This is a genomic window from Mesorhizobium sp. B2-4-18 (genome assembly GCF_006441385.1).
In the GTDB taxonomy this organism is placed as follows: domain Bacteria; phylum Pseudomonadota; class Alphaproteobacteria; order Rhizobiales; family Rhizobiaceae; genus Mesorhizobium; species Mesorhizobium australicum.
This window is the reverse complement of the sequence record NZ_VFUW01000007.1, coordinates 1-223211: the sequence shown is the minus strand read 5'-3', so window position 1 is coordinate 223211 and position 223211 is coordinate 1. Positions and strand designations below refer to the sequence as shown.

Here is a 223211-nt window from a genome sequence, read left to right as displayed (position 1 = left end):
GCGTCTCGCGCCGCGAACAGGGCCTGGATCGGCCCGACGCTTTCCTGGCCCGTTTCATCGGGCCCGACACCCAGCGGCAGCGCCAGCAGCACCAGTGAAAACCAGAAAGCCATTCTTATCAGGAAGAACATGCCTTGCCTCTCGTCGTGACGGATCATGCATCATATGGCATGACCTCTTTTATGGGCAGGATGTTGGCACACAGGCACGAAGGACGGCTTGCACGATCGCCGAGAATTTTCCTCAAATTTTAGGCAAATTCGAAACGAAGCGTTTTGCTGTCGATTTGTTTCATTTCGAGACGATTCTTCTCACCATTCGATAACCATCTATCCCGTTGAATGAATTGTGTCTTCGAGGAAATAAAGCGGCTTCGACGACTTGGCCGGCGGTCCGACGACAGGACCCGGGGGATAACCCTCCGTTTACTATGGCTGCATTTGACCGGGTTTTCGGCCGCCGTCATCCCGATATTTGCCGCAGGGCGGGCCTTGGTCGGCCCTGCCTTATCCATTCCTTAAACGCTGGGTGCGAGTTTCAAAGCCAACCAACACAATCTGCAAAAGCAGAGCTGTTCACGACGAGTGCGAGTGCGTTGAATTGATGCCGATCGAGGCCAGATACGCTGAATTGCCTGGTGCAATAGCGGCCGGTTGTGAGCGCATGGTTCATCCCAGCGTTCTCGAACGGAGCGACCGCGAGCGCCAGCGCCGTTTCATCGGCGTGATGCTGGCCGCGCCGTTTTTTGCAGCGGGTGCCGCGGTCACGCTGGTTACATCGGGGATGGGCGCCGCGGTGACCATGGCCGCCATTTTCGCGGCCTTCGGCCTGTGCTGGTTCGTCGCCCTGCTGGTAGCCGCTACCGGCAAGATGGCTGCCGCGGGGCCGATCGCCCTGGCGATGGCGGCGCTTGCCCTTGCCGGTCTCATCGGTGCCGCCGGCGGATTGAGTTCACCTGTCGCCATGCTTGCCCTGGCGTTGCCATTCGAAGCTTGGTGGATCGGCGCATCACGGCGTGCGGCATTGTGGGGGGGCGCGACAGCCGTCATCGCCATCGCCCTTCAGTCCTTGTCGGCCGCCTTCCTTCCATTCACGGATGCGCACATCGCCGCCTGGCATTGGCTGGTGCCATTGGCCTGGGCGCTGGCCCTCATCCCGCGCATATCGGCTTTTTGCGGCACCGCCGGCGCGGCCGATACGCTCGATGCGGGTGATCGACTGGAAGACATCATCGACGCGGTGGTCTTGCGGGTCGCCCGCCACGGCGAGGTCGTGGATGCATCCGCCAAGTCGCGTACGCTTCTGAAATTGCCGCCTGAGCTGTTGTCCGGAACGGGCCTCTTCGATCGGGTCCACCTGTCGGATCGTGTCTCCTATCTCAGCGCCCTGGCCGACATGCGTGACGGCGCACGGTCGCGCCGTCTCGAATTGCGCATCAGGCTGCCCCAGAGTGACAACGGCGCCCACAACGGAAATGGCTTTGCGGCCGACAATTACCAGCCATTCGCGCTCGAACTGGTGCGTGGCGAGAAACAAGGCGACGTCTTCACGCTTGTCCTGCGCCAGAATGACGAGACCGCGCGGCTGCGCGAAGAACTGGCGCAAGCCAATGAGACGGCGGCCGCCGCCGAAGTGGCCAAGGGCCGGTTCCTGGCAGTCGTGAGCCATGAACTGCGCACGCCGTTGAACGCCATCATCGGCTTCTCCGACATGCTGCTGCACGAGATGTTCGGCGCCTTCAAGGATCCGCGCCAGAAGGAATATGTCGGTCTGGTGCGGGATTCGGGCCAGCATCTGCTGGCAGTCGTGACATCCATACTCGACGTGTCGAGGATCGAATCGGGCGTCTACGCCACCGAGCCGGAGCCGTTCCGGTTCGTAGAAGCCGTAGACATGTGCCAGTCGATGATGCGGCTGCAGGCGCAGGCCAAGAATATCGACCTGCAGACGCAGATCGCCCCTGACGCCGGCGATATCAATGCCGATCGCCGCGCCGTACAGCAGATGCTCATCAACCTCGTTTCCAACGCGATCAAGTTCACCCCCGACGGCGGCGATGTCGTCGTCGGCGCCAAGCGGATCGGCTCACGTCTGCATTTCTGGGTGAGGGACACCGGTATCGGCATCGCCGAGGAGGATTTCGCCAATCTCGGCAAACCCTTCACGCAGATCCAGAACGACTATACCCGCCGTTTTGAGGGCACGGGTCTTGGCCTTTCCCTGGTGAAGGGGCTGGTGGCCTTGCATGAAGGTACCATGTCGATCGAAAGCATGCCGGGCGAGGGCACCACGGTCACCATCAGCCTGCCGGTCGGCGGGCCGAAGGGGCGCCCCGCCAACCCGACCGGAGTGCTGACAATGCCGGTGACGAGGGCGAAAGGGGACGGAAATGGCTCGCTCCGCAAAACAGGCTAAGGCGGTCAAACGCCGCGGCAATGCCTTTCAGGACGGCGCCATCGCCGTCGGCGGCATGATTTCGCGCAATCCCGTCCTGGTGGGAGGATCGACCGCATTCCTGGTGACGCTGTTCTATGTCTCGGCGAATGCGCTATGGTATCAGCCTTTCCCGCACGCCGGGGCGTTTTTCGCCACACGCAATTTCCAGGGCTTTCCGCACGCCGCCGCCGACGAGCCCGAGACGACAATCAACATCGTGCGGTCCAATGCCGCGCCCGCCCCGATCAAGGGTGACCCGGTGGTCGAGCAGGTGCAAGGCATATTGAAGGACCTTGATTTCTATTCCGGCACCGTCGACGGCATTTCCGGCCCCAACACGCGCAAGGCCATACAGGCCTATCAACAGAAGGTCGGGCTGAACGCCTCGGGCGAGATCGACGCGCTGCTCCTGGATCAACTGGGTGCAACGCCGAAGACGGCTGCCGTGCCGAAACCGCAACCTCGTCCTGACATGCCGCCGGCCGCCGTTCCCGTGTCCTTGCAGACCAACGAGGCACAGGCGAATGCCGCTTTGCAGGGGCCTGACCCCCGCATCGTCAAGATCCAGGCCGGGCTGAAGGCCTTCGGCAATGACGACATGCAACTGGATGGCGTCGTCGGCGCACGCACCAAGGCGGCGATCAAGGAGTTCCAGTCGCTGTTCGGCTTGCCGCAGACCGGCGAGCCCGACGAGATCGTCTACGTCAAGATGCGCGAGATCGGCCTCACCAACTGACGGCCGAAAACGACGGCTCGCCCTCCACGGGAAATTTCGGTAGAGAGCCCGCATGTCGTCGGGAGTCTTCCATGCGCGTAACCGCTGATCTGTGGGTCTCGGCCCTGTTGCGCCGGGTTTTCGGCGCAGGCGGATTTGCCGCCGTGGTCAATCGCGGCGCGACGGAGGCCGGGGCCGTGTTCATCCTGGCGCGGGGCAGGCTGGGTGAAACGGCTCTCTACGGGCCGGCACCGCAGACAAGCTATGATTCGGCCAAGCCCGAAGACCGTTTTTTCAGCCTTCTCGCCGCCAGCGATGATGCCGCCGTGCTGGATGCGAGACTGGAGCGCGAGAAGAAATTCGATCCCGACATCTGGGTAGTCGAGATCGAAGCCGGGAGCGTTCCCGTCGAGGAGCTTATTTCCGTGAAGACGCCCTGAGGCCGGGAGCGTCGGCTTCGTCGCTGTTGGAGGGCCTGCGGCTGTCGCCGTTTGCCGGTGGCTTGCTGTGAACCGTCTTGGACAGCGTTTCGGCCTTCCACTCCCGCACTTTATCCAGGGCCGCGTCGCGAGGCAGCAGGCGGTAGCGGTCGAGATAGGCGCGGATGGCCTGGGGATGCGGGAACAGGCCGGGATAGACGGCGACCGTGATCAGGAATGCCCGGTCCTCGCTGAAGTCGAGCGAACGCAGCGCCGCAAGCAGCGGCGCATAGTTCTGGTGGGCGGTCAGCGATTGCGCAATCGAAAAATCAATGTCGAGAGCGTCCGCCAGCGCGGTGTGGAAGAACGCGGCGTTTCCGGTCAGTGCCGTCTCGCGCAGTTTGACAAAGGTGTCCGCACCGGGAAACGCATCGACCTTCGCCGCCAAGGCTTGGTCGCCGGTGCGCATCATGGAGCGCAGCTTGCGCCGCGCGCTCTCGGCGGCAACGCCGGGCGTCTGCTGAGTTTCCGCGCTGTCCGCCGTCGCTTGCGCCTTCACGACAAGGCTCTGCGCCGGGGCAGCTTCCGGATCCCGCGTCCGCACCAGGGTTGGCCTTTCGAGCGCCCTGATCAGATCGGCGATCGTCGGGTTCAGGTCCTTGCGCCGCGCTATGGCGCGCGCATGCGGCAGCCCATGCCGGCCAATCAGCGCGATCAGGTCGATGTCGCTGACGGCCCGCGAGCGGATGAGCAGTGGAGCGGCAATGTCGACCGGTTCCTCGCAGAGGCGCCGCACCAGGGCCGCGGGTGCGTATTCGCATTCGGAAAGGGCGGCTGCCACGTAGCGCCGCGATTCGACGGATACATCGTCGAACAGAGGCAGCGTCAGGTCTTCGAGCTGGCCGATCTCCCGGCGCGACGGTCGCGTCAGCGAGCAGAACGCGGAAACGGCGGCGCGGAACAGCCTTTCGGCTTTTCCCGATTGCGCCCTTATCGCGATTTGCCTGAAATCCGAAGATGACACGAAGGATACGCCTGACACCAGATACACACTCGACCTCGCGGCACCGGGACTATTTCGGTTTCGCGATTGCCTCGGTCAGAACTCCCTGACCCGGGAACAAAGATCAATTTAGCGGCGATCCGTTAGCGTTCCGTTAACCCTCTGCCGGCCTTAATGATATTTGGAGGCGTTGCGTTGTGCTCCGGGGAAACCGAGAGGAATGCGCGAATCATGGGCATGGTACTGTCTTTCGTGCCGCGTGCGGCACCGGCTAATCGAGCCAAGCAAACCACCGAAATACCGGCGGCTGTGATCATATTTCCCGGCATCCGCTATGAGCGGTCCAGCATCGGCGAAGCCCGGCCTGCAGGGCCAGACAAGCCGGGATCGCCACGGACGCCAGTCCCCCATCACTGAGCAGTCCCCCACCACCGAGCTTTGCTGAAGCCATGGTGTGGTCCGTCAGGTCCTCTGCTCCGGATCCGCGAACGCGGATCGAGGCTTAGAAATCCTGCAACTCGCAGGAACTCTGATCGAGAAAGCGGGACACGATCGGCTTCCAGCTCTCGTCGGGTACGAAGCTGCGGATGACGAAGATGCCTTCATCGATGGGCGCCTCGACGAAGATCGCTCCCTGAAGATCCTCGGGCAGGTCCTTGCGCACGTCGATCATCTGCGCCGGCGTCAGCACGACGGCATCCAGCTTGCCGCCCGCCGCCGTGTGGTCGTTGAAGGAATAGATGTTGTGACCGCTGCGGTCATAGACCGACACCGACCAGAACGGGACGTTCCCCGGCGCCTTGATCCGGACCATTCCTTCCTCGAGGTCGAAGCGGCAGGCCGTTGCGTAGAACAGCGGGTCGACCGATTTCACCACCGGTGCGCCGCCCGCTTCGGCATCGAGCCGGTTCATCTTGTAGAGATCCGAAGCCATGGAGAGACGCGACCAGGCGTCGCGTTCCGAAAATTCCGGCACCAGAAGCAGGACGACAATGTGGACGATGCCGGCACCGACGAGGCCGAGCAGGATGGCATGGAAAAGCCTGCGCAATGCGGCACGCAAACTACGCATCGCAGCCCGCCTTGACGATCCTGGGCAGCGAAACGTCTGACAGGCCGGTGCTGCTGGCGATCGGCGTGTCGTAGAGGGTCAGGACGAAATACATCCGTCCAGAACCGTCGGTCAGCAGCCAGTTACCCGGCATGGGTTGATGGCCTACGGAAATAATCACGGAATTGTCCGGTTGGCGCAGCACCTCGTAGGACTGAAGAGCCGCAAGCCGCGATTTGCCGGTCTCGACGACGCCGAGCGATTGATCGGCGGCATAAAGCGTCCAGAACCGCGCTGTCGGAAATCCGCCCTCGATCCTGTAGGTGCATTCCCGCTTGAGCTGGTCGCCGGCGGCATCCTTTTCCGCCACGAAGGACAGGCCCTCGGCGCGACCAAGCGCCAGCACGCCCTCGCGCGCCACGCGGGCCTTGGAATAGGGGTCCGCGGCCGGTGTGCCGATGTCGGGAAAGGCAGTCCACTGGCCGATCCTGATTGCGCCGACACCGTCCTGGCTCTTAAGCGCATACCAGACGCTGGCGCCGCCCCCGCCAATGGCTATGGCAAGCGAAATCAGCATCAGGAAGGCGTTCTTGAGCATGAAGGGCCAGGTGCGCGCAGAATTGCCGTTCGGGGATATCGCGGCGCGGGGCCTTGTGGCAAGCAGGCGTGATGGATTTGCCAGTCGGTCTTGTCTCAGCGGGCGGATATCACAGTGCCGACAACGTTTCGGGTGAAGCGGGGGCGTCGAGTTTGGGGGCCGCCTGGAACATCTGGCTCATGTCCCGCAACGTCTGTGTGGTTCGACTGGACAGCACCGGCGGCCGCTCGGCGGCGGCATCGGCCGCGGCCTGCTCCTCGCTCTTCTTCTGTGCCTCGGCGGCCTTTGCCGCGACCTCCTCGTCGACGAAGGGCTTGTCTATCCCCGGGATCGGCTTCAAGTCGATGTTCTGGTGCGCGTAGACCATCAACCGCTGCCACACCATCGCCGGCAGCGAGCCGCCGGTCATGTTCTTGGTCGGGGTGAAATCGTCATTGCCCAGCCACACGGCCGCCGTGTAGTTGCCGGTAAAGCCGACGAACCAGGCATCGCGGTAGGATTGCGTGGTGCCGGTCTTGCCGGCGACGACGATGTTGGGAATTTGCGCCCGCCGCGCCGTGCCCATCACCGGCACGGCCGCCAGCATGGTGTTCATGGATTTCAGGGCCTGCTCGGACAGGACGCGATGCGGCGGCGGCGCGTCCTTGGTCCAGTCATACACCACGTCGCCGGTGCGGGTTACGAGCTGGGTGATGCCGTGCCGGGAACCGACGAAGCCATTCTGGGCGAACACGCTGTAGCCCGTCGCCTGGTCCATCACGGTCATGCCCGAGGTGCCGAGCACCATCGTCTTGTGCCCTTCGAGCGGCGATTCCACCCCAAACGATTCCGCCAATGCCTTGATCGGCGCGATGCCGAGATGGTCCTTGGCGAGCCGCACCGGCACGGTGTTGATCGACTTGGCCATCGCCATGATCAGCGTGATGTTGCCCGCCGACTCGCCGCTGTAATTGTGCGGCGACCAGTTGCCCCAGCTGATCGGCCCGCCAGAAATGATCGAGTTCGGCGTGAAGCCGTGTTCCATCGCCGTGGCGTAGACATAGGGCTTGAACGATGAGCCGGTCTGGCGCAGTGCCTTGGTGGCGCGGTTGAACTGGCTGGCGCCGTAATCGCGGCCGCCGACGATCGCCCGCACCGCGCCATTGGTCTCGATGACCACCACGGCCCCTTCGGTGACGTTGTACTCCTTGCCGAACTGGCGCAGGTGGAACTCGACGGACTCCTCCGCCGCCTTCTGGATGTTGGCGTCGAAGGTGGTGTGGGCAACCAGCGAGTGCTGGCCTGGCTTGGCGATCTTCTTGACCTCGTCGAAGGCCCAGTCAAGGTAGTAGTCGGGGCTCTTCTGTTCGCCGCGGTCGACGACGTCGGCCGGGTGCAGTCTGGCCTGCAGCACCTGGCCTTCGGTCATGAAGCCGGAATCGACGAGGTTGGACAGCACCACGTTGGCGCGCGCGCGCGCCGCCGGCAGGTTGATATGCGGCGCGTATTTGGTCGGGGCCTTGAACAGACCGGCCAGCATCGCCGCCTCGGCAAGGTTCAGGTCCTTGACGCTCTTGCCGAAATAGAAGTCCGCCGCCGCCTCGATGCCGAACGTGCCACCGCCCATATAGGCGCGGTCGAGATAGAGCTGCAGGATTTCCTTCTTCGACAGATTGGCCTCCAGCCACAGCGACAGGAACGCCTCCTTGATCTTGCGCTCGAACGTGCGCTCATTGGTCAGGAACAGGTTCTTGGCCAGCTGCTGGGTGATGCTCGAGCCACCCTGGACGACCGAATTCGCCCGCACGTTCTCGAAGATCGCGCGCGACAGGCCGAGCACGTCGATACCGTAATGATCGAAAAACCGGCGGTCCTCGGTGGCGAGCACCGCCTTGATGACATGGTCCGGCATCTCGTCGACCGGCACGGAATCGCGCTGGATGATGCCACGCTGGCCGATCTCGTTGCCATAGCGGTCCAGGAAGGTGACGGCGAAGTCGCCCTGGGCACGCCAGTCGCCGGTAGTGTCCTGAAAAGCGGGTATCGCCAGCGCCAGCATCACCACCATGCCGCCGGCGCCGAGTGTAAAACCTTCGCTCAAAAGTTCGATGAAGCCGCGGCGCCAACCCTTGAGACGGAAGCGCCGCGAGAAGATCGTCGCGGCCTCCCAGAACTGGCGTGCCTTGAACCCGATCTCATAGAGCGAGGAATCGAGCCACGCGTCCAGCGCCAGCAACCAGGCGGCGATCGGACCTCTTCTCTTGCGTGGTTCAGGGCTGACCATTCAAAAAACCCGGCTCGGTTCTGGCGCGACCTGAAAACCGCAAGCGGGCAATTTCAGGGCGGCGCCCTGTCCGACTATTCATCCATTTACGGACACTCACAAGGGCGGCGAGGACACAGGGGCACGGTTTGTTGATGGAAGAGCCAGGTAGCCGGCGGCCGGTTCCTCGCCCGCCAGGTGCTCGATCCGGCGAGCGGGAGCTGTTTTGCCGTTTTCCCGACTATCAGGCCGCCTCGCGTTTCAGCGCCTGTGCCATGCAATGGATACCGCCGCCGGTCTTGGAGATTTCGCTCATGTCGACGGCCGCGACCTCGAAGCCGCGCGCCTTGAGTTTTTCGATCAGCGTCTTGCTGGACGTCGGCGCGATCACCCGGTCCTTGCCCAGCGACATGAAGTTGCAGCCGAGCGCCATCGTGTCCTGGAAGGGAACGTCGATGATCTCGTGCCCCTTGCCCTTCAGCCAGTCGACGATGCCAGGCTCGGTGCAGGCGAGGCAGACGGCAGTGAGCTTTTCGGCGATCGGCACCACCATCAGGTCGATATGGACGTAATATTCGTCGATGAAGGCAATGCGTGTCTCCCAGCCTTCCTTCTCGAACCAGGCCTGCACCTGCCGGGCGCCTTCCTCCTGCGTGCGGGCGCCGCCGCAGCCGATCAGCACCACGCCGTCCTCGATGACATTGAAGTCGCCGCCCTCGAAAGTGCCGGCTGTCACCATGTCGTAGATCGGGATGCCGAGCTTTTCATAGGTGCGGATGGCGGCGTAGTTCTCGCCGCGCCGCCACCAGTTGGCCATGGCGGTGATAATGGCGCCATAAGGCGTCATGACGCTGGAATCGCGGGAATAGACCTGCATCGGCAGTTCCGGCGTCGGCTCGTGCCAGTGAATGTTGACGCCGAAATGCTCGTAGGCCGCGACAAGATCCTTGTGCTGTGCCTGCGCGATCTGAACGTTGCAAGGGGCTTCACGCAGGTGCTTGCGCGACAGCGAACTGGTCGACAGGTGGCGCAGGAAATTCGGCGATCCGAGCAGCACGTCGGTCAACACGTCGGTTTCGTTGGCGAAGCCCCAGACGGTCAGCGGCTGGGTGCCGCCGGCCGGGTTGCGGCGTTGCAGCGAAAACGGCTCGGTGATGATGCGGTCATGGACGGTCATGCGGGTTCTCCTCGTGGGCTCTTTCTAAAGGGTTGGTCAGGTCATGCGTTGCTTGGGATCCACCAGTCGCGGCCGCGCGCGGTGGTGACATATTCCGGCCAGCGAAAGTTGATCGGCGGGTCGTAGTCGCAGAGCGGCGCGATCCAGTTGGAGCCGCCGACGCCACCGCCGGTACGGGTTATGAACTCGTCCATTGCCGCATCGCGGGCGGTCTCGTCCTCGAGCAGGCGCAGCGCCGTCAGCGCGATCGTCTTGGCGGCGCAGATGACCATCGGGTCGATCGTCGCCGGAATGCCACCCAGCGCATTCATCACCCAGGAGGGATAGGCACCGCCATTCGCCGAGCGGAGCGCTGGGCGGGCGACATAGAAGCGGGCGGTCGGCGCGTGCCAGCTCATGTCGGTGTAGTCGTCGGAGGTCGAGTTCACCTGGGACGGCGGCAGGTCGCGGCGCAGGATCGCCTCGGCCTCTTGTGGCGAAATCAGCCGCTCAAGCTCCTCGATAAAAGGGTTTTCGGTAGCAGTGCCGCCGGTATTGACCTGGATTTCCCGCGCGATTGTTCTGGCGACTTGGTCCCAGCGTGGCGGCCCGACCGTCGACAGGGCTTCATAGGCAATCCCGGCCATGGCATGGTTCGCGAGCCCAGGCCGTGACTTCGACACCCAGTGCCGCTCGTAGCGGCAGCCGCTGATCGCAGCCGCGGCCGCGGCATTGCGGTCGAGCACCGCCGTTACCTGCTCGGCCATGCCGATGGTGGGCACGCGGATCATGTACTGGATCTCGGCCAGTCCCGCCGGCAGATTGTCGGCCGTGGCCTGGCCGGCCGTCAGGATAGCCTCGCTGATCGACCAGCCGCCCTGGTGTGGCAGCATGGAATCGCGCAACGCCTTGGAAGCCATGTACATGGTCATCAGTGCATCGTTGGCGCCCGGTGCCCTGACCGCCGAATGCGCCTGCGGGATCGGTGCGCCGTCGCTTGCGCGAACCCAATTTTCGGGTTCGTCGCAGACGAAGCGATAGATCATCGCGTAGGCCGCGCCGCAATGCGTGTCCCAGCGCGCGGTATTGCAGAGCGGCAGCATGTAGAAGGGATGGAAGGAGATCATGCCGGCAAGGCCGTCATAGTAGCCTTTTGCCGCATGGATTGGCTTCGAACCGCGCACTTTCTCAGCCGGCTCGCCGGTAAAGCGCAGCGTGCCTTGAATGTCGTGGCGCTGCATGGCGGCTTTGGTGGCGAGCAGGCCGCCGAGACTTGCTATGCCGAGCCCCGAATGCGGGTCGGTATGGCCGCCGGCCTCGGCGCCAAGGCCAGGTCGCGGCTGCCTCACCGTCACGGCGTCCTGGCAATTGCCTGGCACGGCATCATATTCGGCATACATGCCCACTGTCGGTCCGGCACCGTTCGTCCAATGGGCGCAAAAGGCGGTCGGCATGCCGCCCGAGCCTTCCTCGACCGAAAATCCCTCGCGCTTGAGTCGATCGACATACCAGGCGGCCGACTGGTACTCGCGCCAGGCGGTCTCGCCGAAATCGAAAATGGTGCGTGTCCATGCCGACAGCAGGGGCTGGATGCCGTCCAGGCAGGCAAGCGCGGTCTCTTGCGCCGATGTCGTCACCGGTTTCTCCATGCTCTAGAAGAAAGCAGTGAAGCGGCTCGCCAAAAAGTGATATGTTTTCCTGGTTCATGCAAATTCGGTTCACCTCTTGAGAATCCCATCGACACAGGCGCTACGCGCGCTCGACAGTTTTGCCAGACATGGCAGCGTCTGGCGCGCCGCCGACGAACTGCACCTGACCCGCAGCGCGGTGAGCCACCAATTGCGGCTGCTCGAGCGAGATCTCGGCTTCGATCTGCTGGAGCGGATCGGCAAGGGGGTGGCGCTCACCCCGCGTGGGCAGCGCTATGCCAGCGACGTGCGCAAGGCGCTGACCGTGCTGGGTGACGCGGTGACGCGCGATGCCGGCACTGGCGTCGGCGGCTCGTTCGCCATCTCCTGTACACCGGGCTTCGCCTCGCTGTTCCTGTGCACCCATATCGGCGAGTTCCGGCAGATGTACCCCGATGTCGCGCTGCGCATCCTGACGCCCCGACGGCTCGACGATGTCAGCAATGCCGACGCAGACGCCTTCATCGCGTTCGGCGTGGGTAACTGGCCGAACCGCATGGCCGAGCTGTTATGCGAAATCTCGTTCACGCCGCTCTGCAGCCCGACGCTGCTCAACAAGGTCGGCGGCTTTTCCCGGCCGGCGGACGTGCTGCGCGCCAATCTGCTCCATCTCGACGACACCGAGGATTGGGCGCGCTGGCTGGCGCTGTCCAAGGTCGAAAACCCGGACACCGAAAGCGGCATCTTCTTTTCCGACATGAACCTCGTCTTCTCGGCCGCGATTGCCGGGCAGGGGATCGCCATGGGTGACGAACTGACCAGCCGCCGTGCGCTGAGCGAAGGCCGTCTGGTCAGGCCTTTCGACATCGCGATCAAATCGCCGCGCTCTTATTTTCTGGTCTCCGAACACGCCAAGGCCTCGCACCCGGTCCTGGAAGCGTTCGCGGGATGGCTGAGGTCTACTCTCTCCGAGAACCGCATTCAGCCCTATTGAGAGGCAGCGTGGCGCCAGCCCGCCATAGATGAATGAAATTTGCCGATCAGGCGAAAACTATTCGGTTGCGGTGAGCTTCCGCCCTGCCTACGATTTGGCTCAATGGTAAGGATAGAGGCAGGATGCAGCAACCCGGCCGGGCCGCAGAGATCAAGGCAATCGGGATCGGCAAGAGCTTCGGCTCGTTCCGTGCGCTGGACAATCTGACGCTCGACATAGGCCGCGGCGAGTTCCTGACGCTGCTTGGGCCTTCCGGCTCCGGCAAGACCACCTTCCTGATGATCCTGGCCGGCTTCGTGCAGCCGAGCGAGGGCAGGCTTTTCAGCGACGGCGCCGATATCACCGACCGCCCGGCCGAGCAGCGTGCCGCCGGCATGGTGTTCCAGGGCTATGCGCTCTTTCCGCATATGAGCGTCGAGGCCAACATCGCCTTCCCGCTCAAGGTCCGCAAGAGATCGGCCGCCGAGATCAAGAAGCGTGTCGGCGAGATGATCGAGCGCGTCGGTCTGGTCGGCCACGAGAGGAAATTGCCCTCGCAGCTTTCCGGTGGCCAGCAGCAGCGCGTCGCGCTTGCCCGCGCGCTGGTGTTCGAGCCGGGCGTGCTCCTGCTCGACGAGCCGTTTTCGGCGCTGGACAAGAGCCTGCGCGGCCAGATGCAGGCAGAGATGAAGCGCCTGCACCAGGAGACCGGCACCACCTTCGTCTTCGTTACCCACGACCAGAGCGAGGCGCTGGCGCTGTCTTCGCGCGTCGCCATCTTCAATCATGGCAAACTGCTGCAGGTCGGCGCGCCGGACGAGGTCTACGACCGGCCGGACAATCGCTTCGTCGCCGAGTTCCTCGGTGAGATCAACATGCTGCCGCTGAAGGGGGTTAAGCCTGTCGACAACGGCTCGACCGGCCTCTGTGAGGACCGCGCGGTAAGTATCCACTGCAAGGCTGAGAAGGTGCGTGGCGACGCCATCCTGGCGATCCGGCCCGAACACATGTCGATAGCACGCGAGGCCGCCGCCGGAGAGAACGGCATTGCCGCGACGGCAATCGCCTCGACCTATCTGGGGGCGGCGACCAAACTCGACCTCACCACGCGCCAAGGTGCCAAAGTCACCGTCTCGGTGCCCAATGAGGTCGCGGCGGCGGCGCTCAGCAAGGGCAATTCCGTGTGGCTGACATGGCCGGCGGAAAAGGGTTTCCTCCTTCCGGACGGAGGACAATGAGCGCCGGCGCGGCCTGATCAGCCGCACCGGCTTCCGGAATTAAAATCAACGAAAACAAAGGGGAACTGACATGAACGACACCAAGAAACAGGCCATCGAAACGCTGTCCGAAAGGACGAGACGCGGCGAGATCTCGCGTCGGCAGTTCGCGCAACTCGCTGCCCTCGTGCTCGCCGGCACGCCGATGCTGCTGCGCTCGACCGGTGCCTTTGCCGCAGCGAAGGAACTTGTGCTGGTCAACTGGGGCGGCGATGCCATCACGGCCTACGACGCGGCCTATGGCCAGGCCTTCACCAAGGATACCGGCATTACGGTCAAGATGGACGGGTCGGGCCCGACCGAAGGCGCGATCGCCGCGCAATCCAAGAGCGGCGCCCCGACCTGGGACCTGGTCGACGTCGACCCGTTCTCGGCCATTACGCTCGGCGCCCAAGGCATGCTCGAGCCGATCGACTACAACATCGTCGACAAGAAGAAGATGCGGCCGGGCTTCGGCTGGGACTATGCCGCCTCGACTTATTTCTTCTCCTATGTCATCGCCTACGATTCCGAGAAATACGGCAAGGATGCACCGACTGGCATGGCCGATTTCTTCGATGTGAAGAAATTCCCGGGCAAGCGTTCGCTCTACAAATGGGGTGTGTCGAGCTGGGAAGCGGCCCTTTTGGCCGACGGCATCGCGCCGGCTTCGCTCTACCCGCTCGACCTAAAACGTGCGCATGACAAGATATCGGCCTTCAAGGAAAACGTCGTCGCGTATTGGGGCGGCGGCGCCGAGAGCCAGAGCGTGCTGCTCAATGGCGAAGCCTCCATGGCGATCGTCTGGTCGACGCGTGCCTCGCTGATCGAGCAGGATTCCGGCGGCAAGATCAAGTTCATCTGGGACCAGGGCCTGATCTCGCCCGGCGCGCTGGCCGTGCTCAAGAACAACCCAGGCGGCAAGGATGCGGCGATGAAGTTCATCGCCAGCGCCCAGGATCCGGAAAAGCAGCTCGTCATGTTCGACAAGCTTGGCCAAGGTCCGGCCAATCCGGCGGCCGACGCGCTGATCCCCGCCGACAAGAAGCGCATCAACCCCGTCGATCCCGAGAACATGAAGAAGCAGATCCCGCTCGACATGGACTGGTACGCCAAGAACTATGGGCCGGCGCTCGACGAATACACCAAGATCATCTCCGCCTGACCGGCGGCGATGCTGATCTGACATGAGAGGCGTTCTCTCCGACAGGATGGGCGCGGCGCTGTTGATGGCGCCGCTGCTCCTTTTTCTCGGCCTTGCCTATGCCTGGCCATTTCTCGGCGTGGTGAAATGGAGTTTCACCTTGCCGACGCCCGGGCTTGGCCAGTACGAGGCGTTGCTCACCGACGATCTGGTCCAGTCGGTGTTCATCCGCACGCTGCGCATCGCCGCCATCGTCACTATAGTGTCGGTCGCCGCCGCCTATGCTATTACGGTCGTCTGGGTTCGCGGCAGCCCGGCGCAGCGCCTCATCGCCGAATTCTGCATCCTGGTGCCGTTCTGGATCTCGGTGCTGACACGCGCCTTCGGCTGGGTGGCACTGCTGTCCAATCGCGGCCTGATCAACACCTGGCTGCAGTCGATCGGTTTTATCTCCGAACCGCTGACTTTGGTACGCAACGAATTCGGCGTCATTGTCGGCATGACGCATTTCCTCATTCCTTTCGCCGTCTTTCCGCTGGCTTCGGCCATGCGCAGCCTTGACGAGCGTGTTCTGCTCGCCGCGCGCGGCCTCGGCTCCAGCCGCATGCGCACCTTCTGGACGGTGTTCGTGCCGATGACGCGCTCCGGCATTATCGGCTCCGCGATGATCGTGTTCGTCTTCTCGCTCGGTTTCTTCGTCACGCCGGCGATTCTCGGTGGCGGGCGCAGCGTCATGATCGCCGAACTGATCTATCTCAGGATATTCCAGAGCCCGGACTGGGGGCTGGGGGCTGCGATCAGCGTCGTGCTGGTACTGTTCGTCGGCGCGCTGATGGCGCTCTTGTTCCGTTATGTCAGACCAAAGCAGCTGATCTGATGCCGACTTATCGCCCCGGTCCTGTCTCCCTGGTTATTGCCGCCCTGGTGGCGTTGTTCCTGCTGTTGCCGCTGTTGGCCGTCATCCCCGTGTCGCTGACGCCGAGCCGCATGCTGGCGATGCCGACGGGCGAATTGTCGTTGCGCCACTACCGATCGTTGATCGAGGATCCGCGCTGGCTCCAGTCGATCCTGCTTTCGATCCGCATCGGCATCGTCAGCAGCGCCATTTCAACTGTGCTGGCGCTCTGCTTCAGCCTCGGCGTCTGGATGTTCCAGCCGCGCTTCACCGCGACCCTCGTCGGCTTCGTGCTGTTGCCGATGGTGGTGCCGCCGGTGGTTTCGGCGGTCACGCTCTACTTCCTGCTCACCTCGATCTCGGGCGTCAGCTCCTTCTTCGGCTACGATACCTGGCTCGGCGTTGCCATGGCGCATTCGGTGATGACGGTGCCGTTCGCGACGGTGCTGATCCTGGTCTCGCTCAGCCAGCTAGACCGACGCATCGACCTTGCCGCGCGGGGGCTTGGCGCAAGTGTCTGGGAGCGCGCCACGCGCGTCATCATGCCCAACATCAAATTCGGCATCGTCACCGCGGCGCTGCTGTCCTTCGTGCTGTCCTGGGAAGAGATCGGCGTCACTTTGTTCATCACCTCGGTCAACGCCATCACGCTGCCGCGCCTGATGTGGATGGGACTACGCGACAACATCGACCCGGCGATCGCCGCACTGTCGGTGATTTTGATCGTGATCACCGTGCTGGTTCTGGCGGTGAGGAGCGTCGTGGTCAGGCTGAACCGGGGGAGCAAGCCGGTCTAGACGAACCGCACCGACACTTTGCCGAACCTGCCCAAATCGCCAATGACTTCGTCACCGGCGGCGACGCTGATCGGTGTCACGCAAGTTCCGGTGATCACCACCTGTCCCGGTTGGAGCGCTATGCCAAGTCCCGATAGCTCATTGACGATCCACGTGAGCGCGATACGTGGGTCGCCGAGGACAGCCGCGCCCGTTCCGTCGTGCCGAGACTTACCCGAAACGAGACCGGTCACCGGGTACTCCGCCAGGTTCATGTCGCGCCAATCGTCTTCGGCAGGCTGGCCGATGACAAACAGATTGGCGCAGGCATTGTCCGCGATCAGCTGCGGCGCGCCGACAGCGCAGAAATCATCATATCGTGAGTCCGGTATTTCGATCGCCGGATGCAGGGTCGCCACGGCGTCCATCACGTCAGCGATTTCATAAGGTGCGGCGCGAGGTGGGATCTGGCGGCCGAAACGGAACGCGAATTCGACCTCGGCGACCCGCATCTTGCTCGTCGCCAGCGAGACGATCCCGCCGACCTCGACCGCTTTTTCGGCGAGCAGACGCCCGGCCATCGGGCCGTCGACGTTGATATGCCTTTGACCGGCCAGGCTGGTTGCCGCGATCTTCCAGCCGAAAAGCGGGGCCGCCGAATGCTCCATGACATGCGACTGGATGGCGTAACCTTCGGTGCGCGTTTTCGGCCGCAGTTCCTCGGGTATGACGTCGAGATGGGTGCCATTGTCCCAATGGCCTACCAGCAGACGTGACGCGGCCCTGGCCTTTTTTGGATCGAGCATGTCAGCTCCGGAAATCGGGAACATGCCCCTCTGTCCGGCCAAGCCGGCAAGGAACATTCCGTCGTATGGACCAGCCTATATGGGGCAAGATCGCGTGACCAGACAATCAGAGGCAAGCTCATGGTCAATTTGCCAGGCCCTATCGCGCCGACTGACGAGATTGTCGGCAAGTCGTATTTTCGAGATCATCGGCGTTCATGATTCCGATGACGAATCGCCATCCTCTTGGCGTGGCGAACCGCTATATCTGAGAAGGGATGCGACATGGGCAGGCTTTGGAAAAGCATTGTCGGTGGCGCAACGGCTTGAGGAAATGGACGATGACCGCGCCCGGCGATTTGCAGCAGGCCCTGTTTCTAAGACTGAAAAGCGATGCGTCGCTGTCGGCGCTGCTGGGTGGCGCCGGACTGCTCGAGCGGGCAACCGACAACGTCGCCTTTCCCTATGTGACTTCAGGCCAGACTTCTGCCTTTGACTGGGACACCGGCGCCGAGAACAACGACGACCAGCTGATCACGCTGCATGTCTGGTCGAAGGCGCATGGCGAGGCCGAGACCCGGGCGATCATGGATGCCATCAAGGCGCGGCTTGCCGGAGCGGCGTTGGTTATAGGCCCGCGTGGCCAGACGCGGCTGTCGCTGGAATTCAGCGAGGCGCGTTACGATGAGGAACTCCTTGTCCACCATGGCCTGCTGCGATTCCGTGCGCTGACGCAGGAAAACGCCTGACGCACTTTCAATATCACCGAAACGGAGTCTAGACTGAGCTTTCGCGGGTTTCACTGGGGGGCGGTGAAATCCAAGATGTCTGTCTCGCGTTGCAGGGGTGTGGCGAGCATGGTTTCAGGGCCGTTCACTGTTCATTTCACGTTCAGCACCGATGCGTTACAACGCGGGTCATGAAAACGCTTCGCTCCCATTTCCGAACCGCGACCCTGGCGCTTAGTGCCGCCGGGCTGTTTGCGTCGCAGGCAATGGCGATACCGGTCATCGAGCCCGACCAGGCCAGCCCGATCGTCCTGGCTGCATCCGACTGCTATGCGATCGGTCAGCAGGTGGCTCAGCAGAATGGCGGAACGCTCGCCAAGGCTTCGGCATCGACGCGTGGCGGCCAGCCGGTCTGCGTCATCGTCGTGCTCGTGCCCGGCAAGGACGGACAACGTCCGCGCCGCTCCGAAATCGTCGTTCCGCAGAACTGACCGCTCTTCCCTCCGTTTCCCAGGCCGGCGGAATCGGCCTATATCTGAAATCTTCAATCAACAGGCATTGGTCCCCGTATGCGCGTACTCGTCGTCGAGGATGACAAGGATCTCAACCGGCAGATCTCGGATGCGCTGGTCGATGCCGGCTATGTCGTCGATCGTGCCTTCGACGGCGAGGAGGGCCATTTCCTCGGCGACACAGAGCCTTACGATGCCGTTGTGCTCGACATCGGCCTGCCGCAGATGGACGGCATCAGCGTGGTCGAGCGCTGGCGTCGCGGCGGCCGCAAGATGCCGGTGCTGATCCTGACCGCGCGTGACCGCTGGAGCGACAAGGTCTCCGGCATCGACGCCGGCGCCGACGACTACGTCACCAAGCCGTTCCACATAGAGGAGGTGCTGGCGCGCGTCAGGGCCCTGATCCGCCGTGCGGCCGGCCACGCCTCGTCGGAACTGACCTGCGGGCCGCTGCGTCTCGACACCAAGGCTTCGAAGGCCGATTTCAACGGCGTGCCGCTGAAATTGACCTCGCACGAATTCCGGCTGCTTGCCTATCTGATGCACCACATGGGCGAGGTCGTTTCGCGCACCGAACTGGTTGAGCATCTCTACGACCAGGACTTCGACCGCGATTCCAACACCATCGAGGTCTTTGTCGGACGATTGCGCAAGAAGATGGGCATCGACATGATCGAAACCGTACGCGGCATGGGCTACCGCATGCGCGAGCCGGAGGCGTAAGGCGGAACCGCTCCCCACCAACCCGGCCGTGGGCAGACGGCTCTCGCTGCGCGCGTGGCCGCGCTCGCTGACGTTCCGCGTCATCGCCTTCTCCACCGTGTGGGCGATCCTGACCCTGGTCGTCATCTTCACCCTGATCACAACGCTCTACCGACAGGCCAGCGAGCGGGGCTTCGACAGCCTGTTGTCGGCGCATCTGTTCAACCTGATCGGCTCCATCGGCATCTCCGACAGCGGCGCGTTGACCGGCTCCCCCGATCTTGGCGATCTCCGTTTCTCGGAACCGAATTCGGGCTGGTACTGGTCCGTCGAGCCCGCCTCGGAAGGCGTGCATGGCGATCTTCACTCGTCGTCCATGACCCGGACCATCCCGTCGCCGGACGTGGCGGATGTTCCCTTCAACGCCAATTTCCAGCGCAGCTATGCCGCGCAAGGCATCAATGGCGAGGAGCTGGTCGTGTTCGAGAGCGAATTCGTTCTCGACGCGAAGAACCGCGCCGCGCGCTTCCGCGTCATGGGCAACAAGACCGAGTTGGAGCAGGAAATAGGAACGTTCCAGCGCCGCCTGCTGACCTATCTCAGCCTGTTCGGCATCGGCATGATCGCCATCAACGCCATCGCCATCCTGCTCGGGCTGCAGCCGTTGCGCAGGGTCCGGAACGCACTCGCCATGGTGCGCGAGGGCACCGCACAGAGGCTCGACGGCCGTTTCCCGGCCGAGATCGAACCGTTAGCCAACGAAACCAACGCCTTGATAGAAAATAACAAACGCATCGTCGAGCGCTCGCGCACCCAGGTCGGCAACCTCGCCCATTCCCTGAAGACACCGCTTGCCGTTCTGCTCAACGAGGGCCGGGCGCTTGGCGGCGCCAAGGGACAGTTGATCGCCGAGCAGGCCGCCTCCATGCAAAAGCAGATCGACCATTACCTGCAGCGTGCCCGCGTCGCGGCGCAGCGCGACAGCGTCGTCTATCGCACGCCGGTGGCACCGCTGGTGCAGCGCATGGTGCGCGTTTTGCAGAAGCTGAACCCGCGGACCAGCCTGTCGCTGTCGCTGCCGGCCACCGAGATCGTCTTTGCCGGCGAACGCGAGGACCTCGAGGAACTGCTTGGCAATCTTCTCGAAAATGCGGTGAAATGGGCAAGGAGTGCTGTCGCGATCTCGGTCGTGCCCTTGGCCGGCAAGGATGAGAGCCTGTTTGAGATCAGCATCGAGGACGACGGACCGGGGATTCCCGAGGATAGGGCCCGTGAAGCGCTGAAGCGAGGGCGGCGCCTCGATGAGACCAAGCCTGGGACGGGCCTGGGCCTTGCCATTGTCGCCGATCTCGTCAACGAGTATGGAGGCGTCCTGGCACTCGAGCGGTCCGGCATGGGCGGACTGAAGGCGACGGTGCGATTGCGGAGCCTGCAGTAATGCTACCCAGGCCAATCGGCAGCAATGGAAGGCGCATCTTGTGGCGGCATATCGATTGACCCCAGAGCAGCCGCCAGTGGCCAAATTTCCGACAAATATCAACACTATGGCCACGCCTACTTCTCCGATGACGCGGCCCCCGGCGCATCCATGGCAGGCTCCAACTCAAGAAAACCGGTTGTTGGCATGAAGATTCGCGTCGCGCTTGTTTCCGCATTGCTGGCCGTGTCGGGCTGCACCACCTTGAGCGGCAAGGGTCCGACCGTGGCGGCGACACCGGCCTCGACGCCTCCGGCCGGCGGCAAGGTCGTTACCAAGTCGATCATCTCCGCCATGGGCGGCGGCCTCATTGGCGGGTCGATCGGCAACGGTCTGAGCGACACGGAGAAGCGCAGCGCGCTCGAGGCCGAATACAAGGCGCTCGAATACAACACCAGCGGCCAGAAGGTGACCTGGAAGGGCGATCAGGCCTCACGCTATGGCGAGGTCGTCCCTGCCCAGCCTTACCGCGTCGGTTCGCAGGATTGCCGCCAATACACGCAGACGGTGTTCACGGGCGGCGCCAGCGTCACGGCGCACGGAACAGCCTGCCGCAATGCCGACGGCAGTTGGACGCCATTGACCTAGCCAGCCGGGTCTCGTTGCGATCCGGCCGGTGGATTTCGATCGCGACATTCGGCGCGTGCCGTCAAAGCGTCGCAGGATGCCTGTGTTGGCAGGGCAGGGCTCTGCCGTTATTGGAAGAACCATGCTGTTCTGGGTCATAGCCGCAATTCTCACGCTGGGCGCCAGCCTGGCGGTGCTTTTGCCGTTGGCTGGTGCCTCCAAGGGCGCATCATCGAGTGGCGATCACGATCTGGAAGTCTATCGCGATCAACTGTCCGAACTCGACCGCGATGCCGGGCGCGGTTTGATCGGGCCCGCTGAAGCGGCCGAGGCGCGCGCCGAGATCGCCCGCCGCATCCTTCGCCTGGGCAACGCGGATATGGCGGCCAAGGCGTCCGGCAGGTCATCGGGCACCGTACGGCTTGTCGCGACCGTTGCGGTGCTGGCGGTTCCGTTGGTCAGTTGGGGGCTCTACAGTCAGATCGGCTCGCCTGACCTGCCGTCGCAGCCGCTCAGTGAGCGGTTGGCCAAGAACCCCGCCGACAGTTCGGTCGATGAGCTGGTGGCGCGCGCCGAGGCCCATCTTGCCGCCAATCCTTCCGACGGCAGGGGCTGGGACGTGCTGGCGCCGGTCTATCTGCGTATGCAGCGCTTTGCCGACGCCGCGGCGGCCTACCGCAACGCCATTCGCCTGGACGGCGACAGCGCTGTCCGTCAGGCCGGTCTCGGCGAGGCGATCGCCGGTGCGGCGGGCGGCATTGTTTCGGCCGATGCCCAGGATGCCTTCGAGGCGGCCTTGAAGCTTGATCCGGCCAATGCGAAAGCCGGTTTCTATCTGGCCATGGCACTGGCGCAGGAGGGCCGTGGCAAGGAAGCGGCCGCGGCCTGGCAGGCTATGCTTGGTACGCTGCCGCCGGATTCGCCGTGGCGCGGCGCTGTCGAACAGGCGCTGGCCAAATCCGGCGGCCCGGAAGTCGCCTCCGGCACGACCGCGAAAGGCCCCGATGCCGCCGATGTCGACGCGGCGTCCTCCATGTCGCAGCAGGACAGGGAAGCCATGATCAATACCATGGTCGCCGGCCTCGACGACAAACTTCGTCAAAATCCGCGCGACCCGGAAGGATGGATGCGGCTGGTTCGTTCCTATGTCGTGCTGGGCAAGGCCGATCAGGCGCGCGATGCGCTGGGCCGCGCCATCGCGGTCTTTGGGGCCGATAGTGACGAAGCCAAGAAATTCACCGCCTTTGCCGCCTCGCTCGGCTTGACGGCGACGGAGTAGAATTGGGTATGACGCGCAAGCAGAAACGATTGTCGGTGATCGCGGGCGGATTGGTTTTTCTGGGCGCCGCCACCGGGCTGACCTTCTATGCGCTTGGCCAGAAGGCGTCCTATTTCTACATGCCGGCCGATCTGACCACCGCCAGCGTTCAGCCGGGCCAGCGCATCAGGCTCGGCGGTTTGGTCGAAAAAGGCACCATCCAGCGCGGCCAGGGCGCAACGGTTGCCTTTTCGGTCACCGACACCCACAAATCGGTCAAGGTGACTTATACCGGCATCTTGCCCGACCTTTTCCGCGAAGAGCAGGGTGTCATCACCGAGGGTACCTTCGGCCCTGACGGCGTCTTTGTCGCCGACAGCGTTCTGGCCAAGCACGACGAGCGCTACATGCCCAAGGAAGTAGCCGACGGCCTGAAGGCCAAGGGCGTCTGGCAGGAGAGCAAGAGTGAGTAACTCTGGCGGAAGAGCAAGCGTGAGTCGCGCGAATGGTTGAAACCGGACATTTCGCCCTGGTTCTGGCGTTCGCGCTTTCACTGGTGCAGACGATCGTGCCGCTGTTTGGCGCGCGGCTGAACAACCAGCGCCTGATGGCGGTCGGCGGTCCGGTCGCGGTGACCGGTTTCGCGTTGACGGCGCTGTCCTTCGCGGCCCTTGCGAGCGCCTATGCAAGCTCTGATTTTTCCCTGGCGAACGTCTGGGAGAACTCGCATTCGCTGCAGCCGCTGATCTACAAGATCACTGGAACCTGGGGCAATCACGAAGGTTCGATGCTGCTCTGGGTGCTGATCCTGACCTTCTTCGGCGCGCTTGTCGCCGCTTTCGGCTCCAACTTGCCGGCGACGCTGCGCGCCAATGTGCTCGCCGTGCAGGGCGCTATTGGCGCTGCCTTCTTCCTGTTCATCCTGGTGACCTCCAATCCTTTCATCCGGCTCAATCCGGCGCCCATCGAAGGCCGCGATCTCAACCCGATCCTGCAGGATCTTGGCCTCGCCATTCACCCGCCGATGCTCTATCTCGGTTATGTCGGCTTCTCGATCTGCTTTTCCTTCTCGGTCGCCGCCCTCATCGAGGGTCGCATCGATGCCTCCTGGGCGCGCTGGGTGCGGCCATGGACGCTGGTCGCCTGGATGTTCCTGACCGGCGGCATCGCCATGGGATCGTACTGGGCCTATTACGAACTCGGCTGGGGCGGTTTCTGGTTTTGGGATCCGGTCGAGAACGCTTCCTTCATGCCGTGGCTGGCGGGCACCGCGCTGCTGCATTCGGCCATCGTCATGGAAAAGCGCTCGGCGTTGAAGATCTGGACCCTGCTGCTCGCCATCCTCACCTTCTCGCTGTCGCTGCTCGGCACCTTCCTGGTGCGTTCGGGCGTCCTGACTTCCGTCCATGCCTTTGCCACCGATCCGACGCGCGGCGTCTTTATCCTATGCATCCTGACGCTGTTTATCGGCGGCTCGCTGGCGCTGTTTGCGCTGCGCGCCTCGAAGCTGACGGCAGGCGGCCTCTTCCATCCGGTTTCGCGTGAAGGCGCGCTCGTCCTCAACAATCTATTCCTGACCACGGCGACCGCCACGGTGCTCGTCGGCACGCTCTATCCGCTGGCGGTCGAGGCTTTTTCGGCCGACAAGATTTCGGTCGGAGCGCCGTTCTTCAACCTTACCTTCGCGCCGCTGATGGTGCCGCTGCTGGTGATGGTTCCCTTTGGGCCGCTGCTGGCCTGGAAGCGCGGCGATGTCTTCGGCGTTGCGCAGCGGTTGATGGCCGCGTTCGCGGCCGCACTTCTAGCGACGCTGGTTACGGTCCTGTTCATCGACGGCGCTTCGGTGCTTGCCGCGCTTGGCGTCGGCCTCGGCGTCTGGCTGATCCTTGGCGCGCTGACCGACCTCGCCACCAAGGCGGGGGTCGGCAATGTCGCCGCGCCGACAATGGTCAGGCGTCTGGTTGGTTTGCCACGCTCGGTCTTCGGGACTGCTTTCGCGCATCTTGGCCTCGGCCTGACCGTGCTCGGCATTGTTGGCACGCTCTGCTTCGGGACGGAGAAGATCCTGTCCATGCATGCTGGTGAAACCGTCGAAATCTCCGGCCGCACAGTGCGGTTCGTCGGGCTCTATCCTGCACAGGGACCGAACTACAGCGAGGATCGCGGGCGTTTCGAGCTGATCGGCGTCAGCGGCAGCCCTGTCGGCGAAGTCAGCTCCGCCAAGCGTTTCTATCCGGTACGGCAGATGACGACGACGGAGTCCGGCATCAAGACTATTGGCCTTTCCCAGCTCTACATTTCGCTCGGCGACGAGGGCAAGGACGGCTCGGTCGTGGTGCGTCTGTGGTGGAAGCCGCTGGTAACGCTGATCTGGGGCGGCGGCCTGGTGATGATGGCGGGTGCGGCGATGTCGCTGATGGACAGGCGCCTGCGGGTCGGCGCGCCTTCGCGCCGTCGCAAGCAGGCGGTGGCGCCGGCGGGTCTGCCATGAGGGCAAGGCTTTCGTTGACGTCGATAGTCTTGTTGCTGGCGTTGTTCTTCGCCGGAACGGCAATGGCGGTGAAGCCTGACGAGATGCTGGCCAACCCGGCACTCGAGGCGCGGGCGCGGGCGCTGTCGGAAGGCCTGCGCTGCATGGTCTGCCAGAACCAGTCGATCGACGAATCCGATGCGGACCTTGCCAGGGACCTGCGTATCCTGGTGCGACAACGCCTTGTCGCGGGCGATACCGACCGGCAGGTGATGGATTATGTGGTTTCGCGTTACGGCGAGTTCGTGCTGCTGAAGCCACGCTTCGATCTGCGCAACGCGCTGCTGTGGGGCACGCCGGTTCTCCTGCTTCTGGCCGGCGGCGTGTTTATAGTGCTCAGTGCGCGGTCGCGCCGGCTTCCGGCAACGGCAGCGCTTTCAGTCGAAGAGCAGGCCGCATTGGACGCGATCCTCCGCCGCGACTGACGGCTGCCGTCGCCCGCCAACATTACCAAAGTTTCATGTGCCGGAAATGGCGTCGTAATGTGCGCTTCCCTAATTCTCGTTCCTTGAGGATGCCGATCAAGGCGCGTCCGCTTGAAAGAGGATAAGAGATCCATGAATATTGCCCCCGATTCATATTTCCGCACCCGCAAGCGTCTTCTGGCTGCTGCCGCGTCTATCGCGGTCGCCGGTGCGATCGGCGTTGGCGCGCTGACCAGCGGAACCAGCCCCGTTCTCGCTGACGCCGTGCGCGTCGAGGCCCCGCAGGTTCCGAGCTTCGCCGATGTCGTGGAGCGTGTGTCGCCAGCCGTGGTCAGCGTCAAGGTCAAGGCCAAGATCCAGCCGACCGCCGATGATGGCTCCGACGATCAGGACGGCCTCGACAATCTTCCCAACAATCCGCAGCTGCGTCGTTTCTTTAAGGAATTCCGCGGCTTTGGTGACCAGGGCGGCCAGAACGACGAAGGTCATCGTCGCTTCGGTCATCGCGACCGCAACAATGGCGAGCCGCGCCCGGTAGCGCAGGGCTCCGGCTTCTTCATCTCCGAAGACGGTTACCTCGTCACCAACAACCACGTCGTCGAAGAGGGCACCGCCTTCACCGTTGTGACCAATGACGGCAAGGAACTCGATGCCAAGCTGGTCGGCACCGATCCGCGGACCGATCTCGCCGTGCTCAAGGTCGATGGTGGCGGCAAGTTCACCTATGTCGACTTCGCCGACGATTCCAAGGTTCGTGTCGGTGACTGGGTCGTGGCTGTCGGCAATCCGTTCGGCCTCGGCGGCACCGTCACCGCCGGCATCGTCTCGGCGCGCGGCCGCGATATCGGCGCCGGCCCCTATGACGATTTCCTCCAGATCGACGCCTCGGTCAACCGCGGCAATTCAGGCGGCCCGACCTTCAACCTCAACGGCCAGGTGGTCGGCATCAACACCGCCATCTTCTCGCCTTCCGGCGGCAGCGTCGGCATCGCCTTCGACATTCCGGCCTCGACCGCCAAGCAGGTCGTCGGGGACCTGATGAAGAGCGGTGCGGTGCAGCGTGGCTGGCTCGGCGTCGAAATCCAGCCGGTCACCTCCGACATCGCCGAATCGCTCGGCCTGAAGTCCAACAACGGCGCGCTGGTTTCGAGCGCCCAGGACGACGGCCCCGGCAAGAAGGCCGGCATATCAGCCGGCGACGTGATCACCCAGGTCGACGGCAAGGACGTTGCGTCGCCGAAGGAGCTCGCCCGCCTGATCGGCGCCTATTCGCCCGGCAAGTCTGTTGATGTCACGGTCTGGCGCGACGGCAAGAGCCAGACGGTCAAGGTCGATCTCGGCAAACTGCCGGCGAGGGACAAGCAGGCCTCGAACGACCAGCAACAGCAGCCTGCCGCTCCGGCAAAGCCTGACACGCTGGCCGATCTCGGTCTCACCGTCACCAAGTCTGAAAACGGCAAGGGTCTGGTGGTGACAGACGTCGACCCCGACAGCGCCGCCGCCGATCGCGGCATCCAGCCGGGCGACGTCATCACCGCGGTCAACTCGGCGGAGGTCAATGGCACCGAAGACGTCACCAAGGCCATGGCCGATGCGGTCAAATCCGGACGCAAGGCGGTGCTGATGCAGATCACCCGTGACGACAACAACCGCTTCGTCGCGGTGCCGGTGGCCAAGGGCTGAGACGACTTTTCCAATGCGGCGGTTTCAACACCCCCGAGTCGCCGCATGGGGAAAGTAAGAAGGAGAGCCCGTTAGTCAGTCATCGCGCTCTCCTTCAGCGGCAGCGGGCTTCCCATCGCCCGCTGCCGCGCCCGTATGTGGCTGCCCACTCAGGCCCTCGTGCCCGATGCCGGTTGGTCCCGGGTTGCAGGTAACGACATGACCGGGAACTGGCATGTTCGGCCTAACGACGCCACGGAACGAAGATTTTATCGCGTACGCTCTCGATCGTCTTGATCGCGATGCGCTTTGGCAAAGGCTAAAATGCAGATGCCGGCTACTCAACCTTCAAGCGAAATCGCGTATAACGGCCCTATGAAGATTCTCGTCATAGAAGACGATCGCGAGGCTGCGGATTATCTGCAGAAAGCCTTCACCGAAGCCGGTCATACCGCGCATGTTGCGGGTGACGGCGAGACCGGCTTCGCGCTTGCCGATGCGGGTGACTACGACGTGATGGTCATCGATCGGATGATGCCGCGCCGCGACGGCCTGTCGGTTATTGCCGCCCTCCGCTCCAGGGGCAACACGACGCCGGTGCTCATCCTTTCGGCGCTGGGCGAAGTCGATGACCGGGTCACCGGCCTGCGCGCCGGCGGTGACGATTACCTGACCAAGCCCTATGCCTTTTCCGAACTTCTGGCTCGTGTCGAGGTGCTCAACCGACGCGCCAGCGCCAAGGAGGCCGAGACCGTCTACCGGGTTGGCGATCTTGAACTCGACAGGCTATCGCATTCTGTCCGCCGGGCGGGCCGTGAGATCACGCTCCAGCCACGCGAATTCCGCCTGCTCGAATATCTCATGCGCCATGCCGGCCAGGTTGTGACGCGCACGATGCTGCTCGAAAATGTCTGGGACTATCATTTCGATCCGCAGACCAATGTCATCGACGTCCACGTCTCCCGGCTGCGCGGCAAGATCGAAAAGGGCTTCGACAAGCCGATCCTGCATACCGTTCGCGGCGCCGGCTACATGCTGAAGGGCGGCTAGGCGGCGGCATGGCGCTTTCCGTGCCCGCCATCATGAAGACGACGGCCGCGCGGCTTTCGGCGCTCTATCTCTTGCTCTTCGCGCTCTGCGCGGTGCTGCTCGTCCTCTATATGACTTCGCTCTCGGCGCGCATGCTGACCGGGCAGACGCAGGAGACCATCAACGACGAGGTGCTCGGCCTTGCCCGCGCCTATCAGCGCGGTGGCCTTCCCGTATTGGTCCGCGTGGTCGAGGCCCGCTCGCGGCAGCCCGGCGCCAATCTCTATCTGATCGCCGATGCCAACGGCCAGATCCTGACCGGTAACGTGCAGAGCCTCGAGCCGGGCGTTCTCGAAAACGAAGGCTGGACCACCAGCCCTTTTTCCTATCAGCGCTTTGGCGAGGGAGAACTCGACCGTCTACGCAACTTGCCTGCCGACAAGGGGACCGCACAGCCCGACCAGAGCGACACGCAAGCGCAGGGCGAGAAGGGCCACAACGCCATTGCCCTGGTGCTGCGGCTGCCGAACCAGATGATCATGCTGGTCGGCCGCGATCTCGGGGAACCAGAGCGGTTCCGTGCCGTCATCCGCCGTTCGCTGATGCTGGCGCTCGGCATGATGGCCCTGGGTGGCATCCTGATCTGGTTCTTTGTCGGCCGCGCGGCGCTGAAGCGTATCGATGGCGTATCGGAGGCAAGCCGGCGCATCATGGGCGGGGATCTCTCCGGCCGGCTGCCGGTAACCGGCGCCGGCGACGAGTTCGATCGGCTTTCGGAAAACCTCAACGCCATGCTGGCCAGGATCGCCACGCTCAACGAAGGCCTCAAGCAGGTTTCCGACAACATCGCGCATGACCTCAAGACGCCGCTGACCCGGCTGCGCAACCGGGCCGAAGCGACGCTTTCCGGCAAGCAGAAGACATCGGACTATCGACAGGCGCTGGAAGGCACCATCGCCGAGTCCGACCAGTTGATAAAGACCTTCAACGCCATCCTGATGATCTCCCGCCTGGAGGCGGGCTATTCTTCCGAGCACACCAGCCGCGTCGATCTGGCGGTGGCCGTCCGTGATGTCGTCGAACTCTATGAGCCGGTGGCCGAGGAGGCTGGCGTTTCGCTGGACGCCGAGGTGAATGGTGCTTTTGTCGTCGACGGCAACCGCGAGCTGATCGGCCAGGCGCTCTCCAACATCGTCGACAATGCGATCAAGTACTCGACCGATTCGACGTCCAAGCCGGCGGTCCGTGTAAAGCTCGAACGCACGCATGGCGAGATCAGGCTTTCCGTCACGGACAATGGCCAGGGCATTCCCGACAACGCCGATCGCGCCCGGGCGACGGAGCGCTTCGTGCGGCTGGAGAAGAGCCGTTCGCAGCCTGGTTCCGGCCTTGGCCTCAGTCTCGCCAAGGCGGTCATGACATTCCATTACGGCCGGCTTGACCTGCTGCCTGGCAATCCAGGACTATCCGTGGTCATGAGTTTCCCGGCACGCGAGGATCACTGATGGCGGCCGTTGCCAAGCGGAGCAAGACAGACTGGCTGCTCAGCCTGGAAACCCCGCTTGCCCCGCTCGACGCAGCCCGGGCACGACAGGAGCTGGCCGAAATCGCGGACGCAGCGCGCGAAGAGGGGCTGACACGGGTGGCCAAATTCCTGGCCGGCAAAGGCAAGGCGCAGGATCTCCTCGCCGCTGTCTTCGACCTTTCGCCATTCCTGCGCGACACGGCGCGCCGCCGGCCGCAAATCCTGGACGGGCTGTTCGACCTGCCGATAGAGGCCCGTCTGAAGGCGATCACCGCCGCGATCGACCAGGCGCCGCTGGCCGAAACGGTCTCGGAATCCGGCCTGATGATGGCGCTGCGCCGGCATAAGGCAGAGGCGCATTTCCTGATCGCGCTCGCCGATCTTTCGGGCGAAGCCGAAACCTCGCTGACCGTAAGGCGGTTGAGCGATCTCGCCGACGCCTGCACCCGCGCGGCAGTCGATTTCCTGCTGCGTGACGCGCATGGTCAGGGCAAGCTCAAGCTGCCCGACCTCGACAACCCCTCGCATCGATCGGGCTGGATCCTGCTCGGCATGGGCAAGCTCGGCGCGCATGAGCTGAATTTCTCCTCCGACATCGACCTCGTCGTGTTCTTCGATCCGGAGGCACCCGCCGTGGTCGATCCTCTCGACGCCACCGACCTGTTCTCACGCCTGACGCGCCGGCTGGTTCGCATCCTGCAGGACCGCACCGAGCACGGCTATGTCTTCCGCACCGATCTGAGGTTGCGTCCCGATCCCGGCTCCACCCCGCTGGCTATCCCGGTTGAAGCCGCGCTTCGCTACTACGAAGCGCGTGGCCAGAACTGGGAGCGTGCCGCGATGATCAAGGCCCGCCCGGTGGCCGGCGATCTCGCCGCGGGCGATGCCTTCCTCAAGGAGCTCCAGCCCTATATCTGGCGCAAATACATGGATTACGCGGCGATTGCCGACGTCCATTCGATCAAGCGCCAGATTCATGCTCATAAGGGCCATGGCGAGATCGCGGTGAAGGGGCACAACGTCAAGCTCGGGCGCGGCGGCATCCGCGAGATCGAGTTCTTCGTCCAGACCCAGCAGCTCATCGCCGGCGGCCGCTTTCCGGAGCTGCGCGGCCGCGAAACCGTGCCGATGCTCGGTCAGCTCGCGGCCCGAGGCTGGATCACATCAGACGCAAGAGACGCACTCGCCCTCCAGTACTGGTTCCTGCGCCGGGTCGAACACGCCATCCAGATGGTGGCCGACGAGCAGATGCACACGCTGCCGGAAGACGATGAAGGGCTGGAGCGCATCGCCCGCATGCTGGGCTTCGCCGACGCCGCCGCGTTCGCCGGGGCCTTCCGTGCCTCGCTGCAGCAGGTCGAGCGCCACTATGCGGCGCTGTTCGAAACCGCGCCCGAGCTTTCGGCCGGCATCGGCAACCTGGTCTTCACCGGTGACGTCGACGACCCGGACACGCTGCAGACCCTGAACGGCCTCGGCTTTCAGCGGCCGAGCGATATCTGCCGTGTCATCCGCGGCTGGCATTTCGGCCGCTATCGCGTCACCCAGTCGGCGGAGGCGCGCGAGCGGCTGACGGAACTGACGCCGGCACTGCTCAAGGCCTTTGGCCAGACGCGCCGGGCCGACGAGGCGCTGGTCCGTTTCGACGAGTTCCTCGCCGGCCTGCCGGCCGGCATCCAGCTGTTTTCGCTGCTGCAGTCGAATCCCGCACTGCTCAAGCTGATGGCGACGATCATGGGCGCGGCACCAAGGCTGGCGGCCATCATCACTCGCCGGCCGCATGTGTTCGACGGCTTGCTCGACCCGGCATTGCTGACCGAGCTGCCAGACCGCGCCTATCTCTCGGGGCGGCTTTCCGCCTTCCTCGAGGGCGACAGGGCCTATGAGGACGTGCTCGACCGCTTACGCATATTTGCTTCCGAACAGAAATTCCTCATCGGTGTGCGGCTGCTCGCGGGCTCGATCGACCCGGCCCGCGCCGGCCGCGCTTTCTCCGATCTGGCGGACCTGACCATTGCGGCGGCGTTGCAAGCGGTGATCGCCGAATTCGCGGTGCGCCACGGCACGATCGCCGGTGGCGTGGTTTCGCTGCTCGGCATGGGCAAGCTCGGCAGCCGCGAATTGACGGCCGGATCGGATGTCGATCTCATCCTGCTTTACGATCACGATGCGGACGCCGAGGACTCCGATGGTGAAAAGCCGCTGGCGCCGTCGCACTACTACACCCGCATGACGCAGCGGCTGATATCCGCGGTATCGGCGCCAACGGCGGAAGGGGTGCTTTACGAGCTCGACCTGCGTTTGCGGCCGTCCGGCAACAAGGGACCGGTCGCCACCCATATCGATGCCTTCAAGAAATACCAGCGCCAGGAAGCCTGGACCTGGGAACACATGGCGCTGTCGCGGGCGCGGCCGATTGCTGGCGACGCCGGTCTCTGCGCCGAGGTTGAAACGGAAGTCGCCGCGCTACTCGGCCAGCCACGCGACGGGGCGAAGGTGAAAACCGAAGCCTCCGACATGCGTGCCATGATCGAGCAGGAAAAGCCGCCCCGCGACCTGTGGGACATCAAGCTGATCCCGGGCGGTCTGATCGATCTCGAATTCATCGCCCAGGTGGCTGTCATCACTGGGCAGGTCGAGCCCGGGCCGCGCGCCACCGGCACGGCTGAGATCCTGTCTCGTCTGACGCCCCATTTCGCCAATGCCGTGATCAGGCAGGACCTTGGCGAGGCTTACGCCCTTTATCTGGCGCTGACCCAGATGACGCGGCTGTGCCTTACCGGACCGTTCGAACGTGACGACGTTCCGCCGGGGCTTTCGGATCTGCTTCTGGCGGTCACCGACCTGCCGGATTTCGGTGTGCTGGAAGCACATCTCAAGGAGACGTCGCAAAAGGTCAGGAAGGATTTCGACCTTCTGCTTCGTGCCGGAGGGTCGTGACCAACGACCGTTCGGCCGCGTCGGGGGTGACGATGCAACAGGAGAAAACCATGAGAAAGACAACCAAGCTCGCACTTGCCTACATCGCCCTGGCCGGAGCCGTCGGCGGCGCGGCCTATGCCGAGAACCTCGACAGCGCCAACGTGCGTGAGCGCACCATGATGCGGCTCGACAAGGCGATGAAGGACAATGACGGCAAAATCACTTTCGACCAGTTCTCCGATGTCATGGACGCGCGGCTCAAGAAGCTTGTCGCTGATAAGGGCGGCAAGCTGACTGTCGCTCAACTCGCCGACGCGCTGGAGAAGGCGCGCTTCGAACGCATGGCCAGGCGCATCATCGCCCGTTACGACAGCAAGGGCGACGGCACGCTGACATCGGATGACATCATCGGCCGCGAAAAGAAGCTTTTCGCGATGCTCGACAAGAACAATGACGGCAAGATCGAGAAGGGCGAACTGCCGAAGGACGGGCGCGATGACCGTCAATGGGATGGCGAAGGCAACGAAGGCGGCGTGCAGTAAGATTTGGTTGATACGGGCTCCGACATCGCCAACCGGAGCCTGTCGCTCAGGCCGCGGCCTTGACCGCCGTTGGCGCCTTCTTCACGGGAATGCGCACCGATACGATCGTGCCGACGCTTTCGGTCGAGCGGATCTTCAGTGCACCGCCTTGCAACTCGGCCAGCGAGCGCGAAATGGCAAGGCCAAGGCCGGAGCCGGCATGGTTCTTGGAAAACTGGTTCTGCACCTGCTCGAAGGGGCGCCCCAGCTTGCCGAGGGCTTCCTTCGGGATACCGCAGCCATTGTCCTCGATCGTCAGCACCAGCGCGCCTGACGTGTTGCGGGCCCTGACCGATATGTGGCCGCCCTGGCCGGTGAATTTCACCGCGTTGGACAGGAGATTGATGACGATCTGCTTGATCGCCCGGCGATCGGCAAACAAAGTCAAGGCGTCGGCAATGCGCGTTTCCACGGTGATCGCCTTCTGCGCCGCCTGCAGAGAGACGACACGCACCGTCTCGCTGATCAGCGGACCGAGGTCGATCTGTTCCTGGTCCAGCGAGAACTGGCCGGCTTCGATCTTGGACATGTCGAGAATGTCGTTGATGACGCCGAGCAGATATTTGCCGCTGCTGTTGATGTCGGTGGCGTACTCCTCGTAGCGCTCCGAGCCCAACGGACCGAACAGCCTCTGTTCCATCAGTTCGGAGAAGCCGATGATGGCGTTGAGCGGTGTGCGCAGTTCATGCGACATGTTGGCCAGGAATTCGGATTTGGCCCGGTTCGCCGCTTCGGCGCGCTCGGTTTCCTTCATGTATTTGCGGTTGAGGTCGACCAGTTCGCGCGCCCGTTCCTCTTCGGCCCGGCGGGCGAGGCTGAGATCATGGATCGTCGCCATCAGCCGGCGTTCGCTGTCGACGAGTTTCTCCTGGTGCAATTTGATCTGGGTGATATCGGACCCGACCGAGACGATGCCACCGTCCCTGGTCCTGAGCTCGTTGACCTGCAGCCAGCGGCCGTCGGACAGCTGCCGCTCGAACGTGGCGCCGCCCTGCGGACCGTTGGTATTGGCGAGCCGGCGCTCCGAAGCGAAGGCCAGCATCCGCTCTTCCAGGGAAGCGCGCGTCACACCTGGCATCACGTCGCGATCCGAGAGCCCGTTGTCCTGCTGATATTTGGAATTGCACATGATCAAGTTCTGAGCCGAATCCCACAGCACGAAGGATTCATTGATGTTCTCGATCGCGGTCCTCAGGCGAAGATCGGCCGCTTCGGAGCGCAGCGCCAGATGGCGCTGCTCGGTGACGTCGACGGCGATGCCGATGAGCTGGATCTCCGGCGCTTCCGGGTCCATGACCTGGGCGCGGGCGCGCATCCACACCCACTGGCCATCGGCATGCCGCATCCGGAACACCTGGTCGATGTGGTCGATCTCGCGCGCGACGATCCTGTTGGCGAGTTCGAACAGGTCGCCATCCTCGGGATGGATGATCTCGTCGACCTCGCCGAAGGACAGCATCGTCTCGCAGGGCTCATAGCCGAGCATGTCGTACATCGAGCGTGACCAGTACATCTTGCCGCGCACCATGTCCCAGTCCCACAGGCCGCAGCGGCCGCGGACCAGCGCCATGTCGATACGCTGATGCGCTTCGACATAGATGCGGTCGGCTGCCTGCGCGCGCGCCGCCTGTCCGAAATAGGCATAGAGGATGATGATCAGCACGCCGGCCGTCAGCACAAACAGGGTGACGTTGAGCGAGACGGTCTTGCGCCACGTGTCGAAGACCGCCTCTTGGGGGACGAGCGCCGCCGCGGCTCCCTTCCTGTCCTTGCTCAGGCTGACCGCCGCGTACCAGTCCTGCCCGCCGATGTTGACCTCCATGACGCCGGCCCGGTCGCCGAACATGAACAGAGGTTGGCCGCCCTGGACGAGGCCGTCGAGCGAATGGCCTTGCCAGGGCACCGAACGCGGCGTCACCGCGGTGGTCCTGAAGGCGCTGTCGGTAACGACTAGCACATGGCTGCGGCCCATGGCGCCCTGGCGGCTGGTGGTCTCCAGCAGGTCCTGCGTGGCGCCCGGCAGCGTGTCCGCTGTGGTGGCGAGCGAACTGGCGAGCTGCGCGGCGGCCAGCGTCAGGATAGCCTTGGCATCGCGCTCCACGTCGTCGCGCTCGTTCATCAGCGAGATTACACGCAGCGCCGCGATGACGAGCAGGAAGATGACGATGAGGGCCGGTATCGACCGGCGCAGCAGCGGTTCGGCCGCCAGAAGCCGCTTGTAGGCCGGTTCGGCAATGAGCCGCGTATTCCCGGCAAGGCCGTCGCCGCGCGTCTCGCGACGCGCAAAAACCATCCCACCGGGCGCGCCCCACGCGTCCGCCTTTGCCATAAATGGCACTCCCCGATTTCAGTATGTCGCATTTCTATGTGCTGGTGATCCGGCAACACCGCACTTCCGAATCGCCATTAAAGAATCAAAGGTGATTCGCCTTGTCCAGTGGTCGGGCGAAAAAAGATTAAAAATCGACTAAAATGATGGGCTTTTAGAACCCGGCCTTCTTCCGCAGGGAAGAAGGCGGGAGCGCCTAAGCCAACGTGCGCTCGACGATGTCGCGCAGATCCGCCGATAGGTTTTCGGCATTGGCGATCGAAACCAGCACTTCCCGAGCCTGGGCTTGCCTGCCCGGTTCGAGCGAGCGCCATGACCTGAGCGCCGTCGCCAGCCTTGCCGCCACTTGCGGATTGCGCTTTTCAACCTCGAGCACCGTTCGTGCGAAGAAGCGGTAGCCTTCGCCGTCGGCGCGGTGAAAGCCGGTCTGGTTGGCGCTGGAGAATGTGCCGATCAACGAGCGCACCCGGTTCGGATTGCCCATCGAGAAGCCGGCATGAGCGGTCAGGGCGCGAACCGTCTCCACCGCCTGCGGCCCAGGCACGCTGGCCTGGATCTGGAACCATTTGTCCATCACCAGCGGGTCGGACGCATATGTCTGTTCGAAAGCCGCCAGCGCCTTGCTTGCCTCCGGCGATCCTTGATGGCGATGCGCAAGCACGGCCAATGCGGCCGCCCGGTCGGTCATGTTGCTCGCGGACTGGAAATGCCCGGCCGCCAACGCCGCTCCACCTGGCAGCAGCGAGAGATAATCCAGCAGAATGTTGCGCAAGGCACGCCGTCCGGCACTCGCCGCGTCGGGGCTGAAAGCGCTCTTGTCGGCAAGGCTGTCGTAGAGGCCGGAAAATGCCTCGCCATTGGCCATGCCGATCGCCAGCGCAAGCGCCTGTCGGGCCGCATGGATGGCGTCGGGATCGATGTTCTTGCCGATGTCGCGGGCGATATCGGCGTCTCCAGGCAGCGCCAGGGCCAGGGCCCGATAGGCTGGCTCCAGCGTCTCGTCGCTGGCGATGCTGCCGGCAAGCTCGGTCAGCCGTGGGGCGAAGTCCGGCTGTTTGCCGCCAAGGATCTGGCGGAAGGCAGCGATCAGAGCATCGGTCAACAGCGTGTTGAAGGCCTGCCAGCGCGAGAAGGCGTCGCTGTCATGGCGGGCGAGGAAGTACTGGTCGGCCGCCTTCTGCTCGGCCGAGAGCGTCACCGGCGCCGAAAAGCCACGGTTGAGCGACACCGCCGGGCGCTCGGCCACGCCCGAGAAACGCACCACATGGCGACGCTTGCGGACATGGATGACGCCGTCTTCGACGCTGGCGCCCTCGACGCCGCTATACGCGACAGGTTTGCCGCCGGCGCCGATCAGGCCGAAGGCGAGCGGGATGTGCATCAGCCGCTTGCGGCTTTCGGAGGGGGTCGGCGGCACCGACTGCTCGATCTCGAGCGTGAATTCCTGTGCGGCCGGATTGTGCGTCGAACTCACCGTCAGGTTGGGTGTGCCCGCCTGGTGATACCATAGCGCGAATTGCGACAGGTCGCGGCCGGACGCGTCCTCGAACACCTTTATGAAATCCTCGATGGTCGCGGCCTCGCCGTCGTGGCGTTCGAAATAGAGGTCCATGCCGGCGCGAAAGACCTCGGCCCCGAGAATGGTGCGGATCATGCGCACCACTTCGGAGCCTTTCTCGTAGACCGTCGCCGTATAGAAATTGTTGATCTCGCGGTAGCGGCGCGGCCGCACGGGATGCGCCAGCGGGCCCTGGTCCTCGGGAAACTGGTGGGCCCGCAGCGTGCGCACCTCGGCTATGCGCTTGACCGCGCGCGAGCGCTGGTCGGCGGAGAATTCATGATCGCGGAAGACCGTCAGCCCTTCCTTCAGGCAAAGCTGGAACCAGTCGCGGCAAGTGATTCTGTTGCCTGTCCAATTGTGGAAATATTCATGCGCGATGATCGCCTCGATATTGGCGAAATCGGCGTCCGTCGCCGTCTCCTGGTCGGCCAGCACGTATTTGTCGTTGAAGATGTTGAGGCCCTTATTCTCCATTGCGCCCATGTTGAAGTCCGACACGGCGACGATGTTGAAGACGTCGAGGTCGTACTCGCGGCCAAACGCCTCCTCGTCCCATTGCATCGACCGCTTCAGCGCGTCCATCGCGTAGCCGGCGAGCGCCTCCTTGCCGGGCTCGACATAGATGCCGAGCTCGACCTTACGGCCGGACTTGGTGACGAAATTGTCGGCCACCTGGCCGAGATTGCCGGCCACCAGCGCGAACAAATAGGATGGTTTGGGGAAGGGGTCGTGCCATGTGGCGTAGTGCCAGCCTTCGGCGAGATCGCCGCTCTCGACCGGATTGCCGTTCGACAGGAGCAGCGGCGCCTCGTCGCGTCGCGCCTCGATGCGCACCGTGTAGACGGACAGGATATCGGGGCGGTCGAGGAAATAGGTGATGCGGCGAAAACCCTCCGCCTCGCATTGCGTGCAGTACACGTTGTTCGAGCGGTAAAGGCCCATCAAGGCCTCGTTGCCGGCTGGGGCCAGTTCGGTTTCGATCAGCAGTTGGAAACGAGGTGCCGCCGGCGGTTTGAGCAGGGTCAGTTGGTCGGGGCTCGTCAGCAGATCCGCCGGTCTCACCACCTTGCCGTCGACCTCGACGCGTTTGAGCGTCAACCCATCGCCGTCGAGCACCAGCGGAGCCGACGTGGATATGTCCTCGCGGCGTTCGACGGTCAGTATCGCGGCGACGACCGTTGCCTGCGGCGAAAGACGGAATTCAAGGCTGGTTTCCGGAATGAGGTAGTCGCTGGGGCGATAGTCCTCGAGTTTGAAGACCTGGCCTGTATCGGTGCGCATTCCCTGGCTTTTCCTGTCTTTTCCGGGGACCGGACATGATCTGACCGGTCCAAAAATTCGAAGTCCGCGCTCTTTACACGAAACACTCCCTCGACAAAACTGCGGCAGGGCCTAATTCAGGTCATCCTTTCCTTGTCGCGAGGCAGTCATGACGGCCGTCACACCGAAATTCGGGATGGGCGCTTTCGTTCGGCGCGCCGACAATTTCCCGTTCTGCCATTTCGAGAACCGTAGCGTGCCCTCGACCGCGGGCAGAGACGCATTGCCAAAGTGACATCAGGAGCGGGGGCGCAACCAGAGACGACGGGCGGCCACGGCACCCTGAGAGGCATCGTGCTGAAGATCGTCTCCGTGGCGGTTTTTGTCGGCATGCAAACCTGTATCAAGGCGGCAGGCGATGTGCCTGCCGGGCAGATCGTCTTCTTTCGTTCCTTCTTCGCCATCTTCCCGATCATTGTATTCCTGACGTTGAAGGGACATCTGGCCACGGCATTTGTGACGAAACGCCCCTTCAACCACGTCGCGCGTGGCGTCGTCGGCGTCGGTGCCATGGGGCTCGGCTTTTTCGCGCTCACCAGGCTGCCTCTTCCCGAGGCGATCACCCTGAACTATGCACAGCCGCTGCTGGTCGTGGTGTTCTCCTCGGTCTTCCTTGGCGAGACGATCCGCGTCTATCGCTGGAGCGCTGTCGCGATCGGCCTCATTGGCGTGCTCGTCATTTCCTGGCCGGAGCTGACGCTGCTCAATTCGGATGAAGGTCTCGACGACCAGGAGGTCCTGGGCGTCATGGCCGCGCTGGCGGCCGCGGCAATCTCCGCTGTCGCCATGCTGTTGGTGCGCAATCTCGTGCAGACGGAGAAGACGGCGACCATCGTGCTATGGTTCTCGTCGACGGCGAGCGTGCTCTCGCTGTTGACGCTGCCCTTCGGCTGGCAGTCGCTGACGCCAATACAAGCCACGTTGCTCATCCTCGCCGGCTTTTGTGGCGGGCTCGGCCAGATTTTGATGACCGCGGCCTATCGTCATGCCGAAGCCTCGGTCGTGGCGCCTTTCGAATACACCTCGATGATCCTCGGCGTCGTCGTCGGCTATTTCGTTTTCGGCGACGTGACCTCGCCCGGCACGCTGGTCGGTGGCGTGATCGTGGTCGCCGCCGGCATCTTCATCATCTGGCGCGAACGGCAGCTGGGTCTGGAGCGGACGCGCACCCGCAAAGCTGCGCTGCCGCAAGGGTGATCAGGACCGTTCCTTCGCCAAGCGTACCAGCATCGCCCGTGTCTGCTCATCGGCCGGGAAAAAGGATTCGATCGCCAGTTCCGAAAGGGTGACATCCAGTGGCGTGCCAAACACGGTGATGGTGCTGATGAAGGAAAGCACCGTATCGCCATGGGCAAGCCGCAGCGGATGCACGATCGCATTCGGCTCGACCGGCGCCGGCCGGCTGCTCTGCAGGCCAGAGGGATAACCGCGAAGCTCTTGCTCCAATGCCACCAGCACCGGGTCACCGGCAGCATCGTTCTGATGTTTCAGCCGTTCGAGCAGGTGGGTGCGCCATTCCTGGAGGTTCACGATCCGCGGCGCGACACCACCTGGGTGCAGGCTGAGCCGCAGCACATTGACGGGTGGCTGGAGCAGAGAGGGCTCGGAAACATCGGCCAGGAATGGCCCGATCGCCGTGTTCGCCGCAACCAGGTTCCAGTGCCGGTCCACCGCCAATGCCGGAAACGGCTCATGCCCCTTGAGCACCATCTCGACCGCCGCCATTGCCGGTGCCAGCGTCGTGTCGGTGAGCGGCCGTTCGCTGAAGCTCGGCGCGAAGCCCGCGGCCAGCAGCAATTGATTGCGCTGCCGCAGCGGGATCGCAAGCTGCTCGGCCAGATGCAGCACCATGTCGCGCGAGGGCGCGGCACGACCGCTTTCGACGAAGGAGAGATGCCGTTGCGAGATCTCGGCCTCCATGGCGAGGTCGAGCTGGCTCATGCGACGTCGCGTGCGCCATTCGCGGATCAGGCTACCGGCGGAGGTTTGGGGCGTTGTCATGCAGGACGACTAGGCTGACGCTGAATGCATTTCAATTACTTGCAAGGTCACCGCTAGCTTTCCCGCAGCTTCGCCTTCACTTCGAGGAAATCCCGCCATGCGAGCTTCTTGTGCGCGGGCGTGCGCAAGAGATAGGCCGGGTGCAGCGTCGGCATGGCCGGAATGGCAATGCCGGAACCCGTTGTGTGCACGCGCCAGTTGCCGCGCAGCCGCAGGATTCCTTCCGAGGTGTTGAGCAAGGTCTTGGCCGACGGGCCGCCGAGATTGATCAGCACCTTGGGATTGACCAGCTCGATCTGACGCTCGATGAACGGCCGGCAGATCTCGGTTTCGTGCGGCGTCGGCGTGCGGTTGCCGGGTGGGCGCCAGGGAATGACATTGGCGATGTAGACCAAGCTACGATCGAGGCCGATCGCCGCCAGCATTCGGTCGAGCAGGCGGCCCGAGCGGCCGACGAAGGGCAGTCCTTCAATGTCCTCATCACGGCCGGGGGCTTCACCGACCAGCATGACAGCGGCTTGCGGGTTGCCGTCGGCGAAAACGAGGTTCTTGGCAGTGGCCTTGAGATTGCAGCCCTCGAAAGCCGCCATGTGCTGGCGCAGCTCGTCCAGGGTCGTCGCCGTCATTGCCAGTTGGCGTGCCAGCGCCGCCTGCGCTTCGTCGGGCACGGCCGAGGTGGGCGGGCGCGGGGCCGGAGCATCCGGCACGGAGCGCCCATCGAGGCGCGGTGGACCCGCGGCCGGCTCCGGTACCTTGCTTTCGCGTGGCGCCGCCGCCGGCGTGCGCTCCGCCGGCTTCGGCACGGCCTCCGCGAACCGATTGACCGGCGCATCCTCCAACGCCTCGTCAACACCCGCGCTGGCATAGAAGGCGAGCAGATCGGCCAAATCGAGCGGATTGTTGGGAGAGGCGGCAGTCATGGCCGCACCATCGTCCGGGCGGGATCAATTTGCAACCTCGGCGAAGTCGGTCGCGGCAGCCAATCCCGCTTGCCAAGGTGAGGTCGCGGTCTAGCCAGTGGGTATGCGTGGATCCTGAACCAAATAGAAGGTCCATCGCGGCGTGTAGTCGGTCATCAGGAATTCGAAGCTGGCGGTCTTCAGCGGGTCCACCTTGCCGTTTTTGAACAGCAGCCGGTCATAGGGCTCGAAATCGCGGTCGAAATCGGCGAAATTGCTCGACCAGATATTGTCGGGCGTCTTGTTGCGCTGGTCGAACGAAAGCCCGTCTCCGAACACGCTTGGCTGGTCCAGTATTTCCTGAAGCTCGAACTGGAACTCGATCCAGGCCTGGCCGCTGTTGTTGAGCACGTCAATGCGCATATACATGATGCCATTGGCGAACTCGCCTGCTCTGCCGAATGCCTGGATTGGCTTTGTGGTGCGGATGGTCAGCGTCACGGGTGTCGCCGAATTCAGCTCTTCGGTGATGACCAGCGGATCGTCCTTGGTTCCGATGCCGGAGGCTCCGGTGATGCGGAAACCGCCAAGCTCGTCGGAAAACGAGTATGCGCCTGTCGCCCAGACCTTCACTTCATCCGCGACGGCATGACACGGGCTCGACGCCAGAAGGGCCAAAATAAGCGCCCGGCAGGCCCGGCCGGGCGTTGATGGAAAGCGCGTCGAAGAGAAGCCGCCTGGCCCGGGAATGCGCATGGCGGGAAGTATGGCCGATAAGCAAGCCGTCGAACAATAGAAAACGCAAGCCTGGCGGGTCGCGCCGCGCGGAAATGGCCTCTCTGCCGCGCAAAGCGCGACTCTTTGGCCAAATCGGCATTGTCACGTATGCGCCGGTTTCCTGTCGCCAATTGATGCGCTATGCAGCGCAGGAGCCAGCAAGATACGCCAACGGCGGCAAGCCAGTGCGGAGGGGTTGATGAGCGATATCGAACGCGAAAGCATGGAATTCGACGTGGTCATCGTCGGTGCCGGACCGGCCGGCCTTGCCGCGGCCATCCGCCTCAAGCAGGTCAATCCCGAGCTCTCCGTCGTCGTGCTGGAAAAGGGCGGCGAAGTCGGCGCCCACATCCTGTCGGGGGCCGTCGTCGATCCGATCGGCATCGACCGGTTGCTGCCTGGCTGGCGCGAGGAGGATGGTCATCCCTTCAAGACGCCGGTCACTGCGGACCATTTCCTGGTGCTCGGCCCCGCCGGTTCGTTCCGCCTGCCCAACATCTTCATGCCGCCGCTGATGAACAACCACGGCAACTATATCGTCTCGCTCGGCAACGTCTGCCGCTGGCTGGCTGGCAAGGCCGAGGCGCTCGGCGTCGAGATCTACCCAGGCTTTGCCGCGGCCGGCCTGCTCTACAATGAAGAAGGTGCCGTCACCGGCGTCGTCACCGGAGACATGGGCGTCGAGAAGGACGGCACGCATGGTCCAGGCTTCGCGCCGGGCATGGCGTTGATGGGCAAATATGTGCTGATCGGCGAAGGCGCGCGCGGTTCGCTGGCCAAGCAGTTGATCGCTAGATATAAACTCTCCGATGGCCGCGAGCCCGGCAAATACGGCATCGGCCTCAAGGAACTCTGGCAGGTCAAGCCGGAGAACCATCGGCCGGGTCTGGTGCAGCATTCCTTCGGCTGGCCGCTGGACATGAAGACTGGCGGCGGTTCGTTCCTCTATCATCTGGAGGATAATCAGGTGGCGGTCGGCTTCGTCCTCCACCTCAATTACAAGAATCCCTATCTGTCGCCTTTCGAGGAATTCCAGCGCTTCAAGACCCATCCGGCGATCGCGGGCACGTTCGAGGGCGCCAAGCGCCTGGGCTACGGCGCGCGCGCCATAACCGAGGGCGGCTGGCAGTCGGTGCCGAAATTGTCGTTCCCGGGCGGTGCGCTGATGGGGTGCGCGGCGGGCTTCGTCAACGTGCCGCGCATCAAGGGCTCCCACAATGCGGTGCTGTCGGGGATGCTGGCGGCCGAGCATGTCGCCGAGGCGATCGGCGCCGGCCGTGCCAATGACGAGCTTTCCGCCTATGAGGATGCCTGGCGGGCGACCGACATCGGCAAGGACCTGAAGAAGGTGCGCAACGTCAAGCCGCTGTGGTCGCGCTTCGGCACCATCATCGGCGTCAGCCTCGGCGGCCTCGACATGTGGCTGAACACGCTGTTCGGCGTCTCGCCGTTCGGCACGCTGAAGCACGGCAAGGCCGACTATGCCACGCTCGAGCCTGCCGCCCAGCACAAGAAGATCGTCTATCCGAAGCCGGATGGCGTGCTGACCTTCGACCGTCTGTCCTCGGTGTTCCTATCCAACACCAATCACGAGGAAAACGAGCCGGTCCATCTGCTGGTCGGCGACATGGACCTGCAGAAACGCTCGGAACATGATGTCTTTGCCGGACCTTCCACTCGCTATTGCCCGGCCGGCGTCTACGAATGGGTCGACAAGGACGGCAACGCCGCCGCCGATCCGCAGGCTAAGGATGTGCGCTTCGTCATCAACGCGCAGAACTGCGTCCACTGCAAGACCTGCGACATCAAGGACCCGAACCAGAACATCAACTGGGTGCCCCCGCAAGGCGGTGAAGGACCGGTCTACCAGGGCATGTGACCCCTGCGCCGCCGGGCCGTCCAGGGCGCGGCAGCAAAATTGCAGCGGAGTTCTGGCTGCGAGAGCATGCAGCGCAGCAGAACCGTTGAAACTATCACCGGCTTATGGTTCCCTTCTCCGGGGACAAGGAGAAGGCCGATGCGCCGGACAGTTCTGACATGCCTCGCCGTCATCGGGACACTGTGCGCGCCTGAGGCCTTGGCCGGCACCAGGGCAATCGTCCAGACGCGGACCTACGACATCACGGGAAACTCGGGTACGGCCTTCATCGACGCGATGGACAGCAAGGGGCCCAAGCACGGCTTCATGACGCATGCCATAGCCACAACCGCCTATACGGTCGACTGGGATCTCGGCGGAGGCCAGGACAACGGCGTCTGCCGGCTGCGGCGGGTCAACGGCACGCTCAATCTGTTCTACACCTTCCCTCGCGTCGGCTCGCCCATGGCGCCGACGTTGAAGAGGCGTTGGAACAGGTTTTTCGCCGGTGTTCGCGCCCATGAGGAAACACATGGGCGCATCGCCAGGGAGATGATGCGCGTGACAGAAAGGTCGATAACTGGCCTGCGGGTCGCCAACGACCCGTCATGCGACAAGGCGCGCGGCGAGGCTCGGCTTCGCATCAAGGCCGTTTATGCAGAATATGAGGCGAGGCAAAACGCCTTCGATCGGCGTGAGCATCGCGATGGCGGCCATGTCGAACATCTGATCGCTGCCTTGATCGGGAAACCTTGAACGAGCAATCCGTTCGCCATCTCAAACGCTTCGCCGCGGCGCGGGTGCTCCATTCGTTGATGCGTCAGCCCTGCGGCTCAGCAGGCAAATCGTGCGCCGCGAGCGCCGTGGCGTGCCCATCCTCAGGCTGTTTCTCATCGGACCGGACCGAGAATTCGACCAGCACCGGCAGGTGGTCGGAGCCGGCATCTTCCAGCCGCGTCGAAGACAGGATCGTCACGCCGCCTTTGCTGAACACCTGATCGATCGGCAGGCCTGCATAGCGGCGCAGGAAGTCGGGCAGCGTCCGGTGGATCCACGTCGGGCCGGCGGAAGGCATGAGTGTCAGCCCGCCGAGAGCCGCGACCTGCCGCACTGCGGCACTCCACGGCACGGCGTTGCAATCGCCTGCCATGATCGCGGTCTCGCCGAGCGCGGCCAGTGGCTGCGCCAGTTCGCCGATCTGCCAGTATTGCTCCTTCGGCCAGGGCCAGCTCAAATGAATCGCGGCGACATCGACATCGGTGCCGCCGAAGTCGACCGTGGCGATGGCCATCGCGCCGCGCGGCTCGCAGCGCGGCGCGGCGTCGGCGGCAAAGGGCCGGCGCGACAGCAGCGCCACGCCGAACATGCCGTTTGGGTAGGGGCAGAGGATTCGGTAGGGGTAGGCGCTGGCGATGTAGCCAAGCTCGGTCGTCCACATCTGCGACACCTCGTCGAGCGTGATCACGTCCGGATTGGTGCGGCCGATCAGTGAGAGCACTTTCTTAGGTGTTGGGTTGTTGAAGCGCAGATTCATCTGCAGCAGGCTGTAGACGATCTGGCCGGTCGGCTTGGCGGCCGCCTGTTGTGGCCACCATTTGGGCAGCGCACCCGTCGTTGTGGCCAGGCAGGAAATGGCGAAAAGCAGCCCAGCCGCGGCTTGCAGCCGAAACGAGCTGGCGAGCAGCGGCAGCGCCAGCAGTGCCATCAGCACGCTGAGATGAATGCGGAAATGCGAGAAGGAATCGAACGCCGGGTGCAGCGTGCCGAAAAATCCGGCCAACAAAGCGGCCGACAATGCCGTCATCGCCAGGAATGCCAGCCCAGCCGTCATGTTCAAGCGCGCGCCTGTTGCCATTGAGGTCGTGTCTGCGAGGTTGTATCCGCTGAATGCCGCCTGTCGGTCCGTTCGATTTGCTTATCGGCCAAATTGCGGCCTGAGCAAGACGACGAATTGCCTCGCCGAGGCTTCGCGGTCGCCTACTGGAATGCCGTTTCCGAAAAGCTCCGGAGCTTGCGCGAATGCAGCCGCTCCATCGGCATCTCCGCCAGCTTCTCCATCGCCCTGATACCGATAGTCAGGTGCTGCGCCACCTGCCGCTTGTAGAACTCGGTCGCCATCCCAGGCAGCTTCAACTCGCCATGCAGCGGCTTGTCGGAAACGCACAGCAGCGTCCCGTAGGGGACGCGGAAGCGGAAGCCATTGGCGGCGATGGTCGCCGATTCCATGTCGAGCGCAATGGCGCGCGACTGCGACAGCCGCTGCACCGGTCCGCGCTGGTCGCGCAGTTCCCAGTTGCGGTTGTCGATGGTGGCGACGGTGCCGGTACGCATGATGCGCTTCAAATCATAGCCCGACAGGCCGGTGACCTCGGCGACGGCTTCCTGCAGCGCGACCTGGATCTCGGCCAACGGCGGGATCGGCACCCAGACCGGAAGATCGTCGTCCAGCACGTGGTCCTCGCGCACATAGGCATGCGCGAGCACATAGTCGCCGAGCGCCTGGGTGTTGCGCAGCCCGGCGCAGTGACCAAGCATCACCCAGGCATGTGGCCGAAGCACAGCGATATGATCGGTGATGGTCTTGGCGTTGGAAGGACCCACGCCGATATTGACCATGGTGATGCCGCCATGGTTCGGCTTCTTCAGATGGTAGGCAGGCATCTGCGGCAGGCGCTGTGGCGCTACGCCTTCGCTGGGCGCGCTCTGCCCGGCCCGGGTGATAACGTTGCCAGGTTCGACAAATTCCGTGTAGCCGTCACCGCCCTTTTCCATCAGGTCGCGGGCGCGGGCGACGAACTCGTCGATATAGAACTGATAGTTGGTGAACAGCACGAAGTTCTGGAAATGCTGCGGGCTGGTTGCGGTGTAGTGCGTCATGCGGTGCAGCGAATAGTCGATGCGCTGCGCCGTGAACGGCGCCAGCGGCCGGGGCTCGCCGAAGGCCACTTCGAACGTGCCATTGGCGATCTGATCGTCGGTGCCGTCGAGATCCGGCACGTCGAATAGGTCGCGGATCGGCCGCTTGATGCGTTCGGCAGCGGCGCCGTCGACATAGGTGCCTTCCAGAAAAGCGAAATGCAGCGGAATCGGCGTGGTCGATTCCGAGACGGCTACCGACACGCCGTGATTGCGCATGATCAGCCGAAGCTGCTCGATGAGGTAGGTCTCGAACAGGTCCGGCTGGGTAACCGTGGTGGCGAAATGACCTGGTGTTGGCATGTGGCCATAGGCCTGGCGCGAATCAACCTGGGTGAACGAACTCGTGGTGACGCCGATCTCGGGGTAGAAGGCCCGGTAGCGCTTGCTGCTGTCGCCGCCGGCGGCTAGGGCCGCGAAGGAATCGCGCAGAAACTTGGTATTGCGGTCGTAGAGCACCTGCAGCGCGGCAACGGCCTTTTCGGCGTTATCGAAGCTTTGCCGGCCAAAGGGCTCGGGCATGACGACAGATTCGATGGCTTGGGGATAGATTCGCTTTTCCATGGCTCAATATAGAGACTTGGACGGGCGGTTGGGAGGGGGCTCGCCGCCGAAGGCGCTCAAAGCGCCCTTTTTTCTTCAACCCCGCTGCAGGCTGACCAGCAGTACGAACCCGACGCCTGACTTTCTGAGCGCCGGCGCCTCGATCGTCGAGCCGCTATCGGCGCGCATCATCGGCACCGCCAGGACCGGAGCGGCCAGAAGTATCAGGATGAGCGCCGCCCGCGGCAGGAGCCGGAGGGTCTTGGAGAGGTTGGCGGCGATGCGATTCATGATCTCTGTGCTTTTCTTTTCGAGGTCCGGGTTCTCTGCTTCAGTGACGAAAATCGGTCGGGCAGGCGAGATGGCACATTCTGGTGGCGCCGTCCCAGGAGCGCGGGGAACGGCCCGCTTCGGCGACAAGGATGGCGAAGAACATTCCAAACAGGCTCATCAGCAGGCAGACGATGGTGAAGCGGCGAGCAAGCATTGGGTCCGTGTCTCCTTCAACACGCATGAGAATGCCCTGACGCCTCTGAACCGGCTCTGATGCCGGCGTTCATCTGCCGTTCAAATTGATTGAAGGGATGTTGACTGGGTTGCGGCAACCAGAATGCCGACCGAGCGCTGCCTGCTCATCGCCAAAGCGGAAACGGGGCCCGCCAGGCCCTGTTTAGAGATCACACGGAAATGGTCGCTTAGAGTTTATGCCAGGTCTGGCTCTTGCAGATCAGTCCGCCGAGCACGCAACCGCTCATCTTGAGCGAGGCGCCCGACAAGGTTGCCTTGCCCGAATAGGTCTTGTCATTTGCCGGATCGGTGATGTTGCCGGTGTATTTGTTGTCGCCGGCCGCCTTGAGCGAGCCGATGGTCTTGCCGGCATATTTGCCTGATTTGAGCGTGATGGAGAACGAGCTGCTGCCTGAAATGGCAGCGGTGTCGCCGGCTTGCGTTTTCCAGTTGCCCTCGATCGGATCGGCCCACGCCGCGCCGCTCAGGATCAAAGTGGCCGCCAGGGCCAGGCTCACTTTTCGAGACATGTCTTCCTCCCTTTGGATAGCCGGCCGGATGCTCCGCCTCGCCGGTCTGCCGCTTACGCAAACGTAAGCTAATCCAGCTTCCGTCAAAACGAAAGCGGTGCCGCAACGGAAGGCTTTGGCATTTCGAAAGCGCCTGAATCCGCCCTGTCGGCCCGGAAATGAAAACGACCGGCGCCTCGTGTTTGTTTTCTAGGGTTAGCAGAGTGTTGACCGCGCGCTCGAAAATTTTCGTCAAATTTGGCGAAAACCGGCTGAATTGCTGACTTCGTATCCTTAACGAATTTTCGCGTTTACCTCTTGTTTTAGCTTTGTTTTCCTCAAATTAAGCACGCCATTTAACGACGGATTCAAGCCTGCGCGGCATTCTCGAAAGCATCGAAAGAGCGGCCCGGACAAGACGAACGGAGGCAGCTCTCGGGAGCCAGACAGGGGACTAAAAATGGCACGTTTTGAAATGCTTGAAGCAGGCTTCGGCGCCATGGGGGCAACTGCCCAGGCCGACATTCTTTTCGAATTGGGCATGATGTATGCGACCGGCCGCGATTGCGAAACCGACGTCGTTGCCGCCCACAAATGGTTCAACATCGCCGCCATCAAGGGATCGGCCCGCGCCGCCGAGTTGCGCTCGGAACTCTCGGCGGCCATGTCGAAGGTCGAGATCGCCAAGGCGCTGCGCGAAGCCCGCGAATGGATGACCATGCACTGAGTTCCGCCAGACGGGGACGCTCCGGCCAAGACCGCAGAAAGACGGTCGGGCCAACAGGGAAAAGGCTGCGCAGACAGCCAGGCCACGGCCATCGACAACGAGAATGCGGCACGCCGACAGGTCCAAGCCGCGCAACGGACCATGATCCCGAAGACTCCGGTTTTCGGAAGGATCATGGCCAACATGAAGACAGGGAAGGTGGGTTGGGTTCAGCGCGGGGGCGCCGGGGAAACAGCCTGACCGGCAAAAAAAGCCACGACCGGCCGGAACAAGGCTGGCGTGGCTTTTTGCGTGGATGAGGCCGCGCAGGCCTAATCGAGTGGCGCCAATGCGCCTAGACAGGTCCGATGAAGGATGAAATTGTCCCGCCTCTCTGGAAGAAGCGCGGCCGGGCGGCCGCGCGTGAATGGAGGAGTTCTATTGTCATGAAAAAAATGAGTGTTTTGAGCGCGGCCATTTTCGGCCTGATGATGAGCGCGCCGGTCGCGTTCGCCGAGGACATCACCATTTCGGTGGTCGGCCCGATGACCGGACAGCTCGCCACCATCGGCGATCAGTTCAAGCAGGGCGCACAGGCCGCCGCCGACGCCATCAACGCGGCTGGCGGCGTCAACGGCTCCCAGATCAAGCTCGACATCGAAGACGACCAGTGCGATCCCAAGCAGGCGGTGTCGGTCGCCAATCGCATCGTCGCCAACAGCGTCAAGTTCATCGACGGGCATGCCTGCTCGGGTTCCAGCATTCCGGCCTCGGCGGTCTATGCCGAAGCCGGCGCCCTGATGATGAGCCCGGCTTCCTCGAACCCGGTGCTGACCGATGCGGCCGCCAAGGCCGGCTGGTCGACAATCATGCGTCTCTACACGCGTGACGACGCACAGGGCGCCTTCATCGGCCCGTGGATCGCCAAGAAATACGCCGGCAAGAACGTCGTCATCCTGCACGACAAGAGCGCTTACGGCCAGGGCGTGGCTGATGCCGTCAAGGCGACCATGAATGCCGGTGGCCTCAAGGAGGTCTATTATGACGCCATCAACCCCGGCGAGAAGGACTATTCGGCGCTTGTCACCAAGCTGAAGGATCTCAAGGCCGATGTCGTCTATTTCGGCGGTTATCATCCTGAAGCTGGCCTGATCCTGCGTCAGTCGGCGGAACAGAATTTCAAGTTCCAGCTGATCATGCCGGACTCGATCGCTTCGCCGGAATTCTGGCAGGTTGCCGGCCCGGCCGGCGAGGGCACGATGTTCGTGTTCCCATCGGATCCGCAGGCAAAGCCGGAAGCCAAGGCAGCCGTCGAGAAGATCAAGGCCGGCGGCTTCGTGCCGGAAGGCTTCACGCTGTTCTCCTATGCCGTGGTCCAGGCATTCGCCGAAGGCATCAAGCGTGCCGGCAGCGACGATCCGGCCAAGGTTGCCGAGGCGCTGAAGAATGGCACGGCGATCAGCACCGTTGTCGGCGACGTCACCTTCGACGAGAAGGGCGACCTCAAGAATGCCAGCTACGACATCAACCAGTGGCATGACGGCAAGTACGCGCCGATCGCGCAGTAATCGCCCTGGCACTCGGGTAATCCAAGGGAATGGCCGGGTTCGTCCCGGCCATTTCAGTTTGCGGTCGCTCCTTCTATCCGCCGGCGGCCGCGGTGCATGCGTTCTGGTCCTCGGCGAACCGCACCAGCACTGTCCCGTCGGTGACCTGTGCGCCTTCCCCGGCGACCTCGGCGATCACCCCGTCATGCGGGGCGGCGATGGTGTGCTCCATCTTCATCGCCTCGAGGATCAGCAGAGCTTGTCCTTTGATCACACCGTCGCCTTTCGCCACGCGCACAAGCTTGACCAGGCCCGGCATCGGTGCGCGCAGGCTGCCGGTGGCGGCGGCCGCTTCATCGCTCCTGGCCAAGGGGTCCGGCACCGCGAAAGTATAGCCGACGGCGCCTTCGAACACCGTGATGTGGCCAGGCCAGCGGGCGAGGCGGGGAACGGCGCGAAGATCATGCAAATTGGTGCTGTCATAAGGCGCATCGAGCGCCACCTGGAAGCGCCCGTCCGATCGCACTGAAATCCTTGCCTGAATGGCTTCGTCGCCGAACGTCAGCCGCATGCGCTGCGCCCCGCCGTGGAAATGCGCATAGCCGGCGAGTGATGACCATGGGTCGTTCGACGACGGCAATGCTCCGGCACCCGAGGCCGCCATGGCGGCAGCCGAGATGATCTCGCCGGTCGGCGGCGCGACCGCCGTCAACGCCTCCTGGTGTCTGCCGATCAGGCCGGTATCGATGTCTTCAGCCGCAAAATCCGGATCGGCGGCAAGGGCGGCAAGAAAAGCGGTGTTGACGGTGGAGCCGGCAATCTCGGTTTGCGCGAGCGCGGTGCGGAGCGCTTCCAGCGCCTGCCGTCTGTCTCCGGCATGAACGACCAGCTTCGCGATCATCGGGTCGTAATAGGGCGAGATGGCATCGCCAGCCCGCACGCCGGTCTCGATGCGCATCGTGGCGCCTTCGGGGGCAACGTCTGGAAATCTAAGGTGGTGCAGCGTGCCTGTGGCCGGCAGAAACCCCTTGGCCGCATCCTCGGCATAGATGCGCGCCTCGAAAGCATGGCCGCAAAGCGTGATCTCGCTCTGCGTCTTCGGCAGTTTTTCGCCGCCGGCGACCCGTAACTGCCACTCGACGAGATCGGTGCCGGTGACCATCTCGGTGACCGGATGCTCGACCTGCAGCCGGGTGTTCATTTCCATGAACCAGAAGCGATCGGCCTTGAGGCCTTGCGAGGCGTCGACGATGAATTCGATGGTGCCGGCGCCGGAATAGTTGATTGCTCTGGCGGCTTTTACCGCCGCCTCGCTCATTGCCTTGCGCAAAGCCGGCGTCATGCCGGGGGCGGGGGCCTCCTCGATTACCTTCTGGTGGCGGCGTTGCGCCGAACAGTCGCGCTCGTAGAGATGCACCGCATTGCCGAAATTATCGCCGAACACCTGCACTTCGATATGGCGCGGCTTGTCGACATATTTCTCGACCAGCACGCGGTCGTCGCCGAAAGCGGCCTTTGCTTCGCGCCGGGCGCTGGAGAGTGCCTCGGAAAAGTCATCGGGATGCTCGACGCGGCGCATGCCCTTGCCGCCGCCGCCAGCGCGCGCCTTGATCAGCACGGGATAGCCGATCTCGCGGGCCTTTGACGCAAGCAGCACGATTTCCTGCGCCTCGCCATGATAGCCCGGAACGACCGGAACGCCGGCTTTTTCCATCAGCCGCTTGGCGGCGTCCTTCAACCCCATGGCGCGGATCGAGGTCGCCGACGGGCCGATGAAAATGAGGCCGGCCGCCACCACCTGGTCGACGAAATCGGGGTTTTCCGACAGGAAGCCGTAACCGGGATGGATAGCCTGCGCACCCGTGGCCAGGGCCGCGGCGACAATCCTGTCACCGCGCAGATAGCTCTCGCCGACCGGCGAAGGACCGATATGGACCGCCTCGTCGGCCATCTCGACATGCAGGGACCTCGCGTCGGCATCCGAATAGACGGCGACAGTGTGCACGCCGAGCTTGCGAGCCGTGCGGATGACGCGGCAAGCGACCTCGCCCCGATTGGCGATCAGGATTTTCGTGAACATGGAGCCTCCCGGGTCAGTATCGGGCGGCGCCATTTTGGTAGGCACCGGCCTATTTCGAAGCGGCGATCTCGCAGGCGCCGCCGGTGGTTACCTTGTAGTGCGCGCGCGTGGCCAGACAGGATTTCATAGCCAGTTCTTCCGCTGCCTTTTGTGACGGCGCGTTCAGATGCCCGCCGCAGATTATGTATGATGACATGATCCGGGCATAAGGCGTGGTGGCGTAGGCCGAATGGCCGCCGGCCGCCACATAGGCCTTGTAGGTCTTGGTACATGGATCTTTCAAATTTCGTGGCAAATAGGGCGGGAAACGCTTGTCTCCCTCGCTTCCCGCCAGCGATCCGGCCACGCCCGCGCCATGCGCGGCGGTTAGCAGCAATGCCGAAAGTATTAAAGTAGACGCATTCCGTGAATATTTCCGTTCCATTCTCACCCCATCCCCATTGCAAAGTGCAGGACGAGCGATAGCGAATATTCTCCGGCGCCGCCAGAGCTGCAGGATGAGCTCGCGATTTCGTGAGCGAACGAAAGGCCTGGCCTATAAAATTCAATCTCCACCCAATGTTGCAAGATGTTGACGGTATAGTTCTGCCATCGCTTCGTCGAAGCAGCAGAAAACAACGATTTCGGGAAGCGCGTTGTGCTTGATGAAGTCATTGACCTCATAGACGGCGATTTCGGTCGCCTCGTCTTTCGGGTAGCGGTAAACACCGGTCGAGATCGCGGGAAACGCCACCGAACGGCAATCATTGGCGGTCGCGAGTTCCAGCGACCTGAGATAGCAAGAGGCCAGCAGTTCGGCTTCGCCCTTGCCGCCGCCCTGCCAGACCGGCCCGACCGTGTGGATGATATGTCGAGCTGGCAGCTTGTAACCCTTGGTGATCTTGGCGTCGCCGACCCTGCATCCGTTCAACATCCGGCATTCTACCTCGAGCTCACGACCCGCCGCGCGGTGGATGGCGCCATCGACTCCACCGCCACCAAGAAGCGAAGTGTTGGCGGCATTGACGATGGCGTCGACATCCAGCTTCGTGATGTCGCCGGTGTGGATGCGGATCCTGTCTTGGGCCTTGCTCATCTCACATCCTGAACACGCCGAAGCGTGTCTCCTCGATCTCGGCGTTGAGCGACGCGGAAAGGCTGAGCGCCAGCACCTCGCGTGTCCTGGCCGGATCGATGATGCCGTCGTCCCAGAGGCGGGCGGACGAGTAGAGCGGATGGCCCTCATGCTCGTATTTCATCAGGATCGGCTTCTTGAATTTCGCTTCCTCCTCGGCGCTCCACTCGCCGCCCTTTCGCTCGATGCCTTCGCGCTTGACCATGGCGAGCACGGTTGCCGCCTGTTCGCCGCCCATCACCGAGATGCGCGCGTTCGGCCACATCCACAGGAAGCGCGGTGAGTAGGCGCGGCCGCACATGCCGTAGTTGCCGGCGCCGAACGAACCGCCGATGATGACGGTCACCTTCGGCACCCTGGCGGTCGCCACCGCCATCACCAGCTTGGCGCCGTCCTTGGCGATGCCGCCCGCCTCGTATTTGCGGCCGACCATAAAGCCGGTGATATTCTGAAGGAAAACCAGCGGAATCTTGCGCTGACAGCACAACTCGATGAAGTGCGCGCCCTTCAGCGCGCTTTCGGAAAACAGCACGCCATTGTTGGCGATGACGCCGACCGGCATGCCATGGAGGTGGGCGAAACCGGTGATCAGCGTGGTGCCGTAGTTCTGCTTGAACTCATCGAATTCGGAGCCGTCGACGATGCGCGCGATCACCTCGCGCACGTCATAGGGCTGGCGCAGGTCGGTCGGGACGATGCCATAGAGCTCATCCGCGGGATGAAGCGGCTGATGAGCTTTCTGTAAGCTCAGGCTTACAGCCTTGTTCCGATTCAGGTTCTTGATGATGCGCCGGCAAATGGCGAGCGCGTGTTCGTCGTCCAGCGCATAGTGATCGGCGACGCCGGAAAGCCTGGTGTGTACATCCGCGCCGCCCAATTCCTCGGCGCTGACGTCTTCGCCGGTGGCCGCCTTCACCAGCGGCGGTCCGCCGAGGAAGATGGTCGCCTGGTTGCGCACCATGATCGTCTCGTCCGACATCGCCGGCACATAGGCGCCGCCAGCGGTGCAGGAGCCCATGACGCAGGCGATCTGCGGAACGCCGGCAGCCGACATGTTGGCCTGGTTGTAGAAGATGCGGCCGAAATGCTCGCGGTCGGGAAAGACCTCGTCCTGGTTGGGCAGGTTGGCGCCGCCGCTGTCGACCAGATAGACGCATGGCAAATTGTTCTGCAGCGCGATCTCCTGCGCGCGCAGATGCTTCTTCACCGTCAGCGGATAGTAGGTGCCGCCCTTCACCGTGGCGTCGTTGACAACGACCATCACCTCGGTGCTCTCGACGCGGCCGATGCCGGCGATCAGGCCGGCCGACGCAATCTCCTCGCCATACATGGACCATGCCGCGAACTGGCCGATCTCGAGGAAGGGCGAACCGGTGTCCAGCAATTGCGCCAGGCGTTCGCGCGGCAGCAGCTTGCCACGACCGACATGGCGATCGCGGGCCTCATCCGAGCCGCCGCGCTCGACTGTCGTCGCCTTTTCAGCGATATCGGCAACCAGCGCGCGCATGCGCTCGGCATTGGCACGGAAGGTTTCGGAGGAGGGCGAGATCTGGGTTTGGAGGATAGCCATGCTACACCCCCTCCGCCATGATCTCGCGGCCGATCAGCCAGCGACGGATCTCGCTGGTGCCGGCGCCGATCTCGTAGAGCTTCGCGTCGCGCAAAAGCCGGCCGGTCGGATAGTCGTTGATATAGCCGTTGCCGCCAAGCAGCTGGATCGCGTCGAGTGCCATCTGCGTCGCTTTCTCGGCGGCGAACAGCACGCATCCGGCTGCATCCTTGCGGCTGGTCTGGCCGCGGTCGCAGGCGGCGGCGACGGCGTACACGTAGGCACGCGCGGCGTTCATCGCCGTATACATGTCGGCAAGCTTGCCTTGCACCAGCTGGAATTCCCCGATCGGCTGGCCGAACTGCTTGCGCTCGTGAACATAGGGGATCGCTACGTCGAGGCAGGCCGCCATCAGGCCGATCGGGCCGCCGGCAAGCACGGTGCGCTCATAGTCGAGGCCGGACATCAGCACCTCGACGCCGCGTCCTTCCTCGTGCAGCACATTGTCGAACGGCACCTCGACGTCCGAAAAGACCAGTTCGCCGGTGTTGGACCCCCGCATGCCGAGCTTGTCGAATTTCTGCGCCACCGAAAACCCCGGCATCGCCTTTTCGACGATGAAGGCGGTGATGCCGCGCGATTTCCGGTCCGGGTCGGTTTTGGCGTAGACGACCAGCGTTTCGGCATCCGGGCCGTTGGTGATCCACATCTTGGTGCCGTTGAGCACATAGCGGTCATTGCGCTTTTCGGCGCGCAACTTGAGCGACACCACGTCGGAGCCGGCGCCGGGCTCCGACATGGCCAGCGCGCCGACGTGCTCGCCCGAACATAGCGGCGGCAGGTATTTTTCCTTCTGTGCCGGCGTTGCCCAGCGGTTGATCTGGTTGACGCAGAGATTGGAGTGGGCGCCGTAGGAAAGGCCGACCGATGCCGAGGCGCGCGAAATCTCCTCGACCGCGATCACGTGGGCGAGATAGCCCATGCCGCTGCCGCCGAAATCGGGATCGGCGGTTATGCCGAGCAGGCCAAGAGTGCCGAGTTCTCCCCATAGATGCGCCGGGAATTCGTTCTCGCGATCGATGTCAGCGGCTATCGGCGCGATTCTGTCCTGGGCGAAGCGGCGCACCAGGTCGCGCAACGCCTCGACGTCCTCGTCATGCCCGAAGCTGAGCGTGTTCGTGTACATGCCGTTCCTCCCCGGTACCAATGCCGATGTTCGCGCCGACCAGGCGCATTGTCATCGAAAGGTATGTCTGCGTGACCTCGGCGATCGACAATCGCTCGCCCGGCCGGAACCAGACGATGACGCCGGTCATCATCTGGATCAGAGCCATGGCCGTCAGGCCGGTGTCCTCGATGCGGAAAATACCCGCCTCGGCGCCATCGCGCAGGATCGAACGCAGGTCCTTTTCGTAGGCCGTGCGCATGCGCAGGATCTGTGTCAGCCTGTCAGGCGACAGGCTGCGCAATTCCATGTTCGACACATGCGTGGCGTGGCGGCGCCCGATATGAAAGGCGATGTGGTTGCGCACAAAGGCGGCAAGCTGCCGTACCGGATCCGCGTCGGCCGGCCTGGAACGCTCCCAGGCCTCGCGAAGCGCTTGCATATGGTCGCGCATCAGCGTGAACAGCAGGTCTTCCTTGGTCGGAAAATAGTGATAGAGCGCGGCCGCCTGCACGCCGACCTCGGCGGCCAGCTGGCGCATCGACATTGCTTCATAACCGTAACGCGCAATCAGGGTGGCCGCCGCTTCACGGACTGCCGCTTCGGTTCGCTCGCCGTGTGATCCTGTGGTGCGCGCCATCGTCGCCTCGTTGACGGCAGAATAATAAAACAAACGTTCAATTAATTCAAGGCAGGCGGAAATCCGTCTATCCGATAATCCTGAAATCTCCAGGCGTGGCCCAGGTCTCCAGCTCTTCCACATCGATCCGCGAGACGGATGCGCCCGACGGGCCTTGCCGAAGCCGTTCAATCATGGCCGCAATCGCCGCGTCGGCGCCGGTAAGCCATGCCGTCACCGAGCGGTCTCTTTCGTTGCGCACCCAGCCCAACAGCCCGAGCCTTGTCGCTTCATCGCGCGTCCACGCCCTGTAGCCGACCCCTTGGACCGTGCCGTATATGTGCGCCTGCACTGCCCTTTTCCGATCATTCATGGGCTCGCTCCCGTTCCATAGAGTCTGGCGCAGCATCGAACGAAGGCAACGGTTGGAAACGGTGACCGCGATGAAAATCGAGGGCCTCCGTTCCAAATTTTCTGCCGCCGGCCTGACCGAGATGTGTACCGATCCCGCGCCACTCCGGCCGCGCGTTCTTTCGCTCTCCGCGCGCGGCCAGGCCGCGCTTGCGGCACTTCATGCGGCCACGGATCGTGATCTGGCCCGCCTGACCGCGGGCTTGAATGACAGGGAAGCCGCGGAATTATCGGATGTGCTGGCGCGTGCCGGACATCTGCTCGGCGCCGCGATGGCTCCCGAGCGCCGCGAAGTGCCCTAGTTTCCGCGCGCCGCTGCCAAGGCGCCAGGCAATTCCTCGGCGAAGATGTCCAGTTCGTGGGCGAGACCGACGCTGACGCGGATGCAGTGGTCGAGCCGTGGCGCCATCGGCTTACGGATGAAGACGTCGCGCGACAACAGCCCCTGCAGCACTTTCACGGCGAAAGCACCGTCATGGCCGCAGTCGATGGTGACGAAATTGGTCGCCGAGGCGAGCGGCTTCAACCCGTTCTGTTCGGCGATATCAGCAATGCGCCGACGTCCGGCGGCGACCCGGGCCACCACCGTCTCGAGATAGGCCTGGTCGGCGAGCGCCTCGACGCCGGCGATCTGCGCCATGCGGCTGACGCCATAGTGGTTGCGGATCTTCTCGAAGTCGCTGATCACTTGCGTCTCGGCGACGGCATAGCCGCAGCGTATTCCGGCAAGTCCATAGGCCTTCGAAAAGGTTCGCATGCGGATGACGTTCGGCCGCGAGATGTCGATCGGCGGCAGGGCCGAGGCTGGTCCCAATTCGCCATAGGCTTCGTCGAGCACGAGCATGGTGGTTTCCGGCAAGGCTTCGATGAAGCGGATGACCTCGTCGGCTTCCCACCAACTGCCCATCGGATTGTCCGGGTTGGACAGATAGACCAGCGGCGCCTTCTCCCTGACGACTGCCGCGAGCAGACCGTCCAGGCTTTCCCTGTCATTCTCGTAAGGGACGGTCACCAGCCGGCCGCCGACACCGGCAATGTGGAAGTTGAAGGTCGGATAGGCGCCGAGCGAGGTGACCACGGCATCGCCAGGCGCCACGTACATGCGCGCCACCAGGCTGAGCAGACCGTCAATGCCTTCGCCGACAACGATATTTTCGACCGCCACATGGTGATGCGCCGCAGCCGCGACCTTCAGATCGTAATTGTCGGGGTCACAATACATCCACTGGTCGCGCGCGACACTCTCCATGCGGGCGATGACGCGCGGCGAAGGACCAAAACTGCTCTCATTGGCGCCGATGCGGGCACGGAAAGCGCGCCCGCGCTCACGCTGCTGCGCTTCGGGACCGACAAACGGCACGGTCGACGGAAGCGCTGCGATGAGTGGTGAGAGGGCAGGGCGCTGAGGCATGTCGGAAGCTCGCTTGGAAGGGACCTTCTTGCTAACGCGCGCCACCGGCCGGTGCAAGCTGCGCGATAGAGCATCGGTGCAAATACAAAAAACCCGGCGGTTGCCCGCCGGGTTTCGGTTTCAATAGCCGAAATGTCTTAGAACGAGCGCTGGAAGCGGAGAATGCCGCCGATATTGCTCTTCTTCTCGGCGCCGTCCCAGGCCCGCGTCAGATCATCGCTACCGACGTTCTGATAGTCGACTTCGGCTGTGACCGTAAAGCCGGGAACAACGTCATAGGCGATATTCGCCGCGATGCCGAGGTTCTTCCAGTCGTCATACGAAACCTGAGCGTTGAACGAGGTCTTCTCGTTGAACTTGTAGGTGCCGCCGCCCCAAACTGCCCAGTTGCCGCCCCACTGCTTGTAGAAGCCGCGACCGCCAGCCGGAATTGCGTATGTCGGATCGTTGAGATTGTCGTCCGAACCGTAGCCGCCCATGACCCAGAGCGACAGTTCGTTGGAAACGTTGACATCCAAGCGAACCTTGCCGGCCACTTCTTCGTAGTTGCTGTCATAGGCAACGACGCCGGTGATGGCGCCCCAGCCCTGCGTCCACTTCAAACCGCCGACGACATGCGGAACATAGCTGTCGATCGTGCCAACCGTGCCTGCGCCTTCTTCCAGCGAGAGGACGGCAGAGAAGCCGTTGCCGGCGTCGAAGTAGTATTGCACGACGTTGGTGTCGAAATCGCCGTAGGGAACGATCGTATCTTGGATAACGTTGCCGGCGTAGCCGATGAACGTATCGAAGGCCGATTCGTCCTTACCGACGCGGAGACCACCGAGCTGAATCCAGGCGAAGTTCAGCGAGACGTCCTTGTTATGGGCGGGATTGTCGACGAAGAGGCCAGTCGCCGGATCGTAGCTGGTGTCACCTCCCTCGCCATTGCCGAAGTTGAAGCGGGTCTCGGTGTAGGTCTTCAAGGTACCGAGCTCGGTTTCCTGGCCGGTCTAGGTCTTCAGCGTGAAGCGGGTATTTTTGTGCCAGGTGTCATTTATGCTGCCATCCTGATGGTCGACGTTCTTAGCACCATCGAACGTACCGAGGTCGCCACCGGAGATGTCGTAGCGGACATAGCCGCCGACGCGCAGGCAGGTTTCGGTGCCGGGGATGTAGAAGTAGCCAGCGCCGTAGACGTCGCAAATCTTGACGTATTCAGCGGGCTCCGGCTCGGCGATGACGACGGCGTCGGCGGCGCGCGCACCGGAAACTGCGATCAGGGCCGCAGCGGAGCCGAGAAGAAGGCTCTTGATGTTCATTTTCTGACCTCCAGTCAAAAGTTAAAAAACGGGTCTGGGTATTCTTTGCTGAAGGACAGCGTTCCCTGCCCCATCCCCACTACCGAAAAAGATGCGCACCGCGCCGCTCCTTCGAACTCGACATTACCATGAGCCGGCGGCGTTCAACAACGATCGTACCGGCGAAAGGGCTGTTCGGCTGCTATCCCCCGGCGCTGTTGCACAAATGACACGATTTGGCCTCACTCAGAAAGCTCTCGTTAACCATCAGGCCCGCCGCAGCCGGCTATTTCCGGCCGAATCCGGCATTCGGCCGACGGAATCGTGGCGAGGCCGCGAGTCACCGGCCAGGGATTTGCCGCATAACCGCCCCATCGCGGAAATCCGCGGCGACAGCGCGCCGTTATTTTCCATATTAATGACGCGGGCTTGTTGATTGTGCCGGCGCTTTTCTTTATCCAGCGGCTCAACGGAGAGGTGGCCGAGTGGTCGAAGGCGCTCCCCTGCTAAGGGAGTAGAGGTCAAAAGCTTCTCGTGGGTTCGAATCCCATCCTCTCCGCCATCCTGCTTCGCCCTCCGGGCTTCGCAGGACAAGCCCAGACCTTCCAGCGAAGCAGGACGCTCTCCGAAGCCTCGGCGAAGGAGGGCCTGTGGATAGCGAGCGATATGTCGGCATCACATCCGACCTGAAGCGCCGGATCGCCGAGCACAATGCCGGAAAATCCACCCACACGTCTAAGTTTCTGCCCTGGCGGATCGTCACCTATGTAGCTTTCTCCGACCAAGCCAAGGCGGCTTCATTCAAGCGCTATCTGAAATCCGACTCCGGGCACGCCTTCGCCAACAAACGTCTTTGGTGACTATTCGCACGACAGCGCGAAATCCACCTGGTCTCCGAAAAAACTTAGTTATCTCAGGCAGTTGATGCCTGAACTGGCGTTGATAGGGCCGTCATTCGGTTCGATTCTGACTGGAGGTCAGAAAATGAACATCAAGAGCCTTCTTCTCGGCTCCGCTGCGGCCCTGATCGCAGTTTCCGGTGCGCGCGCCGCCGACGCCGTCGTCGTCGCCGCGCCGGAGCCCGCTGAATACGTCAAGATTTGCGACGTCTACGGCGCTGGCTACTTCTACATCCCCGGCACCGAGACCTGCCTGCGCATCGGCGGCTATGTCCGTTATGATGCTTCCGCTGGAGATCAGGGTGCTTTCACTGGTCGTCGCGCCACCGATCATGAGGATGGCAGCGAGAACGACACCTGGCACAAGCAGGCCCGCTTCACCCTGAAGACCTGGACTGGCCAGGAAACCGAACTCGGCACGTTGAAGACCTATACCGAGACCCGTTTCAACTACTCCGACGGGAGCCAGAGCTCTTCGCTGAACTTCGCCTGGATTCAACTCGGCGGTCTGCGCGTCGGTGCTGACGAATCGGCCTTCGATACGTTCACCGGCTACGCCGGCAACGTCATCAACGATACGCTGGTTCCCTACGGCGGCTTCGAGACCAACGTTATCCAGTACTACTTCGACGCGGGTAACGGCTTCTCGGCTGTGGTTTCGCTCGAAGAAGGTTCTGACCCGGCTCCGGGCTCCTATCTGAGCGTTCCGGACGGCACGATCGACAGCTACGTTCCGAACGTGGTTGGTGGCGTGAAATGGACGCAGGGGTGGGGCGCGATCACGGGCGTCGTTGCTTACGACAGCAACTACGAAGAGTGGGCCGGCAAGGTTCGCTTGGATGTCAACGCCACCAACGAACTGTCGCTGTTCTTGATGGCCGGCTACGGCTCGGACGACAATCTCTCGGATCCCACATGGTCCATCCCGGGCGGCGGCCGTGGCTTCTACAAGCTGTGGGGCGGCAATTGGGCAGTTTGGGGCGGCGGCACCTACAAGTTCAACGAGAAGACCTCGTTCAACGCTCAGGTCTCGTATGACGAATGGAAGAACCTCGGCATTGCCGCGAACATTGCCTATGATATCGTTCCCGGCTTCACGGTCACGGCCGAAGTCGACTACCTCAATGCAGGCAAGTTCGACGACGCAGACTTCTCCAATTGGACCAATGCGACCAAGAAGAGCAGCATCGGCGGAGTCCTCCGCTTCCAGCGCTCCTTCTAAGGGGCTGGTTCTTTACAGCTGAAATCCAGCCCGGGCGCACAAACGTCCGGGCTGTTTTTGTTTCGTGGCTGGGTCAACGCAACAGAAGGGACAGGGGGAATCGGTAGCTGAATTAGGCCTGTGGAGCGGTTTCGCTGGGATCCGTCAATCAACGGAAGAAATTAGCCACGGCTTAAAAATTCTTGAAAGGACACTTCCAAGCGGTTAGGGCTAGCCTATCCACTAGGGGGGTGTGGCGAATAATGACCAATGAAGCGATTCAAGAGGGAGGGCCCTCTGACCACTATGCGATGTATTCTTCTCAAAACGCGAAATTCAACTATACCTACAACAAGATAAGAGAAGTAACGTCGCATCGGGTCGGAGAGCTCTTTTTCAGCTTATCGAGACATATTGTGGGATGATGGGCGACATAAATATAATGTCAGCTCCTTCATCGGCGAGATAGACGAGATCCTCCTTGGGGAGCGTTTCAGCGCCTTTGACCAGAGTACCCTGGACAACCTTATCGGCACCTTGCGCCAGCGCGGCAACAGCAACGCGACCATCAATCGAAAGATGGCTGCTCTCAGCAAACTGCTGCGCAAGGCTTACAAGATGGGAGATATCCACAGCCTGCCCGAGTTTCGCCGCCAGAAGGAGCGGGCGGGACGAATTCGTTTCCTCGAGAGGGAGGAAGAGGCAAGGCTGTTTGCCGCTATCAAGAGCCGCAGCGAGGATGCCTACCGGCTTTCCGTCTTCCTGGTCGACACCGGATGCCGCCTCGGAGAGGCGCTCGGGCTGATCTGGAACGATATCCAGGAACATCGCGTCTCCTTCTGGATCACCAAGTCCGGTCGCAGCCGCACCATTCCGATGACCGAGCGGGTCAAGGAGGTCATCAAGCTGCCTCCGGCCGAAGGGCGCCGGCCTAAGGGGCCGTTCACCAAGCTCAGCCAGGCACAATTTCGCGCCATCTGGAACGATGCCAAGGCGGAAGTCGGGCTCGGCGCCGACGACCAGGTCGTGCCGCACATCCTGCGCCACACCTGCGCTTCGCGTCTTGTCCAGGGCGGCATCGACATCCGCCGCGTGCAGATGTGGCTTGGCCATCAGACCTTGTCGATGACCATGCGCTACGCGCATCTGGCCACCAATGATCTCGATGGCTGCGTTGTCGTGCTGGAGAAGCCTCGCGGCGAGCAACCGGCCGGCAGCGCGGAAAGCTCGCTGTTTTCGTCGCCGGTGACGACGCCGTCGGCGAAGCGGAAGCAGACGAATGAGGGCGCTTCGGCGAAGGCGCCGCCAAAGGCGACCCGCAAAAGCTCCAAGGCCAAGTAGTTCCGACAGTTTGCCTTTGCTGCCGTAACAGCCCCGGGATCTGATCTGGTCTTGGGGCTTATTTGCCGCTTATTTGCCTCTCGGCGCGATCGAGAAAAGCAGCAACGGCGACGGGCAGGCTGCCGGTCTCGAGGAAAGGCGCGTGGCCTTGGCCCTCGACCGTGATCCCCTCGAGGTTTGGGTGGCGCTTCTTCATTTCTTCAAGCGTCTCGACGGACAAAAGTCTCGAACTGGCGCCACGTATGACCAGCATAGGCATGACGGCCAGCGCCTCGAATTGCGCCCACAAATCCGGCAGTTTCTTGCTTAGGTCGAGGGCGGCGAGCGTTTCAACCAGCCTCGGGTCGAAATCCGGCATCAGCCCCTGATCCGTCTGGCGATAGAGCGCCGACGCCATCCGCTCCCAATCCGCCGAAGCGAGGGCGGGAAAGTCGCCGCCATGCGTGTCGCGCAGGGCATCGACAGTCTCGGCACGGCTCTTCGGTCTTGGCGTGGGATCGAGATAGGCGCGGATATGGGCAAGGCCGGCGGGTTCGATCACTGGCCCGATGTCGTTGAGCACGATGGCTTTCAGCGCCGCCGGCTGCATCGCGCCAAGCACATGGATGATCAGCCCGCCGCGCGAGGTGCCGATGAAGGCCGCCTGTTCGATGCCGAGCGCCGTCAGCCCGGCAAGGATGTCTCCCGCCTCGACGCCGACATTATAGTGACTAACATCGGGATCGTAGGCCGACTGTCCGCGTCCGCGATAGTCGAAGGCGATGACCTTGCGCGCAAAGGCGGATCGCGTTGAGAGATAGAGCGCCAGCTCGTGAAAATCCCGCGCATTACGTGTCAGGCCAGGCAGGCAGACGACCGGCCAATGTGCGGAATTCGCTTCGCCATAGACGCGCGCGTGAAGTCTCAGCCCATCTGGCGCGGCATAGAAGAAGTCGGAGAAACCTGGGTTGCTCGACATGGGACGGGCTCCTTAGCCGAAGGATCGTCCACGTCTGCTATAGACGGAGCGCAGGAGGGTCAAATGGGAAAGGCTCCTCCTTCTCCTCACGAAGGAAGGGCAAAAACTTCAACTCCGCCCGTTCACGAGATCGCCGACGATGTCGTACTTGCCGGAGATACGCATCTTGTAGACCTCGTAATTCTCCATCACGCGCTGCACGTAACTTCTTGTTTCCATGTAGGGAATCCGTTCGATCCAGTCCACCACCGCATCGATGTCCTTGCCGCGTGGGTCACCATATTTCGCCACCCACTGGCCGGCCCGGGCCGGGCCGGCATTGTAGCCCGCGAAGGTCAATACGTACGAGCCGTTGAAGCGATCCAGCTGTTCGCCGAGGAAGGCCGAACCAAGCGTCGCATTATAGGCGGCGTCGGTTGTCAGCCTGGTCTGCGAAAACTGCAATCCAGCCTTCTTCGCCAATTGCCTGGCGGTTGCCGGCATCAGCTGCAGCAGCCCGCGCGCGCCGGCACTGGATATGGCGCCGATATTGAATTCGCTTTCCTGGCGGGCGATCGCGTAGGCCAGGGCCTTGCCGGAACCGGAAATATTGGCCGAATCGGGGATGACGCCGAGCGGATGCGACAGCGCTCCGACGTCGATGCCCCGCGCTCCGGCGATCTTGCCGATTTTCAGCGCCATGAAATGGTTGTCCTGCTTTTCCGCCAGGACGGCGAGCAGCGCCAGTTCACCCGGACTGGTCAACTGGCCGGCAAGGTCGCGGTAGAGCGTTTCGGCATAGCGGTCGTAGCCCGCCTCTTGCAGGCGCTTGATGGCGGAGACGGCCTCGCGGCCGGCAAAGCTCCGCCTGTCGGCGGCACTTGGCTGGGGATAGACGATGTTGAGCGCCTGCCGGCCGACACGTTCGGCGGCGAGCTGGCCGTAAAACGTGGTGCCGTAGGTCGCCGCACGCCCAAAATAGTCCTTGGCATTGCCGGGGCCTCCGACTTCCGCCGCGCGGCCGAGCCAGTAATAGGCGCGCGACAGGGTCATCGGTCCCTGGGCAAGGTCGGCGATACGCGCGAAATGCGTCGCCGCGAGCTTGGGATCGTTCAGGCCACGCAGCGCGTACCAGCCGGCATGGAACTCGGCTTCCGCCGCATTGGCCGCGCTTTCGGCGGTATGCGTGGCGACTATCTTGTATGCCGTCTTCATGTCGCCCTGGTCGACCAGTTCGCGCGACAGCACCCGGCGTTCGACCCACCAGGCATCCGGATCGACCAGGGAGTCACGGTCCGCCGGCGCCTTCATGACAACCGCTGCGGCGCCCGCAAAATCCTGCTGCTTGCGCAGATACTCGGCCTGCGCGAAGAAATAGCCGGCCGAACGCTGCGCCGCCGGCACGGCCTTCAGCAGTTTGGCGGCATTCTTGTCGCCCCTGTCGGCCGCCGCCCAGGCGTCGGCAAGCTGCTGGGCGCCGGCGAGGCCGGCGACACGCAAGGCGGAATTCACCCGGTCGGCATAGAACATGCGCTCCATGCGAAAACGGTGATCGGCGGCAGGAACAAGGCTGCCGAACTCCTTGATCAGAGCCGTCTCGTCCTTGGCTTCCAGGATCGCGGTGCGCCAGAACGGCGACAGCACCGATCGCGCCGCCTTGGCGTTGCCGGACGACACATAGGCGCGCGCGAGAACCATCACGCCTTCGAATGTCTGCGGCTGGCTGCCGTCGAATGCCTTGACGACGACATCCGCCGCGGGGTTTTCGCGGTAGAGCGCGCGCGCGCTGTTCTTGCGCAGGGCAACAGTGCCCGGCCAGTTGGGCAGCATCTTCGCGGCTGCCGCGATGTCGCCGCTTGGAACCTTGTCTCCGCCGTAAAGCGCGATCGCCCAGGCCAATATGTGCTGGTCGAGCGATTGTGCGGGCAGTGCATCACGCACGCCGCGGGCGCCGGCAATATCGCCGGCCGCCAGCGCATCCAGCCCACTTTTCAAGTGTGCGACGCTGGGTGAGGGGGCCTGTTGCGCCTTGTCCTGTACACCAGGCACCGGGATGGCCGAGGTGACCCGCACATCGACGCTGCCGCTGATCGCCACGCCGGGCATCAGCGCGGCAATGGCGCCAAGCAGCGCGAAGAGATGGGGCCGACTGGTCGGCATGATCGCGTGTCTTTCCTTAATCCAGCATTTTATCAGCGGGCGAAGAAGCCTTGAAGCCTAAACTTAGGTTGTGAAGGGCTCGTAAACAAAGGGTTATCGAGGCCGTTCGAATTACGCTTGCTGGCACCATGGCAATGCTTGCCGCGCAACAATGTCGAGACTATGGTGCGCGGCTTCGCTTTCGGTTAGAAGGCGCGCACCACGAAACACCGATGCATGGCGCCCAAAAGTGGATACCGGTTTTGGGGTAACGACATGCATAACCAACAAAGTGCATGGCGCCCAAAAGTGGATACCGGTTTTGGGACAACGACATGCGTGAACCGAGAAGTCCCAAGGAGTTGGACGACATGCTGAGAGGCTCGCTTACCGCGCTCGTGACACCGTTCGAAAAGAGCGGGCGTTTCGACGAGAAAGCCTTTCGCGCGTTCGTCGACTGGCAGCTTGGCGAGGGCACGACAGGCCTGGTTCCTGTCGGCACGACGGGCGAGTCGCCTACGCTGTCGCATGACGAGCATCGCCACGTCGTCAAGATCTGCATCGAGGTGGCTAAGGGCCGCGCCCCGGTGGTTGCCGGCGCCGGTTCCAACAACACCGAGGAAGCTGTCGGGCTCGTGCAGTATGCCGAAAAGGCCGGCGCCGATGCTGCCCTGGTCGTAACGCCCTATTACAACAAGCCGACACAGCGCGGCCTCTACGAGCATTTCGCCGCTGTCGCCCGGGCGACCAAGCTGCCGATCATCATCTACAACATCCCGCCGCGCTCGGTCATCGACATGATGCCGGAGACGATGGGCCGGCTGGCGCACGACTTCAAGAACATCGTCGGCGTCAAGGACGCCACCGGCAAGGTCGAACGCGTGTCGGAGCAGCGCATGACCTGCGGCAAGGATTTCATCCAGCTTTCGGGCGAGGACGCTTCCGCGCTCGGTTTCAACGCGCATGGTGGTGTCGGCTGCATCTCGGTGACCTCGAACGTCGCGCCGCGGCTCTGCGCCGAATTCCAGGAAGCAACGCTTGCGGGCGACAGTGCGAAGGCGCTGGAGCTGCAGGACCGTCTCTTGCCGCTGCACAAGGCGATCTTCATCGAGCCCGGCGTGTCCGGCGCGAAATATGCACTGTCGAAGCTGGGCAAGGTCGAGAACGTGCTGCGTTCGCCGCTGGTGACTGTCGAGCCGGCAACGGCCGAGAGGATCGATGCGGCCATGAAGCACGCCGGCTTGATCAATTAGCGAGCCCGTTTGGGAAGTCTGCTCCCGCGGTCATCTGAAGGCGCCACCTGCGCTTCCGGTGTTCCCGTACTATATGTACGCTCCGCTCCGGTTCTCGGTAGCACCATCATCTGACTCGCGGGAGCGAGTTTCGAAACGGACTCTAGACCTCATGAACCAAGTCAGAAAAGCCGATCCCAACAACAAGACCGTTGCCGAAAACCGCAAGGCGCGGTTTTCCTATGAGGTGCTCGACACGATCGAGGCCGGCCTTGTGCTGACCGGAACCGAGGTCAAGTCGCTGCGTCAGGGCCAGGCCAACATCCAGGACAGCTATGCCTCGGTCGAAGGCGGCGAGATCTGGCTGATCAATTCCTATCTGCCCGAATATCTGCAGGCCAACCGCTTCAACCACGAGCCGCGCCGCCGCCGCAAACTGCTGCTCAACAAGCGCGAAATGGCCAAGCTGTCGCAGAGCGTGGACCGCGAAGGCATGACCCTGGTGCCGCTGAAAATCTATTTCAACGACCAGGGACGCGCCAAGCTGCTGCTTGCCGTCGGCCGCGGCAAGAAACTGCACGACAAGCGCGAGACCGAAAAGCAACGCGACTGGTCGCGCGAAAAAGGCCGGCTGCTGAAGGAGCGCGGGTGATCGGGAGATAGCCTGCAAAGCCAACGGTCGGGTTTTCAACGCCGAACAACCGGCAAGTCCAACAGGGGTGGTCTTGAAGAAGCGGATTGTTCTCTGGGGCGCGGCCAGTCTTGCCCTGGCATGTGTCATTGCTGTGGGAGGAGTGGCCTATTTCCGCACCTACTCTCCCGACCGCGACCGATATCCGGTCAGGGGCATCGACGTCTCCCATCATCAGGGCCGGATCGACTGGCGGCGTGTTGCCGCCGATGATGTGGCTTTCGTCGTCATCAAGGCGACTGAAGGCGGCGACCATGTCGACGACGCCTTCGCCGGCAATCTGCGCGAGGCCCGCGCCGCCGGACTTGCCGTCGGCGCCTATCATTTCTTCACCTTCTGCCGGCCGGGCGCCGACCAGGCGAGGAATTTCATCTCGGTGGTGCCGCACGATCAGCCGCTGCTGCCGCCCGTGGTCGACATCGAGTTCGGCGGCAACTGTCCGCGGCGTCCGTCGCCCGAACAGTTGAATGCCGAACTCCAGGCCTTCCTCCGACCTGTCGAGGCGGCATTCGGCAAGCCGGCGATCGTCTATCTTACGGATGAAGCCGAGGCCGCTTATGCCGGGCAAATCGCCGCTCGCCCACTCTGGCTACGCTCACTGCTCATGGAACCGGACCGCCGTGACTGGATCTACTGGCAGTACCACAATAGGGGGCGCGTGAACGGCATCGAGGGGGACGTCGATCTGAACGTTTTGCAGGGCGGGCCGGAGAAGTTGGCGGCGCTGCTCGCCTCCACACCTTGATGAACAGGCCCGATCCGATGCCGGTCCGGTTCTTCGGCAGCCTGCCATGCCCCTCAAACCATTCACGATCCAGCTGATGTCGAGACAGCCAGATTTTCCCTGGTGCTGCGTCGACCCATCGCCGAATAACCCATCCCGGCGGCCATGATGGCGATGGCCACGCATTGGATAGCCAGCGGGGTCTCGCCAAGCACGACCATGCCGACCATCACGGTGGCGACTGGCACACCCGGCAGGAACAGCGATGCAGCCTGTGAGCCCAATCGGTCGACAATGTAAGTGTAGAGGAACATTGCCGCAGCGCCCGCGAGAAGACCTTGAATGACGATCTGGCTGGCGATTTCGGCGCCTGCGGCGGCACGGAGGCCGCTTGGCGCAAAGACATAAAGAAGTGGCAGCGGCAGGCAGGACAAAAGCACGACGCTCGCGGTCGCCGTGACCGGGTCGACACGCCATCGCTGCACAAGAACGGCATATGTGGAAAACATCGCGCCCGATCCGATAAACAGCAGGTCCCCGAACAGGACATCGCTGGCGCCGGTGCGCGCCGGCGCTATGAACAGCAACAAGCCGGCGATGATCGTAACGACGCCGATGATCCGCCGACGCGACGCGCTTTCCCTGAACAGCGACAATAGGAACGAGAAGAACACGATCGAGGCCGGACAGAGCGCCGCGGCATGGGCCGCGGGCGCGTGGGTCAGGCCCCAGTTGATGATCAGCGGATAGGGCAATCCGGCCAGTGCAGCCAACGTCAGTCCACGCCGCCAGCCCAGCGCCTTCATGGTCGCCAGGCCGCGTCTCCAGACGATCGGCAGGAACACCGCGCCGGCACCTGCAAAGCGCAGGCTGGCCATGTCGGTGGCCGTCAGATGCTCCCTGAGGCTGAAGCGGGCGGCGACGAACTGCGCCGCATAGATGGCGATCATGACAAGGCCGGCGATCACCGCCAGTCTTGTGTCTCCCGTGTCTCGTCCGTCCGCCATGTCAGTTCCGCCGCATGTTCATGCCGCTAGGAGGAGACAGCCCCGACCTTGCGATGAAGCGCAGCCTATGGTCGAAATGGTCGCGACAAAATACGCTGTTTTTTACGATTTGAAGTGTAATTCACGCAAATAGGAGGGCTTGAACGTGAATCCTGAACCAGTCGACCTGGACGCCGTCGACCGCAGTCTTCTGCGACTGCTGCAGGAAGATGGACGCCGTACCACGCTCGACCTGGCAGCGCGCGTCGGCCTGTCACCAACCGGCGCCAGCCAGCGCGTGAAACGCCTGTTTCGCGACGGGTTCATCACCGCCGTCAGGGCGGTGCTCAATCCGGCAAAGATTGGCCGCGGCATGCTTGTCTTCATCGAGGTGCGGCTCGATCACGCGGCCCCGCATATCTTTGACCGCTTCGCCGAGGCGGTGGCAAAGGCGCCCGAGGTTCTGGAATGCCATATGGTCGTCGGCGGCTTCGACTATCTCGTGAAGGCCCGCATTGCCGAGATGGCCGACTATCAGGACTTTCTCAAACGCGTCATCCTGCCGCTGCCCGGGGTGAAGGAGACACATACCTATGCCTCGATCGGCGACGTGAAGCCGGATGCCTTGCTGCCGGTGTGAGCAGGCACCGCAGACCGCACGGTATCCGAGAGCTCAGTTCTTCAGGAATGCCGCAATCTCGCCAAATACCCTGACGAACATGTCTTCGGTCAACACACCGGTGTTGGTGTTGTAGCGCGAGCAATGGTAGCTCGAAAACAGCATGATGCCGCCGGCTTCCAACTGGCCGCCATGTTTGAATGGATAGGCGGCGACGCGCCCGCCCAGTGCCCGCACGGTCGACTGGTGCGCGATCGATCCCAGCGCCAGCACGGCGCGCAGGTTGGGAAAGCGAGCGATCGTCGGCACCAGGAATGTCCGGCAGGTGGCGATCTCGGCACCGACCGGCTTGTTCTCCGGCGGCACGCAGCGCACCGCGTTGGTGATCGCCGTGCCGAGGAGTTCCAGCCCATCATCGGGCCGCGCCTTGAACTCGCCGCGTGCGAAGTTGTGGGCAATCAGTGTCGAATAGAGCAGGTCGCCGGCATAGTCGCCGGTAAAGGGGCGCCCGGTGCGGTTGGCGCCGCGCAGGCCAGGCGCCAGACCAACGATCAGAAGCTGGACGGTATCTTCGCCACCCAGTGGCAGGAAGGTCGGCACCGGCGCGTTGAACCATGACGGCTCGCGCTGCCGCCATTCGGCGATGAAATCATGCAGCCGCGGGCAGAGCGGGCAATCGCGGCTGGGTTCGGAAAGTGAAGGGGCGGTCAAGTCGACCTGCCTCAGTAGTCGTCCTCGTCGACTTCAGCCGGTTCGGGCCGCCGTGCCGGTCGTTCGGAGGGATCGCGGCCGACTTCGTTCTTCAGCGTCGCCAGGTCGATGAAATGGTCGGCCTGCCGGCGCAGGTCGTCTGAGATCATCGGAGGTTGCGAGGCCATGGTCGAGACGATCGACACCTTGCGGCCACGCCGTTGCAGCGCTTCGACCAGCGTTCGGAAATCACCGTCTCCGGAGAATATGACATAGTGGTCGACGACATCGGCGAGTTCCAGGGCATCGACGGTAAGCTCGATGTCCATATTGCCCTTGATCTTGCGGCGGCCGGTCGAGTCGGTGAATTCCTTGGCCGGCTTGGTGACCACCTTGAACCCGTTATAGTCGAGCCAGTCGATCAGTGGCCGGATCGAGGAGTATTCCTGGTCCTCGACCAGCGCGGTGTAATAGTAGGCGCGCAACAGGTAACCGCGCTTGTGAAAGCTCGCCAGGAGCTTGCGATAATCGATGTCGAACCCGAGCGCGCGCGATGTGGCGTAGAGATTGGCGCCGTCGATGAACAGGGCGATTTTTTCACGGGGGTCGAACATGGAAATAATCCTTTTCGAAAAAACGGCCGTCTAAACGAAATGCGGTAGCGACTATCGGTCAGGCGCTAATAACCGGCCGACCTTGGACCAATCGAGATAACGCCAGTTTGGTGGCAATCCAAGGGCATGTGGCGCACTGCAAGCAATTGTGATCGTGGCGCCGAACCCTGGACCCGGCTGCTTTGCTAGATCGGGAGTTCGATGTTGAGATTGAGTGCCCTGTGGGCCCGCATTGCCATGATGCTTGTATTTTGGCGCCGTTCGGGTTATGGACCGCGCCTGTTTTCCATCAAATCCAGGCATGAAAGGGGCAGTCCATGGCCCGCGTAACCGTTGAAGATTGCATCGACAAGGTCGACAACCGCTTCGAGCTGGTGCTTCTGGCCGGCCACCGCGCCCGTCAGATCAGCCAGGGCGCGCAGATTACCGTCCCGCGCGACAACGACAAGAACCCCGTCATCGCACTGCGCGAGATCGCCGACGAGACGCTGTCGCCCGATGATCTCAAGGAAGATCTGATCCATTCGCTGCAGAAGCATGTCGAGGTCGACGAGCCCGAAGCCGATGGCGAAGTGATCGCCGATCAGACCGGCGGCGCTGTTGCGGCCGCCGAAGCCGACGACGCCGAGGAGAACGTCACCTTCGACCGGATGACCGAGGAAGATCTCCTGGCTGGCATCGAAGGCCTGGTGCCCCCGGAAAAGAGCGACGACTACTAAGCCCTCCGTTCCGGCGGTCGCTGGAACAATCTTCCGGCACTTCCGTCCCGGCGGTTTCGTGGCTATCTAGTACCAACTGTCGCAAATACCAGATGCCGCTTTGCCCGCACTTGGCATAATGCGTGAATCTGGTATTTGCGACAGTTGGTACCGGCATGCGCCGTACAACAGTGCGGCGCATGATTCATTTCATCGCCGAGAGATTTAGCCCATGATGCGTCAGTATGAGCTTGTCGAGCGCGTCCAGCGCTACAAGCCTGACGTCAACGAGGCGTTGCTCAACAAGGCCTATGTCTACGCCATGCAGAAGCATGGCCACCAGAAGCGCGCTTCCGGCGATCCCTATTTCTCGCATCCGCTCGAAGTCGCCGCCATCCTCACCGATATGCACATGGACGAGGCGACCATCGCCGTCGCCCTGCTGCACGACACCATCGAGGACACGACGGCGACGCGGGCCGAGATCGACGATCTGTTCGGCCCCGAAATGGGCAAGCTGGTCGAGGGCCTGACCAAGCTCAAGAAGCTCGACCTCGTCTCCAAGAAAGCGGAGCAGGCGGAGAACCTGCGCAAGCTTTTGCTGGCGATCTCGGAAGATGTTCGCGTGCTGCTGGTCAAGCTCGCCGACCGTTTGCACAACATGCGCACCCTTGATCACATGCCCGAGGCCAAACGCCTGCGCATCGCCGAGGAGACGATGGATATCTACGCGCCGCTGGCCGGGCGCATGGGCATGCAAGGCATGCGCGAGGAGCTGGAAGAGATCGCCTTCCGCTTCATCAATCCGGAAGCCCACCGGGCCGTCACCGCCCGGCTCGCCGAGATATTCGAGCGCAACAAGGGCGTGCTGACCGACATTGAAAAGGCGCTGTCGGCCCTGTTTGAAAAGCACGCCATCAACGCCGGCGTGAAGAGCCGGCAGAAGAAGCCATGGTCGGTGTTCCGCAAGATGGAGGCCAAGGCGCTGTCCTTCGAGCAGCTGTCCGACATTTTCGGCTTCCGTGTTGTCGTTGACAGCGTCGAGGACTGCTATCGCGCGCTGGGTGCCATCCACACCACTTGGTCGATGGTGCCCGGCCGTTTCAAGGATTACATCTCGACCCCGAAGCAGAACGACTACCGTTCGATCCACACCACCATCGTCGGGCCTTCGCGCCAGCGCGTCGAACTGCAGATCCGCACCCGCGAGATGAACAAGATCGCCGAATACGGCGTCGCCGCCCATTCGATCTACAAGGACACCGGCGGCAAGACGAACGGCGCCGGCCATGCGATCTCGAAGGAGACCAACGCCTACGCTTGGCTGCGCCGTACCATCGAGCAGTTGGCCGAGGGCGACAATCCCGAGGATTTTCTCGAGAACACCAAGCTGGAGCTGTTCCAGGACCAGGTGTTCTGCTTCACGCCGAAAGGCATGCTGATTGCCTTGCCGCGCGGCGCCACGCCGATCGATTTCGCCTATGCGGTCCACACCGATGTCGGCGACACCTGCGTCGGCGCCAAGGTCAATGGCCGCATCATGCCGCTGATGACGGAACTGAAGAATGGCGACGAGGTCGAGATCATCCGCTCCAAAGCGCAGGTGCCGCCAGCCGCATGGGAATCGGTCGTCGTCACCGGCAAGGCGCGCGCAGCCATCCGCCGCGCCACCAAGAATGCGATCCGCAAGCAGTATTCTGGCCTTGGCGCGCGTATCCTGGAGCGTGCCTTCGAACGAGCCGGCAAGACCTTCACCAGGGAAAGCCTGAAGCCCGTGCTGCACAGGCTGGCACGCAAGGACATCGAGGATGTGCTGGCATCCGTGGGGCGCGGCGAACTGGCCTCAACCGATGTCATGAAGGCGGTGTTCCCCGACTACAAGGACGAGCGCGTCACGCCGGCAGCGCCCAAGCAGCGCGAGGAGGGCTGGTCGAAGATCCGCAACGCCGCAGGCATGCTGTTCCAGATACCTGGCCGGGCCGCGCGCAAGGACAAGGACCAGCCAGGCGCCGGCGCCGTGCCGATCCGCGGCGTGCGAGGCGACCTGCCGGTGCGCTTCGCGCCGGAAGGCGCGGTCCCTGGCGATCGTATCGTCGGCATCGTCCAGCCGGGCACCGGCATCACCATCTACCCGATCCAGTCTCCGGCGCTGCAGGCCTTCGACGATCAGCCGGAGCGCTGGATCGACGTGCGCTGGGACATCGACGAGCGCACCAAGGAACGGTTCCCCGCGCGCGTCTCGGTCACCGCCATCAACGCGCCGGGTTCGCTTGCCGATATCGCCCAGGTCGTTGCCTCCAACGACGCCAACATCCATACGCTGTCGATGGTGCGCACCGCGCCCGATTTCACCGAAATGCTGATCGATCTCGAAGTCTGGGACCTGAAGCATCTCAACCGGCTGCTGTCGCAGCTCAAGGACAATTCGAGCGTCAGCGATGCGCGGCGCGTCAACGGCTAGCGATAGCCGACCATGGGGGACGAGATGAATACCGACGAAGTGCTGGACATATTCCGCGGGGCTGGCGCTGTTCTCGAGGGTCATTTTATCCTGACGTCGGGCCTGCGCAGTCCAGTTTTCCTGCAGAAGGCACGCGTCTTCATGCATGCCGACAAGACCGAGCGGCTGTGCAAGGCGCTGGCCAAGAAGATCCGCGCCGCCGTGCCAGGCAAGATCGACTATGTCGTCGGGCCGGCGATCGGCGGCTTGATCCCGGCATACGAAACCTCGCGCCACCTTGCCGTGCCGGCGATCTGGGTGGAGCGGGAAGGGGGCGAGTTCCGCCTGCGCCGCTTCGAGATCGATCGAGGCGCCCGCGTTGTCATCGTCGAGGACATCGTCACCACCGGTCTGTCGATCCGCGAAACCATTGATTGCCTGCGCGACGTTGGCGCAGAGGTGGTCGCGGCCGCCTGCATCATCGACCGTTCGGCCGGCAAGACCCATGTCGGTGTGCCGTTGATCGCGCTTGCCGAATATGAAGTTCCAGCCTACCCGCCGGATAGGTTGCCGCCGGAGCTTGCCGTCATCCCGGCCATCAAGCCGGGCAGCCGCAACATCTGACGAGGAGGTCGAAATGATCGCCGGCATCGACCATTTCGTGCTGACGGTCCGCTCGGTTGAAGCGACCTGCGACTTCTACCGGCGCGTGCTTGGCATGCGGCGCCTGGATCAGCCGAACCGGCCGACAGCGCTTCTGTTCGGTTCGCAGAAGATCAACCTGCACGAAGTCGGCCGCACTTTCGAGCCAAAGGCTAGGACGCCGACGCCGGGTTCTGGCGATTTCTGCCTCGTGTCGGCGGTGCCTCTCGCCGAAATCCAGGCCGGCCTCGCGGCCGACGGCGTTGCCATCGAAGTCGGTCCGGTTGAGCGCATCGGCGCGCGAGGACCTATGATGTCGGTCTATTTCCGCGATCCCGACGACAATCTGGTCGAGGTCAGCGAATATCTGAAATAGGCACCGCGCCGGAAGGATATCGTCTCGGCCCCGGATGGTGACCTTGTCGAAGCCGGCCGGAACCCCTGGCCGCATATCGGTCATCCGGCTGCGACAATTAGCCGAAACCACTTCTCAAATTCGCCGCGATTGTCCGATGTGGAGAAGATGGATCTGACCAAAAATCTGGCGCTGCGGACGCTGAGCGTACGGCCTTCGGTTGTTGTTGGGCTTGCGGATGGCTATATCAAAGTCGCGATTGCCTTCTGGCGACCGTAAAGCGCAAGATGTGGCGGTCGAAGCCTGGCTGGAAACAGCCGGCTGTAAGCTGTGAACTGTCGGGAATAGGAAGAGAGTGCTTTTTCGTCGCCGCAAGCCTGATGGCCTTTTCGAGCGAGTGCGTACCTATCTGTGGCCGCGCCGTTCGTTTTCGCGCTCGCTTCAATATTTCTCCAAGCGCATTCTGCGGCTGAAGGCCACCCCGCATGCGGTGGCGGCTGGCGTCGCCGCGGGTGTCTTTGCTTCGTTCTTCCCCGTCGGTTTCCATTTCATCATTGCCGCCGTTCTGTGTTGGGTGATCGCCGGCAATCTGGTGGCCGCCGCTCTGGGAGCCGTATTCTTCGGCAATCCGCTGACTTTTCCGCTCTTGTGGGGCGCATCCTGGGAAACCGGCAAGCTCATCCTGCACGATCGCCTGCCGACGCACGGTCCGCCGGCGCATCTGGGCGAGATGCTGCACACGCTTTCCTTCGCCAAACTATGGCATCCCGTCCTGGAGCCGATGCTGATCGGCGCGGTGCCGCTCGGGCTGGTGTTCGGCCTGGTGTTCTACGGCCTCACGCGCTGGGGCATGAATGTCTTCCGCGAACAGCGGCGCAAGCGGCTGGCCGAGCGCGCGAGACGCCGTGAGCATTCGCCTCATCCCGGCGGAAGCGTCGGTTCCGCCGCCCAATGATCATCGGCATCGGCAGCGACCTGATCGACATCACACGCATCGAGAAATCGCTTGAGCGTCACGGCCAGCGCTTCATCCAGAGGATCTACACCGAGGTGGAACAGGCGCGTTCGGAGAACCGGCGCGCCCGCGCGGCTTCCTACGCCAAGCGCTTTGCCGCCAAGGAGGCGTGCGCCAAGGCACTGGGCACTGGTCTGGCACAAGGGGTCTTCTGGCGTGACATGGGTGTCGTCAACCTGCCCAGCGGTGCGCCGACGATGGCGCTGACCGGCGGGGCGCTGGCGCGGCTGGAAAAGATCCTGCCTCAAGGTCATCGGGCGGCGATCCACCTCACCATCACGGATGATTTCCCGCTCGCTCAAGCCTTTGTGATCATAGAGGCGTTACCGGTCGAAGAAGCGCCACATTGATTGCATCTGACGACCGGCATGGACGTTGCCCAGCGCGCGCCGAGACTCTATACCATCCAACGCACAATCGAGGACGACATGAGCGTGGCTGAAAAATCTCAGAAGAAATCCGGCGGGCTTGGCGAAACCGTCAGCGTCATCGTCCAGGCGCTTTTGCTCGCCCTGGTCATTCGCACGCTGCTGTTCCAACCGTTCTCGATCCCGTCGGGCTCGATGCGGCCGACGCTTCTGGAAGGCGACTATCTGTTCGTCACCAAATGGTCCTACGGCTATTCACGCTATTCGCTGCCTTTTGGACCGGACATTTTCTCGGGCCGCATCTGGGGCTCCGAGCCCAAGCGTGGCGACGTGGTGGTGTTCAAGTTCCCGCCTGATCCGTCCGTCGACTACATCAAGCGCGTCATCGGCCTGCCCGGCGACAAGATCCAGATGAAGGATGGCCAAGTCTTCATCAATGGCGTTGGCGTGCCGCGCGTCAAGACCGGCCAGATCGACAATCCCGACATCACGGAAAAGGATTATCCGATCGACGTCTATCGCGAGACGCTGCCCGATGGTGTCAGCTACGACACGCTCGACCTGTCGCCGAACTCGATTGGCGACAACACCCGCGAATTCGACGTGCCCCCCGGCCACTATTTCATGATGGGCGACAACAGGGACAATTCCGCCGACAGCCGTTTCACCGTCGGTTATGTTCCGGCCGAGAACCTGGTCGGCCGCGCCAACCTTGTCTTCTTCTCGATCGCCGGCAAGGCTAGCCCGCTCGAAATCTGGAAATGGCCGTCGCTGATGCGCGCTTCGCGCCTGTTCCACTTCGTCAACTGATGGCCTTGAAGCGCCCGACAGGCGAGACTCTGGCCGGTTTGGTGATGGCCAGGACCGGCCATGTTTTCAGGGACATCCGCTTACTTGAGACCGCCTTGACGCATTCCAGCGCGGTCAAGGCGGCAAGCAACAATCAGCGTCTTGAATTCCTTGGCGACCGCGTGCTTGGTCTTGTCGTCGCCGATATGCTTTTCGAGAAATTCCCTGATGCACCGGAAGGTGAAATCGCGCCCCGTTTCAATGCGCTGGTCGATGCAAAGACATGCTCGGAAGTCGGCATCGAGATGCAGCTGGAGAATCTGGTCCGGGCCGACGCCGCCTTGAAGACGCGATCGCGCGGCTCCGGCGGAAATTATCTGGCTGATGCCGTCGAAGCCCTAATCGCGGCAGTTTATCTCGATGGTGGTATCGACGCCGCGCGGCGGTTCGTTCTGCGTTATTGGGAGCCACGTTCGAGCACGGTTGTGACGAAGCCACGTAATCCGAAATCCGATTTGCAGGAATGGATTGCCAAGACGAGTGACGCGCGCCCCGAATATGTGATCGAAAAACGCGAAGGGCCCGACCATCAGCCGGTCTTCACTATTTCTTTGCAGGTTAGCGGCTTTGCACCTTCCGTCGGTACCGGCGGCTCCCGCAGGGCGGCTGAAGAAGCGGCGGCTTCGGCATTTCTCGTGCGCGAAGGCGTGTGGGCCAATAAAGGGAGCGCGGCATGACCGCAGAAGACACTGCAGCCGCTCCCGTCACGCACTCCGGCTTCGTTGCGCTGATCGGCGCGCCTAACGCGGGCAAGTCGACACTGGTCAACCAGCTGGTCGGCGCCAAGGTCTCGATCGTCACCCATAAGGTGCAGACGACACGCGCCATCGTGCGCGGCATCGCCACGCACGACAACGCGCAGATCGTCTTTGTCGACACACCGGGCATCTTCAAGCCCAAGCGGCGGCTCGACACCGCGATGGTGACCACCGCCTGGGGAGGCGCCAAGGACGCCGACATCGTGCTGCTGCTGATCGACGCCGAGCGCGGCATCAGGGGCGATGCTGACGCCATCCTCGAACGGCTGAAGGACGTGCGCCAACCGATGGTGCTGATTCTCAACAAGGTCGATCGGGTCAAGCACGAGGCGCTGCTGGCCCTGTCTGCGGCAGCGAACGAGAAAGTGCCGTTCCAGCGCACCTTCATGGTCTCCGCGCTGACCGGTTCCGGCTGCAAGGACCTCCTCGACTATCTGGCGCAGGCGCTGCCGGCCGGCCCCTGGTACTATCCGGAAGACCAGATTTCGGACCTGCCGATGCGCCAGCTGGCTGCCGAGATCACCCGCGAAAAACTCTATCTCAGGCTGCATCAGGAACTGCCCTATTCCTCGCACATCGAAACGGAGAAATGGGAAGAGAAAAAGGACGGCTCGGTGCGCATCGACCAGACCATCTTTGTCGAGCGCGACAGCCAGAAGAAGATCGTGCTCGGCCACAAGGGCGAGACCATCCGCGCCATCGGGCAGGCCGCGCGGATGGAAATATCAGGCATACTGGAACAGAAGGTGCACCTGTTCCTGTTCGTGAAAGTGCGCGAGAACTGGGGCGATGATCCCGAGCGCTACCGCGAGATGGGGCTGGAGTTCCCCCGCTAAGGCCGAAAAAATCCTGGCGCGTCATCGCACGGTGGCCGACCACAAGCATTGGGCGTGAGGGCTAATGCATGTCGCCCGGAAGAGTCCTCGGTCCGGGACAACGACATGCATAAAGTCAGAAGCTTACAGCAGGTCGGCGAATCCGATTCGCCGCGACGTGCTGTAGAGCACGTCGCGGTTTTACGCGAACCGCGAACGGCTCCCGGGTGGCGGAAAGCAGGCCAAAGCGAAACGCCGGCTCCACCATGCGGCCCGCGATTGGCGCGAGACCAACTCAGATTCTTGGCAAGCCGCCAACGAAGCGGCGACGCGTGCTGAGGCCGGCTTTCCGCGCCGTGATCTGGAGCCGCTGCTGGTGTTGTTTTCGCGCCGACAGCGATACGAGGACAGAAATCACAAATTTCTCGAGTTATTTTAGATTTAGAGTTTTAAAAGACCGCAATCCATAGACTAAACTGGTCTATGCAGAAGGATACACTTATTTGTTACAAAAATATGACGATGTTCCATTTGTGCCATTTTAAATTCAAGCCAGATCTCATTAGTGTTATTTGTGCAACACGTATTTAATCTGTAGCGAGAATCCAGCGCATTTATGGAATTGTCATTGAAGGTGGACGATTGGTGGGTATGTTCGCCGCGAAAAGGGGACGCGGTGCGGGCCTTTTTCATTGTGGGGGTGAGGCGGGAAAACATATCCGCCAGCCACAATTCAGAAGCCATTTTTTCAAACTTGACTGGAGAGGTCAGAAAATGAACATCAAGAGCCTCCTTCTCGGCTCAGCCGCGGCTTTGATCGCGGTGTCCGGCGCGCGCGCCGCGGACGCGGTTGTCGTCGCCGAACCGGAACCAGCCGAATACGTCAAGATCTGCGACGTCTACGGCGCCGGCTACTTCTACATCCCGGGCACCGAGACCTGCCTGCGCATCGGCGGCTATCTCCGCTATGACATCGGCGTCGGCGATTCCGGCACGCTGGATGGCGTCAACAACGTTGGCGATCACATGGACGGCGGAAACCACGACACCTACTACAAGAACATGCGCTTCACGCTGAGGACGTATACCGGCCAGGAAACCGAACTCGGCACGTTGAAGACCTTCACCGAGACCCGCTTCCAGTTCGGCAACTCCTCGGGCGACTATGATGGAAGCTCCTCGACCTCCTGGCAGGCCGGCAACAAAACCACCAGCCTCAACTTCGCCTGGATACAGCTCGGTGGCCTGCGCGTCGGTAAGGATGAAACTGCATACGACCAGTTCATCGGTTACGCGGGCAACGTCATCCAGGACACGATCATCCCGTACGGCGTCAAGGACACCAATGTCGTCCAGTACTATTTCGACGCTGGCAGCGGCTTCACGGGCGTGGTCTCGCTCGAAGAAGGCACGGGCGTCAACACCATCGACAGCTATGTTCCGCATGTCGTCGGCGGCTTGAAGTACAAGGGCGACTGGGGCGCGATCACCGGTGTTGTCGCCTATGACAGCAACTACGAGGAAGTGGCCGGCAAGGTTCGCCTGGATGTCAACGTCAGCAAGGAACTGTCGCTGTTCATCATGGGCGGCTACGGCACCGACGACAACCTCACAGACGACGCCCACAATGCCATCGACGTACATGGCCGCAGCCAGTACAAGCCGTGGGGCGGCAACTGGGCCGTCTGGGGCGGCGGTACCTACAAGTTCAACGAGAAGACCTCGTTCAACGTCCAGGCTTCGGCTGACGACGACAAGAACTATGCTCTCGCCGCGAACGTCGCATACACCATCGTCCCGGGCTTCACGGTCACGACCGAAGTCGACTGGGATCACTACGGCAATTTCGGCAATCCATCCATCTACGGCAACTGGTCCAAGGCCGACAAGAAGGACAGCGTCGGCGGCATCGTCCGCTTCCAGCGCAACTTCTAGCGGATCGACTGACCTCACCAACCGCCCGCAGCACATTGCTGCGGGCGGCTTTTTTATGCCTCGTTGCGAGAGCCGGCACAGGCGCCAGACCCATACCTTGATTTCGCCACCCGATCGGTGAAAAGCTCCTGATATGGAATGGCGCGACGAGGGAATCATTCTCGGCACCCGCAGGCATGGCGAAACCAGCGCCATTCTCGAGGTGATGACGCGCGCCCATGGCCGCCATCTCGGCCTCGTGCGCGGTGGCCGCTCGCGCAAGCAGCAGCCTGTTCTCCAGCCAGGCAATCGCGTCGATCTTTTGTGGCGTGCGCGCCTCGACGAGCATCTGGGCACATTCCAGGCCGAAGCCATCGAGATGAACGCCGCCCGGCTGATGGACAGTGCCGTTGCCGTCTACGGCCTTCAGACGATGGCGGCGCATCTGCGCCTGCTGCCCGAGCGCGATGCCCATGGCGGCCTCTACGAGGCGCTTTCGGTGATGATCGTTCATCTCGACGACGCAGATGCCGCCGGCGAACTGGTGGCGCGCTTCGAGCTCCTGATTCTCGATGAACTCGGCTTTGGCCTCGATCTCAGCCAATGCGCCGCCACCGGCACGAGGCAGGATCTGGCCTATGTCTCGCCTAAATCCGGACGCGCGGTGTCGCGCGGGGCCGGCGCTCCGTGGCACGACAAGATGCTGGTGCTGCCCGCCTTCCTGCAGCGCGGCTCCGGCCAGCGCGCCAATCATGCGGCGATGGCGGACGCATTCCGCCTGACCGGCTACTTCTTCACCCGCCACGTCTACGAGCCGCGCGGCATCGATCAGCCCGATGCGCGCGCCGGCTTTCTGGCCGCACTGCGCAAGCACCACGCAGCGCAGAAGCCCATCGCCGGAGAGAGCGCGGCCGGAGAAATCATCCGATGAGCGAAGTCGAACTCTATCCGGGCCGGGTCTCGCCGCTCGGCCTCGGCACCATTCCTCATGCCGACATCCTGAAATACACCGGCTTGGAATTGCTGCAGCGAATCGTCGACGGCAAATACCCGGCACCACCGATCTCCTTCCAGCTCAGCTTCGCGTTGACCGAAGTATCGGAAGGTCGCGCCGTGTTCCGGGGCGTGCCGAACGAACGCCACCTCAACCCGCTGGGCGGCGTTCACGGCGGCTGGGCGGCGACGCTGCTCGATTCAGCGTTGGCGTGCGCGGTGCAGACCCTGCTCGACAAGGGCGAGGCTTACACCACTGCGGAGTTCAAGGTGAACCTGACGCGGCCGATCACGCCCAGGACCGGTGAGGTTGTCTGCGAAGGCAAGGTGGTTCACAAGGGCCGCACGCTTGCCGTTTCGGAAGCGACGCTGAAGGATGCCGGCGGCAAGCTGCTGGCTTTCGGTACCGAGACATGTTCGATATTTCCAGCCGCCAATCTGGCGGCACGTTGAATTTTCAGCCGTTTAGCCGCCGTATTTCAATGTCAGTGAGATGAAGCGTCAGTGAAAACTGGCCTGGTTTGGGGGAACCGCCATGTTTGAGAGCCTGATCGGCCTCGTCGCCATCATTGCCTTGTTCGTCATCATTTCGCGTCAGCAGGGCCGCATCGGTCTGATCGAGCGCGAACTTGGCGCACTGCGCAGCCTCGTGCTTTCGGGCGCGGTATCGCCCACGGTCAAGCCGTCGGAACTGGAGGCGGCGCAGGGCAGGGCCGACACGGCTCCGGTGGCCAGGCCTGCCGACATCGCCCCGGCACCAATCGGCGAGCCGGCCCCCGCGCTACAGGCCACGGAGGCGGAAATCCCGGCCGGAGGGCCCGGCCCTTGGAGCGCCCCCGAGATCACACCGAAAACGCCAGAGGTCGCGCCGGCCGCAGTCGCCAAAGCCGCTCGCCAGTCCGACGTTGAAACCGCGCTCGGCACGCGTTGGGCGGTCTGGGTCGGCGGCATTGCGCTGGCTCTGGGCGGCTTGTTCCTGATCCGCTACACCATCGAGGCCGGCATTTTCGGACCCGGCGTGCGGCTCACCATGGCGGCGGTGCTCGGGTTGGTGCTGGTCGCCGGCGGCGAGTTCATTCGCCGCACCGGCTTCAAGGTACCGGTGCAAGGTATTGCCGGCGCTTATATTCCGGCGATCTTGACCGCGGCCGGCGCCTTCATCCTGTTCGGCACCGTCTATGCCGCCCATGGCATTTACGGCTTTATCGGCCCGGCGCTTGCCTTCACGCTGCTCGGTGCGATCGGCGTTGCGACCATAGCCGCCGCTCTCGTCCATGGCCAGGCGCTGGCCGGCATCGGTCTCGTCGGCGCCATGGTGACGCCGGTGCTGATCGCTTCGCAGGCGCCCAATCCGTGGGCGTTGTTCGGCTATCTCGCCATCGTGCTCGCCGCCACTGGCGTGATCGCCCGCATGCGCGACTGGAAGACGCTGATGGCGGCCGCTTTTTTCGGTACCGGCGTCTGGACCACCCTCTACATGACCGACGCACCGGGCGCGAACCTCTCCGCCATACTGTTCATCGATGCTGTGACGCTGGCTGTGCTTGCCCTTGTCTGGCTGAGCAGTCGTGGCGGCGAGACCGGACTAGCAGGGACTTTCGACTGGCCATCCATCGTGCCTGGACTGTTCGTCGCCTTCTCGGCGCTTGGCCTCTCGGTTGACCCGGTCTTCGCCGCTGCCGGTGATGCTTTGCCGGGCGCGGTGCTGCTTGTCGTGATGATAGCGGTCGCGCTCTACCGCCCACTGGCGCTGCCACTGCTTTATGGCGCGGGACTGGTGACGGTGCTGATCTATCTCGGCATCATCCCGCCAACGTCTATCGCTTCCGACTTTTCGGGCGGCGCTTTGGGTGTTGATGGGGTGCCCTTGGCCACCGCTGACGCGCTGAGCTTGCGTATCGGTATTGGTCTCGGTCTTGTTTTCGTCGCCGCTGGTTTGTGGGCCGCGCGCCGCTTCGCCGCCACGGCGCAGATCCGAGCAGCCTCTTGGGCTGCATGGGGTGTCATCGTGCCGCTGATCGTCCTGCTGGCGCTCTGGTTCACGTTCGGCAATCTCGACCGCGACTTTGTCTATGCCGCCGTCGCGGCCCTGCTGGTCCTGGTCTTCGCCGCGGGCGGCGAGTGGATCGCGCGGGCCGAGGAACCGCCGCACAAGGGGGGAGCCGCAGTGTCGTTTGTTTTGGGCGGCGCGGCAGTCGCCGGCCTCCTGATGCTGCATATGGCTTTTGATTCCGGTTGGACCACCATCCTGCTTGGTGCCGCCGCGATCGTGCCGGCGCTCGCCACGCGCTGGCGCTCCTATCCTGTGCTCGGCTGGATTTCGGTCGCCGCTGTCATCGCGGTGCTTGGCCGCGCCGCCGTCGATCCGACGATCGTCGGCGCCGAATTCCTGTCGACGACACCGGTTTTCAACTGGTTGCTGCCGGGCTACGGCGTGCCGGCGCTCGCCTTCGGCTTCGCGGCCTGGCAACTCGCCCGCACCACCGATGGCCGTCCACGCCTGGCCATGGAAGCGGCGGCGGCACTGTTTGCGCTGCTGACGCTCGCCATGCTGGTGCGTCACGCAATGCATGGCGGCGTCATCAACAGCGATGCGCCGACGCTCGCCGAACAGGCGATCTACACGCTGATCGCCGTCGGTGCCGGCGCCATCCTGATCGCCATCGACAGGCGCTCGCCAAGCTCGGTGCTGCGCTATGGTTCGATGGCGGTGGGCGTGCTCTCGGCCGCCTTCATCGTCATCCAGCATTTCCTGGTGCTCAATCCGTTGTTCACGGACCAATCGACCGGTCGGATACCGGTCTTCAACCTCTTGTTCCTCGCCTATCTCCTGCCGGCCGTCGCCGCCGGTGGTCTGGCGCTCTATAGCAGGGGCAAGCGGCCGAAATGGTATTCGGCCATGCTGGCGCTGATGGCGGCGCTGCTTGCCTTCGCCTATGCCACGCTTTCGGTCAGGCGCCTGTTCAAGGGCGAGTTCATCGGCATGTGGAGCGGCCTTGGGCAGTTGGAGACCTATACCTATTCGGCGCTCTGGCTGGTTATCGGCGTGGCGCTGCTCACCGCCGGCGTCTGGCTGAAATCGCAGGTGCTGCGCATCGCCTCAGCCGCGCTGATCGCGGTGGCCGTCCTGAAAGTCTTCCTGTTCGACATGTCGGAACTGGAAGGTGTGCTCAGGGCGCTGTCCTTTATCGGGCTCGGCGCCGTTCTGATCGGCATCGGCCTGTTCTACCAGCGGCTGCTGACGCGGGCGGCAAAGGAGAAATTGCCGGCCGGCGAACAATAATAGTCGGATTTCAACGCTGCGCGGGAATAAACCGGCATCCGCCGGCGTTATCTCATTGCTTGGGTGACCGGAGCGGTGGACCGCTTCGCGCTGGCTGCTTGCGCCGTGCCGGGAAGGCGCGTTCTATCGGATCAACAAGGGCGACCTCAGAACCAGCGGTCATGGACGAAAAAAAGGCAGCAATCCTTGGTGAAATACCGCGCCTGCGCCGCTACGCACGCTCGCTTCTGCGCGGCCGTGATGCTGCCGACGACCTCGTTCAGGACTGCCTCGAGCGTGCGCTGTTGCGGCTCGACAACTGGCAGACGGGAGAAAGCCCCAGGAGGTGGCTGTTTACGATCATGCATCATTTGTTCATCGACCAGATGCGCAAGGTGAACCGCCGCGGCGAAGCGGCGATGCTGCCGCTGGAGGCGGGCGAGGCGGTTGCCCAGCCGCCCGAACAGTTGGAGGGCATCGCTTCGCGCGAGATCATCGACGCGTTGCAGGCGCTCAGCCCCGATCGCCGCGCGGCCATTGTCATGGTTGCCATTGAAGGCTTTTCCTATGCCGAGGCTGCCAACATTCTGGGTGTTCCCGCCGGCACGCTGATGTCGCGCATCGCGCGGGGGCGTGAGGAATTGCGCGGGCTGCTGGACGACACAGCGCGCCGCCGCGCCATAAGGATCGTCGAGAAATGATCCGCCGCGATTTTTCCGAACGGGACATCCATATGGCGCTCGACGGCGAACTGCCGGCCGATGAGCGCGCCGCCTATGATGCCTGGCTCGACGCCAATCCCGAGATGAAGGCCAGGAGCGCCCGCTTCACCGCCGACCGGGAGGCGTTGCGCTCGGCCTTCGCCGGCGTGCTGGACGAGGTGGTGCCAGTGCGCTTGCGCAAGGTGGTGCTCGGTGAAGCGCCTGTTAAGGCAGCAGTGCCACGCTCGCGCTGGTGGCTTGCCGCCGCCGCGGCCGTGCTTCTCGCCACGGGCGGATTTGGCGGCTACTTTGCGGGTATCGGAGGGATCGGGCAGGAGGATCCGGCGGAGGATCAGCTCGCCGAACAAGCGATCGCCGCCCATGTCATCTATGCCGCCGAGAAGCGGCACGCGGTGGAAGTGCCGGCCAGCGACAAGGATCATCTGCAGACCTGGCTGTCCAGTCGGGTCGGCCTGAAACTGGTGGCACCAGACCTGAGCGCGAACGGCTTCCAACTGGTTGGCGGCCGGTTGCTGCCGGCGGGGGAAAGCAAGGCCGCGATGCTGCTCTACGAAGACGATAAGGGCGAGCGCATATCCCTCTTCGTGACGGCGGAATCGACCGAGAATGCCAAGGGCACCTATGCTTCGGCGCAGGACGGTCCGCAGGCCGTCTACTGGCTGGATAAAGGCTATGGCTGTGCCGTCGTTGGTTCGCTGCCGCGCGAGCGGTTGGCGGCCGTGGCCAAGAGCGCGTATGGCCAGCTTCTGGCCGGTCTCTCCAGCTGAGCCGGCTGCGATCTTGCGCGGTCGGCTGGCATGAAAACAGCGATTCCGTTCAAAGCTTGTCAGCTTCCCTGCCGTCACGGAAAGTGTCACAATTCGGCCCTAATCAAGGAGCGATAGCGCTTGATGGATACCGGCGCTTCGGCCGGTGTTTGCGACGCTTTTCGACCGGGGACGTTGCCGCAACGCAATCGAGGTTTTCTCAAGCCGCATGCCTGCCGAGATCCGCACGGCCCGCGCGTCTGACGTCGATGACCTCGCCGCCATCGAGAAAGCTGTATTCTCGAGCGACCGCATTTCCCGGCGCTCCTTCCGCCTGTTCATCGAGCGCGAGACCGCCGAGACGCTGGTCGCCGAAATCGATGGCCGCGTCGGCGGTTATGCGATCGTGCTGTTTCGCAAGGGCAGTGGGGTCGCACGGCTCTATTCGATCGCCGTCGGACCGTTTTTCGGCGGGCTCGGCATAGGTCGCCGATTGCTGGCCGCGGCCGAAGAGGCAGCCTTCGAACACGACCGCATGATGCTGCGTCTCGAAGTGCGCGAGGACAATGGCCGTGCTATCAGCATCTATGAACAGGCCGGCTACCGCAAGATCGGCCGCGAGCCCGGTTACTACGAGGACGGCGCGACGGCACTGCGCTATGAAAAAACCCTGCGCGGCGACCTTCCGGTCGCCACCAAGGTGCCGTTCTATCAGCAGACCTGCGAGTTCACCTGCGGTCCATGCTGCCTGATGATGGCCATGGCCAATTTCGATCGTGACTTCGTGCCCGACCCGGTGATGGAAATCCGACTCTGGCGCGAGGCGACGACCGTCTTCATGATGTCAGGACCGGGCGGCTGCGAACCATTCGGCCTGGCTGTCTCGGGCTACGAAAGCGGGCTTGCGGCGGAGATTTACGTTTCCTTCTACGGCGCATTGTTCCTGCAGTCGGTGCGCAGCGAGGACAAGCGCCGGGTCATGGAACTGGCACAGGTCGACTTTCGCCGCCGCGCGGAACTTTACGGCATCCCGGTGAATTACCGTCCATTCACCATCGACGATATCAGGGCGGCTCTCGCCGGGGGCAAACTGGTGCTGGTGCTGATCAGCGGCTTCCTGATGTTCGGCAAGAAGGTGCCGCACTGGGTGCTGGCCATCGGCGATGATGGCGATCATATTCTGATCCACGATCCGTGGGTCGAGGATGAAAGGCAGGAAACCATCCTTGATGCCGCCAACATTCCCGTGCCTTACGGCATCTTCATGAACATGGCGCAGTTCGGCCGCGACGGACTGCGTGCCGCCATCACTTTGGGAAAGAGATAATGACCTGGGTCATTCTTACCGGCAGGCAGAGCGATCTCGACCAGGTGGCGACGCCGCACAAGATCATCACCAATCGCGACTATCTCGCGCATCCCTCGCTGTTTCGCGGTCAGCGGCCTAAGGTCATCAACCTGTCGAACAACTACGGCTATCAGAGCCGCGGCTACTATGCTTCGCTGCTGGCGAGTTCGCGCGGCCACAAGGTCATCCCGACCGTGGAGACGATGATCGACCTGTCGGAGCGCAAGCTCTACGAGCACGCCTTGCCGGAACTGGAACTGGCGCTCAACAAATGCCGCAAGGATCTCGGCGGTGTATTTCCGGCGAAGGTCTGCATCTTCTTCGGCATCGGCCCGTCCAAGGTCTGGGACCGTTTCGCCAAGCTGTTGTTCGACTGGTTCCGGGCGCCGGCGCTCGAAGTCCATATCAAGGACAGCGCCGAATGGGCTTCGATCCGCAAGGTCGGCTTCCACCCGCTGGCTCGGATGACGGAGGACGAGGAAAAAAGCTTCATCCAGTGCCTGGAGACCTACACCAACCGCGAGTGGCGCGACACCAAGGGCCGCACGCCGGCGCGCTACACCTTCGCCACGCTGGTCGATCCGCATGAGGAATTGCCGCCTTCGGAAATCTCTTCGCTGCGCTACTGGGCCAAGATCGCCGAAAAGATGGGGGTCGAAATCGAGCCGATCACCAGAAAAGATTTGGCCAAGCTCGCGAATTACGATGCACTGTTCATCCGCGAGACCACCTCGATCTCCAACCATACTTACCGCTTCGCTCGCCGCGCCCAGCAGGAAGGCATGCCGGTCATCGACGACCCGCTGTCCATGATCCGCTGCACCAACAAGGTCTATCTCAACGAACTGATGGCCTACAACAAGGTGCCGGTGCCGCCGACGGTGATGATCGCCGGCACCTCTGACCTCGAACTGGCCGCACAGACGTTGGGTTTTCCTCTCGTGTTGAAGATCCCGGATTCGTCCTTCTCGCGCGGCGTCAAGAAATGCGAGAACCTGGAGGAGCTGACGCGGCTCGCGACCGAATGGCTGGAGGATTCCGACCTTCTCATCGCGCAGAAATTCATCCCGACCGAATATGACTGGCGTGTCGGCGTGCTCGGTGGCCAGCCGCTGTTTGCCGTGCACTATCTGATGGCCAAGAAACATTGGCAGATCGTCAACCACAAGGCCAATGGCAAGCCCGACCAGGGCGGCATCAAGACCTTCACGCTGAAGGAGACGCCGGCCCATGTCGTCGAGACCGCCGTCAAGGCGGCGCGCTGCATCGGCGACGGCCTCTACGGCGTCGACCTCAAGGAGACCAAGGACGGCGTCTTCGTCATCGAGGTCAACGACAATCCAAACCTCGATCACGGCTGGGAGGATTCCGGCGAGAAGGACGAGGTCTGGGTGCGACTGACGCAGTGGTTCCTGGAGCGTCTCGACCGGCCGGGGCGGTAGTTCATCCGAGGGGACATGCAGTTCATCGTCATCGAGGATTTCACCGGCTGCGACCGCAAGGAAATCTACCGCCGGTTCCGCGCGACCGCGGCCGCCTGAAGCCGGAGGAGCTTGTCGTGCATCACAGCTGGATCGCGGCTGACATGAGCCGCTGTTTCCTGCTGGTGGAGACCGATGACGTCACGTCGCTGCAGCGCTGGGTCGTCGAATGGGCTGATCTGGTCGAGTTCGAGATCGTGCCCGTGGCGACCAGCAAGGACATGGTGGCGGTCTTGAGCGGGCACCTCTGACCATCCCCTCCAGGTCAGCGCAGCGCCGGCGAGCCAACCGCGCGCTGGCATTGGTTGACCAGCCAATCGCGGAACGCGGCCACAACATCGCGGCTTGCGCTTCGCTCTGGAACCGTCAGGCAATAGGGCTGGCGCAATGCAATCGCGCCGCCGGCCGGCCGGACCAGCCTGCCGTCCTCCACCGCTTCGGCACAATAGACCCCTTGCGCCAGCGCCACGCCCAACCCCGAAATGGCGAGGTCGAGGGCCGCGCGCGATGAATTGGCCGAAAGGCCGCGCCGTGCCGCTCGGCCAGGGTGAGCACCCTCGGCCTCGAACCAGTTGGGCCAGGACGGAAACGATGCGCCTGTCGGCCCCCAGTCGGTGTGGATGAGCGGCAGCCCGGCGAGCGGCTCGCCCCCCGCCTTGGTGATGCCGGCAAGCCTTGGCGCGCAGACGGGATAGACGGCGTCCCGGGCGATCTCCTCGGTCGGGTGCTCGCGATAATGCGGGCCATAGGAAAGCCTGATGTCGATCAACTCGCGGTCGAACGACACCGGGTCGTCATCGCCCCGGAGCGATATGTCGGCGGCGCCGTGGCTTGCGACAAAGCCGGCGAGGCGCTGCGAGAGCCAGCCCATGGCCATGGATGGCGGCACCGACACCACCAGGCGCGGGCGGAATGCATCGGCGCCCAGTTCGCGCGAGACGCTGCCGATCTCCTGGAAGGCCACGGTCAGCCGAGGTAGCATTTCCACGCCGGCCTCGGTGAGGACAACGCGGCGGTTGATCCGATGAAACAGCTTGCGTTCCATCTGCACCTCCACGGTGCGGATAAGCTGGCTGACGGCGGCGGCCGAAACCGAAAGCTCTTCCGCCGCCGCGGCAAAGCTGCCCGTGCGCGCCGCGGCCTCGAAAGCCTGAAGTCCTTTCAGGGATGGGGATGTGGCCATGATCGCTGGATAGGTAAGGTAAGCTTATCTAAATCGCAGAAATCGTCGTTTCTGGAAAGCTTTTTCGTCGACTAGAATGGCTTCATCATTCTTCAGCATGGATCGAAGCCGATGGACCATCGCGACATTATCGCCTCATTGACACCGGAAGAGCGCAACCGCCTGACGGCCAAGTCCGATGTTGCGGGCCTGTTCCAGCTCTGCACTCACTTGGGTGCGATTATCTTAATTGGATCGCTGATCGCGGCCGAGGTCCCATTCTGGCCGTTGCTGATGCTGCCGCAAGGCATCCTGATCGTGTTCCTGTTCACGCTGCTGCATGAGACGGCGCACCGCACGGCTTTCGAAACACAGTGGCTGAACGACGGCGTGGCGCGGCTGTGCAGCCTGGCCATCGCGCTGCCGGCCGACTGGTTCCGCTACTTCCATTTCGCTCACCACCGGTACACGCAGGATCCCGAAAACGACCCCGAGCTTGCCTTCCCGAAGCCCGAAACCCTGCGGCAGTACATTGTCCACGTCTCTGGGCTTCCGGTGTGGTGGGGCCATCTCAAGACACTCTACGCCAATGCGATTGGCGGTAGTCAGGAGAGCTATGTACCGCCGAAAGGCCGACGCAAGGTGCGGGCCGAGGCGCGCGCCATGATTGCCTTCTACGCTGTCCTCATTCTGCTCGCCGTTCATTTCCGTCTCACCGTGCTCTTCTATGTCTGGATCACTCCCGCTCTGCTCGGACAGCCATTCCTGCGCCTCTATCTGCTGGCCGAGCACGGTCGTTGCCCGCTGGTGGCCAACATGCTGGAAAACACCAGGACGACGCTGACCAGCTGGGCGGTGCGCAAGCTCGCCTGGAACATGCCGTTCCATGCCGAGCATCATGCCTATCCCGGCGTTCCGTTTCACCAATTGCCGCGGTTTCATGCGCTGATCGAGCGGCATCTGAAGGTGGTCGAGCCCGGCTATGTCAGCTTCCATGAGAAATACCTGGAAACGCTGCGCTGACTTGCGCTGACGCCATCAGCCGGTCTGGCTGCGTGTCGCACGCGACTTCAGCAGGCGCTGGATGTCGGCCGGCTTCGACGGCACGCCGATCAGATAGCCTTGCGCCTCGACACAGCCATTGTCGCGCAGCATGTCGAGTTGCGCCTCCGTCTCGACGCCTTCGGCCGTGACGACGATGCCAAGCTCGGCACCCAGCCCGATGATGGTCCGAACGATGGCCGCCGTGTCGCGGTTGCCCATGTCGCGAATGAATGATCGGTCGATCTTGATCTTGTCGACCGGAAAACGCCTGAGGTAGCCGAGCGAGGAATAGCCGGTGCCGAAATCGTCCAGGGCGATGCGGATGCCGAGCTCACGCAACTGGCGCAGCGTTTTCAGCACGGCCGTGCTTTCGTCCATCAGCACGGTTTCGGTGATCTCCAGCTCTAGGCGTCCAGCCGGAATGCCGGAAAAAGCCAGCGCCGAGATCACGCCGCGGGCAAACCCGTTGCTTTTAAGCTGCACGGCCGAGACATTGACCGCAATGCGTAGGCCGGGTGGCCAGCTTGCGGCCTCTGCGCAGGCTTTCCTCAGCGCCCACTCGCCGAGCGGCACGATCAGCCCGGTCTCTTCGGCGACCGGGATGAAGTCGTCCGGCGCGACAGTGCCACGCCCTGGTGAATGCCAGCGCATCAAGGCTTCCGCGCCGGTGATTTCGCCGGACGTGATGTTCATGATGGGCTGGAAATGGAGATCGAACTCCTGGCGCGGCAGTGCTGCCTCGAGGTCTACTTCAAGCGCCCTGCGGGCCTGCACGACAGCATCCATTCCGGGCTCGAAGAAGCGATACAGGTTTCGTCCTTCGCTCTTCGCCCGGTAGAGCGCCGTATCCGCGTTTTTCAGCAGCGTGTCGGCGTCCCTGCCGTCGTTGGGGAAAACGGCAATGCCCATGCTGATGCCGACATGCATGTCCCGGCTCTTGTCTCTAAATGGTTTTGCGATTGCTTCGACGATGCGCTTTGCCAGTTTTTCGGCATCGCCAATGCCCTTGAAATGGAACTGCATGACGACGAACTCGTCGCCGCCGAAGCGGGCGACGATGTCTGTTTCGTTACGGACGCAATGCCGCAGCCTCTCGGCTACGCTTCTCAGCAGCCAGTCGCCTGCGGGGTGCCCCCAGGTGTCGTTGACCGCCTTGAAGCGGTCGAGATCGAGCGAGAAGATCGCCAACGGCTTGGCTGCCGCGTCCTCCAGCGCAAGATCGAGCCGTTCGCGAAACTTCGAGCGGTTGGGCAGTCCGGTCAGCGTGTCGTGATGCGCAAGATGGGTCATGCGCTCTTCGGTCCGGCGGCGCTCGGTCACGTCGTCGAAAGTCACCACCCAGCCGCCGCCGCTCATCGGCCGGCGTGTGACCAGAACCGTCCTGCCGTCGGTCAGATGCCGGTAGGCCGAATGCGTCTTTGCCGCCGCCAGACAGGCTTCGGTTTTGGCGACTTCGCTGTCGACGTCGATCTTCATGTAGATGCCGAGTTCCAGCAATCGTTCGAGCGCGTTGCGGTGCGTCGTTCCAAGCGGGAAGTCCTCCGCAGTGACGTTGTAGAGCTCCAGAAAACGCCTGTTGCGCACAATCATCTTGCCGTCGGCGTCGTACATCAGCAGGCCTTGCGACATGTTGGCGAGTGCCGCGTCGAAACGGCGATGCTGCTCCTTGAGATCCTGCTCGGCGCGCCGCTTTTCGGTGATGTCCTCGTAGATCGAAACCCATCCACCCAGGGCAAGCGGACGGTGCGAGATGTTGATGATGCGGCCGTCAGACAGCGTCTCCTCGTAAGTTGAGGGTTTTGCCTGGTCGATATAGGGCTTGCGGATCGCGTAGAGTTCTTCGGCGCTTTGCGAGGCAACCCCGATATCGACGCTGTGCCGCAGGATATCGACGAAGCGAATGCCTGGCCGTACCATTTTGGCGTCGAGGCGGAAAATGTTGATATAATTGCCGTTGCAGATGATCATGCGCTCGTCGGCGTCGAACATGCACAGGCCATGCGACATGTTTTCGACAGCAGCTGAAAAGCGTTCGTTCTGCTCGCGCAGCTCATCTTGCATGCGGCGCTGATGTTCCATGCCTCCGGCCGCCCGTTCCGGGACGACCGAACCACCCTTGACATCCACGACGGGCATGAGGCGCCCCTGCGATGCTTGATCGAACACCACACTGTTGACGCTTCCGGTTAATTTAGCGTTTTCTATCCTAGCGCGGACGTCGGAACGTGATGCCGCGACTTCTCGATCGCCGAAAACCGCTTCAGGAACGCATTCTGCGCTGAGGTCACCGAGCGTGGCGCGAAGTCGAAGCGCTCGGCGGAAAAACCGCGCGGCCGGCCGAAGAACTCGGTCGCCTCGGCGGTCGAAAACCCGGCAAGCAGCGTCGCCTCGAAATAGGCGGCGATCTGGTCGGCGCGCTTGATCTCCTTGCGCAGGATGGCACCCGGTTCCGGCGGCAGCGAGAAGCGCAGATGGATGGCGCGCTGCAGGCGCACTTCGCAGTCCTTGTAGCTGCCGCCCATCACCGACTTGAATGGCGAGATCATGTCGCCGATGACATATTCGGGCGCATCGTGCAGCAGCGCCGCCAGTTGGTCGTCGGCCGAAGCCTGGGGCACCAGCTCGTCGAACAGTGCCTCAACCAGCAGTGAATGCTGGGCAACCGAAAAGGCGTGCTCGCCGCTGGTCTGGCCGTTCCAGCGGGCGACGCGGGCAAGCCCATGGGCGATGTCCGAGATCTCGATGTCGAGCGGCGAAGGGTCGAGAAGGTCGAGCCGGCGGCCGGACAGCATACGCTGCCATGCCCGTGGCGGCGCACCGGCGCGGTCTGCCGCCATCAGGCTTCCTCCGCGCCGGCGATTTCCTGCGGATAGCTGAATTTGGCCCAACTGGGGATGATGAGCGTCACCGGTACGTCACCCGCCAGGATCGGCTGACCGGTATCGAGCGCCGCCTTCACCCTGTCGATACGGGCGATGGCGAGCCCTGTCACGGTAGCACTCGAGCCGAGCGTGCCGACCGGCCGCCCGCCGACGGTTAGCTCGGCACCCGCAGACGGCAGGGGAAGCCCAGCCTGGACAATCAGCACGCGCCGCCGGGCGGTGCCTCGATGCTGCATGCGCGAGACGACCTCCTGGCCGACATAGCAGCCCTTCTTGAAGCCGACGCCGCCCATTTCGTCGAGCAGCACGTCATGCGGGAACGCATCGCCAAGTGCATAGTCGGCCCCGCTCTCGGCGACGCCGTGGGCAATGCGAAAGGCCTGCCACGCGCCAATGTCGCCAGCGTCTGCGGTGCCGGCATGGAAGCGCGTGACGCCTTCGTCGCCAAAGCGCCTGTCGGCAAGCGCGGTTGAATCACTTTCTGAGGCCATTGACTCTTTTCCCCAGGCGACAGTGACAAGTGCCTGTCCCGACTTCGCAATCTCGACCTTGGCGCGAAGCTTGTAGAGCATCAGCCGGCGAATGAAATCGTCTGAAATATCGGCACGGCATTCGATGCGGAAGGCGTTTTCGCCTGCCCGTGAGATCAGGAAGTCGAACAGGATCTTGCCTTGCGGCGTCAAAAGCGCGCCCGGCTTTGCCTCGCCATTGCCAAGCGTATCGAGATCGGTGGTCACGATGTTCTGCAGAAAATGCTCGGCATCGGGGCCGGAGACGGTGATGAGCGCGCGATCTTTCAGCAGGGCAAAGGGCATGGGGCGGATTAAAAGCCTGATCTTGCAAAACGGTTGGCCATTACGTAAGCCGCTGACACTCCCCCCGCAAGAGAGCATCACCATGACCTACGACCTCATCCTGACAGGCGGCACAGTGGTCAATCATGACGGCGAAGGACTGCGCGACATTGGTGTGAGGGGCGGGCGCATCGCCGCGATCGGCGATCTGCGCCAGGCATCGGCTGGCGAGACAATCGACTGCCGGGGCCTGCATATCCTGCCCGGTGTCGTCGACAGCCAGGTGCATTTCCGTGAGCCGGGACTGGAACACAAGGAAGACCTGGAAACGGGTTCGCGGGCCGCGGTGCTGGGCGGTGTCACCGCCGTGTTCGAAATGCCCAACACCAATCCGCTGACCACCAGCGAGGCAACGCTTGCCGACAAGGTCCGGCGCGGCAGCGGCCGCATGCATTGCGATTTTGCTTTCTGGGTTGGCGGTACTCGCGACAATGCCAGGGACGTCGGCGAGCTCGAACGTTTGCCGGGGGCTGCGGGAATAAAGGTCTTCATGGGATCGTCCACCGGTGACCTGCTGGTCGAGGACGATGAAGGCGTCGCCTCGATCCTGAGGAATACCCGCCGTCGCGCCGCTTTTCATTCGGAAGACGAGTTCCGGCTGCGCGAGCGCCTGGACGAGCGCGTCGAGGGCGATCCGTCATCGCATCCGGTCTGGCGTGACGAGATCGCCGCCTTGCGCTGCACCGAACGGCTGGTGCGCATCGCGCGCGCCGTTCGTGCCCGCATCCATGTCCTGCACATCTCGACCGCCGAGGAGATCCTGTTCCTCGAACAGCACAAGGATGTTGCGACCTGTGAAGCCACGCCGCACCATCTGACGCTGAGCGCCGACGACTATGCGCGGCTTGGCACGCTGATCCAGATGAACCCGCCGGTGCGGGACAAACGCCATCGCGACGGCGTCTGGCTTGGCATAGCGCAAGGCATCGTCGACGTGCTCGGCTCCGACCACGCGCCGCACACGCTGGCCGAGAAGGCAAAACCCTATCCGGCCTCGCCGTCGGGCATGACCGGCGTGCAGACGCTGGTGCCGATCATGCTCGACCATGTCAACGCCGGTCGGCTGAGCCTGCAGCGCTTCGTCGATCTCTCCAGCCATGGCCCGCAGCGCATCTTCGGCATGGCCAGAAAAGGCCGCATCGCCGCCGGCTATGACGCCGACTTCACCATTGTCGACATGAAGCGGCGCGAGACCATCACCAACGCGCAAGCCGGCTCGAAAGCCGGCTGGACCCCCTATGACGGCAAGCAGGTCACGGGCTGGCCGGTCGGCACGGTCATTCGCGGTCAGCGCATTATGTGGAACGGCGAAATCGTGACGCCAGGCCAGGGGACGGCGGTGGAGTTTTCCGAGGCGCTGCCGGGTTAGCCACCTGTGGCTGTGCGTCACGTCTTTGATTTTTAAGCGTTCCACATTATGTTCAAGGCATCATGCAGACACATGTCGCGCCTATGATTGACCGTCGAGTTTCCAGAGCTGCAAGCGCTCCTGTGGAATCGCGATGTCGCGCGACTGATCCCGGCCAACGAAGCATTTGCGTTGTACGAGCGCAATTGGCGCTTTGTCGATCAGACACGGCTTACGACGCGCGAGAAATTGCTTATCCAGAATCTCGCCAGGGAATTCGGTCAGGTATCCTTCTGACTGCCGGCTGAATTGTCCTCCCGGGCTGTGTTTTGCATCGTATCTGCAACATCAATCCGGACACGTCGCGTGCGCTAGCGGTGCTATTTCGATTCTTCGAAACGAAAGCATTCGCATTTGCCCGGATGCCGACGTCAGTGCAAAACCTGCCGGCCCGCTCAAATAGCAACATCGTCCACGATGCTGTTCGCATCCTGGCGCAACCAGGGGGCCTTCAGTCGCCGGCGACGAAGAAGGTCCATTGCCCGGCTGGCGTAATGCCGACGCGATAGAAGATGTAGGCTCCGAACTGCTTCATGTCGTCGAAATCGCCCGCGGTGACGATCTTGAACAGCTCGACCCGTTGCTTGGCGTCGAGCTTGTCCAGCGGCAGCGCGAAGAAATACGGCCAGACATAGAGGTCCTGTGGCGTGCCTGCATCGACATGGACGTAGCCTGCGGAAAGCACTTCCTCCAGAATGGCCAGGATCTCCTGGCCATCAGGGTCGCCGGACAGCCCCTTGAGGAAGGTGATGGCGTCGCCGTCGATGTCGGCCAGCGACAGCTGGGTCATGCTGTCGCCCTTGCCGATCAAAGCCCTGAGCTTCTCGATGTCGCCGCTCTTGCAGGCCTCGATGATCAAGTCATGCATGCGCCGCACGGGCTCGGGCAGCTTGCCGAGATCATAGACGACTTCCGGCAGAGGTGCCTCGGGATCGACACGCGGCCTGTTGCTGCCGCCATCCGATGGGCTGTCCGGCTCAGCGGCGTCGGGAGCGGCCGGCTGGCTTGTCGAAGGCGGCGTTCCCACCGGGTCAGGCATGGGAATCACGCTTCCGGGCGGCGAAACATCGTCCTCCGACGGTGTGGCTGGCGCGGGGAGCTCTTCGCGTTTGATCTCGCTCAGCGCTTGAGCCGGACTGCTGGCCAGGCAAGTCGTGAAGGCAACCGCGGCACAGCAAGCAGCGAGGCAGATGTAGAGGCCCAAGCCCTTCGGCTTGCCTGACATCGGAAAATTCACTGCCCGTATCTCCCTACTTCCGGGCATGACACCCGAACGGCATTCGATCGTCAGAGAACCTGATATCGGTTCAGTGCCGCAGCCGCTCAGGTTCGAAGGCGCCTGCGATCACCTTCTCGCGCATGCGGTCGAGCAGGGCAAGGGCCGAGGTTTCGCCGTTGGCGCGCAACATTTCACCGAATGCCGTCTCAAGGGCCGCCTCGGCGATGATTTCTGGCTCAATGCCGGCCGAGAGGCCTTCCGCCCAGGCTTCGCTGTGGCTCTCAACCGCCGTCAGGCGCTTCTCTTCCCTGACCAGCGCGTCGATGTCGTTGGCAGCATGTTCCATAAGCGATGTCCACCCTTCCAAGCGGCAAGCCATCAGTGTGGATCAGGCTTGATCTGTTCCATTCATAGGCAGCTCCAAGTAAGTGTCTGTAAATGCGACATTTTTTTGATCGTCATTTACAGGAGCCAACCGTGTTTGGCGAAGCTGCGTTTCAACCCGGATCAAACTTAGCCGATTAGGCTGGCCTGCGGGGCGAAAACCTTCAGTTTGAGTTAATTGCGCCTTCGCGTGATAACGTTTGATTAACGCTGTTGCAGAAGTGCAACATCAGAATTGCACCAAGATGTGGGCGGCCACAAGCCGGATATATCGAGATCCCTGGCGACGGGCCTGATATCTGTTGATAAATGCTCAGTTGCCGTACCGCGAGGCGATATCGCGCGACAGCGTCTGGCCTTCTTTCATGTAACGGCTGATGGCTTCAGTGGCCGAAGCGGTGCACTGGGTGTAAGTGCCGCCGAAGGAACGGTAGCCGCGATTGAAGCTGGCGATGAGGCGGGCGCGGCGCTCTGGGTCCGGGTTTTCCGAATCGAGCAGTTTTTCCATCTCGCCACGCCACCGGTCGCCCTTCTCCCCGCACAGATTGCGCAGGAAATGCAGCGACCCAAGAACTTCCGCCAATCGCATCAGCCCCGGCTCGAACGGCGACTCGGCACTGAAGGCAGGCCGCGCCGGGACCATCGCGCTGACGGCAAGGCAAATGGCAACGAGCATTGACGGACGATTCATAAACCTCCTCTGCCTGGCGGCTTAGGCCTTGTGGTCTGCCTGATGGCCCGAGACGTCGTGGCTGGCGAGACAACATAAGCCTTGTGACGAAACAATTTGTCGCCTGCAAGGCGGTTTTTCAGTGCCGTGTCAGCGGGCTTGAACGGGACCGAGGAGTTCCTCGGCGACCGCGAACACCGAGCCGGCGAGCGGCAGCAGGGTCATCTCCTTGAGTGTATAGAAGGCAGCTGTCTCGGCGTCGTCGCTGGCCTCGGCCTCGCCACCGGCATAAATGGCGCCGAAGACCGTGAGGAGATAATCGACCGGGTGGCTGTCTTGCCTGCCGTCGATGTGGATTTCCCGAAGCGGGCGAAAGCCGGCGGCGCGCAAGCCGGTCTCTTCCATCAGTTCACGCCGTGCCGCGTCCTCCAGCGTCTCGCCGGCTTCGACCTTACCGCCGGGAAAGGCGTAGAGCCCTTGCGAGGGCGAACGCGCCCGCTTGACCAAGAGTACGGTGTCGCCGCGCACGACGGCTACGGAAACGGCCGGAAGTACCTTGCGTGCTGTGTCCATCGATCCTTGATCAACTCATTTGAGACAGGTCTTTTGTGGACCGACAGCATGGGCAAGCTTTAGCGGTTGCGCAACGCCGGTTCGATCGCCACTTTCAACACCGAACTATTCGAAAGACACAATCGATCATGTGCGGACGTTTTGCCTTGACCGCCACGCCGGACCAGACCGCTGCCTTGCTGGGCCTTGCGGAGCTGGAGGATTTCCCGGCCCGCTACAACATCGCACCGACACAGCCGGTCCTGATGGTGACCGCTGGCGTGCCGCGAGCCCCGGGCTCCAACCTGCCGGACCGGCAGCCGATGCTGGTGCGCTGGGGCCTGATCCCAGCTTGGGTGAAGGACACCAGGGAGTTTCCGCTGCTGTTCAACGCGCGCTCCGAAGGTGCGATCGAGAAGGCCCCGTTCAAGGCCGCCATGCGCCATCGCCGCGCGCTGGTGCCGGCGTCCGGTTTCTACGAATGGCGGCAGACCGGAGGCAAGAAGGGGCAACCCTATTGGATCCGGCCCAGGCATGGCGGGTTGATCGCCTTTGCAGGTCTGATCGAAACCTATGCCGAGCCCGGTGGCTCAGAGATGGACACCGGCGCTATCCTGACCGTCAACGCCAACGCCGATATCGCCCATATCCATGACCGCATGCCGGTGGTGGTCGATATTTCTGACTTTGCCCGTTGGCTGGATTGCCGCACGCTCGAACCGCGCGATGTCGTCGATTTGCTGCGGCCGGCGCAGCCCGATTTCTTCGAGGCGATCCCTGTCTCCGACCTCGTCAACAAGGTTGCCAACACTGGACCGGAGATTCAAGAGAGGGGCGAAATCGGGCCGGAACCCGAGAAGGTCAGGCGCCAGAAACCTAGCGCGGACGACAGTCAGATGACGCTGTTCTAGCGAAGCCGGTCGAAGTCTAAGTTCACGACGCCTGTTCTCGCCCTCATCGTCGGCGATTGCGCCAGCCGCGTCATCTCAGGCAGCGCGAGGCGACACGATCTTCTGCGCCGGCTTCTTCTTCTTGGCGGTGTGAAGAAGGGCGGCGACGATGGCGGCCGGGCCGATTGCGCGATAGTGGTTGGCCAGCGCCGGTTGCTTGGCGCGGTTGGCTTCCTGCTTGCTTCGAGGCATGTTTCTCTTCCCTGGTAACATTTCCGTGTCTGCGTTTGCTGGTTGATTCCGACCAAATCGTGACGCGTGGTGATCTAGCCGGCGAATGTTTCATGACTGTGCCGACATGTTTAATAAAATGTTTCACTGACTGATTCCGCGTGACCGGGCGATGCGTTTGCCAGCCCTCGCTACCTTTTCCCGGGATCCGCGACTTGACGGCAACACTGGTCAGGGCGATAAAGCCGCCGATGAAAACGTCTTTCGCCATTTGTGGCATTTGCATTATTGGCTAGCCTCGCGCTGGTCCGGACGTTTTCGCCTCATCTTCCCCAGAGTGGACAAACGCCCCGGCCAGCAGGCTGGAACCTGATTTGCGCCTCGGCGCTGGGCTGGCTCCATCCAGACAAGAAGTTCTGAACGGGAAGCATGGAATGTCTGACGCATCAAAGGGCCTGCGCCTCTACAACACGCTGACGCGCACGAAAGAGGGCTTCGTGCCGATCGATCCGCTTGCCGTGCGCATGTATGTCTGCGGCCCGACCGTTTACGACTTCGCCCATATCGGCAACGCCAGGCCGGTGATCGTGTTCGACGTGCTGTTCCGCTTATTGCGCCACCTCTACGGCGAGACGCACGTGACCTATGTGCGCAACATCACCGACGTCGACGACAAGATCAACGCGCGGGCGCTGCGCGATTTCGGCGGCGAGATCGCTTCGGGAACCCTTTCGCTCAACGAAGCGATCCGACGGGTGACCGAGAAAACGGCCGACCAGTTTCACAGGGATGTCGCCACGCTTGGTTGCCTGGAGCCGACGGTCGAACCGCGCGCCACCGAATTCGTCGAACCCCGCGCCGACGGCAAGGCTGATATGATCACCTTGATTAAAAGCCTGATCGAACGCGGCCATGCCTATGTCGCGGCAGGCGAAGTTCTGTTCGATACGGCCTCGATGCCGGACTATGGTCAATTGTCGAAGCGCAATCTCGACGAGCAGCAGGCCGGTGCCCGCATCGCCGTCGAGGCCCACAAGAGGAACCCCGGCGATTTCGTGCTGTGGAAACTGTCATCGCCGGAAGAGCCCGGCTGGCAAAGTCCATGGGGCAGGGGCCGGCCCGGCTGGCATATCGAATGCTCGGCCATGTCGGCCGCCTATCTCGGCGAGGTCTTCGACATCCATGGCGGCGGCCTCGATCTGATCTTCCCGCATCATGAGAACGAGATCGCCCAGTCGCGCTGCGCCCACGGCACCGATGTCATGGCCAATGTGTGGATGCACAATGGTTTCCTGCAGGTCGAGGGCCAGAAAATGTCGAAGAGCCTCGGCAATTTCTATTCGATCCACGAATTGCTCGAGACCGAGACCTTCGGCGGCCGCAGATGGCCTGGCGAGGTGCTGCGGCTGGCGATGCTGATGACGCACTACCGCGAGCCGATCGACTTTTCCGTGCGCAAGCTTGAGGAGGCGGAGAACACGCTACGCAAATGGAAACGCGCGTCGGACCTGGCGCCGGCTGCGGGAAGCCAGGTGCCGGCGGAAGTCGTGGAGGCGCTGTCGGATGATCTTGCGACCTACGCGGCCTTCCAGCAACTGACCCAGCTTGCCGGTGAGGCAACCGACTTCAGCGGCGCTGGCGAGAATGGCGCCGCGGCTTCCTTGAAAACCTCGCTCGCATTCCTCGGTTTCGACGTCGGCGCGGCCAAGGTCGACGAGGCCGCGATTGCGGAAACCATCGCCAGGCGCCTGCAGTTCATCGCCGCCAAGAACTGGGCCGAGGCCGACCGCATCCGCGATGAACTTCTGGCTAAGGGCGTGCAGTTGAAGGATGGCAAGGACCCGGTCACCGGCGAGCGCCTGACGACGTGGGAGGTGAAGCGGTGAGGGTGGCGCCAGGCGCCTTTGCGGTTTTGGCGGGGGCGCCGGTGACAGCCGATCTCCCCCCTTGCGGGGGAGATGTCCGGCAGGACAGAGGGGGGTGTGACGGAACACCGGCGTTTCCGTTTGTTCACCCTCGCCGCAAACATTTATTGAGAAGGCAGTGGTCGCAAGCTGATAGATCGGCGGGACAGCACCCCCCTCTGCCCTGCCGGGCATCTCCCCCGCAAGGGGGGAGATCAGCTCTCGTCGCCGATTTCGCTAATTGCTGGCGAAGGGGTGTTTGATGGGGCACGATCTCGTTCCGTCCCGTCAACGCAAGAATGCAAAATCCATGCGGCGCGTCATGACCGATGCCGAGCTGAAGCTTTGGAATGAGTTGCGTGCTCACCGGCTGATGGGAATGAGCTTTCGGCGGCAGGTGCTGATTGGGCCTTATATCGTTGACTTTGCTTGCTCGGCTCATCGCTTGATAGTCGAAGTTGACGGCAGCCAGCATGCCGACGCGGAACATTCAAAACGCGATCAGGCAAGAAGCGCTTATCTGAGCGCCAGCGGTTGGACCATCCTGCGCTTCTGGAATGACGACGTGATCCGCGATATCGACAATGTCTGCCAGCACATCGTTATCGCGGCCGGTCTGGCCGGCGCCAACGTGCCGGAACCAGCAACGGAGGAGCTCGTTTCATGATCGACCATCTCGGCATCACCGTTTCCGATTTCGATGCCTCCAAGGCTTTCTACGACAAGGCGATGGCGCCGCTGGGTGGCTCGCTGCTTTATATGGTGCCGCAGGAATACACTGGTGGCGCCAAGGTCGGCGGCTATGGCCGCGACCGGCCGGTGTTCTGGTTGAGCGCGGCCAGGGAAAAGCCCCGAGATCATCAGCACGTCGCCTTCACCGCGCGCAGCCGCGCCGAGGTCGACGCCTTCCACGCCGCCGCCCTTGCAGCCGGCGGCAAGGACAATGGCGGACCGGGCCTGCGTCCGCACTATCACCCCAACTATTACGGCGCCTTCGTCCTCGATCCCGACGGCAACAATGTCGAGGCGGTCTGCCATGATCCGGAGTGAAAACCGATGAGCCTCGACAACCGGCCAGTCTACACAGGCGGCTGCCAGTGCGGTGCGGTGCGCTTCCGCGTCGAAGGCGCGCTCGGCGACGCCTCGGTCTGCCACTGCCGCATGTGCCAGAAGGCCAGCGGCAATTTCTACCTGCCGCTGGTCTCGGTGCGCGGCGCCAAGGTCGACTGGACGCGCGGCGAACCCAAGCGGTTCCGTTCCTCCAATGCAGCATGGCGCGGTTTCTGCGCCGAATGCGGCACGCCGCTGACCTTCGAGGCGCCCGACGGCATGGCTCTGGCGATCGCCGCCTTCGACGATCCGGCTGGTATCGCGCCGACCATCCAGTGGGGCACGGAAGCAAAACTGCCCTATGTGGATTCCATTCCGCGATTGCCGGGCGAGGACACGATGGCGGATATCGGCTCGGCTCCTTATCTCGCCGAGCTCGTCTCCTATCAGCATCCCGACCACGACACCGACCAATGGCCGCCGGAGGAAAGACCATGACCGAAACTGTCCGAACCGGCGGCTGCCAATGCGGCGCCGTGCGCTTCCGCATCAAGGGGGCGCTGGGACGTGCGTCCATCTGCCATTGCCGCATGTGCCAGAAACAGTTCGGCTCCTTCTTCGGCGCGCTGGTGACGGTACCCAAGGATGGCGTCGAATGGACCCATGAAGAACCAAGTTATTTCCAGTCTTCGGTCAACATCGATCGCGGCTTCTGCGCCCGTTGCGGCACGCCGCTGACCTACCGGCAGCCCGGCGGGCTCGAGATCGCCATCGGCGCCTTCGACGACCGCTCGGATCTGGCGCCGCGGATCCAGGTCAACTATGCGGCACGGCTGCCTTGGGTCGAGACGATCTTCGACCAGCCTGTCCACCAGGATCCCGATTATTACGCGCGGCAGGAGCAGATCATCTCCTTCCAACACCCCGATTACGAAACGGCCAACTGGCCGCAACAGGGCCTGAAAATATGAGCTTGCGCACCCTCTACCCGGAAATCGAACCGTTCGACTCGGGGATGCTCGATGTCGGCGACGGCCATATGGTCTATTGGGAGCGGTCGGGCACCAAGGGCGCCAAGCCGGCCGTGTTCCTGCACGGTGGACCGGGCGGCACCATTTCGTCAAAACACCGGCGGCTGTTCGACCCCAAGCTCTACGACGTCATCCTTTTCGATCAGCGCGGCTGCGGAAAATCGACGCCAAACGCCTCGCTGGAGGCCAACACGACATGGCATCTCGTTGCCGACATCGAGCGACTGCGCGAAATGGCCGGCTTCGATAATTGGCTGGTGTTCGGCGGTTCCTGGGGCTCGACGCTGGCGCTCGCCTATGCCGAGACACACCCTGATCGCGTCAGCGAACTGGTGGTGCGCGGCATCTACACGCTGACCCGCGCCGAGCTCGAATGGTACTATCAATTCGGCGTCTCGGAGATGTTCCCCGACAAATGGGAGCGTTTCCTGGCGCCGATCCCGCAGGCCGAGCGCGGCGACATGATGGCCGCCTACCGCAAGCGGCTGGTCGGGTCCGACCGAAAGGTGCAGATCGAGGCCGCCCGCGCCTGGAGCCTGTGGGAAGGCGAGACGATCACGCTGCTTCCTGAACCCGAAACCAGCGGTCCGTTCGGCGAGGACGACTATGCCGTCGCCTTCGCCCGCATCGAAAATCACTATTTCGTCCATGCCGGCTGGCTCGAGGAGGGACAGTTGCTGCGCGATGCCGGGAAGCTCAAGGACATCCCCGGCACCATCGTTCACGGCCGCTACGACATGCCGTGCCCGGCGCGCTACGCCTGGGCGCTGCACAAGGCTTGGCCGAAGGCGGACTTTCATCTGATCGAAGGCGCCGGTCATGCCTATTCGGAGCCGGGCATCCTCGACCGGCTGATCCGCGCGACGGACAAGTTTGCGGGCAAATGACGATGAGCCGCGCGCGCCTCTATCTCTTCGACACCACGCTCCGCGACGGCCAGCAGACGCCGGGCATCGACTTTTCGGTCGAGGACAAGATCGCGATTGCCAAACTGCTCGACGAGTTCGGCTTCGACTATGTCGAAGGTGGTTATCCCGGCGCCAATCCGACCGACACTGCATTCTTCCAGCAGAAGCGCACGGCACGCGCAAAATTCGTTGCGTTCGGAATGACCAAGCGGGCCGGGGTCTCAGCCTCCAACGATCCGGGGCTGGCGGCGCTTGTCCAATCGAAATCGGACGCCATCTGCTTCGTCGCCAAGAGCTGGGACTACCATGTTCGCGTGGCGCTCGGTTGCACCAACGAGGAGAACCTCGACTCCATAAAAGTGTCCGTCGAGGCATCGGTCGCTTCGGACAAGGAAGCAATGGTCGATTGCGAGCATTTCTTCGACGGCTTCAAGGCCAATCCGGACTATGCGCTCGCTTGTGCGAAAACGGCCTACGACGCCGGTGCGCGCTGGGTGGTGCTATGCGACACGAATGGCGGCACGCAACCCTCGGAAGTGCGGGCAATCGTCGAGAAGGTCATTGCCGCCGGCATTCCGGGCGAGCAGCTCGGCATCCATGCCCATGACGACACCGGCCAGGCGGTGGCCAATTCCCTTGCCGCCGTCGAGGCCGGCGTGCGCCAGATCCAAGGCACGCTGAATGGCATCGGCGAACGTTGCGGCAACGCCAATCTGATCTCGATCGTGCCGACACTGGCGCTGAAGCCGGCTTTCGCCGACCGCTTCGAGACGGGAATCTCAGCCGAAGCGCTGACCGGCATTTCGCGCCTGTCGCGCGCTTTCGACGAATTGTTGAACCGCGCTCCGGAAGCGCAGGCGCCCTATGTCGGCTCCTCCGCCTTTGCCACCAAGGCGGGTATCCACGCTTCGGCGCTGGCCAAGGAGCCGGCGACCTATGAGCATGTGGAGCCGCAGGCCGTGGGCAACCGCCGCCGCGTCATGGTCTCCGACCAGGGCGGCAAGGCCAATTTCCTCGCCGAGTTGAAGCGGCGCGGCATCGATGTGCCGAAGGACGACCATCGGCTCGACGCCCTGATATCGGTGGTCAAGGAGCGTGAGGCCTCGGGCTACGCCTATGAGGGCGCCGACGCCTCCTTCGAACTCCTGGCGCGCAAGATGCTGCATGGCCTGCCCGAATTCTTCCACGTCACCTCGTTCCGCTGCATGATTGAACGCCGCTTCGATGCCAATGGCCAGTTGAAGACGGTGTCGGAAGCAGTGGTCAAGGTGCTGGTCGAGGGCGAGGAGAAGATGTCGGTGGCCGAGGGCCATGGCCCCGTCAACGCGCTCGACATTGCGCTGCGCAAGGATCTCGGCAGATACCAGAACGAGATCGCGGATCTCGAGCTTGCCGACTTCAAGGTGCGGATCCTCAATGGCGGCACCGAGGCCATCACCCGCGTGCTCATCGAATCGCATGACGGTACCGGCGCGCGCTGGTGGACGGTCGGGGTCTCGGAAAACATCATCGACGCGTCGTTTCAGGCGCTAATGGATTCGATCGTCTACAAGCTGATGAAGAATCGCGAGATGGCGGGGCTGGTGGCGGCGGAGTAAGTTTGAACCATCAGCGAAAGTCCATTGATCCATCAGAACTTTGCGATGGTCTTGCCAAGATTACTGGGCCATAGCGTTGAGCCATGGCCGCTGAAGCAATTACCCCCGATGCAGAATCGAAAGCCCGCCGCGGCTTCTTGCTGGCGCTGGGTGCCTATCTCTTGTGGGGGTTGCTGCCCTTCTACATGAAGGCGGTGGCGCATCTGCCGCTTGCCGAGGTGATTGCACACCGCATCGTCTGGTCGGTGCCGATTGCCGCGGCGGTCCTGGTCTGGGCCGGCCGCACGGCCGACTTCAAGGTGGCGATCCGCTCGCCTCGCACCATCGCCATGGCGGGGCTGACGGCGGCGCTGATCTCGGTCAACTGGGGCATCTATGTCTGGGCGATCGCGGTCGACCGCACCGTCGAGACGGCATTGGGCTATTACATCAACCCACTGGTGAACGTCGTGGTCGGCGCACTGCTGCTCGGCGAGCGGCTCGACCGGTTGCAGATCGCGGCGGTGGTGCTTGCGGCGGTCGCCGTCGCCGTGCTGACAATCGACGGCGGCAAACTGCCCTGGGTGTCGCTGGCATTGGCGTTTTCCTTCGCCGCCTACGGCTTCTTCCGCAAGACGCTGCCGATCGGTCCCAGCCAGGGCTTCCTGCTCGAAGTGCTTTTGCTGTCGGTGCCGGCGCTGGGCTACATCGTCTTCCTTATCACCACCGGACAGGACCATTTCGTCTCCAGCAATGGCACCGACACCGCGCTGCTCATCGGCTGCGGGCCGGTGACGGCCGTGCCGCTGCTGCTGTTCGCCTTTGGCGCCAAGCTGCTGCGCCTCTCGACCATCGGCATCATGCAGTACATAGCGCCGACCATGGTGTTTCTGATTGCCGTGCTGATCTTCGACGAGCCGTTCGGCACCACGCAGGCCATCGCCTTTGCCCTGATCTGGGCGGCTCTTGCGGTCTATTCCTGGTCCATGCTGGCGACGGCGCGCCGGGCTACATCTGCCCGAGCCGCCTGACAAAAAGATAGGTCACGCCCGCGATCAGCAGCGACGCGCCCGTGATCACCCAAAAACCCAACGGGGTGTTGACCAGCGGCAAACCGCCGACATTCATGCCGAACAGGCCTGAGATGATGGTCATCGGCAACAGCACCGCCGTCATCACCGAGAGCACGTAAAGCAGCCGGTTCGACTGCGTCGTCAGCTTGGCCATCAGCTCGTCCTGCAGCAGCCGCGTGCGCGCCTGCAACTGCTCGCCGTCATAGTGCAGTGTCTGTGCGCGGTGCGAAAGCCGCGCCGCCATGTCGTTGATCGAATCCGGCAGGTCGTTGCGGTGCGAATGGTCGAGATGGCGAAACAGGTTGGTCAGCGTCGCCATCTGCCGATGGATGACCACCAGATGCCGGCGTGCATCGACCAGCGCCTGCCGCTCATTGTGCCATGCGTCACACACGATACGGTCCTCGATGCCATCGAGATTGTCGCTGAGTGCCGCGAGTTCCGTCGCCATTCCGTCGAACGACTGGCCGACGACAGCCTCGATCAGCTCGGCCGGCGAGCGAAACTTGCGCGATCCGTTCTCGATCGCCTTGCGGATGTTGTCGACCGATTGCAGCGGCTGTTTGCGGGCGCCGACCAGCATCGTGTCGTTGAGGGCGAAGCGGAAATGACCAAGCCCGCCGGCTTCCGCCGAATAATCATGGCGCAGGTCCGGCAGATCTCCATAGAGCCAGTCATCCTCGAGGTCGATGTGGCAGCCATGACTGGCGGTCAGGAAGGCTTCGCGCACCGGCGCCGGCAATGCCTGATCGGCGCCGATCTCGTGGCGGGCGCGCATGTCGGAAAGCTGGTAGCTGCGCCATGTCCAATGCGCGGCGGCGGCATCCCTGGTGCGCGCGCCCTCAGCGGTAAAGTGGTAGATGAAGAACAGCCCGTGCTCATCGGGCAGGTAAGGCGACAGGTCAGTGCCTTCGGAGGGGATGGCGATGTTCATGGCGGCTTCGCCGGTCTCTGATGCGGTCGGGGTCGCGGGGGCGGCCAAGCGCGATTTCTAGCACGGCATCCCCGATTTAGTGTGACTGTTCCGTGACGGCGTGCCCCCTTACAGGACGCTGGTGATCCCGCCATCCACCAGCAGCATCTGTCCGTTCACGAAACTGGCGGCGTCGGACGCCAGGAACACGGCAGCGCCCGCGAGTTCCCTCACTTCGCCCCAGCGCCGCATCGGCGTGCGGCCGGTCAGCCAGGCGGAGAATGTCTCGTCGGCGACCAGCGCGGCGTTGAGCTCGGTCTTGAAATAGCCCGGCGCGATGGCGTTGACGCGCACGCCGTGCTGGCCCCATTCGCCGGCCATCGACTTGGTCAGCATGGTGATGGCGCCCTTGCTCGCCGCATAGGGCGCGATCGACGGGCGTGCGAGCACGCTCTGCACCGAGGAGACATTGATGATCGACCCCCTTTGGCGCGCGATCATGCCCTTTACGACGGCCCGGCTCACCTTGAACACGCCGTCCAGGTTGGTGGCCATCAACGCGTCCCAGTCGGCGTCGCTGAAGGTCTCCAACGGCGCCCGTCGCTGGATGCCGGCATTGTTGACCAGGATGTCTATCGGTGCGGTGCCGGTTTCCGCCGCCGCGATTGCCTGGTCGACCGACTGGGTGTCGGTTACGTCGATCACCGCTTCCGTGATCGAATGGCCCGCGGCGCGCAACTTGTCCGCGGCCGCTTTCAGATCGTCGGCCTTGCGGCCGCCGATCGTGACGCGCGCGCCGGCGCTCGCAAGCGCCTCCGCGAAGGCGAGGCCCAGGCCACGGCTGGCGCCGGTGATGAAGGCATGCTTGCCTTCGAGGCCGAACAGTTGGTCGAGATAGTCGGTCGAATGCAATTTGCACCTTCATCGATTGTGATTTGTCGCCCGTCAGTCAAAGGCTCGTTCGGCCCTTGGCAAGCGGCAGCGCCAGCGTGCCGCGTGGCTTGATGAGATGCAAGGCGCTTGTCGGCCTGGCGGTCCTGCTGACGACCTCGATTGTCACGGCCGTCGGCCTCAGCGCTTCGGCCCAAATCCCCGATAGGGATTGAGTGGCACGATCGCGGCAATGTCCATCATGCCAGCCTTGACCAGTGGCAAGGTTGCGAGATGGCCGCGCACATCGGCATCGCTGCCGACTTCGAACATCATGCCGCTGCCGGGAATGTCGCCGACCTGGGGCAAGCTGCTCGGAGGGAGCAGGGAGCAGGCAGTAGGGGGAAGTGTACGCTCCGACACTGCAAACCTACTGCTCTACTCCCGTAACCTTACATCTTGTCGATCACCGACTGGACGCCCTCGGTCGGTGCGTCGACCGAGGAGCCGGCGACCATGATGGCGGCGACGATGGCCTCGGGGTCGTTGACGACCAGCGGCTTCACACGCTGCGCGGTATGAATGAAGCCTTCCGCCGCCATGTGATCAAGCAACGCCGTCATCGGATCCCAGAATCCGTTGACGTTGCCGAAGACGATCGGTTTGCGGTGATGGCCAAGCTGCGCCCAGGTCATGATCTCGACGATCTCCTCGACTGTGCCGATGCCACCAGGCAGCGCCACAAAGGCGTCGGATTTCTCGAACATCTTGTGTTTGCGCTCGTGCATGTTGTCGGTGATCGACAACTCGTCGAGCCGGTCAAGCGCGGTTTCGGTTGCTTCCTTGTTGATCAGGAAGCGCGGAATGATGCCCGTCACCTTGCCGCCGGCCTTGAGCGCGCCTTCGGCGACGGCGCCCATAATGCCTTTGGTGCCGCCGCCATAGACCAGCCGCAGGCCTGCCTTTGCAATTGAGCGTCCAAGCAGGTGGCCGGCCTTGACATAGATTTCATCGCGGCCCGGAGATGAGCCGCAATAGACGCAAACGGATCGAATCGTGTTCATGCCGATGATTGGTGATTGGGTCTGAAAGCGCGGTCAAGCCCTAGGGTTGAGAAGGCCGGGCTTTTTCTTGTCGGTCATGGCAAAACACGCTAGACCGGCGTTAGGTGGCTAAGGGGCAGGGAAATACATGGCAATCAATCCATTGAAGGCGTTCTTGTTCGCGGCGGGTGGGACCGTAGCGGCCGCGGGAACCGCCTATGTATCGGGCGCACTCGACCCGTATCTTCATCGCACACCGCCGGCGGAAGTCGCGGCGTTGACGCCGCCCGCGGCGCCGAAGCCGGCCGATCCTGGCACGGAAGGGCGCCTGCCGGCTCCGACGATGCCGGCCACGCCGGGCGCGGCACCTCAGGCGACGGCCCCGGCAGCACCTGCAACCGACGCTGCGGCGCCTGCGGCGCCCGCGACGGCGGGTCCGATCGCGCCGACTTTCGATGTCGTACGGGTCGAGAGCAACGGCTCGATCGTCGTTGCCGGCAACGCGGCGCCCAACTCGAAGGTCGAAATTCTCAACGGCGCGACGGTGATCGGCTCCACGGTTGCTGGTCCCGATGGTGCCTTTGTCATCGTGCTCGAAGATCCGCTGAAGCCCGGCGACTATACGATCGCCCTGCGTTCGACGGTTGGCGCGGTCGTGACCGCCTCGGCGCAGACCGCAGTCGTCTCGGTGCCCGCGAATGCAGCTGGCCAGGTGCTGGCCATGGTCGAGGAGCCGGGCAAGCCGGCCGAACTGCTGACCGTTCCGGCATCTGAGCCAAAGCCGGCGCCGGCAACCGGCGACCAGGCTGCCGCTCCTGCTGCTGAAGCGCCCGCCGCGCCGGCGACGGCCACGCCAGCCGTGGTTGAAGCAAAACCCACTCCGGCGGCACCGGCCGCGCCCGCGGCAGCCGTGGCCGAACCAAAGATCGTGGTCGAGGCAGTCGAGATCGACGGCAACAAGATCTTTGTCGCCGGCCTCGCCGATCCGGGCCGCAAGGTGCGCGCCTACGCCAACGACATCCTGCTCGGCGACGCGCAGACCTCGTCGGACGGCCATTTCCTGGTCGAGGCGACGCGCGATATTCCGGTCGGCAGCTATACCATCCATGTCGACGGCCTCGATGCCGATGGCGTGAAGGTGGTGGCCCGCGCCGCGGTGCCCTTCGAGCGCGAACCGGGCGAGGCGGTCGCCGCCGTTGCCCCCGCCGAGATCAAGCCCACCGAGACCAAGCCCGCCGAGGCCAAGCCCGCGGCGCCCGCTGTTGCCGCCGCTGCTCCGGGCGAGACCGCGCCGGCTCCCGCCGCGCCAGCCACCGAGGCTCCGGCTAACGTCGCAGCAGCCACGCCGCCAAGCGACGTGCCCGAAATCGTGTCGCCCAAGCTCGAACATGCCGACAGCGCGATCATCATTCGGCGCAACGACACACTGTGGCGGATCTCACGGCGCGTCTATGGTCACGGCGTGCGCTACTCCACCATATACCTCGCCAACCAGGACCAGATCAGGAATCCGAACCGCATCTGGCCGGGGCAGGTGTTCAAGGTTCCGGAAAAGTCGAAGGAAGGCGAAGCCGCCGACCTCAAGGCAATGGGCGAGCAGGCGACGACCGCACCGATGAAGACGGAATAGGGATAGACCGGCAATTCCGGCGATCTACCCATCGGCCTAGCTTGCCCTGTCATCGTTCATCGTCTATCGCCGATGAACGATGACAGAATGCGTTCCCTTACCAGACCATGCCGCCTCGGCACTGCCTGGCTGCATGCCGGACAGCCGCGCTGTCGCGGCGCGGTTCGCAGCACTTTCGCATCCGGCGCGGATCGAGATACTGAGGCATCTGTCGGCCAGCAATTCCTGCTGCTGCCGTGAGGTCGTCGACCGTTTCGCTCTGGCCCAGTCGACGATCTCCCAGCATCTGAAAATATTGGTCGAGGCGGGCCTCGTCCGGTTTGAGCCCGACCGTCAGCGATCGCGCTATGCGGTCGATCGCGCGGCACTTGCCGACGTATCGGCATCGCTGGGCGCGCTCATCAATTCCTGCTGCTCCGGCCGCTGACCCTCTCACCCAAAAGGCAAGAAAAGTGGCCGAAAAAACCGTCTCCGCCGACACCTCGACACTCACGACACTGCGCAATCTCTGGCCCTATATGTGGCCGGCCGACCGCGCCGATCTCAGGGCGCGGGTGACCTGGGCGACGCTGCTGCTGGTCGTCGCCAAGGTGACGCTGGTCGCCGGTCCCTATTTCTTCAAATGGGCGACCGATGCGCTGGCGGGCGGCTTCAAAACGCCACCGCCGCTGCCATCGTTCATGCTTGCCCCGGTGATGCTGGTCATTGCCTACAATGTGCTGAGGCTCGTCCAGCTCGGCTTCAACCAGCTGCGCGATGCGCTGTTTGCCCGGGTCGGCCAGCATGCGGTTCGCCAGCTTGCCTTCCGCACCTTCGTGCACATGCATCAGCTGTCGCTGCGCTTCCACCTGGAGCGCCGCACCGGCGGCCTGTCGCGCATCATCGAGCGCGGCACCAAGGGCATCGAGACGATCGTGCGCTTCATCATGCTCAACACCGCGCCGACGATCCTCGAATTCGCGCTGACCGCCGGCATATTCGGTTTCACCTATGGCTGGAAATATGTGGCCGTGGTGGCGGTCACCGTCTGCCTCTACGTCTGGTTCACGGTAAAGGCCAGCGACTGGCGCATCTCGATCCGCCGCGACATGAACGACAGCGACACCGACGCCAACACCAAGGCGATCGACTCGCTGCTTAACTTCGAGACGGTCAAGTATTTCACCAATGAGCGCATGGAGGCCGAGCGCTTCGACCGCTCGATGGCGCGTTACGAGATCGCCGCAACCAAGACATGGACCTCGCTCGGCTGGCTAAACTTCGGCCAGGGCTTCATCTTCGGCGTCGGCACGGTCGTCGTCATGTGCATGTCGGCGCTGGAGGTGCAGGCCGGCACCCAGAGCGTCGGCGATTTCGTTTTCATCAATGCCATGCTGGTACAGCTCTCCGTGCCTCTCAACTTTATCGGCTTCATCTATCGCGAAATCCGCCAGGGCCTCACCGACATCGAGCACATGTTCGACCTCCTCGACGTGCCGCAGGAGATCGTCGACAAGCCCAACGCCAAGCCGTTGGCCGTCAGCGCCGGCAAGGTCGAGTTCCGCGACGTCCACTTTTCCTATGATCCGAACCGCAAGATCCTGAAGGGCGTCTCCTTCGAGGTGCCGGCCGGCAAGACCGTTGCCATTGTCGGGCCGTCGGGCGCGGGCAAGTCGACCATCTCGCGGTTGCTGTTCCGCTTCTACGACGTGCAGGGTGGCCAGGTTCTGATCGACGGCCAGGACGTGAGGGATGTCACACAGGACAGCCTGCGCGCGGTGCTCGGCATGGTGCCGCAGGACACGGTGCTGTTCAACGACACCATCGCCTACAACATCCGCTACGGCCGTGTCGGCGCCGGCGAGGAGGAGGTGCGCAAGGCCGCCGAACTCGCCCAGATCGGGCCGTTCATCGAGAAGCTGCCTGACGGCTATAAGTCGATGGTTGGCGAGCGCGGGCTGAAACTTTCCGGCGGCGAGAAGCAGCGCGTGGCGATCGCCCGCACCATCCTGAAGGCACCGCCGATCCTGATGCTCGACGAAGCGACCTCCGCGCTGGACAGTCATACAGAACAGGAGATCCAGGCCGCGCTCGACCTCGTCAGCAAGGGCCGCACCACCATCGTCATCGCCCACCGCCTGTCGACGGTGATTGCCGCCGACGAGATCATCGTGCTGAAGGACGGCCAGATCGCCGAGCGCGGCACTCATGTCGAGCTGATGCGAAAGCACGGCCTCTATGCCTCGATGTGGGACCGCCAGCGCGAGGCGACCGAAGCCGAGGAGCGGCTGCGCATTGCCCGCGAAAGCGACGAACTGGGTGTCGTCGTACGCCGGCGCACATCGGAGATGTCGTAGCTCAAAAAAGCTCTTGACCTCAACTTAGGTTGAGATTGTAGACCGTCGCCCGAGAGCCGCAAAACAGCATCGTCGAGGACGGAATCAAATGGATATGAGCTTTACGAATCAGGATGTTAACGGCGGCAGCGTGTTCAGGGTCGACAAGTTCGTGGTGCCCGCCAATGCCCGCGATGAAATCCTCGCAAAGGTGAAGATGACGCATGAGTTGCTGCGTCTGCAGCAAGGCTTCGTCCAGGACTTTCTGCTCGAGCAATTCTCCGGACCGGGCGAATTCAACCTCGTCACCATCGTCGAATGGGAAAGCCAGGCTGCCGTCGACAATGTGGTACCGATCGTCAAGGCTGCGCACGAGCGCATAGCCTTCAACCCGCAGGAGACGATCGCCCGGCTCGGAGTGCGAGCTGATATCGCCAATTATCAGCGCGTGCCGGGACTCTAGCCAGGCCACCCCACACTCGGTGCCGGCGCTTCAATGCCGAGCACCTGGCCGGTGCGGGCCTCGCTTGTCATATGCTCGAAGCCGCGCCACTCGGCGGCGGTGATGAACAGCGTTTTCCGGTCCGCAGCGCCCAGCATGCAGGCAAAGCAGCCGCGATCGGCGGTGACGGTCTGCAAGACGTCACCGCCTTCGCGCACCCGCACGCAATGCTTGTTGGGAACGTCGGCATACCAGACCGCCCCGTCCGCATCGAGGCAGATGCCGTCGGGATATCCGTCGAGATCGGCCCAGGTGCGTCTGTTGGACAAGGAACCGTCGGCGGCAATGTCAAACGCGCTCAGCCGGTTGGCATGGGATTCGGCAATGATCAGCGTCTTGTTGTCCGGGGTCACCGCCATGCCGTTCGCAAAGGCGATAGTGTCCGCCACTTGCCTGACCGCGCCATCCGGTGTGACCAGCACGATGGTGCCGGGACCGAAATGCTGGCCGGCCGCCGGCGCCGGCCCGCCACCATTGACGTAGATGTAGCCGCGCCCGTCGACGACGATCTCATTCCATGGGCTTTTCGACAGGCCGCGCAGGTCGGCGTGGGTGACGAGCGAGCCATCGGCTCCCTGCCGCAACAGCAGGCCCTCGCGGCCTGAGACAACCAGCAGACGACCGTCCGGCAGCCAGTCGATTGAGTAGGGCAGGACAGCCGGAATCGTGAGCATGATCTTGCGGCTGCCGCCGGCATCGACGGCGATGATCTCGCCGGTGCCCCAATTGCAGACCCACAGGCGTCCGTCATGCCAGCGTGGCGATTCCCCGAAGGCGAGACCTTCCATGACGATGTACGGTTTGTCGCCGGACGATATTCGCATGATCAGGAGCCTCCGTTGCGCGCGTCATCGGCCCTTGCGATGAAGCGCTTCCCACCAAGGACGGGCGAGATGGGAGTCTCCCGACAGCGGGCCGGTGTATTTTCGCGCAGGAAGAACGGTGCATCGGTGTGACGTTGACGCCACAGGTGCCGGTCTGCGCAAGGGCGGCGTCGACGCAGATAGGTTTCTCGGCCACTCTGGCTGCCTTGGCGCAGTCAAGGGATGGCTTTTGACGGCACGACAGGCATGCGACCCGGTATCCATTTCACGACACACGGAGCGCCCGGCTATCCGCGGTCACAGGCCCGCCTTTGCCCGTTCATCCGCGCCGGCGATTGTCGCGTTGCGGGCAGGGGGTGTTTCGGCTATTGAGGCCGGACCTGAAACAGGGACCGCCCCCAGCCCATGAGCCTTGTCGACACGGTCAAGAACGCGTTCGTACCGATCCATCGCGAAGGCTATCCCTTCATCGCGGCGTTTGGCGCGGCGACGCTGTTCGTCGGCTATTTCTCCTCGATCCTGTTCTGGATCGGCCTGATCCTGACCGCCTGGTGCGTCTATTTCTTCCGTGACCCCGAGCGCGTCACGCCTGTTGACGATCGCCTGGTGGTAAGCCCCGCCGATGGCATCGTCTCGGCGGTCGGGCCGGCCGTGCCACCGCGCGAGCTTGGCCTCGGCAATGTCGAGATGACCCGCATCTCCGTGTTCATGAACGTCTTTTCCTGTCACGTGAACCGCTCTCCGGTGCGCGGCCGCATCGCCAGGATCGAACACCGGCCGGGAAAATTCCTCAATGCCGAGCTGGACAAGGCGAGCACGGAAAACGAGCGCAACGGCCTCGTCATCGAGAGCCCCAACGGCACGGTGGCGGCAGTCCAGATCGCCGGCCTGGTGGCGCGCCGCATTGTCTGCTGGACCGAGGCCGGCGCTTCGATCGGCACCGGCGAGCGTTTCGGCCTAATCCGCTTCGGCTCGCGCGTCGACGTGTTCCTGCCCTTGACCGCCACGCCGCGCGTCGCCGTTGGCCAGACGGCGGTCGGCGGCGAAACCGTGCTCGCCGAATTCGGCGGTGTCGCCGGCACGCCCCTCGTGCGGATTTCCTGACGGTGGGCACGCAATATAAAAAATTCGAGGCCCATGCCAGCGGCGGTCCGCGCATCCGCGAGATCCCCATGCGCATGGTGCTGCCCAATCTGGTCACCGTGCTTGCCATCTGCGCCGGCCTGTCCGGCATCCGCTTCGGCTTCGAGGGGCGTTTCGAGCCGGCGGTGGTGATGGTGCTGCTGGCCGCTTTTCTCGACGGCATTGACGGCCGCCTGGCGCGGATGCTGAAGGCGACCTCCAAATTCGGCGCGCAGATGGATTCCCTGGCCGACATCGTCAATTTCGGCGTTGCGCCGGCACTGGTGCTCTATGCCTTCCTGCTCGACCGCGCCGGCTCGCCAGGCTGGATCGCGGCACTGCTGTTTGCGATCGCTTGCGGGCTGCGGCTGGCGCGTTTCAATGTGCTCGACGACGAGAAGGCCGACCGCCCGATATGGCAGACCGAATATTTCGTCGGTGTGCCGGCGCCGGCGGGCGCCGTTCTGGTGATGCTGCCGCTCTATCTCTATTTCCTGCGGCTTGGGGTGGAGCCCAGCCGGCCGGCCGCCTTCGTCGCCACCGGCTTCACCATCCTGGTGGCCTTCCTGCTGGTCAGCCGCTTGCCAGTCTATTCAGGCAAGAGCATCAAGATCCCCGGCGACAGGGTGCTGCCGGTCATCCTCGCCGTCGTCCTCTACATTCTCTTGCTGATGACCTATCCCTGGTACACGCTGACGGCATCGGTCGCGGGCTACCTGATCTTTCTCCCATTCAGCGTGCGCGCCTATTCCAAGCGAGCCAAGCTGGAAGGCGAGAAAGTGCCGCCTTCGGACATAGGTTAGAAAGTCGGCCGAAGTCCTTGATCCGACTCAGGCCGCCACGCCAAGCCCGAGCCGGTCGATCGCCAGCTTTCTCGTCGACACATAGTCGGTCTTGCCGGAACCGAGCACCGGGATCTCCTCGACCTTGACGATGTCGTTAGGCACCATCAGTTCGGCCGCTCCGGCCTTTTTGCCGAACTGACGCAACTCCTCGGCGCTGGCATCGTCGGCGGTGGTGACCAGCACGATGCGCTCGCCCCGCCTCTTGTCCGGCACCGCCACCGCCGCATGGCGTTCTTCCGGCCAAAGCGACTGCACCAGCATCTCGACCGCACCCAGCGACACCATCTCGCCAGCGATCTTGGCGAAGCGCTTGGCGCGGCCGCGAATGCTGATGAAGCCTTCGCGGTCGACGGCGACGATATCGCCCGTGTCGTGCCAGCCGGTCAGCGGCTGGAGCTCGCCGGGGCGGTCCGCGGTCATGTAGCCCATCATCATGTTCGGCCCGTCGAGCCACAACTGGCCGGCATCGTTGATGCCTTCGACTGGCTCCAGTTTCATGCGAATGGCCGGCAGAAGCCGGCCGACCGTGCCGTCGCGGCCGTGGATCGCGGTGTTGACGGCAACCACGGGCGCCGCCTCGGTCAGTCCGAAGCCCTCGATGATCTCGGCCTGGAAGCGTTCGCGATAAACGCGGCGGGTATCCGGCTTCACCGCCTCGGCGCCGGCGACGACGAAGCGCAGACTGGAGAAATCCCCGTCCTTGGCGGTGCGCGCATAGTTGGCGAGGAACGTGTCGGTGCCGAACATGATGGTCGGTTTCACCTTGCGCGCGATCTCGGGGATGAGCTTGTAGTGGAGAGGCGAGGGATAGAGGAACAGCTTTACCCCGGTGACCAGTGGCAGGATGGTGCCGCCCGTCAGGCCGAACGAATGGAACACCGGCAACACGTTGAGCAGGATGTCCGCCGGCGAAATGGTGATCCGCGCCTCGGCCTGCATGGCATTGGCGAGGAGATTCTTTTGCGACAGAACAACGGCCTTCGGCGTGCCTTCGGAGCCCGAGGTGAACAGGATCACGCCGGGCTTTGCCGCGTCCTGTCGCTGCAGCGGCAGGCGCCACAGCAAGGCGGCTGCAAGCTTGTCCAGCGTGGTGACGCTTTCGCGTACATCTTCCAGCCACAGCAGCCTGGCGCCGCCCTTCTCGACCGCGGCGACGATATCGGCGAGATCGGCCTTCTCGACGAAGGCACGCGAAGAGACAACGGTGCGGATGACGGCGGTGCGGACAGCCGCGGTGACGCTTGCCGGCCCGGCCGTGTAGTTGATCATCGCCGCCACACGGCCCGCCGAGAGCAGGCCGACGAGCGACAGCACGACGCCGTTGGCGTTGGGCAGCATTACCCCCACAGCTTCGCCCGGCGCCGTCACCGCCTCGAAGCGCCTGCCCAGCACCCGCGCGCCGATGAACATCTTGCGGTAGCTCAGCGCCCCGGAAATGACGTCCTCGATGATCGCATGCGAAGCGCCGATCCTGGTTGCGGCGTCGCGCATGGCAAGGAACAGGCCGCGGTCGAGGTCGGTGCCAAAAAGCCGGGCCTCCGCGACGCGGTCGAACAGCGCATTGGTGTTGGAAGCCTGGTCCGGATTGCGCGCCACCAGCTCGGCGATCGTCATCGGCTCCAGGACACTGACCGACAGCCGTGGAAACCAGTGACGCGGTGCCTTGTCCGCCGGCGTCAGCGACACCGGCAGGTTGCGGGCGCCGGCGACGAAGATCGGCACGATGCGGGCGTCGGCCTGCATGGCGATGCGGGTGACGGCGCGGAACAGCCGAAACGTCTTGACGTCGGGCTCGACCGCGTCCGGCAGATAGACGGCCAGCCGGCCCTTGCCCTTCAGCACGCGCACCAGCCGGCGGCTGACGAAGACATGTTCGGCGTTGAAGGCAATGGTGCGGCCGAGTTCGCGCCATGGTTCGAGCCAAGGCGAACGCGCCGAGACCTCGTCGAGTATATGCAGCGTGTCGTCGGGCAGCAGCGACAGCATCAGCGCCGGCTCGAAGCGCGACTGGTGCGAGATGACATAGATGACCGGCACCTGCGCCTTGCGAGCGATCTTGATGCGATTGTCGCTGATCCGGTAGGCGAGCTTGAACGGTGCGTAGAGCAGCGCTTGGGTGAAGCGCAGGCCGAGGCGGAATTTTTCCACCACGCCGATCAGCAACCAGGCCACAACCAGACCCGCAAGCAGCGCCAGTGTCAGGATCATGCCGCGTCTCTCCCAACGATTTTGTCATTGCGGCTCTTGTGCGGCCGCTTCGGGGGCAGAGCCTAGCGGAAGTCGAGGCAAGGTCAATGCGGAAGGGGCGCCCTCACGCCGCGTTCAGCCGCCCGCTGATGAAACGGAACTCCTGCGTCTTGCCGCCGTAGCCATAGGCCGCTGCCGGAACCTCATGCACGAAAGCATAGCTCTCCTGGTGCACGCCGCTTAGCAGGCGGCCAAAGGCATCGAAGATCGCCTCGAGATAGGCCTCCAGTTCGAGCTTTGTGTTGGTGCCATCGACCACCTTGATGTCGAGCCAGAACGTGTTGGTGCCGTGCTCGGCGAGCGACTTGCCGCCGGCGAACCAGTGCTGCGGATCGAGATAGGACACGGCAACTGCGGTGATCGTCGGATCCTTGCGCAGATGCGTGGCGGTGATCTCGGTTATTTCCCTGGCGATGCTGGCCGACAGGGTGGCGTCGGGCTTGCCGGTGACGCTGACATTGATGATGGGCATTTTGCTCTCCTTGGTTTTTTAGCGGCGTGGGCGCCGTTGAAGACCATGCCATCATCTTTTGATCGAAAAAACTGAATTGTTTTCAACTGATGATTTGATAAAATCGAATTATGGAAACGCTTGATCCCGACCTGCTCAGAACCTTCCTTGCTTTCGTCGACAGCGGTTCGCTGGCGCAGGCGGCGGCCAATGTCGGCCGCTCACCCTCGGCGGTGACGGCGCAGATGCAGCGCTTGGAAGAGATCGTCGGTGAGCCACTTCTGGCGCCGCAGGGCAGGGGGCGCGGCCTGACGCCGGCAGGCGAGGATCTTGTCGGGCACGCCAGGCGTATTCTTGCCGTGCATCGCCAGGCCTGGCTGGCGCTGAAGGGCGCGCGCGCTGCCGGGCGCGTCGCCATCGGCACGACGCAGGATTTCGCCGATAGCGGCCTGCCGGACCTGCTGCGTGCCTTCGCCTCCAGCCATCCCCGCGTCAGGATCGAATTGCGTGTCGGCCGCTCCGCCGAACTGGCGCAGGCGTTACAAGCTGGCAGCCTCGATCTGGCGATCGTCATGCGCCAGGCTGCCGTGCCGGACGAGGTCGGCGTGTTGCGCGAGCCGATGACATGGCTGTGTTCGCAGAAGGGACTGGCCTCGCGGCAGGAAGAATTGCCGCTGGCGCTGCTCGACCCCTATTGCGGGTTTCGCGAGGCGGCGCTCGCCGCGCTCGACGCCGCCGGCCGCCGCTATCGCATCGCTGCCGGCAGCGCCAGCCTGGCCGGTCTGCGCACTGCGGTAAATGCCGGTGTTGCGCTGACCTTGCGAACCCCGCGCTTTGCCCATTCCGGCATTGTCGAAGCGCCCCGCGAACTTGGCTTGCCGCCGGTTCCGATGGCTGAGTTCGCGATCCGCCTGCGCGCCGGTGCCGATGCGCCCGCGGGCGATCTGGCGACGCTGCTCGGCGGTAGCCTCGCTTTGTCCGGACCGCTTGGTTGATTTGACTAGGCGCGAAGTTCCGTCGCCGGTCTATTGGCTGGAAAGCCGACTTGCGGTCGACCCGTCTGTTGCAAAGCAAAAGCTGTCGCAAAGAAAAAGCCGACCTTGCGGTCGGCTTGGAGTAGGACGGGCCGAGGGGTTTGGGGGGACTTGGGGGGTGGCCCGTCGCACTAATAATGTCCGGGCACGGTGATGGTTCCGTGACTTGGAAAATTTTTTACGAAATATTTGAAGACGCTTGCCGGGAGCGTGCCTTCAGCCAGTCACGGCCGGCATGGGCAAAGACGGCGCCGAGTACGATGGCACCGCCGACCATGCTGGCCAGCGGCGGGATTTCGGCCAGGAACAGAAATGCAAACAGGATCGCGAACGGCACTTCCGCCGAACCGAGCAGGCCCGATTCAGGCGCCGGGATCAGCCGCGAGCCTTCCGTCCACAGAATGGAAGCCAGTGCGAAGGACGCGCCGAAGGTGGCAAGCAGGATAGCGTCCCTTGATGAGACCGCCAGGGGATCGGTGACGAACCATCCGAGTATGAACAGCAGGAAGGCCGAAACCGCGCCGGCCCACACAACGGGCGTGTCACGGAACGCGCGAACCATGATCATGTACAGCGCGCTGCCGGCCGTCATCAGCAGCGCCAGCCCGTCGCCGAACAAATTGCCGGTGGCAAAACCCGACCACACCATGATGGCGACCCCGCACAGCGACACCGCCGCCGCCACCATCGTCTGCAGCCGGAAAGGCTCGCGCACGAGCATCCAGGCCAGTACGGCGGCAATGAAGGGCGACGTCGCGTAGATGACCGCGACATTGGCGACGAAAGTGAACTTGAAAGCGGAAATGAAGGCGATGCTGGCCAGTGCGCCTTCGATGGCCAGCAGCCAGCCGCGCCAGCCAAGCCGCAGCGGTTCACGGTTGCCGGCACGGCGGCGGCGCCACAATACGTAGAGGCTGATCAGGATCGCGCCGACAAAGCCGCGCCAGCAGGTGATCGTCAGCGGATCGGCATGGATCGACTTGGTCAGAACGCCGGTCAGCCCGAATACAGCCGCCGAGGATGATACCAGCAGGATACCCAGCGTGCGTTCGGCGGTTTCCGCGGTGGCCGTGATCTCAGTCATGCCGGCAGCCTACCTTGCCTCGTCCTGACATCGTCGTGTCGGGAGTAATGACCATCCACGTCAAAGCCGCTTGCGGAAATGTTCGCCGCCGACGATCAGCAGGCCGGCGGCGACGATAAGGGCGGCACCCAGGAACACTTCGCGGCGCGGCACGTCGCCCCAGATCGCGAAGCCGAGCGCGAACGCCCACAACAGCGAGGTGTACTCGAGCGGCGCCAGGATCGATGCCGGCGTACGCTTCATGCCCTCGAAGAGAAGATATTGCGCCAGGCCGCCGAGCGCACCGACGCTGGCAAGAAGCAGCAATTGTGCCGGGTCCGGCGTATGCCACCACGACAGCGCCGGCACCGCCGAAAAAACCAGGAAATAGAAATTGTTGAGGAGGAGCTGGATCGTCGAGCGCTCGGCAAGCGCCGTCTTGCGCAGAAGCACGATGGCGATGCCCCAAAGGCAGGCCGCCGTCAGTACCAGCAACACGGGCACGGACAGGCCAAGATGGGCGGGATCGCAGGCGACAAAGACGCCGGCAAAGCCGATCAGAACCGCCAGCCAGCGCAGAACGGGCACCTTTTCGCCGAGCAAGACCACCGATAGCACGGTGACGATGATCGGAGCCGCGTAATAGACGGTGGTCAGTTCGGCGAGTTGCAGGCTGCGGGCGGCATTGTAGTAACAGAGCCAGGCGGCGAGCGTGAAGGCGCTGCGCACCAGCATCGGCCGCACGATCGGCGAGCGCACCGTGTCGGCGAACAGCGGCCGCCCGCCGATCACCGCGCAGGCGCCAAGAATGGTGATGCTGCGGAAGAACATGATCTGCCAGACGGTCATGCCGGTGACCAGCAGTTTGATCGAGGCGTCCTGCGTCGAAAACAGCAAATAGGCGGCGCCCGTCAGCAGGATTCCGGCGAAGACCCTTTCGCGTGTATCGAGAATGGCGATATCGGCCATAAGGCGTGCGCCTGCTTGAGTGAAGGCGGCCCCAGCCCCCGGCGGCTCCGCACCTGCCAGCTATACGGGCGAAATCCCGCACGGCGCTGCTCCAGCACCGCGCTTGCTTTTGGGGCAGGCGGCAATGGCGCGAAATGCAAGCTTGTCCCGGATGCGGCTTCTGGCGCGGCAGGGTCGATTGGTTTAGCATCATCTTATAAAGCCGGAGACGAAGGCAGGCGCGCAGAACGCCGAGGGACGGACATCGAATTGGCGCTCAGCTCATGCCAGATGTAGCTTGTGCGGGCGCGGCGTGACGGGCCGCTTCTGCCAGAGCGGATATTGCGGGGAGAAGGCCGATGCAGAAACTGCAGTCGCAAGGCGTCCATCACATCACGCTGGTCGGTGCCGGTCGCCAGACCTCGATCGATTTCTGGGAAGGGGTGCTGGGCATGCCTTTCATCTTCGAGCAGCCCAATCTCGACAAGCCGAGCGAAAGCCATCTTTATTTCGATCCGGGCGACGGCCGGCTGATCACCATCTTCACCGATGAGACCCGCACGGCCGTGCAGCGCCGCACCCCGACCGACCCGGGCTGCGTGCATCACATCGCCTTTTCGGTGTCCCGCGTCACTTTCCTGCAGGCGGTCGCCCGGCTCGACGAGCGCGCCATCAAACACAGTGGCGTCAAGGATCGCGGCTTCATGGATTCAATCTATTTCGAGGATCCGCTCGGCCTTCTGATCGAGCTTGCCTCTTATCGTTTCGAGCCGCCTGCAGGCTTCACCCATGCCGATGTGCTGATGGAGGCGCATAAGCTTCGCGTCACGCGTGGCGACTACAACATCGCCGAGGTGCATCTGGCTGATGCGATCCAGGCGCTGGTGGAACGCGCGCGCGCGACATTGTCGGCGGACCGGGCGCCCAAAAATCCATACTGAAGGCTGAACAGGCAAGGGAGGAACACGTGGCAAAAGCAGTGGCGGAAAGCGCAGGGAAACCGGCCGCCAAACCAGCGGCAAAAGCGGCAGCAAAAGCTGCGACCAAGACGGCGCCAAAGGCCGCCGGCAAGACGGCGGCCAAGGCCAAGGCGAAACCGGCAAGGAAATCGGCGCTGACCATCAGCATGCTGAAGCCGAGCGTCAACAACATGACCGTTCGCGTCTTTGCCCGCGCCGCCGGGCTCGACCATGCGGAGACCGATGCGTGGGGGCAGACGCGCTCGCCCGAATACATGGCGCGTAATCCGGCCCACCTGACGCCGATGATCGAGGACAAGGGCCTGCCGCGCGGCGTGCTGTGGGAGAGCTGCGCCATCATGCAATATCTTTCCAACAAGCATGGGCTGGAGAAATTCTACCCCAAGGCGCCAGCCAAGCGGGCGATGATAGACAGCGCCATGTTCTATCTGATCGGCACGCTTTATCCCTATGTCGCGCGCGCCACTTATCCGGCGCTCGGCTTCCCGCAATATGCCGGCGAAGTCGGTCACAGCGACGCCCACCCGGATAGGAAATCGGAGGCGCAGAAGGCCGCGGTCGCCGCCATTGCCGAGCCTCTCGAGGTCTTCCACTCCTTCTTCCGCGACGGCAAGCCGTTCATCGGCGGCAAGAACCCGTCGATCGCCGACATCCGTCTGGCGGCAACGCTCGAATTCCTCGCCGTCATCGACTACGCCCTGCCCAAATGGGCGAAGGAATACATGGCTGCGATGGAGAAGAAGCTCGGCAAGGCCTATGCTGGTCCGGCCGGCGACGTGCGCGGCTACATCGCCCATGTGAGGTCGCAGGCCAAGGCGTGAGTCCAACCAGTCGATGGGGCGATGAGCTGCGGAAGCGGCCACGGGATTGATCTCACCGGCGACGTCGCGTTCCCCGCCAGCTTGAAGTTGGCGGGGCTTGCTTTAGTCTGGGCGCGGATGCAGTCGATTTTTTCTCTCGACCGGCTTGAACGCTGGAGTGGTGGCGTGGCCGCCGCGGCCTTGGCGGCAACGCCCGAAGACTTGTCGGCCCGCTTCAGCGCGGCGGCGAGGGTGCTGCTTGGCTCGGATCGTGTCTATGTTGGCTTCTATCGTCGCGACATAACATCCCTGACCATCGACGATGCCGGACCCGATCGCTGGAACCGGGACTATGATGCGCGCGTCTATCGCCAGGATCCGTTCTTTCAGAGGTTCGCCAGCACCAGACAGGATTTCCTGCTGCCGTTGTCGGCTCTCAGCCAATGCGATTTCCAGCGCACGCCGTATTACCGCGAATTCTACGGGCCCTCCGGCAGCTTCGATGAAATAACCGGCGTGTTCAACCTCGACGGACTGACCGCCGGCTATGTAACCTTTCTTCGCCGGGAAGGCGCACCGCGTTTTGGCGAGCATGATCTGGCCGTGGCCGGCGCGGCGAGCAGCGCGACAAAGCTCATTCTGCAAAGGCTGCTTCATTTGTGCCGTCTTCGCGACAAGGGTTCCGCAATCGAAGCCGCGGGGTCGCAACTCAGCGCCCGGGAAAGGCAGATCGCGCGGCTCCTGGTCGGGGGCGGCAGCGCCAAGACGATTTCGCGAAACCTGTCGATTTCACCCGGCACCGTGCGCAACCACATCAAGCAGGTCTACCGCAAGCTCGGTGTGCACTCCCAGGTCGAGCTGTTGGCCATAGGCTGGAAGGCCTCGCCCAACTGATGGTTCGCCATCTTCACTGTCCCGTCACGACGCGTGTCCACATGCGGTTTTGCAGCCGCAGCAGCTTTGCGTCGTTGTTTTCGACCACGAACAACTTGGCCTTTACATCGTCAGATGGGAAAACGCCGGGATCCTTTGCGACGGCCTGATCCATCAGTGGCAGGGATTCCGGGATCGCATTGGCATAGGAAACATAACTGGAATTGGCCGCTGCGATATCGGGCCGCAAGTTGAAATCGATCCAGGCTTGGGCATTCTCCGGATGCGGCGCATCCTTCGGCACGGCCATCGTATCGAAGTTTATCAGCGTGCCTTCCCTTGGAATGGAATATGCAATCTCCAGCTTCTTCGCGGATTCCGCCGCACGGGTCTTGGCCTGCAATATGTCGCCCGACCAGCCCAGCACGACACAGATGTCGCCATTCGCCAGATCGTTGATGTATTTCGACGAGTGGAAGTAACGGATATAGGGCCGCACCTTGCCCATCAGCTCTTCGACCTTGGCGAGGTCGTCCGGATTGGTCGACCTGGGATCGATGTGGAGATAGTTCATAGCCATAGGAATGATCTCCGCCGGAGCATCGATCATGGCGACGCCGCAATCGGAGAATTTCTTGACGACGTCGACGTCGAAGACCATGGCGAAGGAACCTGTCGGCGCATCCGGCATCCGTTGCTTGACGGCAGCGACATTGTAGCCGATCCCGTCTGTGACGGCCATGTAAGGCACGGCGTACAGGTTCCGCGGATCCGCGCCCGCGATCAGCGACAAGGCTTGCGGATCGATTTTCGAGTGGTTTGAAAGCTTCGATCTGTCGAGCCGCAGGAAAGCGCCTGCTTTCAGCTGGTTCTTCAGGAACGGAAAGGCCGAGGGATAGACCACGTCATATCCCGAGCCGCCGGTGAGCAGTTTCGTCTCAAGGACCTCGTTGCCGTCATAGACATCGTAGCGGACCTTGATGCCCGTCTCCTTCTCGAATTTCTCAGCCGTGTCCGGGGCGATGTAGTCGGACCAGTTGTAGACGTTGACCACCTTCTCATCGTCCGCCCGGGCGACGCCGAAACTGATGCCGCAGGCAAGCGCGGCGGTCAGGATTGGGAAGAGCAGAGCGCGCATGGGTATCTCCTTTTGCCTGGCGGGCCGACGCGGCGCACCGTTCTGATTTCACTTCGGCACGCTTGCCGCTCAACGCCGGTGGGGCGCATAAACGGGTAACGTGATACAGGCGACATTGCCGCCTCCGAGCAGAATTTCGCGGGAGTTCTCGATGCCGACGAGCTTGTGATCGGGAAACAGCGTGGCCAGCTGTTGCTTTGCCTTCCCGTCGAGATTGCAGCCGAATTCCGGCACGACCACGACGCTGTTGCCCGGATAATAGTTGATGTAACTCGCCGCGATCCGGTTGCCGGTCGGCCGTGCCCAGGTCGAATCGACCCGGTCCACGCTCTCGCTTTCTTCCATCGTCATCTCGATCGGCAGGGGATGGTGCAGCCGATGAACCTCCAGGCGACGGCCACGCGCGTCGCGGGCCGAGCGCAGCACCTCTTCGGCTTCGCGTACGATCTCATATTGCGGATCGTCCCGCTCGTCGGTCCAGCTCAGCGCCACGACGCCCGGACGAACGAAGCAGCAGAGGTCGTCGACATGGCCATCCGTCTCGTCGAAAGCAAAACCGCGCGGCAGCCAGATGATTTTGTCGACGCTGAGATAGTCGCCAAGCTGTTGTTCCACCTTCGCCTTTCCGAGATGGGCATTACGGTTGCGATTGAGCAGGCACTGCTCGGTTGTGATGAGCGTGCCTTGGCCGTCGCATTGCAGCCCGCCGCCCTCGGCGATCAGCGGTGCGCGATAACGGTCCATCCTCTCGATCTCGAGGACCTTTTGCGCCACGAGGTCGTCGAGATCCCAAGGCGAGTAGAGGCCGCCGTCGAAACCGCCATAAGCGTTGAAGATCCAATCGACGCCGCGCACTTCGCCTCGATCATTGACGACGAAATTGGGGCCACTGTCGCGGAGCCAGGAATCATTGGTGGACATTTCCACGACGCGCACATGGCTGGGCAATCGCGCTCTTGCGTTCTGCCACTGGCGGCTGGACGCCGCCACCGTCACCGGCTCGCTTTGCGCGATCGCGGCAGCGACATTGGCGAACAGCCTCTGCGCGGGCTTGGCGCCCATACGCCAGGTGTCCGGCCGTTCTGGCCAAATCAGCCAACAGCTCGATTTGGGTTCGAATTCGCCAGGGGCGCGAAACCCATCCTGCCTCGGTGTGGTCGAGAGCGTATGTGACATTGTGGGACCACCGGAAAATGGAATGACGAAACCTTGCCCGATCAGACGGTTTTGGGGCCTTGTCCGTCAATGTCCCATTTGGGACAGCTTGATCGCTGCGCCCACCACCGGGCCTGCATCGGCGCCCCGGGTTGCCCGGGGGACTCGATGTCCTGTTGTTTACTGGGTTGCCTGGTAAAGCTCTGAAGCGGCCTGCTTCAGTGCGCGCCGTCCGTCCGGTTCGAGATACATCATATGCCCACCTTCGACGACGTCGAGGCGGATCGGCCTGGCGCCGGCGAGCGACGGGATCTGGCTGACCAGATAACGCGACGCCAGATAGGGAGTGACGAGATCGGTGTAGCCATTGACGATGACGACGCCCAGCGCGGGATTCAAGGACCGCGCCCGTTGCAGATCATCCATCACACCGGCATAGCCCTGGCGCGAGGCGCTCGTCCCGTAGTCCCAATTGTGGCTGATATCGCCGTTCAGCAAGCGGTAGCTGACATCGGTGCGAAAGTTCAGCTCGTCGCGCGCGTAAGCGACAAAGGCCGAGGTCAGCGCCGGCACACTACGGTCCAGCACCGGATCGGGGCCAGCGATACGGGCACTCTGGGGAGCGATGTCCGCCGTCGCGATCATGCCGTCATAGGGGCTGAGCACCTTGCCCGCGGCACGGCCAAACTCCCTTGCGAAGAGCGAGGTCGGGACGCGGGCGAAGTTGCGGTGAACGAGATCGAGAGGCAGGCCGGTGATCTCGGCCACGCGATCACCCGCCAGCCGTCCGCCTTGCTCCAGCCCACTGGTGAGCGCACTGAGGTACTCGCCAAGTGCATAATGCTCGACCTCGGCGAGCTTTTTCCGCAAAGTGTCGCCGCTGACACCTTCACTGCGCAGGCGAACCGCGGCGAGGGAGGGTAGTTCGAGAGCCCAATGCAGCGGCTCGAATTCGTCGGGCTGCACCAGGGTGAATTCCAGCGCCGGCGAGATCAGCACGATGCCGCTCGGGCTGATGCCGACATCTTCCTGCAGCGTCCTGGCAAGCAGTGCCGCGCGGAACCCGCCATAGCTCTCACCGGCGAGGAACAGCGGAGATCCCATGCGGCTGTTTTGGGCGAGATAGAGCCTGATGAAGGCGCCGATCGAACTGGCATCCTGGCTGACGCCCCAGAAGTCGTGCGTATCCTGGCCGGGCGCCTCGCGGCTGTAGCCGGTTCCCACCGGGTCGACGAAGACGAGGTCGGTCATGTCGAGCCAACTGTCGGGATTGTCGATGAGCTTTTGCGGCGAGGGGAGGAATTCCCCGCCGGCTCCGGTCGCCACGACGCGCGGTCCGAGCGCGCCGAGATGCAGATAGGCTGAAGCGGCGCCCGGGCCGCCGTTGAACACGAAGGTGATTGGCCGCGGTGCTTCCGTCGCCACGCTCTCCCGCGGCTTCAGCGTATAGGCAACATAGAAGATCTCCGCCGTGATCTCGCCCTTGCCGGAGAGCAGCGGAAGCGTGCCGGCCTTTGCCTGATACCGCAGGCTGCGTCCGCCAATGGTGATCGAATGGTCGGTGATCTCAGGTGACGGCAGCAGTGAAAGCACGCCGCCCGCGGGTGCCGGCCGCTCCGCCGTTTCGGCCAGGAGAGGCTGCGCGAAGCCGGCAAGCATGAAGAGGACAAGGGAGACGAGTTTCAGTTTGGAACGCATGAGACCTCCGCGGAAAGGACTCCCGCATAGCTATGGCCGAGGCGGATGAAGTCAAAGGGATCAGACGATGGCGCGCCCACTGCTGTTGTTTCCGCCGAAACCAGTTCCTGAGAGCTTGGGTCGTCATGTTCGGATTGCCTCACAAGTCTCGCAGGACCATGCTATCAAGGCAGAAAGCCGTTCGGAGGAACGAAAATGGACGCAACCGAGCTGAAGGCCATGCAGGCGCCGCTGAAGCAGGCCTACCGCGACGACGCCACGCAAGCACTGATCACTCTAAGGGCAAAGGGCTCGATCGACGAACAGTCGGTGGCCTGCAAGGTGGAGACGGGCAGGGCGTTGGCAATCGCCGGCCTTCATCCGGCAACAGGCGGCTCGGGGCTCGAACTGTGCTCCGGCGACATGCTGCTCGAGGCGCTGGTGGCGTGCGCCGGGGTGACGCTGAAGGCGGTGGCGACGGCGCTCGAATTCAAGCTCGGCGCCGCTACCGTTGAAGCCGAAGGCGACCTTGATTTTCGCGGCACGCTTGGTGTCGCCAAGGATGCGCCGGTCGGCTTTCGCGCCATTCGGCTCAATTTCAATCTCGACACGGCGGAGCCTCGGGACCGCATCGATTCGCTGCTGAAGCTGACCGAGCGCTATTGCGTGGTGTTCCAGACCATCAACCAGAAGCCGGAACTGACGGTGAGCGCGCGGTGATGAATCACAAGGCCCGCGGCAGCGGTCGCGGGCCTTGTGATATCTGATGCTTACTGAGCTGCCGGCTCTTCGGCGTCGCCTTCGTCGGTGAAGGGCGAGGCGCTCGGCACGCACTGCACGGACCAGCCGGCGGGTGTCGGCTGCTTCTGATACTCGGTGATGGCGGCGGTGCACTGTTCGCGCTTGTCGAAGGTGCTGGGCAGCACGACCATGCCGCCCTGCGGGCCGGCGATTACCAGATACCAGACCAATGCTGCGGTCGTAGCCATGGAGTTTTCCTTGTTCTGCCCAGCTCGGGCTCTCGTTGCGGGGATTCGCTCGATCCTAACAACTCCTCGGAAATGACGAAAGCATGACCGCCCAGCGGCCTTCTCCCCTCAAATCACAGCCGCGTGATGATCCGTCGGGTTTCCTAGCTGGCGTGTTGCCTCCGCCATGGTTCAGTCGGTCGCAAAGCAATAGAACAGGCCGTCGCCGCCTGTGCCTTTCAGCGCCTCCTGGCTGCAGCCGCCACGCGAGGCATGCGAAGAATTCCACGACTTCGCCGCCGCCGAATCGTCGAGACCGGTGCGGTCGTGATGGCCCATCATCACCGCCCCTTCGGAGCCGCTCATCGTCCAGTCGCCGCAGGTCTGGTCGGCGATCCTGGTGCCGTCGGGCTTGGAGCCGGTCAGCATGTCGTGTCGGTTGGGCGTATCGCCGCGGCCGTTGACCGTCTCACCCTTCTCGTTCAGCGCGGTCTGCTTGGTGATGCCGTTGGCGTCGCTGTGCAGCGAGGCGACATCATCGGCGATCTTGGCGCCCTTGGCGTTGAACCAGGGACCCTTGCCGATGCGATCGCGCGCATCCTCCGCGCTGGTCGAGAGATATGCGTGCCAGGTCTTGCCGGTGACGCCGGCGGCTTCCGCCAGCGACGCGCAATGGGCATCCGCGCCCTTCAGGCCGCCGAGATCGCCCCCCTTGCCGGAGCCGACGCTGGTGACGAAGAAACTCATCTTGGTATCTTGGGAAACGGCCACGCCGACCGTAGCTCCAAGAGCGGCGGCAAGGGCGGTGGCGGCAACGGTGGCGAGTCTTGGCATGTTGGTCCTCCGGTTTCGAATGTCCTACGTCAGAAGAACGTAGCCGAAGGCTGTTTTAATCCGTTTCGAACCCGCGTTTTATTCCGGTTGCCGGTAGGCGACGAAGCGGTTGTGCTTGGCCTGGAAGATCAGGCCGGTCTCTTTGAGATCCGGGCTGGCCAGCGGCACGATGCGTTTGGCGATCTCGGAGGGGTGCGGCAATGTCTCGGGATCCTCACCGGGCACGGCTTGTGCGCGCATCGCGGTGCGGGTGGCGCCGGGGTCGGCTGCATTGACGCGCAGCGGTAGACTTTGCGTCTCATGCGCCCAGGAGCGCATCATGGTCTCCACCGCCGCCTTCGATGCCGCGTAAGGCGCCCAGAAGGCGCGCGCCGAATGCGCCGCGTTGGACGACAGGATAATCGCCCGGCCGGCATCCGAAAGCCGCAGCAGCGGGTCGACCGAGCGGATCAGCCGCCAGGTCGAGGTGACGTTGATGGTCATCACCTTTTCGAAGGTCTTGGCCTCGACATGGCCGATCGGCGAGATGACGCCAAGCACGCCGGCATTGGCGACGAGGATGTCGAGCTTGCCCCAGCGCTCGTGGATGGCGCCGCCCAGCCGGTCGATACCGGCCATGTCGGCGAGATCGAGCGGCACCAATGTCGCCTGGCCGCCGGCCGCCTTGATCTGGTCGTCGAGTTCTTCCAGCCCGCCGACGGTGCGGGCAACCGCAATGACATGCGCGCCGGCCGCAGCCAATTCCCTGGCGATGAAATAGCCGATGCCGCGCGAGGCGCCGGTGACGACCGCGACGCGGCCGGTAAGGTCGAGGGTCATGCGATGGCTTCCGGAACTCTGGCTAAGGCTGATGACGGTCCGGCAATTCTACGAGCCGCTTGTCGCCAGCAGCGACAGCGTGCGCACATTGTCGTGGCCTTCGAAGTCGAGCAGGCGGGTCGGGTACTGGCCGGTGAAGCATGCATCGCAGAACTGCGGCTGCTCGTCGTCGCGGCTGGCCTCGCCGACGGCGCGGTAGAGACCGTTGATACTGAGGAAACCGAGCGAATCGACCCGGATGAACTCGGCCATCTCTTCCACCGACATGCGCGAAGCCAGCAGCTTCGACTTCTCCGGCGTGTCGACCCCATAGAAGCATGATGCGCTGGTCGGCGGCGAGGCGATGCGCATGTGCACTTCCTTGGCGCCGGCGTCGCGCACCATCTGCACGATCTTCTGGCTGGTGGTGCCGCGCACGATGCTGTCGTCGACCAGCACCACGCGCTTGCCCTCGATCATGCGGCGATTGGCGTTGTGCTTGAGCTTGACGCCCATATGGCGGATCGAATCGCCGGGCTGGATGAAGGTGCGGCCGACATAGTGGTTGCGGATGATGCCGAGTTCGAAGGGAATGCCCGCCGCCTGGCTGAAGCCGATTGCCGCCGGCGTGCCGGAATCCGGCACCGGTACGACGATATCGGCGTCGACCGGATTTTCCTGAGCCAGTTCCGCGCCGATGCGCTTGCGCACCTCATAGACATTGCGGCCCTCGACCGAGGAGTCGGGTCGGGCGAAATAGACATATTCGAAGATGCAGAAGCGGGTCTTCTGCGGTTCGAACGGGAACAGGCTCTCAATGCCCTTGGACGTGACGACGACCATCTCGCCGGGCTTCAGGTCGCGCACGAAACGCGCGCCGATGATGTCGAGCGCACAGGTTTCGGAGGCCAGGATCCAGGCGCCGTCCAGATCGCCCAGCACCAGCGGGCGGATGCCGAGCGGATCGCGGCAGCCGATCATCTTCTTGGCCGTCATCGCCACCAGCGAGAAGGCGCCCTCGACCTGGCGCACCGCGTCGATGAAGCGCGAATTGAGGTCGCGCTCCTTGCTGGTCGCGACCAGATGCAAAAGCGTCTCTGTGTCGGAGGTGGAGGAGAAGATCGCGCCTTGCTTCTGCAGCGCGCGCTGCACCGTCATGGCGTTGGTGAGGTTGCCGTTATGGGCGACGGCAAAGCCGCCATCGGCCAATTCGGCGAAGAAGGGCTGGATGTTGCGCATGCCGGCACCGCCGGTGGTGGCGTAGCGCGTGTGGCCGATGGCGCGGTTGCCTTGCAGGCTGTCGATGACGCGCTGCTTGGTGAAGGTGTCGCCGATCAGGCCGACATGGCGTTCGACATGGAACTGGGTGCCGTCATAGGAGACGATGCCGGCCGCTTCCTGACCTCGATGCTGCAGCGCATGCAGGCCGAGTGTGACGATGGCCGCCGCATCCTGCCGGCCAAAGATGCCGAACACGCCGCACTCGTCATGGAAATGATCGTCAGCCTCGGCGGAAAGCACGTCGTCTGCGTCTGCCATCTTAAGCTCCGCTAAAATCGCCATATAAGGCGGTCGCGCGTCGAAAGCAACGCACTGCATGCGATCGTTCACATGGATCGATCGCCAGACGCCCCGTTCGGACCTCAGTTCGCCGGCGCTGGCGCCGGCTTGGCGGTGTTGTCGGCAGGACCGGCGTCGTTGTCGTCAGGCGCCGGCGCATTGGCGTCGTCGCCACCGGCTGGTGCATCCGCCGCCGGTGCGTCGGGCGCGACGGGCGTCTCGGTGGCCGGCTGATTCGGATTGAGCTTCTTGAGGATGGCGTTTTCCGGGTCCTCTGGCAGCAGGCTCTCGAGCTTGGCGCCGATCTGTTCAAGCAGCGGCCGCGACTTGGCTTCCGTGATCCAGGCCGGGGCCTTGGCGCCGGCCAGCCAGTTGAAGAACAGCAGCGCGACAGCAACGACCAGGACGCCGCGCAAGGCGCCGTAAAGGAAGCCAAGCGTGCGGTCGAGGGCGCCGATGCGCGAATCGATGATCCAGTCGGCAAGCTTCATGGTGATGACCGAGACGACGATCAGCGCGATGATGAAGACCACGCCTGCGGCCGCCGCCATGGCGATCTTCTCATTGTCGATATAGGGCTTCAGGTAGGGCAGGACCGGTTTGTAGAAGAAGAAGGCCGCCGCCGCCGCCGCCGCCCAGGAGACGACCGAAAGCACCTCGCGCGAAAAGCCGCGAACCATGGCGAGCATCGCCGAGACCAGGGTGAAGCCGACGAGAATTCCGTCAAGCAGCGTAATCGGCATGTCTTTGGCCCCACTCCGATCTCTTGTTCACGACTCGACGAGCCGCGTCATTCTTCATCGTCGGCACGGCCGCGCCGTGAGCCGGCTATGCGCGCCACGAGGTCGGCAAGCTCGGTGGGCTGGAAAGCGCCGGCCCCAATCCCCCCAGCAAGTTCCTCGCTGCCCACGGGCAGAACCGCGCTACCAAAACCCAGCTTTTCGGCTTCCTTGAGACGCTGCTGCGCATGCGCAACCGGCCTCACCGCGCCCGAAAGGCTGATTTCGCCGAAATAGACGCAATCGGCGGGGAGGGCAAGACCAGTGAGCGAGGAAACCAGTGCGGCGGCGACCGCGAGATCGGCCGCCGGCTCGCTGATGCGGTAGCCGCCCGCGACGTTGAGGTAGACGTCATGCTGTCCGAAACGCACACCGCAATGTGCCTCCAGCACTGCCAGGATCATCGACAGCCGCGCGCCGTCCCAGCCGACCACCGCCCGGCGCGGCGTGCCGAGCGAGGAGGCCGCGACCAGCGCCTGGATTTCGACCAGAACCGGCCTGGTGCCTTCCATGCCGGCGAAAACCGCTGCTCCCGGCGATTTCGCGTGCCGTTCGCCAAGGAAAAGCTCGGACGGATTGGAGACCTCGCGCAGACCTTTGTCCGACATTTCGAAGACGCCGATCTCGTCGGTCGGTCCGAAGCGGTTCTTCACCGTGCGCAGGATACGGAAGTGGTGGCCGCCTTCGCCCTCGAAATAGAGCACGCCGTCGACCATGTGCTCGACCACGCGCGGACCGGCGATCTGGCCTTCCTTGGTGACATGGCCGACCAGCACGATCGCGGCACCCGTGGATTTCGCGTAGCGGATCATCGCCTGCGCGGCGGCGCGCACCTGGGTGACGGTGCCTGGCGCCGAATCGGCAAGGTCGGTCCACAGCGTCTGGATCGAATCGAGTATAACCAGATCGGGCCGCTTGCCGTCGGCGATCGTGGCAAGGATATCCTCGACATTGGTTTCGGCCGCGAGTTCCACCGGCGCCGATGCGACGCCGAGCCTCTGCGCACGCAGCCTGATCTGGGCAACTGCCTCTTCGCCCGAGACATAGACGATGCGATGGCCCTTGGAGGCAAGTGCGGCCGCGGCCTGGGTGAGCAGCGTCGATTTGCCGATACCGGGATCGCCGCCGACCAGAAGTGCAGAGCCCCGAACAAAACCGCCACCAGTGGCGCGGTCGAGTTCGCCGATACCTGAGATGATGCGCGGCGCGTCCTCGATATCGCCTGAAAGTGTGGTCAGCACCACCGCGCGGCCCTTGCGGGCGTTGCGCGTGTTGGCAGGACCCGAGCCGATGCCGCCAGATGTGCCTTCCTCGACCAGCGTGTTCCACTCGCCGCAGGCATCGCATTTGCCGGCCCAGCGCTGATGCACCGAACCGCAATTCTGGCAGATGAACTGGACGCGGGATTTGACCACGCTTTACCTTCCCGCCCTCTGGCGGGCGCCGCACGCGACAGCCAATCTCCCCCCGTGCGGGGGAGATGTCCGGCAGGACAGAGGGGGGCGCCGTAGGGCGCCGAGACCCGTTGCTATTGGTGAGATCGCTGGCAAGAGGCTACTCAAACCTTTCCGCGATGTGGTGCTCTTCCGCGAGATCGGAGAAGCGGGTGAATTCGCCGTGGAAGGCGAGCGTGACAGAGCCCGTAGGCCCATGGCGCTGCTTGGCCACGATCACCTCGGCCTTGCCGCGCATCTCGTTCATCTCGTTTTCCCACTTGACGTATTCCTCGGTGCCGAGCTTCGGCTCGCGGTTCTTGAGGTAATATTCCTCGCGATAGACGAAGATGACGACGTCGGCGTCCTGCTCGATCGAACCGGATTCGCGCAGGTCGGAGAGCTGCGGACGCTTGTCGTCGCGGCTTTCGACCTGACGCGACAGCTGCGACAGCGCGATGATCGGCACGGCCAGCTCCTTGGCCAGCGCCTTCAGGCCCGTGGTGATCTCGGTGATTTCCTGCACGCGGTTCTGCGAAGACTTGGCGGATGAGCCCTGCATCAGCTGAATATAGTCGATGACGATCAGGTCCAGGCCGCGCTGGCGCTTCAGACGACGCGCGCGGGCAGACAACTGGGCAATGGAAATACCGCCTGTCTGGTCGATGAACAGCGGGATTTTCTGCATGGTCTGCGAACAGGCGACCAGCTTTTCGAAGTCCATTTCGCTGATTTCGCCACGGCGGATCTTGGAGGACGAAATTTCCGTCTGTTCGGAAATGATGCGGGTTGCGAGCTGTTCGGACGACATTTCGAGCGAGAAAAAACCGACCACGCCGCCATTGGCCGCCTTGAACGAGCCATCGGCCTGCTGCGCCGGCTCATACATCTCGGCAATGTTGAAGGCGATGTTGGTGGCGAGTGATGTCTTGCCCATGCCTGGACGGCCGGCGATGATGATCAGATCGGACGACTGCAGGCCGCCCATACGGCGGTCGAGATCGCGCATGCCGGTGGCGAGGCCCGACAGACCGCCGTCACGCATATAGGCGGCGTTGGCCATGTCGACCGCGGTCTTGACCGCGTCGGTGAAGCTCTCGAAGCCGCCGTCATAACGCCCGGTCTCGGCCAGCTCGAACAGGCGGCGCTCCGCGTCCTCGATCTGTTCGGAAGGCGACATGTCGACAGGGGCGTCATAAGCGATGTTGACCATGTCCTCGCCGACGGTGATCAACGCCCGGCGCGTCGCCAGATCATAAATGGCGCGGCCGTAGTCGGTGGCGTTGACGACGGTGACGGCTTCCACCGCCAGCCGCACCACATACTGCGCCACCGTCATGTCGCCGACCTTTTCGTCGGCGGGCAGGAAGGTCTTCAGCGTGATCGGCGTCGCCGCCTTACCCATGCGGATCAGCTCGGCCGCGACATCGAAGATCTTGCGGTGGAGGGGTTCGTAGAAATGGCCGGACTTCAGGAAGTCGGACACCCGGTAGAAGGCATCGTTGTTGACAAGTATAGCGCCAAGCAGCGCCTGCTCGGCCTCGATGTTGTTGGGCGATTCGCGATAGAGCGGTTGCTCTGCCACGCCGAATTTTCGTGCTGCCTCTGCCATGATGTCCCCGATTTCGATCCCCGTCTGTCGATATCAGAACTGGACAAGTCAGTGCTGACTTATCTGCAACAGCCCGTGAAGAAGCGGCTTTGGTACTCGCGATTCACAGCCAAAATTTTTCCGTGGAAAGAATCGCAATTGACTCGAATCGAGAGTTGGCAACTTAGCGTTTCTCGCAGGAGAACAAAACAGGAAAGTGAGCGCTGGCGACACCGAATTGCGAGGCTGTCGTGTCTCTTTCATCCTCACGCCAGTGCATCGCCCCAATCCGCCCGCCGCGCCGCCTTGAACGCGTCACCGTCGCGTTTGGTGAAGAGCCTTTCGCCGGCGCTGCCATTTGGCTCGCAAAGCTTGAGCACGACCTTGCCGGAACCGGGTTTCGGCGGCGCGATGACCCGCGCGGCGCGGAAGGCAGCCGGCTGGCGCGAAGCGGCGACATAGATGAATTTCTCATCTTCCCACGGTACTTCCGCCTCTTTGGCCAGGCGGTGCAGGCGCGAGCGGGCTACGCGGCGGGAAAAGTGGCACCAGTCCGGCGGGTTGAGCGGGCAGGGCGCCTCGTGCGGACAGGGCGCCAGCACATGCGCGCCGGCCGCGATCAATTGTGCGCGTACAGCTAGAATGCGCAGCCAGCCCGCCGGCGTGCCCGGCTCGACGATCAACAGCGTGTCCTTGGTGAGTTGCCATAGCCGGTCGACCATTTTGGGCAGGGACGCCGGCGCGATCTCGTCCAGCACATAGGCGCATGTGACGAGGTCGGCGGATTGGAGGTCGGCAATGTCCGTCGTGACATCGCCGGCCCGCCAGACGGTCCGGGCCGTGATCGCATCGGCGGCAAGCGTCTCACCGACCTTGCGCACCGCGGCACTCGCCTCAAGCAGCGTGGCCAGTTCCAGTTCAGGCCAGAGATCGCTGGTGGCCCAAAGCACGGTGCCGGGACCGGCGCCGACGTCGAGCAACGTCGTGGGTGCGAAATCCGGCCGGGCTTCGGCGAGCGCATCGAGGCTGGCGCGGATCGCGGCGTAGGTCGCCGGCATGCGCGTCGTCAGATAGGCCTTGACCGCCATGTCCTGCGCCATATGCAGGCGACCGTCGCGCAATTCGGCGCGGTAGCGGTCGGACAGGGTTTTCGCCGCCTGCTTCAGGTCCGGCAGCGCCACCTTTTCCAAAAGGCGATCGACACCCTGTCGAAGAGCGGCCGGCAGCTCCATGGCCTATGCCCCCCTGGGTGCAAGCAGGATAATCGAGGCGCCGGCCATGCAGAGCGCCGCGCCGGCAAGGTCCCAGCGATCGGGCCGCACGCCATCGGCCAGCCACAACCAGGCGAGCGAGGCAGCGATGTAGATACCGCCATACGCGGCATAGGCGCGGCCGGCTGCATTGGTGTCGACCAACGCCAGAAGCCAGGCGAACACAATCAGAGAGGCAAAGCCAGGCAGCAGCCAGAGCGGCGATTTCTCCAGCCGCCACCACGCCCACACCGAAAAGCAGCCGGCGATCTCGGCAAGCGCCGCGGCTGTGTAGAGGAGATAGGTCATGAAAAAAGGCCTCGCGACGATCACGAGGCCTTTTTCGGGGCAGGAGCCTATAATGGCAAGCGCCAATAATGCGTCCCGTCAGCGCTGTCCCTATTCCGCCACCTTGCGTCGGCGGGCGGGCTTGGCGGACTTCTCGACAGGAGCCGCCTCGCGGCGGCCCATGTCGCGCAACTCCAGCGCCTTCTCGCATTTGGCCATATAGTCGCGCGTCATCGGCAGCGTGTCGTTCTTCTTGGTGATCTGGAACTGGAAAATCACCAAGTCCTGCCAACGGAAGGCAGCTTCCGAGGCAGCCAGATAGAACTCCCACATGCGGCAGAAGCGTTCGTCATAGATCGCCTTTGCCTTGTCGCGGTTGGCGGCGAAGCGCTGGCCCCAATGCTTCAGCGTGTCGGCATAATGGAGCCGCAGGATCTCGACGTCGGTGACCACGAGGCCGGACTTCTCGATCGCCGGCAGCACCTCGGACATCGCCGGGATGTAGCCGCCCGGGAAAATATACTTGCGGATGAAGGCGCTGGTCGCCCACGGCACGCCGGAGCGGCCGATCGTGTGCAAAAGCATGACGCCATCAGGCTTCAGCAATGTTGCCGCCTTGTCGAAGAAAGTGCGGTAATGGTTGACCCCGACATGCTCGAACATGCCGACCGAGACAATGCGGTCGAAGCGTTCGTTGAGCTCGCGATAGTCCTTCAGCTCGAAATGGACGTGGTTTTCCAGCCCTTGCGCATGGGCCCGGTCGGTGGCGACGCCATGCTGTTCCGTCGACAGCGTCACGCCCTGCACGTCGACATCGAAGGCCTTGGCCAGATAGAGGCCGAGCCCGCCCCAGCCGGAGCCGATGTCGAGCACCGTCTGGCCGGCCTTCAGCCTGAGCTTGGCGGCGATATGACGTTTCTTGGCGGCCTGCGCCTCGTCGAGCGTCATGTCCGGCTGCTCGAAATAGGCACAGGAATACTGCATGTCCTCATCGAGGAAGAGCCGGTAAAGCTCGCCCGACAGATCGTAGTGGCGCTGCACGTTGCGGCGCGAGCGCGCGGCGGTGTTGATCTGCTGCAGGCGGCGGAAGGCGTGGCGCAGGCCCTCTATGGCTTTCGACCATGTCGCGTCGATGCCGCCGCTGCCCATGTTCTGGAAGGCAATGCGCATCAGTCCGAGCACGCCGCCTTCGAGAATGTCCAGCTCGCCGTCCATGTAGGATTCAGGCACCGCCAGCATCGGATCGAAGGTGATGGCGCGCTCGGCATGCCTGGTCTTGATGTGCATGTGCACCGGCTCGCCGCTGCCGTCGCCGAAGATGAACGTCGTGCCCTTCGGCCCGGTTACCTTGAGGCTGCCCGTGCGCACCAGGCGGTCGAGAACGCGCTTCAACAGAATATTCATGGTCCGGTGTCCCCTCACGGTCAGACAGGCTGTCCTACTCTGCATCAATATATAGGGTTTCGAAAAGTTCCTTTTGGCACAAAAATGCCCGGGCGAGAGGCCCGGGCATTGGTCCAGAAATGACTGGAAATCGACAGCACGATCGGAGCGCCGGTCCGGCGCTCGGAGCGTATGTGATCAGGCGTTTTCTTCGCCGCCTTCGAACTCGGCATTCGGATCGAAGAAGTTTTCCGGCCGCGCATTGTCGTTGATGTCGTCGCCATAAATGGCTTCGGCGGTGGTCAGCGTCTCGCCCTTGGCCTGGCGCTCGGCTTCGTCAGCCGTGCGGGCGATGTTGAGCGTGATGGTGACTTCGACTTCCGGATGCAGCGCGATTGCCACATTGGTGACGCCGATGGTCTTGATTGGCTGGTTGAGCTGGATCTGGTTGCGGTTGACCGTGAAGCCTTCCGCGGTCAGCAGGTCGGCGATGTCGCGCGTCGACACCGAACCGTAGAGCTGACCGGTCTCACCGGCCGAGCGAACGGCGATGAAGCTCTTGCCGTCCAGCTTTTCGGCAACCTCTGCGGCTTCCGACTTGCGCTCGAGGTTGCGGGCTTCGAGCTGGGCGCGCTGGCCTTCGAACTTCTTCTTGTTGGCTTCGTTGGCGCGCAACGCCTTGCCCTGCGGCAGCAGGAAGTTGCGGGCAAAACCGTCCTTGACCTTGACGGTATCGCCCATCTGGCCGAGGCGGGAGACGCGTTCGAGAAGGATGACGTCCATGATTATGTTCCTTTTGGTTGGGCGTCCGTCCACAAGGCCGACGCCGAATTCTCTGGAACAGGTCAGGAAGCAAAAAGGCGTTGCCGCCGGTGTCGCTGTCCTGCCTGTCGCGGCAGTTAGAGGTTTGACCTCAACTCGGGATTTGATGCTAACCGGTCATGCCCGTCATGGCCGGTGAAAGGAACGGGCGGCGAACCGCCCGTTCGGAAGACTTAGCGAACCACGTAGGGCAGCAGGCCGAGGAAACGGGCGCGCTTGATCGCCTTGGCGAGCTCGCGCTGCTTCTTCTGGCTGACGGCGGTGATGCGCGACGGCACGATCTTGCCGCGCTCGGAAATGTAGCGCTGCAAGAGACGCACGTCCTTGTAGTCGATCTTCGGGGCGTTGGCGCCGGAGAACGGGCAGGTCTTGCGGCGGCGATGGAAAGGGCGCCGGGTCGGGATCTGGTTGATGTCGACCATTATTCTGCACCCCCTTCAAAACCTTCGCGCGGACGGCGCGGACCACGGTCGCCGCCTTCGCGATCGCCGAACGAACGCGGGCCACGATCGCCGCGGTCGCCGAAGCTGCGGGCCGGCCGATCGCCACGGTCGCGATCGCCGAAGCCACCGCGCTCGGAGCGCTCTTCGCGCTTCTGCATCATGGCCGAAGGGCCTTCCTCATGCGCCTCGACCTTGATGGTCAGGAAGCGCAGCACGTCCTCGGACAGACCCATCTGGCGCTCCATCTCGTTGAGCGCTGCCGGCGGGCAGGTGAGGTCCATCAGCGTGTAGTATGCCTTCCGGTTCTTGTTGACCCGGTAGGTGAGGGACTTCAGTCCCCAGTTCTCGACCCGGCCGACGGACCCGCCATTCGCTGAGATGACGCCCTTGTACTGTTCGACAAGCGCATCGACCTGCTGCTGCGAGAGGTCCTGCCGGGCAAGAAACACATGTTCGTAAAGAGCCATTATGTCTTGGTGCCTTTCTTCGTTTCTCTCCCGGTTCCCGGCGGCAAAAGCCTCTGCAACTTCTCTGACCCGCATGTGCCTCGAAAGGCGCGGGGAAGAAAGGAGCATGACGAGACGGTCGAGAGCGGAGACACGGGAGGCGGAAACGCTTCTGGCTTCACACGAAGGTTCTCGAAAAAACCTCCGGCCCTCCGTTCAGCCCCCAGCTGGGACCGGCAGATTGGCGGCGTCTATAAAGCAATCCGCTGATAAAGCAAGGCCAAGCGGCATCCCTGATGTCGCAGGCCGCAGGAACCCAGGTAGCAGCGCCCGGCAGGCCGGCGATTTTCCCGGCAACCGGCCCTTAACCGCAATGTCAGGTCGCACAGGGTTGAGCCATGCCGTCAACGGTCGCCAACCGCACCCATTACAGCGCCTCCGCCTCGAATCCCAGCGACTATTATGCCATCGATGATCCGGCCAAGCTGCCGAACGTGTTTCTGCAGATCGCCAACAAATTTTCGAAGCTGCAATTGACGAACTGAGCAGCTGATCCGAAGGCGGGCGGCAGGGGAAATTAAGCGCCGCCGATCGGCTCAACTCGTATGGGCGACGATCTTGTCGACCGTCTCGGGGAAGAAGTCGGGCGCGGCATGGCGCTTGCCGAACATCATGTCGTACTGGATCAGCCGGAAGTCGCTGATCGCCGGGTCAATCTCTTTCTGACGCGACCAGTCTGGCGTGGCCGCCCCGGCCGGCGTGAGCAGCAGGTTGCGGTCGACGACACGATAGCGCTCCCGCATCTCGCCCAGGAAGCCGGTGTAGTAAGGGTGGGTGATGCCGGCGGCGGTGAGGATGTGATAGGGCAGGAACGCGGGGCTGACCGTGCCCAGATTCTCGACCGGGCCGGAGCGGTTCGACCAGATGATCAGCGGTGTCGCGTGATGTTCGAGGGCGGCTTCCGGCGTCGGTTCCTTGCGCGGCGCGACGTTGTCCTTCAGGAAGCCGGTCTCGACATAGACCGGTCCGAGCGGCGGCAGGTGGTCACCGAAAAAGGCGACAATCGTGGGCCGCTCGCGCCTCTTGGCCCATTCGATCAGCCGTTCAAGGCCGCGGTCCGCGTCGGCTGAACCTTCGGCGTAGGAGAGCAGCGAGTCGCGCGCCCACTGGCTGATCGGCGCTTGCACCGAATGGGTCGGATTCGAATAACGGTTCGGTTCATAGGGGCCGTGGTTCTGCAGACTGACGGCGAAGAAGAACACCGGGTCCTCGCTGGCGTCCGCTTCGCGTATGATCTCGTCGGTCATCGCCGCGTCGGATGCCAGCGGTCCGCGCTTTTCCATGGGCGGCAGCGTCTCTTCCGATTTGAAGTCGTTGAAACCGAAATCGGCATAGACCGCGCCGCGGTTCCAGAACCAGTTCGTGCCTGGATGGATGGCGCGTGCCCTATAGCCTTGGCTCTTCAGGAAGGTCGCCATCGACGGCGTCGGGGTGCGGACATATTGCTGGTAGGGGATGCTGCCGGCCGGCAGGAAAGCATTGGAAAAGCCGGTCAGCGCTTCGAATTCGATGTTGGCGGTCATGCCGCCGAATTCGGGCGAGAACATCGAGCCCGAGCGGAGCGCCCGCACATTGGGCATCGGATCGGGAGTGATGGTGACTCCGGGCAGCTTGGTTGGATCCCAGAGGGATTCGCTCATGACGATGATGATGTCCGGCTTCTGGGCCGGCACCGAGGCGGTCACCTCGGGCCGCTCGATCGCCGCGATCGCCTTGTCGGAATAGCCCGGCGGTGCCGAGACATGCGCCATCGGCACGTTGAGCGCGAAGGCGAGCGCGAAGCCGTTGGAGGCGTAGTTTTCCTTCTGGTCCCACATGATCGGGATGATCTGCAGCCGGTCCCTGGTCCACGAGAAGGTGGCGTAATCCATGATCGAGACGAAGAAGGCGAGCAACGGCACCGCCAGCGTCAGCCGGGCAAGGCGGCCTTTGCGGCTGAGGGCCGGAACCTTGCGGCGCCATAGCCGCCAGCCGTAGACGAGCAGGGACAGGCCGGCGACGATGCCCGCGACCATGGCCAGCGCTGTCATTGGCCGCTCGCGCACCAAGAGCGGCAGCAGGGCGAAGATCTGGCGGGCGTAGAGGAAATCCGTCGGGTAGAGCGGATCGCCGAGATAATGCGACTTCTGGTGGCCGACAAAGGCCAGCGACAAGGTCAGCGGCGCGACGATCATCAGGCTCTGATGGCTGCGGCCGAGCACCGCGTCGAGACCGATCAGGACCAGCGCGAAGACGACGATAGTTGTCCAGCCCGGCTTGAACGGCTGCAGGAAGAAGAAAACGGTGCCGGCGACATCGCCGCGCACGATCAGTTCGATGGCGAACACCAAGACGGCCGAGATCGCCAGGCTGATCAGCCCGTAGCGGACAACAGGCCATCTACGGCCCGGCAGATAGCCGGTGGACGGATCGTCTTCCAGGAACTGCGGCGCCGCGTTGCCGGCACGTTTGAAACTCTTTGCCACTTCAACTTCCCGCCCAAAGACAACCCACGTCATTCGATTGTCATATAATTGTCACGCAAAGCTAGCGCCTGTGGCGGAAATAAGAAGAGCCAGCGAACGATTCGTGAGCGGTTTTCATCAGGTGTGATCGCCAAAAAGCCTTTCGGAACAGGCACTCGCGCGGGGATAGGCCCATTGGCATGGGCTGAAGTGGCTTGACTTGGCGGCCTGCCTTGCGTCACAGGCAGGGAAAATTCGTAGTATCAGGCAAGCAAAACCAGTCAGGGGAGCCCTCGCATGGCCGTTGCATTCACCTTTCCGGGACAGGGTAGCCAGGCTGTCGGCATGGGCAAGGATCTTGCCGATGCCTTTCCCGAGGCACGCAGGATTTTCCAGGAAGTCGATGACGCGCTCGGCGAAAACCTGTCGAAGCTGATCTGGGAAGGTCCCGAAGAGACGCTGACGCTGACGGCCAACGCGCAGCCGGCGCTGATGGCGGTGTCGCTTGCCGCCATCAGGGCGATGGAATCGCGCGGCTTCTCGCTGAAGGACAAGATCGCTTATGTCGCCGGCCATTCGCTGGGCGAATATTCGGCACTCGCCGCCGCCGGCTTCGTTTCCGTTGCCGATGCCGCCCGCCTGCTGCGCATCCGCGGCAACGCCATGCAGGCAGCGGTGCCGGCCGGCGAGGGCGCCATGGCGGCGATCATCGGGTTGGAGCAGGCCGATGTCGAAGCCGCCTGTGCTGAGGCCGCCCTTGGGGCCGGCAAGGGGGCCGTCTGCCAGGTGGCGAACGACAATGGCGGCGGCCAACTGGTCATATCAGGGGCGAAGGCGGCGGTTGAACTGGCAGCGAAACTGTGCACCGAAAAAGGCGCCAAACGGGCGCTGATGCTGCAGGTTTCGGCGCCCTTCCATTCCGCGCTGATGACGCCGGCCGCCAATGTCATGCGCGAGGCACTTGCCGGCGTGACAAAGACCGCGCCAATCGTTCCCGTGGTGTCCAACGTATCGGTGCAGCCGTCGACCGATCCCGACGGGATCGCCGGGCGGCTGGTCGAGCAGGTGACCGGTCGCGTCCGCTGGCGCGAAACGGTGGAGTGGTTCGGCGCCAACGGCGTCACCACGCTTTACGAGATCGGTGCCGGCAAGGTGCTTTCAGGACTGGCTCGTCGCATCAACCGCGACATCGCCACCGCCTCCGTGGGTTCCGCAGCCGAGGTCGAGGCGGCTGTGGCTGCGCTGTGACTTGAATTCTTCGCCGCCGACATCTTCTTTGACGAGTTTTTGGAGATATCGGATTACCGCGTAATCTGCGATGTAAAGGACAAGCGTCTGGTCATTCTGGTGGTAACGATTGGCCATCGGGGTGATGTTTATTGATAACCGTCCGTACGATTTGAGAAGAGGACAAGAGATGTTCGAACTGACCGGCCGCAAGGCGCTTGTCACCGGCGCATCGGGGGGCATCGGCGAGGCGATCGCCAGGGTGTTGCATGCGCAAGGCGCGACCGTCGGCCTGCACGGCACGCGCGTTGAGAAACTGGAGACGCTGGCCTCCGAATTGGGCGACCGGGTCAAGCTGTTCCCGGCCAACCTGTCGAACCGTGACGAGGTCAAGGCACTCGGCCAGAAGGCGGAGGCCGATCTCGAAGGCGTCGACATCCTGGTCAACAATGCCGGCATCACCAAGGACGGCCTGTTCGTGCGCATGTCGGACGCCGACTGGGATACGGTGATGGAGGTCAATCTCACCGCCGTTTTCCGGCTGACCCGTGAACTCACTCACCCGATGATGCGCCGCCGCCATGGCCGCATCATCAACATCACTTCGGTGGTCGGGGTGACCGGCAATCCCGGCCAGGCGAATTACTGCGCCTCCAAGGCCGGCATGATCGGCTTGTCCAAATCGCTGGCGCAGGAGATCGCCACCCGCAATATCACGGTCAACTGCGTCGCGCCGGGCTTCATCGAATCGGCGATGACCGACAAGCTCAACGACAAGCAGAAAGAGGCGATCATGGCGGCGATCCCCAGCAAGCGCATGGGCACCAGTGCCGAAGTGGCGTCCGCCGTTGCTTATCTGGCTTCGAACGAGGCAGCCTATGTAACCGGGCAAACCATTCATGTGAATGGCGGTATGGCGATGATCTGAGCGAGGTCCGACAGCAACACCGACGGGCTGTGAAAACCCACCATTTCGGCTTGGACCTCGGCTATTTTTCGTGTAATGCGGCCCGCAACCCGGCGGTTCGGGCAAAAACCGGTCCGTGGCCGTTGCGTTTCCGGCAGGACCATCTTTCAGCTTGATTAGCGGCATTCCGCCCGCTAACGAAGACAGACAAACAAAAGACGAGGATGCCCCAAATGAGTGACACCGCAGAGCGCGTCAAGAAGATCGTCATCGAGCACCTTGGCGTCGATGCCGACAAAGTGACGGAGCAGGCGAGCTTCATCGATGATCTGGGCGCTGACAGCCTCGACACGGTTGAACTCGTCATGGCGTTCGAAGAAGAATTCGGCGTCGAGATCCCCGATGATGCGGCCGAGACCATCCTGACGGTCGGCGATGCGGTGAAGTACATCGACAAGGCTTCGGCCTGACGCTTTTCGCAGTCGTCACCGGGGAGGACCTGCGATGAGGCGTGTCGTCGTCACGGGCCTTGGCCTGGTTTCGCCGTTCGGTATGGGCTTCGAGCACGGCTGGAAGGAACTGCTGACCGGCCGCAGCGCTGCCAAGCGCGTCACCGAGTTCGAGGTGGACGATCTTGCCTGCAAGATCGCCCACGTCATTCCGCGCGGCGACGGCTCCAACGGCACGCTCAATCCCGAAGCCATTCTTGAGCCGAAGGAACTCCGCAAGATCGGCGACTTCATCCTGTACGGGATCGCGGCCGCCGATGAAGCGCTGAAGGATTCCGGCTGGCAGCCTTCAACCGAGGAGGAGCGTTGCGCCACCGGTGTGCTGATCGGCTCCGGTATCGGCGGTCTTGAGGGCATCGCCGAGAACGCGATCATCCTCAAGGAACGCGGCCCGCGACGCATCAGCCCGTTCTTCATTCCCGGAAACATCATCAATCTCGTGTCGGGCCAGGTTTCGATCCGGCACGGGTTGAAAGGCCCCAACCACGCTGTCGTCACCGCTTGCTCGACCGGCGCGCACGCCATTGGCGACGCCGCCCGGCTGATCATCTTCGGCGATGCCGACATCATGCTGGCTGGCGGCGCCGAATCGCCGGTGACCCGGCTGTCGCTCGCCGGCTTCGCCGCATGCCGGGCGCTGTCGACCGAGCGCAACGATACCCCGCAAACGGCCTCGCGGCCCTATGACCGCGACCGTGACGGCTTCGTCATGGGCGAGGGCGCCGGCGTCCTCGTGCTGGAGGAGCTTGAGCATGCCAAGGCGCGCGGCGCCAAGATCTATGCCGAGGTGACCGGCTACGGCCTGACCGGCGACGCCTACCACATCACCGCACCGGCTGAAGATGGCGACGGTGCTTTCCGTTGCATGACGGCGGCGTTGAACCGGGCAAAGCTTACGCCGGCCGATGTCGACTACATCAATGCGCACGGCACCTCGACCATGGCCGATACGATCGAACTCGGCGCCGTCGAACGGCTGGTCGGCGATGCGGCGTCGAAGATTTCGATGTCGTCGACCAAGTCGTCGATCGGCCATTTGCTGGGAGCGGCAGGCGCGGCCGAAGCGATCTTTTCGATCCTCGCCATCCGCGACAATATCGCACCGGCGACCATCAACCTCGACAATCCAGAACGCGAAACCGCGATCGACCTGGTGCCGAACAAGCCACGCGCCCGCCAGATCGACGTGGCACTGTCCAATTCCTTCGGCTTCGGTGGCACCAACGCCTCGCTCGTCTTCCAGCGGTATAATGGCTGACGGTCCGGTTGCCGGGCAATGCTTTGGCGTGTCGTCAATTTTGCCATATTCGCCCCTACTCTGCCGCAGGGGATTCGTTGAGAGATCGAACGGTAGGGCGACATGAACACTAATCCGTCGGGCAACGGAGAATTCGGGCAAAGGCCGGCGAACACCGGGCCGATCGTGCCGAAGACGGCCAGCGAAGCCTTGCGGCCGGAAGCCGGAACACCGCCGCCGAAACGCTCGCGTGCTTCGCGCAGCCAGGTCGTCGTGTTCATGAACTTCGTCATCTCGGCGGTGATGCTGATCGTTCTGGCGGCGGGCGTGGCCCTCTATTTCGGCAAGCAGGAGTTTACCGAACCCGGCCCATCCGCCAATGGCGACACTTTCCTCGTCAAGCCCAGCACCGGCGTCCAGGACATTGCCGACCAGCTCGAGCGCCGCGGATTGATCAGCGACGCCCGCGTATTCCGCCTCGGGGTGCGTGCCTTCGGCAACGATTCCGCGCTCAAGGCCGGTGAGTACGAGATCAAGCCCAGGGCATCCATGCGCGACATCATGGAACTGCTGAAGAGCGGCAAGTCGGTGATGTATTCGCTGACTATTCCCGAGGGGCTGACGGTCGAGCAGGCCTTGCAGCGCATCGCCGACGAACCGGCTTTGAGCGGCGATATGCCGGCGAAGACACCCCCTGAGGGCAGCCTTGCCACCGACACGCTGCGCTTCACACGTGGCGCAACGCGTCAGCAGATGGTCGACAAGCTGCTCGCCGATCAGAAGAAACTGGTCGATGAGGTGTGGCAGCGGCGCGCGCCGGATCTGCCCCTGGCCAGCGTCGAGGACTTTGTCACCCTGGCCTCGATCGTCGAGAAGGAAACCGGCAAGGGCGACGAACGCTCGCGCGTGGCCGCCGTCTTCCTGAACCGGTTGGCCAAGGGCATGCGCCTGCAGTCCGATCCGACCATCATCTACGGTCTGTTTGGCGGCAAGGGCAAGCCGGCGGATCGCCCGATCTATCAGTCCGACATCCAGAAGCAGACGCCTTACAACACCTATGTGATCAGCGGCTTGCCGCCGACGCCCATCGCCAATCCAGGCCGCGCGGCCCTCGAGGCCGTGGCCAACCCGTCGAAGACCGACGATCTCTATTTCGTCGCCGACGGCACGGGCGGTCACGTCTTTGCCTCGACGCTGAACGAGCATAATGAAAACGTCGCCCGCTATCGCGCGCTGCAGAAGAAGCAGGCCGATGAGGCAGCCAAGGCCGCTGCTGCCGCCGGTGCCAGCGGCAGTGCCGACAAGCCTGCTGACGACAAGCCAGCTGACGAGAAGCCTGCCATTGACAGCGGCATCGATGGCGATGCTGGCGGTGATGCGGGCGCGGCCCAGTAAGGCGAAGAAAAGCGTTGCCTGGAAGGCGGCGGCCTGACATTTGAAGGAACGCCAGGCGTCCAATTTCGACGTATTCGCGGAATGGTCATTTTAAGTTAAGCCGCACTCGTCCCTCCGGAAAACCGGTTTCGGGGTGAGGCGCCAGGGATGTGCAGGCGACATGAATTTGCAGAGCATGACCGGTTTTGCGCGCGCCGTCGCCGAGCATGACGGCACCTCCATTGCCTGGGAAGTCAAATCCGTCAACGGCAAGAGCGTCGAGGTGCGGTTGCGGCTGCCTCAGGGGTTCGAGCGGTTGGAGCCTGTGCTTCGGCAAACGCTGCAGAAGCGTTTCGCGCGCGGCAACTTCCAGGCGACGCTGACCATCGGCCGTGCCGCCGGCGCGCAGGCGCAACCTGTGGTCAACGAGGTTTTTTTGAAAGATCTTGCCGGCCTGGCCAAGCGATTGCAGGAACAGTTCGGCGTTGCGCCCGCAACGGCTGACGGTTTGCTGTCGCTGCGTGGTGTGCTCGACGTTCCCGAAACCATCGAAACCGACGAGGCGCGGGCCGCGCTCGACACCGCCATCATGGCCGCGCTCGACGTGGCGCTGAACGGCCTGGAACAGGCCCGGCAAGGCGAAGGTGCCGCATTGGCCCTGCTTTTGTCCGGTCATATCGACGTCATCGAGACACTGACCCTGCGCGCGGAAGCGGATCCGTCGCGCGATACGGCGGTGATCCGCGAACGCATCGCCGAGCAGGTCAGGCTGTTGATGGATGCATCCGCCAATCTGGATGCAAGCCGATTGCACATGGAGGCGGCGTTTCTTGCCACTAAGGCCGATATTCGCGAGGAGATCGACCGGCTGAAAACGCATGTCGCATCTGGCCGGGCCTTGCTCGAGGGCGGCGGCGCCGTTGGCCGCAAGCTCGATTTTCTGGCACAGGAATTTAACCGCGAATCGAATACGCTGTGTTCGAAGTCGAATGCCGCCGCCGTCACCGCGATCGGACTGGAACTGAAGGCGGTCGTCGACCAGTTTCGTGAACAGGTCCAGAATCTGGAGTAGCCGATGGTTGCCAAGGAACCGATGGTTGCCAGGGATTTGGGGTCCCGCATCCGCCGCCGGGGGTTGATGCTCGTCCTGTCGTCACCATCGGGTGCCGGCAAGTCGACGATCGCGCGCAATCTTCTTGAGAGCGATTCCAGCCTCGAACTGTCGGTCTCGGTCACCACAAGGCCTCGCCGCGGCTCGGAAATCGAGGGCGTTCACTACCATTTCCGCACGATGCGCGAATTCGAGCGGCTGCGTGATTCCGACGCGCTGCTCGAATGGGCCGAGGTGCACGGCAATTGCTATGCGACGCCGCGCGAACCTGCCGAACTGGCGCTGGCGCAGGGGCGCGACATGCTGTTCGACATCGACTGGCAGGGCGCCCAGCAGCTCAAGGAGAAGATGCGCGCCGACATCGTCTCGATCTTCATCCTGCCTCCGTCGATGAAGGAATTGAAGGCGCGGCTGAAGCGCCGCGCCGAGGATCAGGAAGCGGTGATAGAGACGCGGCTGAAGAACGCCCGCAACGAGATCGAGCACTGGAAGGAATATGACTTCGTCATCGTCAACGACGATCTAGACCGTGCTTTCGCCGAAGTGCGCGGCATCGTCGTGGCAGAGCGGCTGCGCCGCGACCGCCGGCCAGGTCTTTTCGATTTCGTGTCGGGCTTGCTGGACGAGAAGACGGATTGACCGCTTTTTTCCTTCTCCCCGGACAGCCTGCGTGAGCGGCGAGAAGAGAGCTACACCGCATTGGTCAGCCGCACGAACTCCTCGACGCTAAGCGTTTCGGCGCGTCGTGTCGGGTCGATCCCCACTCGTTCGAGCAAGGCCTCGCCGCCGAGTCTTTTCACGCTCTGCCGTAGCATTTTTCGGCGTTGGCCGAAGGCGGCTTCCGTGACCCGAGCGAGTTTCTTCACATCGGCGGGCAGGGGTGTCGCGCGGGGCTCGAGATGCACCACCGAAGAGGTGACCTTGGGCGGTGGTGTGAAGGCCTGAGGCGGCACGTCGAAGGCGATCCTGGCCTGCGTGCGCCAGCCGGCGAGCACACCCAGCCTGCCATAGGCGTCGCTGTCGGGCGCTGCGACGATGCGCTGGGCGACCTCACGCTGGAACATCAATGTCATGGAGGCGTAGAAGGGCGGCCAGTCCGTGACCGTCAGCCATCTGACCAGCAGTTCCGTGCCGATGTTGTAGGGCAGATTGGCCACGATCCGCACCTGCCTACTATCTCCAGCCGCCGCGGCGAGGGCGGCGAAGTCGGTCTTCAGCGCGTCGCCCGAAATCACCTCCAGCCGGCCGGGGTAATGAGCCGAGACTTCGGCAAGCGCTGCCAGGCAGCGTTCGTCGCGCTCTATGGCGACGACCCGGCGGGCGCCGTTGGAAAGCAGCGCTCGCGTCAGCCCTCCGGGCCCGGGCCCGACCTCGATCACCGTGGCATTTGTCAGGTCGCCGGCGCTGCGCGCGATCTTGCCTGTCAAATTGAGGTCGAGAAGGAAGTTCTGCCCAAGCGCCTTTTTCGCCTGCAGTCCATGACGCTCGATGACGTCGCGCAGCGGCGGCAGCCCATCGATGCTCATGCGGCCGCCGCCCTTGCGTCGGTGTCGGCGAGTTTTCTGGCGAGCTTCAGCGCCGCGATCAGGCTGTCGGGCCGCGCAATGCCCTTGCCGGCGATGTCGAAGGCGGTGCCGTGGTCGGGCGAGGTGCGGATGAAGGGCAGCCCCAGCGTGACGTTGACCGCCTCGTCGAAGGCCAGCGCCTTGGCCGGGATCAAGGCCTGATCGTGATACATGCAAAGCGCCGCGTCGTAGCCCGCCCGCGCCCGGGCATGGAACAGCGTGTCGGCGGGCAGGGGGCCGAAAGCATCGATGCCTTCGGCGCGCAGGATGTCGACCGCCGGGCGCACGATGTGCTCGTCTTCCGTGCCCATGGAGCCGCCTTCGCCGGCATGCGGATTGAGGCCGGCAATGGCGAGCCGCGGCCTGGCGATGCCGAAGCGGCTGGCAAGGTCGGCCGCGGTGATGCGCGCGGTCGCGACGATCAATTCGGTGTTCAGGACTTTCGGCACCTCGGCCAGGGCGATGTGGATGGTGATGGGAACCGTGCGCAGGTCGGGGCCTGCCAGCATCATTACCGGCATCGCCTCGACGCCGCTGTGCCGAGCCGCGAGATGCGCCAGATATTCGGTGTGGCCGGGAAAAAGGAAGCCCGCATCATAGAGCGGCTTCTTGGCAATCGGGCAGGTCACGACTGCGGCGGCCTCACCGGCAAGGCAGGCGGCGACCGCACGGTCGATCGCTTCGACGGTGCCGGCCGCATTGGCCGGGTCTGGCCGGCCGGGGCTGTCGATGAAGCGCGCCGTCAGCGGAACGATCGGCAAGGCGTGGCCAAAGACCTCGATCGCCTGCACCGGCGTCACCTCCTCGACGGGCAGCAAAACGCCAAGGTGGCGCGCGCGCGCGGTGACCACAGCCGGGTCGGCCAGCAGATAGAACGGGGGCAAGCCGACAGCGTCACGCGCAAGGAAGGCGGCGATGGCTATTTCAGGGCCGATACCGGATGGGTCGCCGACACTCAACGCCAGCGCGGTCATCGCGCTACTCACGTCAGCGCTTGACGATGCGGGCTTTGGCCTTCAGTTCGTCGACATATTTCTTGCTGAGATCGTCGGCGGCCTTGTCGTTGGAGCCTTCGCTCTGGAACACCATCTGGGCGGTCTTGTCGTCGGACACTTCGCGCGACGAGCAGATGCCGATGAATTCGACGCCGCGTTCGGTCTCGCGCGTAACGGTGGCGCCGCCGACCTTGGTCGCTTTGATCTGCTCGGCCCAGTCTGGCGGCAGTTGCGGCGCCAGAACCCGGCCGAGATCACGAACCGTGACGTCGATCAGGCCCTTGGCGAACTCGCGCGTCGTGTTGCAGCCGTTGAAGCGAGCGCGCATGGCGTCGGCCTCGCGCTTGCGCTTGGCCAGCGTCGCGCTGCGTTCGGCCGCCGGCACGACGAAGATGACCTGCTGCAGCATGTATTCCATGGCGCTCGGCTTGGCGCCGCCCTTGTCGAGCATACGTCGCACCGCGTCCTGTTCGGTCACGCTGCCGCCTTCGCCGGAACGGTAGCGCGCGCTCAGGGCCTGGTTCCAGGCCATCTGGGCGCGAATGAACTCCTTGAAATGGTCCTTGCCGACGCCGGATTTTTCCATGACGCCGTCGAGCTGGCCCAGTTGCATCTTGTTGTTGGTGGCAAAGCGCTGATAGGCGGCCTCGACCTGTGCATCGCTGATGCGGATACCAAGCCGCCTGGCCTCGGCGAGCCGCAGCGTCTGGTCGATCATTTCCTGGCCAGCATCACCCTTTTTGCGCTGCAGCTTCAGGAAGGCGGCACGATGGGCGATATCACCGGTGGTGATCGGCATGTCGTTGACGACGTATTTGATCTCGCTGGCGAAGGCCGGCGGCGTCATGACGGTCATTGACACGGATGTCGCGGCCACAAGCAACGCGAACCCTGCTGAAAAGAGGTATTTCCTCATCCTTGGCATCCCAATTCTATTCCCGGCTTCGCCCGTTCCGTCTCCTTCCGGATACGCGAATCCGTGCCAGCCCTATGCGGCGAAACGATGTCGCCGCCTATTGGATGGTGTCGACTCCGTTGCTCGACGAGCCGAAGTCGCCGAGGGTGCGGAACGAGAGGTTGAATCCGATGCTTTGCGTCACTTCCCTGGTGTTCAGGTCACGCGACTGCGCGTACGTCATCAGATAGGTGAAGCAGGAATCGTTGTAGGCGAAGCCCACCCCGTCCTTGACCAGCAGGCCCTCCTGCAAATCGTAGGTTCCTGTCCCGAACACGCGCCAGTTCTCGGCAAGATGCGTGGATGCACCCAGCGTGACCTCGTGACGGTCGGTGGTGAAACCGTAGAGCGGCTGCGCCTGGATGAAGGCATACTTCGCGCTCAACGATACCGGCAGGCCGGAGTAGGCAGCTTTCAGCTCGGCGCGGCGGATCTCGAAGCTCTGTTCGTCGAACCGGCCGCTGACCGAAGCCGCGAATCCATTGGGGCTGGTTATGCCAAACAGGCCGACATAGTCGGACTTGGTGGTCTCAAGGCCTGAATTTGCGCCGACATTGACCAGATCGGGTGCCGCGAAGGAGTTCTCGCCGCCAATTTGATAGGATTGGCCGAAGATGGCATTGGTGCCCCAGCCATTGATGTAGGAGCCGGAATAGCGGAGCCCGACATTGGCACGCGAGCCGCCCTCGATGCGGTCATAACCGGAGAACTTGTCGCGCTCGAACAGCGTGGTCGCATCGAAAACCATGCTCTGCGCGTCTTCGTTCGGAATGGAGAGGCCGCCGACATACTGTTCGTTCGGACGCAGGAACACCTGTGCCATCGGCTCGACAACATGGCTCGAGCCGCTGGCCAGCGAGAACAACAGCGGCCAGCTCATCTCGAGCCCGGCAGTCGCCATGTAGCGGGCAAAGGACGAGCGCATGTCTTCGCTGGCATTTATCACAGGGTTGGCGGCCATCTCCTGAATGGCCGCAAGCGAAGCTGATGAAGCGCGGACGTAATCAACGTCGCCCTGGAATGCCAGCAGCGGTGTCAATACCAGCCCGTCATCGGTGACGAAGCTCCGTTTCCACTCGGCCTCGGCGGTGAGGCGGCCGGACTCGCCTTCGATGCCGCGCACGCGCTGAGCAAGCGTAGAAGAGTCGTATGGCGTGTTGAAAGCCTCGTCGAGATCTTCGCGGCGGATGACGCGCATGTTGACGTTGAGCGACAACTGGCCGCCGGCGACCGATGTGTCGGGGATATAGGCATAGTCGAGCGAGGGCAGCACCCAGGGCTGCTGGCCGCTTCGCGCGGCGGCATTGTCGTTGGGCGTATCTTCCTGGACCTCGAAATGCATGGCGCGCACGTCGAAATAATTACGGTCGTTGAGACCAGTCAGGTAGACCGAGGACTGATGGACATACGAATTGTACTTGGCGATGTTGTAGGTATTTGAGAAATTCTTATCGGTCTGCAGCAACACGTCCCAGCCGAAATTCCAGCGTTCGTTGATGGCGAACTGCCCTTGCGTGCCCATCATGCCGCGGAACTTGTTCGGATCGCCCACCGCGCCGGAATCGATATTGTGGCCAGCGGTCGAGGGGAACGCGGCGCTGTCGAGGAAGTCGTCCGGATTCTGCTGCTGGATCCCGGCAACCTTGAATGTGTATTCGCCATTGTTGAAGCGCTGGCGCCATTCGGCTTCGCCGAGGAAGCCCTGCTTGGTGTAACCGCTTCCGGTCACCGTCAGGTCATATGTCGGCGAAAGGGCGAAATAATAGGGAACCTTGACGCTATACCCCAGATGGCTGTTGTAGCCGATGCTGGGGATCAGGAAGCCGCTCTTGCGCTTCACGGTGGGATCGGCGATCTCGAACGCCGGCAGGTAAGCCAGCGGAAAGCCGAAGAACTCGAAATTCGCGTTCTCGAAGCGAACCGTCTTCTTCTCACCGTTCCAGATGATCTTCCTGGCTTTGACGCGCCATGTCGGCGCCTTGTCGGGCTTGTCCTCGCACGGTTCGCAGGCGGTGTAGACACCATTGTGGAAAGTGGTCAGCACGCCGCCCATGCGTTCGGCGCTTTCGGCGGCGAAATAGGCCTTGTCGACCGTTTCAACGCGCAGCGCGTTGACGAAACCGTCGGCGAAATCGTCGGTGATGTCGATGTGTTGTGAATTGATCTTCGTGCCGTCGCTGTTGACGATTTCGACATTGCCACTGGCAACCATCCGCTTGGTGTTGCGGTTGTAGACGACCTTCTGGGCGACGAGGCGGTTGCCGCCATAGTCGATCTGCACGCCGCCGACGGCGGTCACGGTCTGGTTGTCGTTGTTGTATTCCAGCGTGTCGGCGGCCAGCAGCATCTGCGAACCGGATGGAACGGTGGCCGCCAAGTTGCCGACCTCCTGCGCGAAGGCCGGCAGCGGGACGCCGCAGGCAAGCAGGCACGCCAAGGCGCTCGCCGCATAAAGGCGCGCCAAATGGGCCTGCCTGTCGCTGGGCAAAAACGCCTCCCTCACTAGCCGTCTTCCTTGTATAGCAGGAAAGTCACCCCGAAGAACATAGCTACCACGACCGGCACCCAGGCGGCTATGGCAGTCGGCACGAACCCCGCCACGCCGAACGCCTTCACCAGCACCGAAACGACATAAAGCAGAAACCCGGCAACGACGCCACCCAGAATCATCGTTGCCGATTGTCCCATCCTCGCAAATCGCATTGAAACTGTTGCAGCAATCAGCGTCATGGCGACGAGCAGGAACGGCAACGCCACCAGCGAATCAAACTGCATGGCAAAGGCATTTGCCTTGAGGCCGAAGGAACGGGCAACCTCGATTTTTCCGGGCAGGTCATAGAAGGGAATTGTCTCCGGGCGCGCCAGCCGCTCCTGCACGAATTCCGGCTTCAGATTGGTCGGCACACGATCGCTCGCGACGGGCTGGATGGTGCCGTTCCTGAAGGTCTTCACATCCTGCAATTCCCAATAGCCGTCGCGCAGGTAGGCCCGTGCCGCGTCCTTGCGCTCGACGATGTTGCCTTGCTGGTCGAGGATGAAAAACACGGCGTCGGCCATCTCCAGGCCCTGGTCGAGGATAGCCCGCGCGCCGATGATCGTGTCGCCGGAACTGGTTTTCTGGCGAATCCAGGGCGCGGCATCTGCTGAAACGGTATTGGACTTGCCGGAGCGCAGCTCGGTCTCGATCTGTTCGGACAAGGAGAAAGCGTGGGCGGCAAGCGGGTTGATGATCCCGACCGACACGACGCCGAACAGCAATGCGCCGATGCAGCACGGCAAAAGGAACTGCCAGGCGGAGACACCCGCGGACCGCGCGATGACGAGTTCGTAACGCCGGTTGAGCGAAACCAGCGTCGCCATCGCCGAGAACAAGCCGACAAACGGCACCGTCTGCAGCATGATCATGGGCATTCGAAGGCCTGAAATGGCCATCGCCGTCCCATAGGTGAAGCCCGGCAGGCCAGTGGTGCGGCCCGACAATTCCGTGAAATCGATCAGGAACACCAGCGCCAGAAGGCCGATGAAGAACCAGATCGTGATCGCCACGTAACGGAAGAAGAAGTAACGGCCCAGCGTCCAGCCCATCAGCCGACTCCCTGGCCCGAGGTGTCGCGCCTGGACAAACGAGACTTGAGGGCATTCCACCCGTCACCGATGCGGCTGGCCAGGTTTGTCATCCAGTCCGCCCAGGCAACCGGCAGTTCCATGGTCCGGTTCGACACGATGAACCAGATCGCCACCGCGGAAGCCGCGATCGGTATGCCATACACCACATAGGAATATTGCGGGACCTCGTCGGCCTTGCTTGCGGCGAAGAACCCCAGCCAGCGTACGAACAGCGATATCGCGATGGCGGTGATCAGCGGATTGACGCGCGCCTCGCGATGCGAACGCGCGTCTCCCGCGACCGCGAGCGCGATCAGTGCGAAAACCATGGAGTATGTCCATTCCGAAAACCGCTGGTCGATCTCCGCCCGGTACTCCTGCGGACTTTGCTGGTAGTTCTTGTCGTTGGGGCTTGGATTGAGCAGGTACTGGGTGGTCTGGTCTTTTGGCAGGAGCGTCACCTGGTTGGCCGCCGACATGAAGGCCGACATGTCGAAGGCATAGGACGTGAACCGGATAACACTGAGGTCGCCTGTCAGCGTCTTGCGATGGATGACGCCGTCATTCATCATCAGCACCTTTTCGCCGCCCCGCTCGATGATGCTGCCGGTCTTGGCATAATAGACGAGATTGACGCCTTCCTCACGGGAATCGGCGACGAAGATGCCACCCAGCCGGTTGTCGGGAAGCCGCTCGCCAATCTGCAGGAACAGTCCTTCCTCGATCTTGCGGAAGGTGCCTTCCTGAATGATCAGCGACAAAAGGTCGGCGCGCGACTCCGCCACCAGGGCGCGGTTCTTCTGTCGTGCATAGGGGTCGATGCCGTTGTCCACGGCGAATGAAAAGACGCTGGCGGCCAGCGCCAGCAGCATGATCGGCCGCACGATGGTCCAGCGCGAGGCACCCGATGCATTGACCACCGCGAGTTCCGAATCCGAATTCATCACGCTGAGTGTCTGCGCGACCGCCACCACGAGCGCGAAAGGCACGACGATTGGAACGATAGAAGGGAGAATGAGAGACGCGACCTCGAAGAAGGTCAAGGCCGACTGGCCGCTGTCCGTGACCAGATTGATCTTGGCCAGCACCTGCGTCGTCCACACGATGGCCAGCGTCCAGACCAGCGCTGCGATGAAGACAACGAAAGTGCGCCGCATGATGTAGCATTCAATGACCTTCATGAAGGCTTTACTCGATTTTCTCGAACGGCATCATGCCACCACGCTAAGGGTAGCTGTCCGGCGACGCCCGCACAACTGGCTCCGTTGGGCTGCATCAGGCAGGCGATCTGGTTCCCGTCCCACGTCGCGTGCCGCAGCGGATCGGAGTGTCGGCGGCAATGGATAAGAAAGGACGAACATCGATGGTTAACAACAGGTTGCGGCATGAAGCGGGGCCGTGCCGCGACGAATCGCCTTCGATTCCACGTCTCATATGGGTAGCCATTTTGGCAAAGTCTTGCCAAATGCCGGAAAACGACCAAATGTCGCGGATCACTTCAAACCGCTTCGCGCAAAGTCGCCCAATCCCCGAAAGCAGGACATGATGAACCCGAGACCGTCGATCGCCTTTGCGAAATTCGCCGCGCCCCAGGCGGCGGCGAGCAGGAAGGGCACGGTCTTCGTGCTGTCGGCGGATAATGGCGGCCTGAGCGATGCGGCCAGGGCTTACGATCCGGGCAAGACGCTGGATCGGGCTTTCCCGATCGCCGAGTTTACCGGCAAGCTCGCCGGCATCGTCGAAATCCTGGCGCCGGAAACGACGTCGCTCGACAGGTTGGTCGCGATCGGCGCCGGCAAGGTCGCGGGGCTCGACGAATATGCCTGGCTGAAGCTCGGCGGCACCATTGCGGCATCGCTGCGCAAGGCAACCGACGTGGCCGTGGTGCTCGACCTGGCCGGCGCTTCGCCCGATGGCAAGGACGCCGCGAACCTCGCGGCGGGCATTCTTTTGCGCAGCTATTCCTTCGACAAGTACAAGACCAGGAAGGATAAGGACGACGGCCAAGGAGGCGGCCAGGGGGGTGGCCAAGGGAACGGTAAGCCCGATCCGAAAAAGCCGGTCAAGGTGACCATCCATACCGCCGACCCCGCAGGCGCCAAGAAAGCTTTCGCCGATGCCGAGGCGGTGATCGACGGTGTGCTTCTGGCGCGCGATCTCGTCAACGAACCGGCAAACGTGCTGGGACCTGTCGAGTTCGCCGCCCGCGCCAAGGAACTCGAGGCACTCGGCGTCAACGTCGAGATCCTGACCGAGAAGGAGATGAAGAAGCTCGGCATGGGTTCGCTGCTCGGCGTCGCGCAAGGCTCGCCCCGGGGCGCCCGCATGGCGGTCATGCAGTGGAACGGCGGCAAGCCGAAGGACAGGCCCGTCGCCTTCGTCGGCAAGGGTGTCACATTCGACACCGGCGGCAATTCGATCAAGCCGGCCTCGGGCATGGAGGACATGAAGGGCGACATGGGCGGGGCCGCCGCCGTGACCGGGTTGATGCATGCGCTTGCCGCGCGCAAAGCCAAGGCCAATGTCGTCGGCATCATCGGTCTTGTCGAAAACGCGGTCGACGGTCATGCCCAGCGCCCCGGCGACATCGTCACCTCCATGTCCGGACAGACCATCGAGGTGCTCAACACCGACGCGGAGGGGCGCCTCGTTCTGGCCGACGCGCTGTGGTACTGCAACGACCGCTTCCAGCCGAAATTCATGGTCAACCTGGCAACGCTGACCGGCGCCATCATGGTTGCGCTCGGCCTGCATTATGCCGGCCTGTTCTCCAACGACGACGAACTGGCGCAAAGGCTGACCGCCGCCGGACAGTCAACGCAGGAACGGCTGTGGCGCATGCCGCTCGGCGCCGAATACGACAAGCTGATCGATTCCAAGAACGCCGACATGAAGAACATCGGCGGCCGCTACGGCGGCGCGATCATTGCCGCGCAGTTCCTGCAGCGCTTCGTCAAGGACACGCCCTGGGCGCATCTCGATATTGCCGGGACCGCGATGGGCTCGCCGTTGAACGAGATCAACCAGTCCTGGGGTTCGGGTTTCGGCGTTCGGCTGCTGGACCGGCTGGTGCGTGATCACTACGAGAGCTGACGTTCGTCCATGGCCGATGTGCTGTTCTACCATCTGACCGAATCGACGCTGGAGGATGCGCTGCCGGGCCTGCTCGAGCGCAGCGTCGATCGCGGCTGGCGCGCCGCGGTGCAGACCGGCACCGAGGAGCGGCGCGACGCGCTCGACCAGCATCTGTGGACTTTCCGCGACGATTCTTTCCTGGCGCACGCGACCGATCGCGAAGCTTATCCCGGTGAACAGCCAATCCTGTTGACCACCGGCGAGGGCAATCCCAACCAAGCCAAGATCAGGTTCCTCGTAGACGGCGCGGCTCCGCCCGACCTCGGCGGCTATGAGCGTGCGGTGTTCCTGTTCGACGGCCATGACGCGGCCCAGGTCGAGATGGCCCGGGCGCATTGGAAGACGATGAAGGACGCCGGCCACGCCGTGACCTACTGGCAGCAAGCCGCGGACCGCCGCTGGGAGCGCAAGGCGTAGAGCAATTCCACGGAAAGTGTGGACCTATCCCGGGAAAAGCGCGCAGCGCCTTGCCTGGCGAATTGCGCTAGAACGAAGAGCAGTTCGACGTTCGCCTGGAACGATGAACAACTCCAGCCCGGCGGCTTTCGCGGAGGACGGTTCTAAAGCCTTGCCTTGATCCGTGTCTGTTTCCTGGTGACGTAGTCGCCGTATTTCAATTTCGCGGACTCGTCCGACCGGTTCCGATGCGAACTCCTGAAAACGTACCACTCGCCATCAGGCGACTTGCGCTTGTAGATCGCTTTGCCGGTCTGGCGATGCTCGAAGCAGGTCATTGAGCCCTTCACGCCCCAGGAGCCGTGCCATTGCGCGCGGTAGCACAACTTGCCGCCGCCGGGGATGAACCATATCCCGTCGCCATAGCCCGGCTGGCCCTTTTCCGTCGACCAGGCATTAAATTGCCGCTGCTTGACGGCAAAGAACGCGGCCCCGTGATTGCCCCACATCCACGAACGGTTCTGATAGATCTGGTAGACGCCTTCGTCGGGCACCACGGCGCCCTTTTGCGCCTGCTCGGCGATTTTGGCCGCTGTCTTGGCTGTCGCGGGGACCTGTAAGGCAAGAACAAGAACGGAGCAGGCGAATGCCGCTCCAAGACAATTACCCAGCACTCGTTTCACGGAACTACTCCACGGACTGATTCACGCCACGCCTCACCATCATGCCGAAACGCTGGTTCGGCATGGATGGCAAACAAACAGAAAGATGGAGATCCATCCCGATCGTGTCGGGACGCATCGGGACGACGCGTCTACGGCAGGACGTGCTGGGTCACCCTCCAGTCGGGCAGACCATAGCCCCCCAGCCACGGCCACACTTCCTTCTGGTTGAAGTAGACAACTGAAGTCAGCGCCGGGAACTCCGCATAGGACTTGCGAGAATCGTCCTGCCACTTCGAAACATAGTCCTGCTTGCCGACATAGCCGAGTTCCGCCACCACGATCGGCTTGTTGAACCCCGCAACGCGATCATAGCCTGGCTTCAGCAACTCGGCGAACGTACGGTCGTGACCGGCCTCGTCGTTGTCCTTTTTCTGCAGGCCGAACACCGACAGGCCGATCACGTCGACATAGTCGTCACCAGGGTAGTATTTTTCCAAGCCTTCATCGCCTTTGGGCGACCACATATATTTGGCCGTGGGGGCGGCCTTGCGGCAGATATCGACTTCGCGCTTGTAGGCGGAAATCCAGTCCTTCGGTGCCCAGTTGGCCCAGGTGAAGCGACCGTTCTTGTCTTCCATTTCTTGCGCCCAGCGAATGGTCACCGGGCTTTTCATCTGTCCCACCAAGCCGCAGATCGCCTGCATATTGGCATCATATCTGCCGCCCAATATGCCGTCTCGCAGCTCGGGCGGGGTGATGCGCCAGTCCTTCGACCAGGTCCACGGCTCGATCGTGATCAACAGCGAGCGCCCGCGCTGCTGGGCATAAGCATCGGCCAGAGGCAGCGTCGATAAATCGACGTCTTCCCAAGGCAGGAACAGTTCCTCGATGCTGGCGGTCTTGTCATTGGTGAAATCGCCATACGGATCGTACGACCCGAATGCCGACGCGGCGCTGCTCGTCTGAACGGGGTCCGTCACGGGGACGGAGCCGGCGCCTCCCGCCGTGGGGAACGCGGCGCTTCCGCCCAAAACCAGCGTGACTACAAGCGCATTTGCTGCGGAGCGTTTCATTGTTTGCCTCCCAAGGCCCGACTTCCTACGGAAGCCAAGGCTTCGCCCGGCGCGTCGATGCCTGATCGACACGCCTATCCAACACCCATCGGCTCTATTGGCGTAATCTGCGGGATTTCGGAGCGACCATTGGCGAGTGTGCGAACTTGGCACGGACCCACCCAAAATTATCCCTCAAGGCTCCGATACTGAAGAGCTTCAGAGAGAAAGTTCGCCGCGATACTCACAAATTCGCGTCAACATCCCGATACATCATCCCTAGCTAATTTAAGAGCCGGTCGGGGCCAAGAGTCAAGCACAATTAACGGTTGCTTAACCTTGGCGCTCGCAACGCGGTTAACGCTGCTTGTCCTCATCCAGACATGGGGACCAGCCCCTCTCGGTGAATTCCTCAACGCAAAACGTCCGGCTTGCCCGTCCAGCGCTGGTCGGGGGCGCGCGACCGCCGGATCGGCCCGGCGATTCAAAGGCGTTAGGTTAACCAGTTCCCAAGAAGTATAGTTAAGAAGCTCTTAATTTAGTTGACTCTAATAAGTTTAGGATGGATTCTGGCGCCGGGGTTGAAGGTTGTCGGCCGTCTTCGGCTGACGCTTAGAGTGGCGGCGGTACGTGTATGAGTGTTTCCGCGGACGTGGCGACCATCAGCGGTAAGACGAGGCCGAAACGCGGGTCTCGGGCGGCTCTGGCCAAGGCGGCGCAGAAGGGCCCTTTTCTGGTTCCCGTCCTGTCGGCCACTCAGCAATGGATCCTGAGGCTGGCGCTGGCATTCTGGTTCGTCACGCTCGGTTTTTTCTGGATCTGGTGGCTAAGGCCCGAGCATGTCGAGTACATCGGGCCATACGCCTTCGCGACGACGGTGCTGGCCTGGCTGACGCTGATGCCGATGTATTTCCTGTTATTCGTGCTTGTGTCGAAAAGGCCGTCCAAATTTCACACGGTCGCTGCGAGTTCAAGGGTGGCGATGGTGGTGACGAAAGCGCCATCCGAACCGTTTTTCGTGGTTGCGCGCACGCTCGAGGCGATGCTTGCGCAGGATTATCCTCACGACACCTGGCTTGCCGACGAGGACCCTTCCGAGGAGACGATCGCATGGTGCGAGGCGCGAAACATCCAGATTTCGACGCGGCGAGGCCGGGAAGACTATCATCGCAAGACCTGGCCGCGGCGAACCCGTTGCAAGGAAGGCAATCTCGCGTTCTTCTATGATCACTACGGCTATGAACGCTACGACTTCGTCGCCCAGATGGACGCCGATCACGTGCCGACGCTGACCTATCTGCGCGAGATGCTGGCGGCCTTCGCCGACCCCGCTGTCGGCTATGTCTCGGCGCCGAGCATTTGCGACAACAATGCCGCCGAGAGTTGGTCGGCCCGCGGCCGACTGTTCGTGGAGGGAATGCTGCACGGCCTGCTGCAGTCCGGCTACACGAGCGTCGGAGCGCCACTGTGCATAGGCTCGCACTATGCAGTGCGCACCGCCGCATTGAAGCAGGCGGGCGGGCTTGGCCCAGAACTGGCCGAAGACCACTCGACCTCCATGCTGATCAACGCGGGGGGCTGGCGCGGCGTGCATGCAATCGACGCCATTGCGCACGGTGATGGCCCGCAGACTTTCGCCGACCTCGTCACTCAGGAATTCCAGTGGTCGAGGAGCCTGACCACCATCCTGCTCGAATACTCGCCCATGTATCTCTCCAAGCTGAGGTTGCGATTGAGGTTGCAGTTCGTTTTCTGCCAGCTTTGGTACCCGCTGTTCGCACTGCTCGCGCTCTCCACGTATCTCATGCCGATCTACGCGCTGTTTTCTGGCCGGAACTTCGCCAATGTGACATATCTGGATTTCATTCTCCATTATGCGCCGAGTTCGGTTACGCCGATCGTCTTGGTGATGATGTTGAAGGCGTTCGCGCTCTCACGACCGGTAACGGCCAAGGCACTCAGCTGGGAAGGTATGCTGTTTCATTTCTTCGCGCGCTGGCCGTGGGTGCTGGCGGGCACGCTGTCGGCCGTCCGCGACTATCTGACCAAATCGTTTGTCGATTTTCGCGTCACACCGAAGGGCCGCGGCCCGAAGGATCTCCTGCCGGTTCGTGTCGTCATCCCCTATGTGGCGCTTGCCGTCGGTGCGTCGTTGCCCGTGCTCCTTGTACAAAATCCGCAGAGCGCCACGGGTTTTTACTGGTTCGCCGCGTTCAATGCAGCTTTATATAGCCTGCTGACCATAGTGATCATTGCCAAGCACGTCACCGAGAACAAGATTTCCCTGCGGCCAAGTATCGGCAAATTTGTCTTGCAGGCTTCGCTCGCCGGCGTGGCTTTAACGGCTCCGCTCGCGGGTTTTTACGGCCGCGGCCTGGAGGGCATTTACGGACTGCAGCAGGGTGCCGGCGCCGTTCATCTCGTCAAGATGGCTTTCCCAGTTTCGGGCGCCGGCATGGGCGAAATCGGCGCCCGCAATTTCTACTTCGATCCAGGTTGGGAAACGCAGCGCTGAGCGTCCCCTAACACCTGCAACAGCCCTTCGACTCTGCCAGCCTGAGCGCCGATCGCCGTCGTTGCCACCGGTGCGGAGGCTTCGTTTGCCGAAGCACCCCCACGCCAGGCTCCCCGCCAGCCTCCGATGCAATCAATCGAATTTTCGTCATATCCGAGCGAACACCGAAAGACTGTGTTCATTATGCTGTTTGCACGAATTTTAATAAGTTCGTTCTAATATACGTATGCAGATTGAGTGGCGATGATCACTTAAAAAGTGCGGAAAGAAGCCGACTATAAAGTATATCACCCGCACATAACCGAATTATGTTTAAGGGTAGAGAGATGCAGATGAACAGGGTTATGGAACATTTGGCCAACAACGGCAGAAAATATACCTGTGCTGTTGCTGCTTTTGTGCTCGTCTCGATGGTGTCCGGCTGCCAGACCATGGATACAACCAAGACCGGCTCGATCAACGGGCGAACCATCGACTACGGGTTCGGCAAAATGGCCCATCACGCTGGGAAGGTCCATCACGTCAAGACAAAGCTTCTCTACCGCAAACCGCTTACACAGATGAGCGTCGTGACGCGTACCAGGGAGGAGGCCTACGCGGCCTTCGTGCGGCCGCAACGGATTGATAGGCCGGCACCGGTGAAGGTTTCCTACAGCCCGGGCAATGGCGGTCAGTTCCTGGGGCATTCGCCCTGGATTTGCGGCCCGAGCGGTTTCGGCCAGCGCGCCAGCTGCCGTTCGCGTTACTAGAGCATTGGACCTAAATGCACGTCGCCCGGAAGTGTCCTCGGTTCCGGGGCAACGACATGCATAAAATCAGAATGCATGTCGCCCGGAAGTGTGCTCGGTTCCGGGACAACGACATGCAGATCAGAAGCTTAAAGCAGGTCGGGCGAATCCTATTCGCCGCGACATGTGTAAGTGGCGGTGCCTGACCGAGGGCTGCCGCCGAGGCCTTCGCTGGGGGCACGAGTCGAGGGCGAGAGGTGGGCGCAGGGTTGCGCCTTATCTCTTGCCCTTCGACCGCCACGGGCTCGTGGCCATGAATATCCCTGGCGTTCCGATCTCCTCATGAAGGCCGGCTCGGGCGGAGCCAGCCGTCATCGTCGCCGGGCGCCGGCCGTGGCCGCGCGACATAGGCCGATGATCCGTTTGCCTCGTGATAGACGCGGGCCAGCATTTCCGCCAGCACGCCCGACGTCACCATCTGCACTCCGGCGATCAGCAGAAAGAAGCCAGTGAACAGCATCGGCCGTGTTCCGATGTCTTGCGCGAAAAACAGCTTCAGGCAAAGCAGATAGGCAAGTATCAGCGAACCTAGCGCGCCAAGCGCGATGCCGATGCCACCGAAGAAATGTCCGGGCCGTGTGCGATAGCGCATGAAGAAATACATGAACACCAGATCGAGCACGACCCTGAAGGTGCGCGAAATGCCGTATTTGGACTGGCCGTGGATGCGGGCATGATGCGTCACGACCTCCTGCGCGATGCGTCTGGGGGTCGTCACGGTAGCCAGCCATGCCGGGATGAAGCGGTGCATCTCGCCATAGAGCTTGACGCTGCGGATGACGCTGCCGCGATAGACCTTGAGGCTGCAGCCATAGTCCTTGAGGCGCACGCCGGTGACGCGCGCGATCAGCGCATTGGCGATACGCGAAGGGAGCCTGCGCATCAAAAGCCCCTCCTGGCGGTCCTTGCGCCAGCCGACCACCAAGTCGAGATCCTCGCTCAGCAGGCGGTAGACCATGCGCGGGATGTCGAAGGGATCATTTTGCAGGTCGCCGTCGATCGTGGCGATGACATCGCCGCGCGCCGCGTCGATGCCGGCCTGCATCGCGGCGGTCTGCTTGTAATTGCGCACGAGTTCGACCGCATGCACATGCGGGCCATAATGCGCAGCCAGGCGCCTGATCTCGCTCACCGTCGCGTCGGTGCTGCCGTCATCGACCAGCACGACCTCCCACGGCTGCTCGTAGCGCTCCATCGCCTGGTGAATCCGCGTCAGCAGCGGCTCGACGTTTTCGGCCTCGTTGTACATGGGCACGACGATGGACAGCGTATGGTCCGGCATCATCGCGCCCTCAGGCAGCCCCGAAGCGGGGATGGGCAATATGTTCATTGGGATGGCTTCCTTGCAGGTCCGACGGCCGGAGTCCCTGGCAGCGTCGATTTCGAGGGAAACAGCCAGGCTATAGCGCCGGTGGCGATAGCCGAGCAGAAGATGAACAGGTGCAGCGCCAGGGCCGCCTGCAGACCGCTCTTCATCGCAATTCCGGATGTGAGCAGTGCCGCCGCCGCTCCCGCTTCATAAGTGCCGAAGCCGGCGACGCCTTGCACCGGCAATATTGCGGCGCCTTCGGCCCCGACGACGCCTGGAAAGGCCGTCGTGAAGGATGTTCCCAGTATCAGGGCCAGCAGCCATCCCTGCACGGCGAGCTTCAGCGACCAGTTGGCGATCGTCCACCACCAGCCGTAACGCGAGCGCCCGGTCGCCTCGGTGAAGGTGTCGCGCAGCAGGCCGAGCTTCGCCACGATCCTGCCGCGCCCGGCCCAGTCATGCGGCGCGCGCGCCCAGCGCGGCAGGTACCAGGCGGCAGCGATCAAGGCGGCGATCCCAGCGATCCTTATCGCCGCATGCAGGCCCGGCCACACCGCCAGCGCCAGCACGCCGACGACGAAAGCGTCCTGCAGCCTGAACCACAGCAGCGAGGCGCTGGCGCGCATGATCGGCACGCCGAAGACCTGGCGCAGGAGCAAGGGAAAGGCCGTCTCGCCGCCCCGGAAGGGTACGACGTTGATCATCGCATTGTGGATCAGAATGACGCGCAGGCAGGCTCCGAAACGGCCATTCACCTCGTCGCGGAACTCGTCGCAGACGCGTAGCGCACGCAAGACATAGGTGACGAAAAAGGCGATCGTCGCCACCGCGAACGTAGCTGGCGTGATGCGGTCGAATGCATCGCCGACCATCCGCCAGCGCGAGTCGCTTGCCAGCCAAGCCAGCAGGGCCAGCGTCACGATTATCGAGATTGCTCTTTTCAACCAATTCTCCGCCGGTTTTCACCGCCGAGTTCCAGCGGCGGCATCGTGGCGACTGAACGTCCAAGGCGTCATCCTGGGGCGGTTCGCCTGGCCCACCGCCTTGCCGGCCTTCCGCGGGGCGGATGCGTGGCCGCTGAGCCGTCGGGCCATATCCTGTCAAGGCCCACAGCTGTCGCAGCTCTCATGGACGGGTGATCCTATAGACCAGCAAAGCATCCGAATCCACAAGCTTGGTTGCGGTCTTGTCCAGATAGTCGACGACGCCGTCATGATGCTCGATGAACAACTGGTCCTGATTGTCGGCAGCGTTCTTGGCCGTGCCGAACAGATCCGCGCCTTGACCGCGCAACTCCTCGAGCTGGGCAATCGCGGTGGCGTCGTCCGCGACGAATTTCGACCATTCGACATCGCCTCCGCCAGGCGGGAACACCCAGCCGCGTGCCCTGCTGTAGTAGACGGCGACGGGATCGCCGACCTCCGGCGCGATGGCCACGACGAGGTCGCCCGGTTGCGCCAACCGCGCCAACTCCTCGCCGAGCAGCTTGCCGTTCATCGCGACCGGCGCCTTCATTGTCCTCACGAGAGGAAAGGTCGACCACACGAGGGTCACGACAACGATACAGATCGAACGCAGCACGACCGGCGACAGAACGGTTCCCGATGCAAACGTTGCCAGAAGAAGCGCGCCGCGGCCGCAGAACATCGCGAACGGCACATGGAAAATGTGGTAATTCCAGGGGTTGCTGGTGATTTCGCGCGCCGCCGCCAGGTAGACGATCATGGCCGCACCCAGCCAAATATAGGGAATGGCCGAAAGGGTGCGCTGCGTCGGGTCTTCGGCGGGGCCGGGCGGTATCCAGAAACCGACCGCGATCAGCGCCATGAACGGATAGCCGTAGAACCACCAGACAGAGGTGTTCCACACGGATTTGAAGTAGAAGCCATCATTGACGAACGTCCACAATCCGGAGTTCCAGATGTAGCCGCTGCCTGCGACGTGATAGGGTGGATAGCTGCGGCCGAGATAGATGGCCCAGCTGAAATAGGCGCCGATGATGGCCAGGCTCAAAAATCCCCACAGGAAGACCTCGGTCGCCTGCCGTCGTTTCTTCTGCAGAATCCAGCGCACCATCAGGTAGAAGATGACGGCGCCCGCCGCCACGCCCGGCGGCTTTGCCAGCGCACCGAGCGTGAAGCTGACGGCGGCGAGCGGCAAAAGCCATCGGCTGCCGCCAGCCCAGTATTTGGCGAACAGCCAAACGCCTGTTGTTACAAGTGCCAGCATCGAGGGATCGGGCAGGAACGAGCTGTCGATCATGATCGCCGCCGGCATCAGCGCGTAGGCGAGCGCCGCCGCATGGGCATGCGTTTGGCCCCAGCATAGCGCCGTCAACCTGTGCAGCGAAAACACCGTCACCAGACCGAAGAAGGCCGCAACCACGCGGCCAAACCAGTCGTGCCAGCCGAAGAGTTGGTAGAGCAGGGCGGTCAGATAGCTGACGATCTGGAACTCGCGGCCCTGATAACTCGGGCCGGGTCCGGTCCAACTCACCTCCGGGAAGAAGATGTTCCAGCTGCGCTGTTGAAAATTGTCGGCCATCATTGCCGTGCTTGTCTCGCGCCAGCTGAAAGCGTCGACCAGCGGCAAGGTTATGTTGTGGAACCTGAACACGACCGCGATGAACAGGATCCCCAGCAAGATCGCCGTGTCGAGGTTCAGGTAATTGCGAGCAGCCGGGTCCCGAGCGATCGGCTGCTGCAGGTATTGCTGAACCTCGGCCTGATTCAATTCCGGATCGTCGCCCATTTGGAACCGCGTCCTCTGTGACGTCTGCGGATGTTGCTTTTGCGCGCGATTGTCAAAGGCGAGGGAGTATACGACGCAATCCTTAATTTTGGCGACAGCGGGCGCCGCGAAAGTTGACATCGCGGCTCCCGCGGCTGTTAAATAATTCGCAAAGGCTGTCGCGCCGATAGCGCTGCCCTGGGCCGCACAGACATGCCAACGCTGATTGTACCGATAGCTCCGACCAGGTCGCCGCCGCATGGCGTAGATCGTCTGCGGCGCAGGGAACGTCGTCGGTCCGCACGTTTCACGCTGCTCCTGTTTGTCCTGGCCCTCTGCGGCCAGGTGGCCCTCCCGGGAACGTCCCACGCGGCTGCCGCCAAGGACAGCGCACCTGCAAAAGCGGATAGCGCTATTGCTCCAATTGCCGCCACTGTTCCAACAGCCTATGAGCTGCAGCTTCTGTATGCCGATCGCACATGGATATGGGAAAATGGAGCGGCCTATTTCGCGAAGGGCAATCGGCGCCTTGAGGCCTGGACGTCGGGGCAGGATTCAGCGTCTGTCGCAGAGGGCAGGTGGCTGGTGACCAAAGACGGCAAGATGTGCATGGATGTCGCTTGGCGGTCCAACAGCTACAAGGGCAAACAGCGCCGCACCTGCTACAGCCACCGAATCAAGGATGGAACGATCGAGCAACGCAAGGATCCGGACGGAGAATGGTACAGTTTCAAACGAACTCCCGAAGGTCCTTCCGACGAATACCGAAAATTCGAATCTGGTGATACCAAGGCCGCGCGGTTCGAAGAGGCCCGCAAGTTGATCGACTCCAAGAACTGATGCATATCGCTCGGAAGTGTCCTCGGTTCCGGGACAACGACATGCACGAATCAGAAGCTTACAGCAGGTCGGGCGAATCCTATTCGCCGCGGCAGGCGCCGTTCCTGGCTCCGTTGGCCCCTCCCGATACCACATCGGTGACGGCGTGTCCGGAGGGGCGGATTCAGGCAGGCCGCTTTTGCCAGGCCTGTGAAGAAGCTTGCGAATCGCTTATAAAACGCTGAGCAGTCCGGCTGGAATTGTCGGCGCACCGACCGCCGATTGGCGCAATCACTTTTCTCTGACAGAACGACGAGACGATGGATCCAACACCATATGGTTTTCATGAAATTTAATAATTAGTGATGTCTAATATTTGTGTGTGATGTGCGAGTGGTCACTGAAACGGCGTGAAGCGGCGCAGGTGTCGCAACGCGCCCCAGCTTATACTCAAAGGCAAGGGACACATGGGGAACAATTCCGCAATGGGCGCTTCTCGCCTAAGCAAGAAAGCTCTCTCTATTGTTGTGGTGGCGATGACCTCTCTGGTTGCAGGATGTCAGGGGATGGATACGACCAGAACCGGTTCCGTCCTCATTGCACCGGTCGCGCATCCGCTCCGGAGCAAGCCTTCAGTCCGACCGGTCCAGGCTGGATACATCGTGCGTTCGCTCAGGATCGAGCCTGAGGTGCTGATGACAAGGACTATCCGCACCACTGAAAGAACTTACGCTTTTGCTCCGCCACCGCCGATCGCGATCCGCACAACGGGACCCGTGAAGGTCGCTTTCAGTCCTGTCGATGAAGGTGAGTTGTTAGGAGGCTCGCCTTACATCTGCAGCCCCAGCGGATTTGGCCAACGCGCAAGCTGCCACCCGCGCTATCTCTGATCTATCGAGCAGCGACCGCTACCGCGCCGTCGCTTGGTGGCAGTATCACCGGTTTCGTCCGCAGCCCGAAGAATGGGGCGGCGGTCCTGACGATCGTGTCGATGTCGGAAAGCTGCGGCACAAAGCCAAGATGCGCGCGCGCCTTGCTCGGGTCGGCATAGAGTTCGGCCGGATCTCCCGGGCGCCGGGCCCTGAAGACGGCCGGAACAGATCTTGACGTCATCCGGCTGACCGCCTGGACAATCTCCTTGATGGACACGCCTCGCCCGGTGCCGAGGTTGACCGCCAGGCTTTGTCCACCGCCCTCCAAATGTTGGAGAGCTTTCAAATGGGCGCGGGCCAGATCGCTGACGTGGATATAGTCGCGCACGCAAGTCCCGTCCGATGTCTCATAATCCGTGCCGAAGACCTCGACCTCGTCGATGATGCCTGACGCCGCCATCAGCACCCTGGGAACCAGATGCGTTTCCGGCGAATGCCACTCGCCGAGCTCCCCGTCGGGATCGGCCCCGCAGGCATTGAAGTAGCGCAGGATGGCGAACTTCATTCCGTATGCGTTGGCATAGTCGCTGATGATCTGTTCGCCTATCAGCTTGGTGCGCCCATACGGGCTGATCGGATTTTGCGGAGAGGTCTCACGAATAGGCAGCGCTTCCGGAACGCCGTAGGTGGCGCAGCTGCTGGAGAAGATGATGTTCTCAATCGAATGCGCGCGTGCGGCGTCGAGTACGGCGATGGTGCCCGTGACATTGGTGGAATAGTATTCGGCCGGCTGATCGACGGACTCTCCAACATAAGCGAGCGCCGCGAAATGGATGATGGATGCGGGCCGATAGGCTTCGATCGCCGCCCGCAATGCATCCCGGTCGCGGATATCGCCGACGACAAGCGGACCCCAGGCAACGGATTTCCGATTGCCGCGGGACATGTTGTCGAATGCCACCGGCAGATAACCGGCCGCGGCAAGCAGCTTGCACGTATGGCTGCCGATAAAGCCGGCTCCCCCTGTCACCAGGACTGCCGGCTGGCTCATGAAGCCGCGGCCCCTTTGGTAATCCGGCTCCCGTAGAGCAGGGCGTCGAAATAGTCGACGGTATGCGCGAGCCCTTGGGCCAGGCTGATCTTCGGCTCCCAGCCAAGATTGCTCCTGGCGAAGGAAATATCCGGCTTGCGTTGTCTGGGATCGTCGATCGGCAATGGCCGATGAACGATTTTCGATCTGGAGTTGGTATAGCTGACAACCAGTGTCGCGAGTTCCATGATGGTGAATTCGCCGGGATTGCCGAGGTTGACCGGATGGGCAGGCGCACTCGGCGCATTCATCAGCCGCATGAAGCCCTCGATCAGGTCGTCGGCGTAGCAGAAGGAGCGGGTCTGCAGGCCGCTGCCATAGACGGTCAGGTCTTCGCCACGCAACGCCTGGACGATGAAGTTCGAGACGACGCGCCCGTCATCGGGTTGCATGCGACGACCGTAGGTGTTGAAGATACGGGCTACGCGAATATCGAGGCCATACGTCCTCGAATAGTCGAAAAAAAGGGTTTCGGCCGAACGCTTGCCTTCATCATAGCAGGAGCGCGGTCCGTGCGTGTTCACATTGCCGAAATAGCTTTCGGGCTGCGGGTGCACGAACGGATCGCCGTAGACCTCGGAAGTCGAGGCCTGGAATATCTTGGCATTGTTCCGACGCGCGAGTTCCAACAGGTTCAGCGCGCCAAGCACACTGGTCTTGAAGGTATGGATCGGATCTGCCTGATAATGTGGCGGAGAAGCAGGGCAGGCTAGATTGTAGATCTCGTCGAACCGAAGGTCCAAAGGCAAAGCATCGACGATGTCGTGCTCCATGCAGCTGAATCTCGGATCGCGCAGCAGCGTATTGAGATTGTATCTTTTGCCGGTATGGAAATTGTCCAGTGCGACGACGTCGTATCCGTCCTGCAAAAGTCGTTCGCACAAATGCGATCCCAGGAAGCCCGCGCCTCCAGCGACCAGCGCACGGCCTCGGTTATGGTCGTTGCCGTTGCCCCTTTGATCGTTTCTGGAACCAAGTTTCAGAACCTTGATGACCTTACTCATGCTTTCCTCCACGCACCGCACACGCTACCGCCGGGCAGGGCAAAGCACTGCCCGGCCACGTCCTTAAACGCGGCAATCTCCGCATCCGCGGATCGCCATCACTGATGTGCGCTTGTCACTAGCTGAGTTACGAGGCCGCTGCCGCCCGGCTTGTATCTGCCGTTCAGCAGTCCATGCGCCCCAAGATCGCGATCACGCGCCCCATGCCATCATCGCCGATTGCTCGCCCAAATTGCACATCCCAACGCCCTGAAAATATACCTGTGGAAATTCAAGTCAACTAAATTAGAGATTTCTTAACCAATTGTGTTTGCCATTGGTTAATCATGGCCGACGCGTTCCCGGCGCGGGCGCGGATCGCCAATGGCGCGGTTCTTCATTTTGAATCAGCATATTGGCTCGATCCAAGCAGATTTCGCAGGCAGCCGCGATCTGTTCTCGGGTGCCATCAAAAGCCTGATGTCGAGGAATAGGGCGGAGTATCCTTGTGAGATCATTGGGGTGGGTCGCCCCTGGGCACTGTCTGAAATGAAGAGCGATTCAGAAGGCGTCAAATCTTCAGGTTGCAATGAGATTGCTGCCCAAATCCGCTGGGACTGCAGACATAAACGCCTGGCCGTGAATACTTTGCCAGTATCTCTCTGCTGACGGAATCCACGTCGCAACTGGCAGCGGCGCAGAGCAGACCAAGAGTCAAAATTAGAAGGCAAAATCGGCCCGCAGGAATGACTTTTAACGCCGATTTCTCTCTGTCGGGCCGCCCGTGTCCTCTGTGCATTCGAGGTTCCTCATCCGCCAAGGTATGAGTCGACATCCCCTTCTCGCCTGCAGGCGCATCGAAGTCATAGTGGAATGCCGGCCATCTCGGCAATGGCATTTGAGGGCATAGGCTAGCTGCTGTCCATGGCGCGACCACGCATCCAGGTTGACCGCGGCACCTGGCGCGCGGGCCGCAAAAATGGTCGAGATGGCCCGTTTCTCCGCGGGCCATCTCGTTCAGGCAACCACAAAAAAGGGGGGCGCCTGTTGTCGTGTGGCAGACCGCTCCTGACGCGGCGCCATGCTCCAGCTTGGCTATGTTACGCCCGCTCATTTCCTTCTTGCCGGCGGGCTTACTGCCCGCCCATTTCCTTCTTGAATGTGTCGAAATCGACCTGCATGCCGTTGAAGATAGTGCTCCAGTGGCGCGTCAGCGCCGCCATCGCCACGGCTTCCTCGATCTCCTCGTCGGTAGCGCCGGCGCGCTTGGCGTCCTGCGTGTCCGACCAGATGCAGTAGGTGCAAGGAATCTGCGCCGCCACGGCCAAGGAGATCAGCGACTTGACCTTGGGCGGCAGCGCCGTCTTGTCGCTGAGCTCGATGGCCTTGACCTCGGCCCAGGCACCGGGCAGACCGGTTTTGGGAAACTGTTTTACAAAGCTTGGGACGCCGCCCATGGTCGACTGTATGTCCTTGAGGGTTGCATCATAGTCGTCGGCATGGGCAGGCGCGGAGCCGAGCGACAGGACACAGGCCGCTGCGGCGGACAGGAACACATGCTGGGATGAAGACTGCACGGATTTGACGATGCGATGGTACGACATGGTTTTCTCCTCTGGTCTTTGTTAGCCTTACGATGTAAGGTGACGGCGAAAATGAACCTTACACTGTAAGTTGTCAAGCGGCGCCATGGATCAATCAATCACGAAACAGAGAGCGCGCGGGCGTCTGTCGCGCGAAATGATCGAGGACGCGGCTTTCGAGGTGATCGAGAGGGAGGGCCTTTCCGGCTTTTCGATGCGCAAGCTCGCCGCCGCGCTCGGCTGCGAGGCCATGAGCATCTATCATCACTTCCCCTCGGTGGCGCATCTGCACGAGGCGCTGATCGACCGGCTGATCGGCGCCCTTGAAGTGCCTGACACCAGCCTTCCCTGGCGGGAAAGAATGCGTGTTGCCGTCGACGATTTCCGCCGCATCGGCCGCGAGCATCCCGCCTATTCCACTTTCATTGTTACCTACCGGATGAATTCGCCGACTTGCCTTGCCTGGTTGAACGGCATTATCGGCTTGTTCAAGGATGGCGGCTTCGACGCGGAACTCAGTGCGCGGCTCTTCCGCGCCGTGGGCTATTATCTGATGGGCGCGGTGCTGGATGAGAACGCGGGCTATTCCAGAGGCCCGTCCGCGGTGAACACCGTCAGCGACGAGCAACTGGCCAGGGACTATCCAAACGTCGTGGAGGCCGGGCGCTTTTTTGGCGCCGCCGAATTCGACAAGACCTTCGAACTCGGCCTCGACATGCTGCTGGACGAAATGGAACGCCTGCGCGACGGCGCCGATATAAGCCGAATGTCCGGTAAGGTTTGATTGCAAGGTGACCGCCTGAATGCGCTTTCTCTTCGTCCTGATCCTGTTGGCCGGCACCGGCATCGGTCTCATCTACCCTTGGGCGACGGCCAATTTTTCCGGCCGCGAAATCGGCACCTGGCGGGTCTACGAGCAGGGCCGATTCAAGCCGTTGACCGTATCGCTTAGGGATCGCGATGCGCCGGTGCGGGTGATGGTGGACCTGACCGCGAGGGCCGAACGCATCGTTTCGCAGCAGCGCACTGTGTTGACGCTGACCGCGGCCACCAATGGCCACACGGTGCTTGCCTCGACGCTGCAGTTCAACCATGTGGACAATCCGCGCCAGGCCAGCCCGCAACTGCCCGACAAGATCTTTCGCGACGAGGCTGGCCTGATCGCCACCGTCAGCCCTGGCGCTTACGTCTTCACGGTCGGCCCGGGCGATGCCGAGGACATACCGATGCGAGCGGTCGACCTTGTGTTGCGCTCCGGTGTCGGGGAAATCGACGGCCGCGCGCGGCCGATAGGCTTCTCGCTGATGGCGGTCGGCCTGATCGGTTTCTTGCTGTCCTTGCGTTCGGCTGGCGGGCGACCGGAAAATCCGAATTCGCAGCCGCCGCCGCCACGTTGGGGCAGGGGTCCCACATGAACTATCGCCACGCCTACCACGCCGGCAATTTTGCCGATGTCGTCAAGCATGTCGTGCTGACGCGCCTGCTCGACTACCTGAAGCAAAAGGACAAGGCGTTTCGCGTCATCGACACCCATGCCGGCATTGGCCGCTACGATCTGTCGTCACTCGAAGCGCACAAGACAGGCGAGTGGCAGGGCGGCATCGGCAGGCTGATAGATGCCTCGTTCGATGCGAAGGCGGCAGCGCTGCTGGCGCCTTATCTGGCGGCGGTGCGCTCGCTCAATCCGGAGGGCGGCGTAAAGAAATATCCGGGCTCGCCGCTGCTCGCGCGCAATCTCCTGCGCAAGCAGGACCGGTTGTCGGCGATCGAGCTGCACCCGAAAGACGCCGCCAGGCTGAAGACGGAGTTCGCCGGCGATTTTCAGACAAAGGTGATGGAACTGGACGGCTGGCTTGCGCTCGGAGCGCACCTGCCGCCGAAGGAAAAGCGCGGCCTGGTGCTCATCGATCCGCCCTTCGAGGAAGAGGGTGAGTTCGGCCGCCTCGTCGACGGGCTGGTGAAGGCGCACAGGCGCTGGCCCAGTGGCATCTACGCGCTGTGGTATCCGATCAAGGACCGCAAGGCGGTGATCGCCTTCAGGAAAGCGCTGAAGCAATCCGGCATCTCGAAAATCCTCGACATAGAATTCGAGATCAGGCCAGCCTCTTCCGATCCCAGCCTCGATGGCACCGGCATGGTGGTGGTCAATCCGCCCTTCACGCTGGAAGGCGAACTGCGAACCATGCTGCCGGCACTGCACAAATTGCTCGCCGTGGGCAAGCCGGCCCACTGGTCGCTGGAATGGCTGGCCGGCGAGCAGGTCCCGCCGCCGGGATAGCCTTTTTCGATCGCCGCGTTCCTTACGACCGCACGATCAGTCCTTGGGGAACTTAGCCGTTACCCGCGGCGCCGGTTTCTGGAAACCATTGTTTCGGCAACCGCTTGACCGCCGCCGAGCGAATCCGCACAGTGCGCGCAATCGACCTTGAGAGGCTGCCATGACTCGCTTCGCCAAATCCGCACTTGCTGCCCTGATTTCGCTCTGCACGCCCCTTGCCGCGCCTCTCGGTGTCACCCGGGCGGTCCAGGCGGCCGACCTCGGCGTCTATACTGAGGATGATGGCAGCATCTGTGGCGAGACATGGGTGCTGAGCAAGATCACGCATCGGTTCTCCTACCAGGTGCATCACGTGCCCCATCTGCCCGACGTCGCCATTACCGATTTTCGCGACATTCGCCAGCACCGTTATCAGCAGGCGAGCGAGGAATGGCCGATCGGTCGTCACTATTGCCGGGCAACCGTCAGCCTGTCGGATGGCCGGGACCGATCGATCTTCTATCTGATCGAGGAAGGCCAGGGCTTTGCCTCGATCGGCGACAATGTCGAGTTCTGCGTCTCGGGCTTCGATCGCTGGATGGTCTATAACGGCCGTTGCCGCGTCCTGCGCTGAACGCACCTCGTTCTCCCTCCGATCTTTTTCGCGCCTGCGGCCTGAAGGGGGCGCAGGCGAGACGCTGACGCCCCGGCGGGTCGGCGCCTGCGCCGGCGTCGCACTCGGCGCCATCTGTCTCGGCTATCAGCCGTGATGACAACGCGCTCCTTGTCGAAACACGCGGCAATTCCGCCGCCGTCGAACTGTCGACGGGCGGCTCGCCGTATCGTGAGGCGGTGAACCAAGGCTCGTCGCTTTGCTATTTTCTGCGACGCGTTGCCTCTGCCTGATCGATGATCTTGCGAAGAAAGGCAATGTGACCGCGAAACGCCCGCCGCCCGGCCGTCGTGACCCTGATCCGTGTCTGCGGTCGGCGTCCGACGAAAAGCTTTTCAATATCGACATAGCCAGCTCTGGCCAGCGTATCGAGATGTGCTCCGAGATTGCCGTCGGTGACTTCGATCATGGCTTTCAACTGGACGAACTCCAGGGTCTCGCGCCTTTCCAGCGTGTTCAGGACGGCCATGATCCTGAGCCGTGTACTCTGGTGGATGATGTCATCGGCGCTCATCAACAGGCTCCAATGCGGCAAAGCCTTGGGTTGTCGCCATATGGCTTGGCGATTTTGCGGTGCCATTTGCTTCTGTATGGCCGAAACCGACGGCGCAATCGCATCTCATGCAGAATACTCTGTTCTACAGAGTATTCTGTCAATCGGGAAGCCGGTGCTCAAGCCATGCTTGACAAGGTGATCTTCAGATCGACCGTCGCATCGCGCTCGTGATCCGCGCGAACCGCGCGCCTGCAAAAGATGATCGCTTCGATGACGCGGCGGGTTATGATGTTCACGGCCAAGGATCACGCGTGAAGCCGCTCGCTAATCTTCGGATCTTGATGGCGAGATCGCATCGGGAACGCCGGTATCGATTTGCTGGCGACGTCAGAAGATCAGCAGCGGATTTTTGCGATGATGAGTGTGATTGTGTGTGGATCGCAACTAAAATTTAAGTTGAGAAAATCATACCATTGCTTCGCTGGCTAGCGAGACGCGAGTCAGATATGCATTGCGCGCCGGGGTCATTCACGGCCATCGGCATAACGTGAAGGGGCATGACATGGCTAAGCAGTCATCTAAAGCGCCGGCATCCAAGGCACCGGCAAAGAAAGCACCCGCAAAAGCAGTCGCGGCGAAGGCCGCAACAGCAGTGAAGAAAGCAGCGCCTGCCAAGGCGGCGGCAAAGCCGGCAGCGAAGGCGCCGGCCAAGAAACCGGCGGCGGCCAAGGCTGTCGCGAAGCCGGCAGTGAAGAAGGCGGCGCCCGCGAAAGCGGCGGCGAAGCCGGCGGCGAAAGCGGCGCCGGCCAAGAAGCCTGCTGCCAAGGCGACGGCCAAACCCACAGCCAAACCCGCTGCCAAGAAGGCGGCTCCCGCGAAAGCCGCGGCGAGGCCGGCAGCAAAAGCGGCACCGGCCAAGAAGCCGGCGGCCAAGCCAGCTGCCAAAGCAGCCGCCGCCGCGACCAAGCCGGCGGTGAAGAAAGCCCCAGCGCCGAAGGCAAAGGCAGCACCTGCGAAGGCGAAGACTCCGGTCAAGAAGTAGACGGATCGTTGGGGCGTCGCGTGTCCTTCGGGATCCGGCAAGGACGCTCTGACGCTCTGGATCGGAGCATGTTCGGCAACGGGTTCAGCCCTCTGGGCTGAGCGTCGGGAAGGGGCCGAGGGGCAAGCAAAGCGAGGCGCCGGTTGGCTGCCTCGCTCGCCCAACTTTTTTGCTCCTCGCGGTGGTTGGCGAATGTATCGGCGTGACGCTTAGCGCCTGCGAAGCATGGGTGCCGGAAAAGTGTGGGCGCACGTTCGAATCGGGCGGCTTTTTGTGGTGGCCTGCTGATACTTTCCAGAGTACCGGTATCAGGCTTGTCGTGATGCCAGGGCGGAAACCGCAGCCGGTTTCTGGCCGCTGTTTTTTTGCACTCTGGCAATTGATCGCGACAGTCCTGCGGTCAACACTGGATGTTTGCAAACAGGAAACCGATCATGCCGAAGCTGCTCTACGCGTCCGCCTCTCCCTACAGCTCCAAGGTAAGGATGGCAGCGGCCTATGCCGGGATCGCCCTCGATGAGGTGCCGGTCAAGACCGAGGACAGGCCGGCCGAACTGATCGGCGCCAATCCGCTCGGCAAGATCCCGGTGCTGGTGCTCGACGATGGCCGTTCGGTTCACGACAGCCGCGCCATTACCCAGCACCTCAACCGGATTTCGAAGAACGCCTTGTTTCCACGCAATCCCGACAAGCGTCTGGAAGCGGAAGTGCTGGAGGCGCTGGCGGACGGTATCTGCGATTGCGCGCTGTCGATGGTCTACGAACGCCGCACCCGGCCTGAAGAGATGGTCTATCAGCCCTGGCTCGACCGGCAGTGGGCGAAGATCATGGCGGCACTCGATCTGCTCAACGCCAATCCGCCAAAGCTGCCGAAGAAGATCACGGCCGGTCAGTTGGCATTGCGTGCCTGCCTCGGCTATCTCTCGCTCCGCTTTGGCGGTCGATGGGAGAAGGGGCGCGGCCGGTTGACCCGCTGGGCGGCGCGTTTCGACGAAAAATTCCCAGAGCTGAAGTCCGCGGTTCCGGCCTGAGCGACCGGCACAAAAAAAGCCGGGCGCGAGGCCCGGCTTTTCGTGTCGTGGCTTGAACGACTTAGAACTTCATACCGAGGCCGAAGGTGACGCGGTTGTCCGTCGCCTTGACCTTGCCGATACCGTCGAAGCTCTTGCTGCCGAAGTCGGTGTAGCGATACTCGACGCGGCCGAAGACATTGTCGGTCAGCTTGATGTCGGTGCCGACGCCAGCGGTCCAGCCGAGCATGGTTGCGGTGTCGCTGGCAGGAATGACCGAGTCTTCCACCTTCAGGCTTCTGCCGGCGAGACCGCCGGTGCCATAGAGCAGGATTTCCGGGGTCACGGCGTAGCCGAGACGGGCACGCAGCGAGCCTTCGATGCCGCCCTTGGAGTGGATGCCGTTATCGTCGCCCTTGACGCCGTTGTAGCCGAGTTCGGCTTCACCGCCGTACACGAAGTTCTCCTGCTGCCACTGATAGCCGCCGAAGACACTGCCGACAAAACCCTTGGTATCGGTCGAAACGCCGAAATCCTTTTCCTTGGTCTTGCCGCCGAAGCCGTAGCCAAGGTTGATACCGGCATAGGGACCGGCCCACGAGGCGACCGGAAGTTCGGCAACCGGAGCGGGTGCCGGCGGCTCTTCCGAAACTACGTCCGCGGCATAAGCGGTACCACCGAGGGCGAAGAGCCCGAGCGCAACAGCCAGCGGCCGTGCGAATTTGAGATTGGCTTGCATTGTTCTTTACTCCTTAAGCCACAGGACACAGGCTTGTTTCTCACGATCGCCATCGACCCGTCCGGGGGGTGAAACGGATCTGGCGTTCGTCGGTTCCAAATGTCGTGTCAAAATGCGGCTGAACCGAACCTGAACTTGGGTCATTCCCCGGCGCGAATGAGGCAGAACCTTGACGTTGCATCTTGGCAACAGCGAAATGTCAGCAGCAAGTTCGTGCTGCGCTGCACGCGGCTTGGTGCAAGGACTCCAGCGACCTATATTGCGGTCCGGCGGTTGCGAGTCCAAGAGGGCCCGGCACGTCGAACTGGGCACTTCGCCACAATGTTGCCCCAGGTGCGAACGCCGTTTAACGCATGCCGGGCCATATTTCGTCGGCGTCGCGTTTTCGGGCCGAAATTGAGGATTGACACATATGAGCAAAGCCACTGCCGTGGCGCTGGTGACCGGTGGGGCGAAACGGATCGGCAAGGCGATTGTCGAGGACCTTGCCAGCCATGGCTTTGCGGTCGCCATCCATTCCAATCGCTCGCACGATGCGGCGGATGCGCTGGCCGCGGGGATCAACCGGTCGGGCGGGCGTGCCGCCGTGGTTGCGGCCGACCTGACCGACATGGATGCCGTCGGCGACCTTGTCGGCCAGGCGGAGGCCGCGCTGGGCCCAATCTCGCTGCTGGTCAACAATGCTTCGCTCTTCGTCGATGATTCCGTCGAGGATTTCGACTGGCGCGCCTGGGACCGCCATTTTGCCATTCACCTGAAAACCCCGGCGCTGTTGGCCCAGAACTTCGCCCGTTCCTTGCCGGAAGGGCAGGAGGGGCTGATCGTCAACATCATCGACCAGCGCGTCTGGCGGCCGACGCCGCGCTATTTTTCCTATGCGCTATCGAAATCGGCATTGTGGACGCAGACGCAGATGTTGGCCCAGGCGCTCGGGCCGCGCATCCGCGTCAATGCGATCGGGCCAGGCCCGACGCTGAAGAACGTGCGCCAGGACGATTCGGATTTTGACGCGCAGGTCGCTGGCCTCATTCTGAGGCGCGGCCCGGAATTGCCGGAATTCGGCGCCACCATCCGCTATCTCTGGCAGGCGCGCTCGGTCACCGGTCAGATGATCGCGCTCGACGGCGGCCAGCATCTTGCATGGCAGACGCCCGATGTGACAGGCATGGCGGAATGAGTCCTTTGGATCACAAGAACAAGGCGCGCGGCGGCGCTGATGATCTTCCTCCCGAAATCGACCTCGAGGACGAGGCGCTGGAGGAGATCGTCGAACCGGTTGGCCCGGATGTCGCCTTCACGGCCATCGACTGGACGCCGCATGCAGGCGACGCCGAAGGCATGGTCGGCGCCGAGGTGATCCAGACGCTGGTCAAGCGGCTGCCCAATGCGCCCGGCGTCTACCGGATGATGAACGCCGCCGGCGACGTGCTCTACGTCGGCAAGGCGCGCAGCCTGAAGAAGCGTGTCACCAACTACGCGCAAGGCAGATTCCACACCAACCGCATCGGCCGCATGGTGCGCGAGACGTCGACGATGGAATTCGTCGTCACCCGCACCGAGATCGAGGCGCTGCTGCTCGAAGCCAATCTCATCAAGCGTTTGCGGCCGCGATTCAATGTGCTGATGCGGGACGACAAGTCGTTCCCGTATATCCTTTTGACCGGCGATCATGTCTCGCCCGGCATTTACAAGCATCGCGGCGCGCGGTCGCGCAAGGGTGATTATTTCGGCCCCTTTGCCTCGGCTGGTGCCGTCGGTCGCACCATCAATTCGCTGCAGCGCGCCTTCCTGCTCAGAAGCTGCACCAATTCTTTCTACGAGAACCGCACGCGGCCATGCCTGCTCTACCAGATCAAGCGCTGCGCGGGTCCGTGCACCGGCGAAATTTCGCATGAGGGTTATGCCGAGTTGGTCGCCGAAGCGAAGGACTTTTTGTCCGGCCGCAGCCAGAAGGTGAAGACCGAGATTTCGGCCGCCATGCAGCAGGCTTCGCAAGACCTCGATTTCGAGCGCGCCGCCATCTATCGCGACCGACTGGCGGCCCTGTCGCACGTGCAAAGCCATCAGGGCATCAACCCGGCGACCGTCGACGAGGCCGATGTGTTCGCCATCCACCAGGAAGGCGGCCAGGTCTGCATCCAGGTGTTTTTCTTCCGCACCGGCCAGAACTGGGGCAACCGTGCCTATTTCCCGAAGGCCGATCCGGCGCTGGAGGGATCGGAAGTGCTGGGCTCGTTCCTGGCGCAGTTCTATGACGACAAGCCGACACCGCGTGCCATTCTCTTGTCGCAGACCGTCGAGGACCAGGAACTGCTGGCCGAGGCGCTCTCGACCCGCGCCGGCCGCAAGGTGGCGATTTCCGTGCCGCAGCGCGGCGAGAAGAAGGACCTGACCGACAACGCCCTGCAGAATGCGCGTGAGGCACTCGGCCGTCGGCTGGCCGAAACCTCGACGCAAGCGCGGTTGCTTGCCGGTTTCGCCGAGACCTTCGGCCTCGCCAAGCCGCCGGTGCGCATCGAGGTTTACGACAATTCGCACATCATGGGCACCAACGCCGTCGGCGCCATGGTCGTCGCGGGGCCGGAAGGCTTTGTGAAAAACCAGTACAGAAAATTCAACATCCGCTCGACCGAGATCACGCCAGGCGACGATTTCGGCATGATGCGCGAAGTGATGGAGCGGCGTTTTTCGCGGCTGCTCAAGGAGCATGGCGATGTCGCCGTGGCTGAGCGTGCGGCAGCGGGCGAGGCGATGGCGGCCGAGGCGGGCGATGATATCGAGGACGACATTTCCGGCAGCTTCCCGGCATGGCCGGACGTCATCCTGATCGATGGCGGCCAAGGCCAGATGACGGCGGTGCGCAAGATCCTGTCGGATCTCGGCATCGAGGACCGGGTCGTCGCCATCGGCATCGCCAAGGGGCAGGACCGCGATGCCGGCCGCGAGCGTTTCTTCGTCAGGGGCAGGGACTCGTTTTCATTGCCGGTTCGCGACCCCGTGCTCTATTTCGTCCAGCGGCTGCGCGACGAGGTCCACCGCTTCGCCATCGGCTCGCACCGGGCCCGCCGCAAGAAGGAGATGGTCAAGAGCCCGCTCGATGAAATCGCCGGCATCGGCCCCGGCCGCAAGCGCGCCCTGCTGCTGGCATTCGGAACCGCCAAGGCGGTCAGCCGCGCCGCGATCGAGGATCTGAGAAAAGTCGATGGCATTTCCGAGCAGGTCGCCAAATTGGTCTACAATCATTTCCACGAAAGTTGAAAAAATTCGCCACTTTCAGCTGGCCAGTCGAATCTGGCCTGTTGACCCCCTACAACAGCTTCTGATTTGAGTACGCAGGTAGAAAGAGTCCACCAGACATGGCCCAGCGCGCGTTCAACCTGCCTAATATGCTGACCTACGCCCGTATCGTCGCGGTGCCGCTGGTCGTGTTGTGTTTTTTTCTCGAAGGCCATCTGAAATCGAGCGACTTCGCTCGCTGGTCGGCGCTGGTCATTTTCCTGCTGGCTTCCGTTACCGATTATTTCGATGGCTATTTTGCGCGTGCCTGGCAGCAGACCTCCAACATCGGCAAGATGCTCGATCCGATCGCCGACAAGCTGCTGGTCGCCACGTGCCTCTTGCTGCTTGCGGCCGACACCGACCGCCATGCCGGCATCGCCGGCTGGTCGCTGTGGGCGGCCATCATCATCCTGTGCCGCGAAATCCTGGTTTCTGGCCTGCGCGAATATCTGGCGGCACTCAAGGTCTCGGTGCCGGTGACGCAGCTCGCCAAGTGGAAGACCACCATTCAGATGGTCGCCATCGCTTTCCTGCTGGCGGGGCCGGCCGGCGACAAGGTCTTCCCACTGACAACGCAGACCGGTCTCGTGCTGCTGTGGATCGCGGCCCTCGTAACGCTCTACACCGGCTACGACTATTTCCGCGCCGGCCTCAAGCACATCATGGACGAGTGAGATGACAACCCGTCTCATCTACTTTGCCTGGGTTCGCGAACGGATCGGCATGCCGGAAGAAGATGTCGAACTGCCGGCCGGCATAGAGACGGTCGCCGACCTCTTGCGCTGGCTGCGGTCGCGCGGCGAAGGCTACGAACACGCATTGCAGTATCCCGACGTGATCCGCGTTGCCATCGACCAGGAACATGTCGACCACCGCGAGAAGATATCGGGCGCGCGCGAAATCGCGCTGTTCCCGCCGATGACCGGGGGCTGACAGTCATGTCGGCCGTCCTGGTAGCGACCGTGCGCATTCAGCGCCAGGATTTCGACGTCGCCGCCGAGATCGCCGCACTGACGCAAGGCCGCGTCGACATTGGCGCGGTGGTCACCTTCTCAGGCCTGTGCCGGGACGAGCAGGGCGCGCTCTCGGCACTCGAACTCGAGCACTATCCGGGCATGGCTGAAGCCGAGATCGGCCGCATCGCAACCGAAGCAAGCGAGCGCTGGCCGCTGCAAGGCCTCACCGTCATCCATCGCCATGGCAAGATCGCGCCGGGAGAGAACATCGTGCTGGTGGTAGCCGCTTCGGCGCACCGCCAGGCGGCGTTCGAGGCGGCGGACTTCCTCATGGACTATCTCAAGTCGCGTGCACCCTTCTGGAAGAAGGAACATCGCACCGACGGCTCCGAGGGCGGCTGGGTCGAGGCCAGGGAAACCGATGCCCAGGCAGCCCGGCGCTGGAAGCGGCCGACATCCGAATAATACCGTGCCGACCCTGCTCGTCCATGGCAACCGCGCCCGCTCGGCGCCCATCGAGCTGACGGGCATTCCGTCCGCCAAGCTCATTCCGCACTGCCGTTTCCTCGTTTACGAGGGCGCGCCGCATGGCCTCATGTACACCCATATGGATCGGCTGCATGCCGATGTGCTGCGATTCGTGCGCGAGAGTTGAGCGCAAGCAAAAAAAAGGCCGGCGAAACACCGGCCTTCTCGCCTGGAACGTGCAGTGTCGGCTCAGCCGACGATTTCGGTATCCGAGAACCAGTACTTGATCTCCTGCGCGGCCGTTTCCGGCGCATCCGAGCCGTGCACTGAATTCTCACCGATCGAGAGCGCATGCACCTTGCGGATGGTGTCTTCGGCGGCGTTGGCCGGATTGGTGGCGCCCATCACTTCGCGGTTCCTGGCGATGGCGTTCTCACCTTCCAGCACCTGCACGACGGTCGGGCCCGAGGACATGGAGTCCACCAGCTCGCCGAAGAACGGGCGCTCCTTGTGGACGGCGTAGAAGCCCTCCGCCTCGCGGCGGCTCATCCACACCCGGCGCGAGGCGATAACGCGCAGGCCGGCTTCTTCCAGCATCCTGGTGATGGCGCCGGTGAGATTGCGCCGCGTCGCGTCCGGCTTGATCATGGAAAAAGTGCGTTCGAGCGCCATGGGTCGTCCTTGTCTGAATTCGAATTGAGAGTGGCGGGCTCTATACAAGCCGCCCGGCTGATTGCCAAGAGGGCTGAGGAGAGGGGTGAGGAGCCGGGGTGAGGCGTGGTCCGCCAAGCGTTCGAGCCAAATTGTTTGGTTTCCGGGCGACGAACGCCCGGAGCGACAGCGCAGGGCCGGAATGGTCGGTATTTCCGTGGCTGATCCCGTCGGCCGTCGGCATCAGACGGCTGCACAGCAACGGTTTGCTTGCTATAGTCGCCCGGTCGGCGCCGCGCTGGAGTCGGCCCGAATGGAGACAACATGACCATGACAGACGATCGTCAGGAGCGCATTCGCAACCGTGCACATCAGATCTGGCAGGAAGAAGGGCACCCGGCCGGTCAGCACGAACGCCATTGGCACCAGGCGGCGGCCGACGTCGACCGGGAGGACGCGGGGAAGCCGACGGTGGGCAAGAAGCCGGCCAAGAAGGCACCTGGCGCCAGCAAGGCAAAAGCCGCGCCCAAGCAAGAAAAGCTCGTCGCCAAAGCCAGCAAGCCGAAAGCCAGCAAGCCAAAGAAGGCGGCCAAGTAAGGCGGCGAAGTAAGGTCAGCTGTTCGGCCCCTGATTTTCGCAACAGGCTGACAGGCTCGATCTGCCCTGCGGATAGAAGGCCTTTGCGGCGTCACGCCGCCGCCGCAACCTTTCGTCCAAGCCCGCCATGCAGGTCGAGGCAGCGGGTGAACCACTGCGCCACCACGTCGCTGTCTTCGAGCAACTTGTACGGCGATGCGATGCGCGCCCATTGCAATGCGCCGAAGACGATATAGTCGGCAAACAGCGGCGAGGCGCCGCCGATGAATGGCTGGTAGCTCAACATGGAGCGCAGCGGTTCCAGTGCCGCCCGGAAGGTTGCCAGGCCGGCGTCGCGTGCGGCGACGACGTCCTCCAGCCGCTTGCCGAAGCGCTGCTCCCGGCTCTGGCGGAAATACGAGCCATTCTGTTCGTCTTGCATGGCATGAAGGTCGACGAGCGCCGCCGTGGTGACGTAAGGGTGGATGGTCGATTGCGACCAGCGCTCGATGAAGCGCGCCATCGTCTTGCCGCCTTCGCCGCCAAACAGGCTAGGCCGATCCGGATAGGCCTCTTCGAGATAGAGCGCGATGGCAAAGGAATCGGTGACGACCTTGTCGCCGTCGCGGATCACCGGAACGGTTTTCGAAACGCCGCCCTCAACGGCGGGCACTTCGAGAAAACGCGTCGGCGCGGTCGAGATATCGAGCCCCTTGTGGGCCAGCGCCATTGTTGCCTTCCAGCAATGTGGACTGAACGGGCGGCCCTCGTCACGCCCGACGAGTTCGTAAAGCAGAATGGTCATTGGCGCGGGTTCCTTTGCGGTCTAGGTATCGCTCCCGACACCCGAAACGGACCGGCGGGAAAAAATGAAACAGCACTTCATGATGTTTGCGGCATACAATCAATGGGCCAATGGCCGCATCTACGATGCCGCCGACGATCTCAACGACGAGGAATTCAATCGCGACGTCGGCGCCTTCTTCGGCTCGCTGATGGGCACGCTCAACCACCTGCTCGCCGCCGATCGCATCTGGATGAAGCGCTTCACCGGCGAAGGCGCCGCGCCGACGACATTGGACGCTATATTGTACCGGGCCTTGCCTGTCCTGAGGACAGCGCGCGAGGCCGAGGACCGGCGGATTATCGACTGGCTCGGCGGCTTGAGCGACAAGGCGCTGTCGGGTCGCTTCACCTATATGACCGTATCGGACATGCGCACCGTCTCGCAGCGGCTGGCGCCCGCGCTGGCTCATGTCTTCAACCACCAGACCCATCACCGCGGCCAGGCGCATATGATCCTGACGGTCCTGGGTCGCCCGTCAGTGCCGCTCGATCTGGCGCATTTCCAGCGCACCGAGGAGGGCAGGGCTTTCGCCTGATCCAGATGGTTTCGTTCTAAATTCGATGGCGAACGGTTGGCGCGGACTATCGCCGCATTTTCACACAGCCGCCGAAGCCAGGCCGGTGACTTCGCCATCCAATTGGCTCTGTGTCAGAGCCGCTTCCGCCATCACCCATTGCTTGAACCGCAGCACCTTGCGCGCGGCAAGGCTCTTGTGGGGCGAGACGAAATACCAGCCGGCCGTGTTCGGATGGTGGACGGCAAAGGGAGCGACCAGCCTCTCGGCGCGGATGTCGCTGGCCATATAGGCACGGTTGGCGACGGCAAAACCCATTCCGGCATTGGCCGCCTCGTAGGACATCATGCACGAGTCGAAATAGATGCTTTTGGTCTCGCTGAGCACAAAACTGGCCCCGGCGAAACCAAGCCAGGATTGCCAGTTCTGGGTGCAGGTGTCGGAATGCAGCAGCGTGAAGTGCTTGAGGTCGTCCGGCGTCACCTTTGACACCGGCTTGTCGCCGAGAACCTCATGGAACAGTTTGCGGTTGCACACCGGGGTCAGGTCTTCCCGAAACAGCAGGTCGGACGGCAGTCCGTTGAAATGGCCGTCGCCATAGCGGATTTCCAGATCGAATTCGGAAGTCGTGAACTCATGCGTCGCGTACGAGGTCGAAACCCGCATCACGATATCGGGATGTTGCTGCTGGAACAGCGGCAGGCGCGGAAACAGCCAGCGCGCGGCAAATGTCGGCAGCACGGATATTTTCAGCACATGTTCCTGTGATTGCCCGGTCGCTTCCATGCTGGCGGCGACGATACGCTCCAGCGCCTCGCGAACGCGCGAGACATAGGTCTCGCCCTCCGGTGTCAGCGACACCGCATTGCCGCCGCGCTGAAAAATCTTGAAACGCAGCTGGTCCTCCAGGCTCTTGACGCGCTGGCTGACCGCCGATGCGGTGATGAACTGTTCTTCTCCGGCACGCGTGAAATTGCCGTGCCTCGCAGCACTCTCCACGATTTTCAGCGAATTGAGGTTGACCTGACTGAGCAGACGCACGGTTTCGACCTTAAGCTTGGCTTACGGTAGCACTAGCATTCCTAATTTTACAGGGGGGGCTAATTTAATTGACTGTTAACCAAGTGTTTGCCCCACTTGGAGAAGTACAATGAACGCACATACGATACCCGAATTGCGCTATGCGATGAGCCGCGAGGCCATTATCGGCCACGAAACCGCCTGGAAGGTGTCGAGCTTCGGCGTTGCGCAGTATCTGCATGGCTATGATCCGGCACTGCTTGCCGCGATCGAGGAGGCCGCCCTGAAGCTCAAGGCCAGCCATGCCGTGCACAAGCATCTCGATCTGACCTTCATCACCGGCGCCGACCGTTTCATACCTGAAATCAAGGAATTGCTGAACGACAAGTTGCGCCTGGAGCGCCTGTCCGACATGATGGGCACGAAGCTGGAACCCTATCCGCTGTCGATCGTAGGTTCGACCGTTACCTTCATGAATCCCAGGGATGGCGCCGTCGAATGGCATTGCGACGGCGTTCCGGTCACCGAACTCATTCCGCTGTCGATCAGCGATCCGCTGGTCGGCGGCCATCTCGAAATCTATTGCGATGATTCCGAGACCGGCCGCGCCATTCTCGAATCCGGCCGCGAGATTCCGCGCAACCGTATCATGCGCATCGATCACAAGATGAGATATGCGACGCTCGGGCAGTTCCTCGGCGTCCTGCACCGCACGGCGCCGATCCAGTTCGGCGAACGCGTCACCCTGGTGCTCAACCAGCGCTCCGTGGCCAAGCCCTATGTCGACGACAACAGGATGTTTTACCTTGCCGCCGACAACGATCACGACCGCGAATGGGTCAATGAGCTGGCCGAGGACGTGTGGACCAATCAGCTGCCGGCCTATCGCCGGTTCGAGGCGGAACATCCGACGCCGGCCCCGGCCGAAGCGCCGGTTCCGGGTGGGGCCAGGGAATCATGGTAACGATCCATGATCCGGAAAAAAGGGAGCCGGTTTTCGGACAGGATCATGGTCGAACGCAGAGATAGAGCCCCATGGCGCTTCCTTCGGCATGGATCAGGCTCGATGTCCGCGCTGGTCTTCGCCACCGGCGCGGTGGCGTTGTGGTCGACAAATGCGCTGGTGGGCAAATCCCTGCTGGCCAGTCACCCGGTGTCGCAGGTGCAGTTCCTGCAATTTGTAGGGGCCGCGCTGGTCTTCGCTGCCATCCGGTTGATGAGCCGGGAGAAAGCCACGGCAATCACGGCGAGCACCGCGCTGGTGCCGCTCGCGGTCGGCTTCATCGGTCTGGTCGGCACCATGGTGCTGCAATATATCGCCTTCGCCTCGATGCCGGTGATCGAAGCCAATCTCGTGGCCTACACCTGGCCCTTGATGGTTGCCGCGGCCGTGATCGCCTTCGAAAATCCCCGGCGTCCGGCTTTGCTGGGCCTTGCAGCGGCCCTTGGGTTCGTCGGCGTCGCGCTGGTGATTTCGGGAGGCCGCGACCGCACCTGGTTTCAGGGTGATCTCGCCGGCTATCTGTGCGCATTCGGGTCCGCGCTGTGCATGGCTTTCTATTCGGTGATGGTGGGACGGCTCGCCACTTCGCCGGACCGCCTGTTGCTGCCATCGTCGCTGGTTGGCGTCGCGCTGACCCTTATATGGTCCGCTCGCGAAGGCGTCGCCTGGCCCACCGGGGTGGATCTGGCCCTCGGGCTCTATCTCGGTGCCGGCCCTATGGGGCTTGGTTATTACTTCTGGTCGCGGGCCCTGAAACTGGGAGGCAGCGGAAAGGTGGCTGTCATTGCCTATCTCACGCCGATCGCTTCGACACTGCTGCTGACCTTGTCCGGCGAACGGCTGACGACGACAGCCATTGCCGGAGCCGTCCTTGTCATAGGCAGTTGCATCGCGGTCGGACTGGAACGTTCGGAGGCGGAAAATTATGTTTGACGACAATGAACGTCTCGCCAGGCAGGAAGCGCATTGGCTGATCAAGGAATTTGGCGCCGAGGCACCACTTTACGCCGCGATGAAGGCCGAAAAGGCGATCGAGCAGAAGGATTTCGGGCGTTGTGCCCGCTGGAAGCGTATTCTTGAGATATTGGCTGACAGCCGTTCAACCAAGTCTGCCGTATCCAAGTATTAGATTTTCTAATTTGCACGAGGTCAATTTCCCATAAAAGTAGTTGACGCCAAGTCTTGATTCGTTTTGGGACTTGGCGGGTCCGTTGGGGGCACGGTTAAAGAGATACATCGACAAAAGTCTTCACTGGGGTAGACGACTTTGTCGCAAATAGGGTGAAAGAATTGTCAAATATCGAGGATAAGATCGTTATCGAGCTAACCGCCGATATTGTCTCGGCTTATGTAGGCAACAATCCGCTCCCGGCTTCGGGCCTGCCTGACTTGATTGCCAGCGTCAGCGCCTCGGTCCGAAAGCTGGCTGGTGCGGCTGTCGTGGAAAGCCCGAGCCTTGTTCCGGCCGTGAATCCGAAAAGGTCGGTGTTTCCCGACTACATCATCTGCCTGGAGGACGGAAAGAAGTTCAAGTCGCTCAAGCGACATCTCAGGACGGACTACGGCTTGAGCCCTGACGACTATCGCGCCAAATGGGGCTTGCCGCCGGACTACCCGATGGTCGCGCCGAATTACTCCGCGACCCGGTCGGCGTTGGCGAAGTCGACGGGACTTGGCCGCAAGCCGGCCGCTGCGCCGGCAGTCGTGGCCAAGACGACAAAGCGCGGCAAGGCGGCTGCCTGAGGCCTTGCCGACTGCACGGCGGGCGCTGTCGCGGCTCTGACGGCGCGGTCGTGGGCGCCGTTTCCAGGCCTTGTGCGGCCAACTGGCCCGCAAGGTCTTGCGAAGCGTTGATGTCCAGTGCAAAAGCGCGGCCATGCTTATCATCAACGACCTCTCGCTCCGCATGGCGGGGCGCCTGCTTCTCGACCACGCCTCGCTCACCCTGCCGGCCGGCACCAAGGCCGGCCTTGTCGGCCGCAACGGGACCGGCAAGACGACGCTGTTCAAGGCCATAACAGGCGATTTCCCCTCCGAGACGGGTTCGATCAGCCTGCCGAAGAATACGCGGATCGGTCAGGTGGCGCAGGAAGCGCCCGGCACCGAGGACCCGCTGATCGAGATCGTGCTCAAGGCCGACCTCGAACGTTCCGCGCTCCTCGAAGAGGAAAAGACCGCCACCGATCCGCACCGCATCGCCGACATCCACATGCGGCTGGCCGATATCGACGCCCATTCGGCCGAGTCTCGCGCGGCCACCATCCTGGCCGGCCTAGGCTTCGACGACGCCGCGCAGCGCCGTCCGGCCTCGTCCTTCTCCGGCGGCTGGCGCATGCGCGTTGCGTTGGCCGCCGTGCTGTTTTCAGAGCCCGACCTTCTGCTGCTCGACGAGCCGACCAACTATCTCGACCTTGAAGGGACGTTGTGGCTTGAGAACTATGTTTCAAAGTATCCGCACACGGTGCTTCTGATTTCGCACGACCGAGATCTGCTCAACCGTGCCGTCAATTCGATCGTTCATCTCGACCAGAAGAAGCTGACGTTCTGGCGCGGCGGCTACGACCAGTTCGAGCGCCAGTATACCGAGCAGAAGGAATTGCAGGAAAAGGGCAGGGTCAAGCAGGAAGCCGCCCGCAAGCACATGGAATCCTTCGTCGAGCGTTTTCGCGCAAAGGCCTCCAAGGCAAGGCAGGCACAGTCGCGCATCAAGGCGTTGGAAAAGATGAAGCCGATCTCGGCCATCGTCAACGACACGGTACGGCCGTTCTCTTTCCCCGAGCCTGTGAAGACCGTGGCCTCGCCGATCGTGGCGCTGAACAACGTCAATGTCGGCTACACCGAGGGTCAGCCGATCCTGAAGAAGATGACGCTGCGTATCGATGCCGACGACCGCATCGCGCTGCTCGGTGCCAATGGCAACGGCAAGTCGACCTTCGCCAAACTTCTGTCGGGTCGCCTGAAGCAGGAAACCGGCACCATGACGGTGGCGCCGGGTTTGAAGGTGGCGATCTTCGCCCAGCACCAGCTCGACGATCTGCGTCCTGAGGAGAATGCCTATGAGCACGTCCGCCGGCTGATGCCGGAGGCGCCGGAATCGAAAGTGCGCGGCCGCGTTGCCCAGTTCGGCCTCACGACCGAGAAAATGAATACGCCCGCCAAGGACCTGTCCGGTGGCGAGAAGGCGCGCCTTCTGATGGGCCTGTCTGCCTTCGAGGGCCCGAACCTGTTCATCCTCGACGAACCGACCAACCATCTCGACATCGACAGCCGCGAATCGCTGATCCATGCGCTGAACGAATTTCCCGGCGCCGTTATCCTGATTTCGCACGACCGCCATCTGCTGGAAGCGACCGCCGACCGGCTGTGGCTGGTCAAGGACGGTGCGGTCAATCCCTATGACGGCGACCTGGAGGACTACAAGACGCTGGTCACCGGCGTCTCCAGCGACCGCCGTGGCAAGCGCGAAGCGGACAAGGCGTCAAAAGCCGACCGTCGCCGCGACGCGGCCGCACGCCGCGCCGCCTTCGAACCGCTGGCCAAGGAAATCCGCGCCACCGAGGCGCTGATGGATCGCATCCGCAAACGCATCGACGGCATTGAGGACGAGCTGTCCAATCCGGCGGTCTATGAAAAGGATCCCTCGACCGCGACGCGGCTCGCCAAGGAGCGCTCGCAGCTTGCGCAGACGCTGGCAGGCCACGAGGAAAAATGGCTGACCATGTCGGCCGAATATGAGGAAGGCACGGCGGAGTAGGGTGAGCGCTTCACCTTCTCCCAGGGAGAAGGTGGCCTCGCGAAGCGAGGTCGGATGAAGGGTATGCCTGGAAACGCCAGCGTCTCACTCCGCTGGAACACCCCTCGACGTCTCGGCGCTATTGCGCCGATCCACCTTCTCAGCAAGGGGAGAAGGGAAGGTGCCATCTGGCCCTACACCTGACCGTTATAAACGGGTAGCTTGCTCCCATGAACCAGCACGCCAACCTCCGCATCGGCCATTCGGCCTGTCCGCATGATTGCCCGTCGACCTGTGCTCTCGAGGTCGAACTGCTCGACGGCAACCGCATCGGCCGGGTCCATGGCGCCAAGGCCAACAGCTACACATCGGGCGTCGTCTGCGCCAAGGTCGCCCGCTATGCCGACCGCGTCCATCATCCCGATCGTCTGCTGAAGCCGCTGGTGCGCAAGGGCGCCAAGGGCGAGGGCGTCTGGCAGGAATCTAGCTGGGAGGCCGCTCTCGACCTCGTCGCCGAGAAATTCGACGCGGCCGAAGCGAAGTACGGCTCCGAGACGGTCTGGCCCTATTACTATGCCGGCACGATGGGGCTGGTGCAGCGCGACGGCATCGAGAGGTTGCGCCACGCGAAAAAGTACTCGGGCTTCTTCGGCTCGATCTGCACCAATCTCGCCTGGACCGGCTGGATGATGGGGGCAGGCGCGCTGCGCGGACCGGACCCGCGGGAGATGGCGAAATCCGACTGCGTGGTGATCTGGGGCACCAACGCCGTGGTCACGCAGGTCAATGTGATGACCCACGCCATCAAGGCGCGCAAGGAACGCGGCGCGAAGATCGTGGTCATCGACGTCTATGAGAATGCGACGATGAAGCAGGCCGACATTGGTCTGGTCCTGAAGCCCGGCACCGACGGCGCGCTCGCTTGTGCGGTCATGCATGTCCTGTTTCGCGAAGGCCTGGCCGACCGCGCCTATCTGCAGAAATACACGGACGATCCGAAAGGCCTGGAGGCGCATCTCGTTACCCGCACGCCGGAATGGGCGGCCGATATTACTGGTTTGACGGTCGCCGAGATCGAGACCTTCGCGCGCCTCGTCGGCACGACGAAAAAGACCTATTTTCGCCTCGGCTACGGCTTTGCCCGCCAGCGCAACGGCGCCGTCAACATGCATGCCGCGTCCTGCATCGCCGCCGTCACCGGCGCCTGGCAGTATGAGGGCGGCGGCGCCTTCCATTCCAATTCCGGCATCTTCAAACTCAACCAGGAGGTGCTCGAGGGCACGCGCATGCGCGATCCCTCGATCCGCTATCTCGACCATTCGCGCATCGGCCCGGTGCTGACCGGCGCCAGTGACGCGCTTTATGGCGGGCCGCCGGTGACGGCGATGCTGATCCAGAACACCAATCCGGTGAATGTCGCGCCCGAGCAGCGGCTGGTGAAGCAGGGATTTTTGCGAGACGATTTGTTCACCTGCGTGCACGAGCAGTTCATGACCGACACGGCCAAGCTGGCCGACGTCGTGCTGCCGGCGACGATGTTCGTCGAGCATGACGATATCTACAAGGGCGGCGGCAACCAGCACATCACGCTCGGCCCCAAGCTGATCGAACCGCCGGAAGGGCCGCGCACCAACCATTTCGTCATCGAGCAGCTGGCCGAGCGCCTTGGTGTCGCCGACAGGCCGGGCTTCGGGCTGACCGAGCAGCAGCATATCGACATCATCCTCGGCAAGCGCGGGTTGGGCAGCTTCGCCAGCTTGGAAGAGCAGAAGTGGATTGATCTGCAGCCGGATTTCGACACGGCGCATTTCATCCGGGGCTTTGGCCATGCGGATGGGAAATTCCGTTTTCGCGCCGACTGGACCGGCCAGGCGGCTCCCAACCGGCCGCCGAAGAGCATGGGCCTGTTCGGCCCGGTGGCGCGATTGCCCGAATTTCCTGATCATGTCGACCTGATCGAGGTGGCTGACGAAGCCCATCCGTTCCGGCTGACGACCTCGCCGGCGCGCAACTTCCTCAACTCGACCTTTTCCGAAACACCGGTGTCGAAGGCCAAGGAGGTCCGCCCGGAACTCCTGCTGCATCCCGAGGACGCGGCGGCTCTGGGGCTGGCCGAGGGCGACCGTGTCGAGATCGGCAACATGCGCGGCGAGGTGGTGCTGCACGCCAGACTGTTCGGCGGCATCAAGCGCGGCGTCGTGATCGCCGAAGGTATCTGGCCGAACAGCGCGCATGAGCGCGGCGAGGGCATCAATGTACTGACCGGCGCCGACGCCCCCGCACCCTATGGCGGCGCTGCCTTTCACGACAACAAGGTCTGGCTGCGCCGGGCGCAAGAGCTGAGTGCATAGCGGCCGCGATTATCGATTGCGCCTGATGTCAATTCGTCCGTCGCAATGGGAGAGTGTCGATGGCTGGCGCGATTTCGCTTCTGGGAATACCGCATGACGAGAATTCATCCTATCTCCAGGGTGCGGCCAAGGCGCCGCCGCTCATCAGGCGCGAACTCACCAGCGATGCTTACTCCTCATGGAGCGAGACCGGCTTCGACCTGACCGGCCGCTTCATCGATCATGGCGACATCGACTTCGACAAACCGGGCGATCCCTGGCAGCGCATCGAAAGCGAAGTCGGTCGCGCCCTGGAGGCAGGCCACCCGCTGATCAGCCTGGGCGGCGACCACGCGATCACCTGGCCGGTGCTGCGCGCGGTGCGCCGTCGCCACCCGAGCCTGACGATCGTGCATATCGATGCCCACCCCGACATCTATCATGCCTACGGTGACAATCCGCGTTCGCACACCTCGCCCTTCGCGCGCATCATGGAGGAACGGCTAGCCGACCGGCTGATCCAGATCGGCCTGCGCGCCGTGAACGACCATCACCGCGATCAGTTCAAGCGCTTTGGCGTCGAGGTCGTGGAGGCCGCGCATTTCGGCGCAAGCCTGACGCTTGATCTCAAGACTCCGGTTTATATCTCGATGGATCTCGACGGGCTCGATCCAGCCTTTGCGCCCGGTGTCTCTCACCGCGAGCCCGGCGGCCTGTCGACGCGGCAGGTCATCAACCTGATTCAAGGCATCAACCAGCCGATCGTTGCCGCTGATATCGTTGAATACAATCCGAGCCAGGACCTCTCCAACATGACGGCGCTTGTCGCCGCCAAACTGACGAAGGAGATCGCCGGCATGATGCTCAGGACATCGCCCGCGGTGGATTGAGGGCGCGCCTGGGATCACACCGGCAGGGTTTCGGCCACCTTTTTCCTGTTTTGCCGTTGGCGGATGTCATCGGCGACCGCCTGGGCCTCGATGCCGATTTCGCGCAACAGCCCGGTGACCGCGTTGTGAAAGCCGACCAGATAGAGGCCGAGATCCGAAGCTCGGGCATTGACGCCGCTGGGGCCGGGCTCCACGCCGGGTTCGAGGAACCTGGCATAGCCCGGCCGATAGCCGGTGGCGAAGAGGATGGCGTCGAATTCGCCGTGCTTGCCGTCCGCAAAACGGGCACCGCGTTCCGAGATTTCGGCGATGTCGGGCGCCACCTTGATAGCACCTTCCCGGATCTTGCCGATGGTGCCGACATCGATCACCGGAATGCGCGACGCAAGGGCGATCTGCTGCAGCAATCCCTGCTTCGGCCGTCTGAGCCCAAACTTCTCCAGCCTCCCCAGCACCAGATCGAGGATGACGGGGAACAGCGCGTCGTTGATGCGCTGCGGCCCGAGCCGCGTCGCCATGCCGACCATCTGGAACGGCACGCCGAACAGTTCGCGCGGGACGATGTGAACGCCCCCGCGCACCGAGATCGTCGGTCGGGCGCCGCCTTCCACCAGGTCGAGCGCAATCTCCGCGCCGGTATTGCCCATGCCGACGACCAGCACCGATTGGCCGGCAAAAGGCGCGGCGTTGCGATAGTCGGCGCTGTGCAGCGTCTTGCCCTTGAAGGCCTCGATGCCGGCAAATCTGGGCAGCAAGGGTTCGGCATTGTAGCCGGACGCGATCACCACATGCGAAGCGCGTAAGGCGCCGGAGGTCGATTCCACCCGCCAACCGCGGCCATCCCTGGCGACCGCTCGCACCGTTTCGCCGAAGCGGGGCTCCAGGGCGAAGCCTTTTGCATAGGCGTCGAGATACTCGACCACGAGGTGGCGCGGCACATAGCGCGGATAATCCCTTGGGAAGGGAACGAAGGGCAGCGAGGAGTAACGCTTGGTCGTATGCAGATGCACACGGTCATAGTGACGCCGCCAGGCTGGCGCGGCCTGCTGCTCCTTCTCAAGCATGACGAAATCCTGCCCGGCCTGGCGAAGACATGCGGCAACCGCCAGGCCCGCCGGCCCGGCACCGATGATCGCGACTTTCGTGGTTTCGTCCATGCGCGCCTCCCCCTCCAATTGGCGATCCAGAATGTCAGAAACGTGGCAAGGGTGCACCGGCTCATCCAGGCAGGGGCACCGTCAACCCGACCTTGACGCGGTCCATGGCGACGAAGGTGCGGAACTTCCGCACATTGTTGCTGCCGAAGAACAGTTTTCGCGTCAGCGCCTCGTAGGCGCCCATGTCGGCCACGGCGATGACGAGGATGAAGTCGGCCTCGCCGGTGACATAATAGCATTGCTGTACTTGCGGCTCCGCCGAGAATTGCCGCTTGGCCTCGTCGATCAGTTCGGTGCGTTCGCTCTCGAGCTCCACCTCGACGAAGATAGTGATCGGCTGGCCGACGACCGCCGGCTCGACAATGGCGACATTGCCGGTAATGACGCCGGTCTGCTCCATGCGCTTGATGCGGCGCTGCACGGCTGGCGCCGACAGGTTCACCGCCTCGCCGATCAGCCGTTGCGGCGTCGTGTTGTCCCGCTGCAGGATGGCAAGGATGGCGAGATCGAAGCTGTCGAGTGAGGCTGGCGACTGAGACATTGCTATCCTGACGAAACAAACTTGCATTTCAAGAGCTAAATTGCGGCGCTTTTTGCGCAGGGTTTGCAATATATCTTCTCTTGGACGCCAAGGAGAGACCGCCAATGTTCCTGCCCAATCGCCATGCCTTGCACCGCCAGCCGCTGGACGAGGCCGATGCCGAAACCCTCGGCATCGTCGGGGCGGACACTGTCGAGCGTTTCCTTGCCCGCCGTGACAATCACTTGGCGACGCCGCTGCACGCCCTGCCGGCGTTGGCTGGCGAACTCGGTCTCGGCACCTTGCATGTCAAGGATGAGGGCTTTCGCCTCGGTCTAGGCAGCTTCAAGGCGCTGGGCGGCGCCTATGCGGTCTTCCGTCTGGTCCTGGAGGAGGCAAGCAAGCGGCTCGGCCGCTTCGTCGGTGTCGCGGATCTCGATCGGCCCGAAGTCCGGTCGGTCGCGGCGACCATGACGGTTGCTTGCGCTACCGACGGCAACCATGGCCGCTCCGTCGCGCAAGGCGCCGAGCTTGTTGGCGCAAAGGCGGCGATCTTTGTCCATGCCGGCGTCAGCGACGGGCGCGTCGCGGCCATCGCCCGCTATGGGGCGGAGATGATCCATGTCGACGGCAATTACGACGATTCGGTCAGGCAGGCAGCGCGCGTCGCCGCGGAGAAAGGCTGGACGGTGGTTTCCGATACCTCATGGCCGGGCTACGAACGCATTCCGGGCCTCGTCATGCAGGGCTACACGGCGATCGTGCGCGAGGCGCTGGGCCAGATCTCCGAACCGCCGACCCATGTCTTCGTGCAGGCCGGCGTCGGCGGCATCGCGGCGGCGGTCGCCGGCCATCTCGCCATCGTGCTTGGCGAAGCAAGGCCGGTTTTCACGGTGGTGGAACCCGCCCGTGCCGCCTGCGTCTTCGGCGCCGCCAAGGCCGGGCATCCGGTCAAGATCGCGCATGGCGAGGCGACAGTCATGGCGATGCTCGAATGCTACGAGGCCTCGCCGGTCGCCTGGCGCGTGCTGGCACGCGTCGCCGATGCCTTCATGACCGTCGACGAGGACGAAGCCATCGCCGTGATGCGGCGGCTGGCACGCCCGGCCGGCAACGATCCGGCCATCGTCGCCGGTGAAAGCGGCGGGGTCGGCCTTGCCGGGCTGATCCGGGCGATGGCCGATCATAAGGCCGAGCTTGGCCTCGACGCCAGTTCGCGCGTCCTGGTCGTCAACACCGAAGGCGCGACAGATCCCCGCCGCTATGCCGAACTCGTCGGCATGAATCCGGCGGATGTGCTTGCCGGCAAGGTGCTTTCTGGAGCGACGCCATGACCTTGATCGATGCCATGACCTCGATCGACGCACAAAGGCTGCTTGGCCGCATCCGCGAACTCGGCGGCATCGGTCGTGATGGCGAGGGCAGATTGGTGCGGCTGGCCGCCTCCGACGCTGACAGGCTGGGTCGCGACCGCTTCGTCGGCTGGCTGCGCGAGGCCGGTCTCGAAATCGCCGTCGATCGCATGGGAAATATCTTCGGCGTCTGGCAGGCGCCGGCGAATGCCGGCCATGCGCCGATCCTCGTCGGCTCGCATATCGACACCGTCATCGATGCCGGCATCTATGACGGCTGCTACGGCGTGCTCGCCGGGCTGGAGGTGATCGAGACGCTGAAGGCGTCGGCTCTTGTCCCGTCGCGACCGCTCGCGGTCGCCGCCTTCACCAACGAGGAAGGGGTTCGCTATTCCCCCGACATGATGGGTTCACTGGTCCATGCCGGCGGCGTCGGTATCGACGAGGCGCTGGCGGCCGTCGGCACCGACGGAAGCGTGCTGGGAGAGGAACTGGCCCGCATCGGCTATGCCGGCGACGAGGAGCCGGGCTTCCTCAAGCCGCACGTCTATCTCGAATTGCATATCGAGCAGGGCCCGGTTCTGGAACGCGAAGGCGTGCCGATCGGTGCTGTGGAAAACCTGCAAGGCATCTCCTGGCAGCGCATCACCATAGACGGCGTCGCCAACCACGCCGGCACCACGCCGATGTCGATGCGCAATGACGCCGGGCATGCGGCCGCGCGTGTCGTCACGTTCCTGCACGACCGCGCCAAAGCCTCGAACACGCCGACCGTTGCAACGGTCGGAACGATGCGTTTCGAGCCAAACGCCATCAATGTCATTCCCTCGCGCGCCGTCTTTACCGTCGACCTGCGCGACCCTTTCGAGCATCGCCTGCAAGCCGAGGAAGCCGCACTCGCCGCGTTTCTTGAGAACCTGGCCGCCGATGGCGTCGCGATCTCGGTCGAGCGGCTGGCCCGCTTCGAGCCGGTGATCTTCGATATCAGCATTGTCGAATTGATCGAAGCTGCCGCGAAGAAGCGCGGGTATGCATCCAAGCGCATGACCTCAGGCGCCGGCCACGATGCGCAGATGATGGCGCGCCTCGCGCCTGCGGCGATGATTTTCGTGCCGAGCGCCGGTGGCATCAGCCACAATCCGCGCGAACATACCGCCGATGCCGAGCTTGTCGCCGGCGCCAACATCCTGCTTGATATCGTCGCCCACCTTGCGGATCGGGAGGTATCAGGCGATGGCTGAAATCGATCGTGATGTGCTGAAGCTGGAGATGACCGAATGGCGGCATGATCTGCACGCGCACCCTGAATTCGGCTTCGAGGAGGAGCGCACCGCGGCCTTCGTTGCCGCCAAGCTGCGCGAATTCGGCCTGGACGATGTCGCCGAGGGTGTCGGCGGCACCGGGGTCGTCGGGACTTTGAAGCGCGGCAGCGGCAACCGCGCGATCGCGCTGCGGGCCGACATGGATGCTCTGCGCATATCAGAGCAATCAACCGCGCCATACCGCTCCGGCAATCCCGGAATCATGCATGCCTGCGGCCATGACGGCCACACGGCGATGCTGCTCGGTGCGGCCAAGCTCATGGCCGGGGAGGGCGGTTTCGACGGCACCGTGCGCTTCATCTTCCAGCCGGCGGAGGAATGGGGAAAAGGCGCGTTGGCGATGCTCGACGATGGCCTGATGCAGCGCTTTCCCTTCGACGAGATCTTTGGCCTGCACAACATGCCGGGCTTGCCGGTTGGACATTTCGAGACCCGCGCCGGCCCGGTCATGTCGGCCGAAGACGTCTTCGAGATCGTGCTCAGGGGATTGGGCGGTCACGCTGCGCGGCCGCATTCGGGTCAGGAAACGCTGGTCGCCGCCTGTGCGCTGGTTACCAACCTGCAGACCATCGTCTCGCGCCGGCTGAGCCCGGCCGACATCTCCGTGGTTTCGGTGACCGAACTGATCACCGATGGCACCCGCAACGCACTGCCGGGCATCGCCCGCATCCTTGGCGACGCGCGCAGCTTCCGCCCCGAGGTGAGCGCCAAGATCGAATGCCAGATGCGCATCATCGCCGAAGGCATCGCTACCGCTTACAACGTTGCCGCCGAGGTCAACTACACCAGGGAATTCGTGCCTTTGCGCAACGATGCCGAACTGGTCGACGCGGCCTTTGCCGCCGCCGGGACTGTTTTCGAACGCGGCAATATCGCGGTCGCCCGCGAGCCGATGACGGCGTCGGAGGATTTCGCCCGCTTCCTCGACCACGTGCCGGGCTGCTTCGTCTTCCTCGGCAACGGCGAGGCCTCGGCACCGCTTCACAATTCCAGTTACGACTTCAACGACGACGGGCTGTTGTTCGGCGCCAGTTTCCATGCCGCCATCGCCAGGCAGCGGCTTGGGACTTGAACCCCCGGGGGGATTTTCGCGGCATTTAGCGGGGGAAAACGCCGGGGAAAGGCCGAAATCCTTGATCTGGCATGACGCTACGGCAAGACTCAGCTACCCTCGCTCACGCGGCGGACCTGATATCCGCCTGGCCGGCGCTATCAGATTACCTCCCAAGCGGCGCCGGCCTTCTCTCCCGCATGCTAAATTAGATTTCGTTAAAGTTAGAACGTTCGCGCTCGGCGGAAGTTAGGGTTTTACTGTCATGGCTGTGGCACGCTTTTGGATGCTGCGGGTTCATAGATGCGCGGGCGGAGCTGGATAAAGGCGGTGCGTCAGGACGAAGCGCGGCGGGTGCGCGCCCGCATCGCTCAACTCGAACGAGACTTGACCGCCGCCTCGGCGCAGACACGACAGCTGCGCCAGGACGCAGGCCACGAGCTGCGCAATGCCAAGTTCCGCCTCGAGCGTCTCGAGGAATGCATCGCGGCAATGCGGTGAAGATCCCGCAATCGTTTTTGCGCAATGCTCCATTCACTGGCTGGCAATGCCATTGTTCACGACAGGAATGGCGAGATCTTGATCGGCCCCAGTCGCCTTTGTCGGCGGCAATTTGTTGTCGCAGGCCGAGAAAGCCAAAGTCACCAGCGCGAGGATCAGTCCCAGCTTTTTCATGGCTACTTCCTCCACCCGCAGAACGAGGCGGTGTCGGTTTGGTTGCACGATTGCGCCGAGGGAACAAAATCCCCTGCCTCAGGTTGACCCAGCGAAGGAGGACCGCCGCATGATCCGTTTGCTTCTGGTTGGCACGCTGGCCTTTGTCACTTACCGTCTCGCCCGCAAGATGATCGACGAGGTTCCCGACAGTGTCGATCCGCTCTTGCTGCCAGCGCCCGCAAACGACCGCGAGGCGCTACGCCGGCAGTCGGCGTCGATGGGCGTTGACCCGAAACGCTGATTGCTCCCGCTGTATTGGCGGAACTGCTTCTCTGTTGCGAACAAAGCGGAAACGATGCTTGATGGGCGATGAACCTCGCCGCCCATGATTCGACGTTTTTGGAACAGACCGGCCAGCCGGCTTATCTCGCCCGGCTGAACGACGCCCAACGCCAGGCCGTCGAACATGGCGGCGGCAAGATTGCAGGCCCGCTGCTGGTTATCGCCGGCGCCGGCTCCGGCAAGACCAACACGCTGGCGCACCGCGTCGCCCACTTGATCGTCAAGGGAGCCGACCCGCGCCGCATCCTGCTGATGACGTTTTCGCGGCGCGCCGCATCCGAAATGGCGAGACGTGTCGAGCGCATCGCCGGCGAAGTGCTCGGCCGCGACGCCGCGGTGATCACGGACGCACTGACCTGGGCCGGCACTTTTCATGGCATCGGCGCGCGGCTGCTGCGGGACTATGCGCTGGAGATCGGCCTCGATCCGGCCTTCACCATCCATGATCGCGAGGATTCCGCCGATCTGATGAATCTCGTGCGCCACGAACTCGGTTTCTCCAGGACGGAAGCGCGCTTTCCGACCAAAGGCACCTGCCTTGCCATCTATTCGCGCGCCGTCAACGCGCAGGCGCCGCTGGGTGAGGTACTGGGGTCCGCCTTCCCCTGGTGCGCCGGCTGGGCCGAGCCGCTCAAGCAATTGTTTGCCGGTTACGTCGAGGCCAAGCAGGCGCAGAATGTGCTCGATTACGACGATTTGCTGCTCTACTGGGCGCAGATGACCGCCGAGCCTGAAATCGCCACGCATCTGGGCGGACGGTTCGACCATGTGCTGGTCGACGAATACCAGGACACCAACCGGCTGCAGGCCTCGATCCTGATGGCACTCAAGCCCGACGGCGCCGGGCTGACGGTCGTCGGTGACGACGCGCAGTCGATCTATTCGTTCCGGGCCGCCGAAGTGCGCAACATCCTCGACTTCCCTAGACAGTTCGCGCGGACCGCCGATGTGGTGATGCTGGAGCGCAATTATCGCTCGACCGAGACCATTCTGGCGGCCGCCAACGCGGTTATCGGCGAAGCCTCGGAGCGCTTCACCAAGAACCTGTGGTCGGAACGCAAATCCGCCGACAAACCGAGACTTGTGACCGTGCGCGACGAGGTCGAGCAAGCGAACTTCGTCTGCGACACCATCCTTGCCGAGCGCGAGGCCGGTACCGCGCTGAAGTCGCAGGCGGTGCTGTTTCGCGCCTCGCACCACAGCGGGCCGCTGGAGATCGAGCTGACGCGGCGCAACATCCCTTTCGTCAAGTTCGGTGGCCTGAAATTCCTCGATGCCGCGCATGTCAAGGACGTGCTGGCGGTACTGCGCTTTGCTGAAAATCCGCGCGATCGTGTCGCCGGCTTTCGCGTGCTGCAGCTTCTTCCCGGCATTGGCCCTTCCGCGGCCGCGCAGGTCGTCGAGGCCATGACGTCGGCGCTGGACGAGGCGATGGGACTGGCCGGCTGGCGTCCGCCGCAGCGCGCCGCCGACGACTGGCCCGGCTTCGTCTCGCTCTATTCCGGCTTGCGCGCCGGCGCCAAATGGCCGGCCGATCTCGAACAGGTCAGGCTGTGGTACGAACCGCATCTGGAGCGCATCCACGAGGATGCGATCACGCGCCGCGCCGACCTGCTGCAACTCGAGCAAATCGGCTTGGGCTATGCTTCGCGCGAACGCTTCCTGACCGAGCTGACGCTCGATCCGCCGGACGCAACCAGCGACCAGGCCGGCCCTCCGCACCGCGACGAGGACTATTTGATCTTGTCGACCATCCACTCGGCCAAGGGCCAGGAGTGGAAGAACGTCTTCGTGCTGAACACGGTCGATGGCTGCATTCCGGCCGATCTCGGTGTCGGCACCAAGGAAGATATCGAGGAGGAGCGACGGCTGCTCTACGTGGCGATGACACGGGCCAAGGACAATCTCAACCTCGTCATGCCCCAGCGCTTCTTTCCGCATGGCCAGGCGGCACGCGGCGACCGCCATGTCTACGCCTCGCGCACCCGTTTCATTCCGGCCTCCATCCTCGCCGCGTTCCAGCAGCTTTCGTGGCCAGCCGCGCAAGCGGCGCAAGGCAGGGCGCCTCGGCCGGAGGTGCGCGTCGACATCGGCGCGCGCATGCGCGGCATGTGGAAATAGCAGGAAGCCGATGCCGCAGCTGCCGATCAGGATCGCCATATCAGGCGCTCTCGGCCGCATGGGTCGCCAGATGGCGGATGCGGTGCGGGCCGATGCGCGTCTGGCGCTCGCCGGCTGCTTTCACCGTCCGGGCAGTGTCGGCGATGGGCTGGTGAGCGGCGACGAAGCAATTGCCATGGCTGACGTGGTCGTCGACTTCACCACGCCGGCCGCCTCCGCGGAACTGGCCAGATTGTGTGCCGGAAGGGGCGGGCCAGCCCTGGTGATTGGCTCGACAGGCTTCGAGCCCGCCGAGATGGCCACCATCGCCCATGCCGCGAAAACCATTGCCATCGTGCGCTCCGGCAGCTTCTCGCTCGGGCTCAACATGCTGGTCGGATTGGTCGAACAGGCAGCGCGGGCGCTCGACCCCGATGACTGGGATGCGGAGATTTTCGAGGCGCATCATCGCCACAAGATCGACGCGCCTTCGGGCACGGCGCTGATGCTGGGGCAGGCTGTTGCCGGCGGACGCGAAATCGGGCTGGAGACGGTTGCGAGGCGCGTCCGCGATGGCGTCACCGGCGCGCGGCCGGCGGGCGAGATAGGCTTCGCGGTGGCGCGGGGTGGCGCCATCATTGGTGAGCACAGCGTCAGCTTCTGCACGGAAGGCGAGACCGTCACCTTGGCGCATTCGGCTGGTGACCGCATCATGTTTGCACGCGGCGCCATCGCCGCGGCATTGTGGGTGGCGGGCCGCGCTCCCGGCGAATACGACATGCGCGACGTATTGGGTTTTGGCGCATCGTAACCAGCAGATCCTGGCTGTTTTCATTCCCCGGTTGCTAAAGTGGCTGAAAGCCAGCTGAAAGCTTGGGCATGCAATTGATTCATTGCGGCGTTCGCCGCGTGACCGGTGCGGGAGTGGCCGGCAGGAGGAATGCGGCGCAGCCTGGATGGCGCGCCGCCCAGGTGGAGGAAGTTACATGACCGGCTTGATCTCGAAGTGCATCTTGCGTTCGGCGGCGCTGACGCTCGCCATTGTCGGCACGGGCGCGACCGCGGCGTCCGCCGCGGACAAGATCACCATCATTGTCGGCGGCATGGAAAAGCAGATTTACCTGCCGGCCGTGCTCACCCAGCAGCTCGGCTACTTCAAGGATGAGGGGCTCGACGTCGAACTGATCAACTCGCGAGCCGGCGTCGAGGCCGAGAATGAATTGCTGGCCGGCGCCGTGCAGGGCGTTGTCGGCTTTTATGACCACACTGTCGACCTACAGTCAAAGGGCAAATACATCGAGTCGATCGTCCAGTTCAGCCAGGCCCCTGGCGAGGTCGAACTGGTCTCCGCCAAGCACCCGGAGATCAAGTCGCCGGCCGACTTCAAGGGCGCTACGCTGGGCGTCACCGGGCTTGGGTCGTCGACCGATTTCCTGACCCAATATCTTGCCGTCCGCAGCGGCCTGAAGCCGGGTGATTACACGCTGCTGCCGGTAGGCGCCGGCAACACCTTCATCGCCGCCGTCAAGCAGGACCAAATTCAGGCCGGCATGACCACGGAGCCGACCATCGCGAAATTGCTCAAGACCGGCGAGGCCAGTGTCCTGGTCGACATGCGCACGCCCGAAAAGACCAAGGAAGCGCTGGGCGGCGACTATCCTGCGGCATCCTTCTACGTCCAGTCTTCCTGGGTCGAAGGCCACAAGGACGAAGCACAGAAGCTCGCCAATGCCTTCGTCAAGACGATGAAGTTCATCGCCGGCCATTCGGCCGAGGAGATCGCCGACAAGATGCCGAAGGACTATTACGCCGGCAACAAGGATCTCTATATCCAGGGGCTCGCCGGCGGCAAGGCGATGTTCACGCCCGACGGACGCATGCCGGCCGATGGCCCCGAGACGGTGCTGAAAGTTCTGTCGACCTTCTCCAAGAGCCTGCAGGGCAAGCAGATCGACCTGTCGAAAACCTTCACGACGGAATTCGTCGACGCCGCCAAGTAGGCAGGCAGGCGAGGCGGGTTACCCGGTTCGCTCTTGAGGAACAACAAGTTGCGCCGCTGGCCTGAATCGATTTGGCAGCGGCGCGCCTACCGATGTCGAGAGATGGCGACCACAAGTTTTGGCCGCAGGCATTCTCGCATCATCGCCACAGGAGTATGCCATGCAAGTGCAAACGATGGCGGCTGAGAAGTTGTCTCAGGCCGCGCCGCCGGCCGATGCCGCGATCGCCATCGATGATGTGACGCTACGCTTCGTCACGCCCGACGGCCATATGATGACGGCGATCCGCGACTTCACCATGACGGTGGCGCGTGGCGAATTCGCCTGCGTCGTCGGGCCGACCGGCTGCGGCAAGTCGACGACACTCAACCTCGTCACCGGCCTGCTGCGGCCGACCACAGGTCATGTCCGCGTCATGGGCAAACCGGTCACCGATATCAGCCGCGACATCGGTTTCGTCTTCCAAGCCGATGCGCTTTTTCCCTGGCGAAGCGTCATCGACAATGTCGCCGCCGGTCCGCTTTATCGCGGGATCCCCAAGGCGCAGGCCTATGATCGGGCCCGCGACTGGATCGTCCGCGTCGGCCTCGGCCGCTTCGAAAAACATTATCCGCACCAGCTTTCGGGCGGCATGCGCAAGCGCGTCGCCCTTGCCCAGACCTTCATCAACCAGCCGAAGATTCTGCTTATGGACGAGCCGTTCAGTGCGCTCGACATGCAGACGCGCACGGCCATGCAGGACGAATTGCTCGGCCTGTGGTCGGAACAGAAATCCTCCGTCGTCTTCGTCACCCACGATCTGGAGGAGGCGGTGGCGCTGGCCGACAAGGTCTATGTGCTCACCGCCGGGCCGGGAACGGTCAAGAGTGTCTACCGCATCGACCTGCCGCGTCCGCGTGTCATGGCCGACATCCGTTACGACCCGAAATTCGTCGAGATCGCCAAGGTGATCTGGAACGACCTGCGCGAAGAAGTGCAGCTCGGCCAGAGCCGCACCTTGCAGAGCGGGCATTGAGAGGAGACACCAACATGACCGCTATCTCTCCCACCGCTTCCCATGCCGCCGTCCGCGATGCCTCCATTGCCGTTGCCGAGGCCCGGGCGAGGGCCCGGCTGCGCCGCCGCCATGCTTTGGTCATCGGCCTGCGCCTTGCTATCCTCGTTGCGTTCCTTGGCCTGTGGGAACTCGGCGCCGACTATAACATCATCGACCCGTTCTTCTTCGCCAGTCCCTCGGGCATCTGGGAACAGATCTGGTCCTGGATCACCGAGGGCACCTCGCAGGGACCGCTCTGGCTGCAGATCTATGTGACGCTGGAGGAAACCTTCCTCGGCTTCGCCATCGGCGCACTGGGCGGCATCGCCGCCGGCATCATTCTCGGCCGCAACCGGCTGCTGGCCGATGTCTTTTCGATCTACATCAAGATCGCCAATTCCGTGCCGCGCGTCGTGCTCGGCTCTGTCTTCATCATCGCGCTCGGCCTCGGCATGGCCTCGAAAGTGGCGCTCGCCGTGGTGATGGTGTTCTTCGTCGTTTTCGCCAACGCCTTCCAGGGGGTTCGCGAGGCCGATAGGGCGATGATCGCCAACGCCCAGATCCTCGGTGCCTCGCCGTTCCAGATCACCCGCACCGTCATTATCCCGTCGGCGATGAGCTGGATCCTGGCCAGCCTGCATGTCAGCTTCGGCTTTGCCTTGGTCGGCGCCGTGGTCGGCGAATTCCTCGGCGCCAAGCAAGGCATGGGCCTGCTGATCTCGACCGCGCAGGGCGCCTTCAACGCCAATGGCGTCTTCGCCGCCATGATCATCCTGGCGGTTATGGCGCTGGTGGTGGAATTCATCATCACCCGCTTCGAGAACTATGTCGTCAAGTGGCGGCCGGCGCCGTTCAACGAGCAGGGCACCTGATTTTGTTCCGAGGACAGTACGAGCTCGCGCTTGGTGCGGGTCGGTTCAGGCCAGGGGCAACCTGACCTCGACCACCAGACCGCCGGCCGCGCCATCCCCGAGGGTGACGCGGCCGCCGGCATTCTCGACAACCTCGCGCACGATGGCGAGGCCCAGGCCGCTGCCTTCCTCGGTCGAACCGGCGATGCGATAAAAGCGCTCGAACACGTGATCCCGCTCTTCGGCCGGGATGCCGGGTCCGTCATCGGCTACCGTCAACACGGCTTCGCTGTCGATGGCGGCCAGCTTCACCGTCACGCTGGCGCCTGCCGTCGAGTAACGCAGCGCGTTGTCGACAAGATTGACGATCATCTCGCGCAGCATGGTGCCGTCGCCAATGACTGCAACCGGCCCTGTTTCCTCCAGCCCGAGATCGATCTTGCGGGCGATCGCCGCGGGCGCCTGCGTTTCCAGTACATGGCGGGCGGCTTCTGTCAGGTCGATGCGATCGGCGCGTGGCCGCCGGCTGCCAGGCTCGGCACGCGACAGGGTGAGCAATTGTTCGGCCAGCCGCGCCAGCTTGCCGGAGCTGGCCTGCAGCGCCACCAGCGCTTCCTGGCGCGCATCGGTGGCGGTTTCGCGTAGCGCATAGCTTGCCTGCGTCGATAGCAGCGCCAGCGGCGTGCGCAATTGATGTGCGGCATTGGCGATGAAACGGCGCTGCGCTCCCATCTGCGCGCGCACCCGTTCCATGTAGGCGTTGAGCGCCTCTATCAGAGGCCGGATTTCGCTCTGCGCGCCCGGCACGTCAACCGGATCGAGGTCGCTTCGGCTTGGCGAACGCACCGCGTCGCGCAGGCTCATCAATGGCGCCAGGCCGCGGCGCAGGCCAAGCAGCACGAAGACGCCGGCGATCGCCACCAGCGCCAGTTGCTGGACGAAGGCGCTGAACCACAGCCGCTTCACCATCGCATCATGCCCGGAGAGCGTTATGCCCACGGTGACCGTTATGGGGGAATCGCCGCCGGCGCCGATCACCGCGTGGCTGAGCGTCAAGAGCCGCAACATATGGTCGCGATAGCTCGCCTCGGCGCTCGCATGCCGCGGCGCTTGCGGCAAATCGGGGTAACCGGTCAGCAACCGTCCTCCGGCGGTCTCGACGCGATAGTAGACGCTGTCGCGATCGCCGGTATCGAACATCTCGATCGCCGCCGGCGGGATGGTGGCATCGAGTACGCCATCGGCCATGGCGACCTGCTCGGCGATGGCACGGGCCGAGCCGACCAGCATGCGGTCGGTGACCAGATCGGCGGTCGCCAGAGCGTTGCGCTGGCTGGTCCACAGATTGATGGTCGCAAGCCCGGCCAGGGGGAGCACGACCCAGGCCAGCAATTGCAGACGCAGGCTGTTAGTCTTCATAGCGCCAAATCATCATGGCGCCAGATCTTCATGGCGCAAGAGATAGCCGAGGCCACGCAAAGTGGTGATCTGGACCCGCGACCCCTCGAGCTTCTTGCGCACACGGTGCACATAGATCTCGATGGCGCTTGGATCGGCGTCGGTCTCGAAATCGTAGATCGCCGCCGACAGGGCGGCCTTGCTTACCGTGCGTCCCGCCTTGATCATCAATTGTTCAAGCACGGCATGTTCGCGTGGTGTCAGGGCCAGTGTTTCACCGCCGAGCGAAAACAGCCTGGTGTTGGTGTCGTAGATGAGGTCGCCGCAGGCAACGACCGGTGCCGTCCGGTCATTGGCGCGGCGCAGTTGGACGCGGATGCGCGCTTCGAGCTCCTCTACCTGGAAGGGCTTCGCCAGATAGTCGTCGGCGCCTTCGTTGAGGCCTTTGACCCGGCCATCGAGGCTGGCATTGGCGGTCAGTACGATCACCGGCACCCGGTTGCCGCGGGCTCGCAGCATGCGCAGCACTTCCAGTCCGCCCATGCGGGGCAACGCAAGGTCGAGAATGACAAGCGCGTGGTCGCCGGCGGCAAGCGCGTGCTCGACATCCTCGCCGTCATGGACGATGTCGACGACATAATTCGCCTGGCGCAAGGTCTTGCCTAGCCAGTCCGCCAGTTCGCGATTGTCCTCCACAAGCAGCAATCGCATGTCTATTGCCGTTCCAGCATCCACTTCGGTCTCAACGGCCACCAAGGCTCGATCTACGATCCCATTCGGCAATCGGACCCGGATGATCGATAGTATCGATCGCAACGCAAGGCAAATGCGGCTTGGCTGCGGCCTGCGACGTTTTTCGCGGGCTAGATGCCTCGCGACGCGAAATCCTCCCAAGGGCACGCCACTAGACGGACAGAACAAAGAGCGGTGGGTCTGGCCCGCCGCTCTTGTTTTGAATGAGGTCAGACCGAAGGCCGCCGATCTTCTCAGTAGGCAAAACATCTCACGTCCAGGAATAAAACCAGGCTGCTTGTGGTCTTCTCCTCAGCGGAACCGTCCTCCCAAGACGCCGCCCAACGGATGAACAGGAGATTGAAATGAACAGACTTGCTCTCGCTACCGCCGCTATCCTTGTCGCAGCCGGGGGTGCATTCGCCGGCAGCGACCACTATGGCTCCGACAATGCCAACCAGCCGGTCGCCCCGGTCGCCGGCGTGGATCACGCCGCCACGGGCGCCGTCAACGACACGGATATGATCAAACACAAGACCGCCGACACCAAGATGAAGCCAGCCACCGACTGGCCCGAGCCTGGCCAGGGCATCTGGGGTAACTGATGTCGCGGCTGCGGCGGGTCTGATCTGCCGCACCCGCGGACATTAGACTTCTAGCTCAGATCCTTCGGCCGCAGGCAATGTGTCAGCCTGGCGGCCGACACCCCGGACCAATCGTCTTCAAGGACGAAGCGCGCGAGGGCTGCTGTCGGAAACTTTTCCTCGAGCCTCTTGCGCGCCTTCGCCTCCGATCCCGGTCCGGCAAGCTGTTTTGCCAGCTCCTCAAGGCCCGGATTGTGGCCGAGAACCAGCAGGCAGCTGGTCGAAGGGTCCGCTTTGCGTAGCTGACCCAGAATATCCGCCGCTGCGGCATCGTAGAGCGCCTCGGCAAACGCGACCCGGGGATGCACTGGCAGTTCCGCCGCCACCAGCCGCCAGGTATCGCGGGTGCGCAGCGCCGGCGACACCAGCGCCTGATCCGGCAGCCAGTTGCGCGCTCCAAGCTCGCGGCCGATCAGCCGGGCCGCCTTCAACCCACGTTCCGCCAACGGTCGGTCGAAATCGTCGAGGTCAGGGTCGTCCCAACTCGATTTGGCATGACGCAGCAGGAGCAGCTGTTTCATCGCTGCGCTCTCGCTCAGGGCGTGATCCGCGCCAGGTGCTCGAGGTCGGCTTCCTCGCGCAGCGGATCGGGCGCCATCACCACCGAGGTGCCGTTGTCGGCATCGTCGGCGAAGTGGGCAAGAACCGTATGCCCGGCCTCCATGCGTGCCTTGCCTTCGGCGACCAGTCCAAGCGCCAGCGGGTAGAGCCGGTGCTCTGCCTTGAGCACGCGCGCGGCCAGCGTATCGGCATTGTCGCCGACCATCACCGGCACGGCCGCTTGCGCGATGATCGGGCCATCATCCATCTCGGACGTGACGAAATGCACCGTGCAGCCATGGATGCGGATGCCGGCGGCCAACGCGCGCGCATGGGTGTCGAGCCCCTTGAAGGCCGGCAGCAGGGCAGGGTGGATGTTGATCATGCGGCCCTGCCATTTCTGGACAAAGCCGGGGGTCAGGAGGCGCATATAGCCGGCCAGCGCCACGATGTCGGCGTTGAAGGCCGCAAGTGCCGCGTCGATCGCCGCGTCATGCGCCTGCTTGCTGCCATGGTCGGCGCGGGAAATGACCTGGGTGGCGATGCCGCGTGCCCTGGCGATGCCGAGGCCGGCGGCGTCCGCCTTGTCGGAAATGACGCCGGCAATCTCGGCCGGGAAGGCCGGATCGCTGGCCGCCGCGATCAGCGCGGTCATGTTGGAGCCGCGCCCCGAAATCAAGACAACGGTGCGTTTTCTCTGCGTGCTCATAGGCCGATCGAGCCCCGATAGATGACGCCGGCGTCGCGGCGCGGCACGATGCGGCCGATCGGCGTCACCGTCTCGCCGGCTTCCTGCAGCACGGCAGCGACCTGCGCCGCCTGACCGGAAGCGACAGCCAAAATCATGCCGATGCCGCAATTGAAGGTGCGCATCATCTCCTCCGGCGCCACGCCGCCTGTCTTGGCCAGCCAGGAAAACACCGGCGGCACGTCGATGGCATTGAGGTCAAGTTCGGCGGAAAAGTCCTTGGGCAGCACGCGCGGAATGTTTTCCGGAAAACCGCCGCCGGTGATGTGCGCCAGCGCCTTGATGCCATGCGTGTTGCGGATCGCCTTGAGGATCGACTTGACGTAGATGCGGGTGGGTTCGAGCAGTGCCTCGGCAAGCGTCGCCTCGTCGTTGAACGGTGCTGGATCGTTCCACGCCAGACCGCTGGCGGCGACGATGCGGCGCACCAGCGAGAAACCATTCGAATGCAGGCCAGAAGAGGCCAGCCCGAGCAGCACGTCGCCCTCGACGATGTCGTCGGTGGGCAGGAGCTGGCCGCGTTCGGCCGCACCCACGGCAAAGCCAGCAAGGTCATAGTCCTTGCCGTGATACATGCCCGGCATTTCCGCCGTCTCGCCGCCGATCAGCGCGCAGCCGGCCTGACGGCAGCCCTGCGCGATGCCGCCGACAATCGCGGCACCCTGATCGGGATCGAGTTTGCCGGTGGCGAAATAGTCGAGGAAGAACAGCGGTTCGGCACCCTGCACGACGATATCGTTGACGCACATGGCGACAAGGTCGATGCCGATCGTGTCGTGTTTTCCCGCCTCGATGGCGATCTTGAGCTTGGTGCCGACGCCGTCATTGGCTGCTACCAGCACCGGATCGGTGAAACCGGCCGCTTTCAGATCGAACAGGCCGCCGAAGCCGCCGATCTCGCCATCCGCGCCCGGCCTGCGCGTCGCGCGCACCAGCGGCTTGATCTTCTCGACCATGAGGTTGCCGGCATCGATATCGACGCCCGCCTGCGCATAGGTGAGCCCGTTTCCGCGCTTGGCCGTTTTGTTCTGGCCCGTTTTATGCTGGCCGGTTTCGCGCTTGCTCATCGCAATGTTCCTGCTCGTTTGCGGGCTCTTCGCATGAACGGTTTCGGTCCGCAAGGATAACGGCCGAACCGGGCTTCGTTTGGCCGACAAAAGCGTGGATAGCCGGGGGCATCGCACTCAGTGCTTGCGGCTGGCCCAGCCGGCTCTCCCTTGCCTCGGCCCTCCATCTCCCTCATCTATCTCAACGCATAATACGGCGGGACAATGCGTTGACCATCCCCAACCTGATCACCATGCTGCGCGTTGTCCTGGTGCCTGCCGTGGTGTTGGCCATGCTGCAGGCGCGTTGGGACTGGGCCTTTGCCGGCTTCGTCGTTGCCGGCATTTCCGACGGCGTCGACGGCTTCATCGCCCGCCGCTTCAACCAGCAGTCCAGGTTCGGCGCCTATCTCGATCCGATCGCCGACAAGCTGCTGCTGGTTTCGGTGTTCGTCGTCATGGGCATCATCGGTCAGTTGCCGCTGTGGCTGGTCGTCACCATGGTGTCGCGTGACGCCTTGATCGTCTGCGCGGTCCTGTTGTCCACGGCGATGGCCCATCCGGTCGAGATTAAACCGTTCCTGGTCTCCAAGGCGAATACCGCCGTCCAGATCGTGCTGGCGGCGGTTGTGCTGGGCGAACTCGCCTTTGCCGTGCACCTCGACCCTCTGCGGCCAGGCCTCATATTGCTGTCCGGGGTCTTGACCGTGGCTTCGGCCGCGGCCTATCTCGTGGCTTGGCTGAGGCATATGAGCGGCTATGGCGAAGGCGGTAAATCAGGCTGACAAGCCCATCGACGGCAGGCCTGCCCGCAAGCCGGCCGCCCGCAAGGCGGCGCTGGGCAAGACCGACGACGGCCAGATGGGTGTCGTCGTGCCGGAAGGCGAGACGGCGGCAGAGGCCGAGGCGTCGGCCACGTTCCGGCGCCAGATATTCTTCTGGCTGGCGGGTGCCGCGATCCTGGCGCTCTTCCTTTATGTCTTCAGCGACATCCTGCTGCCCTTCGTCGCCGGCATGGTGCTTGCCTATTTCCTCGATCCGGTCGCCGACCGTCTGCAGCGGCTCGGCCTCAGCCGCTTCATGGCGACGGCGGTCATCCTCATCACATTCCTGATCGTGCTGGTGCTGGCCTTGGTCATCCTCATTCCGGTGCTGGCGACACAGATGGCCGATTTCGCCGGCAAGCTGCCGGAGTACCTGACCCGGCTGCAGAGCCTGATCACCTCCTTTGATCCGAAGTGGCTGGAACAGAAATTCGGCGTTAACGCCAATGGCTTGCGCGATGGGTTGAACTCACTGCTGACCTCCGGTTTCGGCCTGCTCACGACGGTTTTCACTTCGATCTGGAGTTCGGGCGTGGCGCTGGTCTCGGTGGTCAGCCTGTTCGTGGTGACGCCGGTCGTGGCCTTCTACATGCTGCTCGACTGGGACCGCATGGTGGCGGTCATCGACAGCTGGGTGCCGCGCGACAACGTCGCCACGGTCCGCGCCATCGCGCGCGACGTCAACACCGCCACTGCCGGCTTCGTGCGCGGCCAGGGTACGCTCTGCCTGGTGCTGGGCGCCATGTACGCCACCGGCCTTACGCTGACCGGGCTGAACTTCGCCATCCTCATCGGCCTGTTCGCCGGGCTGATCTCCTTCATCCCCTATGTCGGCTCATTGACCGGGCTGGTGCTGGCCGTCGGCGTCGCCTTCGTTCAGTTCTGGCCTGACTGGACGATGATCGTCGCGGTTGCGGTGGTCTTCTTCATCGGCCAGTTCATCGAAGGCAACATCCTGCAGCCCAGGCTGGTCGGCAAAAGCGTCGGCCTGCATCCTGTATGGCTGATGTTCGCGCTGTTCGCCTTCGGCGCGCTGTTCGGCTTCGTCGGCCTTTTGATTGCCGTGCCGGCTTCGGCGGCGGTTGCGGTGCTGGTGCGATTTGCCATCGCCCGTTATCTCGAATCGCCGCTCTACAAAGGCCATGCGACAGAACCCGCACCGCCACTGCCAGCTGATCGCGGCGGCGGCCACCGCTCGCAACCGCGTCGCTGAAGTGACCGCGCAGCGAACCGACCCGCCACGCCAGTTGCCGCTCGATCTCGGCCATGGCACCGGTTACTCGCGTGATGAGCTGGTCGTCTCCGGCACCAACAACCAGGCGGCCGCACTGGTCGACCGCTGGCCGGATTGGCCAGCACCGGTGGTCGTGCTGGCGGGCCCAGCCGGCTCCGGCAAGACGCATCTGGCCTCGATCTGGGGCGCGCGCGCCAAGGCGGTGACTGTCGACGCCAGGCGCATTGGCGACAGCATCGCAAATCTTGGTGCCCGCCCGGCCCTGATCGATGATGTCGACGCACGCGCGGTCGACGAACTGGGCCTGTTCCATCTCATCAATGCGGTGCGTGGCGCCGGCTCGACGCTGCTTTTGACCGCACGCCGCTTTCCCTCGGCCTGGGGTGTGTCGCTGCCCGATCTTGCATCGCGGCTCAAGGCTGCGGCGACCGTCGAGATCCATGAGCCCGATGATCTCCTGCTCGCCGGTGTCATCACCAAGCTGTTCGCCGACCGCCAGGTCGAGGTCGAGCCGCATGTCGTGCAGTATTTGGTGCGGCGCATCGAGCGTTCTCTGGCAACCGCGATGCGTGTGGTGGAGCGCCTGGATCGTACCGCCCTGGAGCGCAAGATGCCGATTACAAGGACGCTGGCCGCCGAAACCATCAATGCCATGGACGAAGGGCAGGGCGAGTTCGAGATTTGATGACTTCAGGCTTCCACCTGTCCTCGTCTCGACTGAGTCCCATTTTGGGAAACAAGACTGGCACTTATCTTGCTGCGTGAGCTTGCCGGCTAACCCCGGTCCTGATTGCGTTCCAAATCAGGTTGTAGGCTCGCCGGGACTGAGGCGGTTGGGGTTCTCGCCCGGCGAGCTTGCGTTCAAAATGCATCGAGCGGGTGCCGCCGCAGCGGACATCCACCCCAACGACACGGACCACCCCCGCATTGTCGAAACTCTTGAAATAGACCACTCGATGGTCTATTTCTCGATTAAAAGATTTGGACCGGAGAATGGTCCATGCGGAGTATTCGATGCAGGTATCCGTTACCGACGCCAAGGGACAGCTGACCGAGCTGGTGCGCCGCGCTGAGGCGGGCGACGAGGTCATTCTGACCCGTCACGGCCATGCGGCCGTGCGGCTGGTTCCCATCAAGGCAATGCCCGGCAAGGAAGGTCGCCGGACGCTCATGGAAGCGGCGCGTGCGGCAGGGGCGGCCAAGATGAAGGCCGGACCATCCGCTGCCCGCAGCCAGGACTTCCTTTATGGCGATGACGGCATGCCAGAATGATCGCGGTCGATACGTCGGCGCTTATGGCGATCGTCCTGAATGAACTTCAGGCCGACGCCTGCATGGCCGCGCTCGCAGCCGAGAACGACCTCCTGATCTCCGCCGGCACCGTTGCCGAGGCGCTGATCGTCGCGGCCCATCGTGGCGTCGCCGCCGAGCTGTCCAGCCTGATTGACGGGCTTGGTTTCGAGGTGGTGGTGGTAACGCCGGCCTCGGCCCGGCGTATCGCCGAAGCCTATGCGCGATGGGGCAAGGGCAGCCATCCGGCCGCGCTCAATTTCGGCGATTGTTTCTCCTACGAGGTGGCGAAGGAGCACGCTTGCCGGCTGTTGTATGTCGGAGCCGATTTTTCGAAAACCGATATAGAGGGTGTGCTCTCAACGTAACACTGCCGGCCGGTGAGCTTGCGGCCAATCACAGCCACATTCTGACGAAATGCCGGACCAACAGATAGACGGCCGAGTGCGCGGCAATATAGCAGGCCGCGACCAGCACAAAAATCCCGATGCTGGCTGCCCACGAACGGGAGGCGACGATGCCAGGTGCGAGCCTGCCGTGCCTGCGGCTCCCGCGATTGTTCCACGTCGCCAAGGCGGCACAGGCGATCGCCCATGCCACCATGAACGGAACCGTCACGCCCGCATAGGCGAAATAGGCCGGCCCGAACAGCGACACCCAAGCATCTATCCCAAGCACCGCCACCCCCCGTTTGCCGCAGCTTAAGCCAGCAATGGCGATGGAAGCGAGCCTGAAATAATGACACGCGGATAAGGGCCAAAACCCCTTCGGTGCCATCGGTGTCGCATTTTAAATGAGAAATGGTCGGAGTGGAGAGATTCGAACTCCCGACCCTCTGGTCCCAAACCAGATGCGCTACCAGCCTGCGCTACACTCCGAACGGTCTGTTGCCTATTCATTTCGGTGGTACATGGCAAGTGCAAAAACCTTGCCGCCGCTGCCAATGCGCAGTAATGACGGGCGAAGAGGCGGCGATGCCGCCTTGCCAACAAAGAGGTGGCCATGTCCGCGCGCATTTTCAGCCCAGCCAAAACCGCGATGCAGTCCGGCAAGGCCAAGACCGGCCATTGGGTGCTGGAATTCGACCCCGAGATGCGCAAGAAGATCGATCCCTTGATGGGCTACACCACGTCGGGTGACATGAGAAGCCAGATCCGGCTCACCTTCGACACGCGCGAAGAAGCGGTGGCCTACGCGGAAAAGGAAGGGCTTGCCTTCCGTGTCGAGGAACCGAAAGAGACCAAGCGCCGCCAGATTTCCTATGCGGAGAATTTCCGCTATGACCGCAGGACGCCCTGGACGCACTGAAAGGCGGCAGGCCCAAGCATCCAGCCGGCCGTTGGCCGGCCGACGGTCCCGTAGCTCAGCTGGATAGAGCACCGGCCTTCTAAGCCGATGGTCACAGGTTCGAATCCTGTCGGGATCGCCAATAATTTCTAGGTCCGTTCCGGACACATAGGTTACGGTTTATACCGGAGACATGGGTAACACTTTTGGCCCGAAGGGGTTTTGGAGT

At 62.9% G+C, this 223211-nt stretch carries 221 protein-coding genes, 3 tRNA genes and 2 pseudogenes (1 of these 226 running past the window's edge); 130 read left to right on the top strand and 96 right to left on the bottom strand.

The window, feature by feature from the left end:
• Nucleotides 1–131, bottom strand: partial view of a DUF5330 domain-containing protein gene (locus FJ527_RS18735; RefSeq protein WP_140823864.1) — the 5' portion only. 217 nt of this gene lie to the left of the window's left edge; only the first 131 of its 348 coding nucleotides appear in the window; the start codon lies at nucleotides 129–131; its stop codon lies beyond the left edge, outside the window.
• A gap of 532 nt (nucleotides 132–663) precedes the next feature.
• Here FJ527_RS18735 and FJ527_RS18730 point away from each other — a divergent pair.
• The 3 genes from FJ527_RS18730 to FJ527_RS18720 all read left to right on the top strand — a co-directional run bounded on the left by FJ527_RS18730 (nucleotide 664) and on the right by FJ527_RS18720 (nucleotide 3591).
• Nucleotides 664–2415, top strand: a complete 1752-nt coding sequence (locus tag FJ527_RS18730; RefSeq protein ID WP_140823803.1) for a HAMP domain-containing sensor histidine kinase — start codon at nucleotides 664–666, stop codon at nucleotides 2413–2415.
• The gene (locus FJ527_RS18725; protein WP_140618573.1) at nucleotides 2390–3172 is read left to right on the top strand and encodes a peptidoglycan-binding protein; all 783 of its coding nucleotides are present in this window, start codon (nucleotides 2390–2392) and stop codon (nucleotides 3170–3172) included. The genes FJ527_RS18730 and FJ527_RS18725 overlap by 26 nt, the downstream gene beginning before the upstream one ends.
• Nucleotides 3173–3243: 71 nt before the next feature.
• Entirely contained in the window at nucleotides 3244–3591 is a 348-nt protein-coding gene (locus FJ527_RS18720; protein ID WP_140823802.1) for a DUF1491 family protein, read from the top strand.
• Here the strand turns inward: FJ527_RS18720 and FJ527_RS18715 are convergent.
• From FJ527_RS18715 to FJ527_RS18685, 6 genes are all read right to left on the bottom strand, one after another.
• A complete protein-coding gene (locus FJ527_RS18715; RefSeq protein ID WP_140823801.1) occupies nucleotides 3569–4594 on the bottom strand; it encodes a hypothetical protein in 1026 nt (341 codons plus the stop codon). The two genes, FJ527_RS18720 and FJ527_RS18715, sit on opposite strands and share 23 nt — an antisense overlap.
• A 481-nt stretch (nucleotides 4595–5075) precedes the next feature.
• Complete coding sequence (locus FJ527_RS18705; RefSeq protein WP_140823800.1) at nucleotides 5076–5645, bottom strand: DUF1254 domain-containing protein; 570 nt, start codon at nucleotides 5643–5645, stop codon at nucleotides 5076–5078.
• Nucleotides 5638–6222 carry a DUF1214 domain-containing protein gene (locus FJ527_RS18700; RefSeq protein ID WP_140823799.1) on the bottom strand — a complete coding sequence of 195 codons (585 nt, stop codon included), beginning with the start codon at nucleotides 6220–6222 and terminating at the stop codon, nucleotides 5638–5640. Before FJ527_RS18700 ends, FJ527_RS18705 begins: the two co-directional genes overlap by 8 nt.
• Before the next feature lie 109 nt (nucleotides 6223–6331).
• The gene (locus tag FJ527_RS18695; protein ID WP_015318638.1) at nucleotides 6332–8485 is read right to left on the bottom strand and encodes a penicillin-binding protein 1A; all 2154 of its coding nucleotides are present in this window, start codon (nucleotides 8483–8485) and stop codon (nucleotides 6332–6334) included.
• A 223-nt stretch (nucleotides 8486–8708) separates the two neighbouring features.
• Nucleotides 8709–9641, bottom strand: a complete 933-nt coding sequence (locus FJ527_RS18690; protein WP_140663165.1) for a dimethylarginine dimethylaminohydrolase family protein — start codon at nucleotides 9639–9641, stop codon at nucleotides 8709–8711.
• A 41-nt stretch (nucleotides 9642–9682) separates the two neighbouring features.
• Nucleotides 9683–11269: an amidohydrolase gene (locus FJ527_RS18685; protein WP_181166394.1), complete on the bottom strand. Its 1587-nt coding sequence runs from the start codon at nucleotides 11267–11269 to the stop codon at nucleotides 9683–9685.
• Between the two features lie 76 nt (nucleotides 11270–11345).
• Between FJ527_RS18685 and FJ527_RS18680 the strand changes: the two genes are divergently transcribed.
• From FJ527_RS18680 to FJ527_RS18660, 5 genes are all read left to right on the top strand, one after another.
• Entirely contained in the window at nucleotides 11346–12242 is an 897-nt protein-coding gene (locus FJ527_RS18680) for a LysR substrate-binding domain-containing protein (protein WP_140823797.1), read from the top strand.
• 122 nt (nucleotides 12243–12364) lie between these two features.
• On the top strand, nucleotides 12365–13459 hold the full coding sequence (locus tag FJ527_RS18675) for an ABC transporter ATP-binding protein (protein WP_140823796.1): 1095 nt from the start codon (nucleotides 12365–12367) through the stop codon (nucleotides 13457–13459).
• A 70-nt stretch (nucleotides 13460–13529) separates the two neighbouring features.
• Nucleotides 13530–14642: an ABC transporter substrate-binding protein gene (locus FJ527_RS18670; RefSeq protein WP_015318633.1), complete on the top strand. Its 1113-nt coding sequence runs from the start codon at nucleotides 13530–13532 to the stop codon at nucleotides 14640–14642.
• Nucleotides 14643–14664: 22 nt separating this feature from the next.
• Complete coding sequence (locus FJ527_RS18665; protein ID WP_015318632.1) at nucleotides 14665–15498, top strand: ABC transporter permease; 834 nt, start codon at nucleotides 14665–14667, stop codon at nucleotides 15496–15498.
• Nucleotides 15498–16313 (top strand): ABC transporter permease, encoded by an 816-nt coding sequence (locus FJ527_RS18660; RefSeq protein ID WP_140663155.1) that lies wholly within the window; start codon nucleotides 15498–15500, stop codon nucleotides 16311–16313. The genes FJ527_RS18665 and FJ527_RS18660 overlap by 1 nt, the downstream gene beginning before the upstream one ends.
• Here FJ527_RS18660 and FJ527_RS18655 read toward each other — a convergent pair.
• Nucleotides 16310–17098: a fumarylacetoacetate hydrolase family protein gene (locus tag FJ527_RS18655; protein ID WP_140663153.1), complete on the bottom strand. Its 789-nt coding sequence runs from the start codon at nucleotides 17096–17098 to the stop codon at nucleotides 16310–16312. The two genes, FJ527_RS18660 and FJ527_RS18655, sit on opposite strands and share 4 nt — an antisense overlap.
• A 320-nt stretch (nucleotides 17099–17418) precedes the next feature.
• Here FJ527_RS18655 and FJ527_RS18650 point away from each other — a divergent pair, with 320 nt between their 5' ends.
• The 14 genes from FJ527_RS18650 to FJ527_RS18585 all read left to right on the top strand — a co-directional run bounded on the left by FJ527_RS18650 (nucleotide 17419) and on the right by FJ527_RS18585 (nucleotide 32956).
• Complete coding sequence (locus FJ527_RS18650) at nucleotides 17419–17826, top strand: DUF3168 domain-containing protein (RefSeq protein WP_140823795.1); 408 nt, start codon at nucleotides 17419–17421, stop codon at nucleotides 17824–17826.
• Nucleotides 17827–17996: 170 nt separating this feature from the next.
• Complete coding sequence (locus FJ527_RS18645; RefSeq protein WP_015318628.1) at nucleotides 17997–18296, top strand: hypothetical protein; 300 nt, start codon at nucleotides 17997–17999, stop codon at nucleotides 18294–18296.
• A 78-nt stretch (nucleotides 18297–18374) separates the two neighbouring features.
• The gene (locus FJ527_RS18640; protein WP_140823794.1) at nucleotides 18375–19040 is read left to right on the top strand and encodes a response regulator transcription factor; all 666 of its coding nucleotides are present in this window, start codon (nucleotides 18375–18377) and stop codon (nucleotides 19038–19040) included.
• Nucleotides 19041–19068: 28 nt separating this feature from the next.
• Nucleotides 19069–20457: an ATP-binding protein gene (locus FJ527_RS18635; protein WP_015318626.1), complete on the top strand. Its 1389-nt coding sequence runs from the start codon at nucleotides 19069–19071 to the stop codon at nucleotides 20455–20457.
• Nucleotides 20458–20643: 186 nt separating this feature from the next.
• The gene (locus FJ527_RS18630) at nucleotides 20644–21084 is read left to right on the top strand and encodes a hypothetical protein (protein WP_041163489.1); all 441 of its coding nucleotides are present in this window, start codon (nucleotides 20644–20646) and stop codon (nucleotides 21082–21084) included.
• Between the two features lie 121 nt (nucleotides 21085–21205).
• Nucleotides 21206–22342 carry a c-type cytochrome biogenesis protein CcmI gene (ccmI, locus tag FJ527_RS18625; protein WP_140618550.1) on the top strand — a complete coding sequence of 379 codons (1137 nt, stop codon included), beginning with the start codon at nucleotides 21206–21208 and terminating at the stop codon, nucleotides 22340–22342.
• An 8-nt stretch (nucleotides 22343–22350) separates the two neighbouring features.
• On the top strand, nucleotides 22351–22794 hold the full coding sequence (ccmE, locus tag FJ527_RS18620; protein WP_015318623.1) for a cytochrome c maturation protein CcmE: 444 nt from the start codon (nucleotides 22351–22353) through the stop codon (nucleotides 22792–22794).
• A 32-nt stretch (nucleotides 22795–22826) separates the two neighbouring features.
• Entirely contained in the window at nucleotides 22827–24812 is a 1986-nt protein-coding gene (locus FJ527_RS18615; protein ID WP_140618548.1) for a heme lyase CcmF/NrfE family subunit, read from the top strand.
• Nucleotides 24809–25276, top strand: coding sequence for a cytochrome c-type biogenesis protein (locus tag FJ527_RS18610; protein WP_140823793.1), 468 nt, complete (start codon nucleotides 24809–24811; stop codon nucleotides 25274–25276). Before FJ527_RS18615 ends, FJ527_RS18610 begins: the two co-directional genes overlap by 4 nt.
• A gap of 132 nt (nucleotides 25277–25408) precedes the next feature.
• On the top strand, nucleotides 25409–26959 hold the full coding sequence (locus tag FJ527_RS18605) for a Do family serine endopeptidase (RefSeq protein ID WP_140823792.1): 1551 nt from the start codon (nucleotides 25409–25411) through the stop codon (nucleotides 26957–26959).
• Nucleotides 26960–27313: 354 nt separating this feature from the next.
• A complete protein-coding gene (locus FJ527_RS18600) occupies nucleotides 27314–27988 on the top strand; it encodes a response regulator transcription factor (RefSeq protein WP_041163488.1) in 675 nt (224 codons plus the stop codon).
• A gap of 8 nt (nucleotides 27989–27996) precedes the next feature.
• Nucleotides 27997–29472 carry an ATP-binding protein gene (locus FJ527_RS18595; RefSeq protein ID WP_140823791.1) on the top strand — a complete coding sequence of 492 codons (1476 nt, stop codon included), beginning with the start codon at nucleotides 27997–27999 and terminating at the stop codon, nucleotides 29470–29472.
• Complete coding sequence (locus FJ527_RS18590; RefSeq protein ID WP_140823790.1) at nucleotides 29472–32432, top strand: bifunctional [glutamine synthetase] adenylyltransferase/[glutamine synthetase]-adenylyl-L-tyrosine phosphorylase; 2961 nt, start codon at nucleotides 29472–29474, stop codon at nucleotides 32430–32432. The genes FJ527_RS18595 and FJ527_RS18590 overlap by 1 nt, the downstream gene beginning before the upstream one ends.
• 50 nt (nucleotides 32433–32482) lie before the next feature.
• A complete protein-coding gene (locus FJ527_RS18585; protein WP_140618538.1) occupies nucleotides 32483–32956 on the top strand; it encodes a hypothetical protein in 474 nt (157 codons plus the stop codon).
• A gap of 46 nt (nucleotides 32957–33002) precedes the next feature.
• Here FJ527_RS18585 and FJ527_RS18580 read toward each other — a convergent pair whose 3' ends face one another.
• Entirely contained in the window at nucleotides 33003–35324 is a 2322-nt protein-coding gene (locus FJ527_RS18580; RefSeq protein WP_140823789.1) for a PAS domain-containing sensor histidine kinase, read from the bottom strand.
• A gap of 196 nt (nucleotides 35325–35520) precedes the next feature.
• Complete coding sequence (pepN, locus tag FJ527_RS18575; protein WP_140823788.1) at nucleotides 35521–38166, bottom strand: aminopeptidase N; 2646 nt, start codon at nucleotides 38164–38166, stop codon at nucleotides 35521–35523.
• A 270-nt stretch (nucleotides 38167–38436) separates the two neighbouring features.
• Here pepN and FJ527_RS18570 point away from each other — a divergent pair, with 270 nt between their 5' ends.
• The gene (locus FJ527_RS18570) at nucleotides 38437–39402 is read left to right on the top strand and encodes a DMT family transporter (protein WP_140618532.1); all 966 of its coding nucleotides are present in this window, start codon (nucleotides 38437–38439) and stop codon (nucleotides 39400–39402) included.
• On the opposite strand, the gene FJ527_RS18565 is transcribed toward FJ527_RS18570, so the two are convergent.
• The 3 genes from FJ527_RS18565 to FJ527_RS18555 form a co-directional block, all read right to left on the bottom strand.
• Nucleotides 39403–40206 carry a helix-turn-helix transcriptional regulator gene (locus FJ527_RS18565; protein ID WP_015318612.1) on the bottom strand — a complete coding sequence of 268 codons (804 nt, stop codon included), beginning with the start codon at nucleotides 40204–40206 and terminating at the stop codon, nucleotides 39403–39405.
• 53 nt (nucleotides 40207–40259) lie between these two features.
• On the bottom strand, nucleotides 40260–41126 hold the full coding sequence (locus FJ527_RS18560) for a uracil-DNA glycosylase (RefSeq protein ID WP_140823787.1): 867 nt from the start codon (nucleotides 41124–41126) through the stop codon (nucleotides 40260–40262).
• A 90-nt stretch (nucleotides 41127–41216) separates the two neighbouring features.
• Nucleotides 41217–41861 (bottom strand): hypothetical protein, encoded by a 645-nt coding sequence (locus FJ527_RS18555; protein ID WP_015318610.1) that lies wholly within the window; start codon nucleotides 41859–41861, stop codon nucleotides 41217–41219.
• A gap of 220 nt (nucleotides 41862–42081) precedes the next feature.
• Here FJ527_RS18555 and FJ527_RS18550 point away from each other — a divergent pair, with 220 nt between their 5' ends.
• Together FJ527_RS18550 and FJ527_RS18545 are read left to right on the top strand one after the other, a co-directional pair.
• On the top strand, nucleotides 42082–43761 hold the full coding sequence (locus FJ527_RS18550) for an electron transfer flavoprotein-ubiquinone oxidoreductase (RefSeq protein ID WP_140823786.1): 1680 nt from the start codon (nucleotides 42082–42084) through the stop codon (nucleotides 43759–43761).
• Nucleotides 43762–43899: 138 nt separating this feature from the next.
• Nucleotides 43900–44496 carry a DUF922 domain-containing protein gene (locus FJ527_RS18545; RefSeq protein ID WP_140823785.1) on the top strand — a complete coding sequence of 199 codons (597 nt, stop codon included), beginning with the start codon at nucleotides 43900–43902 and terminating at the stop codon, nucleotides 44494–44496.
• 64 nt (nucleotides 44497–44560) lie between these two features.
• Here the strand turns inward: FJ527_RS18545 and FJ527_RS18540 are convergent, their stop codons facing one another.
• The 5 genes from FJ527_RS18540 to FJ527_RS18525 all read right to left on the bottom strand — a co-directional run bounded on the left by FJ527_RS18540 (nucleotide 44561) and on the right by FJ527_RS18525 (nucleotide 48236).
• Nucleotides 44561–45571 (bottom strand): endonuclease/exonuclease/phosphatase family protein, encoded by a 1011-nt coding sequence (locus FJ527_RS18540; protein ID WP_181166404.1) that lies wholly within the window; start codon nucleotides 45569–45571, stop codon nucleotides 44561–44563.
• Between the two features lie 146 nt (nucleotides 45572–45717).
• Nucleotides 45718–47178 carry an AMP nucleosidase gene (locus tag FJ527_RS18535; protein ID WP_246677741.1) on the bottom strand — a complete coding sequence of 487 codons (1461 nt, stop codon included), beginning with the start codon at nucleotides 47176–47178 and terminating at the stop codon, nucleotides 45718–45720.
• 117 nt (nucleotides 47179–47295) lie between these two features.
• On the bottom strand, nucleotides 47296–47490 hold the full coding sequence (locus FJ527_RS18530) for a hypothetical protein (RefSeq protein ID WP_015318605.1): 195 nt from the start codon (nucleotides 47488–47490) through the stop codon (nucleotides 47296–47298).
• A 40-nt stretch (nucleotides 47491–47530) separates the two neighbouring features.
• On the bottom strand, nucleotides 47531–47686 hold the full coding sequence (locus tag FJ527_RS29345) for a hypothetical protein (protein WP_181166393.1): 156 nt from the start codon (nucleotides 47684–47686) through the stop codon (nucleotides 47531–47533).
• Nucleotides 47687–47894: 208 nt separating this feature from the next.
• Nucleotides 47895–48236: a DUF2147 domain-containing protein gene (locus tag FJ527_RS18525; protein ID WP_140618524.1), complete on the bottom strand. Its 342-nt coding sequence runs from the start codon at nucleotides 48234–48236 to the stop codon at nucleotides 47895–47897.
• 439 nt (nucleotides 48237–48675) lie between these two features.
• Between FJ527_RS18525 and FJ527_RS18520 the strand changes: the two genes are divergently transcribed.
• Nucleotides 48676–48942, top strand: coding sequence for a sel1 repeat family protein (locus tag FJ527_RS18520; RefSeq protein WP_010915070.1), 267 nt, complete (start codon nucleotides 48676–48678; stop codon nucleotides 48940–48942).
• 425 nt (nucleotides 48943–49367) lie between these two features.
• A complete protein-coding gene (locus FJ527_RS18515) occupies nucleotides 49368–50489 on the top strand; it encodes a branched-chain amino acid ABC transporter substrate-binding protein (RefSeq protein WP_140823783.1) in 1122 nt (373 codons plus the stop codon).
• A 73-nt stretch (nucleotides 50490–50562) separates the two neighbouring features.
• Here the strand turns inward: FJ527_RS18515 and FJ527_RS18510 are convergent, their stop codons facing one another.
• The 7 genes from FJ527_RS18510 to FJ527_RS18480 form a co-directional block, all read right to left on the bottom strand.
• Entirely contained in the window at nucleotides 50563–52548 is a 1986-nt protein-coding gene (locus FJ527_RS18510; RefSeq protein WP_140823782.1) for an acetyl/propionyl/methylcrotonyl-CoA carboxylase subunit alpha, read from the bottom strand.
• 49 nt (nucleotides 52549–52597) lie between these two features.
• On the bottom strand, nucleotides 52598–52972 hold the full coding sequence (locus FJ527_RS18505) for a hypothetical protein (protein WP_015318600.1): 375 nt from the start codon (nucleotides 52970–52972) through the stop codon (nucleotides 52598–52600).
• A 120-nt stretch (nucleotides 52973–53092) separates the two neighbouring features.
• Nucleotides 53093–53623, bottom strand: coding sequence for an O-acetyl-ADP-ribose deacetylase (locus tag FJ527_RS18500; protein ID WP_140823781.1), 531 nt, complete (start codon nucleotides 53621–53623; stop codon nucleotides 53093–53095).
• A gap of 1 nt (nucleotide 53624) precedes the next feature.
• Nucleotides 53625–55232, bottom strand: coding sequence for a carboxyl transferase domain-containing protein (locus tag FJ527_RS18495; RefSeq protein WP_140823780.1), 1608 nt, complete (start codon nucleotides 55230–55232; stop codon nucleotides 53625–53627).
• 1 nt (nucleotide 55233) lies between these two features.
• On the bottom strand, nucleotides 55234–56397 hold the full coding sequence (locus FJ527_RS18490; protein ID WP_140823779.1) for an isovaleryl-CoA dehydrogenase: 1164 nt from the start codon (nucleotides 56395–56397) through the stop codon (nucleotides 55234–55236).
• Nucleotides 56366–57016: a TetR/AcrR family transcriptional regulator gene (locus FJ527_RS18485; protein WP_140618514.1), complete on the bottom strand. Its 651-nt coding sequence runs from the start codon at nucleotides 57014–57016 to the stop codon at nucleotides 56366–56368. Before FJ527_RS18485 ends, FJ527_RS18490 begins: the two co-directional genes overlap by 32 nt.
• 67 nt (nucleotides 57017–57083) lie before the next feature.
• A complete protein-coding gene (locus FJ527_RS18480; protein WP_140823778.1) occupies nucleotides 57084–57368 on the bottom strand; it encodes an acylphosphatase in 285 nt (94 codons plus the stop codon).
• Between the two features lie 52 nt (nucleotides 57369–57420).
• Here FJ527_RS18480 and FJ527_RS18475 point away from each other — a divergent pair, with 52 nt between their 5' ends.
• Complete coding sequence (locus FJ527_RS18475) at nucleotides 57421–57708, top strand: hypothetical protein (protein WP_181166392.1); 288 nt, start codon at nucleotides 57421–57423, stop codon at nucleotides 57706–57708.
• Here the strand turns inward: FJ527_RS18475 and FJ527_RS18470 are convergent.
• Entirely contained in the window at nucleotides 57705–58817 is a 1113-nt protein-coding gene (locus tag FJ527_RS18470) for a pyridoxal phosphate-dependent aminotransferase (protein WP_140823777.1), read from the bottom strand. The genes FJ527_RS18475 and FJ527_RS18470 overlap by 4 nt on opposite strands.
• Nucleotides 58818–58954: 137 nt before the next feature.
• A pseudogene (locus FJ527_RS18465) lies at nucleotides 58955–60118 on the bottom strand (porin).
• 450 nt (nucleotides 60119–60568) lie between these two features.
• On the opposite strand from FJ527_RS18465, the gene FJ527_RS18460 reads away from it, so the two are divergent.
• From FJ527_RS18460 to FJ527_RS18445, 4 genes and pseudogenes are all read left to right on the top strand, one after another.
• Nucleotides 60569–60659 (top strand) — tRNA-Ser (locus tag FJ527_RS18460).
• 88 nt (nucleotides 60660–60747) lie between these two features.
• Entirely contained in the window at nucleotides 60748–60957 is a 210-nt protein-coding gene (locus tag FJ527_RS18455; protein WP_140823776.1) for a GIY-YIG nuclease family protein, read from the top strand.
• 124 nt (nucleotides 60958–61081) lie between these two features.
• Nucleotides 61082–62218: a porin gene (locus tag FJ527_RS18450; RefSeq protein ID WP_140823863.1), complete on the top strand. Its 1137-nt coding sequence runs from the start codon at nucleotides 61082–61084 to the stop codon at nucleotides 62216–62218.
• Nucleotides 62219–62460: 242 nt separating this feature from the next.
• A pseudogene (locus FJ527_RS18445) lies at nucleotides 62461–63538 on the top strand (site-specific integrase).
• Nucleotides 63539–63596: 58 nt separating this feature from the next.
• Here FJ527_RS18445 and FJ527_RS18440 read toward each other — a convergent pair.
• Together FJ527_RS18440 and FJ527_RS18435 are read right to left on the bottom strand one after the other, a co-directional pair.
• A complete protein-coding gene (locus FJ527_RS18440) occupies nucleotides 63597–64496 on the bottom strand; it encodes an alpha/beta hydrolase (RefSeq protein WP_140823775.1) in 900 nt (299 codons plus the stop codon).
• 108 nt (nucleotides 64497–64604) lie between these two features.
• Nucleotides 64605–66635 (bottom strand): lytic transglycosylase domain-containing protein, encoded by a 2031-nt coding sequence (locus tag FJ527_RS18435; RefSeq protein ID WP_140823774.1) that lies wholly within the window; start codon nucleotides 66633–66635, stop codon nucleotides 64605–64607.
• A 350-nt stretch (nucleotides 66636–66985) separates the two neighbouring features.
• Here FJ527_RS18435 and dapA point away from each other — a divergent pair, with 350 nt between their 5' ends.
• The 3 genes from dapA (at nucleotide 66986) to FJ527_RS18420 (ending at nucleotide 69282) form a co-directional block, all read left to right on the top strand.
• Nucleotides 66986–67867, top strand: a complete 882-nt coding sequence (gene dapA / locus FJ527_RS18430) for a 4-hydroxy-tetrahydrodipicolinate synthase (protein ID WP_140823862.1) — start codon at nucleotides 66986–66988, stop codon at nucleotides 67865–67867.
• A gap of 151 nt (nucleotides 67868–68018) precedes the next feature.
• Nucleotides 68019–68498 carry an SsrA-binding protein SmpB gene (smpB, locus tag FJ527_RS18425; RefSeq protein WP_006202221.1) on the top strand — a complete coding sequence of 160 codons (480 nt, stop codon included), beginning with the start codon at nucleotides 68019–68021 and terminating at the stop codon, nucleotides 68496–68498.
• A gap of 73 nt (nucleotides 68499–68571) precedes the next feature.
• Nucleotides 68572–69282, top strand: coding sequence for a GH25 family lysozyme (locus tag FJ527_RS18420; protein WP_140823773.1), 711 nt, complete (start codon nucleotides 68572–68574; stop codon nucleotides 69280–69282).
• A 62-nt stretch (nucleotides 69283–69344) separates the two neighbouring features.
• Here FJ527_RS18420 and FJ527_RS18415 read toward each other — a convergent pair whose 3' ends face one another.
• The gene (locus FJ527_RS18415) at nucleotides 69345–70268 is read right to left on the bottom strand and encodes a DMT family transporter (protein WP_140823772.1); all 924 of its coding nucleotides are present in this window, start codon (nucleotides 70266–70268) and stop codon (nucleotides 69345–69347) included.
• Between the two features lie 145 nt (nucleotides 70269–70413).
• Here FJ527_RS18415 and FJ527_RS18410 point away from each other — a divergent pair, with 145 nt between their 5' ends.
• Nucleotides 70414–70887, top strand: a complete 474-nt coding sequence (locus FJ527_RS18410; RefSeq protein WP_015318584.1) for an Lrp/AsnC ligand binding domain-containing protein — start codon at nucleotides 70414–70416, stop codon at nucleotides 70885–70887.
• A 33-nt stretch (nucleotides 70888–70920) separates the two neighbouring features.
• Here the strand turns inward: FJ527_RS18410 and FJ527_RS18405 are convergent, their stop codons facing one another.
• On the bottom strand, nucleotides 70921–71577 hold the full coding sequence (locus FJ527_RS18405) for a uracil-DNA glycosylase (RefSeq protein WP_140663089.1): 657 nt from the start codon (nucleotides 71575–71577) through the stop codon (nucleotides 70921–70923).
• An 11-nt stretch (nucleotides 71578–71588) separates the two neighbouring features.
• Complete coding sequence (locus FJ527_RS18400) at nucleotides 71589–72170, bottom strand: NYN domain-containing protein (RefSeq protein WP_015318582.1); 582 nt, start codon at nucleotides 72168–72170, stop codon at nucleotides 71589–71591.
• A 317-nt stretch (nucleotides 72171–72487) separates the two neighbouring features.
• On the opposite strand from FJ527_RS18400, the gene rpoZ reads away from it, so the two are divergent.
• The 18 genes from rpoZ to FJ527_RS29630 all read left to right on the top strand — a co-directional run bounded on the left by rpoZ (nucleotide 72488) and on the right by FJ527_RS29630 (nucleotide 90827).
• Nucleotides 72488–72889: a DNA-directed RNA polymerase subunit omega gene (gene rpoZ, locus FJ527_RS18395; RefSeq protein WP_015318581.1), complete on the top strand. Its 402-nt coding sequence runs from the start codon at nucleotides 72488–72490 to the stop codon at nucleotides 72887–72889.
• 211 nt (nucleotides 72890–73100) lie between these two features.
• The gene (locus FJ527_RS18390; protein WP_140823771.1) at nucleotides 73101–75329 is read left to right on the top strand and encodes a bifunctional (p)ppGpp synthetase/guanosine-3',5'-bis(diphosphate) 3'-pyrophosphohydrolase; all 2229 of its coding nucleotides are present in this window, start codon (nucleotides 73101–73103) and stop codon (nucleotides 75327–75329) included.
• Between the two features lie 24 nt (nucleotides 75330–75353).
• Entirely contained in the window at nucleotides 75354–75932 is a 579-nt protein-coding gene (gene pyrE, locus FJ527_RS18385) for an orotate phosphoribosyltransferase (protein WP_140823770.1), read from the top strand.
• A gap of 13 nt (nucleotides 75933–75945) precedes the next feature.
• Complete coding sequence (locus FJ527_RS18380) at nucleotides 75946–76326, top strand: VOC family protein (protein ID WP_015318578.1); 381 nt, start codon at nucleotides 75946–75948, stop codon at nucleotides 76324–76326.
• Nucleotides 76327–76660: 334 nt separating this feature from the next.
• Nucleotides 76661–77260: a DUF2062 domain-containing protein gene (locus FJ527_RS18375; RefSeq protein WP_140823769.1), complete on the top strand. Its 600-nt coding sequence runs from the start codon at nucleotides 76661–76663 to the stop codon at nucleotides 77258–77260.
• Nucleotides 77257–77670 (top strand): holo-ACP synthase, encoded by a 414-nt coding sequence (gene acpS, locus FJ527_RS18370; protein WP_015318576.1) that lies wholly within the window; start codon nucleotides 77257–77259, stop codon nucleotides 77668–77670. The genes FJ527_RS18375 and acpS overlap by 4 nt, the downstream gene beginning before the upstream one ends.
• 78 nt (nucleotides 77671–77748) lie before the next feature.
• The gene (lepB, locus tag FJ527_RS18365; RefSeq protein WP_027144187.1) at nucleotides 77749–78498 is read left to right on the top strand and encodes a signal peptidase I; all 750 of its coding nucleotides are present in this window, start codon (nucleotides 77749–77751) and stop codon (nucleotides 78496–78498) included.
• The gene (rnc, locus tag FJ527_RS18360) at nucleotides 78498–79214 is read left to right on the top strand and encodes a ribonuclease III (protein ID WP_140663269.1); all 717 of its coding nucleotides are present in this window, start codon (nucleotides 78498–78500) and stop codon (nucleotides 79212–79214) included. Before lepB ends, rnc begins: the two co-directional genes overlap by 1 nt.
• Nucleotides 79211–80131, top strand: a complete 921-nt coding sequence (gene era / locus FJ527_RS18355) for a GTPase Era (RefSeq protein WP_015318573.1) — start codon at nucleotides 79211–79213, stop codon at nucleotides 80129–80131. Before rnc ends, era begins: the two co-directional genes overlap by 4 nt.
• 753 nt (nucleotides 80132–80884) lie before the next feature.
• On the top strand, nucleotides 80885–82045 hold the full coding sequence (locus FJ527_RS18350) for a porin (protein WP_140618485.1): 1161 nt from the start codon (nucleotides 80885–80887) through the stop codon (nucleotides 82043–82045).
• Between the two features lie 133 nt (nucleotides 82046–82178).
• On the top strand, nucleotides 82179–82955 hold the full coding sequence (gene recO, locus FJ527_RS18345; RefSeq protein WP_140823768.1) for a DNA repair protein RecO: 777 nt from the start codon (nucleotides 82179–82181) through the stop codon (nucleotides 82953–82955).
• Nucleotides 82952–83470, top strand: a complete 519-nt coding sequence (locus FJ527_RS18340) for a PaaI family thioesterase (protein ID WP_015318570.1) — start codon at nucleotides 82952–82954, stop codon at nucleotides 83468–83470. Before recO ends, FJ527_RS18340 begins: the two co-directional genes overlap by 4 nt.
• 82 nt (nucleotides 83471–83552) lie before the next feature.
• Nucleotides 83553–86300 carry a DUF2339 domain-containing protein gene (locus FJ527_RS18335; RefSeq protein WP_140823767.1) on the top strand — a complete coding sequence of 916 codons (2748 nt, stop codon included), beginning with the start codon at nucleotides 83553–83555 and terminating at the stop codon, nucleotides 86298–86300.
• A 161-nt stretch (nucleotides 86301–86461) separates the two neighbouring features.
• Nucleotides 86462–86980: an RNA polymerase sigma factor gene (locus tag FJ527_RS18330; RefSeq protein ID WP_140618480.1), complete on the top strand. Its 519-nt coding sequence runs from the start codon at nucleotides 86462–86464 to the stop codon at nucleotides 86978–86980.
• Nucleotides 86977–87768, top strand: a complete 792-nt coding sequence (locus tag FJ527_RS18325) for an anti-sigma factor (RefSeq protein WP_140823766.1) — start codon at nucleotides 86977–86979, stop codon at nucleotides 87766–87768. The genes FJ527_RS18330 and FJ527_RS18325 overlap by 4 nt, the downstream gene beginning before the upstream one ends.
• Nucleotides 87769–87976: 208 nt before the next feature.
• A complete protein-coding gene (locus FJ527_RS18320) occupies nucleotides 87977–89074 on the top strand; it encodes a peptidase C39 family protein (protein WP_140823765.1) in 1098 nt (365 codons plus the stop codon).
• Nucleotides 89074–90537 carry a RimK family protein gene (locus FJ527_RS18315; RefSeq protein WP_140823764.1) on the top strand — a complete coding sequence of 488 codons (1464 nt, stop codon included), beginning with the start codon at nucleotides 89074–89076 and terminating at the stop codon, nucleotides 90535–90537. The genes FJ527_RS18320 and FJ527_RS18315 overlap by 1 nt, the downstream gene beginning before the upstream one ends.
• Before the next feature lie 116 nt (nucleotides 90538–90653).
• Nucleotides 90654–90827, top strand: a complete 174-nt coding sequence (locus FJ527_RS29630; protein WP_246677738.1) for a DUF3303 family protein — start codon at nucleotides 90654–90656, stop codon at nucleotides 90825–90827.
• A gap of 14 nt (nucleotides 90828–90841) precedes the next feature.
• Here FJ527_RS29630 and FJ527_RS18305 read toward each other — a convergent pair whose 3' ends face one another.
• Nucleotides 90842–91759 carry a LysR substrate-binding domain-containing protein gene (locus tag FJ527_RS18305; RefSeq protein ID WP_140823763.1) on the bottom strand — a complete coding sequence of 306 codons (918 nt, stop codon included), beginning with the start codon at nucleotides 91757–91759 and terminating at the stop codon, nucleotides 90842–90844.
• Nucleotides 91760–91870: 111 nt separating this feature from the next.
• Here FJ527_RS18305 and FJ527_RS18300 point away from each other — a divergent pair, with 111 nt between their 5' ends.
• The gene (locus tag FJ527_RS18300) at nucleotides 91871–92761 is read left to right on the top strand and encodes a fatty acid desaturase family protein (protein WP_140823762.1); all 891 of its coding nucleotides are present in this window, start codon (nucleotides 91871–91873) and stop codon (nucleotides 92759–92761) included.
• A gap of 15 nt (nucleotides 92762–92776) precedes the next feature.
• On the opposite strand, the gene FJ527_RS18295 is transcribed toward FJ527_RS18300, so the two are convergent.
• The 3 genes from FJ527_RS18295 to FJ527_RS18285 form a co-directional block, all read right to left on the bottom strand.
• Nucleotides 92777–94918: an EAL domain-containing protein gene (locus FJ527_RS18295; protein ID WP_140823761.1), complete on the bottom strand. Its 2142-nt coding sequence runs from the start codon at nucleotides 94916–94918 to the stop codon at nucleotides 92777–92779.
• Between the two features lie 65 nt (nucleotides 94919–94983).
• Nucleotides 94984–95619 (bottom strand): HD family hydrolase, encoded by a 636-nt coding sequence (locus FJ527_RS18290; protein ID WP_140823760.1) that lies wholly within the window; start codon nucleotides 95617–95619, stop codon nucleotides 94984–94986.
• The gene (locus FJ527_RS18285; protein WP_140823759.1) at nucleotides 95619–96479 is read right to left on the bottom strand and encodes a folate-binding protein YgfZ; all 861 of its coding nucleotides are present in this window, start codon (nucleotides 96477–96479) and stop codon (nucleotides 95619–95621) included. Before FJ527_RS18285 ends, FJ527_RS18290 begins: the two co-directional genes overlap by 1 nt.
• Nucleotides 96480–96555: 76 nt before the next feature.
• Here FJ527_RS18285 and FJ527_RS18280 point away from each other — a divergent pair, with 76 nt between their 5' ends.
• The gene (locus FJ527_RS18280) at nucleotides 96556–97887 is read left to right on the top strand and encodes a dihydroorotase (protein WP_181166403.1); all 1332 of its coding nucleotides are present in this window, start codon (nucleotides 96556–96558) and stop codon (nucleotides 97885–97887) included.
• An 87-nt stretch (nucleotides 97888–97974) separates the two neighbouring features.
• A complete protein-coding gene (locus FJ527_RS18275; RefSeq protein WP_140823757.1) occupies nucleotides 97975–98163 on the top strand; it encodes a hypothetical protein in 189 nt (62 codons plus the stop codon).
• Nucleotides 98164–98377: 214 nt separating this feature from the next.
• Here FJ527_RS18275 and FJ527_RS18270 read toward each other — a convergent pair whose 3' ends face one another.
• From FJ527_RS18270 to FJ527_RS18255, 4 genes are all read right to left on the bottom strand, one after another.
• Nucleotides 98378–99163, bottom strand: a complete 786-nt coding sequence (locus tag FJ527_RS18270) for a hypothetical protein (RefSeq protein WP_181166391.1) — start codon at nucleotides 99161–99163, stop codon at nucleotides 98378–98380.
• 70 nt (nucleotides 99164–99233) lie between these two features.
• Nucleotides 99234–99491: a hypothetical protein gene (locus FJ527_RS18265; protein WP_015318556.1), complete on the bottom strand. Its 258-nt coding sequence runs from the start codon at nucleotides 99489–99491 to the stop codon at nucleotides 99234–99236.
• A 351-nt stretch (nucleotides 99492–99842) separates the two neighbouring features.
• Nucleotides 99843–100220, bottom strand: coding sequence for a TIGR02301 family protein (locus FJ527_RS18260; protein WP_140823756.1), 378 nt, complete (start codon nucleotides 100218–100220; stop codon nucleotides 99843–99845).
• 129 nt (nucleotides 100221–100349) lie between these two features.
• Entirely contained in the window at nucleotides 100350–100772 is a 423-nt protein-coding gene (locus tag FJ527_RS18255) for an NUDIX domain-containing protein (RefSeq protein WP_140823755.1), read from the bottom strand.
• A gap of 128 nt (nucleotides 100773–100900) precedes the next feature.
• Here FJ527_RS18255 and FJ527_RS18250 point away from each other — a divergent pair, with 128 nt between their 5' ends.
• Complete coding sequence (locus FJ527_RS18250) at nucleotides 100901–101662, top strand: SOS response-associated peptidase (RefSeq protein ID WP_140823754.1); 762 nt, start codon at nucleotides 100901–100903, stop codon at nucleotides 101660–101662.
• A gap of 75 nt (nucleotides 101663–101737) precedes the next feature.
• Here the strand turns inward: FJ527_RS18250 and FJ527_RS18245 are convergent, their stop codons facing one another.
• Nucleotides 101738–101893 carry a hypothetical protein gene (locus tag FJ527_RS18245; RefSeq protein ID WP_015318552.1) on the bottom strand — a complete coding sequence of 52 codons (156 nt, stop codon included), beginning with the start codon at nucleotides 101891–101893 and terminating at the stop codon, nucleotides 101738–101740.
• 413 nt (nucleotides 101894–102306) lie between these two features.
• On the opposite strand from FJ527_RS18245, the gene cysS reads away from it, so the two are divergent.
• The 8 genes from cysS to rarD all read left to right on the top strand — a co-directional run bounded on the left by cysS (nucleotide 102307) and on the right by rarD (nucleotide 109373).
• On the top strand, nucleotides 102307–103758 hold the full coding sequence (gene cysS, locus FJ527_RS18240) for a cysteine--tRNA ligase (protein ID WP_140823753.1): 1452 nt from the start codon (nucleotides 102307–102309) through the stop codon (nucleotides 103756–103758).
• A 280-nt stretch (nucleotides 103759–104038) separates the two neighbouring features.
• Nucleotides 104039–104443: an endonuclease domain-containing protein gene (locus FJ527_RS18235; protein WP_015318549.1), complete on the top strand. Its 405-nt coding sequence runs from the start codon at nucleotides 104039–104041 to the stop codon at nucleotides 104441–104443.
• On the top strand, nucleotides 104440–104826 hold the full coding sequence (locus tag FJ527_RS18230) for a VOC family protein (protein ID WP_015318548.1): 387 nt from the start codon (nucleotides 104440–104442) through the stop codon (nucleotides 104824–104826). Before FJ527_RS18235 ends, FJ527_RS18230 begins: the two co-directional genes overlap by 4 nt.
• Nucleotides 104827–104832: 6 nt before the next feature.
• Entirely contained in the window at nucleotides 104833–105324 is a 492-nt protein-coding gene (locus FJ527_RS18225) for a GFA family protein (RefSeq protein ID WP_140791805.1), read from the top strand.
• Nucleotides 105321–105797, top strand: coding sequence for a GFA family protein (locus tag FJ527_RS18220; RefSeq protein WP_015318546.1), 477 nt, complete (start codon nucleotides 105321–105323; stop codon nucleotides 105795–105797). Before FJ527_RS18225 ends, FJ527_RS18220 begins: the two co-directional genes overlap by 4 nt.
• Nucleotides 105794–106744: a prolyl aminopeptidase gene (pip, locus tag FJ527_RS18215; protein WP_140823752.1), complete on the top strand. Its 951-nt coding sequence runs from the start codon at nucleotides 105794–105796 to the stop codon at nucleotides 106742–106744. The genes FJ527_RS18220 and pip overlap by 4 nt, the downstream gene beginning before the upstream one ends.
• Nucleotides 106741–108363 carry a citramalate synthase gene (gene cimA / locus FJ527_RS18210; protein WP_181166390.1) on the top strand — a complete coding sequence of 541 codons (1623 nt, stop codon included), beginning with the start codon at nucleotides 106741–106743 and terminating at the stop codon, nucleotides 108361–108363. Before pip ends, cimA begins: the two co-directional genes overlap by 4 nt.
• A gap of 83 nt (nucleotides 108364–108446) precedes the next feature.
• Entirely contained in the window at nucleotides 108447–109373 is a 927-nt protein-coding gene (rarD, locus tag FJ527_RS18205) for an EamA family transporter RarD (RefSeq protein ID WP_140791810.1), read from the top strand.
• Here the strand turns inward: rarD and FJ527_RS18200 are convergent.
• The 4 genes from FJ527_RS18200 to FJ527_RS18185 all read right to left on the bottom strand — a co-directional run bounded on the left by FJ527_RS18200 (nucleotide 109351) and on the right by FJ527_RS18185 (nucleotide 112262).
• A complete protein-coding gene (locus tag FJ527_RS18200) occupies nucleotides 109351–110349 on the bottom strand; it encodes a transporter (RefSeq protein WP_140823860.1) in 999 nt (332 codons plus the stop codon). The genes rarD and FJ527_RS18200 overlap by 23 nt on opposite strands.
• 108 nt (nucleotides 110350–110457) lie before the next feature.
• The gene (locus FJ527_RS18195; protein ID WP_140718286.1) at nucleotides 110458–111240 is read right to left on the bottom strand and encodes a glucose 1-dehydrogenase; all 783 of its coding nucleotides are present in this window, start codon (nucleotides 111238–111240) and stop codon (nucleotides 110458–110460) included.
• Between the two features lie 159 nt (nucleotides 111241–111399).
• Nucleotides 111400–111567: a hypothetical protein gene (locus tag FJ527_RS18190; RefSeq protein WP_181166407.1), complete on the bottom strand. Its 168-nt coding sequence runs from the start codon at nucleotides 111565–111567 to the stop codon at nucleotides 111400–111402.
• An 83-nt stretch (nucleotides 111568–111650) separates the two neighbouring features.
• Nucleotides 111651–112262 (bottom strand): TIGR00730 family Rossman fold protein, encoded by a 612-nt coding sequence (locus FJ527_RS18185; protein ID WP_015318539.1) that lies wholly within the window; start codon nucleotides 112260–112262, stop codon nucleotides 111651–111653.
• A gap of 127 nt (nucleotides 112263–112389) precedes the next feature.
• Between FJ527_RS18185 and FJ527_RS18180 the strand changes: the two genes are divergently transcribed.
• The 4 genes from FJ527_RS18180 (at nucleotide 112390) to FJ527_RS18165 (ending at nucleotide 116649) form a co-directional block, all read left to right on the top strand.
• The gene (locus FJ527_RS18180; RefSeq protein ID WP_140823749.1) at nucleotides 112390–113871 is read left to right on the top strand and encodes a LysM peptidoglycan-binding domain-containing protein; all 1482 of its coding nucleotides are present in this window, start codon (nucleotides 112390–112392) and stop codon (nucleotides 113869–113871) included.
• Between the two features lie 79 nt (nucleotides 113872–113950).
• On the top strand, nucleotides 113951–114298 hold the full coding sequence (locus FJ527_RS18175; RefSeq protein ID WP_015318537.1) for a metalloregulator ArsR/SmtB family transcription factor: 348 nt from the start codon (nucleotides 113951–113953) through the stop codon (nucleotides 114296–114298).
• 25 nt (nucleotides 114299–114323) lie between these two features.
• A complete protein-coding gene (locus FJ527_RS18170) occupies nucleotides 114324–116207 on the top strand; it encodes an ABC transporter ATP-binding protein/permease (RefSeq protein ID WP_140718280.1) in 1884 nt (627 codons plus the stop codon).
• Between the two features lie 94 nt (nucleotides 116208–116301).
• Entirely contained in the window at nucleotides 116302–116649 is a 348-nt protein-coding gene (locus tag FJ527_RS18165; RefSeq protein WP_041163878.1) for an antibiotic biosynthesis monooxygenase, read from the top strand.
• On the opposite strand, the gene FJ527_RS18160 is transcribed toward FJ527_RS18165, so the two are convergent.
• Complete coding sequence (locus tag FJ527_RS18160) at nucleotides 116646–117512, bottom strand: SMP-30/gluconolactonase/LRE family protein (RefSeq protein WP_140823748.1); 867 nt, start codon at nucleotides 117510–117512, stop codon at nucleotides 116646–116648. The two genes, FJ527_RS18165 and FJ527_RS18160, sit on opposite strands and share 4 nt — an antisense overlap.
• A 405-nt stretch (nucleotides 117513–117917) precedes the next feature.
• On the opposite strand from FJ527_RS18160, the gene FJ527_RS18155 reads away from it, so the two are divergent.
• Nucleotides 117918–118616 carry a phosphatidylserine decarboxylase gene (locus FJ527_RS18155; protein ID WP_140618445.1) on the top strand — a complete coding sequence of 233 codons (699 nt, stop codon included), beginning with the start codon at nucleotides 117918–117920 and terminating at the stop codon, nucleotides 118614–118616.
• Nucleotides 118617–118690: 74 nt separating this feature from the next.
• Nucleotides 118691–119437, top strand: a complete 747-nt coding sequence (locus FJ527_RS18150; protein ID WP_224584719.1) for a phosphatidylcholine/phosphatidylserine synthase — start codon at nucleotides 118691–118693, stop codon at nucleotides 119435–119437.
• Between the two features lie 27 nt (nucleotides 119438–119464).
• Here the strand turns inward: FJ527_RS18150 and FJ527_RS18145 are convergent, their stop codons facing one another.
• Nucleotides 119465–121687 carry an AMP-binding protein gene (locus FJ527_RS18145; protein ID WP_140718276.1) on the bottom strand — a complete coding sequence of 741 codons (2223 nt, stop codon included), beginning with the start codon at nucleotides 121685–121687 and terminating at the stop codon, nucleotides 119465–119467.
• Nucleotides 121688–121790: 103 nt separating this feature from the next.
• Nucleotides 121791–122198, bottom strand: a complete 408-nt coding sequence (locus tag FJ527_RS18140; protein WP_140823747.1) for a 4-oxalocrotonate tautomerase family protein — start codon at nucleotides 122196–122198, stop codon at nucleotides 121791–121793.
• Nucleotides 122199–122308: 110 nt separating this feature from the next.
• Between FJ527_RS18140 and FJ527_RS18135 the strand changes: the two genes are divergently transcribed.
• Nucleotides 122309–123172: a LysR substrate-binding domain-containing protein gene (locus FJ527_RS18135; RefSeq protein WP_140823746.1), complete on the top strand. Its 864-nt coding sequence runs from the start codon at nucleotides 122309–122311 to the stop codon at nucleotides 123170–123172.
• A 217-nt stretch (nucleotides 123173–123389) separates the two neighbouring features.
• On the opposite strand, the gene FJ527_RS18130 is transcribed toward FJ527_RS18135, so the two are convergent.
• Both FJ527_RS18130 and FJ527_RS18125 read right to left on the bottom strand, forming a co-directional pair.
• Nucleotides 123390–124295: a DMT family transporter gene (locus FJ527_RS18130; RefSeq protein WP_140823745.1), complete on the bottom strand. Its 906-nt coding sequence runs from the start codon at nucleotides 124293–124295 to the stop codon at nucleotides 123390–123392.
• Nucleotides 124296–124355: 60 nt separating this feature from the next.
• Nucleotides 124356–125243 carry a DMT family transporter gene (locus FJ527_RS18125; RefSeq protein ID WP_140617238.1) on the bottom strand — a complete coding sequence of 296 codons (888 nt, stop codon included), beginning with the start codon at nucleotides 125241–125243 and terminating at the stop codon, nucleotides 124356–124358.
• Nucleotides 125244–125581: 338 nt separating this feature from the next.
• Here FJ527_RS18125 and FJ527_RS18120 point away from each other — a divergent pair, with 338 nt between their 5' ends.
• The 3 genes from FJ527_RS18120 to FJ527_RS18110 all read left to right on the top strand — a co-directional run bounded on the left by FJ527_RS18120 (nucleotide 125582) and on the right by FJ527_RS18110 (nucleotide 127896).
• On the top strand, nucleotides 125582–126163 hold the full coding sequence (locus FJ527_RS18120; protein ID WP_015318526.1) for a VOC family protein: 582 nt from the start codon (nucleotides 125582–125584) through the stop codon (nucleotides 126161–126163).
• 26 nt (nucleotides 126164–126189) lie between these two features.
• Entirely contained in the window at nucleotides 126190–127023 is an 834-nt protein-coding gene (locus FJ527_RS18115) for a glutathione S-transferase family protein (protein ID WP_140823744.1), read from the top strand.
• Nucleotides 127024–127188: 165 nt separating this feature from the next.
• Entirely contained in the window at nucleotides 127189–127896 is a 708-nt protein-coding gene (locus FJ527_RS18110; protein ID WP_246677737.1) for a LuxR C-terminal-related transcriptional regulator, read from the top strand.
• 13 nt (nucleotides 127897–127909) lie between these two features.
• Here the strand turns inward: FJ527_RS18110 and FJ527_RS18105 are convergent, their stop codons facing one another.
• The 3 genes from FJ527_RS18105 to FJ527_RS18095 form a co-directional block, all read right to left on the bottom strand.
• Nucleotides 127910–129013: a polyamine ABC transporter substrate-binding protein gene (locus tag FJ527_RS18105; RefSeq protein ID WP_140823742.1), complete on the bottom strand. Its 1104-nt coding sequence runs from the start codon at nucleotides 129011–129013 to the stop codon at nucleotides 127910–127912.
• Between the two features lie 69 nt (nucleotides 129014–129082).
• On the bottom strand, nucleotides 129083–130189 hold the full coding sequence (gene aguA, locus FJ527_RS18100; protein WP_140823741.1) for an agmatine deiminase: 1107 nt from the start codon (nucleotides 130187–130189) through the stop codon (nucleotides 129083–129085).
• A gap of 159 nt (nucleotides 130190–130348) precedes the next feature.
• A complete protein-coding gene (locus tag FJ527_RS18095) occupies nucleotides 130349–131866 on the bottom strand; it encodes an alpha/beta hydrolase (protein ID WP_140823740.1) in 1518 nt (505 codons plus the stop codon).
• A 195-nt stretch (nucleotides 131867–132061) separates the two neighbouring features.
• On the opposite strand from FJ527_RS18095, the gene FJ527_RS18090 reads away from it, so the two are divergent.
• Entirely contained in the window at nucleotides 132062–132565 is a 504-nt protein-coding gene (locus FJ527_RS18090; protein WP_140823739.1) for an OsmC family protein, read from the top strand.
• Between the two features lie 50 nt (nucleotides 132566–132615).
• On the opposite strand, the gene FJ527_RS18085 is transcribed toward FJ527_RS18090, so the two are convergent.
• The 13 genes from FJ527_RS18085 to rpsF all read right to left on the bottom strand — a co-directional run bounded on the left by FJ527_RS18085 (nucleotide 132616) and on the right by rpsF (nucleotide 144461).
• The gene (locus tag FJ527_RS18085; protein WP_015318519.1) at nucleotides 132616–132834 is read right to left on the bottom strand and encodes a hypothetical protein; all 219 of its coding nucleotides are present in this window, start codon (nucleotides 132832–132834) and stop codon (nucleotides 132616–132618) included.
• 171 nt (nucleotides 132835–133005) lie between these two features.
• A complete protein-coding gene (locus FJ527_RS18080; RefSeq protein ID WP_181166389.1) occupies nucleotides 133006–133647 on the bottom strand; it encodes a hypothetical protein in 642 nt (213 codons plus the stop codon).
• A 78-nt stretch (nucleotides 133648–133725) separates the two neighbouring features.
• Entirely contained in the window at nucleotides 133726–134466 is a 741-nt protein-coding gene (locus tag FJ527_RS18075) for an SDR family NAD(P)-dependent oxidoreductase (RefSeq protein ID WP_015318517.1), read from the bottom strand.
• Between the two features lie 48 nt (nucleotides 134467–134514).
• A complete protein-coding gene (gene purF / locus FJ527_RS18070; RefSeq protein ID WP_015318516.1) occupies nucleotides 134515–135984 on the bottom strand; it encodes an amidophosphoribosyltransferase in 1470 nt (489 codons plus the stop codon).
• 104 nt (nucleotides 135985–136088) lie between these two features.
• Complete coding sequence (locus FJ527_RS18065) at nucleotides 136089–136748, bottom strand: CvpA family protein (RefSeq protein WP_140823738.1); 660 nt, start codon at nucleotides 136746–136748, stop codon at nucleotides 136089–136091.
• A gap of 47 nt (nucleotides 136749–136795) precedes the next feature.
• Nucleotides 136796–138199, bottom strand: a complete 1404-nt coding sequence (radA, locus tag FJ527_RS18060; protein ID WP_140823737.1) for a DNA repair protein RadA — start codon at nucleotides 138197–138199, stop codon at nucleotides 136796–136798.
• A 139-nt stretch (nucleotides 138200–138338) separates the two neighbouring features.
• Nucleotides 138339–139829 (bottom strand): replicative DNA helicase, encoded by a 1491-nt coding sequence (locus tag FJ527_RS18055; RefSeq protein WP_015318513.1) that lies wholly within the window; start codon nucleotides 139827–139829, stop codon nucleotides 138339–138341.
• Nucleotides 139830–140074: 245 nt separating this feature from the next.
• Nucleotides 140075–141040 (bottom strand): small ribosomal subunit Rsm22 family protein, encoded by a 966-nt coding sequence (locus FJ527_RS18050; RefSeq protein WP_140617227.1) that lies wholly within the window; start codon nucleotides 141038–141040, stop codon nucleotides 140075–140077.
• Between the two features lie 3 nt (nucleotides 141041–141043).
• Nucleotides 141044–141367 carry a YnfA family protein gene (locus FJ527_RS18045; RefSeq protein WP_015318511.1) on the bottom strand — a complete coding sequence of 108 codons (324 nt, stop codon included), beginning with the start codon at nucleotides 141365–141367 and terminating at the stop codon, nucleotides 141044–141046.
• Between the two features lie 90 nt (nucleotides 141368–141457).
• Complete coding sequence (locus tag FJ527_RS18040) at nucleotides 141458–142750, bottom strand: cyclopropane-fatty-acyl-phospholipid synthase family protein (RefSeq protein WP_015318510.1); 1293 nt, start codon at nucleotides 142748–142750, stop codon at nucleotides 141458–141460.
• Nucleotides 142751–142927: 177 nt separating this feature from the next.
• On the bottom strand, nucleotides 142928–143512 hold the full coding sequence (rplI, locus tag FJ527_RS18035) for a 50S ribosomal protein L9 (RefSeq protein WP_015318509.1): 585 nt from the start codon (nucleotides 143510–143512) through the stop codon (nucleotides 142928–142930).
• 212 nt (nucleotides 143513–143724) lie between these two features.
• Nucleotides 143725–143973 carry a 30S ribosomal protein S18 gene (gene rpsR / locus FJ527_RS18030; RefSeq protein ID WP_006203718.1) on the bottom strand — a complete coding sequence of 83 codons (249 nt, stop codon included), beginning with the start codon at nucleotides 143971–143973 and terminating at the stop codon, nucleotides 143725–143727.
• Nucleotides 143973–144461: a 30S ribosomal protein S6 gene (gene rpsF / locus FJ527_RS18025; protein WP_015318508.1), complete on the bottom strand. Its 489-nt coding sequence runs from the start codon at nucleotides 144459–144461 to the stop codon at nucleotides 143973–143975. The genes rpsR and rpsF overlap by 1 nt, the downstream gene beginning before the upstream one ends.
• A 377-nt stretch (nucleotides 144462–144838) precedes the next feature.
• On the opposite strand from rpsF, the gene FJ527_RS29340 reads away from it, so the two are divergent.
• Nucleotides 144839–144985, top strand: coding sequence for a hypothetical protein (locus FJ527_RS29340; protein WP_181166406.1), 147 nt, complete (start codon nucleotides 144839–144841; stop codon nucleotides 144983–144985).
• Between the two features lie 51 nt (nucleotides 144986–145036).
• On the opposite strand, the gene FJ527_RS18020 is transcribed toward FJ527_RS29340, so the two are convergent.
• Nucleotides 145037–146998: an LTA synthase family protein gene (locus FJ527_RS18020; protein ID WP_140823736.1), complete on the bottom strand. Its 1962-nt coding sequence runs from the start codon at nucleotides 146996–146998 to the stop codon at nucleotides 145037–145039.
• Nucleotides 146999–147241: 243 nt separating this feature from the next.
• On the opposite strand from FJ527_RS18020, the gene fabD reads away from it, so the two are divergent.
• The 7 genes from fabD to gmk all read left to right on the top strand — a co-directional run bounded on the left by fabD (nucleotide 147242) and on the right by gmk (nucleotide 153948).
• Entirely contained in the window at nucleotides 147242–148192 is a 951-nt protein-coding gene (fabD, locus tag FJ527_RS18015; RefSeq protein ID WP_140823735.1) for an ACP S-malonyltransferase, read from the top strand.
• A gap of 169 nt (nucleotides 148193–148361) precedes the next feature.
• Nucleotides 148362–149099: a 3-oxoacyl-[acyl-carrier-protein] reductase gene (fabG, locus tag FJ527_RS18010; RefSeq protein ID WP_140823734.1), complete on the top strand. Its 738-nt coding sequence runs from the start codon at nucleotides 148362–148364 to the stop codon at nucleotides 149097–149099.
• A 212-nt stretch (nucleotides 149100–149311) separates the two neighbouring features.
• Nucleotides 149312–149548 (top strand): acyl carrier protein, encoded by a 237-nt coding sequence (locus FJ527_RS18005; protein ID WP_006203723.1) that lies wholly within the window; start codon nucleotides 149312–149314, stop codon nucleotides 149546–149548.
• Between the two features lie 34 nt (nucleotides 149549–149582).
• Nucleotides 149583–150845 (top strand): beta-ketoacyl-ACP synthase II, encoded by a 1263-nt coding sequence (fabF, locus tag FJ527_RS18000; RefSeq protein ID WP_023773396.1) that lies wholly within the window; start codon nucleotides 149583–149585, stop codon nucleotides 150843–150845.
• Nucleotides 150846–150947: 102 nt separating this feature from the next.
• Nucleotides 150948–152219, top strand: coding sequence for an endolytic transglycosylase MltG (gene mltG, locus FJ527_RS17995; protein WP_140823733.1), 1272 nt, complete (start codon nucleotides 150948–150950; stop codon nucleotides 152217–152219).
• 160 nt (nucleotides 152220–152379) lie between these two features.
• A complete protein-coding gene (locus FJ527_RS17990) occupies nucleotides 152380–153270 on the top strand; it encodes a YicC/YloC family endoribonuclease (protein WP_140823732.1) in 891 nt (296 codons plus the stop codon).
• A gap of 21 nt (nucleotides 153271–153291) precedes the next feature.
• On the top strand, nucleotides 153292–153948 hold the full coding sequence (gene gmk, locus FJ527_RS17985) for a guanylate kinase (RefSeq protein ID WP_023773399.1): 657 nt from the start codon (nucleotides 153292–153294) through the stop codon (nucleotides 153946–153948).
• 50 nt (nucleotides 153949–153998) lie between these two features.
• Here the strand turns inward: gmk and rsmA are convergent, their stop codons facing one another.
• The 6 genes from rsmA to lptF all read right to left on the bottom strand — a co-directional run bounded on the left by rsmA (nucleotide 153999) and on the right by lptF (nucleotide 161611).
• A complete protein-coding gene (rsmA, locus tag FJ527_RS17980) occupies nucleotides 153999–154835 on the bottom strand; it encodes a 16S rRNA (adenine(1518)-N(6)/adenine(1519)-N(6))-dimethyltransferase RsmA (protein WP_140823731.1) in 837 nt (278 codons plus the stop codon).
• On the bottom strand, nucleotides 154832–155848 hold the full coding sequence (pdxA, locus tag FJ527_RS17975) for a 4-hydroxythreonine-4-phosphate dehydrogenase PdxA (RefSeq protein WP_181166388.1): 1017 nt from the start codon (nucleotides 155846–155848) through the stop codon (nucleotides 154832–154834). Before pdxA ends, rsmA begins: the two co-directional genes overlap by 4 nt.
• Before the next feature lie 13 nt (nucleotides 155849–155861).
• Nucleotides 155862–156794 carry a peptidylprolyl isomerase gene (locus FJ527_RS17970; protein ID WP_181166387.1) on the bottom strand — a complete coding sequence of 311 codons (933 nt, stop codon included), beginning with the start codon at nucleotides 156792–156794 and terminating at the stop codon, nucleotides 155862–155864.
• A gap of 88 nt (nucleotides 156795–156882) precedes the next feature.
• A complete protein-coding gene (locus tag FJ527_RS17965) occupies nucleotides 156883–159327 on the bottom strand; it encodes an LPS-assembly protein LptD (protein ID WP_181166386.1) in 2445 nt (814 codons plus the stop codon).
• Entirely contained in the window at nucleotides 159327–160412 is a 1086-nt protein-coding gene (lptG, locus tag FJ527_RS17960) for an LPS export ABC transporter permease LptG (protein ID WP_023795292.1), read from the bottom strand. The genes FJ527_RS17965 and lptG overlap by 1 nt, the downstream gene beginning before the upstream one ends.
• Nucleotides 160409–161611 (bottom strand): LPS export ABC transporter permease LptF, encoded by a 1203-nt coding sequence (lptF, locus tag FJ527_RS17955; RefSeq protein ID WP_140823727.1) that lies wholly within the window; start codon nucleotides 161609–161611, stop codon nucleotides 160409–160411. Before lptF ends, lptG begins: the two co-directional genes overlap by 4 nt.
• Before the next feature lie 364 nt (nucleotides 161612–161975).
• On the opposite strand from lptF, the gene FJ527_RS17950 reads away from it, so the two are divergent.
• Entirely contained in the window at nucleotides 161976–163523 is a 1548-nt protein-coding gene (locus FJ527_RS17950; protein ID WP_140823726.1) for a leucyl aminopeptidase, read from the top strand.
• 9 nt (nucleotides 163524–163532) lie between these two features.
• On the top strand, nucleotides 163533–163982 hold the full coding sequence (locus FJ527_RS17945; RefSeq protein ID WP_140823725.1) for a DNA polymerase III subunit chi: 450 nt from the start codon (nucleotides 163533–163535) through the stop codon (nucleotides 163980–163982).
• A gap of 143 nt (nucleotides 163983–164125) precedes the next feature.
• Here the strand turns inward: FJ527_RS17945 and FJ527_RS17940 are convergent, their stop codons facing one another.
• Both FJ527_RS17940 and FJ527_RS17935 read right to left on the bottom strand, forming a co-directional pair.
• A complete protein-coding gene (locus tag FJ527_RS17940; protein WP_140717927.1) occupies nucleotides 164126–164644 on the bottom strand; it encodes a DUF995 domain-containing protein in 519 nt (172 codons plus the stop codon).
• Nucleotides 164645–164775: 131 nt separating this feature from the next.
• Nucleotides 164776–165699, bottom strand: a complete 924-nt coding sequence (locus tag FJ527_RS17935; protein WP_015318491.1) for a glycoside hydrolase family 26 protein — start codon at nucleotides 165697–165699, stop codon at nucleotides 164776–164778.
• Nucleotides 165700–166312: 613 nt separating this feature from the next.
• Between FJ527_RS17935 and FJ527_RS17930 the strand changes: the two genes are divergently transcribed.
• Entirely contained in the window at nucleotides 166313–168193 is a 1881-nt protein-coding gene (locus FJ527_RS17930; RefSeq protein WP_140726348.1) for a cellulose synthase catalytic subunit, read from the top strand.
• Between the two features lie 326 nt (nucleotides 168194–168519).
• Nucleotides 168520–168942 (top strand): hypothetical protein, encoded by a 423-nt coding sequence (locus FJ527_RS17925; RefSeq protein ID WP_015318489.1) that lies wholly within the window; start codon nucleotides 168520–168522, stop codon nucleotides 168940–168942.
• A 319-nt stretch (nucleotides 168943–169261) separates the two neighbouring features.
• Here FJ527_RS17925 and FJ527_RS17920 read toward each other — a convergent pair whose 3' ends face one another.
• From FJ527_RS17920 to FJ527_RS17910, 3 genes are all read right to left on the bottom strand, one after another.
• Nucleotides 169262–170266 (bottom strand): glycosyltransferase family 2 protein, encoded by a 1005-nt coding sequence (locus tag FJ527_RS17920; RefSeq protein WP_210241254.1) that lies wholly within the window; start codon nucleotides 170264–170266, stop codon nucleotides 169262–169264.
• Nucleotides 170267–170307: 41 nt separating this feature from the next.
• Nucleotides 170308–171234 carry a lysylphosphatidylglycerol synthase domain-containing protein gene (locus FJ527_RS17915; RefSeq protein WP_140823724.1) on the bottom strand — a complete coding sequence of 309 codons (927 nt, stop codon included), beginning with the start codon at nucleotides 171232–171234 and terminating at the stop codon, nucleotides 170308–170310.
• A gap of 181 nt (nucleotides 171235–171415) precedes the next feature.
• Nucleotides 171416–173041, bottom strand: a complete 1626-nt coding sequence (locus FJ527_RS17910) for a glycosyltransferase family 39 protein (protein ID WP_140726337.1) — start codon at nucleotides 173039–173041, stop codon at nucleotides 171416–171418.
• A 192-nt stretch (nucleotides 173042–173233) separates the two neighbouring features.
• On the opposite strand from FJ527_RS17910, the gene FJ527_RS17905 reads away from it, so the two are divergent.
• Nucleotides 173234–173860 (top strand): DUF995 domain-containing protein, encoded by a 627-nt coding sequence (locus FJ527_RS17905; RefSeq protein ID WP_167331129.1) that lies wholly within the window; start codon nucleotides 173234–173236, stop codon nucleotides 173858–173860.
• 870 nt (nucleotides 173861–174730) lie between these two features.
• On the opposite strand, the gene galE is transcribed toward FJ527_RS17905, so the two are convergent.
• The gene (gene galE, locus FJ527_RS17895) at nucleotides 174731–175762 is read right to left on the bottom strand and encodes a UDP-glucose 4-epimerase GalE (RefSeq protein WP_140823722.1); all 1032 of its coding nucleotides are present in this window, start codon (nucleotides 175760–175762) and stop codon (nucleotides 174731–174733) included.
• Complete coding sequence (locus FJ527_RS17890; RefSeq protein ID WP_140717917.1) at nucleotides 175759–176805, bottom strand: UDP-glucuronic acid decarboxylase family protein; 1047 nt, start codon at nucleotides 176803–176805, stop codon at nucleotides 175759–175761. The genes galE and FJ527_RS17890 overlap by 4 nt, the downstream gene beginning before the upstream one ends.
• Nucleotides 176806–177168: 363 nt before the next feature.
• Between FJ527_RS17890 and FJ527_RS17885 the strand changes: the two genes are divergently transcribed.
• Entirely contained in the window at nucleotides 177169–177453 is a 285-nt protein-coding gene (locus FJ527_RS17885) for a hypothetical protein (protein ID WP_140790602.1), read from the top strand.
• Between the two features lie 464 nt (nucleotides 177454–177917).
• On the opposite strand, the gene FJ527_RS17880 is transcribed toward FJ527_RS17885, so the two are convergent.
• On the bottom strand, nucleotides 177918–178388 hold the full coding sequence (locus FJ527_RS17880; RefSeq protein WP_015318481.1) for a carboxymuconolactone decarboxylase family protein: 471 nt from the start codon (nucleotides 178386–178388) through the stop codon (nucleotides 177918–177920).
• An 85-nt stretch (nucleotides 178389–178473) separates the two neighbouring features.
• Here FJ527_RS17880 and FJ527_RS17875 point away from each other — a divergent pair, with 85 nt between their 5' ends.
• From FJ527_RS17875 to FJ527_RS17860, 4 genes are all read left to right on the top strand, one after another.
• Nucleotides 178474–179151, top strand: a complete 678-nt coding sequence (locus FJ527_RS17875) for a TetR/AcrR family transcriptional regulator C-terminal domain-containing protein (protein WP_140617205.1) — start codon at nucleotides 178474–178476, stop codon at nucleotides 179149–179151.
• A 19-nt stretch (nucleotides 179152–179170) separates the two neighbouring features.
• Nucleotides 179171–179782 (top strand): hypothetical protein, encoded by a 612-nt coding sequence (locus tag FJ527_RS17870; protein WP_140823721.1) that lies wholly within the window; start codon nucleotides 179171–179173, stop codon nucleotides 179780–179782.
• Nucleotides 179779–180645 carry a 23S rRNA (adenine(2030)-N(6))-methyltransferase RlmJ gene (locus FJ527_RS17865; RefSeq protein ID WP_140823720.1) on the top strand — a complete coding sequence of 289 codons (867 nt, stop codon included), beginning with the start codon at nucleotides 179779–179781 and terminating at the stop codon, nucleotides 180643–180645. The genes FJ527_RS17870 and FJ527_RS17865 overlap by 4 nt, the downstream gene beginning before the upstream one ends.
• A gap of 160 nt (nucleotides 180646–180805) precedes the next feature.
• Nucleotides 180806–181258, top strand: coding sequence for a hypothetical protein (locus FJ527_RS17860; protein WP_015318477.1), 453 nt, complete (start codon nucleotides 180806–180808; stop codon nucleotides 181256–181258).
• Nucleotides 181259–181499: 241 nt separating this feature from the next.
• On the opposite strand, the gene FJ527_RS17850 is transcribed toward FJ527_RS17860, so the two are convergent.
• Nucleotides 181500–181811 carry a transcriptional regulator gene (locus FJ527_RS17850; RefSeq protein ID WP_140726323.1) on the bottom strand — a complete coding sequence of 104 codons (312 nt, stop codon included), beginning with the start codon at nucleotides 181809–181811 and terminating at the stop codon, nucleotides 181500–181502.
• Nucleotides 181812–182445: 634 nt separating this feature from the next.
• Here FJ527_RS17850 and FJ527_RS17845 point away from each other — a divergent pair.
• Both FJ527_RS17845 and FJ527_RS17840 read left to right on the top strand, forming a co-directional pair.
• On the top strand, nucleotides 182446–182835 hold the full coding sequence (locus FJ527_RS17845) for a hypothetical protein (protein WP_181166385.1): 390 nt from the start codon (nucleotides 182446–182448) through the stop codon (nucleotides 182833–182835).
• Nucleotides 182836–183269: 434 nt separating this feature from the next.
• Nucleotides 183270–183866, top strand: a complete 597-nt coding sequence (locus FJ527_RS17840; protein ID WP_140823718.1) for a glutathione S-transferase family protein — start codon at nucleotides 183270–183272, stop codon at nucleotides 183864–183866.
• A 61-nt stretch (nucleotides 183867–183927) separates the two neighbouring features.
• Here the strand turns inward: FJ527_RS17840 and FJ527_RS17835 are convergent, their stop codons facing one another.
• Nucleotides 183928–184584: an outer membrane protein gene (locus FJ527_RS17835; protein WP_140717897.1), complete on the bottom strand. Its 657-nt coding sequence runs from the start codon at nucleotides 184582–184584 to the stop codon at nucleotides 183928–183930.
• A gap of 412 nt (nucleotides 184585–184996) precedes the next feature.
• Here FJ527_RS17835 and FJ527_RS17830 point away from each other — a divergent pair, with 412 nt between their 5' ends.
• From FJ527_RS17830 to FJ527_RS17805, 6 genes are all read left to right on the top strand, one after another.
• Nucleotides 184997–185761, top strand: coding sequence for an SDR family oxidoreductase (locus tag FJ527_RS17830; protein WP_140823717.1), 765 nt, complete (start codon nucleotides 184997–184999; stop codon nucleotides 185759–185761).
• The gene (gene uvrC, locus FJ527_RS17825; RefSeq protein ID WP_140823716.1) at nucleotides 185758–187842 is read left to right on the top strand and encodes an excinuclease ABC subunit UvrC; all 2085 of its coding nucleotides are present in this window, start codon (nucleotides 185758–185760) and stop codon (nucleotides 187840–187842) included. The genes FJ527_RS17830 and uvrC overlap by 4 nt, the downstream gene beginning before the upstream one ends.
• Nucleotides 187843–187940: 98 nt before the next feature.
• Nucleotides 187941–188537, top strand: a complete 597-nt coding sequence (pgsA, locus tag FJ527_RS17820; RefSeq protein ID WP_015318470.1) for a CDP-diacylglycerol--glycerol-3-phosphate 3-phosphatidyltransferase — start codon at nucleotides 187941–187943, stop codon at nucleotides 188535–188537.
• 1 nt (nucleotide 188538) lies between these two features.
• Nucleotides 188539–188796 (top strand): molybdopterin converting factor subunit 1, encoded by a 258-nt coding sequence (gene moaD / locus FJ527_RS17815; protein WP_140664705.1) that lies wholly within the window; start codon nucleotides 188539–188541, stop codon nucleotides 188794–188796.
• 5 nt (nucleotides 188797–188801) lie between these two features.
• Nucleotides 188802–189284 carry a molybdenum cofactor biosynthesis protein MoaE gene (locus FJ527_RS17810; protein WP_140823715.1) on the top strand — a complete coding sequence of 161 codons (483 nt, stop codon included), beginning with the start codon at nucleotides 188802–188804 and terminating at the stop codon, nucleotides 189282–189284.
• Nucleotides 189285–189288: 4 nt separating this feature from the next.
• On the top strand, nucleotides 189289–189474 hold the full coding sequence (locus FJ527_RS17805; RefSeq protein WP_140823714.1) for an alpha/beta hydrolase: 186 nt from the start codon (nucleotides 189289–189291) through the stop codon (nucleotides 189472–189474).
• A gap of 62 nt (nucleotides 189475–189536) precedes the next feature.
• On the opposite strand, the gene ndk is transcribed toward FJ527_RS17805, so the two are convergent.
• Nucleotides 189537–189959 carry a nucleoside-diphosphate kinase gene (gene ndk, locus FJ527_RS17800; protein WP_140823713.1) on the bottom strand — a complete coding sequence of 141 codons (423 nt, stop codon included), beginning with the start codon at nucleotides 189957–189959 and terminating at the stop codon, nucleotides 189537–189539.
• A 303-nt stretch (nucleotides 189960–190262) separates the two neighbouring features.
• Between ndk and FJ527_RS17795 the strand changes: the two genes are divergently transcribed.
• On the top strand, nucleotides 190263–190535 hold the full coding sequence (locus tag FJ527_RS17795; RefSeq protein ID WP_140617197.1) for a DUF2934 domain-containing protein: 273 nt from the start codon (nucleotides 190263–190265) through the stop codon (nucleotides 190533–190535).
• Between the two features lie 91 nt (nucleotides 190536–190626).
• Here the strand turns inward: FJ527_RS17795 and FJ527_RS17790 are convergent, their stop codons facing one another.
• Nucleotides 190627–191319 carry a glutathione S-transferase family protein gene (locus FJ527_RS17790; protein ID WP_140823712.1) on the bottom strand — a complete coding sequence of 231 codons (693 nt, stop codon included), beginning with the start codon at nucleotides 191317–191319 and terminating at the stop codon, nucleotides 190627–190629.
• Between the two features lie 64 nt (nucleotides 191320–191383).
• Here FJ527_RS17790 and FJ527_RS17785 point away from each other — a divergent pair, with 64 nt between their 5' ends.
• Nucleotides 191384–191896, top strand: a complete 513-nt coding sequence (locus tag FJ527_RS17785) for a DinB family protein (RefSeq protein ID WP_015318464.1) — start codon at nucleotides 191384–191386, stop codon at nucleotides 191894–191896.
• Nucleotides 191897–191956: 60 nt separating this feature from the next.
• On the opposite strand, the gene FJ527_RS17780 is transcribed toward FJ527_RS17785, so the two are convergent.
• Entirely contained in the window at nucleotides 191957–192916 is a 960-nt protein-coding gene (locus FJ527_RS17780) for a LysR substrate-binding domain-containing protein (protein WP_015318463.1), read from the bottom strand.
• A gap of 109 nt (nucleotides 192917–193025) precedes the next feature.
• Here FJ527_RS17780 and FJ527_RS29335 point away from each other — a divergent pair, with 109 nt between their 5' ends.
• The 7 genes from FJ527_RS29335 to speB all read left to right on the top strand — a co-directional run bounded on the left by FJ527_RS29335 (nucleotide 193026) and on the right by speB (nucleotide 200851).
• The gene (locus FJ527_RS29335; RefSeq protein ID WP_181166384.1) at nucleotides 193026–193859 is read left to right on the top strand and encodes a hypothetical protein; all 834 of its coding nucleotides are present in this window, start codon (nucleotides 193026–193028) and stop codon (nucleotides 193857–193859) included.
• A gap of 45 nt (nucleotides 193860–193904) precedes the next feature.
• On the top strand, nucleotides 193905–194831 hold the full coding sequence (locus FJ527_RS17765; protein ID WP_140823711.1) for a DMT family transporter: 927 nt from the start codon (nucleotides 193905–193907) through the stop codon (nucleotides 194829–194831).
• The gene (locus FJ527_RS17760; RefSeq protein WP_015318460.1) at nucleotides 194824–195027 is read left to right on the top strand and encodes a hypothetical protein; all 204 of its coding nucleotides are present in this window, start codon (nucleotides 194824–194826) and stop codon (nucleotides 195025–195027) included. Before FJ527_RS17765 ends, FJ527_RS17760 begins: the two co-directional genes overlap by 8 nt.
• A gap of 161 nt (nucleotides 195028–195188) precedes the next feature.
• Nucleotides 195189–195641 carry a MucR family transcriptional regulator gene (locus tag FJ527_RS17755; RefSeq protein WP_015318459.1) on the top strand — a complete coding sequence of 151 codons (453 nt, stop codon included), beginning with the start codon at nucleotides 195189–195191 and terminating at the stop codon, nucleotides 195639–195641.
• A 133-nt stretch (nucleotides 195642–195774) separates the two neighbouring features.
• Nucleotides 195775–197652 (top strand): ABC-F family ATP-binding cassette domain-containing protein, encoded by a 1878-nt coding sequence (locus FJ527_RS17750; protein WP_140617193.1) that lies wholly within the window; start codon nucleotides 195775–195777, stop codon nucleotides 197650–197652.
• Between the two features lie 209 nt (nucleotides 197653–197861).
• A complete protein-coding gene (locus tag FJ527_RS17745; RefSeq protein ID WP_140823710.1) occupies nucleotides 197862–199982 on the top strand; it encodes a molybdopterin oxidoreductase family protein in 2121 nt (706 codons plus the stop codon).
• 59 nt (nucleotides 199983–200041) lie between these two features.
• Nucleotides 200042–200851 (top strand): agmatinase, encoded by an 810-nt coding sequence (gene speB, locus FJ527_RS17740; RefSeq protein WP_140717882.1) that lies wholly within the window; start codon nucleotides 200042–200044, stop codon nucleotides 200849–200851.
• Between the two features lie 14 nt (nucleotides 200852–200865).
• On the opposite strand, the gene FJ527_RS17735 is transcribed toward speB, so the two are convergent.
• Nucleotides 200866–202008 carry an NAD(P)/FAD-dependent oxidoreductase gene (locus tag FJ527_RS17735; protein WP_140823709.1) on the bottom strand — a complete coding sequence of 381 codons (1143 nt, stop codon included), beginning with the start codon at nucleotides 202006–202008 and terminating at the stop codon, nucleotides 200866–200868.
• 61 nt (nucleotides 202009–202069) lie between these two features.
• Nucleotides 202070–202549: an Lrp/AsnC family transcriptional regulator gene (locus FJ527_RS17730; RefSeq protein WP_140823708.1), complete on the bottom strand. Its 480-nt coding sequence runs from the start codon at nucleotides 202547–202549 to the stop codon at nucleotides 202070–202072.
• 104 nt (nucleotides 202550–202653) lie between these two features.
• Here FJ527_RS17730 and FJ527_RS17725 point away from each other — a divergent pair, with 104 nt between their 5' ends.
• The 4 genes from FJ527_RS17725 to FJ527_RS17710 all read left to right on the top strand — a co-directional run bounded on the left by FJ527_RS17725 (nucleotide 202654) and on the right by FJ527_RS17710 (nucleotide 206754).
• Complete coding sequence (locus FJ527_RS17725; protein WP_140823707.1) at nucleotides 202654–203862, top strand: diaminopropionate ammonia-lyase; 1209 nt, start codon at nucleotides 202654–202656, stop codon at nucleotides 203860–203862.
• 14 nt (nucleotides 203863–203876) lie between these two features.
• Nucleotides 203877–205121 (top strand): Zn-dependent hydrolase, encoded by a 1245-nt coding sequence (locus tag FJ527_RS17720; RefSeq protein ID WP_140823858.1) that lies wholly within the window; start codon nucleotides 203877–203879, stop codon nucleotides 205119–205121.
• On the top strand, nucleotides 205114–206274 hold the full coding sequence (locus FJ527_RS17715) for a M20 aminoacylase family protein (protein WP_015318452.1): 1161 nt from the start codon (nucleotides 205114–205116) through the stop codon (nucleotides 206272–206274). The genes FJ527_RS17720 and FJ527_RS17715 overlap by 8 nt, the downstream gene beginning before the upstream one ends.
• A 309-nt stretch (nucleotides 206275–206583) precedes the next feature.
• Entirely contained in the window at nucleotides 206584–206754 is a 171-nt protein-coding gene (locus FJ527_RS17710) for a hypothetical protein (RefSeq protein ID WP_224525574.1), read from the top strand.
• Nucleotides 206755–206787: 33 nt separating this feature from the next.
• On the opposite strand, the gene FJ527_RS29330 is transcribed toward FJ527_RS17710, so the two are convergent.
• Nucleotides 206788–206928: a hypothetical protein gene (locus FJ527_RS29330; RefSeq protein ID WP_015318450.1), complete on the bottom strand. Its 141-nt coding sequence runs from the start codon at nucleotides 206926–206928 to the stop codon at nucleotides 206788–206790.
• Nucleotides 206929–207037: 109 nt separating this feature from the next.
• On the opposite strand from FJ527_RS29330, the gene FJ527_RS29325 reads away from it, so the two are divergent.
• From FJ527_RS29325 to FJ527_RS17685, 6 genes are all read left to right on the top strand, one after another.
• A complete protein-coding gene (locus tag FJ527_RS29325) occupies nucleotides 207038–207211 on the top strand; it encodes a hypothetical protein (protein WP_015318449.1) in 174 nt (57 codons plus the stop codon).
• 68 nt (nucleotides 207212–207279) lie between these two features.
• On the top strand, nucleotides 207280–209373 hold the full coding sequence (locus FJ527_RS17705; RefSeq protein ID WP_140823706.1) for an ATP-dependent helicase: 2094 nt from the start codon (nucleotides 207280–207282) through the stop codon (nucleotides 209371–209373).
• Between the two features lie 10 nt (nucleotides 209374–209383).
• Nucleotides 209384–210163, top strand: a complete 780-nt coding sequence (gene dapB, locus FJ527_RS17700; protein ID WP_140823705.1) for a 4-hydroxy-tetrahydrodipicolinate reductase — start codon at nucleotides 209384–209386, stop codon at nucleotides 210161–210163.
• 175 nt (nucleotides 210164–210338) lie between these two features.
• Complete coding sequence (locus FJ527_RS17695) at nucleotides 210339–211352, top strand: ABC transporter substrate-binding protein (protein ID WP_140617183.1); 1014 nt, start codon at nucleotides 210339–210341, stop codon at nucleotides 211350–211352.
• A 160-nt stretch (nucleotides 211353–211512) separates the two neighbouring features.
• Nucleotides 211513–212367, top strand: coding sequence for an ABC transporter ATP-binding protein (locus FJ527_RS17690; protein ID WP_140823704.1), 855 nt, complete (start codon nucleotides 211513–211515; stop codon nucleotides 212365–212367).
• A 14-nt stretch (nucleotides 212368–212381) separates the two neighbouring features.
• Complete coding sequence (locus tag FJ527_RS17685) at nucleotides 212382–213260, top strand: ABC transporter permease (protein ID WP_015318444.1); 879 nt, start codon at nucleotides 212382–212384, stop codon at nucleotides 213258–213260.
• A gap of 45 nt (nucleotides 213261–213305) precedes the next feature.
• Here FJ527_RS17685 and FJ527_RS17680 read toward each other — a convergent pair whose 3' ends face one another.
• On the bottom strand, nucleotides 213306–214658 hold the full coding sequence (locus FJ527_RS17680; RefSeq protein ID WP_140617182.1) for a sensor histidine kinase: 1353 nt from the start codon (nucleotides 214656–214658) through the stop codon (nucleotides 213306–213308).
• Nucleotides 214659–214670: 12 nt separating this feature from the next.
• Nucleotides 214671–215348 carry a response regulator gene (locus FJ527_RS17675; protein ID WP_140823703.1) on the bottom strand — a complete coding sequence of 226 codons (678 nt, stop codon included), beginning with the start codon at nucleotides 215346–215348 and terminating at the stop codon, nucleotides 214671–214673.
• A 386-nt stretch (nucleotides 215349–215734) separates the two neighbouring features.
• Between FJ527_RS17675 and FJ527_RS17670 the strand changes: the two genes are divergently transcribed.
• Nucleotides 215735–215974: a DUF680 domain-containing protein gene (locus FJ527_RS17670; protein ID WP_015318438.1), complete on the top strand. Its 240-nt coding sequence runs from the start codon at nucleotides 215735–215737 to the stop codon at nucleotides 215972–215974.
• 50 nt (nucleotides 215975–216024) lie between these two features.
• On the opposite strand, the gene FJ527_RS17665 is transcribed toward FJ527_RS17670, so the two are convergent.
• Genes FJ527_RS17665 through purM form a run of 3 tightly spaced genes read right to left on the bottom strand, consistent with a single transcriptional unit; the run spans nucleotide 216025 to nucleotide 218368 of the window.
• Nucleotides 216025–216534, bottom strand: coding sequence for a histidine phosphatase family protein (locus tag FJ527_RS17665; protein WP_015318437.1), 510 nt, complete (start codon nucleotides 216532–216534; stop codon nucleotides 216025–216027).
• Nucleotides 216535–216548: 14 nt separating this feature from the next.
• On the bottom strand, nucleotides 216549–217262 hold the full coding sequence (gene purN / locus FJ527_RS17660) for a phosphoribosylglycinamide formyltransferase (protein ID WP_140617179.1): 714 nt from the start codon (nucleotides 217260–217262) through the stop codon (nucleotides 216549–216551).
• A complete protein-coding gene (gene purM / locus FJ527_RS17655) occupies nucleotides 217259–218368 on the bottom strand; it encodes a phosphoribosylformylglycinamidine cyclo-ligase (protein WP_140617178.1) in 1110 nt (369 codons plus the stop codon). The genes purN and purM overlap by 4 nt, the downstream gene beginning before the upstream one ends.
• Before the next feature lie 209 nt (nucleotides 218369–218577).
• Here purM and FJ527_RS17650 point away from each other — a divergent pair, with 209 nt between their 5' ends.
• The 5 genes from FJ527_RS17650 to FJ527_RS17630 all read left to right on the top strand — a co-directional run bounded on the left by FJ527_RS17650 (nucleotide 218578) and on the right by FJ527_RS17630 (nucleotide 222063).
• The gene (locus tag FJ527_RS17650) at nucleotides 218578–219132 is read left to right on the top strand and encodes a CDP-alcohol phosphatidyltransferase family protein (protein ID WP_015318434.1); all 555 of its coding nucleotides are present in this window, start codon (nucleotides 218578–218580) and stop codon (nucleotides 219130–219132) included.
• Nucleotides 219133–219208: 76 nt separating this feature from the next.
• On the top strand, nucleotides 219209–220384 hold the full coding sequence (locus tag FJ527_RS17645) for an AI-2E family transporter (protein ID WP_140823857.1): 1176 nt from the start codon (nucleotides 219209–219211) through the stop codon (nucleotides 220382–220384).
• 1 nt (nucleotide 220385) lies between these two features.
• Entirely contained in the window at nucleotides 220386–221090 is a 705-nt protein-coding gene (gene hdaA, locus FJ527_RS17640; RefSeq protein WP_140823856.1) for a DnaA regulatory inactivator HdaA, read from the top strand.
• A 329-nt stretch (nucleotides 221091–221419) separates the two neighbouring features.
• Complete coding sequence (locus tag FJ527_RS17635) at nucleotides 221420–221677, top strand: type II toxin-antitoxin system prevent-host-death family antitoxin (RefSeq protein WP_015318431.1); 258 nt, start codon at nucleotides 221420–221422, stop codon at nucleotides 221675–221677.
• A complete protein-coding gene (locus FJ527_RS17630; protein WP_015318430.1) occupies nucleotides 221674–222063 on the top strand; it encodes a type II toxin-antitoxin system VapC family toxin in 390 nt (129 codons plus the stop codon). The genes FJ527_RS17635 and FJ527_RS17630 overlap by 4 nt, the downstream gene beginning before the upstream one ends.
• 28 nt (nucleotides 222064–222091) lie before the next feature.
• Here the strand turns inward: FJ527_RS17630 and FJ527_RS17625 are convergent, their stop codons facing one another.
• Nucleotides 222092–222472 (bottom strand): hypothetical protein, encoded by a 381-nt coding sequence (locus FJ527_RS17625; protein ID WP_246677735.1) that lies wholly within the window; start codon nucleotides 222470–222472, stop codon nucleotides 222092–222094.
• Between the two features lie 24 nt (nucleotides 222473–222496).
• Nucleotides 222497–222573, bottom strand: a tRNA-Pro gene (locus tag FJ527_RS17620).
• A gap of 124 nt (nucleotides 222574–222697) precedes the next feature.
• Here FJ527_RS17620 and FJ527_RS17615 point away from each other — a divergent pair.
• Nucleotides 222698–223003 (top strand): ETC complex I subunit, encoded by a 306-nt coding sequence (locus FJ527_RS17615; protein ID WP_015318428.1) that lies wholly within the window; start codon nucleotides 222698–222700, stop codon nucleotides 223001–223003.
• 44 nt (nucleotides 223004–223047) lie between these two features.
• Nucleotides 223048–223124, top strand: a tRNA-Arg gene (locus tag FJ527_RS17610).
• Nucleotides 223125–223211: the final 87 nt, after the last annotated feature.

Excerpts from the sequence above, each read along its gene's own strand:
- FJ527_RS18730 (WP_140823803.1), top strand. The coding sequence starts at position 664 with ATGGTTCATCCCAGCGTTCTCGAACGGAGCGACCGCGAGCGCCAGCGC.
- FJ527_RS18725 (WP_140618573.1), top strand. The coding sequence starts at position 2,390 with ATGGCTCGCTCCGCAAAACAGGCTAAGGCGGTCAAACGCCGCGGCAAT.
- FJ527_RS18720 (WP_140823802.1), top strand. The coding sequence starts at position 3,244 with ATGCGCGTAACCGCTGATCTGTGGGTCTCGGCCCTGTTGCGCCGGGTT.
- FJ527_RS18705 (WP_140823800.1), bottom strand. The coding sequence starts at position 5,645 with ATGCGTAGTTTGCGTGCCGCATTGCGCAGGCTTTTCCATGCCATCCTG.
- FJ527_RS18700 (WP_140823799.1), bottom strand. The coding sequence starts at position 6,222 with ATGCTCAAGAACGCCTTCCTGATGCTGATTTCGCTTGCCATAGCCATT.
- FJ527_RS18695 (WP_015318638.1), bottom strand. The coding sequence starts at position 8,485 with ATGGTCAGCCCTGAACCACGCAAGAGAAGAGGTCCGATCGCCGCCTGG.
- FJ527_RS18690 (WP_140663165.1), bottom strand. The coding sequence starts at position 9,641 with ATGACCGTCCATGACCGCATCATCACCGAGCCGTTTTCGCTGCAACGC.
- FJ527_RS18685 (WP_181166394.1), bottom strand. The coding sequence starts at position 11,269 with ATGGAGAAACCGGTGACGACATCGGCGCAAGAGACCGCGCTTGCCTGC.
- FJ527_RS18675 (WP_140823796.1), top strand. The coding sequence starts at position 12,365 with ATGCAGCAACCCGGCCGGGCCGCAGAGATCAAGGCAATCGGGATCGGC.
- FJ527_RS18670 (WP_015318633.1), top strand. The coding sequence starts at position 13,530 with ATGAACGACACCAAGAAACAGGCCATCGAAACGCTGTCCGAAAGGACG.
- FJ527_RS18665 (WP_015318632.1), top strand. The coding sequence starts at position 14,665 with ATGAGAGGCGTTCTCTCCGACAGGATGGGCGCGGCGCTGTTGATGGCG.
- FJ527_RS18660 (WP_140663155.1), top strand. The coding sequence starts at position 15,498 with ATGCCGACTTATCGCCCCGGTCCTGTCTCCCTGGTTATTGCCGCCCTG.
- FJ527_RS18655 (WP_140663153.1), bottom strand. The coding sequence starts at position 17,098 with ATGCTCGATCCAAAAAAGGCCAGGGCCGCGTCACGTCTGCTGGTAGGC.
- FJ527_RS18650 (WP_140823795.1), top strand. The coding sequence starts at position 17,419 with ATGACCGCGCCCGGCGATTTGCAGCAGGCCCTGTTTCTAAGACTGAAA.
- FJ527_RS18645 (WP_015318628.1), top strand. The coding sequence starts at position 17,997 with ATGAAAACGCTTCGCTCCCATTTCCGAACCGCGACCCTGGCGCTTAGT.
- FJ527_RS18640 (WP_140823794.1), top strand. The coding sequence starts at position 18,375 with ATGCGCGTACTCGTCGTCGAGGATGACAAGGATCTCAACCGGCAGATC.
- FJ527_RS18630 (WP_041163489.1), top strand. The coding sequence starts at position 20,644 with ATGAAGATTCGCGTCGCGCTTGTTTCCGCATTGCTGGCCGTGTCGGGC.
- ccmI (WP_140618550.1), top strand. The coding sequence starts at position 21,206 with ATGCTGTTCTGGGTCATAGCCGCAATTCTCACGCTGGGCGCCAGCCTG.
- ccmE (WP_015318623.1), top strand. The coding sequence starts at position 22,351 with ATGACGCGCAAGCAGAAACGATTGTCGGTGATCGCGGGCGGATTGGTT.
- FJ527_RS18615 (WP_140618548.1), top strand. The coding sequence starts at position 22,827 with ATGGTTGAAACCGGACATTTCGCCCTGGTTCTGGCGTTCGCGCTTTCA.
- FJ527_RS18610 (WP_140823793.1), top strand. The coding sequence starts at position 24,809 with ATGAGGGCAAGGCTTTCGTTGACGTCGATAGTCTTGTTGCTGGCGTTG.
- FJ527_RS18605 (WP_140823792.1), top strand. The coding sequence starts at position 25,409 with ATGAATATTGCCCCCGATTCATATTTCCGCACCCGCAAGCGTCTTCTG.
- FJ527_RS18600 (WP_041163488.1), top strand. The coding sequence starts at position 27,314 with ATGAAGATTCTCGTCATAGAAGACGATCGCGAGGCTGCGGATTATCTG.
- FJ527_RS18595 (WP_140823791.1), top strand. The coding sequence starts at position 27,997 with ATGGCGCTTTCCGTGCCCGCCATCATGAAGACGACGGCCGCGCGGCTT.
- FJ527_RS18590 (WP_140823790.1), top strand. The coding sequence starts at position 29,472 with ATGGCGGCCGTTGCCAAGCGGAGCAAGACAGACTGGCTGCTCAGCCTG.
- FJ527_RS18585 (WP_140618538.1), top strand. The coding sequence starts at position 32,483 with ATGAGAAAGACAACCAAGCTCGCACTTGCCTACATCGCCCTGGCCGGA.
- FJ527_RS18580 (WP_140823789.1), bottom strand. The coding sequence starts at position 35,324 with ATGGCAAAGGCGGACGCGTGGGGCGCGCCCGGTGGGATGGTTTTTGCG.
- pepN (WP_140823788.1), bottom strand. The coding sequence starts at position 38,166 with ATGCGCACCGATACAGGCCAGGTCTTCAAACTCGAGGACTATCGCCCC.
- FJ527_RS18565 (WP_015318612.1), bottom strand. The coding sequence starts at position 40,206 with ATGACAACGCCCCAAACCTCCGCCGGTAGCCTGATCCGCGAATGGCGC.
- FJ527_RS18560 (WP_140823787.1), bottom strand. The coding sequence starts at position 41,126 with ATGACTGCCGCCTCTCCCAACAATCCGCTCGATTTGGCCGATCTGCTC.
- FJ527_RS18555 (WP_015318610.1), bottom strand. The coding sequence starts at position 41,861 with ATGCGCATTCCCGGGCCAGGCGGCTTCTCTTCGACGCGCTTTCCATCA.
- FJ527_RS18550 (WP_140823786.1), top strand. The coding sequence starts at position 42,082 with ATGAGCGATATCGAACGCGAAAGCATGGAATTCGACGTGGTCATCGTC.
- FJ527_RS18545 (WP_140823785.1), top strand. The coding sequence starts at position 43,900 with ATGCGCCGGACAGTTCTGACATGCCTCGCCGTCATCGGGACACTGTGC.
- FJ527_RS18540 (WP_181166404.1), bottom strand. The coding sequence starts at position 45,571 with ATGACGGCTGGGCTGGCATTCCTGGCGATGACGGCATTGTCGGCCGCT.
- FJ527_RS18535 (WP_246677741.1), bottom strand. The coding sequence starts at position 47,178 with ATGCCCGAGCCCTTTGGCCGGCAAAGCTTCGATAACGCCGAAAAGGCC.
- FJ527_RS18530 (WP_015318605.1), bottom strand. The coding sequence starts at position 47,490 with ATGAATCGCATCGCCGCCAACCTCTCCAAGACCCTCCGGCTCCTGCCG.
- FJ527_RS29345 (WP_181166393.1), bottom strand. The coding sequence starts at position 47,686 with ATGCTTGCTCGCCGCTTCACCATCGTCTGCCTGCTGATGAGCCTGTTT.
- FJ527_RS18525 (WP_140618524.1), bottom strand. The coding sequence starts at position 48,236 with ATGTCTCGAAAAGTGAGCCTGGCCCTGGCGGCCACTTTGATCCTGAGC.
- FJ527_RS18520 (WP_010915070.1), top strand. The coding sequence starts at position 48,676 with ATGGCACGTTTTGAAATGCTTGAAGCAGGCTTCGGCGCCATGGGGGCA.
- FJ527_RS18515 (WP_140823783.1), top strand. The coding sequence starts at position 49,368 with ATGAAAAAAATGAGTGTTTTGAGCGCGGCCATTTTCGGCCTGATGATG.
- FJ527_RS18510 (WP_140823782.1), bottom strand. The coding sequence starts at position 52,548 with ATGTTCACGAAAATCCTGATCGCCAATCGGGGCGAGGTCGCTTGCCGC.
- FJ527_RS18505 (WP_015318600.1), bottom strand. The coding sequence starts at position 52,972 with ATGGAACGGAAATATTCACGGAATGCGTCTACTTTAATACTTTCGGCA.
- FJ527_RS18500 (WP_140823781.1), bottom strand. The coding sequence starts at position 53,623 with ATGAGCAAGGCCCAAGACAGGATCCGCATCCACACCGGCGACATCACG.
- FJ527_RS18495 (WP_140823780.1), bottom strand. The coding sequence starts at position 55,232 with ATGGCTATCCTCCAAACCCAGATCTCGCCCTCCTCCGAAACCTTCCGT.
- FJ527_RS18490 (WP_140823779.1), bottom strand. The coding sequence starts at position 56,397 with ATGTACACGAACACGCTCAGCTTCGGGCATGACGAGGACGTCGAGGCG.
- FJ527_RS18485 (WP_140618514.1), bottom strand. The coding sequence starts at position 57,016 with ATGGCGCGCACCACAGGATCACACGGCGAGCGAACCGAAGCGGCAGTC.
- FJ527_RS18480 (WP_140823778.1), bottom strand. The coding sequence starts at position 57,368 with ATGAATGATCGGAAAAGGGCAGTGCAGGCGCACATATACGGCACGGTC.
- FJ527_RS18470 (WP_140823777.1), bottom strand. The coding sequence starts at position 58,817 with ATGCCTCAGCGCCCTGCCCTCTCACCACTCATCGCAGCGCTTCCGTCG.
- FJ527_RS18450 (WP_140823863.1), top strand. The coding sequence starts at position 61,082 with ATGAACATCAAGAGCCTTCTTCTCGGCTCCGCTGCGGCCCTGATCGCA.
- FJ527_RS18440 (WP_140823775.1), bottom strand. The coding sequence starts at position 64,496 with ATGTCGAGCAACCCAGGTTTCTCCGACTTCTTCTATGCCGCGCCAGAT.
- FJ527_RS18435 (WP_140823774.1), bottom strand. The coding sequence starts at position 66,635 with ATGCCGACCAGTCGGCCCCATCTCTTCGCGCTGCTTGGCGCCATTGCC.
- dapA (WP_140823862.1), top strand. The coding sequence starts at position 66,986 with ATGCTGAGAGGCTCGCTTACCGCGCTCGTGACACCGTTCGAAAAGAGC.
- smpB (WP_006202221.1), top strand. The coding sequence starts at position 68,019 with ATGAACCAAGTCAGAAAAGCCGATCCCAACAACAAGACCGTTGCCGAA.
- FJ527_RS18415 (WP_140823772.1), bottom strand. The coding sequence starts at position 70,268 with ATGGCGGACGGACGAGACACGGGAGACACAAGACTGGCGGTGATCGCC.
- FJ527_RS18400 (WP_015318582.1), bottom strand. The coding sequence starts at position 72,170 with ATGTTCGACCCCCGTGAAAAAATCGCCCTGTTCATCGACGGCGCCAAT.
- rpoZ (WP_015318581.1), top strand. The coding sequence starts at position 72,488 with ATGGCCCGCGTAACCGTTGAAGATTGCATCGACAAGGTCGACAACCGC.
- FJ527_RS18390 (WP_140823771.1), top strand. The coding sequence starts at position 73,101 with ATGATGCGTCAGTATGAGCTTGTCGAGCGCGTCCAGCGCTACAAGCCT.
- pyrE (WP_140823770.1), top strand. The coding sequence starts at position 75,354 with ATGAATACCGACGAAGTGCTGGACATATTCCGCGGGGCTGGCGCTGTT.
- FJ527_RS18380 (WP_015318578.1), top strand. The coding sequence starts at position 75,946 with ATGATCGCCGGCATCGACCATTTCGTGCTGACGGTCCGCTCGGTTGAA.
- acpS (WP_015318576.1), top strand. The coding sequence starts at position 77,257 with ATGATCATCGGCATCGGCAGCGACCTGATCGACATCACACGCATCGAG.
- lepB (WP_027144187.1), top strand. The coding sequence starts at position 77,749 with ATGAGCGTGGCTGAAAAATCTCAGAAGAAATCCGGCGGGCTTGGCGAA.
- rnc (WP_140663269.1), top strand. The coding sequence starts at position 78,498 with ATGGCCTTGAAGCGCCCGACAGGCGAGACTCTGGCCGGTTTGGTGATG.
- era (WP_015318573.1), top strand. The coding sequence starts at position 79,211 with ATGACCGCAGAAGACACTGCAGCCGCTCCCGTCACGCACTCCGGCTTC.
- FJ527_RS18350 (WP_140618485.1), top strand. The coding sequence starts at position 80,885 with ATGAACATCAAGAGCCTCCTTCTCGGCTCAGCCGCGGCTTTGATCGCG.
- recO (WP_140823768.1), top strand. The coding sequence starts at position 82,179 with ATGGAATGGCGCGACGAGGGAATCATTCTCGGCACCCGCAGGCATGGC.
- FJ527_RS18340 (WP_015318570.1), top strand. The coding sequence starts at position 82,952 with ATGAGCGAAGTCGAACTCTATCCGGGCCGGGTCTCGCCGCTCGGCCTC.
- FJ527_RS18335 (WP_140823767.1), top strand. The coding sequence starts at position 83,553 with ATGTTTGAGAGCCTGATCGGCCTCGTCGCCATCATTGCCTTGTTCGTC.
- FJ527_RS18330 (WP_140618480.1), top strand. The coding sequence starts at position 86,462 with ATGGACGAAAAAAAGGCAGCAATCCTTGGTGAAATACCGCGCCTGCGC.
- FJ527_RS18325 (WP_140823766.1), top strand. The coding sequence starts at position 86,977 with ATGATCCGCCGCGATTTTTCCGAACGGGACATCCATATGGCGCTCGAC.
- FJ527_RS18320 (WP_140823765.1), top strand. The coding sequence starts at position 87,977 with ATGCCTGCCGAGATCCGCACGGCCCGCGCGTCTGACGTCGATGACCTC.
- FJ527_RS18315 (WP_140823764.1), top strand. The coding sequence starts at position 89,074 with ATGACCTGGGTCATTCTTACCGGCAGGCAGAGCGATCTCGACCAGGTG.
- FJ527_RS18305 (WP_140823763.1), bottom strand. The coding sequence starts at position 91,759 with ATGGCCACATCCCCATCCCTGAAAGGACTTCAGGCTTTCGAGGCCGCG.
- FJ527_RS18300 (WP_140823762.1), top strand. The coding sequence starts at position 91,871 with ATGGACCATCGCGACATTATCGCCTCATTGACACCGGAAGAGCGCAAC.
- FJ527_RS18295 (WP_140823761.1), bottom strand. The coding sequence starts at position 94,918 with ATGCCCGTCGTGGATGTCAAGGGTGGTTCGGTCGTCCCGGAACGGGCG.
- FJ527_RS18290 (WP_140823760.1), bottom strand. The coding sequence starts at position 95,619 with ATGGCGGCAGACCGCGCCGGTGCGCCGCCACGGGCATGGCAGCGTATG.
- FJ527_RS18285 (WP_140823759.1), bottom strand. The coding sequence starts at position 96,479 with ATGCCCTTTGCCCTGCTGAAAGATCGCGCGCTCATCACCGTCTCCGGC.
- FJ527_RS18265 (WP_015318556.1), bottom strand. The coding sequence starts at position 99,491 with ATGGAACATGCTGCCAACGACATCGACGCGCTGGTCAGGGAAGAGAAG.
- FJ527_RS18260 (WP_140823756.1), bottom strand. The coding sequence starts at position 100,220 with ATGAATCGTCCGTCAATGCTCGTTGCCATTTGCCTTGCCGTCAGCGCG.
- FJ527_RS18255 (WP_140823755.1), bottom strand. The coding sequence starts at position 100,772 with ATGGACACAGCACGCAAGGTACTTCCGGCCGTTTCCGTAGCCGTCGTG.
- FJ527_RS18250 (WP_140823754.1), top strand. The coding sequence starts at position 100,901 with ATGTGCGGACGTTTTGCCTTGACCGCCACGCCGGACCAGACCGCTGCC.
- FJ527_RS18245 (WP_015318552.1), bottom strand. The coding sequence starts at position 101,893 with ATGCCTCGAAGCAAGCAGGAAGCCAACCGCGCCAAGCAACCGGCGCTG.
- cysS (WP_140823753.1), top strand. The coding sequence starts at position 102,307 with ATGTCTGACGCATCAAAGGGCCTGCGCCTCTACAACACGCTGACGCGC.
- FJ527_RS18235 (WP_015318549.1), top strand. The coding sequence starts at position 104,039 with ATGGGGCACGATCTCGTTCCGTCCCGTCAACGCAAGAATGCAAAATCC.
- FJ527_RS18230 (WP_015318548.1), top strand. The coding sequence starts at position 104,440 with ATGATCGACCATCTCGGCATCACCGTTTCCGATTTCGATGCCTCCAAG.
- FJ527_RS18225 (WP_140791805.1), top strand. The coding sequence starts at position 104,833 with ATGAGCCTCGACAACCGGCCAGTCTACACAGGCGGCTGCCAGTGCGGT.
- FJ527_RS18220 (WP_015318546.1), top strand. The coding sequence starts at position 105,321 with ATGACCGAAACTGTCCGAACCGGCGGCTGCCAATGCGGCGCCGTGCGC.
- pip (WP_140823752.1), top strand. The coding sequence starts at position 105,794 with ATGAGCTTGCGCACCCTCTACCCGGAAATCGAACCGTTCGACTCGGGG.
- cimA (WP_181166390.1), top strand. The coding sequence starts at position 106,741 with ATGACGATGAGCCGCGCGCGCCTCTATCTCTTCGACACCACGCTCCGC.
- rarD (WP_140791810.1), top strand. The coding sequence starts at position 108,447 with ATGGCCGCTGAAGCAATTACCCCCGATGCAGAATCGAAAGCCCGCCGC.
- FJ527_RS18200 (WP_140823860.1), bottom strand. The coding sequence starts at position 110,349 with ATGAACATCGCCATCCCCTCCGAAGGCACTGACCTGTCGCCTTACCTG.
- FJ527_RS18185 (WP_015318539.1), bottom strand. The coding sequence starts at position 112,262 with ATGAACACGATTCGATCCGTTTGCGTCTATTGCGGCTCATCTCCGGGC.
- FJ527_RS18180 (WP_140823749.1), top strand. The coding sequence starts at position 112,390 with ATGGCAATCAATCCATTGAAGGCGTTCTTGTTCGCGGCGGGTGGGACC.
- FJ527_RS18175 (WP_015318537.1), top strand. The coding sequence starts at position 113,951 with ATGACAGAATGCGTTCCCTTACCAGACCATGCCGCCTCGGCACTGCCT.
- FJ527_RS18165 (WP_041163878.1), top strand. The coding sequence starts at position 116,302 with ATGAGCTTTACGAATCAGGATGTTAACGGCGGCAGCGTGTTCAGGGTC.
- FJ527_RS18160 (WP_140823748.1), bottom strand. The coding sequence starts at position 117,512 with ATGCGAATATCGTCCGGCGACAAACCGTACATCGTCATGGAAGGTCTC.
- FJ527_RS18155 (WP_140618445.1), top strand. The coding sequence starts at position 117,918 with ATGAGCCTTGTCGACACGGTCAAGAACGCGTTCGTACCGATCCATCGC.
- FJ527_RS18150 (WP_224584719.1), top strand. The coding sequence starts at position 118,691 with ATGGTGCTGCCCAATCTGGTCACCGTGCTTGCCATCTGCGCCGGCCTG.
- FJ527_RS18145 (WP_140718276.1), bottom strand. The coding sequence starts at position 121,687 with ATGATCCTGACACTGGCGCTGCTTGCGGGTCTGGTTGTGGCCTGGTTG.
- FJ527_RS18140 (WP_140823747.1), bottom strand. The coding sequence starts at position 122,198 with ATGCCCATCATCAATGTCAGCGTCACCGGCAAGCCCGACGCCACCCTG.
- FJ527_RS18135 (WP_140823746.1), top strand. The coding sequence starts at position 122,309 with ATGGAAACGCTTGATCCCGACCTGCTCAGAACCTTCCTTGCTTTCGTC.
- FJ527_RS18130 (WP_140823745.1), bottom strand. The coding sequence starts at position 124,295 with ATGACTGAGATCACGGCCACCGCGGAAACCGCCGAACGCACGCTGGGT.
- FJ527_RS18125 (WP_140617238.1), bottom strand. The coding sequence starts at position 125,243 with ATGGCCGATATCGCCATTCTCGATACACGCGAAAGGGTCTTCGCCGGA.
- FJ527_RS18120 (WP_015318526.1), top strand. The coding sequence starts at position 125,582 with ATGCAGAAACTGCAGTCGCAAGGCGTCCATCACATCACGCTGGTCGGT.
- FJ527_RS18105 (WP_140823742.1), bottom strand. The coding sequence starts at position 129,013 with ATGCGCGCTCTGCTCTTCCCAATCCTGACCGCCGCGCTTGCCTGCGGC.
- aguA (WP_140823741.1), bottom strand. The coding sequence starts at position 130,189 with ATGTCACATACGCTCTCGACCACACCGAGGCAGGATGGGTTTCGCGCC.
- FJ527_RS18095 (WP_140823740.1), bottom strand. The coding sequence starts at position 131,866 with ATGCGTTCCAAACTGAAACTCGTCTCCCTTGTCCTCTTCATGCTTGCC.
- FJ527_RS18090 (WP_140823739.1), top strand. The coding sequence starts at position 132,062 with ATGGACGCAACCGAGCTGAAGGCCATGCAGGCGCCGCTGAAGCAGGCC.
- FJ527_RS18085 (WP_015318519.1), bottom strand. The coding sequence starts at position 132,834 with ATGGCTACGACCGCAGCATTGGTCTGGTATCTGGTAATCGCCGGCCCG.
- FJ527_RS18080 (WP_181166389.1), bottom strand. The coding sequence starts at position 133,647 with ATGCCAAGACTCGCCACCGTTGCCGCCACCGCCCTTGCCGCCGCTCTT.
- FJ527_RS18075 (WP_015318517.1), bottom strand. The coding sequence starts at position 134,466 with ATGACCCTCGACCTTACCGGCCGCGTCGCGGTCGTCACCGGCGCCTCG.
- purF (WP_015318516.1), bottom strand. The coding sequence starts at position 135,984 with ATGGCAGACGCAGACGACGTGCTTTCCGCCGAGGCTGACGATCATTTC.
- FJ527_RS18065 (WP_140823738.1), bottom strand. The coding sequence starts at position 136,748 with ATGCCGATTACGCTGCTTGACGGAATTCTCGTCGGCTTCACCCTGGTC.
- FJ527_RS18055 (WP_015318513.1), bottom strand. The coding sequence starts at position 139,829 with ATGGCAGAGGCAGCACGAAAATTCGGCGTGGCAGAGCAACCGCTCTAT.
- FJ527_RS18050 (WP_140617227.1), bottom strand. The coding sequence starts at position 141,040 with ATGGAGCTGCCGGCCGCTCTTCGACAGGGTGTCGATCGCCTTTTGGAA.
- FJ527_RS18045 (WP_015318511.1), bottom strand. The coding sequence starts at position 141,367 with ATGACCTATCTCCTCTACACAGCCGCGGCGCTTGCCGAGATCGCCGGC.
- FJ527_RS18040 (WP_015318510.1), bottom strand. The coding sequence starts at position 142,750 with ATGAATATTCTGTTGAAGCGCGTTCTCGACCGCCTGGTGCGCACGGGC.
- rplI (WP_015318509.1), bottom strand. The coding sequence starts at position 143,512 with ATGGACGTCATCCTTCTCGAACGCGTCTCCCGCCTCGGCCAGATGGGC.
- rpsR (WP_006203718.1), bottom strand. The coding sequence starts at position 143,973 with ATGGTCGACATCAACCAGATCCCGACCCGGCGCCCTTTCCATCGCCGC.
- rpsF (WP_015318508.1), bottom strand. The coding sequence starts at position 144,461 with ATGGCTCTTTACGAACATGTGTTTCTTGCCCGGCAGGACCTCTCGCAG.
- FJ527_RS29340 (WP_181166406.1), top strand. The coding sequence starts at position 144,839 with ATGCCGTCAACGGTCGCCAACCGCACCCATTACAGCGCCTCCGCCTCG.
- FJ527_RS18020 (WP_140823736.1), bottom strand. The coding sequence starts at position 146,998 with ATGACGTGGGTTGTCTTTGGGCGGGAAGTTGAAGTGGCAAAGAGTTTC.
- fabD (WP_140823735.1), top strand. The coding sequence starts at position 147,242 with ATGGCCGTTGCATTCACCTTTCCGGGACAGGGTAGCCAGGCTGTCGGC.
- fabG (WP_140823734.1), top strand. The coding sequence starts at position 148,362 with ATGTTCGAACTGACCGGCCGCAAGGCGCTTGTCACCGGCGCATCGGGG.
- FJ527_RS18005 (WP_006203723.1), top strand. The coding sequence starts at position 149,312 with ATGAGTGACACCGCAGAGCGCGTCAAGAAGATCGTCATCGAGCACCTT.
- fabF (WP_023773396.1), top strand. The coding sequence starts at position 149,583 with ATGAGGCGTGTCGTCGTCACGGGCCTTGGCCTGGTTTCGCCGTTCGGT.
- mltG (WP_140823733.1), top strand. The coding sequence starts at position 150,948 with ATGAACACTAATCCGTCGGGCAACGGAGAATTCGGGCAAAGGCCGGCG.
- FJ527_RS17990 (WP_140823732.1), top strand. The coding sequence starts at position 152,380 with ATGAATTTGCAGAGCATGACCGGTTTTGCGCGCGCCGTCGCCGAGCAT.
- gmk (WP_023773399.1), top strand. The coding sequence starts at position 153,292 with ATGGTTGCCAGGGATTTGGGGTCCCGCATCCGCCGCCGGGGGTTGATG.
- rsmA (WP_140823731.1), bottom strand. The coding sequence starts at position 154,835 with ATGAGCATCGATGGGCTGCCGCCGCTGCGCGACGTCATCGAGCGTCAT.
- pdxA (WP_181166388.1), bottom strand. The coding sequence starts at position 155,848 with ATGACCGCGCTGGCGTTGAGTGTCGGCGACCCATCCGGTATCGGCCCT.
- FJ527_RS17970 (WP_181166387.1), bottom strand. The coding sequence starts at position 156,794 with ATGCCAAGGATGAGGAAATACCTCTTTTCAGCAGGGTTCGCGTTGCTT.
- lptF (WP_140823727.1), bottom strand. The coding sequence starts at position 161,611 with ATGAAGGTCATTGAATGCTACATCATGCGGCGCACTTTCGTTGTCTTC.
- FJ527_RS17950 (WP_140823726.1), top strand. The coding sequence starts at position 161,976 with ATGAACCCGAGACCGTCGATCGCCTTTGCGAAATTCGCCGCGCCCCAG.
- FJ527_RS17945 (WP_140823725.1), top strand. The coding sequence starts at position 163,533 with ATGGCCGATGTGCTGTTCTACCATCTGACCGAATCGACGCTGGAGGAT.
- FJ527_RS17935 (WP_015318491.1), bottom strand. The coding sequence starts at position 165,699 with ATGAAACGCTCCGCAGCAAATGCGCTTGTAGTCACGCTGGTTTTGGGC.
- FJ527_RS17930 (WP_140726348.1), top strand. The coding sequence starts at position 166,313 with ATGAGTGTTTCCGCGGACGTGGCGACCATCAGCGGTAAGACGAGGCCG.
- FJ527_RS17925 (WP_015318489.1), top strand. The coding sequence starts at position 168,520 with ATGCAGATGAACAGGGTTATGGAACATTTGGCCAACAACGGCAGAAAA.
- FJ527_RS17920 (WP_210241254.1), bottom strand. The coding sequence starts at position 170,266 with ATGATGCCGGACCATACGCTGTCCATCGTCGTGCCCATGTACAACGAG.
- FJ527_RS17910 (WP_140726337.1), bottom strand. The coding sequence starts at position 173,041 with ATGGGCGACGATCCGGAATTGAATCAGGCCGAGGTTCAGCAATACCTG.
- FJ527_RS17905 (WP_167331129.1), top strand. The coding sequence starts at position 173,234 with ATGCCAACGCTGATTGTACCGATAGCTCCGACCAGGTCGCCGCCGCAT.
- galE (WP_140823722.1), bottom strand. The coding sequence starts at position 175,762 with ATGAGCCAGCCGGCAGTCCTGGTGACAGGGGGAGCCGGCTTTATCGGC.
- FJ527_RS17890 (WP_140717917.1), bottom strand. The coding sequence starts at position 176,805 with ATGAGTAAGGTCATCAAGGTTCTGAAACTTGGTTCCAGAAACGATCAA.
- FJ527_RS17885 (WP_140790602.1), top strand. The coding sequence starts at position 177,169 with ATGGCGCGGTTCTTCATTTTGAATCAGCATATTGGCTCGATCCAAGCA.
- FJ527_RS17880 (WP_015318481.1), bottom strand. The coding sequence starts at position 178,388 with ATGTCGTACCATCGCATCGTCAAATCCGTGCAGTCTTCATCCCAGCAT.
- FJ527_RS17875 (WP_140617205.1), top strand. The coding sequence starts at position 178,474 with ATGGATCAATCAATCACGAAACAGAGAGCGCGCGGGCGTCTGTCGCGC.
- FJ527_RS17870 (WP_140823721.1), top strand. The coding sequence starts at position 179,171 with ATGCGCTTTCTCTTCGTCCTGATCCTGTTGGCCGGCACCGGCATCGGT.
- FJ527_RS17865 (WP_140823720.1), top strand. The coding sequence starts at position 179,779 with ATGAACTATCGCCACGCCTACCACGCCGGCAATTTTGCCGATGTCGTC.
- FJ527_RS17860 (WP_015318477.1), top strand. The coding sequence starts at position 180,806 with ATGACTCGCTTCGCCAAATCCGCACTTGCTGCCCTGATTTCGCTCTGC.
- FJ527_RS17850 (WP_140726323.1), bottom strand. The coding sequence starts at position 181,811 with ATGAGCGCCGATGACATCATCCACCAGAGTACACGGCTCAGGATCATG.
- FJ527_RS17840 (WP_140823718.1), top strand. The coding sequence starts at position 183,270 with ATGCCGAAGCTGCTCTACGCGTCCGCCTCTCCCTACAGCTCCAAGGTA.
- FJ527_RS17835 (WP_140717897.1), bottom strand. The coding sequence starts at position 184,584 with ATGCAAGCCAATCTCAAATTCGCACGGCCGCTGGCTGTTGCGCTCGGG.
- FJ527_RS17830 (WP_140823717.1), top strand. The coding sequence starts at position 184,997 with ATGAGCAAAGCCACTGCCGTGGCGCTGGTGACCGGTGGGGCGAAACGG.
- uvrC (WP_140823716.1), top strand. The coding sequence starts at position 185,758 with ATGAGTCCTTTGGATCACAAGAACAAGGCGCGCGGCGGCGCTGATGAT.
- pgsA (WP_015318470.1), top strand. The coding sequence starts at position 187,941 with ATGGCCCAGCGCGCGTTCAACCTGCCTAATATGCTGACCTACGCCCGT.
- moaD (WP_140664705.1), top strand. The coding sequence starts at position 188,539 with ATGACAACCCGTCTCATCTACTTTGCCTGGGTTCGCGAACGGATCGGC.
- FJ527_RS17810 (WP_140823715.1), top strand. The coding sequence starts at position 188,802 with ATGTCGGCCGTCCTGGTAGCGACCGTGCGCATTCAGCGCCAGGATTTC.
- ndk (WP_140823713.1), bottom strand. The coding sequence starts at position 189,959 with ATGGCGCTCGAACGCACTTTTTCCATGATCAAGCCGGACGCGACGCGG.
- FJ527_RS17795 (WP_140617197.1), top strand. The coding sequence starts at position 190,263 with ATGACCATGACAGACGATCGTCAGGAGCGCATTCGCAACCGTGCACAT.
- FJ527_RS17790 (WP_140823712.1), bottom strand. The coding sequence starts at position 191,319 with ATGACCATTCTGCTTTACGAACTCGTCGGGCGTGACGAGGGCCGCCCG.
- FJ527_RS17785 (WP_015318464.1), top strand. The coding sequence starts at position 191,384 with ATGAAACAGCACTTCATGATGTTTGCGGCATACAATCAATGGGCCAAT.
- FJ527_RS29335 (WP_181166384.1), top strand. The coding sequence starts at position 193,026 with ATGAACGCACATACGATACCCGAATTGCGCTATGCGATGAGCCGCGAG.
- FJ527_RS17765 (WP_140823711.1), top strand. The coding sequence starts at position 193,905 with ATGGTCGAACGCAGAGATAGAGCCCCATGGCGCTTCCTTCGGCATGGA.
- FJ527_RS17760 (WP_015318460.1), top strand. The coding sequence starts at position 194,824 with ATGTTTGACGACAATGAACGTCTCGCCAGGCAGGAAGCGCATTGGCTG.
- FJ527_RS17750 (WP_140617193.1), top strand. The coding sequence starts at position 195,775 with ATGCTTATCATCAACGACCTCTCGCTCCGCATGGCGGGGCGCCTGCTT.
- FJ527_RS17745 (WP_140823710.1), top strand. The coding sequence starts at position 197,862 with ATGAACCAGCACGCCAACCTCCGCATCGGCCATTCGGCCTGTCCGCAT.
- speB (WP_140717882.1), top strand. The coding sequence starts at position 200,042 with ATGGCTGGCGCGATTTCGCTTCTGGGAATACCGCATGACGAGAATTCA.
- FJ527_RS17735 (WP_140823709.1), bottom strand. The coding sequence starts at position 202,008 with ATGGACGAAACCACGAAAGTCGCGATCATCGGTGCCGGGCCGGCGGGC.
- FJ527_RS17730 (WP_140823708.1), bottom strand. The coding sequence starts at position 202,549 with ATGTCTCAGTCGCCAGCCTCACTCGACAGCTTCGATCTCGCCATCCTT.
- FJ527_RS17725 (WP_140823707.1), top strand. The coding sequence starts at position 202,654 with ATGTTCCTGCCCAATCGCCATGCCTTGCACCGCCAGCCGCTGGACGAG.
- FJ527_RS17720 (WP_140823858.1), top strand. The coding sequence starts at position 203,877 with ATGACCTCGATCGACGCACAAAGGCTGCTTGGCCGCATCCGCGAACTC.
- FJ527_RS17715 (WP_015318452.1), top strand. The coding sequence starts at position 205,114 with ATGGCTGAAATCGATCGTGATGTGCTGAAGCTGGAGATGACCGAATGG.
- FJ527_RS29330 (WP_015318450.1), bottom strand. The coding sequence starts at position 206,928 with ATGAAAAAGCTGGGACTGATCCTCGCGCTGGTGACTTTGGCTTTCTCG.
- FJ527_RS29325 (WP_015318449.1), top strand. The coding sequence starts at position 207,038 with ATGATCCGTTTGCTTCTGGTTGGCACGCTGGCCTTTGTCACTTACCGT.
- FJ527_RS17705 (WP_140823706.1), top strand. The coding sequence starts at position 207,280 with ATGAACCTCGCCGCCCATGATTCGACGTTTTTGGAACAGACCGGCCAG.
- dapB (WP_140823705.1), top strand. The coding sequence starts at position 209,384 with ATGCCGCAGCTGCCGATCAGGATCGCCATATCAGGCGCTCTCGGCCGC.
- FJ527_RS17695 (WP_140617183.1), top strand. The coding sequence starts at position 210,339 with ATGACCGGCTTGATCTCGAAGTGCATCTTGCGTTCGGCGGCGCTGACG.
- FJ527_RS17690 (WP_140823704.1), top strand. The coding sequence starts at position 211,513 with ATGCAAGTGCAAACGATGGCGGCTGAGAAGTTGTCTCAGGCCGCGCCG.
- FJ527_RS17685 (WP_015318444.1), top strand. The coding sequence starts at position 212,382 with ATGACCGCTATCTCTCCCACCGCTTCCCATGCCGCCGTCCGCGATGCC.
- FJ527_RS17680 (WP_140617182.1), bottom strand. The coding sequence starts at position 214,658 with ATGAAGACTAACAGCCTGCGTCTGCAATTGCTGGCCTGGGTCGTGCTC.
- FJ527_RS17675 (WP_140823703.1), bottom strand. The coding sequence starts at position 215,348 with ATGCGATTGCTGCTTGTGGAGGACAATCGCGAACTGGCGGACTGGCTA.
- FJ527_RS17670 (WP_015318438.1), top strand. The coding sequence starts at position 215,735 with ATGAACAGACTTGCTCTCGCTACCGCCGCTATCCTTGTCGCAGCCGGG.
- FJ527_RS17665 (WP_015318437.1), bottom strand. The coding sequence starts at position 216,534 with ATGAAACAGCTGCTCCTGCTGCGTCATGCCAAATCGAGTTGGGACGAC.
- purN (WP_140617179.1), bottom strand. The coding sequence starts at position 217,262 with ATGAGCACGCAGAGAAAACGCACCGTTGTCTTGATTTCGGGGCGCGGC.
- purM (WP_140617178.1), bottom strand. The coding sequence starts at position 218,368 with ATGAGCAAGCGCGAAACCGGCCAGCATAAAACGGGCCAGAACAAAACG.
- FJ527_RS17645 (WP_140823857.1), top strand. The coding sequence starts at position 219,209 with ATGGGTGTCGTCGTGCCGGAAGGCGAGACGGCGGCAGAGGCCGAGGCG.
- FJ527_RS17635 (WP_015318431.1), top strand. The coding sequence starts at position 221,420 with ATGCAGGTATCCGTTACCGACGCCAAGGGACAGCTGACCGAGCTGGTG.
- FJ527_RS17630 (WP_015318430.1), top strand. The coding sequence starts at position 221,674 with ATGATCGCGGTCGATACGTCGGCGCTTATGGCGATCGTCCTGAATGAA.
- FJ527_RS17625 (WP_246677735.1), bottom strand. The coding sequence starts at position 222,472 with ATGGCACCGAAGGGGTTTTGGCCCTTATCCGCGTGTCATTATTTCAGG.
- FJ527_RS17615 (WP_015318428.1), top strand. The coding sequence starts at position 222,698 with ATGTCCGCGCGCATTTTCAGCCCAGCCAAAACCGCGATGCAGTCCGGC.